This is a genomic window from Oceanirhabdus seepicola (assembly GCF_023684385.1).
Lineage (GTDB): Bacteria > Bacillota > Clostridia > Clostridiales > Clostridiaceae > Oceanirhabdus > Oceanirhabdus seepicola.
This window is the reverse complement of sequence record NZ_JAGSOJ010000001.1, coordinates 1237175-1467860: the sequence shown is the minus strand read 5'-3', so window position 1 is coordinate 1467860 and position 230686 is coordinate 1237175. Positions and strand designations below refer to the sequence as shown.

210 protein-coding genes, 5 pseudogenes and 2 other annotated features (2 of these 217 cut by a window edge) are annotated in these 230686 nt (G+C 29.3%); of the genes and pseudogenes, 160 read left to right on the top strand and 55 right to left on the bottom strand.

Translation table 11 applies throughout. The features are described 5' to 3' along the window. The 4 genes from KDK92_RS06485 to KDK92_RS06470 all read left to right on the top strand — a co-directional run. Positions 1-144, top strand: the end of a protein-coding gene (locus KDK92_RS06485; RefSeq protein WP_250858380.1) for a S41 family peptidase. It extends 1119 nt beyond the left edge of the window; the window shows 144 of its 1263 coding nt (coding positions 1120-1263); its start codon lies beyond the left edge, outside the window; its stop codon occupies positions 142-144. 242 nt (positions 145-386) lie between these two features. Next, positions 387-974, top strand: a complete 588-nt coding sequence (locus KDK92_RS06480; RefSeq protein ID WP_250858379.1) for a TetR/AcrR family transcriptional regulator — start codon at positions 387-389, stop codon at positions 972-974. A 12-nt stretch (positions 975-986) separates the two neighbouring features. Continuing rightward, positions 987-1520: a flavodoxin domain-containing protein gene (locus tag KDK92_RS06475; RefSeq protein WP_250858378.1), complete on the top strand. Its 534-nt coding sequence runs from the start codon at positions 987-989 to the stop codon at positions 1518-1520. Positions 1521-1559: 39 nt separating this feature from the next. Beyond that, on the top strand, positions 1560-2039 hold the full coding sequence (locus tag KDK92_RS06470) for a flavodoxin domain-containing protein (RefSeq protein ID WP_250858377.1): 480 nt from the start codon (positions 1560-1562) through the stop codon (positions 2037-2039). A 116-nt stretch (positions 2040-2155) separates the two neighbouring features. Here the strand turns inward: KDK92_RS06470 and KDK92_RS06465 are convergent, their stop codons facing one another. Both KDK92_RS06465 and KDK92_RS06460 read right to left on the bottom strand, forming a co-directional pair. Next, positions 2156-3025: a damage-control phosphatase ARMT1 family protein gene (locus tag KDK92_RS06465; protein WP_250858376.1), complete on the bottom strand. Its 870-nt coding sequence runs from the start codon at positions 3023-3025 to the stop codon at positions 2156-2158. Positions 3026-3133: 108 nt separating this feature from the next. Beyond that, positions 3134-3661, bottom strand: coding sequence for a GNAT family N-acetyltransferase (locus KDK92_RS06460; protein ID WP_250858375.1), 528 nt, complete (start codon positions 3659-3661; stop codon positions 3134-3136). 398 nt (positions 3662-4059) lie between these two features. Between KDK92_RS06460 and KDK92_RS06455 the strand changes: the two genes are divergently transcribed. From KDK92_RS06455 to KDK92_RS06440, 4 genes are all read left to right on the top strand, one after another. After that, a complete protein-coding gene (locus KDK92_RS06455) occupies positions 4060-5364 on the top strand; it encodes a helix-turn-helix transcriptional regulator (protein WP_250858374.1) in 1305 nt (434 codons plus the stop codon). Positions 5365-5400: 36 nt separating this feature from the next. Continuing rightward, the gene (gene uvrA, locus KDK92_RS06450) at positions 5401-8274 is read left to right on the top strand and encodes an excinuclease ABC subunit UvrA (protein ID WP_250858373.1); all 2874 of its coding nucleotides are present in this window, start codon (positions 5401-5403) and stop codon (positions 8272-8274) included. 34 nt (positions 8275-8308) lie between these two features. Next, a complete protein-coding gene (locus KDK92_RS06445; RefSeq protein WP_250858372.1) occupies positions 8309-8791 on the top strand; it encodes a GNAT family N-acetyltransferase in 483 nt (160 codons plus the stop codon). 306 nt (positions 8792-9097) lie between these two features. Next, complete coding sequence (locus tag KDK92_RS06440; protein ID WP_250858371.1) at positions 9098-9580, top strand: class I SAM-dependent methyltransferase; 483 nt, start codon at positions 9098-9100, stop codon at positions 9578-9580. A 198-nt stretch (positions 9581-9778) separates the two neighbouring features. Here KDK92_RS06440 and KDK92_RS06435 read toward each other — a convergent pair whose 3' ends face one another. After that, the gene (locus tag KDK92_RS06435) at positions 9779-11002 is read right to left on the bottom strand and encodes a methyl-accepting chemotaxis protein (protein WP_250858370.1); all 1224 of its coding nucleotides are present in this window, start codon (positions 11000-11002) and stop codon (positions 9779-9781) included. A 308-nt stretch (positions 11003-11310) separates the two neighbouring features. Here KDK92_RS06435 and KDK92_RS06430 point away from each other — a divergent pair, with 308 nt between their 5' ends. The 3 genes from KDK92_RS06430 (at position 11311) to gap (ending at position 14633) form a co-directional block, all read left to right on the top strand. Beyond that, entirely contained in the window at positions 11311-12849 is a 1539-nt protein-coding gene (locus KDK92_RS06430; RefSeq protein WP_250858369.1) for a transposase, read from the top strand. Positions 12850-13084: 235 nt separating this feature from the next. Further along, positions 13085-13300: a hypothetical protein gene (locus KDK92_RS06425; protein WP_250858368.1), complete on the top strand. Its 216-nt coding sequence runs from the start codon at positions 13085-13087 to the stop codon at positions 13298-13300. 316 nt (positions 13301-13616) lie between these two features. Then, entirely contained in the window at positions 13617-14633 is a 1017-nt protein-coding gene (gene gap / locus KDK92_RS06420; protein ID WP_250858367.1) for a type I glyceraldehyde-3-phosphate dehydrogenase, read from the top strand. 89 nt (positions 14634-14722) lie between these two features. Here gap and KDK92_RS06415 read toward each other — a convergent pair whose 3' ends face one another. Next, complete coding sequence (locus KDK92_RS06415) at positions 14723-15268, bottom strand: NADH peroxidase (RefSeq protein ID WP_250858628.1); 546 nt, start codon at positions 15266-15268, stop codon at positions 14723-14725. A 685-nt stretch (positions 15269-15953) separates the two neighbouring features. Between KDK92_RS06415 and KDK92_RS06410 the strand changes: the two genes are divergently transcribed. The 13 genes from KDK92_RS06410 to KDK92_RS06355 all read left to right on the top strand — a co-directional run bounded on the left by KDK92_RS06410 (position 15954) and on the right by KDK92_RS06355 (position 28580). Then, positions 15954-16652 carry a response regulator transcription factor gene (locus tag KDK92_RS06410; RefSeq protein ID WP_250858366.1) on the top strand — a complete coding sequence of 233 codons (699 nt, stop codon included), beginning with the start codon at positions 15954-15956 and terminating at the stop codon, positions 16650-16652. After that, positions 16624-17703 (top strand): HAMP domain-containing sensor histidine kinase, encoded by a 1080-nt coding sequence (locus KDK92_RS06405; protein WP_250858365.1) that lies wholly within the window; start codon positions 16624-16626, stop codon positions 17701-17703. Before KDK92_RS06410 ends, KDK92_RS06405 begins: the two co-directional genes overlap by 29 nt. A 235-nt stretch (positions 17704-17938) precedes the next feature. Further along, positions 17939-18073 carry a hypothetical protein gene (locus tag KDK92_RS24490; protein ID WP_276575875.1) on the top strand — a complete coding sequence of 45 codons (135 nt, stop codon included), beginning with the start codon at positions 17939-17941 and terminating at the stop codon, positions 18071-18073. Then, the gene (locus KDK92_RS06400) at positions 18066-18803 is read left to right on the top strand and encodes an ABC transporter ATP-binding protein (protein ID WP_250858364.1); all 738 of its coding nucleotides are present in this window, start codon (positions 18066-18068) and stop codon (positions 18801-18803) included. The genes KDK92_RS24490 and KDK92_RS06400 overlap by 8 nt, the downstream gene beginning before the upstream one ends. Beyond that, positions 18796-19797 carry an ABC transporter permease gene (locus KDK92_RS06395; protein ID WP_250858363.1) on the top strand — a complete coding sequence of 334 codons (1002 nt, stop codon included), beginning with the start codon at positions 18796-18798 and terminating at the stop codon, positions 19795-19797. Before KDK92_RS06400 ends, KDK92_RS06395 begins: the two co-directional genes overlap by 8 nt. Next, the gene (locus KDK92_RS06390; RefSeq protein WP_250858362.1) at positions 19797-20792 is read left to right on the top strand and encodes an ABC transporter permease; all 996 of its coding nucleotides are present in this window, start codon (positions 19797-19799) and stop codon (positions 20790-20792) included. The genes KDK92_RS06395 and KDK92_RS06390 overlap by 1 nt, the downstream gene beginning before the upstream one ends. A 179-nt stretch (positions 20793-20971) precedes the next feature. Next, positions 20972-21541 (top strand): DUF4269 domain-containing protein, encoded by a 570-nt coding sequence (locus KDK92_RS06385; protein ID WP_250858361.1) that lies wholly within the window; start codon positions 20972-20974, stop codon positions 21539-21541. A 214-nt stretch (positions 21542-21755) separates the two neighbouring features. Continuing rightward, a complete protein-coding gene (locus KDK92_RS06380; RefSeq protein WP_250858360.1) occupies positions 21756-22940 on the top strand; it encodes a GNAT family N-acetyltransferase in 1185 nt (394 codons plus the stop codon). 283 nt (positions 22941-23223) lie between these two features. Continuing rightward, positions 23224-24240, top strand: coding sequence for a phosphotransferase enzyme family protein (locus KDK92_RS06375; protein ID WP_250858359.1), 1017 nt, complete (start codon positions 23224-23226; stop codon positions 24238-24240). Between the two features lie 246 nt (positions 24241-24486). Further along, the gene (locus tag KDK92_RS06370) at positions 24487-25449 is read left to right on the top strand and encodes a GNAT family N-acetyltransferase (protein ID WP_250858358.1); all 963 of its coding nucleotides are present in this window, start codon (positions 24487-24489) and stop codon (positions 25447-25449) included. Next, positions 25439-25609 (top strand): hypothetical protein, encoded by a 171-nt coding sequence (locus KDK92_RS06365; RefSeq protein WP_250858357.1) that lies wholly within the window; start codon positions 25439-25441, stop codon positions 25607-25609. Before KDK92_RS06370 ends, KDK92_RS06365 begins: the two co-directional genes overlap by 11 nt. Then, on the top strand, positions 25594-26412 hold the full coding sequence (locus KDK92_RS06360) for an alpha/beta fold hydrolase (protein WP_250858356.1): 819 nt from the start codon (positions 25594-25596) through the stop codon (positions 26410-26412). Before KDK92_RS06365 ends, KDK92_RS06360 begins: the two co-directional genes overlap by 16 nt. A 95-nt stretch (positions 26413-26507) precedes the next feature. Next, positions 26508-28580, top strand: coding sequence for an aminopeptidase (locus KDK92_RS06355; RefSeq protein ID WP_250858355.1), 2073 nt, complete (start codon positions 26508-26510; stop codon positions 28578-28580). Positions 28581-28685: 105 nt separating this feature from the next. On the opposite strand, the gene KDK92_RS06350 is transcribed toward KDK92_RS06355, so the two are convergent. Then, positions 28686-30182 (bottom strand): methyl-accepting chemotaxis protein, encoded by a 1497-nt coding sequence (locus tag KDK92_RS06350; protein WP_250858354.1) that lies wholly within the window; start codon positions 30180-30182, stop codon positions 28686-28688. Between the two features lie 698 nt (positions 30183-30880). On the opposite strand from KDK92_RS06350, the gene KDK92_RS06345 reads away from it, so the two are divergent. The 3 genes from KDK92_RS06345 (at position 30881) to KDK92_RS06335 (ending at position 33575) form a co-directional block, all read left to right on the top strand. Further along, positions 30881-31843, top strand: coding sequence for a carbohydrate kinase family protein (locus tag KDK92_RS06345; protein WP_338115236.1), 963 nt, complete (start codon positions 30881-30883; stop codon positions 31841-31843). 300 nt (positions 31844-32143) lie between these two features. Further along, the gene (locus tag KDK92_RS06340; protein ID WP_250858353.1) at positions 32144-32836 is read left to right on the top strand and encodes a DUF4886 domain-containing protein; all 693 of its coding nucleotides are present in this window, start codon (positions 32144-32146) and stop codon (positions 32834-32836) included. A 232-nt stretch (positions 32837-33068) separates the two neighbouring features. Further along, entirely contained in the window at positions 33069-33575 is a 507-nt protein-coding gene (locus KDK92_RS06335) for a hypothetical protein (protein WP_250858352.1), read from the top strand. Positions 33576-33687: 112 nt separating this feature from the next. Here KDK92_RS06335 and KDK92_RS06330 read toward each other — a convergent pair whose 3' ends face one another. The 3 genes from KDK92_RS06330 to KDK92_RS06320 all read right to left on the bottom strand — a co-directional run bounded on the left by KDK92_RS06330 (position 33688) and on the right by KDK92_RS06320 (position 35870). Continuing rightward, on the bottom strand, positions 33688-34110 hold the full coding sequence (locus tag KDK92_RS06330) for an NUDIX hydrolase (RefSeq protein ID WP_250858351.1): 423 nt from the start codon (positions 34108-34110) through the stop codon (positions 33688-33690). A 74-nt stretch (positions 34111-34184) separates the two neighbouring features. After that, positions 34185-35018, bottom strand: a complete 834-nt coding sequence (locus KDK92_RS06325) for a CPBP family intramembrane glutamic endopeptidase (protein WP_250858350.1) — start codon at positions 35016-35018, stop codon at positions 34185-34187. Positions 35019-35036: 18 nt separating this feature from the next. Next, positions 35037-35870: a CPBP family intramembrane glutamic endopeptidase gene (locus tag KDK92_RS06320; protein ID WP_250858349.1), complete on the bottom strand. Its 834-nt coding sequence runs from the start codon at positions 35868-35870 to the stop codon at positions 35037-35039. 822 nt (positions 35871-36692) lie between these two features. On the opposite strand from KDK92_RS06320, the gene KDK92_RS06315 reads away from it, so the two are divergent. The 15 genes from KDK92_RS06315 to KDK92_RS06245 all read left to right on the top strand — a co-directional run bounded on the left by KDK92_RS06315 (position 36693) and on the right by KDK92_RS06245 (position 50715). Further along, complete coding sequence (locus KDK92_RS06315; RefSeq protein WP_250858348.1) at positions 36693-38063, top strand: nucleotide sugar dehydrogenase; 1371 nt, start codon at positions 36693-36695, stop codon at positions 38061-38063. 321 nt (positions 38064-38384) lie between these two features. Beyond that, positions 38385-38975, top strand: coding sequence for an NUDIX hydrolase N-terminal domain-containing protein (locus KDK92_RS06310; protein ID WP_250858347.1), 591 nt, complete (start codon positions 38385-38387; stop codon positions 38973-38975). A 174-nt stretch (positions 38976-39149) separates the two neighbouring features. Next, complete coding sequence (locus tag KDK92_RS06305; protein ID WP_250858346.1) at positions 39150-39404, top strand: hypothetical protein; 255 nt, start codon at positions 39150-39152, stop codon at positions 39402-39404. Positions 39405-39660: 256 nt separating this feature from the next. Next, positions 39661-40458, top strand: coding sequence for a multinuclear nonheme iron-dependent oxidase (locus tag KDK92_RS06300; protein ID WP_250858345.1), 798 nt, complete (start codon positions 39661-39663; stop codon positions 40456-40458). A 193-nt stretch (positions 40459-40651) separates the two neighbouring features. Next, entirely contained in the window at positions 40652-41350 is a 699-nt protein-coding gene (locus tag KDK92_RS06295) for a zinc dependent phospholipase C family protein (RefSeq protein ID WP_250858344.1), read from the top strand. Positions 41351-41401: 51 nt separating this feature from the next. Further along, positions 41402-41716 carry an ArsR/SmtB family transcription factor gene (locus tag KDK92_RS06290; RefSeq protein WP_250858343.1) on the top strand — a complete coding sequence of 105 codons (315 nt, stop codon included), beginning with the start codon at positions 41402-41404 and terminating at the stop codon, positions 41714-41716. Between the two features lie 170 nt (positions 41717-41886). After that, positions 41887-42198, top strand: a complete 312-nt coding sequence (locus KDK92_RS06285; RefSeq protein WP_250858342.1) for an ArsR/SmtB family transcription factor — start codon at positions 41887-41889, stop codon at positions 42196-42198. Between the two features lie 36 nt (positions 42199-42234). After that, complete coding sequence (gene arsB / locus KDK92_RS06280) at positions 42235-43287, top strand: ACR3 family arsenite efflux transporter (protein WP_250858341.1); 1053 nt, start codon at positions 42235-42237, stop codon at positions 43285-43287. Between the two features lie 88 nt (positions 43288-43375). Continuing rightward, a complete protein-coding gene (locus KDK92_RS06275) occupies positions 43376-43777 on the top strand; it encodes an arsenate reductase ArsC (protein WP_250858340.1) in 402 nt (133 codons plus the stop codon). 56 nt (positions 43778-43833) lie between these two features. Further along, positions 43834-44142 (top strand): arsenite efflux transporter metallochaperone ArsD, encoded by a 309-nt coding sequence (gene arsD, locus KDK92_RS06270; RefSeq protein WP_250858339.1) that lies wholly within the window; start codon positions 43834-43836, stop codon positions 44140-44142. Between the two features lie 2 nt (positions 44143-44144). Beyond that, positions 44145-45995: a TRC40/GET3/ArsA family transport-energizing ATPase gene (locus tag KDK92_RS06265; protein WP_250858338.1), complete on the top strand. Its 1851-nt coding sequence runs from the start codon at positions 44145-44147 to the stop codon at positions 45993-45995. After that, a complete protein-coding gene (locus KDK92_RS06260; RefSeq protein WP_250858337.1) occupies positions 45992-46687 on the top strand; it encodes a metallophosphoesterase family protein in 696 nt (231 codons plus the stop codon). Before KDK92_RS06265 ends, KDK92_RS06260 begins: the two co-directional genes overlap by 4 nt. A 338-nt stretch (positions 46688-47025) precedes the next feature. After that, positions 47026-48726, top strand: a complete 1701-nt coding sequence (locus KDK92_RS06255; protein WP_250858336.1) for a PhzF family phenazine biosynthesis isomerase — start codon at positions 47026-47028, stop codon at positions 48724-48726. Between the two features lie 561 nt (positions 48727-49287). After that, complete coding sequence (locus KDK92_RS06250; RefSeq protein WP_250858335.1) at positions 49288-49443, top strand: hypothetical protein; 156 nt, start codon at positions 49288-49290, stop codon at positions 49441-49443. A gap of 465 nt (positions 49444-49908) precedes the next feature. Next, complete coding sequence (locus KDK92_RS06245) at positions 49909-50715, top strand: amidohydrolase family protein (protein WP_250858334.1); 807 nt, start codon at positions 49909-49911, stop codon at positions 50713-50715. Positions 50716-50881: 166 nt separating this feature from the next. Here KDK92_RS06245 and KDK92_RS06240 read toward each other — a convergent pair whose 3' ends face one another. After that, positions 50882-52129: a helix-turn-helix domain-containing protein gene (locus tag KDK92_RS06240; RefSeq protein WP_250858333.1), complete on the bottom strand. Its 1248-nt coding sequence runs from the start codon at positions 52127-52129 to the stop codon at positions 50882-50884. 278 nt (positions 52130-52407) lie between these two features. Here KDK92_RS06240 and KDK92_RS06235 point away from each other — a divergent pair, with 278 nt between their 5' ends. The 5 genes from KDK92_RS06235 to KDK92_RS06215 all read left to right on the top strand — a co-directional run bounded on the left by KDK92_RS06235 (position 52408) and on the right by KDK92_RS06215 (position 57639). Next, the gene (locus KDK92_RS06235; RefSeq protein ID WP_250858332.1) at positions 52408-53196 is read left to right on the top strand and encodes an alpha/beta fold hydrolase; all 789 of its coding nucleotides are present in this window, start codon (positions 52408-52410) and stop codon (positions 53194-53196) included. A gap of 186 nt (positions 53197-53382) precedes the next feature. After that, positions 53383-53598, top strand: a binding site (T-box leader). Between the two features lie 151 nt (positions 53599-53749). After that, positions 53750-55483 carry an arginine--tRNA ligase gene (argS, locus tag KDK92_RS06230; RefSeq protein WP_250858626.1) on the top strand — a complete coding sequence of 578 codons (1734 nt, stop codon included), beginning with the start codon at positions 53750-53752 and terminating at the stop codon, positions 55481-55483. An 87-nt stretch (positions 55484-55570) separates the two neighbouring features. After that, a complete protein-coding gene (locus KDK92_RS06225; RefSeq protein ID WP_250858331.1) occupies positions 55571-56356 on the top strand; it encodes an MBL fold metallo-hydrolase in 786 nt (261 codons plus the stop codon). Positions 56357-56433: 77 nt separating this feature from the next. After that, on the top strand, positions 56434-56994 hold the full coding sequence (locus tag KDK92_RS06220; protein ID WP_250858330.1) for a GNAT family N-acetyltransferase: 561 nt from the start codon (positions 56434-56436) through the stop codon (positions 56992-56994). Between the two features lie 144 nt (positions 56995-57138). Further along, positions 57139-57639 (top strand): GNAT family N-acetyltransferase, encoded by a 501-nt coding sequence (locus KDK92_RS06215; protein ID WP_250858329.1) that lies wholly within the window; start codon positions 57139-57141, stop codon positions 57637-57639. 104 nt (positions 57640-57743) lie between these two features. Here the strand turns inward: KDK92_RS06215 and KDK92_RS06210 are convergent, their stop codons facing one another. From KDK92_RS06210 to KDK92_RS06185, 6 genes and pseudogenes are all read right to left on the bottom strand, one after another. Next, positions 57744-58658, bottom strand: coding sequence for a transposase (locus KDK92_RS06210; RefSeq protein ID WP_250858328.1), 915 nt, complete (start codon positions 58656-58658; stop codon positions 57744-57746). Between the two features lie 246 nt (positions 58659-58904). Beyond that, positions 58905-59672: a sugar phosphate isomerase/epimerase family protein gene (locus tag KDK92_RS06205; RefSeq protein WP_250858327.1), complete on the bottom strand. Its 768-nt coding sequence runs from the start codon at positions 59670-59672 to the stop codon at positions 58905-58907. A 161-nt stretch (positions 59673-59833) separates the two neighbouring features. Continuing rightward, positions 59834-60811 (bottom strand): S66 family peptidase, encoded by a 978-nt coding sequence (locus KDK92_RS06200; RefSeq protein WP_250858326.1) that lies wholly within the window; start codon positions 60809-60811, stop codon positions 59834-59836. 213 nt (positions 60812-61024) lie between these two features. Continuing rightward, positions 61025-61486, bottom strand: a pseudogene (locus KDK92_RS24790) (Csac_0668 family 2Fe-2S cluster-binding (seleno)protein); the annotation flags it as partial. A 362-nt stretch (positions 61487-61848) separates the two neighbouring features. After that, positions 61849-61953, bottom strand: coding sequence for a DUF1540 domain-containing protein (locus KDK92_RS06190; protein ID WP_338115235.1), 105 nt, complete (start codon positions 61951-61953; stop codon positions 61849-61851). A gap of 114 nt (positions 61954-62067) precedes the next feature. Next, positions 62068-63357 carry a methyl-accepting chemotaxis protein gene (locus tag KDK92_RS06185; protein ID WP_250858324.1) on the bottom strand — a complete coding sequence of 430 codons (1290 nt, stop codon included), beginning with the start codon at positions 63355-63357 and terminating at the stop codon, positions 62068-62070. Positions 63358-63634: 277 nt separating this feature from the next. Between KDK92_RS06185 and KDK92_RS06180 the strand changes: the two genes are divergently transcribed. The 4 genes from KDK92_RS06180 (at position 63635) to KDK92_RS06165 (ending at position 67767) form a co-directional block, all read left to right on the top strand. Continuing rightward, positions 63635-65425, top strand: a complete 1791-nt coding sequence (locus tag KDK92_RS06180; protein ID WP_250858323.1) for an HD domain-containing phosphohydrolase — start codon at positions 63635-63637, stop codon at positions 65423-65425. Positions 65426-65674: 249 nt separating this feature from the next. After that, on the top strand, positions 65675-66235 hold the full coding sequence (locus KDK92_RS06175) for a hypothetical protein (RefSeq protein ID WP_250858322.1): 561 nt from the start codon (positions 65675-65677) through the stop codon (positions 66233-66235). A gap of 244 nt (positions 66236-66479) precedes the next feature. Continuing rightward, positions 66480-66947: a hypothetical protein gene (locus tag KDK92_RS06170; RefSeq protein WP_250858321.1), complete on the top strand. Its 468-nt coding sequence runs from the start codon at positions 66480-66482 to the stop codon at positions 66945-66947. 178 nt (positions 66948-67125) lie between these two features. Next, entirely contained in the window at positions 67126-67767 is a 642-nt protein-coding gene (locus tag KDK92_RS06165) for a hypothetical protein (RefSeq protein ID WP_250858320.1), read from the top strand. Positions 67768-67875: 108 nt separating this feature from the next. Here KDK92_RS06165 and KDK92_RS06160 read toward each other — a convergent pair whose 3' ends face one another. The 4 genes from KDK92_RS06160 to KDK92_RS06145 form a co-directional block, all read right to left on the bottom strand. Then, on the bottom strand, positions 67876-69687 hold the full coding sequence (locus tag KDK92_RS06160) for a glycosyltransferase family 2 protein (protein ID WP_250858319.1): 1812 nt from the start codon (positions 69685-69687) through the stop codon (positions 67876-67878). A 543-nt stretch (positions 69688-70230) separates the two neighbouring features. Beyond that, positions 70231-70716, bottom strand: a complete 486-nt coding sequence (locus KDK92_RS06155) for a hypothetical protein (protein WP_250858318.1) — start codon at positions 70714-70716, stop codon at positions 70231-70233. Between the two features lie 232 nt (positions 70717-70948). Next, a complete protein-coding gene (locus tag KDK92_RS06150) occupies positions 70949-72025 on the bottom strand; it encodes a DUF3794 domain-containing protein (RefSeq protein WP_250858317.1) in 1077 nt (358 codons plus the stop codon). 305 nt (positions 72026-72330) lie between these two features. Then, positions 72331-73479, bottom strand: coding sequence for a hypothetical protein (locus tag KDK92_RS06145; RefSeq protein WP_250858316.1), 1149 nt, complete (start codon positions 73477-73479; stop codon positions 72331-72333). Positions 73480-73696: 217 nt separating this feature from the next. On the opposite strand from KDK92_RS06145, the gene KDK92_RS06140 reads away from it, so the two are divergent. The 3 genes from KDK92_RS06140 (at position 73697) to KDK92_RS06130 (ending at position 75856) form a co-directional block, all read left to right on the top strand. Beyond that, a complete protein-coding gene (locus tag KDK92_RS06140) occupies positions 73697-74263 on the top strand; it encodes a coiled-coil domain-containing protein (protein ID WP_250858315.1) in 567 nt (188 codons plus the stop codon). A gap of 82 nt (positions 74264-74345) precedes the next feature. Beyond that, positions 74346-75491 (top strand): aminotransferase class V-fold PLP-dependent enzyme, encoded by a 1146-nt coding sequence (locus KDK92_RS06135; protein WP_250858314.1) that lies wholly within the window; start codon positions 74346-74348, stop codon positions 75489-75491. A 98-nt stretch (positions 75492-75589) separates the two neighbouring features. Beyond that, complete coding sequence (locus tag KDK92_RS06130; RefSeq protein WP_250858313.1) at positions 75590-75856, top strand: putative Se/S carrier protein; 267 nt, start codon at positions 75590-75592, stop codon at positions 75854-75856. 103 nt (positions 75857-75959) lie between these two features. On the opposite strand, the gene KDK92_RS06125 is transcribed toward KDK92_RS06130, so the two are convergent. Together KDK92_RS06125 and KDK92_RS06120 are read right to left on the bottom strand one after the other, a co-directional pair. Further along, positions 75960-77054, bottom strand: a complete 1095-nt coding sequence (locus KDK92_RS06125; RefSeq protein ID WP_250858312.1) for a polysaccharide pyruvyl transferase family protein — start codon at positions 77052-77054, stop codon at positions 75960-75962. Positions 77055-77105: 51 nt separating this feature from the next. Then, a complete protein-coding gene (locus KDK92_RS06120; RefSeq protein WP_250858311.1) occupies positions 77106-78023 on the bottom strand; it encodes a glycosyltransferase family protein in 918 nt (305 codons plus the stop codon). A 254-nt stretch (positions 78024-78277) separates the two neighbouring features. Here KDK92_RS06120 and KDK92_RS06115 point away from each other — a divergent pair, with 254 nt between their 5' ends. Together KDK92_RS06115 and KDK92_RS06110 are read left to right on the top strand one after the other, a co-directional pair. After that, entirely contained in the window at positions 78278-79183 is a 906-nt protein-coding gene (locus KDK92_RS06115) for a glycosyltransferase family 2 protein (RefSeq protein ID WP_250858310.1), read from the top strand. A 58-nt stretch (positions 79184-79241) separates the two neighbouring features. Continuing rightward, positions 79242-80150 carry a glycosyltransferase family 2 protein gene (locus tag KDK92_RS06110; protein WP_250858309.1) on the top strand — a complete coding sequence of 303 codons (909 nt, stop codon included), beginning with the start codon at positions 79242-79244 and terminating at the stop codon, positions 80148-80150. A 113-nt stretch (positions 80151-80263) separates the two neighbouring features. On the opposite strand, the gene KDK92_RS06105 is transcribed toward KDK92_RS06110, so the two are convergent. Beyond that, on the bottom strand, positions 80264-80998 hold the full coding sequence (locus KDK92_RS06105) for a hypothetical protein (RefSeq protein WP_250858308.1): 735 nt from the start codon (positions 80996-80998) through the stop codon (positions 80264-80266). Between the two features lie 248 nt (positions 80999-81246). Here KDK92_RS06105 and KDK92_RS06100 point away from each other — a divergent pair, with 248 nt between their 5' ends. The 13 genes from KDK92_RS06100 to KDK92_RS06040 all read left to right on the top strand — a co-directional run bounded on the left by KDK92_RS06100 (position 81247) and on the right by KDK92_RS06040 (position 95756). Beyond that, positions 81247-82158: a coiled-coil domain-containing protein gene (locus KDK92_RS06100; protein ID WP_250858307.1), complete on the top strand. Its 912-nt coding sequence runs from the start codon at positions 81247-81249 to the stop codon at positions 82156-82158. Positions 82159-82268: 110 nt separating this feature from the next. Continuing rightward, positions 82269-83042, top strand: coding sequence for a glucose-1-phosphate cytidylyltransferase (gene rfbF / locus KDK92_RS06095; RefSeq protein ID WP_250858306.1), 774 nt, complete (start codon positions 82269-82271; stop codon positions 83040-83042). A 5-nt stretch (positions 83043-83047) separates the two neighbouring features. Then, positions 83048-84118, top strand: a complete 1071-nt coding sequence (gene rfbG, locus KDK92_RS06090) for a CDP-glucose 4,6-dehydratase (RefSeq protein ID WP_250858305.1) — start codon at positions 83048-83050, stop codon at positions 84116-84118. Next, positions 84115-84564, top strand: coding sequence for a dTDP-4-dehydrorhamnose 3,5-epimerase family protein (locus KDK92_RS06085; protein ID WP_250858304.1), 450 nt, complete (start codon positions 84115-84117; stop codon positions 84562-84564). The genes rfbG and KDK92_RS06085 overlap by 4 nt, the downstream gene beginning before the upstream one ends. 27 nt (positions 84565-84591) lie before the next feature. Continuing rightward, entirely contained in the window at positions 84592-85908 is a 1317-nt protein-coding gene (gene rfbH / locus KDK92_RS06080; protein WP_250858303.1) for a lipopolysaccharide biosynthesis protein RfbH, read from the top strand. 13 nt (positions 85909-85921) lie between these two features. Then, positions 85922-87205 carry a protoporphyrinogen/coproporphyrinogen oxidase gene (locus KDK92_RS06075; RefSeq protein WP_250858302.1) on the top strand — a complete coding sequence of 428 codons (1284 nt, stop codon included), beginning with the start codon at positions 85922-85924 and terminating at the stop codon, positions 87203-87205. 130 nt (positions 87206-87335) lie between these two features. Beyond that, positions 87336-88292 (top strand): NAD-dependent epimerase/dehydratase family protein, encoded by a 957-nt coding sequence (locus KDK92_RS06070; protein WP_250858301.1) that lies wholly within the window; start codon positions 87336-87338, stop codon positions 88290-88292. A 147-nt stretch (positions 88293-88439) separates the two neighbouring features. Continuing rightward, positions 88440-89171: a glycosyltransferase family A protein gene (locus KDK92_RS06065; RefSeq protein WP_250858300.1), complete on the top strand. Its 732-nt coding sequence runs from the start codon at positions 88440-88442 to the stop codon at positions 89169-89171. A 46-nt stretch (positions 89172-89217) separates the two neighbouring features. After that, positions 89218-89973, top strand: coding sequence for a glycosyltransferase family A protein (locus tag KDK92_RS06060; RefSeq protein ID WP_250858299.1), 756 nt, complete (start codon positions 89218-89220; stop codon positions 89971-89973). 16 nt (positions 89974-89989) lie between these two features. Continuing rightward, a complete protein-coding gene (locus KDK92_RS06055; protein WP_250858298.1) occupies positions 89990-90700 on the top strand; it encodes a glycosyltransferase family A protein in 711 nt (236 codons plus the stop codon). A gap of 60 nt (positions 90701-90760) precedes the next feature. After that, a complete protein-coding gene (locus KDK92_RS06050; protein WP_250858297.1) occupies positions 90761-92452 on the top strand; it encodes an alginate lyase family protein in 1692 nt (563 codons plus the stop codon). Between the two features lie 174 nt (positions 92453-92626). Continuing rightward, positions 92627-93646, top strand: a complete 1020-nt coding sequence (locus tag KDK92_RS06045) for a glycosyltransferase (protein WP_250858296.1) — start codon at positions 92627-92629, stop codon at positions 93644-93646. Continuing rightward, entirely contained in the window at positions 93576-95756 is a 2181-nt protein-coding gene (locus KDK92_RS06040) for a CgeB family protein (RefSeq protein WP_250858295.1), read from the top strand. Before KDK92_RS06045 ends, KDK92_RS06040 begins: the two co-directional genes overlap by 71 nt. A 69-nt stretch (positions 95757-95825) precedes the next feature. On the opposite strand, the gene KDK92_RS06035 is transcribed toward KDK92_RS06040, so the two are convergent. Beyond that, positions 95826-97538, bottom strand: a complete 1713-nt coding sequence (locus KDK92_RS06035) for a glycosyltransferase family protein (protein ID WP_250858294.1) — start codon at positions 97536-97538, stop codon at positions 95826-95828. A gap of 221 nt (positions 97539-97759) precedes the next feature. Continuing rightward, on the bottom strand, positions 97760-99031 hold the full coding sequence (locus KDK92_RS06030) for a nucleotide sugar dehydrogenase (protein ID WP_250858293.1): 1272 nt from the start codon (positions 99029-99031) through the stop codon (positions 97760-97762). A 391-nt stretch (positions 99032-99422) separates the two neighbouring features. On the opposite strand from KDK92_RS06030, the gene KDK92_RS06025 reads away from it, so the two are divergent. Both KDK92_RS06025 and KDK92_RS06020 read left to right on the top strand, forming a co-directional pair. Beyond that, on the top strand, positions 99423-100724 hold the full coding sequence (locus KDK92_RS06025) for a clostripain-related cysteine peptidase (RefSeq protein ID WP_250858292.1): 1302 nt from the start codon (positions 99423-99425) through the stop codon (positions 100722-100724). 83 nt (positions 100725-100807) lie between these two features. Continuing rightward, the gene (locus KDK92_RS06020) at positions 100808-101257 is read left to right on the top strand and encodes a hypothetical protein (protein ID WP_250858291.1); all 450 of its coding nucleotides are present in this window, start codon (positions 100808-100810) and stop codon (positions 101255-101257) included. A 115-nt stretch (positions 101258-101372) separates the two neighbouring features. On the opposite strand, the gene KDK92_RS06015 is transcribed toward KDK92_RS06020, so the two are convergent. After that, positions 101373-101774, bottom strand: a complete 402-nt coding sequence (locus tag KDK92_RS06015) for a hypothetical protein (RefSeq protein WP_250858290.1) — start codon at positions 101772-101774, stop codon at positions 101373-101375. 44 nt (positions 101775-101818) lie between these two features. Next, the gene (locus KDK92_RS06010; RefSeq protein ID WP_250858289.1) at positions 101819-102607 is read right to left on the bottom strand and encodes a hypothetical protein; all 789 of its coding nucleotides are present in this window, start codon (positions 102605-102607) and stop codon (positions 101819-101821) included. A 160-nt stretch (positions 102608-102767) separates the two neighbouring features. Here KDK92_RS06010 and KDK92_RS06005 point away from each other — a divergent pair, with 160 nt between their 5' ends. The 17 genes and pseudogenes from KDK92_RS06005 to KDK92_RS05930 all read left to right on the top strand — a co-directional run bounded on the left by KDK92_RS06005 (position 102768) and on the right by KDK92_RS05930 (position 117606). Beyond that, a complete protein-coding gene (locus tag KDK92_RS06005; protein ID WP_250858288.1) occupies positions 102768-104051 on the top strand; it encodes a glycosyltransferase in 1284 nt (427 codons plus the stop codon). Between the two features lie 207 nt (positions 104052-104258). Further along, positions 104259-104999, top strand: a complete 741-nt coding sequence (locus KDK92_RS06000; protein ID WP_250858287.1) for a sugar phosphate nucleotidyltransferase — start codon at positions 104259-104261, stop codon at positions 104997-104999. 5 nt (positions 105000-105004) lie between these two features. After that, positions 105005-105883 carry a dTDP-4-dehydrorhamnose reductase gene (gene rfbD / locus KDK92_RS05995; RefSeq protein ID WP_250858286.1) on the top strand — a complete coding sequence of 293 codons (879 nt, stop codon included), beginning with the start codon at positions 105005-105007 and terminating at the stop codon, positions 105881-105883. Positions 105884-105924: 41 nt separating this feature from the next. Next, positions 105925-106974, top strand: a complete 1050-nt coding sequence (gene rfbB, locus KDK92_RS05990) for a dTDP-glucose 4,6-dehydratase (RefSeq protein ID WP_250858285.1) — start codon at positions 105925-105927, stop codon at positions 106972-106974. Positions 106975-107025: 51 nt separating this feature from the next. Then, a complete protein-coding gene (gene rfbC / locus KDK92_RS05985; RefSeq protein WP_250858284.1) occupies positions 107026-107592 on the top strand; it encodes a dTDP-4-dehydrorhamnose 3,5-epimerase in 567 nt (188 codons plus the stop codon). Positions 107593-107858: 266 nt separating this feature from the next. Then, on the top strand, positions 107859-109877 hold the full coding sequence (locus tag KDK92_RS05980) for a glycosyltransferase family 2 protein (RefSeq protein WP_250858283.1): 2019 nt from the start codon (positions 107859-107861) through the stop codon (positions 109875-109877). 450 nt (positions 109878-110327) lie between these two features. After that, positions 110328-112154: a glycosyltransferase gene (locus tag KDK92_RS05975; protein WP_250858282.1), complete on the top strand. Its 1827-nt coding sequence runs from the start codon at positions 110328-110330 to the stop codon at positions 112152-112154. Positions 112155-112630: 476 nt separating this feature from the next. Further along, complete coding sequence (tnpA, locus tag KDK92_RS05970; RefSeq protein ID WP_250858281.1) at positions 112631-113002, top strand: IS200/IS605 family transposase; 372 nt, start codon at positions 112631-112633, stop codon at positions 113000-113002. 63 nt (positions 113003-113065) lie between these two features. Continuing rightward, complete coding sequence (locus tag KDK92_RS05965; protein WP_250858280.1) at positions 113066-113206, top strand: hypothetical protein; 141 nt, start codon at positions 113066-113068, stop codon at positions 113204-113206. A gap of 155 nt (positions 113207-113361) precedes the next feature. Continuing rightward, positions 113362-113487 (top strand): annotated as a pseudogene (locus tag KDK92_RS24910) (helix-turn-helix domain-containing protein); the annotation flags it as partial. Between the two features lie 71 nt (positions 113488-113558). After that, positions 113559-114215: pseudogene (locus KDK92_RS05960) on the top strand (IS3 family transposase); the annotation flags it as partial. A gap of 558 nt (positions 114216-114773) precedes the next feature. Next, entirely contained in the window at positions 114774-115220 is a 447-nt protein-coding gene (locus KDK92_RS05955; protein WP_250858279.1) for a reverse transcriptase N-terminal domain-containing protein, read from the top strand. Continuing rightward, the gene (locus KDK92_RS05950; RefSeq protein ID WP_250858278.1) at positions 115178-115762 is read left to right on the top strand and encodes a reverse transcriptase/maturase family protein; all 585 of its coding nucleotides are present in this window, start codon (positions 115178-115180) and stop codon (positions 115760-115762) included. Before KDK92_RS05955 ends, KDK92_RS05950 begins: the two co-directional genes overlap by 43 nt. Positions 115763-115839: 77 nt before the next feature. Beyond that, on the top strand, positions 115840-116262 hold the full coding sequence (locus tag KDK92_RS05945) for a group II intron maturase-specific domain-containing protein (protein ID WP_250858277.1): 423 nt from the start codon (positions 115840-115842) through the stop codon (positions 116260-116262). 85 nt (positions 116263-116347) lie between these two features. Then, positions 116348-116611 (top strand): annotated as a pseudogene (locus KDK92_RS05940) (transposase); the annotation flags it as partial. A gap of 185 nt (positions 116612-116796) precedes the next feature. Next, positions 116797-117420: pseudogene (tnpC, locus tag KDK92_RS05935) on the top strand (IS66 family transposase); the annotation flags it as partial. A 9-nt stretch (positions 117421-117429) separates the two neighbouring features. Beyond that, on the top strand, positions 117430-117606 hold the full coding sequence (locus KDK92_RS05930) for a transposase domain-containing protein (protein ID WP_338115246.1): 177 nt from the start codon (positions 117430-117432) through the stop codon (positions 117604-117606). Positions 117607-117651: 45 nt separating this feature from the next. On the opposite strand, the gene KDK92_RS05925 is transcribed toward KDK92_RS05930, so the two are convergent. Both KDK92_RS05925 and KDK92_RS05920 read right to left on the bottom strand, forming a co-directional pair. Next, positions 117652-117984, bottom strand: coding sequence for a hypothetical protein (locus KDK92_RS05925; protein ID WP_250858273.1), 333 nt, complete (start codon positions 117982-117984; stop codon positions 117652-117654). Positions 117985-118032: 48 nt separating this feature from the next. Beyond that, on the bottom strand, positions 118033-118647 hold the full coding sequence (locus KDK92_RS05920) for a hypothetical protein (RefSeq protein WP_250858271.1): 615 nt from the start codon (positions 118645-118647) through the stop codon (positions 118033-118035). Between the two features lie 176 nt (positions 118648-118823). Between KDK92_RS05920 and KDK92_RS05915 the strand changes: the two genes are divergently transcribed. From KDK92_RS05915 to KDK92_RS05900, 4 genes are all read left to right on the top strand, one after another. Next, positions 118824-119165, top strand: a complete 342-nt coding sequence (locus tag KDK92_RS05915; RefSeq protein WP_250858269.1) for a hypothetical protein — start codon at positions 118824-118826, stop codon at positions 119163-119165. Positions 119166-119577: 412 nt separating this feature from the next. Then, positions 119578-120465, top strand: a complete 888-nt coding sequence (locus KDK92_RS05910) for a CgeB family protein (RefSeq protein ID WP_250858267.1) — start codon at positions 119578-119580, stop codon at positions 120463-120465. A 129-nt stretch (positions 120466-120594) separates the two neighbouring features. After that, complete coding sequence (locus KDK92_RS05905; protein WP_250858266.1) at positions 120595-121914, top strand: UDP-glucose dehydrogenase family protein; 1320 nt, start codon at positions 120595-120597, stop codon at positions 121912-121914. A 334-nt stretch (positions 121915-122248) separates the two neighbouring features. Further along, on the top strand, positions 122249-122509 hold the full coding sequence (locus KDK92_RS05900) for a hypothetical protein (RefSeq protein ID WP_250858264.1): 261 nt from the start codon (positions 122249-122251) through the stop codon (positions 122507-122509). A gap of 628 nt (positions 122510-123137) precedes the next feature. Here the strand turns inward: KDK92_RS05900 and KDK92_RS05895 are convergent. Continuing rightward, positions 123138-123869, bottom strand: coding sequence for a class I SAM-dependent methyltransferase (locus tag KDK92_RS05895; protein ID WP_250858262.1), 732 nt, complete (start codon positions 123867-123869; stop codon positions 123138-123140). Between the two features lie 583 nt (positions 123870-124452). Between KDK92_RS05895 and KDK92_RS24475 the strand changes: the two genes are divergently transcribed. The 15 genes from KDK92_RS24475 to KDK92_RS05825 all read left to right on the top strand — a co-directional run bounded on the left by KDK92_RS24475 (position 124453) and on the right by KDK92_RS05825 (position 147402). Then, complete coding sequence (locus KDK92_RS24475) at positions 124453-124581, top strand: hypothetical protein (protein ID WP_276575871.1); 129 nt, start codon at positions 124453-124455, stop codon at positions 124579-124581. Then, entirely contained in the window at positions 124578-126158 is a 1581-nt protein-coding gene (locus KDK92_RS05890; RefSeq protein ID WP_250858260.1) for a hypothetical protein, read from the top strand. The genes KDK92_RS24475 and KDK92_RS05890 overlap by 4 nt, the downstream gene beginning before the upstream one ends. Before the next feature lie 401 nt (positions 126159-126559). After that, positions 126560-128101 (top strand): hypothetical protein, encoded by a 1542-nt coding sequence (locus tag KDK92_RS05885; RefSeq protein WP_250858258.1) that lies wholly within the window; start codon positions 126560-126562, stop codon positions 128099-128101. 233 nt (positions 128102-128334) lie between these two features. Next, positions 128335-129213 carry a sulfate adenylyltransferase subunit CysD gene (gene cysD, locus KDK92_RS05880; RefSeq protein WP_250858256.1) on the top strand — a complete coding sequence of 293 codons (879 nt, stop codon included), beginning with the start codon at positions 128335-128337 and terminating at the stop codon, positions 129211-129213. 13 nt (positions 129214-129226) lie between these two features. Then, positions 129227-131032: a GTP-binding protein gene (locus KDK92_RS05875; RefSeq protein WP_250858255.1), complete on the top strand. Its 1806-nt coding sequence runs from the start codon at positions 129227-129229 to the stop codon at positions 131030-131032. An 87-nt stretch (positions 131033-131119) separates the two neighbouring features. Beyond that, complete coding sequence (gene cysC / locus KDK92_RS05870; protein ID WP_250858253.1) at positions 131120-131713, top strand: adenylyl-sulfate kinase; 594 nt, start codon at positions 131120-131122, stop codon at positions 131711-131713. 34 nt (positions 131714-131747) lie between these two features. Then, the gene (cysQ, locus tag KDK92_RS05865) at positions 131748-132524 is read left to right on the top strand and encodes a 3'(2'),5'-bisphosphate nucleotidase CysQ (RefSeq protein ID WP_250858251.1); all 777 of its coding nucleotides are present in this window, start codon (positions 131748-131750) and stop codon (positions 132522-132524) included. 102 nt (positions 132525-132626) lie between these two features. Beyond that, positions 132627-133181 (top strand): chromate transporter, encoded by a 555-nt coding sequence (locus KDK92_RS05860; protein ID WP_250858249.1) that lies wholly within the window; start codon positions 132627-132629, stop codon positions 133179-133181. A gap of 40 nt (positions 133182-133221) precedes the next feature. Further along, complete coding sequence (locus tag KDK92_RS05855) at positions 133222-133803, top strand: chromate transporter (protein WP_250858247.1); 582 nt, start codon at positions 133222-133224, stop codon at positions 133801-133803. Between the two features lie 205 nt (positions 133804-134008). Next, entirely contained in the window at positions 134009-134974 is a 966-nt protein-coding gene (locus KDK92_RS05850) for a glycosyltransferase (protein WP_250858245.1), read from the top strand. Between the two features lie 97 nt (positions 134975-135071). Next, positions 135072-139364 carry a DNRLRE domain-containing protein gene (locus KDK92_RS24785; RefSeq protein WP_250858243.1) on the top strand — a complete coding sequence of 1431 codons (4293 nt, stop codon included), beginning with the start codon at positions 135072-135074 and terminating at the stop codon, positions 139362-139364. Between the two features lie 173 nt (positions 139365-139537). Beyond that, complete coding sequence (locus tag KDK92_RS05840; RefSeq protein ID WP_250858242.1) at positions 139538-140401, top strand: hypothetical protein; 864 nt, start codon at positions 139538-139540, stop codon at positions 140399-140401. Between the two features lie 324 nt (positions 140402-140725). Further along, entirely contained in the window at positions 140726-142111 is a 1386-nt protein-coding gene (locus KDK92_RS05835) for a right-handed parallel beta-helix repeat-containing protein (RefSeq protein WP_250858241.1), read from the top strand. Positions 142112-142365: 254 nt separating this feature from the next. After that, positions 142366-145524: a glycosyltransferase gene (locus KDK92_RS05830; protein WP_250858239.1), complete on the top strand. Its 3159-nt coding sequence runs from the start codon at positions 142366-142368 to the stop codon at positions 145522-145524. Positions 145525-145797: 273 nt separating this feature from the next. Beyond that, positions 145798-147402, top strand: coding sequence for a sensor domain-containing diguanylate cyclase (locus KDK92_RS05825; RefSeq protein WP_250858237.1), 1605 nt, complete (start codon positions 145798-145800; stop codon positions 147400-147402). A gap of 142 nt (positions 147403-147544) precedes the next feature. Here the strand turns inward: KDK92_RS05825 and KDK92_RS05820 are convergent, their stop codons facing one another. Beyond that, the gene (locus KDK92_RS05820; RefSeq protein WP_250858235.1) at positions 147545-148039 is read right to left on the bottom strand and encodes a flavin reductase family protein; all 495 of its coding nucleotides are present in this window, start codon (positions 148037-148039) and stop codon (positions 147545-147547) included. A gap of 522 nt (positions 148040-148561) precedes the next feature. Here KDK92_RS05820 and KDK92_RS05815 point away from each other — a divergent pair. Next, positions 148562-149716, top strand: a complete 1155-nt coding sequence (locus tag KDK92_RS05815; RefSeq protein ID WP_250858234.1) for an iron-containing alcohol dehydrogenase — start codon at positions 148562-148564, stop codon at positions 149714-149716. A 63-nt stretch (positions 149717-149779) separates the two neighbouring features. Here KDK92_RS05815 and KDK92_RS05810 read toward each other — a convergent pair whose 3' ends face one another. Next, on the bottom strand, positions 149780-150133 hold the full coding sequence (locus tag KDK92_RS05810) for a winged helix-turn-helix transcriptional regulator (protein ID WP_250858232.1): 354 nt from the start codon (positions 150131-150133) through the stop codon (positions 149780-149782). 244 nt (positions 150134-150377) lie between these two features. Between KDK92_RS05810 and KDK92_RS05805 the strand changes: the two genes are divergently transcribed. From KDK92_RS05805 to KDK92_RS05795, 3 genes are all read left to right on the top strand, one after another. Further along, positions 150378-150788: a hypothetical protein gene (locus tag KDK92_RS05805; protein ID WP_250858230.1), complete on the top strand. Its 411-nt coding sequence runs from the start codon at positions 150378-150380 to the stop codon at positions 150786-150788. Between the two features lie 129 nt (positions 150789-150917). Continuing rightward, positions 150918-151478 (top strand): hypothetical protein, encoded by a 561-nt coding sequence (locus KDK92_RS05800; RefSeq protein WP_250858228.1) that lies wholly within the window; start codon positions 150918-150920, stop codon positions 151476-151478. Between the two features lie 282 nt (positions 151479-151760). Further along, positions 151761-152732 carry a phosphotransferase enzyme family protein gene (locus KDK92_RS05795; RefSeq protein WP_250858226.1) on the top strand — a complete coding sequence of 324 codons (972 nt, stop codon included), beginning with the start codon at positions 151761-151763 and terminating at the stop codon, positions 152730-152732. A 157-nt stretch (positions 152733-152889) separates the two neighbouring features. On the opposite strand, the gene clpX is transcribed toward KDK92_RS05795, so the two are convergent. Then, positions 152890-154170: an ATP-dependent Clp protease ATP-binding subunit ClpX gene (gene clpX, locus KDK92_RS05790; protein ID WP_250858224.1), complete on the bottom strand. Its 1281-nt coding sequence runs from the start codon at positions 154168-154170 to the stop codon at positions 152890-152892. A 655-nt stretch (positions 154171-154825) separates the two neighbouring features. Here clpX and KDK92_RS05785 point away from each other — a divergent pair. From KDK92_RS05785 to KDK92_RS05770, 4 genes are all read left to right on the top strand, one after another. Then, positions 154826-155233 (top strand): GNAT family N-acetyltransferase, encoded by a 408-nt coding sequence (locus KDK92_RS05785; protein ID WP_250858222.1) that lies wholly within the window; start codon positions 154826-154828, stop codon positions 155231-155233. Positions 155234-155335: 102 nt separating this feature from the next. After that, a complete protein-coding gene (locus KDK92_RS05780; protein WP_250858221.1) occupies positions 155336-156115 on the top strand; it encodes a GNAT family N-acetyltransferase in 780 nt (259 codons plus the stop codon). Between the two features lie 88 nt (positions 156116-156203). Beyond that, on the top strand, positions 156204-156800 hold the full coding sequence (locus KDK92_RS05775) for a GNAT family N-acetyltransferase (RefSeq protein ID WP_250858219.1): 597 nt from the start codon (positions 156204-156206) through the stop codon (positions 156798-156800). Between the two features lie 71 nt (positions 156801-156871). Further along, the gene (locus KDK92_RS05770) at positions 156872-157855 is read left to right on the top strand and encodes a phosphotransferase enzyme family protein (protein ID WP_250858218.1); all 984 of its coding nucleotides are present in this window, start codon (positions 156872-156874) and stop codon (positions 157853-157855) included. A gap of 90 nt (positions 157856-157945) precedes the next feature. Here the strand turns inward: KDK92_RS05770 and KDK92_RS05765 are convergent, their stop codons facing one another. Beyond that, positions 157946-159601: a glutamate--tRNA ligase gene (locus KDK92_RS05765; protein ID WP_250858216.1), complete on the bottom strand. Its 1656-nt coding sequence runs from the start codon at positions 159599-159601 to the stop codon at positions 157946-157948. A 164-nt stretch (positions 159602-159765) separates the two neighbouring features. Continuing rightward, positions 159766-160081 (bottom strand) — a binding site (T-box leader). Positions 160082-160375: 294 nt separating this feature from the next. Here KDK92_RS05765 and KDK92_RS05760 point away from each other — a divergent pair. Further along, positions 160376-161011 carry a hypothetical protein gene (locus KDK92_RS05760; protein ID WP_250858214.1) on the top strand — a complete coding sequence of 212 codons (636 nt, stop codon included), beginning with the start codon at positions 160376-160378 and terminating at the stop codon, positions 161009-161011. A 62-nt stretch (positions 161012-161073) separates the two neighbouring features. On the opposite strand, the gene KDK92_RS05755 is transcribed toward KDK92_RS05760, so the two are convergent. Continuing rightward, on the bottom strand, positions 161074-161712 hold the full coding sequence (locus tag KDK92_RS05755) for a Type 1 glutamine amidotransferase-like domain-containing protein (protein ID WP_250858212.1): 639 nt from the start codon (positions 161710-161712) through the stop codon (positions 161074-161076). A 436-nt stretch (positions 161713-162148) separates the two neighbouring features. Beyond that, entirely contained in the window at positions 162149-162757 is a 609-nt protein-coding gene (locus KDK92_RS05750; RefSeq protein WP_250858210.1) for a cyclase family protein, read from the bottom strand. Between the two features lie 311 nt (positions 162758-163068). On the opposite strand from KDK92_RS05750, the gene KDK92_RS05745 reads away from it, so the two are divergent. The 3 genes from KDK92_RS05745 (at position 163069) to KDK92_RS05735 (ending at position 164904) form a co-directional block, all read left to right on the top strand. Further along, entirely contained in the window at positions 163069-163434 is a 366-nt protein-coding gene (locus KDK92_RS05745; protein ID WP_250858209.1) for a MazG nucleotide pyrophosphohydrolase domain-containing protein, read from the top strand. Positions 163435-163607: 173 nt separating this feature from the next. After that, entirely contained in the window at positions 163608-164150 is a 543-nt protein-coding gene (locus tag KDK92_RS05740; protein WP_250858207.1) for an RNA polymerase sigma factor, read from the top strand. 16 nt (positions 164151-164166) lie between these two features. Next, positions 164167-164904 carry a DUF4367 domain-containing protein gene (locus tag KDK92_RS05735; RefSeq protein ID WP_250858205.1) on the top strand — a complete coding sequence of 246 codons (738 nt, stop codon included), beginning with the start codon at positions 164167-164169 and terminating at the stop codon, positions 164902-164904. Between the two features lie 130 nt (positions 164905-165034). Here KDK92_RS05735 and KDK92_RS05730 read toward each other — a convergent pair whose 3' ends face one another. Next, positions 165035-166831 (bottom strand): TPR domain-containing glycosyltransferase, encoded by a 1797-nt coding sequence (locus KDK92_RS05730; protein ID WP_250858203.1) that lies wholly within the window; start codon positions 166829-166831, stop codon positions 165035-165037. Positions 166832-167213: 382 nt separating this feature from the next. Between KDK92_RS05730 and KDK92_RS05725 the strand changes: the two genes are divergently transcribed. The 11 genes from KDK92_RS05725 (at position 167214) to pdxT (ending at position 175085) form a co-directional block, all read left to right on the top strand. Continuing rightward, positions 167214-168869: a DUF11 domain-containing protein gene (locus KDK92_RS05725; protein ID WP_250858202.1), complete on the top strand. Its 1656-nt coding sequence runs from the start codon at positions 167214-167216 to the stop codon at positions 168867-168869. Positions 168870-169059: 190 nt separating this feature from the next. Beyond that, complete coding sequence (locus KDK92_RS05720) at positions 169060-169590, top strand: hypothetical protein (protein ID WP_250858200.1); 531 nt, start codon at positions 169060-169062, stop codon at positions 169588-169590. Positions 169591-169677: 87 nt separating this feature from the next. Further along, a complete protein-coding gene (locus KDK92_RS05715; protein ID WP_250858198.1) occupies positions 169678-170163 on the top strand; it encodes a hypothetical protein in 486 nt (161 codons plus the stop codon). Between the two features lie 61 nt (positions 170164-170224). Next, positions 170225-170743: a hypothetical protein gene (locus KDK92_RS05710; protein ID WP_250858196.1), complete on the top strand. Its 519-nt coding sequence runs from the start codon at positions 170225-170227 to the stop codon at positions 170741-170743. 358 nt (positions 170744-171101) lie between these two features. Then, on the top strand, positions 171102-171425 hold the full coding sequence (locus KDK92_RS05705; RefSeq protein WP_250858194.1) for a hypothetical protein: 324 nt from the start codon (positions 171102-171104) through the stop codon (positions 171423-171425). Between the two features lie 45 nt (positions 171426-171470). Beyond that, complete coding sequence (locus KDK92_RS05700; protein WP_250858193.1) at positions 171471-171782, top strand: hypothetical protein; 312 nt, start codon at positions 171471-171473, stop codon at positions 171780-171782. A gap of 352 nt (positions 171783-172134) precedes the next feature. Then, positions 172135-172458 (top strand): hypothetical protein, encoded by a 324-nt coding sequence (locus KDK92_RS05695; RefSeq protein WP_250858191.1) that lies wholly within the window; start codon positions 172135-172137, stop codon positions 172456-172458. 48 nt (positions 172459-172506) lie between these two features. Continuing rightward, positions 172507-172818, top strand: coding sequence for a hypothetical protein (locus KDK92_RS05690; RefSeq protein WP_250858189.1), 312 nt, complete (start codon positions 172507-172509; stop codon positions 172816-172818). A 119-nt stretch (positions 172819-172937) separates the two neighbouring features. Then, a complete protein-coding gene (locus KDK92_RS05685; protein ID WP_250858187.1) occupies positions 172938-173213 on the top strand; it encodes a hypothetical protein in 276 nt (91 codons plus the stop codon). A gap of 422 nt (positions 173214-173635) precedes the next feature. Continuing rightward, the gene (gene pdxS, locus KDK92_RS05680; RefSeq protein WP_250858185.1) at positions 173636-174505 is read left to right on the top strand and encodes a pyridoxal 5'-phosphate synthase lyase subunit PdxS; all 870 of its coding nucleotides are present in this window, start codon (positions 173636-173638) and stop codon (positions 174503-174505) included. A 1-nt stretch (position 174506) separates the two neighbouring features. Beyond that, positions 174507-175085 carry a pyridoxal 5'-phosphate synthase glutaminase subunit PdxT gene (pdxT, locus tag KDK92_RS05675; protein WP_250858183.1) on the top strand — a complete coding sequence of 193 codons (579 nt, stop codon included), beginning with the start codon at positions 174507-174509 and terminating at the stop codon, positions 175083-175085. A gap of 115 nt (positions 175086-175200) precedes the next feature. On the opposite strand, the gene KDK92_RS05670 is transcribed toward pdxT, so the two are convergent. Next, positions 175201-175671, bottom strand: coding sequence for a hypothetical protein (locus KDK92_RS05670; protein ID WP_250858181.1), 471 nt, complete (start codon positions 175669-175671; stop codon positions 175201-175203). Between the two features lie 128 nt (positions 175672-175799). Next, on the bottom strand, positions 175800-176537 hold the full coding sequence (locus KDK92_RS05665; RefSeq protein ID WP_250858179.1) for a DUF4184 family protein: 738 nt from the start codon (positions 176535-176537) through the stop codon (positions 175800-175802). A 284-nt stretch (positions 176538-176821) separates the two neighbouring features. Between KDK92_RS05665 and KDK92_RS05660 the strand changes: the two genes are divergently transcribed. Together KDK92_RS05660 and KDK92_RS05655 are read left to right on the top strand one after the other, a co-directional pair. Further along, a complete protein-coding gene (locus tag KDK92_RS05660) occupies positions 176822-177100 on the top strand; it encodes a late competence development ComFB family protein (protein ID WP_250858177.1) in 279 nt (92 codons plus the stop codon). Between the two features lie 343 nt (positions 177101-177443). Beyond that, complete coding sequence (locus tag KDK92_RS05655; protein ID WP_250858175.1) at positions 177444-178115, top strand: hypothetical protein; 672 nt, start codon at positions 177444-177446, stop codon at positions 178113-178115. Between the two features lie 78 nt (positions 178116-178193). Here KDK92_RS05655 and abc-f read toward each other — a convergent pair whose 3' ends face one another. The 5 genes from abc-f to KDK92_RS05630 form a co-directional block, all read right to left on the bottom strand. After that, positions 178194-179975, bottom strand: coding sequence for a ribosomal protection-like ABC-F family protein (gene abc-f, locus KDK92_RS05650; RefSeq protein ID WP_250858173.1), 1782 nt, complete (start codon positions 179973-179975; stop codon positions 178194-178196). Positions 179976-180846: 871 nt separating this feature from the next. Continuing rightward, entirely contained in the window at positions 180847-181395 is a 549-nt protein-coding gene (locus tag KDK92_RS05645) for a GNAT family N-acetyltransferase (protein ID WP_250858171.1), read from the bottom strand. A 258-nt stretch (positions 181396-181653) separates the two neighbouring features. Then, positions 181654-182124 carry a helix-turn-helix domain-containing protein gene (locus tag KDK92_RS05640; protein ID WP_250858170.1) on the bottom strand — a complete coding sequence of 157 codons (471 nt, stop codon included), beginning with the start codon at positions 182122-182124 and terminating at the stop codon, positions 181654-181656. Positions 182125-182455: 331 nt separating this feature from the next. Further along, positions 182456-183787, bottom strand: coding sequence for a TldD/PmbA family protein (locus tag KDK92_RS05635; RefSeq protein WP_250858168.1), 1332 nt, complete (start codon positions 183785-183787; stop codon positions 182456-182458). Beyond that, positions 183777-185225 carry a TldD/PmbA family protein gene (locus KDK92_RS05630; RefSeq protein ID WP_250858165.1) on the bottom strand — a complete coding sequence of 483 codons (1449 nt, stop codon included), beginning with the start codon at positions 185223-185225 and terminating at the stop codon, positions 183777-183779. The genes KDK92_RS05635 and KDK92_RS05630 overlap by 11 nt, the downstream gene beginning before the upstream one ends. Positions 185226-185450: 225 nt before the next feature. Here KDK92_RS05630 and KDK92_RS05625 point away from each other — a divergent pair, with 225 nt between their 5' ends. From KDK92_RS05625 to KDK92_RS05610, 4 genes are all read left to right on the top strand, one after another. Continuing rightward, on the top strand, positions 185451-185684 hold the full coding sequence (locus KDK92_RS05625) for a hypothetical protein (protein ID WP_250858164.1): 234 nt from the start codon (positions 185451-185453) through the stop codon (positions 185682-185684). A gap of 238 nt (positions 185685-185922) precedes the next feature. Further along, positions 185923-186222: a hypothetical protein gene (locus KDK92_RS05620; RefSeq protein WP_250858162.1), complete on the top strand. Its 300-nt coding sequence runs from the start codon at positions 185923-185925 to the stop codon at positions 186220-186222. Between the two features lie 25 nt (positions 186223-186247). Then, a complete protein-coding gene (locus tag KDK92_RS05615; protein WP_250858160.1) occupies positions 186248-187108 on the top strand; it encodes a homocysteine S-methyltransferase family protein in 861 nt (286 codons plus the stop codon). Positions 187109-187278: 170 nt separating this feature from the next. After that, a complete protein-coding gene (locus KDK92_RS05610) occupies positions 187279-188085 on the top strand; it encodes a CPBP family intramembrane glutamic endopeptidase (protein ID WP_250858159.1) in 807 nt (268 codons plus the stop codon). Positions 188086-188207: 122 nt separating this feature from the next. On the opposite strand, the gene KDK92_RS05605 is transcribed toward KDK92_RS05610, so the two are convergent. The 6 genes from KDK92_RS05605 to KDK92_RS05580 all read right to left on the bottom strand — a co-directional run bounded on the left by KDK92_RS05605 (position 188208) and on the right by KDK92_RS05580 (position 194291). Next, positions 188208-189434 (bottom strand): hypothetical protein, encoded by a 1227-nt coding sequence (locus tag KDK92_RS05605; protein ID WP_250858157.1) that lies wholly within the window; start codon positions 189432-189434, stop codon positions 188208-188210. Positions 189435-189451: 17 nt separating this feature from the next. Continuing rightward, the gene (locus tag KDK92_RS05600) at positions 189452-189973 is read right to left on the bottom strand and encodes a GNAT family N-acetyltransferase (protein WP_250858155.1); all 522 of its coding nucleotides are present in this window, start codon (positions 189971-189973) and stop codon (positions 189452-189454) included. Positions 189974-190296: 323 nt separating this feature from the next. Beyond that, positions 190297-191118, bottom strand: a complete 822-nt coding sequence (locus KDK92_RS05595) for an ABC transporter permease (RefSeq protein WP_250858153.1) — start codon at positions 191116-191118, stop codon at positions 190297-190299. Then, the gene (locus tag KDK92_RS05590; protein ID WP_250858151.1) at positions 191090-191872 is read right to left on the bottom strand and encodes an ABC transporter ATP-binding protein; all 783 of its coding nucleotides are present in this window, start codon (positions 191870-191872) and stop codon (positions 191090-191092) included. The genes KDK92_RS05595 and KDK92_RS05590 overlap by 29 nt, the downstream gene beginning before the upstream one ends. Before the next feature lie 273 nt (positions 191873-192145). After that, complete coding sequence (locus KDK92_RS05585; protein ID WP_250858150.1) at positions 192146-193066, bottom strand: hypothetical protein; 921 nt, start codon at positions 193064-193066, stop codon at positions 192146-192148. A 205-nt stretch (positions 193067-193271) separates the two neighbouring features. Next, positions 193272-194291, bottom strand: coding sequence for an ABC transporter substrate-binding protein (locus tag KDK92_RS05580; RefSeq protein ID WP_250858148.1), 1020 nt, complete (start codon positions 194289-194291; stop codon positions 193272-193274). Positions 194292-194531: 240 nt separating this feature from the next. Here KDK92_RS05580 and KDK92_RS05575 point away from each other — a divergent pair, with 240 nt between their 5' ends. The 7 genes from KDK92_RS05575 to KDK92_RS05545 all read left to right on the top strand — a co-directional run bounded on the left by KDK92_RS05575 (position 194532) and on the right by KDK92_RS05545 (position 203431). Then, entirely contained in the window at positions 194532-194669 is a 138-nt protein-coding gene (locus KDK92_RS05575) for a hypothetical protein (protein ID WP_250858146.1), read from the top strand. 27 nt (positions 194670-194696) lie between these two features. Beyond that, entirely contained in the window at positions 194697-194846 is a 150-nt protein-coding gene (locus KDK92_RS05570; RefSeq protein ID WP_250858144.1) for a hypothetical protein, read from the top strand. A 277-nt stretch (positions 194847-195123) separates the two neighbouring features. Continuing rightward, positions 195124-196923 (top strand): oligoendopeptidase F, encoded by a 1800-nt coding sequence (pepF, locus tag KDK92_RS05565; protein ID WP_250858143.1) that lies wholly within the window; start codon positions 195124-195126, stop codon positions 196921-196923. Positions 196924-196978: 55 nt separating this feature from the next. Further along, a complete protein-coding gene (locus KDK92_RS05560) occupies positions 196979-198547 on the top strand; it encodes an RNA polymerase sigma factor (protein ID WP_250858142.1) in 1569 nt (522 codons plus the stop codon). A gap of 203 nt (positions 198548-198750) precedes the next feature. Beyond that, positions 198751-199731: a conserved phage C-terminal domain-containing protein gene (locus KDK92_RS05555; protein WP_250858141.1), complete on the top strand. Its 981-nt coding sequence runs from the start codon at positions 198751-198753 to the stop codon at positions 199729-199731. 317 nt (positions 199732-200048) lie between these two features. After that, positions 200049-202145 carry a methyl-accepting chemotaxis protein gene (locus tag KDK92_RS05550; protein WP_250858139.1) on the top strand — a complete coding sequence of 699 codons (2097 nt, stop codon included), beginning with the start codon at positions 200049-200051 and terminating at the stop codon, positions 202143-202145. A 41-nt stretch (positions 202146-202186) separates the two neighbouring features. Then, positions 202187-203431 (top strand): pyridoxal phosphate-dependent decarboxylase family protein, encoded by a 1245-nt coding sequence (locus tag KDK92_RS05545; RefSeq protein ID WP_250858138.1) that lies wholly within the window; start codon positions 202187-202189, stop codon positions 203429-203431. A 94-nt stretch (positions 203432-203525) separates the two neighbouring features. Here the strand turns inward: KDK92_RS05545 and KDK92_RS05540 are convergent, their stop codons facing one another. Beyond that, the gene (locus KDK92_RS05540; protein WP_250858137.1) at positions 203526-204608 is read right to left on the bottom strand and encodes a GerAB/ArcD/ProY family transporter; all 1083 of its coding nucleotides are present in this window, start codon (positions 204606-204608) and stop codon (positions 203526-203528) included. A 197-nt stretch (positions 204609-204805) separates the two neighbouring features. Between KDK92_RS05540 and KDK92_RS05535 the strand changes: the two genes are divergently transcribed. From KDK92_RS05535 to KDK92_RS05520, 4 genes are all read left to right on the top strand, one after another. Further along, the gene (locus tag KDK92_RS05535) at positions 204806-205903 is read left to right on the top strand and encodes a hypothetical protein (protein ID WP_250858135.1); all 1098 of its coding nucleotides are present in this window, start codon (positions 204806-204808) and stop codon (positions 205901-205903) included. Positions 205904-205915: 12 nt separating this feature from the next. Continuing rightward, positions 205916-206998, top strand: coding sequence for an NADase-type glycan-binding domain-containing protein (locus KDK92_RS05530; protein WP_250858133.1), 1083 nt, complete (start codon positions 205916-205918; stop codon positions 206996-206998). Then, positions 206991-208121, top strand: a complete 1131-nt coding sequence (locus tag KDK92_RS05525) for a hypothetical protein (protein ID WP_250858131.1) — start codon at positions 206991-206993, stop codon at positions 208119-208121. Before KDK92_RS05530 ends, KDK92_RS05525 begins: the two co-directional genes overlap by 8 nt. Positions 208122-208213: 92 nt before the next feature. Beyond that, entirely contained in the window at positions 208214-208762 is a 549-nt protein-coding gene (locus tag KDK92_RS05520; protein ID WP_250858129.1) for a nucleotidyltransferase family protein, read from the top strand. Positions 208763-208864: 102 nt separating this feature from the next. Here KDK92_RS05520 and KDK92_RS05515 read toward each other — a convergent pair whose 3' ends face one another. The 3 genes from KDK92_RS05515 to KDK92_RS05505 all read right to left on the bottom strand — a co-directional run bounded on the left by KDK92_RS05515 (position 208865) and on the right by KDK92_RS05505 (position 211873). Next, positions 208865-209410 carry a hypothetical protein gene (locus tag KDK92_RS05515; RefSeq protein WP_250858127.1) on the bottom strand — a complete coding sequence of 182 codons (546 nt, stop codon included), beginning with the start codon at positions 209408-209410 and terminating at the stop codon, positions 208865-208867. Between the two features lie 383 nt (positions 209411-209793). Continuing rightward, positions 209794-211191, bottom strand: coding sequence for a HAMP domain-containing sensor histidine kinase (locus tag KDK92_RS05510; RefSeq protein WP_250858126.1), 1398 nt, complete (start codon positions 211189-211191; stop codon positions 209794-209796). After that, a complete protein-coding gene (locus tag KDK92_RS05505; RefSeq protein ID WP_250858125.1) occupies positions 211184-211873 on the bottom strand; it encodes a response regulator transcription factor in 690 nt (229 codons plus the stop codon). Before KDK92_RS05505 ends, KDK92_RS05510 begins: the two co-directional genes overlap by 8 nt. Positions 211874-212086: 213 nt before the next feature. Here KDK92_RS05505 and KDK92_RS05500 point away from each other — a divergent pair, with 213 nt between their 5' ends. Together KDK92_RS05500 and KDK92_RS05495 are read left to right on the top strand one after the other, a co-directional pair. Continuing rightward, entirely contained in the window at positions 212087-212659 is a 573-nt protein-coding gene (locus KDK92_RS05500) for a cyclase family protein (RefSeq protein ID WP_250858124.1), read from the top strand. Between the two features lie 14 nt (positions 212660-212673). After that, the gene (locus tag KDK92_RS05495; protein ID WP_250858122.1) at positions 212674-213117 is read left to right on the top strand and encodes a MarR family transcriptional regulator; all 444 of its coding nucleotides are present in this window, start codon (positions 212674-212676) and stop codon (positions 213115-213117) included. Between the two features lie 136 nt (positions 213118-213253). Here KDK92_RS05495 and KDK92_RS05490 read toward each other — a convergent pair whose 3' ends face one another. Next, positions 213254-213718 (bottom strand): GNAT family N-acetyltransferase, encoded by a 465-nt coding sequence (locus KDK92_RS05490; RefSeq protein WP_250858120.1) that lies wholly within the window; start codon positions 213716-213718, stop codon positions 213254-213256. A gap of 326 nt (positions 213719-214044) precedes the next feature. On the opposite strand from KDK92_RS05490, the gene KDK92_RS05485 reads away from it, so the two are divergent. Together KDK92_RS05485 and KDK92_RS05480 are read left to right on the top strand one after the other, a co-directional pair. After that, positions 214045-215028 (top strand): hypothetical protein, encoded by a 984-nt coding sequence (locus tag KDK92_RS05485; protein WP_250858118.1) that lies wholly within the window; start codon positions 214045-214047, stop codon positions 215026-215028. 403 nt (positions 215029-215431) lie between these two features. After that, positions 215432-216637, top strand: coding sequence for a putative manganese transporter (locus tag KDK92_RS05480; protein ID WP_250858116.1), 1206 nt, complete (start codon positions 215432-215434; stop codon positions 216635-216637). Between the two features lie 68 nt (positions 216638-216705). Here the strand turns inward: KDK92_RS05480 and KDK92_RS05475 are convergent, their stop codons facing one another. Continuing rightward, positions 216706-217080 (bottom strand): hypothetical protein, encoded by a 375-nt coding sequence (locus KDK92_RS05475; protein ID WP_250858114.1) that lies wholly within the window; start codon positions 217078-217080, stop codon positions 216706-216708. Between the two features lie 832 nt (positions 217081-217912). Between KDK92_RS05475 and KDK92_RS05470 the strand changes: the two genes are divergently transcribed. The 9 genes from KDK92_RS05470 to KDK92_RS05430 form a co-directional block, all read left to right on the top strand. Continuing rightward, positions 217913-219580 carry a sensor histidine kinase gene (locus KDK92_RS05470; protein ID WP_250858113.1) on the top strand — a complete coding sequence of 556 codons (1668 nt, stop codon included), beginning with the start codon at positions 217913-217915 and terminating at the stop codon, positions 219578-219580. Then, complete coding sequence (locus tag KDK92_RS05465; RefSeq protein WP_250858112.1) at positions 219580-220281, top strand: LytR/AlgR family response regulator transcription factor; 702 nt, start codon at positions 219580-219582, stop codon at positions 220279-220281. Before KDK92_RS05470 ends, KDK92_RS05465 begins: the two co-directional genes overlap by 1 nt. Before the next feature lie 262 nt (positions 220282-220543). Continuing rightward, on the top strand, positions 220544-221953 hold the full coding sequence (locus KDK92_RS05460; protein WP_250858110.1) for a carbon starvation CstA family protein: 1410 nt from the start codon (positions 220544-220546) through the stop codon (positions 221951-221953). Positions 221954-222365: 412 nt separating this feature from the next. After that, positions 222366-223049, top strand: a complete 684-nt coding sequence (locus KDK92_RS05455; RefSeq protein WP_250858109.1) for a hypothetical protein — start codon at positions 222366-222368, stop codon at positions 223047-223049. A 251-nt stretch (positions 223050-223300) separates the two neighbouring features. Continuing rightward, the gene (locus tag KDK92_RS05450; protein ID WP_250858108.1) at positions 223301-224362 is read left to right on the top strand and encodes a hypothetical protein; all 1062 of its coding nucleotides are present in this window, start codon (positions 223301-223303) and stop codon (positions 224360-224362) included. A gap of 319 nt (positions 224363-224681) precedes the next feature. Beyond that, complete coding sequence (locus KDK92_RS05445) at positions 224682-226739, top strand: HD domain-containing phosphohydrolase (protein WP_250858106.1); 2058 nt, start codon at positions 224682-224684, stop codon at positions 226737-226739. Between the two features lie 566 nt (positions 226740-227305). Further along, entirely contained in the window at positions 227306-229501 is a 2196-nt protein-coding gene (gene recQ / locus KDK92_RS05440; protein WP_420852327.1) for a DNA helicase RecQ, read from the top strand. A gap of 21 nt (positions 229502-229522) precedes the next feature. Continuing rightward, positions 229523-229999, top strand: coding sequence for a DUF5673 domain-containing protein (locus tag KDK92_RS05435; RefSeq protein WP_250858102.1), 477 nt, complete (start codon positions 229523-229525; stop codon positions 229997-229999). 167 nt (positions 230000-230166) lie between these two features. Then, positions 230167-230686: the start of an NAD(P)/FAD-dependent oxidoreductase gene (locus KDK92_RS05430; RefSeq protein ID WP_250858101.1), read on the top strand. 893 nt of this gene lie beyond the right edge of the window; 520 of the gene's 1413 nt are visible here — the first part of the coding sequence; the start codon lies at positions 230167-230169; the stop codon falls past the right edge of the window.

The window sequence follows — 230686 nt, the reverse complement described above, 5'->3', positions numbered from 1 at the left end:
AAGTACTCTACTAAATATTTCACAAATTATGATGAGGATATTGATTCATTTATACCAGATAAAATAATTGAATTAACTATAGATGATTATATTAATAACAATGATCCGATACTAGATTATATTAGAAAACAAGCTCAAGAATAGTATTATAAAAACAGCGATTCGGTCGCTGTTTTTTATTTTTGCACACATTATTTGGAAAATAATGTTGCCACAAAATTGTGAGTGATATATAATAAAATTAACAATGTTAATAAAATTAACATTGTTAACAGAATGGGATATAAAGTTAGTTAAAATGATTATAAAGAGATAAAGAGATAAAGAGATAAAGAGATAAAGAGATAAAGAGAGAGACTAATATCTAAATGAAATGGAGACTGCAAATGGATAAAAAAGAAATACAAAAACAAAGAATGATGAAATACTTTATAGAGGCAGCAAAAGAAATTATCAAGGAAGAAGGAGTAAAGGGGGTTTCAGCTAGAAAAGTAGGGGAAAAGGCTGGTTATTCTTACGCAACTATATACAACTATTTTAACGATTTAAACACCTTACTTGCGTATTGTGTTTTTGACTTCTTTGAGGATTGCCATAAATATATGATGAGTTGTAAAAAACAAGGAGAAAATCCTAGAGAGCAGGTTATAACTCAAGGTTGTGCTTACTTTAAGTATTTTGCTGAAAATCCTGATATGTTTCAGTTAATATTTTTAGAAGATCTAGGGAATGCTCCAGAAAAATTTATGAAAAATATTAAACGTCCATCAGTAAGGGGACTTCTTAGGGAAAACTTAATAGAGTGTGCAAAAGAGGGCTACATACCAGAAGAAAACATAGAAATATTAAAAGATTTAATTCCATCATTATTATGTGGAAAGCTCTTATTTTTCTTAAGAAGGAGAAACACAGAAAAATTAGAGGATCTGATTATTATAGTTAAAAATGAAATAGAATTTCTTTTATCTAAGTAAGGGGGGAAAATAATGAAAACAGTAATAGTATACAAATCAAAAACAGGATTTGCTAAGAAATATGCAGAGTGGATTTCTGAGGAATTGTCTGCTGATATTTTTGAGGCTTCAGATGTTAATATTAATATGCTAACAGTATATGATACGGTAATTTATGGTGGGGGGTTATATGCCATTGGTATCAACGGTGTAAAGTTAATCACACAAAACATTGAAAAACTTAAAGATAAAAAGGTAGTTGTTTTCGCAACTGGGGCATCGACATCAAGAGGAGAGGTAATACAAGAAGTTAAAAATAAGAACTTCACTACAGAACAACAAAAATATATGATGTTTTTTTATTTACGGGGAGGGTTTAACTATAGTAAATTGAAGCCTTTTGATAAAGTTCTTATGACGCTACTAAAATGGAAAATAAAGAATAAAAAGAAAAAGGGAAAAGAATTAACACCTGATGAAAAAGGTATGATTGCTGCATACGATAATCCAGTGGATTTTACAAGAAAGAAGAATATAAATAAATTAATCGATTATGTTTATTCATAATGATTATGTTTATTCATAATATTTATGGGAGGGGTTACATTGAAAACATTAATAGTTTATGCTACCAAGTATGGTTGTACAGAAAAATGTGTTAAAATTCTATCTGAAAAGATTAATGGAAAAGTGGATTTATATGATTTGAAAGGAAAAAGTGAATTAAATATCACGCAATATGAAAGGATTATTATTGGCGGTTCAATTTACATTGGTAAAATTCGAAAGGAAGTTAGCGAGTTCTGCTTAGAAAACTTGAATGTATTAAAAGATAAAAAAGTAGGATTATTTATATGCTGCATGGGTGAAGGAGATGCTGTAGAAAAGCAGTTAAAAGAATCTTTCCCACAGGACTTAATAGAAAATACTGTTGTCATAGAATCTTTTGGGGGAGAGTTTATATTTAAAAAGATGAATTTCTTAGAAAGGTTAATAGTTAAGAAAGTATCTAAGATAGACAAAGATGTGTCCAATATTTTAGAAGAGAGAATTGATAATTTTGCTCAGTTAATAAATAGAGCTTAGAGTATTGTTAGTAAGATAAAAAGGTAAAGCTCCAAAATTAGTAGTTTCCTATGGAGCTTTTTTCTATATAATGAGTTATTATCTAAGAGACTATTAATATTCCCTAGGAAATAATGCTACTTCACATGTACTCTTTTCATTACAAGATCACCCTGAATACACTCTATGTTATTTGCTACGGATTTACATTTAGCTTTTAATAAGAAGAACATTTCTTTGTTTTGCACATCACTAAGAGTTTCATAGTTAGCTTGTCCTTTTGATATTATTAAATCTGCTTCTTCAAACTCATTTTTAAATTCATCAGAACATAAATCAAAAATAGTTCCTTGAGCATCAGAACCATTGTCTATAACTCTAACTAAATCTATCATTCCTACAGAGACTGCATCATCCATTGTGGCATCATTTACAACTGGTTCGCCCTTAACTACATAAGTAATCTTTTCTTTAGGAAGTTCATTGATTAAGAATTTATCAAATACAATTTCTCCTGAATTATCAGCTAGGTATAAGATTTTATTTGCTTTATTTGCAGCATCTAAAAGTTCATCAGCGGTACTTCCATGAATATTTGCTTTAAAACATTTTTCTATTGTCTCTCTAACCTGTTCTTCTTCTACTAATATGGATACACTAAAATCAATAATGTTACCTGCCATTGCAAGTCTGCAGGCGGTATCCAGTGGAAAATCACTACTTTTAACCAATTCAGAGAGCTTTAAATCTTCACAAATTTGAAAAGCTACATCATTATATTTTGCTTTTAATTCTTTGTATGGATCTGGATTATTTGAAATTTCTTTAATATATTTATGTATTATGCTACCTAAATAAGGAGCTGTTTCAGAAAAGTCTAATTTGCCAACTTCTTGTAATGTATGTTTAATAATTTTTTGTTGTAATTCTATATCCTCTGTGACCATTCTTGCAGCTTCTGTTGATTGTCTTACTAAACAAGTTAAACATTCATAAGTTACTTTCATATTTTTTCCTCCATCAAGATATTTTTATATTATGTTAGAATAACAGTATTTTACTTGTTTTTAGTTCTTTTTTATTATAATTGAGAAAGGAGAATTTTAATAACGAATTTATTTAATTGGGATGATTTGAAATTTCGATATAGGAAACTCAAAATATGGTTCTTTTTCTTGTGTGGCTTCAAACCATTTCATGCCTTTATACTCAAAGCCTAATTTTTCTAATACTTTTCTTGATGAAATATTATTTGGATGTATAGAAGCTATGATTTTATTTGGTTTAAGATTATTACTAGCATAGTTAATACATGCTTTCCCGGCCTCTGTTGCGTAACCTCTTCCCCAATATTTTTGCGCAAAATGATATATAAGTTCAATTTCATGATCTTTTTTTGTGGGATTAAAACCACATGCACCTATGATTTCGCAATTCTCTTTTAATATTACTATATATGGTGAGAACCCTTTTTCATTTTGGAGATTTATATAAAAATCAATGGCGCGTAGCTCACGTTCTCTAGTACCTGCACCACCACAGTATTTCATAACTTCTTCATTTCCCCAAAAGTCCATTACAGAATCTAAATCATCCCTAGTTAATGTTCTTAATAGTAACCTATCTGTTTCAATTTTTACCATTACAAATCCCTCCTATGAAATTGATTTTAAAGTACTTGTAACAAAGTATAATAATGTTTATTAAAAACTTGCGAATTGTTCACTAAATATATCCTTGAATTAATCCTCCTTGTATATTGAAGTTGCTCAAAATTTTATTGTTTTCTTATTTAAGTATATAGAATATTTATAGTTGTTTCAAATATTTGGATTTAATATACATCAATTCTTATGTATAAATTGTTACAGTTAATTCTACTTGTACTTTTAAAGTGTAATTCTAGTTAGTAAACTAATGTCATATAAAAGTCAACTGCCTTCTAGAACCCACTAACAGTAAGGGTTTGTAACATATCAAAAAATATCAAGAAGAGTAAATTGTTACATGATATACTATATTTAAAGGTTGGTGATGGAATATGTCTGATTATTATAAGAAGTTACAGAAGTCATTAGATTATATTGAGGAACATATAAAAGAAGATATTTCACTGGAGGATTTATCAGCATTATGTTACTACTCAACGCATCATTATCATAGGGTATTTCAATCGGTTATAGGAATACCTGTTACAGATTATATACGAAAGAGAAAATTATCTGTAGCAGCGAAGGAAATTATTGAAACGGATAAGAAAATAATTGATATTGCAATGGATTATGGATTTAACTCACATGAAACATTCTCAAGGGCATTTAAGAGAATATTTGATATTACACCTAATGCTTATAGGAAGTTAAATGCTCATGCCATTCCTACAGATTTCTGGAAAGTTACCTTTGAGAATAGTGACTTACAGAAACGATATATGCAAGCAGTGGAGACACTATGTGAAAGATTAAAAAAGGATGCTAATGTTGTTGCAGTATTGGTAATGGGAAGTCTTTCATATGACCAGGTGTGGGAGAAATCTGATATAGATATGGAGATTATAGTTAATGATGATAGTAAGCCAAAGAAATCTGTTTGCTTGACAGAAGATGATATTTGGATAAATGCAAACATACAAACAAGAAGTCAATTTAGACAAGGTGTAGCAAAAACTAATAAGGGATCTTTTGGGCATTCATACTTTTCATTAGGGACAATGATATATTGCAAGGATGAGTCAGTAAGAGAGCTGTTTGAGAGTTTTAGTGATGAGAAGGAAATAGGTGAGAGAGATAAAGCCTATGAATTGATTGGGAAAACTTCTTTTGCATTAGGAACTTTGTATAAAGCTGAAAAGTGGTTGAAGGTTAAAAGTGATCCAAGGTACTCCTATATATGGATAGTAAATACATTAAAAATTATCGCGGGGATAGAGGTGTTGATGAACAACAATATTCCTTCGAGAGAGGTTATACAACAGGCATTAAAATATAATAATCCAATTATTGAAAAATTATATGTGGGATTAATGGATGAGAGAAAAAATAGTATTAACATATCTAAAGCGATTGATATGATTTATGAATACCTAAGAGAACACATGGATATCATTTGTAAGCCTATTTTAGAGTACTTTGAAAAGTCGAGTGAGATGAAGTCCCTCTCAAAGATTACACAAGATTTTAATAACAGGTTACGTTCATATGATATCTGTGAAGTATGTGAATGGCTTTGTGAGGAAGGTATTCTCGTAAAAGACATTTCAGAAACTTACGTAACTAATAAAAGCAGTGGTGGTGTATATGAACCAGCATATTTTAAGATTGATGCAGATATGGAGATAATTATTTAAGATATATAGCTATAACAATTAACAAGGGGGTATTAAATGTTAGGTAAAAAGAATATTGAGATAAAGGGTGCAAGACAGAATAATCTTAAGAATATTGATGTAAATATTCCAAGAGATAAGATTACAGTTATAACAGGTGTAAGTGGATCTGGGAAGTCATCACTTGCTTTTGATATTGTTTATGGAGAGGGTCAACGGAGATTTCTTGACTCATTACCTACCTTTTCAAGAAGTAGAATATCACAACTAAAGAAACCTGAGGTGGATTTTGTTTTCGGATTATCTCCAGTAATAGCTATAGAACAGAAAAGAGGGCTTGTTAATCCCAGATCAACAGTTGGAACAATGACAGATATTTATGATTATATGAGATTATTATATTCAACATCAGGAACGGCTAAGTGTCCATATTGTGGGGAGAAATTTGATGTTAAGACATCAGGACAAATAGTTGAATCAGTATTATCCTTGCCGCAGGGGACAAAGATTGAATTTTTAACACCAGCATATAAGTTGTATGGAGAAGAATATGCATATCTTTTTAATGAGATAAGGCAAAAGGGATATAACAACCTGATTATTGATGGAAATAGGGTTGATATTAGTGAAGAAATAGAGATAGATGAGTATTGTGATCATGATATTAAAATAGTAATAGATAGATTTGAGATAAAGAATAATATAGAAAAAAACTTAACCAACTCCTTAGAAACTGCACTAGAAGTGATTGGAGAACATGTTCTTATTGCTGAATTCATTTCTGAGGATGTATCACAAGAGGTAAAAGAAAAATTCTATAGTAGTTTTGGTTGCCCTGAGCATCATGTAACTATGGCAAACATTGAATCACAGTACTTTGCATTTAATAATGTGGGAAGCGCCTGCAGAACCTGTGGAGGAATAGGAACCACAAAAAAAGCAGATCCAAGGTTAATGATAGCTAAGCATGATAAGAGTATTAACCAAGGAGCTTTTGACCAAGGTGTGTATAACTGTAGAGGCGAAGTTTCAGGTAAGCATATACTCATGTATAATCTTTCAGTACATTATAATTTCAGTCTTGATACTCCGTTTAAGGAACTATCAGAGGAGGCAAAGGATATATTGTTTTATGGTACTAAAGGTGAAAAGATAACCATAGAGTCACCTCCTAATTTTAATAAAAGAAACTATCTTATTGGTAGAACAATTCAATTTAGCGGTTATGTAAATCGTACAGAGCATTGGTACAGGGAAGTAACTAGAGAAGATAAAGTAAATGAGGCTAATCTTGAATGGTTTAAGAAGAAGATGGTTGAGCATACATGTCCAGATTGTGGTGGCAAGAAATTAAAAAGGCAAAGGTTTGATATACTAATTGGAGATAAGGATATACATGAAGTATGCTGGATGCAGTTGACAGAATTATATGACTTTATTGAAGGTCTTACATTTCCAGAGGATAAAAAGTATATAGCAGAACCAATAGTGAAAGAGATAAAGAAGAGGGTATCATTACTCGTAGAAATCGGGCTTGATTATCTTTCACTTGGTAGGAGAGCAGATACAATATCAGGGGGAGAAGCTCAAAGAATAAGATTAGCATCTCAGATCAGTTCAGGGTTAATGGGAATGATCTATATACTTGACGAGCCGAGTATAGGGCTTCATGCAAGAGATAGTAAAAAGGTAATAAATATCTTGAATCATCTTAGAGAACTGGGGAATACAGTTATAGTGGTTGAACATGATATGGAAACAATAGAGAATGCGGATAATATCATTGAGATTGGTCCAGGACCTGGAATACACGGTGGAGAGATTGTAGAAACAGGAACAATCTCTCATATCAAGAAGTCGAAACGTTCATTAACTGGAAGATATCTTTGTGGAAAAGAGCTAATAGAAGTTCCTAAGGAAAGACGTAAGCATAATGGGAATAATCTCACAATCTTAGGAGCAAGAGAGAACAATCTAAAAGATCTTGATATTAATATTCCATTAGGAGTTCTTGTATGTGTTTCAGGGGTTTCAGGTTCAGGTAAAAGTACACTTGTAAACGAGATTATATATAAGAAACTTAGAAGTATAGGAGATCCTAGGATTATACCAGGAGAGCATAGGGATTTAGAAGGTCATGAACATATAAATAACATTATAAATATTAATCAATCGCCTATAGGAAAGAATAGCAGATCAAATCCAGCAACATATATAGGGTTATTTGATAGCATAAGAAGGTTGTTCATGAATACACATGAAGCTAAAGATAAGGGATATACTATTTCTAACTTTAGTTTTAATAGTAAGAATAGTGGAAGATGTGAACATTGTAAGGGCGAGGGAAAGATAGTAACAAAGCTACAATTTATGCCTGATGTTGAGATAGTATGTCCGATATGTAAAGGACAACGATATAAAAAAGAAATTCTGGATATAAAATATAAGGGGAAAAACATATATGAAATACTTGATATGAGTATTGAGGAAGCAGCTGAATTCTTTAAAGAGAAAAAGAATATACATCACAAAATAGATATTCTAAATCAATTAGGATTAGGATATGTTAAATTAGGTCAATCATCAACAACATTATCAGGAGGGGAAGCACAGAGAATCAAACTTGCAGCTGAATTAGGGAAGATAAAGAGCGGCACAAATAATCTATATATATTAGATGAGCCTACCACAGGACTGCATATTTCAGATATAAAGAAGTTATTAAAGTGCTTAAACTTGTTTGTTGAGAAGGGGCATTCACTCCTAGTTATAGAACATAATTTAGAAGTGCTTAAAACAGCAGATCACATCATAGACCTTGGACCAGAAGGTGGGAAAAATGGTGGATATGTTGTAGCACAAGGGACACCAGAAGAAGTTAAAGAAGTGAAGGAATCTGTTACTGGGGAATTTTTGAAGAAAGTTTTGTGAGACAAAAACTATTTATATAATGTGAGGTAAGTATATGGAAAAAGAATTGAAAATTCGCAAAGCATCTGTCGATGATGTTAATTTGATAGTAGACATCAAAACAAAGGCTTATCGGGATGAAAAGGAACGTTTTAAGCCCGAAGATACAAAAATTCCTAAATGGTTTTATGATGAATGGTATATCGATATGCCCGAAAATATTCGATTAATAAATGAATATTATGTATATATATTAACAGTTAATGAGGAGGTTATAGGAACCTTTTGGACTCATGATGTTGATGCAGATACCATTGAGCTTGAAGACTTTTGTATACTACCGGAATATCAAGGTTTGGGTTACGGATATAAAACATTATCTATGATGGAAGGAATGTTTACTGAAAAGAAAAGGTGGATCTTGGGAACACCTTTTTATAGCTTAAAAAATCATTATTTATATCAAAAGGCAGGATATAAAAAAGTTGGAACAGCATCTAATGAAACAGTTATCTTATACGAGAAGCTTATCGTATAGTGTGAGTGTAATATGAAGTGGAGTTAATTGGGAAATTTCTTATTTTATGAACTAAAGCTATTCCTTACGTTTAGGGAATAGCTATATTATTAGTTTTATCACGAATTTATAGTTATATCGGTGCTATTACATCTTTAAAATCAACTACCCTAATTTACAATAAGCGGATAATGATTGTGTTATTAGATTTAGCATTTATATGAAAAGATGGGGTATGAGAAAATCGCTGAAGTTGAAGAGGGGTTTTTATTTTTGTATGAGAAAATTATTGGTTAAAAATGATAAGTGAATAGGGAGTGGACAAGAGTGAAAATAACAGATAATATTTCAATGGATTTAGAGGCTTATTTAAATGATAAGAAAGTGTTAGAGATTGCTTGTGGTGATTCAGAATTTAGCTTAAGTGCTTCAAAATATGCAAAACAAATTTTAGCAACTGATATATCATTAGAGAGGTTTAAAAGAAAAAATCTCAAAGAAATCCCACAAAATATCGAATTTAAAGAAATGGATGCAACTGATTTGATTTTGGACAACGGTACTTTTGATATATCTATTTGCTATAATGCTTTGGGCCATTTAGAAAGTGTATTGAATTCTGTTTTAATGGAAATGAGTAGAGTTACAAAAGAAAATGGATATTTATTATTTATAGTATCATGGAAGATGGATAAAAGGATTCTTTTAGATCTTAAAGAAATGATTAATGAATATGCACATTTAAAGATAAATGGTTATATGGGAAAAAATAGATATAAGGTATTGATAATTAAAAATATAAAAGTTTAAAAAAGATACTACTAAATTTTAAAGTGGTTAGTTAAGTGATTAATATTGATTCAATAATAAAAGAACTATTAAAACAAGTCCCTAGATAATTGAATTCTCTAGGGATTATATTTAGAAATTAGATTATAGGAAAAATGCCCTTAAAAAAATTATTATAAGAGTGTGGCGGTAAATAACTAAAGATTTGAAAAAGTCACACTATAGTATAGATACATTCTCTTTATCATAAATCAATTTTTCAGATATATTCATCATTTCGTCTTTATGTATATTTATTTTTTCAACTTGTTCTTCTATGGTTCTACCTACTCCATTCACAGTGGAAGCAGTTTGTTCTATTACATTTGTTAAATTTTCAATTGCTGTTGATATGTGCTCTGTTGTTTCTCTTTGAGCCTTTGATTTTGTAGAAACCTTACTAACGATATGATCAACTTTAATAATAGATTCAATAATTGATAATATATTAGATGAAGTTTCCTCAGCAGTTTTTACACCCTCATCTACTACCGTATTTGATTTTTGTACTGAATGTATAACATCATTTATTTCATCAAGTACTGATTTTACAACTTCAGATATTTCTACAGTTGCACTTTTTGATTGAACTGCTAGCTTACCTACTTCATCTGCAACCACTGCAAATCCTCTTCCAGATTCACCTGCTCTAGCTGCTTCAATTGAAGCATTTAATGCAAGTAAGTTAGTTTGTTCAGATATTTGATTAATCAAATCTAACATAGTTTCAATCTTTTTAATGGAATTATTTAGAGAATTTATTTTCTCTACTACTTCTTGTGAAGACACAGAAATACTTTGGACTTTAGTCACTATATTTGTAACTAGTTCAGTTCCTTCTTCAGCTTTTACTTTTACATTGGCGCTTAAATCTTTTGCTTCTTCAGCTATTTTTTCTACATCTTCTGATGACAAAGTAACTTCTTTTATACTAGAAAAAGATTCTACTGATGAAGCTGATGCATCTTGAATTATATCGTTTATTTCAAAAACACCATCTACTGTGGATTTCATTCTTTCATTAACTGCAACGAAAGAGTCAACTATTTTTCTCAAACTACTATCTAATATATCTTCTTTCTCTAAGCTTTTACCATAACCTACAGCTCCAATACATTCGCCTTTTTTGTTTCTTATTGGATATCCAACGGCTTTGAAAGCAGTACCATGAATTTCCTTTGGAACAATCGTTTTAATTATTGTATTTTTTTCAATAGCTTGCTGTAATGGTTCTCCATGTTTAAGAGATTGACCAACTTTAATGCGTAGTAAGTCTTTATCATCTGGAACATAGGAGATAATTTTTTCTCTATCAGAAATTGCAAGCATAACATCTTCTTGTAAAATTTCTTTTAGTTTTGATAACACTTCAGTATAAGATCCTAATATTTTTTTCTTGGACATAAACCCACCTCTGTAATTAGTTTGTGTATAAATATTGGTATAAAAATATGCCATAATACAGTATGTAATAACATATTATACCATGAAGTGACAAATTATGCTATTATATGTTATTTATACTATAAAACATCAATATTTTAATAGTTGATAAAATTGCCACGTATACTCGTGAATTCATTCATGAGTTAGTGGCAAGAATATATACATATATCAAAGAAACATCATGGATGTGTATATATTTAAAGTAAAAAAAGATGTGTAAGGGGTTAAAGGTTCTTAACACTAGATATGAAAGAGAGGTGAGTATTATGTCAAAGAAATCAACAACATCTAGTTATGTATTAACATTAGAATTAAAAACAGAAATTTGGCAAGAAGATGAGTTGGATAAACGTTTTGAGATAGGTAGAAAAATGTTTAATGCAATACTAAGTGAAGCGCTTAAAAGATATAATGTGATGATAGAGAGAAAAGATTATAAACAAGTAAGAAAGCAAATAAAAGAAATTAATAAAAAACATTTCAATTGTAAAAATGAAGATAACTTAAAAAAATTAGAAAAACAAAGCAAATATCTATATAAGCAATTAAATGAATTATACAAAAAATATTCTTTGACAGAATACTCACTTATAAACTACATACAACCTATGTACTCACATTTTAAAAGTATTGATAGTAAAGTAGCTCAAGCAATAGCAAGCAGAGCTTGGACTTCTATTAATAAATTGATTAAAGGTGAAGCTAATCGTGTTCATTTTAAGAAATATGGGTCATTGAATACTTTAGAAAATAAGTGGAATAAAAGTGGATTAAAATATAAAGATGACTTAATTCAATGGAATGGGTTGAAATTACCTGTAATTATAAAATCATGCGATAAATATGCTCAAATGGCAATTCAAGATAGAGTTAAGTATTGTAGAATTAAAAGAAAACGTATCAGAGGTAAATATAAATACTATGTTCAGCTCATACTTGAAGGGGTTCCACCTGTAAAGGAGAATAAAGAAATAGGAGAAGGAAATGTAGGCTTAGACATAGGCACTCAAACTATTGCAATATCTGCAAAATATGATGTTAAATTATTAGAATTAGCACCAGAAGTTAATAATATTGAGAAGGAAAAGAGAAGGCTATTAAGAAAGTTAGATAGACAAAGACGTGCTAATAATCCTAATAATTTCAAAGAAGATGGAACTATAAAAAAAGGTATCATTATAGATGGTAAAAGGCAAAAATTAAAATGGATTAAAAGTAATAGATATATGAAAACACTCTACGAGTTAAAGGATGTTCAGAGAAAACAAGCTGATATTAGAAAGCAATCTCATGAGAGGTTATGGAATTATATAATATCTTTAGGTGATAGAATACTAGTGGAAACAATGAACTATAAAGGATTGCAAGCTAGAGCTAAAAATACTACTGTCAATGAGAAAACTGGTAAGTTTAACAAAAAGAAAAGATTTGGTAAATCCTTAGCAAACAAGGCTCCGTCAATGTTATTGGATATAATAAATAGAAAACTACAGTATGAGAAGTTGAAATTATTTAAGATAAGTACTAAAAAAGTTAAAGCCAGTCAATTCAATCACATTGAAGATAAATATATTAAAAAACAATTAAATGAAAGATGGAATGATTTTGGAGATTTTAAGATACAGAGAGATTTGTATAGTAGTTTTATAATTCAAAATGTAATAGGTAAAAAATTAGATAAAATAGATAGGGAAAATATGATAAATGATTTCGAAAACTTTAGAGAATTGCATAATAGAGAAATTGAGAGATTGAAAAACATGAAGAAAGATAATTATAAATTAATAAGCAGTTTTGGTATTTAACGCATAAAAAAATATATCAAATTAGAATTAAATATACGTCTTGAATCGGGCGTTATGCTAATGTTAATTAATCCATTAGGATTATTGTTAGTGAAAGTTTTATCGAAACAAATAAGTTTTTATAATGTCGTAAATATATGAAGTTTTAAGTAATATATTGAGGGTATAAAAGAAGTTTGTGTAGATGAGAACCACGTCACTTTAGTGATGTGAGATTCAGTATGAAACTGGTGAAGTGAAAGAGGTTGTCAAGAATACATATGAAGAACTTAAATTAAGTAATCTTAAAATTACAAAAGAAGCAGTAGAAGAAATGGATACATTATTAGCTGAATATAACTATGTATTAAAATCTGATAATGAAGATCCAAGTCAAAAGGTTAATGATTTGAAATTTAAAATAACTGAGGAAGTTTTCACAAAAGTTGAAGAGTACTATTTCAAGAATTAAGATGATAAATTTAAATAATTAGTTGGTTAAGTTGTTAAATATTGACTAAATAATAAAAGATTTACTACTAAATTAAAGCCCTAGAGAATTGACTTCTCTAGGGCTTTTTAGTTAAGAAATATAATACAGTAATATATAATTTTTTGAAATGTGTTGACATTTTGGAAGATTAGAGTTATAAATAGTATGACATAAAAAATAAATGATACATCACATATAACTATAGATGAATAATAAAAGTGAAAATATGTAGCATAAATAATTAGTATTTAAAATATATACGGGATTTAAACATAATATATGAGGAGGCATTATCATGACTATTAAAATAGGTATAAATGGTTTTGGTAGAATAGGTAGAACATTTTTAAAAATAGCTGAGGAAAGATTAGATGACAGTGTAGAAATAGTAGCACTTAATGCTAGGGCAAAAAATGAAGCTTTAGCTCATTTATTTGAATTTGATTCATGCTTTGGAAGATTTAAAGGAAATGTTGATTTTGATGATGAAAACTTAATTATAAATGGTAAAAAAATAAAAATATTCCACGGGAATAGTCCAAGTGAAATACCATGGGCGGAGGCTGGAGTAGATTTAGTTGTTGAATCTACTGGTAAATTTAAAACAAAAGAAGAGTTAAGAGGACATATTAAAGGTGGAGCTAAGAAGGTTATTTTGACAGCGCCAGGTAAAGAAGAAGATATAACTATGGTAATGGGAGTTAATGAGGAAGAATATAATCCACAAGAGCATGAAATTATTTCAAATGCATCTTGTACAACTAATTGTATAGCACCTGTTATTAAAGTTATTGATGAAGTATTTGGTATAGAAAAAGGATTAATAACTACTGTTCATTCATATACAAATGATCAACAGATTTTGGACAAGACTCATACGGATTTAAGAAGAGCAAGAGCTGCGGGTGAATCAATAATTCCTACAACAACAGGAGCAGCTAAGGCAGTTGCAAAGGTTATACCAAATATGAAGGGTAAATTAAATGGCTTTGCTTTAAGGGTACCTACTCCGACTGTTTCAATAACAGATATTGTGTGTGAATTAAAGTGTAATGTTACTGAAGAAGAGATAAATGAAGCAATTGAAAAGGCAGCAGATACAAAGTTAAATGGAGTACTTGGCATTGAGAAAAAACCACTTGTATCAGTAGATTATAAAGGTGATAATAGATCATCAATAGTTGATGCACCATCAACTATGGTAATTGGAGATAACATGATAAAAATAGCAGCATGGTATGATAACGAATGGGGATATTCTGCAAGAGTTGTTGATATGGTAAACTATGTAGCGAAGAGCATTAATGCTTAATATAAATGGAAGTTAATTAGCATACTTTCTTAAAAAAATTAATCCCTAGAGAATTGATTTCTCTAGGGATTTTCATATTCATTAAGTTCTTACTTGAAGTGTCTATCTAATAATCCTTTGAAGGCAGCACCATGTCTAGCCTCATCTTTACACATTTCATGAACTGTATCATGAATAGCATCTAGGTTAAGTTTCTTAGCTAGAGTAGCTAGTTCTTTCTTACCTTTGTTAGCACCGTACTCAGCTTCAACTCTCATTGCAAGGTTTTTCTTAGTAGAATCAGTTACAACTTCACCAAGTAATTCAGCAAATTTAGCAGCATGCTCTGCTTCTTCAAATGCTATTCTTTTATATGCGGCAGCTACCTCAGGGTAACCCTCTCTATCAGCTTGTCTGCTCATTGCTAAGTACATACCAACTTCTGTACATTCACCAATGAAATTTTCTCTTAAACCTTTAACTACTTCCTCATCAACACCTTTAGCAATACCAACTTTATGCTCATCAACCCATTTCATGTTGTTCTCATCTAATAATTGAAACTTTTCAGCTCCTGCTGAGCATACTGGGCATTTATCTGGTGCATGCTCTCCCTCGTGTACATATCCACATACTAAACAAACGTGCTTTTTCATATTTTCCATAATAAAATCCTCCTAGTTAATTGTTTTTTTGACCTTTGACCAATTTATTTTTTTGTTTCTATTAAATTCAATTTATATTATTCTTTTCTTTTGTTAATATTTTGTTTTGTTTTATCTATCTTACAGTTATTATTATATAATAATTATTATTCGTTGGCAAGTGTTTTTCTAAAAGTTTTTAAAAAAATTTTATAAAGATTTTATAAAGATTTGTTTCTCTTCGGTTTTAGGAAAATGATATGGGGGGAGAGTACAAGCTAGGGACGGTTCATAAGTATTGTTAAAGTATGATGAGTGGCGTTTGGACAATCAAGGAACGGTTCATGAAAAAGTGTGATTTCAGGATGGAGATTGGAGAATGGACAAGCCAAGGATGATTGATAAAAATTAGAATTATCAGGGGATGTGAGGATAGGACAAATGGGGGACGGTTCATTAAAAGTTTTATTGGTGAGAGGATGTATGCGGATGGGACAAGCTGGGGGGATTTTTAAAATTAGTATGGTGAATAAGGGAAAATATTGAGTGGACAGACTATGCAGGGGATGTATCTAAATAGAAAAGGAATATAAGTTTTTAATAATTAACAAATGTGATAAAATATGTATAAAAAGATTTGGAAGGTTGAGTGAAAAAGATAAATTAGAAAACTCTTAATAGATAAAGGATGTGTAAAATGCCCAATAAAATTTTAATTGTTGAAGATGAGTGTAATATGAGAGAAATAATATCAAGTTATATGAGTAAAAATGGATTTACTATTTTAGAAGCATCAGATGGACTTGAAGCAATGGTAATATTAAAGACTCAATCTATAGATCTAATAATATTGGATATTATGATACCTTATTTAGATGGATTTGCTATATGTAAATATGTAAGAGAAGATAAAATGACTCCAATCATAATGCTTACTGCTAAAAATTCAGAATCTGATAAATTAAAAGGATATGAATTGGGAGCAGATGATTATATGACAAAACCAATAAGTATAAAAGTACTGGTTGCAAAAGTAAAAGCACTTCTGAGAAGAGCTAGTAATATTTCATGTGATGATATACTTCAAGAGGGAAATATTTGCATGAACCAATCAGCTCAAACTATAAGTATATTTGGTGAAGAAATAGATTTTACTTATAAAGAATATGCACTATTACAATTGTTAATGAAAAATCAGGGAAAGGTTTTTTCTAGAGAGGAGCTTTTGTTAAACATATGGGGGTATGATTATGATGGAAACACTAGAACTGTGGATACACACATTAAGAGAATTCGAGCTAAATTAGGTGAGGAAGCGCGTCATATAATTACACTTATTAAATCAGGTTATAAGTTTGAGGTGAAAAATGAACAATATAAAAAAAATAAAGTCTAGATATTTTTATGGTATATCAGTTAAAGTATTTTTGCTTACAAAGATAGCTATATGTATTTTCTTGCTTCTTAGTTTATATCCTCAATTAACTACAATGAATATTAGTGGAAATAAGATTAATGTTATCTCTATAGTTGCAATAATTTCTATTTTATTCTTTTCGTATTATTATAACAAAATACTAGCAAAACCCTTAATAGAAATAAATGAAGCTGTATCTAAGATTGTACAATTAGATTTTTCAGTAAAATGTAATATTTCATCTAATGATGAACTTGGGGAATTATCTAATAATCTAAATTTGGTATCTAGTAAACTAAATAGAACAATAATGAGTTTAGAAACAGAAATTGAAGAAAAGAAAGAATTGTTAAAGATACACAGAGATCTTACTGACAATTTAGCGCATGAAATCAAGACGCCATTAGGAACTGTAAAAGCATATGCTGAGGCAATAGAAGATGATATAACTCCAGAAAAACAATCTGAGTACATTAATACTATTATAGAAGAAACGGATAAATTAAATAATCTTATAGTAGAACTTTTGGATTTATCCTCCATTGAAACAAGGGCAGTAGAAGTGAATTATCAAAGTTTTGATATCATAAGGCTTATTGAAGAAATTGCAGGTAGGATTTTAATAGATTCTGCAAATAAGGACTTTAATGTTGAATGTGACTTTGAAAAGGAACCTATTTTTATAACTGGAGATAGAGAAAAATTAGCAAAGGCAATTTCAAATTTAATATTAAATGCTTATAAATATGTGACTGATAATGGTTTGATAAAATTAAGTGTTAAACAAGAAAAAAATAAGGTGAAGGTTAGTATTTTTAATACAAGTGAACCTATTCCAGAAGATAAGATACAATATATTTGGCAACGATTTTATAGACTTGATTCATCTAGAAATAAAAAAACTGGTGGTAATGGAATTGGACTAGCCACGGCATCAGAGATTTTTAAATTACATGATTTTATATATGGGGTAAAAAATGAAGGAAGTGGAGTAGTTTTTTATTTTGAAATATACGGCAAGTTCAAATAAATAACAAGTCAGTACACTCGTCTATTTGGCAAACTACTTCATCCTTGGAACCCGCTGAGAGCACCACTATCAACGGAACCCAACTCTTCGTATTTTGCCAAATATACTTCGCATCTTTGACTTGTTATTTATTTTCACCTGCCTAATATTTCACATCCATGACACATGAGAGACATCTTGATGATTAATTATTTTGATAATATTAGGTTAATCAAAATAATAGGAGGTTATCAAGATGTTTTTAGGTATGGAATTGTATTGGTGGATGATAATTATTGTGGTGGTAATTGTAACATTACCATTAAAAATGAAATTTTTAAGGAAACTAAATAATAAGAAAAAAAACATAAATGGTGATGAAAATGATTAGGGTGAACAATCTATCATTTGGATATTATAAGAATAAAAAAATATTAAAAGATATTAATTTTCATGTGAAGGAAGGAGAAATATTTGGTTTCTTAGGTCCAAATGGTTCTGGAAAATCTACAACTCAAAAACTCTTGATGGGGGTTCTAAGTGGTAATCAGGGAGATATTCTAATAAATTACGAGGATATCAAGAATAAAACAAGATTGTTCTACGAGGATATAGGTGTTCTTTTTGAAATACCATATCTCTATAATACTCTTAGTGCAGTTGATAATCTTAAGTATTTCTCTAGCTTTTATAAGAAAAGCAATATTAGAGATATAGAAGAACTTCTAGATTGTGTGGAATTAAAAACTGAATACAGAAAAAAACAAGTTAAGCATTATTCAAAAGGAATGAAGCAACGAACCAGTGTAGCGCGTAGTTTAATAAACAATCCTAGAATTCTCTTTTTAGATGAACCAATTAGTGGACTTGATCCTGCGGGAGCGATATTAATAAAAAACATTATCAAAAAGGAAAAGGAAAAGGGGACTACTATATTTTTGACCACTCACAATATGTTTGTGGCTGATGAACTTTGTGATAGAGTGGCATTTATAAGTGATGGATATGTAGAAACTATTGACACTCCTAGAAATTTAAAATCTACTTATGGTGATTCAGGAGAGAGTACATTAGAAGATGTATTTGTAAAACTCACAGGGAGGAGGCTCTCAGATGGGTAAACAATTACTTGCAATCATTAAGAATGATTTAAAGATAATTTTTAAAAGTAAAATGATCTTTGTTATGATAGGTTCTTTGATTGTATACAGCTTTTATATTGGTTTTATCTATTCTAAAGTAGATATTGAACCTTATTCTATTTATGTTTATGATGAGAATTCTGTGGATGTTTTCACACAAAATAATATTTTTTCTGTAGCAAGTGAAGACGAATTATATAAAAAGCTTGATTCAGATAAAGAGGGGATTGGCATTTTAGATATAGGAAGTGAATCAAAAATTATTTTAAAGGACTCAGGTGATGCAAAGGTAAATAACATGAAAAAACTTTATGCCAATAATCTTTTAGAAGGGAATAATACAGATGTTAATGTAGAGGTACTAAAACAAGAAAATTTAGAAATAAAAAGACGGCTAGAAATGACTAGCGTTGTAGTATTCTTTGAAATTACTGCCATAAGCTTTCTTTCAATTGCTGCAATTTTTTTTAAGGAAAAAGAGATGGGAGTTTTAAATGTATATAGTATTATGCCTATACACAAGATATTGCTCATTCTTTCGAAGATATTAGTTTTTACAAGTATTGAAATAATCTTTGCGACAATCTTGTCCATTATCAATATTGACTATGGTGTTTTTTCAAAAGTATTTGGGGATGTAATTATTCAAATTCTTCTGTTAGCACCCATTATGGTGACACTAGGATATATATTTTCTCTTATTTATAAGAATTTTAAGCAATTTATATTTGCATATATAATTATAGTTATTCTATTTACTTCTCCAGTATTTTTGTTTGTAAGTTCTCCAATTAATTGGTCGGGAATTAAATTCTTTCCAACGTATTATTTATTTAATAATTTATATAATGCCTTCTTTAATAATCTAATATTTAATCCTTATTACTATATTTGTTGGGGAATTATTTTGGGAATGTTATTTGTTATTAATGTTAAGCTAATTAACAGAGAAATGATAAGGGAGGGAGTATAATGATTAGTTCTTTATATATACAATCTAAATTTGTATTAAGGGATAAAATAATTATTATTTCAATACTTCTTCCTATTTTCTTAGGAATATTCATAAGGGTATATACCCCAGATATGATGACCGTGGGGAATCAAATTGCAGTAATTAAAGATGATTTGTCAGATGAAACAATAAAAAAGTTAAGAGAGATTGCAATTGTTACTGAATTCTCTGATTTAAATGAAGTTAAAGAAAGAGTGTTAGTTACAAAAGATGAAATCATAGGAGTTGTATTAGAGCATAGTGCAGGAGATTATAAGTATGTACTTGAAGGTAATGAGACAACTAGGGCTCTGAAAGATTTAGATGTGATTGATAATTATTTAAGGGGAAATAATACTGTAAATAAATTAAGTACTGAAATTTTACCTAACTCAGATAATGAAATGAAGTATTTTCTCATGACATTAACAATGATAATTGCTTTATACATGGGGAGTACTTTGATTGCCTTTAACATAATTGAAGAGAACGAATGTGGTATAAATAATATCAATAAAATTCTGCCAGTATCGACTAAACAATATATTATTTATAAGATTATAGTTGGGCTAATAGGTACAATTTTAATAACATCAGTAACTGGAGTTATTCTTATAGGAAAAGCTTATTTTCAATATTTATTTCTTTTTTCTTTAATTTCGGCATGTTGTTCTTCATGTCTAGGATTGTATTTAGGGTTATTTTCAAAAGATTTAATTTCGGGGATAATTTATATTAAAGTTATTTTACTTGTATTTATATTTGTTCCGGTTATTGGGTTCATTATGCCTAATGAATTTACGGTGTTTAAGAAGTTATTTTACCTAATTCCTACCTATTCAATGTTTGAAGGATTTTGGAGTATAATAAAATTTGGTGATGTAACAAGTATGATTAAAAATATGGCTATAGTATTGGCGCATACTGTTATAGGATATGTTGCATATTATTATATTTCGAAATCATTAGAATAATAATTGATTTTATTTCTGGAATTGTTTATCATTAGAATGTAAGTAATAAAATATGTAATTGGTGTAAAAAAATACAAAAAGAACTATAACAAAAGTTAATAGTTCTTTTTGTAATGTAAATATTGTAGAAATACTGTATGAGCTACAACTACTACATAATATATATTCAAGGAGGTTTTATGGAATCAGATTGGAGAAATATAAAATATTTATATAGTGGCTCAAGAAAACAAAAATCTGCTTATGATGTTCTTATAAAAACTAATATTTTTGAAATACTAAAAGGGTATGACCCAATATTAATTGGAACAATTCCCATAGAAATTGATATTGAAAAAAGTGATTTAGATATAGCATGTGAAGTTTATGATTTTGATAAATTTGAGCAATTGGTACAAAACTCATTTGGGAATTATAATGATTTTTCTATTAATAGAATGATTTATTATGATAAAGAAGTTTTTGTGGCGAATTTTTTTGTTGATGAATTTGAAATCGAACTATATGCAGAAGCATTGTCTGTGGAAAAACAAAATGGGTATAGACATATGATTATTGAAAATAGAATTTTAAACTTTGGTGGAAGTAAAGTGAAGGATATAATTATAAAATATAAAAATAATGGATTGAAGACAGAACCTGCATTTGCAAAATATTTGAATTTAAGTGGAAATCCATATGATGAATTATTAAAATTTGAAAGTGTGGGTGATGAAGATATAGAGAAGTTATTGAAGGTAAAAAATTAATATACAATACATATAATGCTAATTATTAAGAAAATTACAACATGTTAAACAGTGAAAATAGTATAATAATAGCTAAGGTGAATTTATAGTGAGGGCTGGAAGTATATTGTATTGTAATTATGGTACAAGCTCTCAGTAAAGAAAATGTGAAATCAAAATATAAATCTAGTTAATATTAATAGTTAGCAAGGATATATACATAGGGAGTGGGAAAATGGAGAATAAAAATAAGGAAATCAAACTTAAGAAACTACCAATTGAGAGATATAGTGAATTTCTTAGAATATTAGACAAGGCTTATGGTATGAAGGAAGATAAATGGTTTATGAAGAATCTGCCACATATTTATCCAAGTGAGGATATGGTTAATATGGGGGAAAGTAATGATTTGGGTGATGTAAGTAGTGCGAGTGGCGTGAAGTGCGGACAAGCCCAAAAGATGGCTCAATGGAATTATATAAATGAGGAAGATGGAGAGATAACAAGTGGATTAGGAATCTTCCCACAGAAACTCAGAGCAAAATGTGCAGGGCAAGATATAGTACTTGACTTAGGTGGAATAGGATCTGTATTTGCAGTTGAGGAATATAGAGGCAAGGGTGGAATGTCATCATCTCTAAATGATGCAATAGAGATAATGAAAGAAGACAAATATCATTTATCATGGTTATCTGGAGATAGATACAGGTATAGAAATTATGGATGGGACTATGCTGGGAGCTATTTTAAGTTAACTGTTTATATGAGAGATATTGAGCGATATTTCCCTGATATAAAAGAATGTAATCCTTTGACTCCAACAGTTGAACATATTCCATCACTGAAGAAGATGTATTCAAAGTTCGAAAGTGGAATTGTCAGGGATGATGAGATGTGGAAAACTCATCTTTCAAGGAAGAACTTAAAGTGGTCATACCTAGAGGAAAATGGTAAGGAAGCGTATTTTGTTCAGTATGGAAAGAATACAGATTTTATTCCAGAGATTCAAGGAGATGTAGATTGTGCAGTTAAGTTGCTTATGAATCATATGAAGAAAGAAAATTTAGAGAAGGTGACCATATTAGCACCATATGGAGATAGTCCTATAAATAAGCTATTAAAGTATATATCAGGAGATATTATAATCAATAATTGTGGATCAATAAAGATCACGGATTATGATGGTGTATGGGAAATGATGAAAGAAAAACTTGTAGTCAACATTGAAGGAATTGAATGTGAGGAAATTAAGGATAAATTGAAGTACATGGATAAAAAAACAGATAAAAATATTAGGAATGCATTTATTAGAAAAATATTTGGATTTTGGTATGATGATATTGAATTGACTGAGGAGTTAAAACAGTTAGCAGATAGATTAAAGGTTAATTGGTGGATGTCTACTTTAGATATGGTATAAACAGTAAGATAAACCGGGGACGGTTCATAAATTTCCTGGGAAAAGTCGATAGGACAAGTATTACGGAAGGTTTATGAACCGTCCCCCGCTTGTTTTCTAAATAGGTATCATTTGATTATAATCAAATGATACCTATTTTTTGTTGTTAAAAGATTATAAAATAGAAGTAATGACTATAAACTTGAGATGGGAGTGAGCGGAATGAAGCACGTAATCATACGAACTAATAGTTTAATTTCGGTTGGAGGTTTTATAAAATAAGAAATCATGGAGTGAAGTATATATGATGAAATTGAAATATTTAATTAATAATGATAAGTTAGCAGAATTAATACTGAAGTTATGGATAGATGGGAATGAAGTAATAAATACAGAGGATGAAGGTTGGAATCGTTTTAAAAATGGTGAGAATGTTACTAGCTTCTATAGAGCTTCATCAAATTCTATATATATTGTAAAAAAAGATGGAGAAATAATGTTTTTAAGATATGCTCCTATTGAGGAAAAACAATATGGGCAAGTTGTTGATGAGATAGAATTTGTGCAATATCTAAGAAATAAAGGATATGAAGCAGTAGAATCTATACCTTCAAAATCAAACAAGAGAGTTGAAATTATCGAAACAGAGTATGGAACATTTATAGCATCTCTTTTTAAAGGAGCAAAAGGTGGAAGCCTAGAGGACGCAGAATTAAATGAAAGTATAATGTATGAACATGGAAAGAATCTAGGAAAATTGCACAACTTGAGTACAGAGTGTGAAAAGAAGAATAGGTCTAGTTTTTTGGATGTATTCGAAAAAATGAAAATATATTTAAAGACAATTGATGATAAATTAGCGCTTAAGGAGTTGGAGTTATTGAAAGAGTTTTTTGTGACTCTTCCAATAGAAGATTCAAACTTTGGATTGATACACTACGATTTTGAGTTAGATAATATTATTTATAATGTTGAAAATAATACTATGACTGTGATTGATTTTGATGATTCTATGTATCATTGGTTTGTGATGGATATTGTTCAAGCACTAGAGAGTATAGCAGAAGAAGTAGAAGCACAGGATAAAGAGTCTTTTGAACAGGCGTTCTTAGAGGGATATAAAAGTGAGAAAGAAATAGATGAAGAAATATTTAAACATAGGGATATATTTAAAAGGTTCGGGAATCTATATGGATATATGCGTACGGTAAGATCATGTGAAGAGGTTGTTGAGAATGAGCCAGAGTGGATGCCTGGGTTAAGAGTGCGGTTAGAGAAGTGTATAAGAGAAGATAGTGTTGAATTTGGAAAGGCTTTATAGAGAATAGGGGAAAGTTTATGTTATACAAGTTTGAGAGGGGTAATAATGTTGAATAGATGAAGAGTGATGATTGGACAAGCGTGCCAATTGGGGACGGTTCATTAAAACTGTGATTTAAATATAAAGAGTGGAGAATGGACAAACAAGGGACGGTTCATAGATTTTTTAGAAGAGGGAATTGGGACAAGTATTTATAAGTTTGAATGAACCGTCCCTATTAAACAAATGATATTGGGGGAAATGAGAATGATTAATAGAATAAAAATAAGTAATATGGAATTAGCAGATGTTAATGAGGCAAAGGATATATGGCATAATCAATATAACCGTTATTGTGATAAGAGTTCTTTTCCATCATTTTGGAAGAATGATACAAAATCAGTTGAAAGATTTTTAAATTGGAAAATTAAAAATAATAATGCTATTGTTGCAAAATTAGATAATAGAGTAGTAGGTTTTTTAACATATGATGTGTTTCCTTTCAATGGAGAAGATTCAGCATTTTGTCCTGCGATAGGACATGCTGCTATTGAAGAATATAAAGAAAGTGTGTATTTAGCATTGTATAAGACTATTTCACAAGAATGGGTTAATAATAATATCTTTAATCACATGTGGACTATATTTTTTAATGATGTAAAGTTGAAAAATATCTTATTTGATTTAGGTTATGGCTCATATTTAATAGATGCATTTAATGATGTAAATATTCATTCAAATGAAAAATCTGTATGCGAAGTCAGAAAAGCTACTGCTGAAAATATAGATATTTTATATGAGTTAGTAGAAGAATCAAATAAATATTATGCTTCAGCGCCATTGTTTTTGAATAGGGAAGAGTATAGCAAGGAAGAAATTTTAGAATTTATATCAAGGGATAATGTATTTATTGCATGGGATAAAGAAGTTCCAGTAGGTTTTATTAATCTAAGTATTGCCGATGATAATGATGTGATTAATATGACTGTAAAAAAATGTGGTTTGATTGATGAAATAGGTGTATACATAAAATCAGAATATAGGAATAAAAAAATTGGAATTGATTTATTAAAAACAGCAAATGATTATTGCCGTGAACATGATATTCCATACATTCATGTTGACTTTGAAAGTGCAAATTTATATGCAAATAAATTCTGGGAAAAATATTTTGATCCTATACTATTATCTATGAGAAGACCAATTAATAGAGATATAAATGATGTATAAATATACAAGAGTACAATTGAACAAGCAAGGGACGGTTCATAGATTTAGAAGAGGTCAATTGGACAAGCGTTGTATAAGTTTTAATGAACCGTCCCCAATTGAAATAAATGCGTCGAAAGTACTAGAGAAAAGGAGAGAAAAACAATGGAATGTAAGATAAAAAATGTATCTATAAACTATGAAATCATAGGTGAGGGAAAACCAATTGTTATGCTGCATGGTTATTATTTAGAACACAGAATGATGGCTGGATGTATGGAACCTGTATTTAGTGATAAAGATGGTTATAAAAGAATATATCTTGACTTGCCAGGTATGGGGAAATCAGAGGGGGCAGAATGGATTAAGAGTTCTGATGATATGCTTGATATTTTAATTAGTTTTATTGATAAAATCATACCCAATGAAAATTTTCTACTTGCAGGTCAATCATATGGTGGATATCTGGCAAGAGGAATAATTCACAAAATGGCTGATAGGATAGATGGTATGTTATTAATTTGTCCACTTATAATACCAGATCATAAAAAACGAAGGGTTGAAGAGAATGTTGTTTTATTAAAAGATGATAAGTTATTATCAAAACTACCAGAAGAGGATGCTGAAGATCTTAATTATGCCTTTGTGGTTCAAAGTAAAAGAATCTATGAAAGATGGAAAAATGAACTAATGCCTGGGTTTGATATGGCAGATGGCGATTTTTTACAAAGGATTCAACAAAATGGTTATGGGTTTTCATTTGATGTAGATAAGGCAGATAAAAAAGTTGATAAACCTGTTCTTATATTGTTAGGAAAACAAGACATTTGTGTTGGGTATAAGGATGCGTGGAATATATTGGAGAATTTTCCGAGAGCGACTTTCTCTATATTGGATAGAGCAGGACATCAGTTACATATAGAACAGGAAAAATTATTTAATTCATTAATTAATGACTGGCTTGTGAGAGTTAAAGAGGCATAGGACTAGATAAATAGGGTATTAATTTAAGATTTTATTGTATAGGGTATGTTTAGCAAAAGTATAATACATTATAAATGAAATTAGGGGGAAAATAGATGGCTATAAATAGAGAATTTTATGGAGAAAAAAATTTAAAAGCTATAGAGGGGTTGGAGAATCAGTTAATTAAATTGAGAGTGGTTGTTCAAACTAGTGAAGAATTTCTAACACAAGAAAAGAATTCAGAAGGGTTCCAATATGGAATAAATGAGTATTTTAGTACAGTAGGACAATTCTTAATCAAGTTAATAGAAAAACAAGAAACTCTAAATGATGATCATTTTACAAAGCTTTCATTTGAAGAGCTTAAAAGAGAAAATTTAGAATTATACAGTGACATTAATTCAGAGAATTATGAAAAGAGTTTTGCTAATCCTAGATATGCGGTTAATAAGTTAGGAAAAGATGCTGGGCAGCCATTATCTTATATATATATAAATATAATTGAATGTGTTCCTTATATATTTAGAGGAAGAGTCATAGATCTAGCTAGTTTAGCTGGATTATTTATAGAAATATACGAAGCCGTTGCTTGTAGAAAAGATGATATAGAAAAAAATATTAGAATTATGGTTTGTGAGTTTATAAGTAGCGAAGAGGAAATCTTCAAAGGGGATTATTTATATTGGAAAGAAGCTCTGAACCATGAATTTACACAGTATACCGATTTATTCAAAAATGATGATTTGAATGACTTGAGATACCTTTTCAAGTATGGAAAGTATATCAGTGAAGATGAAATGAAGATTGCTGAGTTTTTAAATAAATATCCTAAAGAGAAAATTAATAAGTTAGCAAAATCCATAGTGGATGCCTACTTGAGAGGATTTATTGTAGAAAATAAGGATAGAGGGGATAGAGATAGTGTACCTGTTCTTTATTCAATTGGACAAGAAGTGATTTTGAGAGCTATGATTGAGGAATTGAATAAAGTTGGATTATCTTTTACAATTCAGAGAGTATTATCTAGTGATATAAATAAACAATATTCATATGATCATAAGTTTGATAGAGGATTATTCTTCACAAAAGAGTATGGAGAATTATTTATTCAAAAATATAAAGAGGGATTTGAATTAAATAAGAAGTATTTTGATAGAGCTACTGGTCCAATAATTATTGAAGCTTTTGGTGAAAAGCCATTCAATCCTGAGAAGAAGGAGCAAAGCATAAAAATATCCTCTGAACAAGAAGGATATATCAATATTATGGAATCAAAAACTAACCAAATAATTGATGAGTTTTACCCAGATGAGAATACATCATTCTGTATAATTGCATTTCCAACTCCAGAGATTGGAGAGAGATTTGAAGAAATATTTGAGGATACTCTTGAGATGAATATGATGGAGAATGAGAAATATGAGATTATTCAGCAACATATTATAGATGTTCTTGATAAAGGTGATTATATTCATATCAAAGGGAAAGATGGCAATGAAACTGATATTAAAGTTAAGCTTCCTAAGTTAAATGATAGTGATAAGGAAACTAACTTCTTTAATTGCGTAGCAGATGTAAACATCCCTTTAGGAGAAGTGTTCACAACTCCGCAGTTAAAAGGAACAGAAGGAGTTCTTCATCTTAGGGAAACTTTCTTAGATCTTAAATATGAAAATCTTAAACTTCAATTCAAAGATGGATATGTAGATTCATATGGTTGTACAAACTTTGATGATGAAGAAAAGAATAAACAATATGTTAAAGAGAATCTTTTGGAACTACATGATAAATTGCCATTAGGTGAGTTTGCAATTGGAACTAATACAGTTGCATATATGATGGCTAAAAAATATGACATTATAGATGTACTACCTGTTCTTATAATTGAGAAAATGGGTCCTCACTTTGCAATAGGAGATACTTGTTATAGCAGGGCAGAAGATCTTAAGGTTTATAATTTGATTAATAAGAAGGAGATAGTGGCAAAGGATAACGAACATTCAATAAAGAGAAAAGAAAATGTTGATGAAGCATATACAAATGTTCATACAGATATCACATTACCATATGAGGAGATTGATTTCATATCTGTTGTCACATTTGATGGAGAGAAAATAGATATAATCAGAGATGGAAAATTTGTAGTAGAAGGAACTGAGGAATTAAACGAAGTATTTGAGGCCTAAAAGGACAAACTAGGGACGGTTCATAAGAAGTTAAGATTAGCAGATAGTACAAGCTAATTACAACTTTTAATGAACCGTCCCTTGAAAAATTATAACAATATATTATTAATTACTTTTCATTGATGCTAATTCTGTAGCTTTATTATTAATATTATTTGTACGATGAGCTATTTCACTATAACTTTCATTGACTTCTTCAATTAAGGCAGATATTTCGCTAAGTTCGTTATGATTTAGTTCATTGATATTTTTAAGGTTATCTATGATTATATTGATATCTGATCCACTTTGACTCAATTGACCCATTACCATACTGCTGTCTTCAATATTGTTAATTATCTTATTCTGTAAGTTAAACATATTATCAAACCCAGATACACTTTCTTTTATAAACTTAATATTATCATGAACTATATTAGTGTTTTTATTTATAGACGATTCAACTTCAGTTATATCATATGTAATATTTGTTAGTATATCGCCTATTCTCTGAGTAGCTTCCTCTGATTGTGTTGAAAGTTTTTTTATTTCCTCTGCAACGACGGCGAATCCTTTTCCAGCTTCTCCAGATCTGGCTGCTTCTATAGATGCATTTAATGCTAAAAGGTTAGTCTTCTTAGAAATATTTTCGATAAAATCTACAGTTTCTTTTATTTCTTTACTGCTATATATTAAGGTTTTAACAGCTTCAGATGACTTTTCAGCAAATTCTTTTGTTTTCTCAATTTCTTCAGTTATTTCTACAAGTTTATTTTTATTTTCATTTGAATATGTAGATACATCAATACTTTCCTCAATAATCTCTCCCATTTTACCTTGTACTTCTATAATATATTTTCCGATTTTATCCACAGCTTTCTCTGTATTATTAATGTGATTCACAAAGTTATTGGATTTACTAACAATATTCTGAATAGAAACACTTATATCTTCAATAGATGTATTTGCAGTATTCATATTATTATTGAGTATATCAACATCATCACTTAATAACTTTGATGAATCTAATGTTTTTTTTAGAACATTATTAATTTCCAATCTCATTTTTTCACTTTCTGTTATTGCTTTATTGTTCATTTTAGATGTAAAAATAGTTATTTCGCCTATTAGAATTAATTGAAAAATTATAAATACTGAATTTTGAAAAGCATCATTGTAATTCTGTAAGCTTAAAGAGTATGGTGTGAGAGATACCAATAAAAACATTGACAAAATTATCAATGGAACTGTAGTTAAGACTACCTTTTTTGCAAATTTGTAGTCGTTATAAAGTCCAGCTAAGGATATAGGTAAAATCCAAATTAATACTGTTGATATACCACTAGTCAGAAATATAATAAAACAACATAATTGCAAAAAAAATGAAGATATATTCTTGAATATAAATTTATTTTTTAAACGTTTATATATTAATATTGGTGCTAGGAGAATAATAAGTTGCGAATAAAAAAGTATTCTCATTAAATTCACTTGTATCCCTTTATCTCTTATAAAAAGAAACACAATATCTGCTGCTAATAAAACAAATGCTAATTTTAAAATTTTTACTATAAATTGATTAATTTCAAGCTGATTCTTCTTAAAAACGTCAATTCTTTCCATAATTAATCACTCCTCATTAGTATTAATATTATTATCGTAATTATTTTAAATATTTTTACGCATTTCATAGAATATTTTCTAATTGGTAAATAATAAGTAATTAAAGGAAGTATATGAGGTAAGAAAGAATAGGGACGGTTCATAAGTTTTAAGAAACGATAGACTGGACAAGCAAAATTAAGTAGGGGACGGTTCATAAGAAGTTAAGATTAGCAGATAGTACAAGCTAATCCACAACTTTTGATGAACCGTCCCCTTATATGTAATGGTTGTTCAATAAACTCCCGATGATTACATATGAATCACAATTTATATGATTTTCTAACAAAGCTATAGGAGTATCAATTTATTAGACAATTTCTGTAACTTTATTTTAACTTATAAAATCTATGTAGAATATATACTGTTATTGTATATATTTTACTTGTAGATTAACATTACCCAGTGGGTTATGAAAAAAAGGTTGATTCACATACATTAAGTATTTAAAATGGACAAGGATAACGAGCAGGGGACGGTTCATAAAAATACGGGTGATGGAATAAGTAGGATTTGTTCCGATTAACATAAGAAATGAAAAAAAAACTATATGTTTTGATATGACTTGTCCAAAGAACAGAGTATAAATATTTATGAACCGTCCCTTAACTTGGTATATAAATAAGCTACACACTTTAGAATAGAGAGTAAAATGGAGAGTGATTAGAATTAAAAATAAAAATATTATATGTGTTGGTGAATTGTTGATAGATTTTATTTGTTCAGATAGAAAGGTTGATTTATCAGAAGGAATTAATTTTATAAAGAAGGCTGGGGGAGCGCCTGCGAATGTTACAGCTGCAATTTCAAAGTTAGGTGGAGAAGCTGCGTTTATTGGAAAGGTTGGTGCTGATCCTTTTGGGGTATTCTTAAAGGAAACATTAGATAAAGAGGGTGTCAATACTGACATGCTTATTATGGATAAAGAGAAAAATACAACATTAGCTTTTGTATCCTTAAAAGATGATGGGGAAAGAGATTTTGTATTCAACAGAGGGGCTGATGAGTTCCTGCAATATGATGAGATTGATTTGGATAAGATAAAAGAAGCTAAAATTCTACACTTTGGATCGGCAACTGCTCTTCTAGGTGGCGATAGTAAAGAAACTTACTTAAAGGTTATGGATATAGCTTATGATAGGGATATTTTCTTTTCCTTTGATCCTAATTACAGAGTGGATTTATGGAAAGGAAGACTATCGGAGTTTATTGAAGTTTCAAGAAAGTGCATAAAGCGAGCTGACTTTATTAAAGTTAGCCATGAGGAATTGGAGATTATTAGTGAGAAAGAAAATCTTGAACAGGGTGTAGAAGAATTCCACAGGCTAGGTGCAGGGATAGTATGTGTTACTTTAGGGAAGGATGGAACATTCATTTCAAATGGTATTGAGAGTGGAATAGTTAAGAGTATAAAGATAAAATCAATAGATTCAACAGGGGCAGGAGATGCTTTTGTGGGAGCGTATCTATATCAATTAAGCAATATCAGTGATTGCAAAAAAGTTAGGGAGGATTTCGATAAACTAGTTGAAATAACAACTTTTGCAAACAAGGTGGGAGCTATAGTGTGTACTAAACTTGGGGCAATTTCAGCACTACCTACACTTGAAGAAGTATTATAGTAAGGGGAGGAGTTATACATATACATAGCGATATCCCTAAGTGAATGGTACGAGAGTTACGGATGTTATTCATATAGCTCTATAAATAGAACTAGGATTTAAAGTAGATAAACCAAGGACGGTTCATAAAAAGTTGTGATTAGAAAAAGTCTACAAGTAAATCTTAACTCATTATGAACCGTTCCCTTTTAGTAATGTTTGTCCCAAATATATAGAAATTTTATGATTTTAATTGTGTGTAAATTGCTGTAAAGAGATAAGTGAAAGTGAGATTTGATAAATAAAAAGTGAGGAATATAGATGAAGAACTTAGAAAAGACAATATTATTTATTGGTAACAGTTATACTTATATGAATGACTTGCCAAAGGTATTATCACAATTAGCTGGAGAGAGAGGCTATAATTTAACTGTTGACTCTGTTACAAAAGGTGGAGCCACATTAGAAGACTTTTTGGAAGAGCGAAATCCGCTTAGTGAGGTGGTTAATCTCAAATTTAAAGAGAATAAATGGGACTATATTGTTTTGCAAGAGCAAAGCCAAATCCCTGCAATTGAAAAAGAACGGGAAGAAAAGATGTATCCAAGTGTAAGAATGCTTAATAATAAGGCGAAACAAATAGCGGCGAAGACAGTTTTGTTTATGACTTGGGGAAGGCGATATGGGGATACTGAAAATGGATTCGAGAATTTTGAGAGTACACAAGAAGCTTTGAAAATCGGATATACAAAAATAGCACAGGAGATTGATTCTATGGTTTCACCGGTTGGACTAGCGTGGAAGAGAGCATTACAAAAGGACGATACTATAAATTTATGGGATGAAGATAATAGTCATCCGAATGAAGATGGGACGTACTTAGCTGCATGTGTATTCTATGGCATATTGCTAAATGAAAATCCAATTGGACTAGAATATACTTTTGATATACCTTATGAGAGAGCGCTATTTCTCCAAGAAGTTGCAATGGAAACAGTGAATGAGTTTTGTTAGAGGAGTATGTAACTAAAGTTAACCTAAAAGAGATTTGAATATGAATGTGATTAAATCCAAACAAAAGATATGCTATACTTAAAGGTGACTATAGTAAGCTTTCTCAGGGTAAGGTTTAATCCTCCTTGCTTAAGTGAATATAAGTGCTTGCTAGGTATATGAAAATAAATAACAAATCAAAGATTCAACGGTTATTTATTTGAATATGCCTTAAATATGGAGGGATGACTAAATGCATGTAAATCAGACATTACAAAAGGAACTAGAATTAATAGGAGAAGATAATTTTAGAAAGAAGTATACCGATAACGGACATTTCTTTCATGGAATAGAAATATTGGAATTAAGAGATGGAAAGGTTGAGATTATTAACATGAACATGATAGAGTTAATAATGCTTGACGTAATATCTCAAAAAAAAGATATAGAAGTTATAGTAAATCAGAAAGGTTATATTTTTGAAAGACTTGATGGGAAACAGGTAGGATTATATACTAAACCATCTAAAATCAATCAGATGAAGGCTGACTTAAGAGAGATTTATTGTAATCAAGGACATTCAGATATGGCAATATGCAAGCTTCTTAAACTATCTGATATAGAGTTAATGGAATCTAGGTTATTATTAGATGTGGTAGGTGTATCTTTAGAATATTACAGAAAAATAAGAAAGCCTTTAACATTTGAGAAGACTAGCTGTTTAATTAAAGAGTTATTAACCTTAGAGAAGGCAGTGTAAATGTAACATATATTGCAAATAAGAATTACAGAGTTCTTTGAACAACATCCAGAGAGTAATTTAAAAAGGGTAGATAAGGCTTGTCTTATCTACTCTTTTTTATAAGCGTTTACTACAATAGCTCTCCTATTGAAAAAATATTATTTTTCTCGAAGTCGTTGATTATCTCTGGTATTAAAAATTCTTTCAATCGGTCTTTTGTAGCCCATTTATATTCTATATGTTCATCTGATAGTATAACTGTATCTTCAGTACTCCTACATAAATATGTAATAATAACAACTTGTCTAGTTGGATTAGTTTTAAAGGTTGTGGCATATAAAAGTTTTTCCACAGTAACAGTAAGACCAACCTCCTCCTTAATTTCTCTTATAAGAGCATTTTCTAAATTTTCTCCGAACTCAATCTTACCACCAACACATTCCCAATCCCCAGGACTAACTTCGTCATCATAAGCACGTTTAATAATTAATATTTTTCCTTTGTTTAAGATGAGACCTTTAACAGCAACTACTATGTTATTTTTATCTGACATTTACTTCACCTACCCATTCAAAGAGAGAAAAACATGTAAGCTTGTCTCTCTTTATTGAATTAATTTAGATTTATTTATTGAACAAGATTATGTTTTTCTAAGAATCTAAAATTAAACTTCTTACTTTCATCTATTTTAGTCCTATTTATAAGCAGTAAAGATATAACTAATAACCCTGCTGATATAATTATTATAATAGGAGATATTTCATTAGGGTAGATAGAAAAATAAGTAATCAATACAACAAAAGAATTATGTGCCATATGAAGAAATATGCATGGAAGTAATGAATTTGTTTTTAGATATATAAATCCTAAAAATAATCCGGAAAAGAATGCTCCGACCCCTTGATGTAGATTAAAATGTGTTAAACCAAAAAATAAAGATGATATTAAAACGGCAGTAATGCAGCTAGATTTTTTCCTAAGATACTCTAAGAACACACCTCTAAACAAAAGTTCTTCAACTATTGGAGCAATTAAACATGCACTGATAATTGGAAAGATATTACCAGATGCTATGGAAGTCATTCTTTCAGTTATAGTTTTACTTGGCTCAAATGTATAAAGAAAAGCACCTATAGTACTATCATATAACAAACCATAACTAAGTCGAAATAAAAGTATATATACATAAAATTTAATTGGTAATTTTTGATTTACTTTTATCTTGAAATTTTCTTTTTTACAGTGAAGATATATCACACATAAATGGGAAAATATTAATCCTATTATTTCAATAAATCTACAAGCTTCATATGGTATATAATCTTTTAGAATATATGAAGCTAATATAAAAGGTAGGCTTACTAATAGTATTAGTAATTCTAATTTAATATATAACAGAATTACACCAATTAAAGACCTTCCATCCTTATTAGATAAATCATTGTTTGTAATTTCACTCATGTCAATCACTCCTCTGTCCTATTGCGCTAGATTATGTTTTTCCAAGAATCTAAAATTGAACTTCTTACTTTCATCTATTTTAGTCTTACTTATAAGTAGTAAAGAGATAACTAATAAAGCTAAAGATATAATTATTACTACAGGAGCCATTGCATGAATATCAACAAAAGGATAGTTAGTAAACGTATATAAGGAGTTGTTTACCATATGCAAAAATATACTAGCAAGTATAGAATTAGTTTTTACGTAGACTATTCCAAGACATAATCCAAAAAAGAATGATCCAACTCCTTGATGTAGATTACCGTGCACTATGCCAAAAAACAAAGAGGATACTAACACAGCTACAAGAGGGTTGTACCTTTTTCTCATATGCTCTAACAAAACACCTCTATACAAAAGTTCCTCAACTATTGGACCAATTATACATACACTTATAGATCCAAAGATTACAGCAGAATTCCATAATTCACCTGACTCTATTAAGTTTTTACTTACCTCAAATCTATTAAGAAAAGCACCTAGTGTAGTCTCATATAATAATGTATAGCTAATTTGAATTAAAAGCATATACACAAGAAATCTAATTGGGAATTTTTGTTTTACTCTTATTTTAAATTTTTCTTTTTTACAATGCTTAGATACTACATAAAAATAGGAAAGTATTAATCCTATTATCTCTACAAACATACATGCCTCATATAGTTTATAGTCGTCTAGAACAAATGAAATTATTATAAAAGGAGAAGCTACTAAATTTGTTAGTAATTCTAATTTAATAAATAATAGAATCACACTTATTAAAGATCTTCCTTCCTCATGAATTAATTCAGTATTTACAGCTTCACTCATGTCTATCACTCCTTAGTCTTATCTGAATTAAGATTTTGATTAAATCCACTTTGTAAAGTTGAATTTGCAAAACATAGATATTATAACATCATATTACAAAATAGTATATAAAATAGTAATTGTGATTGATTTGAAAAAAAGTACTAAGAAAAATGAAAATAAGAATTGCGGTGATCTTTGAACAAAATTCTGAGAGTAGTTTTAAAAGGGTAGATAAAGCTTGTCTTATCTACCCTTAAAACTTATTTCGAGTTACAATAATTATTTTATTGAAAATATATTGTTTTTCTCGAAGTCTTTGATTATCGTAGGTGTTAAAAATTCTTTCAATCAACAATTATCAGTTAAGTAGCAATAGATAATAACTTTGTAAAAAAATAGACAAGTTAAACAAATGTTATTTTGAATATAATGACTGAAAATAGTCAATATGTTATGGAATTTATGTGTTAACAAGCAAAAAACTAAGGTATTTTTCAAGAAGGAATGATTGAGTTATATGGGAAAAACAGTTAATATATAAGTATAGGATATTTCAAGCTTGAATAATCAAAAGTTAATTTTGGTAAACTAAGGCAAACATAAAGAATGGTTTCTAATTTGATTCTTTTTGAACCAAATGGTAAAGAAATGTGAAAGAATTGAATAAATTTAATGAAAAGATTAAAGTTTTATAACAATATCTTTGGAAAGGTTGACCATACCAATGGAATATTGGTATAAAAATATAGTACAAGGATTATGAAAAGTTATGTTTTGAAATTATAAATAGAAATATGTAAGGATTATTTAATATAATTAATGATAAGTGAGGGAATTTAAATGAATTTATACGAGAAAATTATTAACAGAGAAGAGAAGATATCTATAATTGGGCTTGGATATGTAGGTATGCCATTGGCGATAGCTTTTGCTGAAAAGGTTGATGTTATAGGGTTTGATGTGAATAGAGAGAAAGTTGAAATGTACCATAAGGGAATAGATATGACAGAGGAAGTTGGTAATGAAGCAGTAAAGAATACAACAGCAGTTTTTTGTTGGGATGAGAAGAGAATACAAGATGCTAAGTTTCACATCGTTGCAGTTCCTACTCCAACCAATGAGGATAAGACTCCAGACTTAAGACCTGTAATTGGAGCCTCTAAAACAATAGGAAGAAATTTAACAAAAGGATCAATTGTTGTTTATGAATCAACAGTATATCCAGGGTTAACTGAAGAGATTTGTATTCCAATACTTGAAGAAGAATCAGGATTAAAATGTGGAGTAGACTTTAAAATTGGATATTCACCGGAGAGAATAAATCCAGGAGATAAGGTTCATAGATTACAAAACATCGTTAAGGTAGTATCAGGAATGGATGAGGAATCATTAGATATAATAGCTAAAGTATATGAACTTGTAGTTGAAGCAGGAGTGCATAGAGCAGAGAGTATAAAAGTGGCTGAAGCTTCAAAAATAATAGAAAATTCACAAAGAGATTTAAATATAGCTTTCATGAATGAAATTGCAATGATATTTGATAGAATGGGAATAGATACTCAATCAGTTATTGCAGCAGCAAATACAAAATGGAACTTCTTGTTGTTTGAGCCAGGTTTAGTTGGAGGACACTGTATAGGGGTTGATCCATACTACCTTGTACATCAGGCTGAGAGATTTGGACATGAATCAAAGGTTATTGCAGCAGGAAGAAAAGTTAATGATGGTATGGGTAAATTTGTAGCTGAGAAAACTATTAAGAATTTAATTAAAGCTGGAAAGAATGTGAGTAAAGCTAAGATTGGTATACTAGGACTAACATTTAAGGCAAACTGTCCAGATATAAGAAATACTAAGGTAATAGATATAATCAATGAGCTTAATGAATATGGTGTTGATATTAAGATAACTGATTGCATGGCTGATAAAGAAGAAGTAAGAGAAGAATATGGAATTGAACTTGTAGATATAGAAGAGATAAAAGATGTTGATGCAATTATAGTTTCAGTTGGGCATGACCAATACAAAGAGTTGAATTTTGATAGATACAGAAAATTTTTCAAAGGACATTCAAAAGAAGAATTTAAATATAGAGAAGTTGCAGTAGAATCTGTTGATGAGCAAACATCAAACATGGTATTAGTGGATGTTAAAGGAATTCTTAACAAGAAAGAAGCTGAGGAATACGGATATCTGTATTGGAGATTATAGTATTACTGTGTACATTTTAATTTAAAGATAAGCGAGTGGTTGATAATAGAATGTATATTTTCAATTGCTCGTTTTTTCTTTCTAAGAGAAATGTGAATGTTGAGTGAGTATGGGGAAGGACAAGTTAGGGACGGTTCATAAGTTATGTTTATCATACAATAATGATGTGATTTGGACAAACTTGACCAACAATGAGGAAACTTTGGGACAGTTCATAAGAATTGAGAGAGCGTGGACTTGAGAAAAGTTTAAATGATATTACTAGAGTTTAATATAGAAAAAATAGTAATAAAATAATTATATTTACTGGGGGAAGAGTAGATGAAGAATATTGTAGAGCTTTTAGATGAAATTCGGTCAATAGCACAAAATGGTTTATGTTATGCAGATAATGAGTATGACCGTATTAGATATGAAGTATTACTTCAAATTGCAAGTGGTGAATATAGTAATATTTGCGGTATAGATGAAAAAATAATTTTAGAACGTTTTAAAAATGAACTAGGTTATATAACTCCAAAGGTTGGGGTTAATGGAGTAGTTTTTTCAGAAGATGGGAAGATTCTTTTGGAAAGACGAGCAGATGATAATCAATGGGGAATTCCTGGTGGTTGGGCTGAAGTAGGGGAAAGTCCTGAACAGTCAGTGCAAAGGGAAATTTATGAAGAAACAGGACTTAAGGTGAAGGTAAAAGGAATCATCGATATATTTACTAGATTACCTGGGCAATACGGACAACCACATACTACATATCATATTTTATTTCATTGTGAAGTTATAGAGGGCGATTTAAAATCATCTTTTGAAAGTTCAGAAGTAGGATTTTATAATTATAAGAATATTACAGAATGGCATAAAGATCATCTTAAAATGGTTACTAAAGCTTGTGAGTATTTAAGGGTTAAGGCATAGGGAAAAATAATAATTAAAAAAATATATTAAAAATACAAAAACTTATAGGTGAAAAGTTATTTTTAAGAATATTCAAAATGATTATAAGATTAGTGTAAAGTTAAGGGGGAAAAAGTATGGCAACGTGGGTAGCTCATATAAAACAAAGAATATAGAGATAGATTTCCAGTAGATATGACTTTTGTACATAAGGTTAAGAAAGATTGGTATGGGATTGACTATAAATATTTGAAAGAGAATGAGAAGTGTATCTTTAATAGGGTATATAAACATATCAAAGAGATTCCTGATTATTTAGATTATTTTCCTAAAGGTGCTTTAATAAAACAAAAAGAAAATATTGTGGATTACTATAGTGAGAAGAATGAAAGTGAATTTAGTAAAGAATTTAAGTATTTGACAGAAGATATGATGGAGCGATTTATTTAAGATGCTTCCAATATTATCTTAGATATATTAATTGAGAAGGGTTTAATTAAATATTATTAGACAAGTGATTAATGGTTCATAAATTATAAATTTAAGTAATATTTGTTTTAAGCAAAAAGCGAGAAAAAACTACGAATAAGGAAATAACTCATTGGGAGAATGAATGGTAGAGATTCTAATAAAAAGTTTGTGACAAAATAATATGAAAACGCTAAAAAGATTTTTATTTTGATAACATGGGGGAGTGAAGTTTAATATGAAAATTGGGTGTAATTGGTCAACAGCTTTGAAATTTCTTCTTGAAAAAGATGTTGTTAAAGTAGATTATATTAAGTCTGGTGCATACGGGACATTTAATGAACAGTTTTTAACCATGCGTTTAATGCGGCCAATTCTACTACATGGATTAGGATATTTTGAGCATACTGGAATGAAAAATATAGAAATAATAGATTTTAATCTTGCAAATAGACTTCTTAAAAATTGTAATTCTCCACATTATGGACTTCATCTTTCAATAAAGAATTCAGAAATGTATCCTGGTATGACCGATGAAAATATATATGAACATATGTGTAAACAGATTCAGATTTTTAAAAAGAATATAGGAGTACCATTGTTGCTTGAAAACACTCCGGATACACAGGTAGACCGTGTAGTATTCGATCATTACCCTTATATTAAGCCAGAGCAATTTAAACGATTATTTATTGAGAATGATGTATCCTTCTTGCTTGATCTAACACACGCAAAGATTACAGCACAATTTCATGGATGGAATGTATATGATTATATACGGGAGTTACCACTTAGTTTTGTTAAAGAAATTCACATTAATGGTTCAGGTTATGATAAAGATGGTTTTCCTAAAGATACACATCAAGCTATGGAAACAGAAGATTACAATTTGTTAGAATGGGTTCTTAATTACACAAGTCCGGATATAGTTACATTAGAGTACAATGGGATAGAAGAAGAGAGCGATGATGAAGTTATTTGTTCTTTAAAAAAACAATTAATTGAAATACAAAATATATGCAATCCGACTAGATGAGCAAAAATTTGACTAGTATAATATATTAAAAGCATTATACAGTATCAACATTTTTTAAAAACACATACCAAATATATATAAGAGAATGAGGATAATGGAGTGGGTTGGACAAGCTGTCGCAATAAATTGGAGGATGCATGTACAAGCTGTCATAGGTAAGGGTGAAGTGGTATAATTTAGAATATAATAATAGATGAAAAATGGGGTGAAAAACATGGCAACATGGGTGGCACATATTAAGGTAGCAGAAAGATTATTGGAAAAACTAAAACTAGATGATGAAATGTTTTTAGCAGGGAATACAGGACCAGATAGCGGTGTTCCAAATGAGGATCATTCAGCATTTACACCAGGTAAAAAAATAACTCATTGGTTAGATGAAACATTAGATGTTGAATATCAAACAAAAATAAATGCAGAAAATTTCTTTGATCAACATATAAAGAATAGAAAACTTGAAGAAAAAGAAAAATCATTTCTTATAGGGTATTATACACATTTATTGACTGATATTGAATGGTCAAAGATGCATGCAGGAATTATGAAGAGGGATAATGAATATTATGAAAAACTTAAATCAGATAAGAATTTTATTTGGACTGTAAAAAAAGATTGGTATGGTCTTGATTATAAATATATAAAAGAGAATGAGAATTGTATATTTAATAGGGTATACAAAAATATCAAAGAGATTCCAGATTATCTAGATTATTTTCCAAAAGATGCTTTTATAAATCAAAAGGAAGCAATAGTAGATTATTATACTGAGAAGAATGAGAGTAAATTCAGTAAAGAATTTAAGTATTTGACGGAAGACATGATGGAGCAGTTTATTGAAGGATGCTCGGCTAATATATTAGAGATATTGAATAAAAAAGGATTTATTAACTAAGACTTATCATATTATAAAATATATTGATACAAGTTAAAAGGAGATAAATGCATGGAAAATAGATGTGATGTATTTAAGGCTTTATCAGATGTTAACAGATTAAAAATTATAGATATGCTTTCCTGTGGAGAGTTATGTGTTTGTGATTTGATTGAGGGGTTAGAACTTAGTCAACCTACAATATCTCATCATGTGAAGATATTAAAGCAAGCAGGTTTGGTAAAATCACATAAGATAGGTAAATGGACAAGGTATTCAATTAATAAAGAGGTATTTGAAGATGTTGCAGAGTTTATTAAAGACATATCCTCCTTTAAGGAAGATTGTATTTGTAACAAGGTTAAAAAAGGTTTTTGTAAGGAATAAATGGAAATTATAATTTGAGTGAAGCACTTGATAAACAGAGTTTATTGAGTGTTTTTATTTTTAAAAATGAATATTTTTAAATTATCATTGACATTAATAAGTTTATAAACTAATCTATACACATAGACGCATTTAAATGTATCGATATGAAGTGGAAAGGAGGGATGTAATTGGAGAAGAAAGTGGAAGTATTTAAGGCCTTATCAGATATTAATAGATTAAAGATTATTGATATGCTTTCTTGTGGTGAATTATGCGTATGTGACTTGATAGAGGGGTTAGAACTTACTCAATCTACAGTATCACATCATATGAAAATACTAAAGCAAGCCGATCTGGTTAAATCAAATAAGGTTGGTAAATGGACCAAGTATTCAATTAATAAAGATACATTTGAAGTTGCAGCCAAGTTTATCAAATACATATCTACATTTAAGGAAGATTGTATATGCAATAAGGTTATAAAAGGTATTTGTGATTAGATGGAAAATAATATTTAGTAGTGGAGGAGAATTTTTATGTCTATTAAACAAAAGAAGCAAAAAGTCGATATGGGTTTTTTTGAAAGATATCTTACTATATGGGTTGCATTATGTATAGTTGTTGGAGTAGCAATTGGTCATTTTGCACCAGTAATTCCTAAAACATTGAGTAAATTTGAATATGCACAAGTGTCAATTCCAGTAGCAATTCTTATTTGGCTAATGATATATCCAATGATGCTTAAAATTGATTTTACAAGTATAGTGAAAGCTACTCAAAAACCAAAAGGATTAACAATAACATGTGTAACTAACTGGCTTATTAAACCATTTACTATGTATGTTATAGCAGCATTTTTCTTTAAAATTGTATTTAAAGCAATATTACCAACAGATATAGCATCAGAGTACTTAGCAGGTGCAATTCTTTTAGGTGCAGCTCCGTGTACGGCTATGGTATTCGTTTGGAGTCATTTAACTAAAGGTGATGGTGCATATACATTAGTGCAGGTAGCAATAAATGATTTGATTTTATTAGTAGCATTCACGCCAATAGTAGCCTTATTGCTAGGAGTATCAGATGTAGCTGTACCATATGATACATTATTTTTATCAGTAGTATTGTTTGTAGTGATTCCATTTGTAGCAGGGTTCTTATCAAGAAAAAGCATTATCAAGAATAAGGGTAATGATTATTTTGAAAATGTATTTTTAAAGAAGTTTGATAACATAACTATAATAGGACTACTTCTTACATTGGTAATAATATTCTCTTTCCAAGGGGATAAGATAATCAATAATCCAATGCATATAGGATTAATTGCTGTACCTCTTATTATTCAAACATTCTTTATATTCGCAGTAGCTTATTTATGGGCAAAATTATGGAAGCTTCCTCATAATATAGCGGCACCGGCATCAATGATAGGAGCAAGTAACTTCTTTGAATTAGCTGTAGCCGTGGCAATATCTTTATTTGGACTTCAATCAGGAGCAACATTAGCTACAGTTGTTGGTGTATTAGTAGAAGTACCTGTAATGTTAACTCTTGTTAAAATAGCAAACAACACTAAGGGATGGTTTGAATAGGGTATTACTTAAATAGATACATTGATAAATAAAACGTGAGTTTTAGCAAAAATCACAGTATTGATGATAGTTTTGGAGGGATAATAATATGAAGAAAAAAGTAGCATTTGTTTGTGTTCATAATTCATGCAGATCACAGATGGCTGAAGGATGGGCGAAAGAATTAGGAAAAGAAATTTTAGAGGCATATTCAGCTGGTACTGAAAATTATCCAGAGGTGAAACCAAATGCAGTTAAAGTTATGGAAGAGGCAGGTATTGAGATGAGTGAACATTATCCTAAACTTTTAACTGATATTCCAGAAGAACTGGATATACTAATAACTATGGGGTGCGGAGTTGCGTGTCCATTTGTACCATGTGGACATCAAGAAGATTGGGGTCTTGAAGATCCATCAGGAGGACCAATTGAAGGCTTCCAAAAAACTAGGGATATGATTAAAGAAAAGGTTCAGGAGTTAATCGAGAGAATAGAAAAAGGCGAACTTTAATATAGGAGAACTTTTAAATAAAAAATATTTAATAGATATTTTTAGGAGGAATTTTAATGAAAATTGAATTTTTTGAGCCACCAATGTGTTGCTCAACAGGAGTTTGTGGACCAACAGTTGATTTGACTTTAGTAGCGTTAATGGATGATATAAAGAAGTTAAAAGTTAAATATGATGGACTAGAAATTGAAAGATACATGATTTCACAGCAACCTTTAAAATTCAAAGAAAATGAAGCAGTTTATAAACTTGTTAAAGAACAGGGAAAAGACGTACTTCCAATTGTCACATTTAATGGTAAAGTGATAAAGACTAATGGTTATCCTACATTTGATGAGATGGAAAAGTGCATTGGAGATGAATAAGGATGAATAACATGGAAACTAAATTTATCTTTTTCTCAGGTAAAGGCGGAGTTGGAAAGACTTCAATGTCTTGTTCTACAGGGGTTCATTATGCTGATATAGGAAAAAGAACTTTAATCGTTACAACTGATCCAGCTGCAAATTTATCTGATGTATTTGAGCAGGAGATAGGGCATAAGATAACTAAGATTAATGGTATTGAAAATTTATTTGCTATGGAGATTGATTCGGAGAAAGCTACTGAAGAGTATAAGGAAAGATCACTTGCTCCCATGAGAGAGTTGTTTGATGATGAAATGATAAAAATTGCTGAGGAACAGCTTAGTGGTCCTTGTACTGAAGAAATGGCATCCTTTGATAAATTCATAGATTTTATGGAAGAGGATGATTTTGATATCATTATTTTTGATACAGCACCTACAGGTCATACTATAAGACTTTTAGAACTTCCAGTTGATTGGAGTAGTCATATAGAAGAAAGTTCAAAAGGTAGTGGTCAGACATGCATGGGGCCAGTAGCACTTATACAGGAAAGTAAAGAAAAATATGATGATGCTATAAGAAAATTAAGAGATACTACTAAAACTGAATTCACTTTTGTTATGCAGCCTGAACAGACATCACTTGATGAAACTTTAAGGTCATGTAATGAACTAAAGGAATTAGGGATTGAAACGGGTAAGATTATTATTAATGGACTTATTCCAAAGGAAGAAGCTGTAAATCCTTTCTTTAAATCAAGATATGAGATGCAACAGAAATATCTGCAAAAGATTCAAGATGAGTTCAAAGGAGTGTCAATGAGCACAATGGAGCTTTTTCATACTGAACTAAAAGGAATTGAAATTTTTAGAACATGTGGAGAAAAACTCTATGATAAATCAAATAGGGAAAATGAAAATTTTGATTTTGCAACTGATGATAAAATCTATGATGATTTGATTATAGATAATGAAAATGTTGACGAATTAATATATCCACAGAATGGGAAAAGAAAAAATATATTTTTCTCAGGGAAAGGTGGAGTAGGGAAGACTTCTATGGCATGTATTACTGCTATAAGAACTGCAAGCAAGGGATATAAAACACTCCTTATGACCACAGATCCTGCAGCTCATATTGGAAATGTATTAGAAAAACCAGTGTACCATGAAATAACAGAAATTCATGAAGTGGAAAACCTTTATGCTGTTAAAATTGATCAGAAGAAGGCAGCTGAAGAATATAAGAAAAGTGTTCTTCAAGGAGCAAGAGAACATTTTGATGAGAGTACATTACAAGCTATGGAAGAGGAGATGAATTCTCCATGTACTGAAGAAATGGCTGCATTCCAGAAGTTCATGCAATATGCAATTATGGAAGAGTTCGATGTTATAGTTTTTGATACAGCACCAACAGGACATACATTGAGATTATTGGAACTTCCTATGGATTGGAGTAAGCAAATACAGTTTAAAGCTGGGGAATCAGCTGAAATAAGTGAGGCTGATAAAACAGAAAGAGAGAAGTTTAATAAAGTAATTGAAATTCTAAAGGATAAAGAAATCACAACATTTGCCTTTGTAATGTATCCTGAAAAAACTCCTATAATGGAGTCATATAGAGCATCAAAAGAACTAGAGACTGTAGGAATAAAAACTCAGTTAGCTATAGCAAATTTGATTATTCCTAAAGAAGAAGCTGTTACACCTTTCTTTGTAAACAGAAGAAACATGCAGAGAAAATATCTTAATGAAATAAGGGAACGTTTTGTAGATTCTAAATTAATAGGTGTTGAGATGTATGATAAAGAAATCAAAGGTATCACTATGTTAAAGAAAATAGCAGACAAAGTATTTGGAGATAAAATATGATAGAAAAAGTAGCTTTTATATCAGATATACATGGAAATGTAGAAGCTTTAAAAGCTGTTCTAGAAGATATGAAGAATAATGGAATAGATTATGATAATGTATATTGTACTGGTGATATAGTTGGATATGGACCCCGACCAAATGAAGTTATTGAGGAATTGAGAAAACATAATATTACTTCCATTATGGGTAATCATGATGAGGCAGTGGGTTTCTTTGAGGTTACTAAAGAGAAGAGAAATAAGCTTTCAAATACTTTATTATGGACAGTAGAAAATATTAAAGAAGAGAATAAGGAATTTTTAAAAGGACTTAAGAAGCAGTTGACAATAAAAGTTGGAGAAAAAAATTTCCTTTTAACTCATGGTAGCTCAAATTCTATAAGTGAATACATTTTTGAAAATGATATAATATTACAGGAAGAAATAGCTTCTAAGTTAAATGAGGATATTATTGTCTTTGGTCATACTCATATTCCATATTTCAAGAAGGTTCGTGGCAAAGTATTTATCAATGCAGGAAGTGTAGGTAAACCAAAGGGTGGAGATAACAGAGCTTGTTATTGTGTTGTAGAGGTTTATAATGAAATTAGAGTTAGATTTGAACGAGTTACATATAATATAGAGAAAGTTGTTAAAGAGATTGAAGAGTCTGAGTTATTAGATGAATATGCCCAAATGTTAAGAGGGTAAGAAAATTAATATTTTGTTGTAAAGTACTTAATAAGAGGATATTTTATTAAGTGCTTTATTTTTGGTGTTTTTTTATTTTCTAGGAAATTGAAAAATTTATTAAAGAAATTATTACATTTAATCTTGCTTATACCAATGTGTTAAATATTTATGTGAAATTGTACAAGTTCAAATTCTAAAGAATAAAAAAATGAAGGGTTTGCAGGTAAGTATTTACAAATATATACATGATTGATATGATTTATTATAAGATAAACATTAATCAATCATAATAAATTGGTTAAAAGTTGAGGAAATTAGTATAAGGAGAAGCCTGTAAAGGGGGGGAGTTAAGATAAATGATGAATAATAAGTTTGAAGATATCATATACAGGGCAAGAATTGTTCTGAAAGATGAACTTAATAACTCAATTACACTAGATAAGGAAGCTGGAGATGAAGGCGTGGAAGGGGGAAAAAGGGTAGAAAAGTATTTATGGGAAGTGAATTACCCCTGGAGAAGAACCAAGAAATTCACCTATATGCATTGTATGAATGTAGAGAGAACTTCTATGGAAATCGTGAAAGAAGGAGAATTCAATCTATCTGAAAAAGAACTTACAGAACTTAGAGTTGCTGCTATTTTACATGATGTAGGTAAATTTTATATTCTAGAAAATCATGCAGATAAAAGCGCGGAGTTAGTAAAGAAATGGTTTGAGGAGAATAAGGATATTGAATATGTGATAGATTCTAAAAAGGTTATAAAAATGGTTGGGAATCATTCTAATAAGAAAGAGATAAGTGATGACATCTGCGAGAGTATATTAAAAGATGGAGATGTACTTGATGAAAGTGGGGCAACTTCAATTTTCATGACTTCAAAATGGGCGGATGAGAATAGTCCATTCTTCTTCCATGATTTAAGTAGAAAATTGACCAATAGAGAATTAAGCTTCTTGAACAAGGCACTGCATAGACTTATAACACCTGAAGCAAAAAAGCTTATGAATAAGAAAATTGACTTCATAAAGGGATTTATTGAAGAGTTAAATTACGAGATAAAGAATGATAACACTAAGGAGGCTTTTTTTATATTGAAAGGTGATAATTCGAAAATTTATAGAATTGGTTCATTTACGGATAAGGTAGGGGGAGGAAATCCCGCTGGAGTTGTGATATGTGATAGAGAGATGTCAGAAGCCGAGATGTTATCAGTGGCAAAAGAAGTTGGTTATTCAGAGACTGCATTCATATCTAAATCACAGGTGGCAGATTTTAAAGTGAGATTCTTCACACCTGCGGATGAGGTGGATTTATGTGGACATGCGACTATTGCAGCATTCCATGTACTTTATGAAAATCATATAATTGACGATGGAAAATATACTCAAGAAACAAAAGCAGGAGTTTTAGAGGTGGAAGTTGAATCTGATGGGAAAATTATTATGGATCAAGCATTGCTTGAATTCTATGAGGTGATAGATTCACAAGAGATATGTGATTCCTTAAATATACCTTCTGACTTTATACATGAAACAATGCCTATACAGGTGGTTTCTACAGGAATAAGGGATATTTTTGTTCCAGTGAAAAACATTCAGTGTATAAATAGTATAAAACCAGATTTTAATAAAGTATCAGAGATAAGCAAAAAGTATAATGTTACAGGTTATCATGTATTCACTCTTGAGACACTAGAGGGGGCAACTGCTCATTGTAGAAATTTTGCACCTCTTTATGATATACCAGAAGAGGCAGCTACAGGAACATCAAATGGAGCTTTAAGTTGTTATCTATATAAGTATGCTAGTGAGCATTTATGTGGGTTTGAAGTTAAGGTTATTGATGAAGGTAGAGTGGACAATAATGAGTTTAGTGGGGATGAGAGTTATGGTTGTTTGGACAATAATAAGGGAAGTGTGGACAGGCAGTACAATATGAAGTTTGAACAGGGATATAGCATGGATTCTCCATCTGAAATATATTCGAAGTTAATCATAAGAGACGGAAAGATTGAAAGAATACAGGTAGGGGGACATGCTGTAGGGATAGAATAGAAATTGATAAAAGTAGGGGACGGTTCATAAGTTCTTCTTAATAAGTTGTACAGGTATAGACAGATGTACAAGTTGTTAGAAAAAATTTATGAACCGTCCCCTTACGTTTTATTTTATGTTTAGTATAAAATAAAAAATCACAAATATAGTATACTTCGCATAATATAAAACATAGATACATTTACATATTTAAATGTATCAATATGCAAAGGGGTTTATGTGAAGTATGCCGCTTGACTGAATGGTTAGACTTACTCAATTTACAAATAAACATCGACATCTAAGGGAGATTGTAAATGAAATAAGGTTAAAAAGTTATTTTAGGTTAATTTAAATAACAAACAATACTAGGTGGTGATTTGAAAAGGATATTAGTTTAAATAAATCATGGTTTTAATTTTTTATATTCAGAGATATCCAGATGTATGAAAAAGATATTAAAAGCACAAAATATAGAAGTATAAAAGAAAATATCAAGTGACATATTTGATAAAGATTAAATTTAGATTTCAACTTGAATGGAATTAATAAACTAAAATATTGATTAGAAGGAGGCGTTTTATGAGTAGTAATGATCCTTATGGAATAAAAGCATTTAAACAAAAAGAAAAACAAGAAAAACAAAGAGTGGAAAGATACGACTTGTTAGTTAGCGAAATAGCTAATGAATTGAAAAATATTGGGGGAAGATTAGAAAAAATTGAAGAAAAGATATAAATTTTAAAAGAACTTCAATATCTAATATTATAAGATTGTGATGATAAGTTATTGAAATTGACGAGTTGTATTCTAAGTATTGATTTATTATCAAAATTAATTGGATAATTGTTTGGTATTAACTGAACCCCACTAAGTAGATACATTAAGAATTAACTATGAAATCTACTTAGTGGGGTAATTGTATATCTAAAAATAAAAACTATCTATAATGTAGTTGATTTTCTTTTATCATATTGAATAGATATTCCTGCGTGGATAAATTGTAGATAGTAAGTAATTATGAACTGTCGTAATGCTTGTTCATACCTTTAGCTGCTATAAAATAAGCACCTTAACATGAAGTATTTACAAATATCTACAATATTGATATGATTTTATTATAATGTGAGGAATAAAGTGCTTAGATAAAATGGAAAAAAAAGAAATGTGGATATTTAATAGGGTATTTAAGGGGGAAATAGTATGGAAATTATTGATGCTCATATACACTCACTACCATGTGGAATAATGTGTGGGGGAAGTGTTGATGTAACATATGAAAAAGTAATTGAAGGTATGGAGCAACACAGGATTAAGAGAGGAATTTTTGTTCCAATAAATGATATTTCATGGCAACCAGTTGATGAGATGAATGATTACATGATTGAAGTTATAAATAGAAATAAAAATATAGTTGGATTTGCGGATATAGATATCTCAAAGATCCACTTCTATAATGGAATAATTGATCTTGAAAATAATATTAAGAGATTAGTGAAACTGGGATTGAAGGGGATTAAGGTTCATCCTCAAAATCTAGGAGTGAATGGAGATGATTGGAGGCTTATGCCAATATATAGATTGGCAGGAGAGTTGAACATTCCTGTTATGATTCATTGTCATCCAGGTTCATGTCCGGGAACTATAGATAATTCAAATCCTAAATACATAGAAAAGATGGTTAGAGTATTTCATAAGACAAAGTTTATAATATCACATTTTGGGGGTGTGTTATATTTTGATTATATGCCATGGTTAAATCATGAAAATGTGTATTTTGAATGTTCAGGAATACTAGAATCGCTTAAAAAACATTATTCTATGGAGAAGATTAGAGCAATTTTTGAAGAGATAGGTTATGAAAAGATGTTCTTTGGATCAGATTTTCCAGTTGTAGATTTGAATGCTCAAATTGAAATATTCAAAGAGCTAGTTCCAGAAGAATTCCACGAAGATGTATTTTCTAAGAATATATTGAAGTTTGGTGAGGAGTTTGGATGGTGGAAATAGACTTATTGTTTAAGTAAAAGATATATAAGACCAATAGGGGACGGTTCATAAATTAATAGTAAACTTGATTTGGACAAGTATACACAGAAGTTTTTATGAACCGTCCCCATAGTTATCACTGCTTGTCCTTCAAGCTCGTCCTTAACTTGTCTTTAGTTTTACAATTCTATTTATTCTCAAGTAGTTTTCGATAAAGTTTGTTTGCATCTTTATATTTTCTATTTTTCTCGAAATATTCAATGAGCTTTTTATTAATAATGTCACAGATATTTGAGTAATTAATACTTTCATAATAGGGAAGAATATTTTTTATTGTTTCTTGGTAAAAAATATCCTCATCAAAATGGAATATACTTAGATAATTAAAGTAAAGCAGATTATAGTAAAGGGAATCCTTTTTTTCACTTATGAGAAATCTATCAAATATATCTTTACACTCTTCAAGTCTATTAAGTTTATTTAAACATTCAGTACAATTTACTGCAGCCAATACTGAAAAGTCACCAATAAGTGCTAGCTGAGCCCAATGCAGGCTTTCTGTATAGTCCTGTAAATACATATACATGTTTGATAGATGAACATAAGCTTGAGTTAAAACAGAATCAATCTTAAAGTGGTTTGCAGCCGTATAGGTTGCTTTAAGATGGTTAAGAGCTTCATCGTACATCTGAAGATCTGTGTAGCAAATACCAAGGTAAATATTGCAGTACATAGCACAAACATACTGACCAAGATGTTGATAAGTCTCCAAGGCTTTTTCCATTGATATTATTCCTCTTAGGGATTGTTTATCATAGCAATAACAGAATCCAAGATTGTAATTTACCCAAGGGGTGTCCTTAATTGCCTTGGCATTTTCTAGTCTGGTCAAACCTTCTATATGAGAAATATATTTATATGTTAATCTTCCAGTTAATAATAAATAGAGATACCTTAAATCATCATTTAAAGCGGAATAGATATTATCTATATATGAAATATCTTTTTTTAGATCAGTATAATTTTTTCTATCTATGTGTATATCATAAGCTAGTTTGTATATTTTAAATTCAATATTATAAGGGGAGATTTTAATCAAATCCTCATATTTGAGTATTCCGTTGAATATCCTTTTAGCACTAGTTATATTACGGAATTCTAATTCAGTTATAAAGTTTATGAGTTCTTGACGTATTGATCCTATATTTTCGATTATAGGTATTCTGTCAATATTCATTCTATGTAATAACAGTTCTATAATCTCACTATTGAGCTTTTTCTTACCATTCTCAAAATAACTAAGATGACTTGGGGAGCAAACACCATGACATAGTGAATCTTGGCTATACCCATTCTCAAGTCGATTATATTTTATCCAAGCTGATAGAAAGTCATATTCAAAATTTTCACCAAAGATTAAAACAGAACCTTGCAAAATTAACACCTCTAAACATTATATTATAGTATTTTTAGTATCTTATATATATTAAATGGTATCATCTTGACTAATATGAGTCAAATAGTGAACTAATTATTAAAGTATATTGAAAGTATATTGTGATTTAAAGTAGATGGAATGAGTAGCCACTGGACAAACTAGGGACGGTTCATAAGATTTTAAAAAATAATAAAGCTAGTATGGGTAAGAAAATTAATATATTATTAACTAATGATGGATAAACTGAATATTATATAACCTTTAAGGAGGCAATTATGAAAAACTATAGAGTGTATGGTAATAAACCTTATAATATAATACTTTTACATGGAGGTCCAGGGGCTCCAGGTTCCTTGAGTAGCTTAGGGAAGATGCTTTCCGTGAAATATGGTCTTATTGAACATCTACAAGAAAGTGATTCAATAGATGGGCAGATAAAAGAAATTAAAGAAATTTGCGATATACATGACAAAGAGCCTTTTATCATAATAGGACATTCATGGGGTGCTTGGTTAGGATATTTATTTGCTGCGAAATACCCAGAATGTGTGAAGAAGTTAATATTAGTGGGAGCTGGACCTTTTGAAAGTAAGTATATAAATGAGATGAATGATATAAGAGAGAATAGGTTTACTGATCAAGATAGGGAAATAATTTCTAAGCAATGGGAAGTATTAAAGAGTGGTAATTCTGAAGCGGAGAAGAAAAAGGCTTTCGGTATTATGGGGAAAGTTATAAGTAAGATTGAGATCTATAGAGTGCTTGATGATATAAAAGAAGAAGAAATAACAGATTACAAACCAGAAGCCTTTTTTAAGTTGATGGATGAGGTTAATGCCATGAGAAAAAGTGGGGAACTTTTGAATAAAGGTAAGGATATTAAATGTCATGTCACAGCAATTCATGGTGATTACGATCCTCATCCTTTTAAAGGGGTAGAGGAAACACTTACTAATGTTGTTGATGATTTTAAGATGATAATTATTGAAAAATGTGGACATTATCCATGGAAAGAAGTACATGGAAGAAAACAGTTTCTTGAATTATTGTGTGATTTATTATAAAGAGACATGAAATAATTATTATATTTAATTGTTGTGAGAAAATTTGAAAAATTGATTTTTATGAGAAAATTTATGTTGACATTGGAATATTATATATGATAAAATTCATTTTAATATACATTTTCCGGAAATACAACAGTGTATAGATTGTACGATTTAAGCTTAAAAGATTGTAGAAAAGATATTTCAAAATCTATGAAAAGGATAGTAACTTATACAATGGGATTTATAGAGAGCTGAGGATGGTGGAAGCTTAGCATGAACGTATAAGTGAAGTAGAACCTTGGAGATGCGCCTGAAATGAGTAGGGAGAGCCGGAGAGCTACCGTTATAGCTTGAGTGAAGTGGCAATATATGCTTTTAATTTGAGTGGTACCGCGGGATATAACTCTCGTCTCTTAGTTGAGATGGGAGTTTTTTGTTATATAATTTTTGAATATAATGTGAGAAAGTTCATGAACATAGATTAGAATTCTAGAAGTTAGTTATTTGAAATTTAGATTAGAAGATTACATATTTTAATATGAATAGGTCAAGGGAGGTAAATATCATGATTAATTATAAAACTGAAATAGCTGAAGTTATATGCAAAATAGATGATTCTTTAGATATAAACTTTATCGAGGGGATAATAGAGATTCCACCTAATAGTGAGATGGGAGATTATGCTATACCATGTTTCAAATTGGCAAAGCATATGAAGAAACCACCAGTTGTAATAGCTAAGGAAATTAAGCAGAGTTTGGAAGGAAAGGAAGTAGCAGATTTATTTTCACAGATTAAAAGCCAGGGGCCGTATCTTAATTTTTTTAAAAACTATGAAAAGAACAGTAAAATAGTTATTAGTGATATTCTAAAAAATGGGGATAAATATGGAGCAGATAAGATTGGTGAAGGGAAAACTGTATGTGTGGAATTTTCATCAGTTAATATAGCAAAGCCGTTTCATGTGGGACATGTTAAAGGAACTGTTATAGGGAATGTATTAGCAAATATACATGAATTTTTAGGATATAAGGTTGAGCGAATAAATCACATAGGGGATTATGGAACGCAGTATGGAAATCAACTTTGTGCTTATAAAAAGTGGGGAGATAAGGGAATTGTTGAGAAGAACCCTATACGTGAATTAGTGAAATTATATGTTAAGTTTCATAATGAAGCAGAAAAAGAACCATCATTATTTGATGAAGGGCGTGCATGGTTTAAGAAGATTGAAGAAGGAAATGAAGAAGCACTACAGTTATGGAATTGGACTAAAGATGTTAGTATGGTAGAATTTAAGCGGATTTATGATATGCTAGCAATTGAATATGATTCTTATGCAGGAGAAAGTTTTTATACTGATAAGATGCCAGCGATAATTGATAAATTAGAGAATGAAGGTTTATTAGTTGAATCACAAGGAGCTAAGGTTGTTCACCTTGAGGAATATGATTTGACTTCAGCAATAATTAAGAAAAGTGATGGTACAACAATATACATGACACGTGATTTAGCAGCGGCAAAATATCGTAAGGATACTTATGATTTTTATAAGAGCATTTATATAGTGGCATATCAACAAGATTTACATTTTAAGCAGTTATTTAAAATACTTGAATTGATGGGATATGAATGGTCTAAGGATTGTATTCATGTTGATCATGGAATGATCAATTTAGAAGATGGAACTTTATCAACACGTAAAGGGTGTTCAGTATGGCTGGATGATGTATTGAATAAATCTGTAGATAAAGCACTTGAAATTATTGAAGAGAAGAATCCTAAATTAAATAATAAAGAAGAAGCTGCAAAGAAAATAGGTGTTGGAGCAGTCGTATTTGAACAGATAGCTAATAAAATAATAAAAGATCATACATTTAAATGGGAAGAGGCACTGTCATTTACAGGAGAAACAGCACCATATATTCAATATGCATATGTACGTGGTAATAAGGTATTGAAGAAAATTGGTGAGTTAGAATTATTAACTACAGAAGGAGAACTTATAGATAGTAAGATAGATTATTCAGCTCTTAGCGATAATGAAAGTAAGAAATTACTTGTAATTCTAGAAGGGTTCGAACAGGTAGTTAAGGATAGTTGCAAAGATAATGAACCATCATACCTTGCGCGTTATACAGTTAAATTAGCACAAGCGTTTAATAAATTTTACAATGCTAATCGAGTTTTAAATGAAGAAGAAACAATTAAAAATGCACGAGTACTATTGATAAAAGCAACATTACAAGTGATAATTAATGCATGCTCACTGATGGGAATTGAGCTTCTTGAGGAGATGTAGAAATAAGTTGAGAAAAATTTGGGGACGGTTCATAAGAAGTTATTTGAACCAAAGGTGGGCAAGCTAGTAAGTAAGGAGGAGATTGTCGTGGAATTATATTCAGAATGGTACAAAATTGAGAAGATTGATGATATCACATATGTTATCAGTGAACCACATCATTGGGAAGATACTAATATTTATTATCTAATTGGAGAGAAAAGAAATATTGTTATAGATACGGGAATAGGAATATGGCCAATAAAGAATATTCTCAAAGAGATAGATGATAAAGATATATGTGTCATTACAACGCATGTTCATTGGGATCATATAGGAAATCATAGCGAATTTGAAAATATAATGGTTCATAAATCTGAAGAGAAGTGGATAAAAAACGGCATACCTCTTCCTATTGAAGTTATAAGAAAAAATGTTATAAGAGATGTAAATGAAGAGCTTCTTCCACGGGACTTTAATATAAATGACTATCAGTTATTCAAGAGCAATAATATAGAAGTAGTAGAGGATGGAGACATTGTTGAACTAGGAGGTAGAACACTTCAAATATTACATACACCAGGCCATTCACCGGGTCATATTGCAGTGTATGATATAAAGAAGAAATATATTTTCACAGGAGATTTGATTTATAAAGGGAGATTATATTGTAATTATGAGAGTACAGAGCCTATAGGATTTTACAACTCTATAAAGAAAATTCATGGTATGAAAAGAGAAGTAACTAAGATATTTGGAGGGCATTATAATTCAGAGTTAAGTTTTAGTTACTTGGATGATATCATGGAATTGATGAAAAGAGTTCATGATAATAATGGATTGTATCATGGTTCAGGTATTCATAAACATAATGAGGCTGAGATAATATTTTAGTAATAATAATATAATTCATTAATGTGACGTTAGGATTGTGAAAAAGCTTAAATTTGTACAAGGGGGAGAATAAAGCTATGTTGAATCATAAAGGAACGAAAAAACTAGAAACTGAAAGACTAATATTAAGAAAATTTAAAGAGGAGGATGCTTCAGATATATACAAGAACTGGGCATCCGATTCAGAAGTAACCAAATATCTTTCGTGGTCCGCTCATAATAGTGTTGAATTAAGTAAGAAACTTATTGGGATGTGGATAGATAGTTATAGTAATGAGGAACGTTACCAATGGGCTATTGAGCTTAAAGAAACTGGAGAGGTAATTGGTAATATTGATCTAATAGAGATTAATAATAACGATGAAAAATGTGAGGTCGGATATTGTATAGGTAAGGCATTTTGGAATAAAGGTATTTTGACAGAAGCATTTTCAAAAATAATTAAATTTGCTTTTGATGAAATAGGGTTTCAACGTATTGCAGCACGTCACGATGTGGACAATCAGGCATCGGGGCGTGTAATGGAAAAGTGCAATTTAATGTATGAGGGAACTTTAAGAAAAATTAGTAGAAATAACAGAGGTAATTTAGTTGACTGTAAGTATTATTCAATATTAAGAGATGAATATTTTAAATAATACTCAAAGGTAATATGAAATCCTTTTAAAATGAGTACTAACCTATAATAATTAAATTATAAACTATATGTAGTCTATGTATAAATGATATAAAATTAGTAGGTGTAGGGTGCTCTACACTAGATAACGATAGGAGAAATAAATATGGGACTTAAGGATGTTAAACAACCATTAATTATTGATGTAAATGAAAGGTTGAGATTGAAGAATTGTTCTGAAAGAGATTGGAAAATTGCAGAACAATGGTATAAGGATGAAAAGATACTATATTATTCAGAAGGAATCAAGGATGGTAAAGGGTATGATTTGGATACAATAAATAAAATGTATACTTATCTAAGTAATATTGGGGAACTTTACTTTATTGAGTATTTGGAAAATGAGAAGTGGGTTCCAATAGGAGATGCTACTTTATCAGAGGAAAATATGCCAATAATTATTGGTGACGAAGCTTATTGGGGAAAAGGAATAGGAAAACTTGTAATTGGAAAGTTACTTGAAAGAGCTAGAAAAATTGAACTTAAGAAAATAACAATACCTGCAATTTATAAGTACAATGCCCGTTCGAGAAATCTATTTACCTCATTTGGATTTAAAAAGATCAATGAGAATGAAAATGAAGATACATTTCAATTGATATTATAAAAAGCTATGGGGACGGTTCATAAGAATTGCTTAAAACTATGTTTTCTTTCAATTCTTATGAACCGTCCCTAGCTTGTCTTATATTTAATAAAATTAATGTTCCACTAATGGGAACATTTTTCTTTTATTTCATTAATTATATCTTCATATTCAGTATTATTAATATATTTCAAGCCGTGTGTAGAGAGGTAGGAAGCCGTAGGCTGCGATATATTTCCTAAAAATTCGCATATTTCTCTTAAATTATATCCACTATACTTTCTTAATAACATAACTAAAATTGCTCGTAGTTTATTGCCTTCTGAATTATTCTTTGTAAATAAGTATTTGGCATCAATATTAGTATGTTTACAAATAATTTCTACAATGATATCAGGAGTGATATTTCGATTATATACAATACGTTCACTTCTATATTCAGCTTTATTATCTTCGACTAACAAATACTCTAATTCATATTTGATTCTCTCATCCAATTGAATCTTCTTAGCATAGATTTTCCTTGCAATATTAATATTACCACCAAAAAGTCTCATTAGATAGTCAACATTGATTAAATTACGGGTATCCTCACGGAGGCCTAGGAAGATTCCTAAGCTAGAGTATGGATATTTTTCAATGCATTTTTTCCACTTTGGTAAGTCTTTTGAATTTCTATGAATATATAAGGAAGCTTCGTATAAATGACTCTGTTCATTAATCAAAATACTCTTGAATCTACCAGCAAATAAGCCTCCTTTTCTACCGTGTCTTCTATTATAATATTGAACATAAGAAATATTAATACTCTTCATAATTGCAGAGATATCAGCACCACGAGTATCAAGAAGTATATGAACATGGGTATCCATTAGAGTAAGAGAATATATTTCAAATCCGTATTGTTGCTTATAACGCTGTAGAGTTTCAAGGTAACGTTCTTTATCCTCTTGATCTCTAAAGAGATTAGTATCACTTATAGAATTACAAATTATATGATAAATACCATTAGCGACTTTTTTTCTAGCTGTACGTGGCAAATTGTTCATCTCCTCAAACTTTATATCATAGAAATTAAAACAGAATATTTTTAAATTATATCTGTAAGTATACCAACATTTGTTCGAAATATTCAGTAGGGAGGAGATTTTTTATTTTTTGTGACAAGTGTGAGGAAAGAACGAGGGACGGTTCATAAGAATTTTGAAAACTATGTTTTCACGAAATTCTTATGAACCGTCCCTATTTTAATATTTAATAACTTCTTGGAAAGTAGTTATAATCATTTAATCACAAGCTCTTATTTTCTCAATTTCACTTTCTAAATCCTCAACCGTATATTCTAAAGCTATTACAGGAGTAATATTATTTATCTTTAATATATCTGATACCTCTTTTATGAATTCTTCATGTGGAGATAAATGTGCATCAAAATCGCCTTTATTATAGTGGAAATGTATATACCTTATGTAATCCTTTAATCCATGAACCCAATGTTCAATGCCCTTTGATGAATTACACAAAACATGACCTGTATCTAAGCACACCTTAACTTTTGGTGAATTGATCTTTTCAAGAAGTAAAAGAAAGTCAGCGTAATCATTATCATAAAAATTTTCTATTAGTATTGTTAAATCTGTATCTTCAATTTCAGTTAAAAGTTCACTCCAGAAGCTTAACTGTTTATTTAATATTAGTTTTTTTACAGCTGGATCTTTTATTATAGGGTTTATTTGACTGTGAAAAACTATATATTTTGCATTGAGCATTTTAGCCATTTTTATTCCTTGATAATATCTGTCCCTAGTGACTTCTAAAATCTTATTATCAGTACTTGATGGACTTAGATCAAGAGCAGGCCCGTGCATTGAAATAATACCTTTAAAATCTTTCAGTTTTTCTCTGTATTGTTCAATTCTATATTCCCATCCATCATCATATAGAGTGGAAAAGAAAAAATCTTGAATTTCAATTCCTACAGACAATCTATCATTTAAAGCAGGATCAAATTTATCAGGGGTATTAACACATTGAAGTAATTTTAAATTTTTCATGAGTTCTCCTTACTTTTATTATTGATTTAAATTTGCAATTTATTAAAATGTTTAAATTTATAATTTCGCAATCAGATTGCAATAAGATTTATGGGGACGGTTCATAAATTTTTTAAAACCATGTTTCTAACAATTCTTATGAACCGTCCCCAGCATAAAAACTAATGGTTACTAATTAGTATCTTCACATTATTTTCAGTTACCACTATTTCAGCTTCACCACCTACTGGAAAAGTTATTTGAGGAGTTGTATGCCCAAAATTTACTTCTGTAATTACTGGTATATTGTTTAATGCTGATTTAGTTTTAATTATTTTATACAATTTTTCTTTTGTCATTTTCATATCCACTTGGAATTTCCCAAGAATTATTCCTTTTACTTTATGAAAATTAGGTTGATGAATTAAAGATTGTAAATCCCTATCAAAAGTCTCTGGAGAACTCAGACTATCATCTTCTATAAATAAAATTGTATTTTCTAAATTTGGCATATATTTTGTTCCATGTAAGAGATTAAAAGTACATAAATTTCCACCTAGTATTTTCCCTTTAGCAGTTCCTTCATTAATTATTTCATATCCCTTGCTTTCAAAAAAAACTCTGTTTTCCTGATCTAAATACCAGGGATCATCGCTCCACTGCTGACATGGTTCTATCTCAAACTCGCTTTCTTCCATTAAGCATTTTTTAAAATATTCTTTTGTATATTCTAAACCTTTTTTCATTCCAAAACTTGAAAAATGAGGTCCGGAGTATGTAATCAATTCAGTCATATTATAAATCGCATTACTTAAAGCAGTTATATCTGAGTAACCACATAGTATTTTAGGATTATTTTTTATGATTTCGTAATCGATATAGTTTAATAACTGATTACAATTGTATCCTCCGATAACTGTTAATATAGCTTTAACATTTTTATCTAAGAAAGCTTCATGTAAGTCATGAATTCTAGATTTTATTGATGAAGAAGAAAACTCATCTATTTCTTCGCAATTTTTGGAAAAAGTGATCTTAAACCCCATATCTTCTAGGGTTTTAATAGCTATCTCTTTTGATTCTTCATTCATTATACTTAAACTTGTTGAGGGGGCGATAACTCTTATTTCATCACCAAGTTTTAATTTATTAGGTATCATTTTAGTTCTCCTTTTCTAATGTATCGTATACTACATTCTCTTAATTATTGTTTTCAATTATATATTAATTCATTATAAACGACAATAAGATTATTTATTTGAGTATGCCTTTTTAAGAGTAATATGTAATTATAAAAAAAACTCCAATCTTAAAATGTGGAGTTTTTCCTGACGATAGTATTCATGGCTTAATCATTATGTTTAAAAAATTGGTTATTTTTGTTTAATATTGAGTGCTTTAGTAATAGTTTCTTGAATTACTTTGCCACAACATTTTCCCATAGGATTATTAATTTCACATTGTCCATTTTTCATTGCACCAGTTAATTCAATAATATCTTTCATGTTTTGAGCATTGTTATTTAAAACTGCATCAATAATCATTTCTTCAGTAACATTATTACAGTAGCAAATGTATTTTGGACTAGCATCTTTTTTATACCATATTGGTACTTTCAACTGTTTTTTTAAAAATTGTATAGCCGAATTGGAACCATAGTATACAACATCACATTCTTCATTCATACATAGATGGTAGTTATCATCTTTAACCAGTTCAACATATTCATTACAGATTAAATGTTTGACAGTTACATTTTTAACTGCCATACCTGCTTTGCTGCATAGTGGACATAAATTACTTCTTTCTACTTCACGAGTAGGTTCTGTTTCATTATCACATCAAGAATTTCTTGCTGATTTTAGGTGCATTATAATATCCTCCTCAAACAAAAGATATAATATATATTTAGTAGTAAAATTTTGTAAATTCCACTACTAAATATTTCTTTCCATTATACAGAGAACTTCATTCAAAATCAAATAATTAATAATTTTAAAACAAGACATTTAGGGTTAAATAGACAAAGCTTGTACAAAATAGCACATTTTTTATTATCCAGTTGACCAATCCATTAAATCTTAAATAATTTAATAACTGCAAAATACTGCATACATAATTGTAAGCAGTATATAGAAAATTACTATTTTACTTCGAAGCTTCCACAATCAGTATGTTCAATTGTATTAGCTGTAGTTCAATGTTTTTTTACTTGGATTCTGTTTAGAGAACAAAATTGACCGTCATTACTATGATTTCTGCATTCATTTACAGTACATCCGATGCTTTCATTTTTAGGCATAAATAATTCCTCGATTTTTAGTTTGAATTTAATCTTATTGTAATAGTATTAGATTTTCTTTTGATTTTATTCAATAAAAAAAATAAGTGGATCACTATGGACCCACTAAAATATTTATAATTTATATTTTTCTATAGAAACTTCTAGTTTTTTTACTGAGTTAAGGAGATTGTCAGCAGATTCTCTTACTATTTTAATGGTTTTAGATTGTTCCCCCATTGATACAGATACATCCTCACTACTTGCAGCATAGGTTTGAGATATAGATAAAAAGCCATTCATTTCGTCTACAGTTTTATTGCAGTTATTACTTAGTATTAATGAAGAATCAGCAACATTGTTTAGATTAGATGTTATCATATGTACTACTTGCGAAATTTCTTTAAATGCATTTATAGTTTCTACAAGGGAGGAGTTTTGCTCACTTATAACTTCCTCAACTTTAGTGATTTGTTGTACAGTTTCATTAACGCCTGATTGAACATGTAAAGCTAATTCGCCTATCTGTTTTGCTGATAAGTTAGATTGCTCAGCTAGATTTCTAATTTCCTCTGCAACTACTGTAAAACCTCTACCATGTTCGCCAGCTCTTGCAGCTTCAATTGATGCATTTAATGCTAGTAAATTAGTTTGTTCTGAAATACTTGCAATTACATCTACTATTTGTCCAATTTCTATAGATTTTGATTCAAGAGTATTAATAGATTCAACGGCACTAGATGAAGCATTTTTTGTTTCATGCATTTTATTTTTCTGAACTTCTATACTTTTTTCTCCATAATTAATTGTTGTGATAGCTTTTTCAGTGAGCTGTTTTGAACTAGTCATATCACTTAAAATGTTTTTTAAACCTTCTGATGTTGAATATATTAAGTTGTTGCATTCTTCAATTACATCAATTTGTTTAGTTGATGTACGTGCTAAATCTGTTACAGAAGAAGTTACTTGTGTAGTAACTTCTAAAGCGTTATCAAGAAGTGTTTTATTGTCTTCAGATATATCATGTACAGATGTACTTAATTCCTTTATTTCTTGAATAAGTAATCTTAATTTTTCCATTGTGTTATTTAAATTTATTAAAGTTTCAGTTTCGCTTAAGTTCTCTACATTATCAATTCTGTATGTTAAATCATTTTGTTCTAGGCTGTGTCCAAATTGATTTATTAAAATAGATGGTTTAATATGTTTTTTAATATTTTTAATTATAGAAGTACAGCCGATAAGAATTCCAGAAAATAAATAAAAAACTATATTTAAAATAAACTTATTACCACTAAGTGATAAGATATTAGATGTAATTATTCCAAGAACAAAAGTTGATGGAATGATAGTAATCATTGTTGTTACAATATACTTCTTAATCTTGTTTTCTTTAGATTGGGTTGTATTATTTAATTGTTTCATAAGCATGTCCCTTCTTTCTAAAATTTAATTATGTAAATCCAATGGTAATAATTGTGCGATTCTCAGTAATTATTCGCTTTATTTAATACTCGTATTACTTTCTTATATCTTTACCATTATTATTTCCTTTAAAAATCAACAGATTGAGAAAGTTGAGAGAATTATTAAATATCCACATTGTAAAGGTTACAGTTTTGTGAAATTATTGTGATTTTATATCGTTTTATGTAATAAAATGATATAATTACTATAATTATAGGGGATAGGTGGTTGTAATATGAAGAAGAAAAAAAGTTCTGTAAAAAAATCATTACTTTATCTGATTTTTATTGGAATAGTAGCAATAACTACATTTTTTAGTTTAATTCAAATTCATGCTGTAAAGGAAGATGCAAAAGCAGAAGAAGAAAATTTAAAAGCCAATATTAAAAATACAGCGAAATCGTATATTCACGGTATCGATTTAATTCTATTAATGATAGAAAATGAGACACGTAAAAAAGCAGTTGATATTCAGAATTCAGTTATAAACGAGTATAATGAAAGAACGAACTGGAATTTCCCACTAGAAGAATTTTTGGATGGTAAAGAATATTTTGATATAAACATCATCAATAATAACAATATTATTTTTAAAGGTACTAATAAAGAAAATATAGATATTGATTTTAATAGATGGGGAAGAATGACTGAGAAATTGGATAAAATTAGAATGTATGGTAAGAGCGATATAGATGGAAGAGGTTCTTCTGTAATTACTGGGGAGCCTATGAATTATATATATAAAGCCACTGAAGATAAAAAATATATTGTTGAAGTGGGAGTTAATTTAAGTAAATATGCTGATAAATCACATGAAACATTTATTATGAATAATGTTTTAAAAAAATTAGTAAATAACAATTATGTGGTTGATTTAGAGTATTATGATACTTTTGGAACAAGCTATAATTTCTTTGGAAATGATAATATTGATTCTATAAATATATCTGAACAAGATAAAACATATTTTGAAAGAGCTAAAAATAATAATGAAATTATAAGCATTAATAAAAAAATAGGAGCAAAGACAATAACTGAGGAATTTATCCCTTATGAAAGTATTAATGAAAAAGGCAAAATTTCAGGTATTATTAAAATTACATATGATTTTAGCAGTAGTAACAAAATAATTATAGATTTCATTATAATAATTATTAGTGCAGTAAGTTGTATTGTTATATTTACTTATATTACCGCGAAAAAAGTTAATGTTCTTATGGCACCTATTGATAACTTATTAGAAGGAATGAATCAAGTGTCTATGGGAAAATATGATACTAAGATAGAGATAAATACTAACAATGAATTTCAAATTTTAGGTGATAATTTCAATGATATGGTTAAAGAAATTGATACAAATAAACGAGCAGTTATAGAACAAAAAGACGAAATTCATTCACTTTATGAAGAGCAAATAGCAATTTCAAAAGAATTAGAAAAAGCATTAGCAGCAAATAAAAATACTTATTTTGAAACAATAAAGGCATTAGCTAAGGCAATAGATGCAAAAGATCATTATACTCAGGGGCATTGTCACAGAGTTATGGAATATTCAGTAGCAATTGCCAAAGAAATGGGTTTTTTAGATTGCCAATTAGATGATTTAAGATATGGAGCGATTCTTCATGATATAGGTAAAATTGGTATTCCTGAAAGTATATTAAATAAAAATGGAAGATTAAATGATGAAGAATATAATATTATTAAAAGCCATACAGCTATAGGATATGATATTGTAAAAGATATTGAGTTTTTATCCAAAGCAAAGGGTATTATTTATGAGCATCATGAAAAGATTGACGGTAAAGGGTATCCAAAGGGGTTGAATGGAAATGAAAGTAGCATTTTTTCTAGAATAGTTTGTGTGGCTGATAGCTATGATGCTATGACAAGTAATAGAGCATATAGAAAATCTATGAAAGTTGAACAAGCTATAGATGAATTAGAAAAATGGAAAGGTACTCAATTTGACTCAGAAGTAGTTGATGTATTTGTTAAACTTATAAGAAATAATAAACTTAAATAATTGGTATAATTAGGAAGAATCCACTGAAATGAAATTTGATTTCAGTGGATTCTTTTTTGTATTATAAAAAGTGAAAATTTAGAAATACGTTGAAATTGTAATCATCATATAATAGTACAACTATTACGTATATTTCATAGTATATAAATAAAGAGAAATATGCTAACCGCCGATATTATAATGTTTTTATCAATTTATAATTTACAATTAAGAAAGTGGTTTTGAATTAATAATAAAAGGTGAACTATCGTGGCAGATAATTTTAATAATATAAATAGGGATAATATGATGAATGAAGCAAATTTATCATGTACAAGAATTTGTAGAGAAGATCATTCAAGTAATCATATGCAATTAGAAAAATGTCTAATAGCAAATCCTCAGCACTGTTGTACGGTTATTCTAGAATACAAGACTTGTTTAGTTCCTCCAATAATGGAACATAGTGATGTTAAACATACTGCTTATGTTGAGGCTGTAATTGAAAAAGTATGTCCTGGAATAGTTTTAATTTGTGGGGTAATACAGAAAAAAATAAAATATACTGCTATTTCACAATGTGGACGTGAATATCCAGATTTCGAAAAATACGATGATGTATCATTCCAATGCAGTGTTGATGCAGATGAGGCAAATGAAGATGATTTATATAAAATAACAGGATGTGATGTTGTTAGTAGTTTTGGAGAAGTAGTAAATAAGGGAAGTCATCAAGGTACATGTAAAAAGGTGTTTTGGAAATATAAGCAAAAGGATATTATTAAAATTGCAATAAGAAGGTGTTCAGTTAATGGGAAATATACACCTTGAGTGTGACATATCTTATAACATGAAATTATACTTAAGGTGTAACCTATCTAAAGATATAAAAGGAAAGCTAAAGAGTCACATATGTTATTAAACATATGTACAATGCATTTCACACGTGATACATATAATACATATTATATACGGTAAGAATATTATAAAATATAGATTATTTAGTATTATTACAACATAAAAAAGAATCTGAAATGACTTAAGAATGACTTTCAGTTAAAAAAGGAGGTATTTTATGGCCTTTGAGATTAGTCAATGTACTAATGGTATTACAAGTACGTTAGAGCTTTGTGGGGATTGTATAGTAGAACCTCAAATATGTCTATTGCCACCAGCATTTGTGGATAATGTTCATGTTTCTTTATCTGCAAGTGCAGGTTTAAATTCAGCAACAATTGAGTTTCAGGGTGGAGGAGTATTATGTATTAGTGGAAAGATTGAAAAGTATTTAACGTATACAGGAGTTGATCAAAATAATTCTCATACACTTGTTAATTCCACTTTTCAAATACCATACCAGTGTTGTTTTCATGACTGTGAAATTGGTACTCAAACGGTAGAGATAGCAGCAGTTGAGCCGGTACATGGTTGTTATAGACTTTTTGGTAGATTATCACGAACAGGTGTAACTACAGATTTAGCATATTGTTTAAAGGAAAAAGATATTGTAAGAGTTAGAGTAAGATTACCAAGGCAAATTTAAAAGTAATAAATATTGAAAATAGCTTTGCATTAATATTCAATGTAGAGCTTTTTTATTAATGTAATTATTCATATTTAAATCATATTATATATTGATAGAAGACTTTAAATAATAGAAAATAAGTGTTTTTAAAAGTTATATTATACTAAAGAAAAATAGAGAAGGAGAGAAACTTACCATGAGTTTTAATCAGATAAGTGGGCAAGGATGTACAAGTTCTTCAATAAGTTATAGATACAAAGAAATACCAGGACAACCAGGTCCACCAGGACCTAAAGGACCACCAGGTCCACCAGGACAACAGGGGCCACCAGGACCTCAAGGGCCAAAAGGTTGCTGTGAGGTGGTAAATGCACGTCCTATAGTTAGATGTGAGTGTGTGTTGCAAATGAAAAATCTTTTGCAACAACTTGCAGTTATTGGAGGTGTTGGAGTAGATTTATTGGGTGTAAATATAGAGTATAAAAATTATGATGTAGTTTCGCTAAATGCTTTAGGGGGAACAGTAACAATACAGAAGGCTGGTTCTAATGAAAAAGTAAGTATATGTAAAATAATAGCTTTGACACTTGGGAGTGGGACGTTTACAGGATTAGGAGTATCGCCATTAAGTTTAGATGATCCACCATTAGTATCATGTGAGGAAGTTTGCGAAAAATCAGTAAGAAATGAATTAGAAACTATAGGGGTAGGTAATGCAGTAGATGTAAAAACAGGTGGAATTACTTTTAGTGGAGATATTACTTCAATAAATGTTGGATTATTAATATTGGATGATGAAAGTGCGTTAACAACATGTGCTATGGATAGTTTACAATAAAATATTAGTTTGTAAACTTGAAACTTTAGGAATGGTGAAAATTATCCTAAAGTTTCATTATTTTATAAATTAAAATAATAATTAAGTATTATACTAACACAGCCTTTATTATGATTCTTCTGGCCATAAATTAGATAAAACTCTTAATGTACTTTTATCTGTAACATTCTTAAGTGAGATTGAAGAGAAGAGTTCTTTTTTACATAATTCATATTTACCATATTTATAATAGAGTTTTCCTAATCTTAAAAGAGAGTCACTACTTTTTATTAAGTCTAATAATGAAAGAGCTTTTTCAAATTCATTATTTTTTTCAACATCTAACAGATTCTCTAAAATAGAATATATTATACCTTCGTATTTAAGAGATTCTTTTTCATCTTCTGCCAGTATTTCAGGTTTATGACCATTTAATATATCATTTAAAGCTTTATACACTTTACCTTTACACTTATCATTAGAAATTGCAAATTTAACTATATTTTCATTTTCAGTAAACAAACCAGAGAGAAGTAAATAGGGAGTGCTAGCATCTGTGAATTTTTGTTTATTTATATTCATTAAAGTTTGAATACTTTTTTTATAATCTTTAAGAGAAAATTCACAAATACCTTTATAATATTGTAGATTATTCATTAAATCTTTTTTTAAGTTTTCATCTAAATCTTTAGAAGCTAAATCTTCAAATCCTTTATTTATATATTCTAATGCTAAATTAAAATCCTTTACTGCTATGAGTAAATTAGAGGCGAAAATAAAGCCTTTTTCTTCACTATTATTTAAAACTATTTTTATTGCTTTTTGTATTTCTTCTTTTGGTGCATATAACTTATACAGAGAGTATACTAGCATTTTGATTGTTTCAAAATTTGATACATAAGGATATTTAAAAAGTTCTATACAGTACTTTAAACAGTTTTCATAGTCTTCATAATCAAAGTGAATTTTACAAAGTAATTCTACACTTTTATATGTGCCTGCACCTTTAAAATAAGCTAAATTAGGAAGAGGATCACCTAATTCAAGGGCCTTTTCAAGATCGCTTACAGCAGCAGTAGGTTTTCCTAAAAAATAATTTATAAAGCCTCTTACATAATAAAGGTCTGTAAATTTTGGATAGTAATTCAAGGCTTTAGCAGCAAATTTATAAATATCATCATATAATTTTAACTCTTTACAACATAATAACATACGTATAATGAGTTTTGGATAGAAGCCCATTCCGGGTTCTGTAGTTTTATGAGCTTTTAAATAATAATCGAACGCTTCTTTTGAATTATTAAGGGCATAATATTCATTACCCATATTAAAAAGTGCAAAAGTATCTTTTGGATTTTCTTCTAGCTGACTGTGTAATATTGACATATTTCTTTCACGTTTATGTTTTTTTATAACGTTGGTTTGAAGGTAGCCGTAGTGAAATATATCTATAGCAGCAATTTTCATAACAAAATTTGGATTCACTCTTTTTATAACAGAAAGCAGTTGATTGTGTACTGCTCCTTCATATTTATAGCCAAATTTGTTTTGAAAAAGTCTGGGGTTAAGATTATAAATTAGATTTTGAGTATCATTTTCATTTGTAAAATTTAGCGTATTAAAGCTATACACGTCTACACTTGTATCTTTAGTAAGCTCTCTTATATCTTCTTTATGTTTGCTAGGAACTTCGTCATCTCCATCTAAAATTAGAATCCAATCTCCGTTTGCTTTAGAAAGAGAAAAATTTCTTGCAGCTGAAAAATCATTAATCCACCTATAGAAATAAACTTTATTAGTATATTTTTTCGCTATTTCAACAGTGGAATCTGTTGAGCCTGTATCTACAATAATTATTTCATCAGCTATCCCTTCAGCACTTTTTAAACATCGCTCTAAATTATCTTTTTCATCTTTAACTATCATACATAAGCTAATCAATTATATCTCTCCTTATTTCTATTGTTAACAAAGTAGTATCTCAAGGATTTGCGTTGGTACATTATCAATATATGAATGAGTAGAGAGGGATGTTATAGAGAGTTTACTATTATCTAAAGTTTCATGATTTTACGAAAAACAGTTAACTAAGTATTTGTTTCTTGGCTTTATTTTAGATAGCAGGGAATCAGGAATAGAACTATAATAAAAATTATACTTTTAAAAAACATATTTTCTTTAGGGAGAGGAGTACCTTTTATATAGACGGTATTTTCCTTATTGGGTACTTTTACATAGAAGGTATTTTCGTTATTTGGAATTTTTATATAGAAAGTATTTTTATCATTCATATAAAATTAAACCTCACTTTTCTCATATTAATTATAGTACTCAATTGGTACACTTTATTATAGTAATAATAGATTAATAAATGAGAGATTTGTTATACATAAATAATATATTGTATTAAGCGTCATACTAGTATGAGAAGAAAAGGGACTACTGTAAAAAATCACAGTAGTCCTTTTTCTTGTAGACTAATAATTAACAGCAATCACAAGAATCGTCATCATCACATGGAGAAGTATAATTTGCTACAACACGAGCTGTTAATTCAAGTGGACGGCAAGCATCTGATTTTGGAATATTAAAGAAAACTTTTCTTGTGAGTGTACCACATGCTTTATCACAACAAGAATGGCAATCTTTGTGCTTTATTGCAGTAAAACATTTGAAATCAATTATTTTTCCACGGCAGTCACATAGGATAACTCCAACTGATATTTCTTTATCAAAGCAAACATTATTTATAGTGACTTTTAATTTCAAAAATCTATCAGTACATTTGTTTAAATCAATGGGTTTAGTATCAACTTTTTTACAGAATTCACAAGGCTTAAAGCAAATTTTTTTAGTTGTTACACAATTATATCCATCATGACAATCATGATGATCAGGGTGATCTTTTTTACAACTCTTTTCTACAGAGTATAATTCATCTCTTAAGTTATCGTTATTAAATTTATCCATAATATGCTATCTCCTTTTTTATATGCATAGTAAGTTTATTAATACAAAGTATATTAAAATACTTTATAAGGCATAAACAAATAAATAACTAATCATAGGTCTATAGTGTATACTTCTTCCTTAGAATCCACTGATAGCACAACTATCAGTAGAACCTAACTCATCGTCTGATGCAAAATATCTGTCGCATCCTTGACTTGTTATTTATTTTCATATACCTAAGTAAATAATTCTATTCCCATTCGTATTCAAAATATTCATTGTCGTTTTCAGGATTAATACTAATATCAGTATCATAATCATAATCAAACTGTAAATCATGTTCAATTCTGTATTCATTGTCTTTGTCATTAGTTAAATTTGAGTCAGTAGAAGGAGTTATATCATATTGGATATCACGTCCGATTTTGTAATCATTGTCTTTGTCATTAGTTAAATTTGTATCAGTAGAAGGAGCCATATCATATTGGATATCATGTTCAATTTTATAATCATTGTTTTTGTCAGGGGATATATTTGTATTAGTAGAAGGAGTCATATCATATTGAATGTCGTATTCATTTTGGTATTCATTCTGTAATTGAATGTCATATTCAGTGTATTTGTTATGATTTGCACATGAGTTAGTGTTAGTCTTTTTGTCATATTTAATATCAGATGAATTACTATGATTCATATTATATTCATTATTAAAATGGTTATTAAAGTCCATATTAGATTTATCATAGGGGGTTCGGTCTAAGTGTACATCCTTGAAATTAGAGCAGGATGTTGATGGTTGCAGTTTGCCATCAGAATCACAATTTTTATTATCCTTAAGATAGTTAAGTTTTTTATTATTAGAGTCATTAATAGGTTTATTTTTTTGTTTATTAAATTCAGGATATACTAGCATTAATGTAGAAACATAAAAATTTTTTGAATCAAGCTGATTCACAAATGTATCTTCAATAAATATAGTTGTATCCCCAATATGATTGCAAATATTACTAGATAGTATAAAAGTAGAGAATGGTATATCAAAATGAGCTGAATGAACACTTTGACTGGATGTATTTGCAACATAAAGAATTTTTAAATGAATATTTCCGTATATGATTAATTTATTTTCCATGGGAGTATATAAAACATGTGATTTTTTTATTGAAGTATCAATAAAAAGTTGAAGTATAGTTTCTATATCTGGTTTACTATTAGGCACACATAATTTATAGGTTTCGCATATTTCTTTATATGGATAATTATAAGGGCACTTGGGTAACTTGGATTGAGGAGTTATGCCACTTATATCAATAGAATCCATTTTCATTTTTATCCCTCCTGATTTTTTATCAATATTGTAATTTAGTCTATTATTGTTCAAACATTTTAGCTTTAGCTGAAATGTTCATTTCGTTTATATAACTATTTTATGTTTACATAGAGAATCGGTGACGTTCAATAATGCTAAAAAGATTATTATTGTATCTTGAATACCACAGTTTTTTGCTGAGAAAACCACCCGTTTTACGGGTGGTCCTGATTATCATCTTCATAGATAGGGCAAAGAAAGTTGACATACAATAGAGTTGAGTGATTTTTGATGTGGTTCTATTTAGAATTGGATTGTTTTAATTAGTAATATGAATTGAAAGGACAGAGTTTACTTAAAATGATTAAAACTAATATGAGACAATAACTAAAATTCCAATAATTATCGTAATAATAATTATTGTTATAATTACAATTACAATTCACATTTTCATTTTGATTGTTATTTTCATCACGGAGTTTCTCAAATTTTTGAGGAAGACTCTTTCTAGGGCTTGATTTTCTAAAGCTTTTTTGATTATTTATCTTATGAGTAGGTGCTGCTGGCTCATTTTTTTTATTATCTATCTTATGAATAGATGCTTCTGGCTCATTTTTTTGATTATTTATCTTATGAGTAGGTGCTGCTGGCTCATTTTTTTTATTATCTATCTTATGAATAGATGCTTCTGGCTCATTTTTTTGATTATTTATCTTATGAGTAGGTGCTGCTGGCTCATTTTTTTTATTATCTATCTTATGAATAGATGCTTCTGGCTCATTTTTTTGATTATTTATCTTATGAGTAGGTGCTGCTGGCTCATTTTTTTTATTATCTATCTTATGAATAGATGCTTCTGGCTCATTTTTTTGATTATTTATCTTATGAGTAGGTGCTGCTGGCTCATTTTTTTTATTATCTATCTTATGAATAGATGCTTCTGACTCATTTTTTTGATTATTTATCTTATGAGTAGGTGCTTCCGGTTCGTTTTTTTGATTATCTATCTTATTAATAGATGCTTTTGGCGAACTCTTATGTTTTATTATAGAAGCAACAAATACAGTAGAGTATAAGTAGAATGATCTTGGATTAAGCATTTTTATTGATAGTTTTGTTACGTAGGTTAATACCTTTTTTATATTAACTTTACTATCATTAATGGAAATAGGTATTTCAAATGGTAAGTTGAATTTTGCTGTATGCACAGTATTATTTGAAGAATAATATACTAATTCTATATCTTTAACCGCATTAAGAATAATTTGACGTGAAGATGAAGTAAATAAGTTCTTATGGGAATTAATAATTATTTTAACATCTAAACTAATTATTTTCTTTATTTCAGGTCCATTTTCAGAAATACCTAATTTAAATGATTGAAGTATTTCATTATGTGGAGAATCATATAGAGATTTTGGTATTTTATCCATAGGTGTTAACCCTATCAATTTCACACGATTATTGCGCATTATTTATTCCTCCTTTAGTTAATTTCATATGATTACCTTTGTATTATATTATGATAAAAATTAATAATTGTACTCCATAACAAAAAGAGTTTAATTCAATATGTTATGGTAAATTATTAAAATTATATTTATTTAAAAGATAAATTGAGTCGTAAAGCATTAATTTATTTCATAATCTATATTAGAAGAAATATAATTTTTTTGATGGAGGAATAGCATGCCTTGCAAAAAACAAGAGTGTATTGTGACAACTTTATATAATGGTCCATTATATGAAATAAATACAGAGATTAATGAAACTTCAAATAATAGAAAAAAAGAATTGAAAGATAAAAGGTTCAATAGGATTAATAATTTATTAGTACATTTAATATATGAATTAAAAAAAGAAAAAGAAAAGTTCATTACGAATATAAGTCAAAAAAATAGTGAAATAGAATACCTTCTTAGTAAAATAGAATCTCAGAATACAACTATTACAACTCTTAAAGATAATAACTTAAAATTACAAAATCAGATAGATAGACTCAATAATTCAATAGATGAATATAAAGAGAAAGTTCACAGTATTAAAGGGCAGAAAATACGAGAAGAAAAAAAATTCTATAAGAACATAGATTACTATGAGAATCAAATAATTGAGTTAAAAGAAAAAAATGAAGACTTAGTTATGGATTTTAATAATAAAATTTATGCATTATTAAGGGTACTTGAGGAAAGAGATGTTGTAATGGATAAGTTGCGTGAAAGAAAAAATAATAAGAGCTTAACAGAGGAAATTTAAAGTTTTTGTTTATTAAATTTTATGAAACAAATGTAATGTACTAGAATAAATGAGAATATAGCATTTCTTAGGAGGATGATTAATGATATATCTTGATAATGCGGCTACCAGCTTTCCTAAACCTAAAGAAGTATATAAAGAAGTTTTAAATTGTATGGAAAACTATGCTGCCAATTCAGGAAGAAGCTCTCATTCTATGGCAGTGGAAGCAGCTTCTAAAATTATTGATACTAGAATTGAATTAAGTAGCCTTTTTAATATTGAAAGCCCTTTTAATATTATATTTACAAGTAATGCTACAGAAGCATTAAATATAGGAATAAAAGGGGTATTAAAACCTGGTGATCATGTTATTAGTACAGTGATAGAGCATAATTCAGTATTAAGGCCTTTATATTATTTGAATAAAAAAGGTATAGAACTCACCTTAATAGATGTTGATATTAAAGGATATATAAATATTGAGAGCTTAAAAAAAGCAATTAAGAAAAATACAAAAGCAATAGTAATAAACCATGCATCTAATGTTCTTGGAACTATTCAAGATATAAAAGTTATTGGAAAAATAGCAAGAGAAGCAGGGATAATATTTATTGTAGATGCCTCTCAAAGTGCAGGGGTTATCCCTATTGATGTTGTAAGAGATAAGGTTGATATATTAGCTTTTCCAGGGCATAAAGGCTTATTTGGTCCCCAGGGGACTGGCGGGTTATATATACGGGAAGGACTTAAAATAGAAGAGTATAATCAAGGGGGAACAGGAAGTGAATCTTTATCAACTGAACAACCAGATATTTTACCAGATAGATTTGAAAGTGGAACTTTAAATACACCTGGAATTGCTGGTTGGTATGAGGGAATAAGATTTATTAAGAATGTAGGTATAGAAAAAATCAGAGAGCATGAAAATAAATTAGTTAAATATTTAGTAGAAGAATTAAAGAAACTCCATTATGTTAAAATTTATGGAGGGACTGATTATAAAAATAGATGTGCTGTGGTTTCATTTAATCTAGACAATATTGATAGTGCAGAAGTAGGGAATATATTAAATGATAAAGGTATTGCTGTAAGAACAGGATTCCACTGTGCTCCCTTAATTCATAAAATCATAGGTACTTTTGATTTGGGGACGGTTAGAGTAAGTCCAGGTTATTTTAATACTTTTGATGATATAGATATTATTGTTGGAGCTTTAAGGGATATATATGAAAAAAGATTTCAATAAAATAAAACATCCTACAGATTCATAAATATAATATATAGTAGAACCAAGTAAAAAAATAAAAATATAATATATTATATTATAAGTAGGAGATGAACTTTATGATAAATGAAGTTGAATATATTGTAATTTTAGCTTCTAATAATTATGCTTCACTTTTATATAAGAAACTATTAGGGAGAAAATGTAAAATAACTTTTATCTCAGCGCCAAGAAGTATTGCAAGGTCTTGTAAAAAAGCTATAAAATTTTATAAGAGAGATTTGAATATTGTAAAACAAGAGATAAAGAATAATAAGTTAAAAAGTAAGGGTATCTATAAAATTGAGATAAAGAACAAAAAGATTAATTATGTTTTGGTTGGATGAAAATAAAATCCTCATATTTTTAAAATGAGGATTTTTTATTATTAAGGAAATTGAAAAATTTCCTTAATAAATTATCACATGTAATCGTGCGTATATCAACGTGTTACATATTTTTTAAAAACTTATTAATTTCTTCTATATAATCTAATTGCAATTTATAATATTTATCTATACTTTTATTAAATCTATCTTGAATATTATTATAATTTTTATTTATATAATTTACCTTTTCTAAGATTTTATGTCCTGTAACTTTATCAGTAGGAATATATAAATCTTTTGAATTTATAGATTCTACAAAATCATAACATTTTAACCCATAACCTAAGCATATAAAAGGTTTTCCATAAGACATTGATAGTATGTTAGCATGTAATTTTAGATTTATGGTAAATTTGCATGATTGTATCATTCTTGCTAGGTTATATACGTTATAAAGTTTATTAATACATAGCAGATTTTTATGATTTAGTTTCTTTGCAAAATTCTTGCACACTTGTAAATCTACATTCCATATAGGATATATCACTACTTTGTATCCCTGGTCTAATAATTTATTAACTGCAATTGTTAATTTTTCTTCTACTGTCTTCTCATTATTTCCTAAGATACTATTATAAGATGTCCCCCAATTGACTAGAACGGTATTTTCTTTACTTAAATTAAGTTTTTTTACCTCATCATTTAGCGGTAATTTATTAAATACTTTACTAAATATAATCCCTGGATCCCCTATAATTTTAACATTATTAGAATTTAATAAAAATTTAGTAATATTACCTCTTACTCCAGTTAATGAAGAATTTCTAACAGTATTTATAATATTTCGCTCAATCATTCTGTTTTTAGAAAGGGAGGGGTTATTTTTAGAGATGTTATAATAGTAAATTATTTTTTCAGCATGGGTTTTATTTCTTATATCAGTTCCAGAACCCCATATAATAGTAGGTATATTCATTTTATTTGCTTTCAAACATACATTAACAAAGGTACTATTGCGTAATAATGAACCTCCTCCTAGTAAGATTAAATCATAGGGCCTTAGATTTATATTAGTTCCTCTTGTTGGATCATACTGTTTTATTATTGTTTTAGAATTTAAGTTTAATAATATTTTCTTAAAGATATCTAACAATAAATCATCACCAATATTATGACGACCAATCCATCCCAGATATAAAATTTTTTTGCTGTTCATAATTCTTTCTCCTTCGAAATGGTATATCTACAATATTTAAATTACTAAAAATTATTTTTTTAGAATTTTTTCGACCATTTGTACAAATTGAAGGGCACGTTGTGCTGCGGAATGTTTAAAATGTACCATTTCAAATCCATTTTTTGAGATTTCCTTTCTTTCTTTTTCATGTGTTAAATAATATCTTGATTTTTGTAAAAAGTCTTTTCTATTAACAGATACAAAATGCTTTCCAGATATAAATCCTAAATCAGTTAATTCTTTTGATTTAGGTGCTAATAATAATGTATTACATCCAAGAACCTCGTAATATTTCATTACTGGATAATGATATATTAAACCATCTGTAAGAAATATTTTAGACCTGTTAATCTCTTTAGCGTAGGTTTCTCCAGCAAATTCCTTAGGATTTACAATATTACGATAACCAGGATGTTTATGATATACAAAACCAGGTTCTGTTCTCATAACTGAAAGCATTTTTGTTCTTAATGGATAAGTAGAGGCGATTGCTCCCATCATTAAATAATTTATAGTTTTAGGTAGTCCATAGTCTTTAAAAGTATTTGGATCTATAAAATGAGGAATCCAATACATTCTATTTTTTAGATTAGGAAATCTTCTGTAAAACTCATCTCTATAAATAGAAAAGATATATTTAACATTATTATCACGTACAAATTTTATTCTATCACTTGGTCTATAATGAAGATCATGCATAATAATTCCAAAAGGGATATTAAGTCTAGAAAGACCAGTTATTTTTGGACATCTTGTTGGTCTCATATCATTAAGTAAAATAAAATCTGGTTTAAATTTAAGGTAATTTAATATTTCTCTGATATTTCCTGATTTATGCCATAAAACTAAATCAGTAATTTTTGAGAGTTCATTGGAAAAATAGTAAGAGTCTTTCACCAAATGATTACTGAAGTCTTTAGTTATAAATAATATCTTTAATTTTCTCATTATATTGTCACTTCCTTGTGTTTATAACAAAATAGTTATTGACTAATAAAAGTAATTTAAAACAATCATTTCTATAAAGTTTTTTTGTTAGCTTAGATTTTCTAATATATCTTATGTGATTGTACATAGAAGTGTTAGTTAAATAATAGAAACATTTTATATTAAGTATTAATATAATAAAATTAGCAGGATAAAATACATAATTCACCTTTGAATATGTCTAATTACATATAAATAAAGAAAGGAGCTGTAGGTTGAAAGAAAAACAAATTTTGGAGACAAATATAGATGTTTCAATAATAATACCTTGCAAAAATGAAGGTGCAAATCTAAAGTGGACAGTTGATTCCCTGATGAAATCTCAAAATGTACTTAATTATGAAATCATCGTGGTTGATGATGGTTCTAGTGATGGATGTTCAGTGTTTTTAAAAGGTGATGTATATAAAAAAATCACATTAATAAAAACCAATAGTATTGGCGCTGGACAGGCAAGAAATATTGGTGTGGAAGCTGCTAATGGGAAATATTTTATGTTTTGTGATGCTCACATTAAAGTTCCACATAAATGGTTGGATGGTTTAGTAAATACATTAAAAACTTTTGATGCTGATGTAGTAACCCCTTGTATCACAGATATATATAATCCTTTAGCAGCAGCTTATGGGTTAACATGGAATAATAGATTAGCTGTTAGATGGATTTCAAGAAAACCTAAAATTGGAGATGAAATTCCTTTTGCTGGAGCAGGTGCATTATGTATAACAAAAGAGGCTTTTGAAAAAATATATGGGTTTGATAATTTATTTCAAGTTTTAGGAGCAGAAGATCAGGAGTTATGTCTTAAGGCATGGCTATTTGGGTATAAGATTGTAATTAATCCAGAAGTGAAAGTAGCCCATCTATTTAATAGAAAAAGAAAATATAAAGTAACTTCAGCTAATATTATTTATAATACTTTAAGTCTTGCTTATTATCATTTCGGGGAAAATCGCCTTAATAAAACTATGAAAATGTTCATGATGGAAATAAATTTTTCAAATGTACAGAAGGATATTAAGGAGAATTATGAAAAGATTCTTAATAAGAGGAATAAATATTTTAATGAACGTACTTATGATGATGACTTTTTCTTTAAGAAATTTAGAATTCGCTTTTAATGAATAAAACCAGAATTGTATTTGAAAATCAATCAATATAAGATAAGGAGTAAATATTTTGGTAGATAATCTTAATCCAGTAGATGTTTCTATAATTATTCCATGTAAAAATGAAGTGAATAATTTAAAGTGGACAGTTGATTCTTTAATGAAGTCAGAAAACGAACTTAAATTCGAAATTATTGTTGTAGATGACGGGTCTCAGGATAATAGTACAGCTTTTTTAGAGTATAAAGGATATAAAGAAATATATAAGGATATTATTTTAATTAAGGCTGATAATGTAGGGGCTGCACAAGCAAGGAATGTTGGAGCCGAAGCGGCTAAAGGGAGATATTTATTTTTTTGTGATGCACATATCAAAGTACCTAATGCATGGCTAGATAATCTTGTAAATACAATGAAAAATTTTAATAGTGATTTAGTGGCACCTAGCATTATTGATCTATATAATCCACTATCTGTAGGTTATGGTCAAACGTGGAGTAAGCAATTTCAAATTAAATGGTTGACAAGAAAACCAAGTGAAGGGTCAGAAATACCTATTGCAGGAGGAGCTGCACTTGGTATAACTAAAGAAGCATTTGAGAAAATAAATGGATTTGATCGTCTGTTTAAAGTATGGGGAAAAGAGGATGAGGAGATATGTTTTAAAGCTTGGGTATATGGATATAAAATTGTTATAAACCCATTTGTAAAGGTTAAACATCTTTTTAGAACGGGACATCCGTATGAGGTGGTTAAATCAAATGTTATTTATAACATGTTATGTTTCGCTTATTCTCATTTTAATGAACTTCGCTTAAAAAAGACAATAAAGATTGCAAGAAGATTTGGTTGTTTTGATACTGCTAATGCTCAGATTATAGATAATAAAGAATTAATTTCTAAACAAAGAGAAAAATATTTTAATGAACGTATTAATGATGATGATTTTATATTTAGGAAATTTAAAATACCATATTAAGGCAAGTTCAAATAAAAGAAGAGCAGTCTTTCGACTGCTCTTGTTTCATATTTTCTACTATAGCTATGGTTTGTTAAATAATATTTCTAGAGATACTATTTAGTTACTAAAAGTTAAGGACAACAATTTCCTACTTTAACAAGTTTAAGTTTTCCACGAATGGTTACAACTTGATTGCATGCATAAGGTGGATTAGGAGTAGGTGTTGGAGTTGGTGTTGGCGTTGGAGTCGGCATTCCAGGGTCACATTCATCAGTGACTACTTCGAAGTCTACGAGTTCAAAATTATCACAAGTTAATTCATCATCAGTAGTCCACATTGGACATGTACTTACATCTGGTGTTTCTACAATATTAACAATCTTATCTATGCATACACTACCAACGCAGCATGCAGCAGTTTTATTGTCAATAGCAGTAAGAGCAGTTGGAAGAGGAGTCCAATTACCGAAACCATCATTTGTTAAAGTTACGCCGCAATCTCCTATTACACCATCTACAGAAACTATAAAATTGATACACCCAAATACCTTTTCTACTAAAACTTGAGTTGTAACAGGAATTGGCATGTTGCATATTTGAGCGAGTGTATCTACTTCGCAGTATCCAGTAACTTTTCTTACGCAACATTTGGTAATAGCAAACTTAGCGGTATCGTCTGTATCTTCCATATATTCAAAACCTTGAGGAAGAGTCATTGAACAGCAAAATGGTATAAAACAGATACATTCATCTTCGTTTGGACAGCAGCCTGGATCAAGTTCTGCCATTGCCAATTCGCTTTTAGTCAATTTATCCATAGCAGTAAATATGTCTTTTATTTCTTTTTTTCTTTGTATTGTGGTCATTGATTTTTTACCTCCTTTGCAGTAAAGCACAATAAAATAAGTGTATTTACAATACATGATATGAAATATACTAAGGATGTGTGATAACTAGATTAGTATATATAACTAATAAAAATTAAGATAATAGATATATATTATATTAAATAAAAAAAGGTACTTAAGAGACTTTAAAATACAGTTTTTGGTTATAATCTATAATTTATTCTGCATATTTTATATAAAGAGTAATATATGGAAGGAATGTATAAATGGAGTTCAATAGTAATAAATCTGAAAAAAAAATAAACCATGATGTATCAACTACTAAAAGTCCTATAAACTTAGTTAATGATAAATTAATAGATTTAGAAAAACAGATTAAGCAAAAAGAACAATTAATTTCAGAATTTGAAGATATGCTTAAAAATCAGAAAATAAGAGTTCAATCATATGAAGGAAAAATTGAAAGTATTAATAAGCAATATAATAAATTTCAGGAATATAAGGAATTACTAAATAAAAACATAAATCACATACATGAAAATCTAATATATAAAGAAGAGAAAATAAATGAATTAGAAAAAATTTATTTAGAAAAAGAAAATGAACTAACATGTGAGAGAGAAAAAAATTTAAAGCAGCAAGAAATTATTAAACAATATAAAGAACAAATACAGTCTATGAATGAGAAAAATCTTGAAGAAGCAAAAAAAATTAAAGTATTAAATAAGCTACAAGAAAATCTCATAACAAAAGAAGAAAAGATAAAAGAATTGGGAAACAATTGTTTAGAAAAAGAGAGTGAAGTAATAGCTTTAAGAGAAGGAAAATTGAAGCAGGAAGAGGTTATTCAACAATATAAAGAACAAATCTTAGATATGAATGAGAAAAATTCCGAACAGTCAGATGAAATTAAAAATTTAAATTATCTAAGAGAAAGTTTAGTAGCTAAGGAGGAAAAGATAAAGGAATTAGAAGGAAATTGTTTAGAAAAAGATAATGAAATTCTATCTTTAAAAGATAAAATTTCTGAGTATTTAAATAAGAGTTCATTATTAAGTGAAGAAGTAGAAAACTTAAAAAATGAAATTAAGAACTTAAATCTTAAGATAGCTCAAAATCAAAATAATTCATTATTTAAACGATTATTTAATAAGAATACTTCTGAAACTGATAGGTGATAACACTTGTCAGTTTATTTTTGTATTTAAGCACAAAAAAGGTAAAACAAACATATATTAAAGTAGAGTTTGTAAATTATTGAAGAAATTAAAAAGTGAGGAGTCGATTTATGAAGGCGGTCATTCTTTGTGGTGGTAAAGGTACAAGAATGGGAGAGGAGACACAATATAAACCAAAACCACTTGTGAATATAGGTGGAAGACCAATTATATGGCATATAATAAAAATGTTTTCTCATTATGGAATAAAAGATTTTATATTATGTCTTGGATATAAGGGAGATATGATAAAGCAATATTTTAATGAGATGCATTGGAAAAATAATGATTATACAATCCATATAGAAAATGGATTATCAAATATAGAGTATCATACTAAAGGAACTGAAAAATTAAATATTACCATGGTTGATACAGGACTTGAAACTTTAACTGCAGGAAGATTAAAGAAGATTAAAAAATATTTAAATGAAGATGAATTTTTACTAACTTATGGAGATGGGTTAAGTGATGTGAATATTGATCAGTTAATTAAATATCATAAAATGAAAGGGAAAATTGCCACCTTAACAGGGGTGCACCCAACCTCATCTTTTGGAGTAATTGAAGTGGAAAATGGAATTGCTAAGTCTTTTAAAGAAAAGCCCAAACAGGGGGGCTTTATCAATGGAGGATTTATGGTATTAAATAAAAAGATATACGATTATATCCCTGAGGAAGATTGTATGTTTGTACAACAGCCCCTTAAAAATATAGCCAAAGACGGTGAACTAGCAGTCTTTGAACACAATGGGTTTTGGACAGCAATAGACACTCTAAAAGATTTACTAATGGTTAATGAATTATGGAATTCTGGCAAAAGACCATGGGAAGTTTGGGGGTGATTTGTATGAATACTTTGTTTGAAAATTGTTTTAAGGGCAAGACTGTCTTGGTTACAGGTCATACTGGGTTTAAGGGTTCATGGCTAAGTATATGGCTTAAGGAATTAGGGGCTAAGGTAATTGGTTATGGACTAGATCCTTATTCACAAGAGGATAATTTTGTAGTTACAAAATTAAAGGAAAAAATTGTTGATATTAGAGGGGATATTAGAGATATGGATAAGTTGTATCAGGTGTTTAGAAAGTACAAGCCTCATATTGTCTTTCATCTCGCTGCACAGCCACTTGTAAGACTTTCTTATAAAATTCCAAAGGAAACCTATGAAGTAAATGTAATAGGGACTTTAAATGTTTTAGAGTGTATAAGAAAATCCCACTTTGTTAAGGTAGGGGTTATGATTACCACAGATAAATGTTATGAAAATAATGAACAGATTTGGGGATATAGAGAGACTGATGCAATGGGAGGATACGACCCATACAGTTCTAGTAAAGGATGTGCAGAACTTCTTATTGCTTCTTATAGGAATTCATTTATGAATCCTAAAGAATATTTACAACATGGTAAAGCAATATCATCTGTACGAGCTGGAAATGTAATTGGTGGTGGAGATTGGCAGAAAGATAGGATAATTCCTGATTGTATAAGGGCTTTAATAGATAATACCCCCATAAAAATAAGAAATCCTAAGGCAACTCGACCATTTCAACATGTTTTAGAACCGTTGAGTGGGTATTTACTTTTAGCATCTAAAATGTATGAGGATGGGGTAAATTATTCTGGAGCATGGAATTTTGGTCCGGACTATAATTCTATAGTTAATGTTGAAACAATAGTAAATCTCATGATCAGTAAATGGGGATGTGGACAGTGGATAGACTTATCTAATAAAAATCAACCCCATGAAGCAAAGTTATTAAGTTTAGACTGTACCAAGGCTAAAACTTATCTTAATTGGAGACCAAGATTAGATATGGAAGAGGCAATAGAATATACGGTAGATTGGTACAAAAATTATAAAACTTCTAATGTATATGATTTATGTTTAAATCAAATTAAGGAGTATTCAAAATGATAGATGGAGTTATTGTAAAAACGTTGAAAAGAATACCTGATGATAGAGGTACTATTTTTAAAATGCAGGAAAGTTGTGATTCAGAATTTAAGGGTTTTGGAGAAATATATTTTTCAACAATTTATCCAGGAGTAGTGAAGGGGTGGCATTTGCATGAGAATGCAATCTTGAATTACGCAGTTGTGAAAGGAATGATTAAGTTAGTTCTATTTGATAATCGAGAAGGGTCAAAAACCAAGGGGGAATTAATGGAGTTATATATTGGAGATAAAAATTACTGCTTAGTTCAAATACCATCTGGGGTATGGAATGGGTTCAAATGTGTTGGAAATGAAGAAGCAATAGTTGCAGATTTAATCACTGTAATTCATAAAGAGGATGTTATGAAAAGAATGAATCCAGATAATTGTTTTATTAATTATGATTGGAGTTTAAATAATAGGTAAAATTTTAATATATGTGAGGGATAAAAAATGAGCCATGAAATAACATTAAGACAAGAAATATTAGAGAGAGTTAAAGCAATATATAGTTTAAGAAAGTCAGAAGAAGAATTCATTCCTGGAAAAACAAAAGTTAATTATGCAGGGCGTGTTTTTGATGAAAAAGAAATGGTAGCAGTTGTAGATTCGGCTTTAGATTTTTGGCTAACATTAGGGGCAGAGGGACGAGAATTTTGTGAAGAGTTCAAGAAGTATTTAGGAATGAAACACTGTTTAGTTACTAACTCAGGCTCATCAGCAAATTTAGCAGCTATTTCAGCACTTTGTTCACCTATAATAAGGAACCCTATGAAAGAAGGGGATGAAGTAATAACAACTGCTATGACTTTTCCCACAACGTTAAATCCTATAATACAGAATGGTTTAATCCCTGTATTTATTGATATTGAAGAAGACACGTATAATATAGATGCTTCAAAAATTGAAGCAGGAATTACTGATAAAACAAGAGCTATAGTTTTTGCTCATACCTTAGGGAATCCAGCGGAAATGGACAAAATTATGGAGATAGCTAAAAAGTACAATCTTTATGTAGTTGAGGATACTTGTGATGCTTTAGATTCAATTTATGATGGAAAGAAATGTGGTACCTTTGGAGACTTTTCAACTTATAGTTTTTACGCAGCTCACCATATGACCATGGGAGAAGGTGGAGCTATATGTACAAACTCCTTAGAGCTATATAGAGCAGCATTATCTATAAGAGATTGGGGAAGGGCATGCTATTGTCAAACAGGCGAAAGAAAGCCAATGGGAGCCTGTGGGCATAGATTTGATTTTAAATTTGGTGACTTACCTGAGGGGTATGATCATAAATATGTTTATAACAATATAGGATACAATTTAAAGCCTCTAGATATTCAATGTGCTATGGGAATAGAACAGCTTAAAAAACTTCCAGAATTCACAGAGACAAGAAAGAAAAATTTTAAAGTCTTATATGATTGTTTTAAAAAGTATGAGAATAAATTTATTCTTCCAAGAGTATTACCAAAAGCAGAGCCTTCCTGGTTTGCTATTCCTATAACAGTTAAAGAAGATGCAGGATTTACTAAAAGAGATTTTGTAACCTATTTAGAATCAAAATTAATTGAAACAAGGATGTTATTTGCAGGTAATATACTAAAACAACCAGGGTATAAAGATATAAATTGTAGAGTAGTGGGAGATTTAAAAAATACAGATCAAGTAATGAATAGAACCTTTTTCTTAGGGGTTTACCCAGGGCTTACAGAAGAAAAACTTGAATATATGACAAAATGTATAGATGAATTTTTTAAGGAGTAGATTGGAGGAAATAATGGATAAAGGTATTGTTGTATTAGGTGGGGGCATAGCTGGAATAACTGCTGCATACTTTTTAGGAAAAGAAAAGGCAGTAGTTTATGAAAAAGAAGAACAGTGGGGGGGATTATGTAATAGCTTTTGTATTAATAATTTTATATTTGATAAAGCAATTCATCTATCATTCACTAAGTACAGTGAAGTTAGGGAAATATTTGATAGGGTAAACTATTACAAGCATGAACCTAATCCTAGTAATTATTATAAAGGACATTGGTTAAAGCACCCTATACAGAATAATTTATATCCACTTCCCGCGGAAGAAAAGGTTAAAGCAATAAAAGATTTTATTAATAGACCTATTTATAATAAAAAGTTTCTTAATTATGAAGAGTGGTTGTATGAACAGTTTGGACAGTATATAGCTGAAAACTTTTCACTTAAGTATACTGAAAAGTATTGGTGTGAAGAGGGGAAAAAGTTAGAGACATCTTGGATAAAAAATAGAGTGTATAGACCTAGTATTGAAGAAGTATTGTACGGAGCAATGAGTGAAAAAACACCAAACACTTATTATGCTAAAGAAATGAGATATCCTAAAGAAGGTGGATACAAAGCATTCCTAAAACCAATGGGTGAAGAAACCAATATTCTATTAAATAAAAAGGCTGTTTTAATAGATAGTCACAATAAATTAATAGAGTTTTCAGATGGAACCAAGATACACTATGAAACTTTAATAAGTAGTATACCATTACCAAAATTAATTAATATAATAAAGGATGCACCTAAAGTAGTGAGGGAAGCAGCAAATAATTTAGTGGCTACATCAATTTTATTAATATCTGTGGGATTTAATAAACCAGATGTAGTTAAAAATCTATGGTTTTATATTTATGATGAAGATTTGCTTCCGGCGAGAGCATATTCACCAAATTTAAAGTCAAAAAATAATGTGCCATCAGGATGCAGTTCTCTACAATTTGAAATTCACTATTCTAAATACAAACCAATAAATATTAATAGAGCTAATATTTTAGAGCATGTTTCAAATGTAATAGAAAAATTAAATATTGCTCGTAAAAGTGAAATAATATTTATGGATTACAGAAATGTTGAATATGGTAATGTGATCTTTTATAAAGACATTCATAAAAATAAGAAAATAATACAAAATTATCTGGACAAGATTGGAATTAGATATATTGGTCGCTTTGGTGAATGGGATTATTTATGGAGTGATCAAAGTTTATTAAGTGGCAAAAAAGTAGCTAAGGAATTAATTACGGAGATTCCTTAGTGAAACTTGATTTATGCACACCTTAGAAAAAGTTATACGATAACCGTATCAAAATCACCATGGTTTAAGGTGTTTTGGACATGTATAAATCAACTTTTGAACTGGAATCTCTATTCGGAGTTGAAATAATATGAATATATTAATAACTGGTGGATTTGGGTATTTGGGAAGTTATTGTGCAGAGTTATTTTATAGAGAAGGAGTTAATGTAACTTTACTGGGAAGAAGAATACCTGATTATATGAAAATATGGTCAGAGAAATTTGAAACTATTTTAGGAGATATTACAGATATTAATTTGATAGAGAAGATTAAAAAAAGAAAATTTGATTGTGTAGTTCACTTTGCAGCAGCAAATGAAAATGTGTGTTTAAATAATTCTAAACAGGCCATTACAGTAAATGCATTTGGAACAAAAAATATGTTGAATATTTGTAAAGAGAAAGGTATAAATAAGTTTATTTATATTTCTACTTTTCATGTGTATGGAAGTCAAAAAAATAATACTGTAATTAACGAAAAATGTTGTCCAAACCCAATTAATGATTATGGAATAACACATTATTTTGGAGAATTATACTGTAAACAATATTCGAAATATTCTAACATTAACTGTGTAGTTTTAAGACCTTCTAATTTTTACACAGGTCCTTTGTTTAATGAAATTAATAGATGGTCCTTAGTTCCAAACAATTTTATTAAGCAAATAGTAGATAATAAAAAAATTATCATTAATTCATCTGGAAAACAGATAAGAAATTTTATTTCTATATTGGATTTATACAACGCAATTAAGTTATCTTTTGAAGATCAAATTAGTAAATTTGAAATATTTAATGTTGGTGGAGAAAAGAATTATTCAATTAATGAAATAGCGGATTTAACAGTTGAGATTTATGAAAAAATATTTAAAAATGAAGAAATAACAATACTTCATACCAATAAGGTTGTAAAAGAAAATATTATTCAATATGTATATGATATATCCAAGGTGAAATTAATGGGATATAAATCAATAAATAATGTTAAACAAGAGATTAAGAAAACTATTGAACTTTATTTTAATATAGATATCTCAGTTCAATAATTGATTTATACATGTCCATAACTCATTGAAACGCTGAGATTTTGGAACCATTATCGTATAACTTTTTCTAAGGTGTGCATAAAGCAAATTTCACGGTATGATATCTATAAATAGATCTAAAGTATCTAATTACGGGAGATGAAGATTATGAGTAAAATAATTTATATAAGAATTAAGCTTAATGTATTTGAATATAAAGAAAATGTTAAAACCCAAGGGAAGGAGGTTAAGGGATTTACTAAAGAGTGGATTGAGAATAGAATTGATATATTTATGAACTATACTCTTAAGAGTTTGAAAAATCAAACTAATCAAAATTTCTTAGCAAGAGTTATTTATCATCATAGTACTGAAAAGATTGTTAAACAAACCCTTGCTAAATATGATGAATTACCGAATAATGTAAAGTTCTTAACTAGAAAACAATATAATCAGGATATATTAGAAGTTATTAAAGGACATGATTATTTATATTTTGTACGTTTGGATTCTGATGATATGTATCATAAATCATATATACAAAAATTACACGACTATCAACCTAAGAAAGAAACTAAAGCATTAATTAATCAAAAAGGATATGTGTATGATTCTATAAATAATCGATTAATAGAGTTTTTTCATAAAAGTCCTCCTTTCTTTACCTTTATATTTAAAGTTGAAGAGTTTCTTTCAGGAGTTAGATGGTATAAAACAGAGCATGGGCATACAGGTGTAATTAAGTTACCCCATGAAATCTTACAGGGACGCAATTATATTTTTCATGCACACAATAATAATGTAATTAGAAAAGAAGGGTATTTCAATTCTAAAAAGTATAAGCAAATTCATAAGTCAAAAGTTCGACAAATATTAAAGCAGTTTATTGGTAAAAAGTAATATATTTATATAAAATCCTGATAAATACTAAAGAAAAGGTGGTTAAATGAAAAAAATAATTTATATTGTTAGCACATTGAATATTGCAGCATTCAAACAAAACTCAGAAGAAAGATTTACTAAAGAGTGGATTGAGTATAGAATTAGTATATTTATGAAATATACATTACAGAGCTTAAAAGCACAGACAAACCAAGAGTTTATAGCTGTTATTCAATATCATGATAGAACAGAAAATATAGTACAAGAGGCATTAAGGAAGTATCCAAAACTTCCAACTAATGTTAAGTTTTTAAAGAAGTCTAATTATAAAGAACATGTAAGAAATACTATTATGAATTATGATTATTTTTATTTAACTAGATTAGATTCTGATGATATGTATAAAAGGACCCATGTACAGTTTTTACATGATTATAATCCTAAAGAAAATACTTTAGTGTTAATTAATGTAAACGGTTATTTATATGATACAAAACTAAAACAATTGTTAAAATTTCATCATGGAAGTTCTAACTACTATACTTTCATATATAATACAAAAAAATATTTAAGTGGAATATATAATCAAGCTAAGTATATACCAGTTAATGGTCATAAAGGGGTAATCAATTTGCCTAATGAAATCATCAGAGAAAAAAACTTTATTCGAACTATACACTCAAAAAACACGTTAGAGTATGATTTGAATCCTGGTTATCATAAATTATGGTTAAATCATAAAAATCATATAAAAGATAAAAGAAAAGTTAGAAGAATATTATTTGATTTTATGGGTAGAGCAGTGGATAGAATAATATAAATTTAGGAGAAGAATAATGAAGGATAAAAAAATTATTATTGAAAGTATGATCAATGTTTTAGATTATGAAGTAAATAATAAAAAGAGTTTAACTAAAGAGTGGATTAATTATAGAATTGGTTTATTTATGAATTATACACTTAAGAGTTTAAAGTTACAAACTAATCAAAACTATATTGTATATGTTAAATATACAGATAATACTGAAGACTTAATTCAAGAAGCACTTAGTAAATATGATAAACTTCCTGCTAATATTGAGTTTATAAGAAATTCTAAATATGCTTCTAAACTTAAACAAGATATAGTGGGATTCAAAAAATTATATCTAATAAGATTAGATTCAGATGATATGTACCACAAATCATATATACAACAGATGTATGATTATGTGCCTCATAAAAATACGAAGATATTGGTAAATCAATCAGGGTATATTTATGACTCAATTCAAAAGCGTTTAGCTAAATACTTTTATATAGCACCTCCGTTCTATACACAAATATATAACACTAATAAATTTTTAAAAGGTGAAAGGCATTGGTTGCGAATAGGGCATAAGTGGATAGTTAAACAACCACATGAAATTGTAGGAGTGAATAACTTTATATTGCATGCTCATTCAAACAATACTAGGACAGTATTTGATGAAAAATTCAAAAAAGGCATTATAAAGAATAAGTCAGAAGTAGAAAAAATTTTAAGAGAATTTATAGGGAAAGGGTAAGTGAAGTAATAAGTGAATTAATTGTGTAAGATACAAATTAAAAAGGTTAGGTGTATATTAATGAAATTTCAATATTTCCAATGGCCTAAAGATAAAAAAAAAATAGTCAAATATTATAAAAGTGTAGATAAGAGTAAAATTATTGATAAAATGAAATATATTTTACCATCTGCTATAAATAAGGATTACATTAATGCAGCCGAAAAAATTATTAGAGATGATATATATATGATTCCACCTTATGGTAGTACTAGTTATCCTAAGTCAATTAATTGGACAGAGGATCCTAAAAATACTAGAAGCTTTATGAGGTTATTACACGGACATTTTTTTATAAATGATCTTGTAGCTGCATATAAAAAGAGTAAAAAAGTAGAATATTTATTGAAGGGTTTTGAAATTATAAAAGATTGGATATTAAATAATCCTTATAATAATCCGGCTCATAAGATGGCATGGCATGATGAAACCACAGCAAGTAGGTTAATGACGTGGATATCTTTTTTTAATGAAGCAAGAAAATTGTTAAATGATAATGAGAGTGAATTGTTTTTGAAAAGTATATTCTTACACGTAAAGTTATTAAGCAGTTCTAATTTTTATTCTAAAAATACAAATCATGGAATGTTTCAAGATCAAGCATTAATAATCTATAGTGACTATTTTTGGGAGTTTAATAATAGTAAAAATATTAATAAACTTGCTTGTTCAAGAATGAAAGAATATTTTGATTTTATTTTTTCAAGTGAAGGGATTCATTTGGAGCATTCGCCCAAATATCATCAAATGATAGCTCAATATCTGAAAAAATATGGAGATTATTTGAATTCTGTAAATAGTCCTTTTAGTAAAGAATTAATTAACCTATATAATAAAGCTAGTAAATTTGCAACGTATATCATTAAGCCAGATGGATATTTGCCACAGATAGGAGATACAGATAGGTTAAGAGCGAGATCAGGAATATGGATAAATAATCCTTATTATAGATATGCAGTAACAAAAGGGCGAGAGGGGAGAGTTCCCCTAGAGAATGATAAAGTATTTCCAAAGTCAGGCTATGCAATATTTAGAGATGATTGGCAAAAGAAAGAAAAAGGGGTCTATATTTTGTTCATTGCAGCGTATCACGTTGCATATCATAAGCATTGTGATGATTTAAGTTTATGGATATATTCTAATGGAGATATCATTAGAGAATCTGGACCAAATGGGTTTGATTATAAAAATAAGTTTACAAGATACACTTATTCTTCTTTTTCTCATAATACCTTGATTGTTGATAATAAAAGTCTTCCTAGGACAGATGGTAAGTATAAGTCTGTTAGATTGACAGAGTATAAGGTAGATAAAAATATATCAAGAGTGACTGGCATTAATGAAAGGTTTGAAGGTGTTAAGCATATTAGGACTGTTGAATATTTTAAAGATACTAAAAATATTACAATTACTGATAATATTAAGTCTGAAAAAGAGCATGAATATAAATTGCTATGGAATTTAGCTGATGATATTAAACCTGTTATAAAAGGTACAAAAATCTTGTTATACAGAGGAAAAGTATTAGTGATGAGAGTTTCAATTGAAACAAATACTAAGTTTTCAATAAGAACAATAAGAGGACAGGTTAAACCATTCGTATTAGGATGGATATGTGAAAAATTTTGTCAGCAGAAGCCTACTAGTGCTTTAATAATTGGTTTTACAGGAAGAAATGTTAGTATAAAAACAAAGTTTACAATCATGAATTAATGAAGTGGGAATTTTAAAAGCGTAGTTGAGAGTTGAGAGTGGTGAGTGGAGAACAACTCTCAACTCTCCATTCTCCATTTGTTTTACCGCACGGTGAACCGTGCTTTTTAGATTATAAATGATAACAAAAGATAATATTCTGCATAAAATATTATAGCGGGAGGTATAACATTAATGGAAAAAAATAATAAGATAAAACTTCTATTTGCAGGTCATGACTTGAAATTTGCGAAGATGCTTATTGAATATTTCAAAAGTAAGAAAAATTATGAAGTGAAAATAGATTTATGGAAGGGGCATAATCAGCATAATGAAGAATTAAGCTATAAATGCTTAAAATGGGCAGATGTAATAGTGTGTGAGTGGGGGCTTGGTAATTCAGTTTGGTATTCAAATCATAAAAGAAAAAATCAGGTATTGATAGTTAGAATGCATTTACAAGAACTGAAAACTAAATATCCATTCAAATTTAATATGAAAAATATAAATAGAATCATCACAGTGGGGCCCAAGATAGCAAGGGATCTTAAGAGTAAATTTAAAATACCTGATAGTAAACTATCAATTATATATAATTTAATTGATAGTGAAAAATTGAATAGTAATAAAACTAAAGATTGCAAATACAATTTAGGATTATTAGGCTGTTGTCCAAGCAGAAAACGATTGGATAAAGCTTTAGATATATTTGAAAAGCTATGGTCAAAAGATAAAAAATATAAGCTTTATATTAAAGGGAAACATCCAAAAGAATATTCATGGTTATGGAAAAAGAAAGATGAAAAAGAATTTTATGAATCAGTTTTTAAAAGAATTAATGATAGTAAATGGAAAGATTCGGTGATCTTTGAACCTTGGAGTTCAGATGTTTTCAATTGGTTTAGTAAAATAGGGTTTATACTCTCAGTAAGTGATTTTGAAAGCTTTCATTTAGCAGTAGCAGAAGGAATGGCATCAGGAAGTATACCTATAATTTATAATTGGGAAGGGGCAAATGAGCTTTATCCTAGAAAATTTGTATTTAAAAATAATGAAGAGGCTGCTTTATTAATTCATAATATAGGTAAAGATAATGGATTGAATTCATTACAAAAATATGTTGTGAAATTTGCAAGAGGTAGATTTGATAAAAAAATTATTTGTAGTAAATGGGAAGAAATTATTAAAAAAGAGTGTGAGAACATTGGAAAATAGATATAGAAAAGCTGTTAATAGAATTCTTATCAATAGAGGAAATTTCTTTGTTGAAAAAAATAGTGATTTAATACTTGGAGATAATAATAGATTTTTAGAAGTTCAATCTTTTTTAGAAAATTCTCAGCAAAGATATTTATCTTATCTAGAAGCAAATACAAATTTCAATAAATTGCCTTCCAAGAAGAAGTTAAAGGTAGATACTAATTGTAAGTATAAAATCCAGTTTGTAGGTGAAAAGTTTAAAAATATTAACGTTTCACTTGCGGTTATTTTTTATTCAGAAAATAAAAAAATATCTATTGAATTTATAAATATTAATAAAGAAAAAATAATTATTCCTAATAAAAAATCAAAATATATAAGATTTGGAATCAGAATTAAAGGCAGTGGGAAATGTTTCTTAAAGGAAATAAGAATCTTTAAGATAAGTAACTGTATTATAAATAAAAGTAAGTCTCCAAAAAAAATAATAAATGATAAGCCCAAGTCTATTAAAGAGTTAAAAATTGCTGGGATTTTTGATGATTTTACAATGAGATGTTTCCAAGGTATGTGTAAAGTAATATCCTTTAACCCAGACAATTGGAATAAAATACTGAATAAAGATAAACCTCATATTTTGATTGTAGAATCTGCTTGGAAGGGAAATGGAGGTAGTTGGAAATGGAAGGTTGGGGCTTATAATAAAAATTATATAAAAGGTTTAAAAGAATTAATAAAATTAATAAAATGGTGTAAACAAAATTCAATTCCAACAGTATTTTGGAATAAGGAAGATCCAGTACACTTTAAACGGTTCATTAAAACAGCTCAATTCTTTGATTATGTATTTACAACAGATGTGAATTGTCTTAAAGATTATAAAAAGTTTTTAAATCATAATAGAGTATATTGCCTTCCTTTTGCAGCACAGCCTAAAGTTCACAATCCAATTAAACTATATGAAAATAGAGAAAATAAGATTTGTTTTGCAGGAGCATATTATGCAGCTAAATATAAAGACAGGCAAGTGGATATGCAGAGAATATTTAATGCTGCAGTAGAATACGGACTAGATATTTATGACAGACATTTTGAAGATAATAATCCAAATTATTTATTTCCCAGTAAATACAAAACTTATATTAAAGGGAAATTAGTGGGAGATGAAATTAATAAAGCATATAAAGGGTATAAGGTAATGATTAATGTAAGTAGCGTTAAGAATTCTGATACTATGTTTGCTAGAAGAGTCTTTGAAGGAGTTGCTTCATACACACCCATTGTGAGTTCATATTCAAAAGGAATAAAAAAAATCTTTGGCGACATTATTACTTCTAGTGATGACATCAATGAATTAAAAGAAGCTTTTAAGTTGTTGATGAATGATGAAGAATATTACAACCAAAAAGCTTTAACAGGTCTTAGGTTAGTTCTAAGTAAACACACTTATGAAGAAAGGTTACACTATATTTTATCAAAAGTTGGTATGGGTATCTCTAAAAAATCTCCTAAAATAAGCGTTTTTAGTATTATTAGGTCTTTAAAAGAATTTAAAATGATTTTGAAAAAATTTAAATCTCAGTCATATGATAATAAGGAATTAGTATTAATATTGAAAGAATTTGAGGGAAATAAGAATATAGTAGAAAACTATAATAATAAAAATATAAGAAGTTTTTTACTAAGCTCAGTGAATAATGATTCTAAAATAATGGATATTTTTAAAGGTGACTTTATAAGTTGTTTTTCTAATAATAATTTTTATGGAAAGCATTATTTAGAGGATCTAGCATTGGCTACGAAATATACAGAGGCGAATATCATAGGGAAAAAAGCTATTTACTCATTTGATAAGAAAAGTATTAAAAATAGTTTGGAAATAAAAAATAATGGATGTGAATTTGAGTATACGGATGATTTATTGAGTAGTGTTTGCATAATTCACAAAAATCTTTTGAAATCCAAAAAAACAAGAGAAATAATATTTGAATTTTCAAATGATTCTTCTATGAAAAATTATTCGAAATTGGGATATAGCATGTTTAGCATAGATAAATATAATTTTATTCAAAACTGTAATTATAATTTAAAAGATTATGAAATAATAAGCAAGGTTGAAATTTAGACTTTAAAAATATCCTAAAATGAGTATATACATTTTAGGATATTTTTAATAGGAATATTATAATAAATTTTATACTGTAATTTGTTTTTTATATTCGTAAGTCAATTTAACGTTTTTACGGTTAGCCAACATGCTGTTTTTACCTACATTTTTATTCAGTTTAGACACATCATCAACAATATGGACATAATTAAATTTATCTGATGAATATAGTTTAATATGATTTTTAATACATTGATTAAAAAAGTCATCCCAAATATTTTCTTTTGAAGTGGTTTTTAACTTAATTATATTGAAGAGTTCTTTTTTTATTACTAAGGTTGAACTATATAAATAATTAACATATCGATATTCAGAATTAGGAGCTACTAGCATAAGTTTTTTGTTGTTTTTTAAAAAACAGTGATGTGATAATTTACCAGCTATTTTTGCGTCAGTGTATTTGAAAGTATTCATTAAATCTGTTAGAAAATTAGGTGAATAGTAATCATTTGAGTCAAATATAGATATATAATCACATTGTGAATTTTCAATTCCTAATTTTAAATAATCGTTATATGACTGATTTTCTCCAGCTTGAATAATTCTTATTCCACGATATTTTTTCAACTTTAGCTTTATTTCCTTAATGTCAATTTTTTTGTTATTTAGGATTAAAACTAACTCTTTTTTACTATATTTTTGGATTGTATAATTATTTACTATATTGTTTAGAGTGTTAATATTATTAGTAATTGTAATTATTGAAACACCAGACATAGGGATTTGCTTATATTTAAACCCAATTTTATTTAAAATTTCTTCTAATCTGTGAGTATAGGTGTGTGTATTAAACACTTCTCTTTGTCCACGTAGTGAGAGTCTATCTCTAAAATCTTTAGTACCTAGCAAAACCTTAAGATATTTATCAGCGTCTAGTTTGTTTTTGCATAATTTAACAATGGAAGGGAAAAGGACTTCGATTCCTAGAGCATAGTTACTAATTATAGGTGTACCACAAGCTAATAACTCAAAGACTCTTCTAGAGAACATGCTTTTACTATTTGTTATTGTATTTACATTTAAAAAAAGTTTATATTTTTTATATGCCTTAACTATTTCGTTATAGGGTAAGCCACCTCTAATATATGGTTTGAACTTTGCTGGGAAATCATAATTTTTTTTTGTTGGGAAGGGTACATTATAGGTTCTGTCATATATATGAACAGAATATTTCATTGCTGATGTTAATAAAAAATCCAAACCTTTTTTTCGCTCAGGATATTTATTAGCATACCATGAACCAGCAAAAGCTACATTATTAACTTTCATTTTATCTTTATCAATAGGGTTATGAAGTTGAGGCTGTGCAGCAAAAGGAAGACAGAAAACTTTATTATGCTTTAATACTCCAGTATATTTTTTTATAGATTCCTCTGATGTGGTAAATACATAATCAAATAATTTGGCGGTATGAATAAATTTTTGGAAATGAAATGGATCTTCTTTATTCCAAAAAATTGTTGGTATATTTAAACGATTACAATATGCAATTAGAGATTTTAGGTTAGTATCTTTTGTATTATTTATATCATATATTTTTATTTTCCAACTGTTACCTACGCCTTTCCAAGCAGATTCTACTAATAAAAGATCTGGTTTCTCTTTTGATATGACTTTCTTCCAGTTTTTAATATGCAATTGAATTAGATTACATTCATATTTAAAACAATCATAACTGAATTGATCAAGAATACATGCTATCTTTAAATAAGGTTTTTTTATTTTGATGTTTTCATTCATTTAATTACCTACCTTAGGTATATTTATTTCACATACAAGCACTTCAAATGAAATGAAGTTGCATTGGATGATTTATTGCTTCACTTACATTATATTCAGAACTCCAAAAAATGTTATTATTTGACGAAATTAAATGTATTAGCAAATAAAAATTAAATAGAATTGCAAAAAATATAAGTCAAGTGATATCTCAGTATATGAAAATCACCTGACTATAATAATTAGAGTTTATATAGTTTTATGCCAGGAAAAACAGGACAAATATTTCTAGTGTCTATAACTAACAGTGGCAACTTCTTATCCTCATGGAGTTGTTTAAGTTGAGAAATAACTCCTTCCTGATTTGCAGTAATAACTAAACAATCTGCATTCTTAACACATTCTTTAAGTGAATCAAATTGAAAATTGTAGTTTAATGGAACCATTGGATCATATGCTTTAATCTTAATGCCTGCTTCAATTAAAATTGAAGCAATGTCTAAAGCTGGACTAAATCTACAATCTGCACAAAAATCCTTCATTGCTAGTCCTATGAGAGCTATTGTGGATTCTTTAATATTCTTTCCTTCAGTAGTAAGAGCATTTCTTATTATTTCTACTATTTTTTCAGGTCGTTTAATATTAAGTTTTCTTGCTGTACGAATTAAAGTTAATGGACATTTTTCTTTATCAATAATAGCTTTATCTAAATATTCAAATGCATTTGGAAGGCAGTATCCACCTACGCCAGGACCGGGGGTAAGCAGATTTACTCGTGGATGTGTATTTACTAAAGATTGTAGCTCATAAATATCGATATCTAATAAAGAGGTCGCTTCGCTGATTTCATTAACTAATGCTATATTTACATCTCTATCAATATTTTGAATTACCTTTGTCATTTCAGCAGTTCTAATATTTGAGGCTTTGTATATAGGCGCATCTGTTAAAGAAGATATAAAGTTTTTTGCTTTGTTAAAGCTAATATCATCCATTCCCGCTAGAATCATTGGATTATTCTCTAATTCTTCGAAAGCTCGAGTTTCCATAAGTGTTTCAGGACAATAAGCTAAGCTTACTGAAACAGCTAGAGATTTTAACCTAGGTAGAATTAAATTATTACATGTACCAGGTATTAGAGTGGTCCTAAAGATTAGAAGATCCCCATCTACAAGTGTAGGTGTGATTGTATCTAAAACGGAGTTAATTGGAGAAACATCCTGTGAACCATCTTCTTTATTTGCTATGCCTACTGAAATTACAAAAACGGAAGGGGCCTTATCTATTCGTTTAAATTCAGTACTAACACTTAAAAGATTTTTTGAAATTAGATTTTTAGCAATCTCAGAAATATGAATTCCATCACGATACTCTTCAATATTAACTGTTCCCTGTTTTATATTATTTATCGCTGACTGATTTATATCAACGCCTTTAACTGGTATATTAGATGATGCTATCCAACAAGCCATTGGCAAACCAATGTGGCCAAGACCGAAAACATAGACTGTCATTTGTAAATTCTCCTTTCATAATGAAAATTGTATTTCTTTTTCTTAACTATATATAACGCATTAATAAATCTGAATTTTGGTTTCTTGAATAGCCAATGTTTCAAGGAGATTCAAGGAATCAAAATGTAAAAGCTTTATTGAGTTATATATGACTGTGACTATTTTTTTATCATATGGGCTGAATAATTTGATTTTTTTGATATTCATATTTGAATTTTAATATTCAGTATATTATATGTTTATATGTAAAAAATGTTATAAAAATCTTGGATTTTAGGGGGCAGTGTCATATGAGGAAAAAAGTTATTTATTTGAATATGCCTTATTCTAGTAGTAGAAATTATTTCAATCTATCATAATATACAATATGATGTTTTCTAAGGAGATTCCAATGAATAGAAAAAATAAAAAAAATTGGACCATACTTATTTATGCAGATGGAAACAATGAATTAGAGCCTGAAATATGGAAATCTAAAATAGATGCAGAAAAAGTTGGTTCAAGTGATAATATCAATGTTGTGATGCAAATTGCTAGAGAAAGCAGAGAGTTAGCTAAGATAATAAGACCTAATGAGATAATACCTGAGAATGATGAAGAATGGGTTGGAGTTAGGCGGTATTATATAATGAATACAAAATCAAAATTAATTAAAGACTTAGGCAAACTTAATATGGCAGATCCGCATAACTTATATGATTTTATAAAATGGGGAATGGAGAATTATGAAGCAAAACATTATATGGTGGTATTAGCAAGCCATGGAGCTTCATTTATTGCAGCTTTGTCAGATTTAAGTATGGATGCTCCTTATATGATGGGGGTTCCTCAAATGTGTAAAGCTTTAAATATGATTTTAGAAGATGTTGGTCATAACATTGATATTTTAGTAATGGATATGTGTTATATGAATTCAATTGAAATAATGTACGAGTTAGGGAAGAAAACTAAAAATACTGTTAAAAATGTGCTTACTTATATTAGTGAGGGGCCAATAAGTGGACTTCCTTATGAGAGATTAATTGATTCTATAGAAGAATACAGTACTACAGATGATTCACTAGCAATAATAAGAAAGATAATAGATAGTATAGAGATGGATTTAGTAGCAATTGAGATTAACCATGGAAAGCTCAAGAAAATAAAGAATAAGGTTAATAGTTTAGCTTATTGTTATTTAAGTAATCAGGGATATAAAAAGAAAAATCCTTATGAGTTAATAAATAGTTTAGATAGCAGTGATCCATGGTATCAATATGTTATAGATGTTAAGGAGAGTTTTGAGAAAATAATTATTAATTATAAAAGAATATCTAATAATGCAAATAACATACTTAACATAACAACACATGAAATGTTTTTTTCTAATAAAAATATTGCATATATTGTATTGATTTATTACAGTTTAAGCTTCGGTAAAAACAATTACTGGTTAAATGTAATAACTTCAAAGTCATTGAAATTAAATCAGAACATTGAAAGAGTAAATACACAAGTGCGATTAAAGCCTTTTGTGCTTCATCCGACTGGATTATTAAGTGAAATACACGCTATAAATATTGATTTAACTAAAGACGAATTAGAAAAAATACTAAATAAATTATTCGTTTTTAAGGGATGGAATTACAATGAAATAGAAATGAAATCAAAAAATCAAGTTAAGAATCTAAGTAAACTGAATTCATATTCATAATGAGGATGGAGAGTGATTCAAATAAGGCATATTTATTTTCATACGCCTAATATAAAAAAAATTAATTGTAGGAAGTGCTGAGTATGATGTTTCCAAATTTAAAAACAAGATTGAACATAATAGTAGAAATTATAAGGGGTAAAACAACTATTAAGGTAAATGAAGCAGAGACGTGGGTTATTAGAATTACAGTAGCAAATTTTTCACATAATGAAATAAATAATATTATAGTAAAAAATAATATCCTAAATAATGAAACTACAGTTGAAGATTATCTTGTGAATGAGGGGAATTTAGATGACAAAAAAACGCGACAAACTATATGGAGAATTAAAACCGTAGCTCCAGATACAACTGCAGTCTTTGATATTACCCTATATGGAGCTTTTTTAATACCAGGGTATACATTTTTAGATTCCGGTGTAGCTACTGCTGATGGAATAGATTCTATACATTTTAATGATGCAGGAATATATGTTGAAGAGAGTTCAAGAATTCCAACTAGGGGGATGGACCTATTTGCTAGCTATTAATAAAAAATGAAAGAAAGCAAAGAAAAAACATAATGGAGAATTGATAATGTATAATGGAAAACCATTTTCCATTATACATTATCCATTTCTTTTAGAGCGCGCTTAGCGTGCCTTTTTATTTTACATACTTAAAAAAAGCAATATTATAGCCTAGTAAATTGATTTCAGAATCTGGACTGAAAGTTATTACATATTTAATTTTACTTGAATAATTGCTAGATAAAATATCATAAGCTAATAAATTAACGGCTGTGGGTGTAGTATTTATTGAAGCTTGTATAACATTTAATGGTGAAGAATCAGTATTATTTTTATATAAATTTAAGTTTAATGTAATAGGTTGGGAGATAGATTGAAGGACTAGTTGTCCCTGAATTAATACTCTATTTCCTAATTTTTTTGTATAAAGATATAAAGACCCAAGATCACTAATGGGTATACCATCTGATTCGTAATCTATTGCATGGACATCTAAGTCAGCAAGATTACTAGTATTATATTTATGAACAATCATCATTTTTACCTCTTTTTATTTGGAATGTGTACATCTAAAAATTTCATCTATTGGATTTGAGAAATAATAAAAGCCGCATATTTAACTATTATAGGTGCAGGGATATCAGCATTATTACATTTTGCAACTACTGAGTATTTACATGATTCTTGCTCTGAAGGAGTATCAAGAAATTGAAAATTGATGTTACCAGCCCAAGATGTAGGATTTTCAAAGCTATAAAATGTATTTTCATAAATTAAATCCCCATAGTCAGAGTTGGTTGTATTACTATTTTTAAATATTTGAACATTTATCTCCGGTCTAGGTACATCTACTAGAACAGGATATATTTCAGTTGAAGAAGAGCTTTCAGTAATAACAAATTTTGTTTCTTGCTTAATAATTAAAGGGGGAGTTATTATTTTCTCAGGAACTTCAATAACTATATCATCTAAAGTATTTTCATCAATACCTGCAACTTTTATATATATATCTGAAGAATCTTTTTTTATTTTTAAATTTATTACTTTTAAAGATATATTGCTTCCAAGTACTTCTATTTTTGTTCCCTCAGGTGTATTTTGATCTTTAAGCTTTGCTACATTTACCTGTGTAAATAATGGTCCTTTTCTAAGGGTAACTCTTTCAATTTCTAATTCTGGTTGGGTAGCATATTTACTATAACAAAAAGAAGCATGACCTTGTATTTGAAGTGTTTTACCATTCAAGTGGAGGATGCCAGAGTAAAATTCTAAAGGAGTTTGAACTTCAATTTTTATTCCATCATTCTGATTATATTCTTTATGATAAAAGTAATTTGCTAACTTACCATTAGGTGGATACACTATTCTCATAAGTTACGCTCCCTTCATATGTCTTAAGTTAACTATCAATATATTTTATGAGATTATATATAAATTAGGAACAATATTTAATGATACATTAACATTTACTTAGTAGATTCATAGTATATTATCAGAATATACTATTTACTAAATTTGAGGATGATAATATATGAAAACAAGTATGATAATATTAACCTATAATAAATTGGAATATACAAAACAATGTATAGAAAGTATAAGAAAATATACTGATAAAGATACATATGAAATAATTATTGTAGACAATAATTCTGAAGATGGAACTGTTCAGTGGCTTAATAACCAAAAGGATATAAAAATTATTTTTAATAAAGAAAACTTGGGTTTTCCTAAAGGGTGTAATCAAGGAATTAGAGTAGCACAAGGGGATAATATTTTATTATTAAATAATGATGTCATTGTAACACCTAACTGGTTAGAAAATTTAATGAAGTGTTTATATAGTTCAGATGATATAGGAGCTGTTGGTGCTGTCACCAATAGTTGTTCGAATTTTCAAAGTATACCTAAGCAATATGACACTTATGATGAATTGATTAATTTTGCTGAGAAATTTAATATTAGTAGTTTTTTAAAATGGGAAGAAAGGTTAAAATTAATTGGTTATTGCATGCTAATTAAAAAAGAAGTTATTCAGAAAGTGGGGTTATTAGATGAAGACTTTACTCCAGGTAACTATGAAGATGATGATTACTGCTTAAGAATTAGAATGGAAGGCTATAGAATAATGCTATGTAAGGATACATTTATACATCATTATGGATCTGTTACTTTTGGAAAAGAGAGAAAAGAATATTGTAAATTACTGGCGACTAATATGGAAAAGTTTAAGAGCAAGTGGGGAGTAGAAACTAGTTGTTTTGGTGACATAAGAAATGATATAACTTCAATGATTATAAAATCAAAAAGGGAATGTTTTAATGTTTTGCATATAGGATGTGGGTCTGGAGCAACTTTACTTGATATAAAGAACCAGATACCAACAGCAAATCTTTTTGGAATTGAGAAAAATCATAAAGTAGTAATAAACACAGGTCATTTTGCAGATATAAGTATTGGATCATTAGAAAAAATCAAAAATTATCCTAAAGACTTTTTTGATTATGTCATTATAACTGAGTCGAATAAGTGTATGAGTGATTATAAAGAAATATTTTTAAGAATAAAGGAATTATTAAAGAATGAAGGAAAGGTAATTGTCACAGTACCTAAAGAGCTAAATAAAGAAGGAATGTTTAATTTGATAGATTATACTAAGGCAGTATTTAAAAAAACATCTTATGAGATATTTAAAAATAATATTGATATATTATTGTATATTATTGTATATAAAAAATGTTTTAGAATAAATTCTAGTTATTGCTCTAATAAAAAAACACTTAATAATAAAACACTTAATAATAAAAAACTCTGAAGCAAATAAATAATTATTTTATTGGATTCAGGGTTTTTCATATGCCTAATTATCTTAATATTTGTGACAATTTTTTAAAAAATACATATTATATTATGTAATATTAAAGAAATAAAGTGAGAATATAGAATGAAAAATATTGATAATAATAAGAGGTCATGATTAATAAGAAATAAACTAATTTTAAAGATAAAAGGTGTGATAAATATGAAAGGTGTGATTCTAGCAGGGGGAACAGGTTCAAGGTTATTTCCTCTAACAAAGGTAACTAACAAACATTTATTGCCAGTAGGAAAATATCCAATGATATTTTATCCCATTGCTAAAATGAAACAGGCTAATATAAAAGATATTATGATTATTTCAGGAAAAGAGCATATGGGAGATATAGTGAATTTATTAGGTAGTGGATATGAATATGGAGTAAACTTAACATTTAGAATACAGGATAAACCCGGTGGGATTGCCGAGGCATTAGGATTATGTGAAGATTTTGTAGGTGAGGATAAATGCACTGTTATACTAGGAGATAATATATTTGAAGATAATATATGTGAATATATAGAGAGATTTGATTATCAGGAAAGAGGAGCAAAAGTTTTATTAAAAGAGGTAATTGATCCTAGTAGATATGGAATAGCTGAGGTTAAAGAAGGGCAAATAATTTCAATAGAAGAAAAACCAGACTATCCCAAAAGTAATCTATGCGTTACAGGAATTTATATGTATGACAATAGAGTATTTAAGGCTATTAATCGGTTGGAAAAATCCCAGAGAGGCGAACTTGAAATTACAGATGTGAATAATTGGTATATAAACGAGGGTTCTCTTACCTATGATGTTATTGAAGGATGGTGGATTGATGCTGGAACAGTTAATTCATTGATGAAGGCAAATAGGATAGTTAATGATATAGATTTCAAGGATATATTAACTAGGGAGATGTAAGACTTATGAAAATATTGATTACTGGAGATAAAGGCCAGCTAGGAAGTCAAGTTCTTGATATATTATATAAAGGCGTTTCTGAATTAGGAAAAATCCATGATATTTATATAAATTCAGAAATATTAGGTACAGATAAAAAAGAATTAGATATAACCTCATTAGAGCGTGTAAGAAAACTTTTACAACACTTTAAACCTGATGTATTAATTAATACATCAGCTTACACAAATGTAGATGGCTGTGAATCTAATAAGGATTTAGCTTTTAAAGTAAATGCACTAGGTGCGAGAAATTTAGCAATAGTGTGTGAGGAGATAGGAGCAAAATTAATTCATGTATCTACAGATTATGTTTTTGATGGTAGATATTCTATTCCACAAAGAGAGTATGATTTACCAAATCCAATTAGCATTTATGGAAAAACAAAATATTTAGGAGAAGAGTACATTAAGCAGTTTTGTACTAAATATTTTATTGTAAGAACAGCATGGCTTTATGGATATAATGGTAAGAACTTTGTTAAGACAATAATAAAAGCAGCTAAGGAAAAAAGGTATCTTGAGGTTGTAGATGATCAAAAAGGGAATCCAACTAATGCTGAGGATTTAGCATATCATATTTTAAAAATTGCATTAACAGATGAATATGGTATATACCACTGTACAGGAAAAGGGCAATGCAGCTGGTATGATTTTGCATGTAGAATAGTTGAGTATGCTGGAATGGATTGCCATGTGAAGCCAATAAAATCAAATGAAATAAAAAGAGCTGCTAAAAGGCCAGCTAATTCTTCACTAGATAATATGATGTTAAGATGTATTGTTGGAGATGAGACTAGGGAATGGGAAGAGGCTTTAGCTGAATTTATTCATAATTATAAGTAATAATACTGAGAAGAAGTTAGAGATTTTAATGGAGGTCTAAGATGAAAACCTATTTAGTTACAGGTGGAGCAGGGTTCATAGGCTCGAATTTTATAATATTCATGCTAAAAAAATATTCAAACATTAGGATAATTAATGTAGATAAGCTAACTTACGCTGGAAATCTTGAAAACCTTATAGAAGTAGAAAATAATCCTAGTTATAAATTTATAAAAGGAGATATTTGTGATAAAGAGTTGATTAGTAAAATATTTAAAGAAAACAATATTGACTATGTAGTAAATTTTGCTGCAGAATCACATGTTGATAGAAGTATTAGAGAACCTGAGGTGTTTATAAAAACTAATGTTTTAGGAACTGTTAATTTATTAAATATAGCTAAAAATTCATGGGAAATAAAGGGTGAATTTAAATCGGGTAGAAAGTTTTTACAGATATCTACGGATGAAGTATATGGTTCTTTAGGGGAGATAGAATATTTTACTGAAAATACACCGATTAATCCTCATAGTCCTTACTCAGCAAGTAAAGCTTCAGCTGATTTAATAGTTAAGGCATATTATGATACTTTTAAAATGCCAGTGAATATAACAAGATGTTCAAATAATTATGGTCCATATCAACATCCAGAAAAACTTATTCCTCTTATAATCAATAATTGTTTAAACAAAGAGGAATTACCCATTTATGGTGATGGATTAAATGTTAGAGATTGGCTATATGTTGATGATCATTGTAGAGCAATTGATATGGTTATTACTAAGGGGCGGTTAGGACAAGTTTATAATATTGGTGGTCATAATGAAAGAACTAATATTTATATAGTAAGAACAATACTAAACTATTTAAATGAAAACATTGATGATTCAATAACTGAAGAACTAATAAAATATGTTAAAGATAGAAAAGGACATGATAGAAGGTATGCAATAGACCCTACAAAGATAAGTGATGAGCTGGGGTGGAAGCCTGAAATAGAATTTGAAGAAGGTATTAAAAAAACAGTTGAGTGGTATTTAGATAATAAAGAGTGGATTAAGCATGTAACCTCTGATGAATATAGAGATTACTATAGAAATATGTACAAATAAAACAATATATTTAATGATACTAACAATTCTTATTAAGGAGCGAGTATAGCTGTGAATTTTAAATTTAATGAAACTTTCATTAAAGGGTTATATATTATTGAGCCCTTAGTGTTTAAAGACAATAGAGGGTATTTTATGGAAACTTATAATTATAAACAATTTAAAGAAGCAGGGCTTGAGATGATATTTGTTCAAGATAATCAGTCAAAGTCTCAAAAGGGAGTGCTAAGAGGACTTCATTTTCAAAAAAAATATCCACAGGGTAAATTAGTAAGAGTTCTAAAAGGTGAAGTTTTTGATGCAGCAGTAGACTTAAGAAAAGGTTCAGAAACTTATGGTAAATGGTATGGTGTTATCTTAACTGAGAAAAATAAGAAGCAGTTTTATATACCAGAAGGATTTGCACATGGATTTTTAGTACTTTCTGAAGAAGCTGAGTTTGAGTATAAATGTACAGAGTTTTATCACCCAGAGGATGAAGGGGGAATTATTTGGAGTGATAAAGATATAAATATTGATTGGCCGATAAGTAATGTTGATGAAATTATTCTATCTGATAAAGATAAGAGTTGGGGAAGTTTTAGTGAATTTAAAGAGGTTAATATAGATAAAAAGTAAAAACTTTAGTGTAAGCTATTTTTTTAAGATTTTTTATTAGTGGTGAAAGAGTGAAATTATACAAAATTTTATTCTTTCTTAATTTATATTCATATATGAATATATATAAGCATTTATATTGATGTGGAATATTATGTTGTGATAAGAGCAAAATGGGTTTAATAATAACATTTTAGAAAAAGACTTGACTAAGAAAAGAAAATTTATCATGGAATCACGTTGAACTAAATAAACACAAAAAAATTCTAAAGAAAGGAGATCTTAAGATGATGTCTATTAAGTATTGTATAGATTTCTTATATTCATCAGGGGGAAAAATAAAAGTTGTAGGTTGGGTTTTTTCAACGATACAAAAAGATGTAGAAATATCTATAAAAGAAATAGATGATTACGGGATAAAAAGAATTTTAAGGTTAGATGTGGGTAACGTTCATCAAGGGTATGAACAAGCTAATTACAGTGGATTTGAAATTAATTTCAAAGGGGAAAATTTTAAAAATGTTATATTGAGATTTAAAGATAAAAAGAATGAGGCGAGATATAATATAGATATTTCAAAAATTACAGATGAAAGGTTACGTTCAAATAAGAATAGGGAAGTAACGTATAATGAATGGTTTCTAAAAAAAACACCAAATAAAGCTGAACTGGAAAAGCAAAAGAAATGTCAGTTTAAATATAATCCACTTATTAGCATAGTAGTACCAACGTATAATACCAAAAAAAGTTTTTTAATTGATATGATAGAATCCTTAAGAAAGCAATCTTATTCAAAATGGGAATTGTGTATAGCAGATGGAAATAGTACATTAGAAATTACTAGAAAAGTATTAAAGGAGTATGAGAAAAAAGATAAAAGAATAAAAGTAAAATATTTAGATAAAAACTATATGATTTCAGGAAATACAAATGAAGCATTAACATTAGTAAAAGGAGAATATATAGGGTTTCTTGATCACGATGACTTATTAACCCCTAATTGTTTGTATGAAATAGTGAAGGTTATTAATGAGCAAAATAAACCAGATTTTATATATACAGATGAAGATAAAGTGGATGAAGAAGGTAAGTGGTTTTATGAACCATATTTTAAATCGGATTTTTCTATAGATTTACTAAGGAGTAATAATTATATATGTCATTTTAGTGTAGTTAAATATGATTTATTAAAAAAAGTTGGTAAGTTCAGAAGTAGCTTTGACGGAGCACAAGATTATGATTTTATTCTCAGAATCATAGAAAACACAAATGAAATATATCATATACCTAAAGTATTGTATCATTGGAGAGTTCATGAACAATCAACAGCAAATTCCCTTGGATCTAAAAAATATGCTATTGATGCGGGGAAAAGAGCATTAGAAGAACATTTATTAAGAGTGAATATTAATGCAAATGTAGAATTGCATAAACAAATAGTTTGTGTATATAGAGTTAAATATAAAATATTAAAGTATAGTAAAGTTTCAATAGTTATAGCAAATAAAGATCATAAAGAAGATTTAGAAAAGTGCATAAATTCTATATTTCGTAATTCTTATAGGAATTATGAAATAATAATAGTAGAGAATAATAGTGAATCGAAAGAAATATTTGAATATTATAAAAATATATCAAAAAATAATAAGATAAAGATATTATGTTGGGAAAATGAATTTAATTATTCAGCAATTAATAACTTTGGTGCAAAAAATTGTGATGGAGAATATATATTATTTCTTAATAATGATACTGAAATCATCAGTGAAGATGCAATTGAAGAAATGGTCAGCATAATTGAAAGAAAAGAAGTAGGTATAGTAGGGGCAAAATTATATTACTCTGATGATACAATACAACATGCAGGAGTAATATTAGGAATTGGAGGAGTAGCAGGACATGTTTATAAACACTTTGATAGAAATTCGGTTGGGAAATCGGCGAAGTTGAAAGTGAGTCAAAATTTTAGCGCTGTCACTGGGGCTGCTATGCTTATAAAAAGAAAGGTTTTTGAAGAAGTTAATGGATTTGATGAGAATTATGAAGTAGCTTTTAATGATGTGGATTTATGTTTGAGAGTAAGAAAGAAAGATTATAATATAGTTTGGACACCATATGCAGAATTTTACCATTATGAGTCAAAAACAAGAGGAATCGAAAATACAATAGAAAAACAGATAAGATTTAATAGAGAAGTTAATAGGTTTCGAAAAATATGGAAATCTATTTTAGATGAAGGGGATCCTTATTATAATTGTAACTTAACTTTAAATAAAAGGGATTGTAGTTTAAGAGAAATTGATTAATATAGGGGCTGATTATTAAAGTCCTGAATTAGCTATAGAGTTAAAATATCAGATAATTGCGAATTGGTTTTTAACTAAAAAAGACTAAAAAAATTCTGTAAACTTGTATTTTGTATGGGAATATATTCAAAACACACAACTAAACCAGATGATTTCTTAAAATTACTTTTTGTTATAGGTAAGCGGTTAATAACTCATACAGTTATTAACCGTTTAGGTTTCTAATCTTAGTTAAGAAACATTCATTAGAACGACTCTCCCACGGTAATAAAGTTTGAGTACATCATGGCATTTTTAAAATCAATATTAGACATTATTTCAAATATATAAGTAAGATACTGCATATGATTCTACTATTTCACAATAGCTAAATGGTCACCGTGTTTAAGTGTTCTACATATATTAACAATATATGAAAAAGCACAAACTAAGAGGGAGTGTAAAGTTATTATGTTTGATAACTATGATAAATTGTATATTACTGAAGAAAAAAGTTATAAAGAAAAAGAAAGTGAGTTGTATAGACAAAATTATTTTATAGATATAGAAACTAAAGAAAATCTTATATCTAAACCATATATTCGAAAAGAACAACAAATAGATAATATTAAACTATTAGATAATATAGCTCAAAAATTTAAATGTGAGTATATAATAGATGTTGGATGTATGAATTTAAATGGTTTATTAAAGCTTAAAAACAAATACAAAATTATTGGAATAGATTTGAATATTGTAGAAAATTTAATTGAAGATAATGACATGTTTTATATTAAATGTGAATTGGATTTTCCCAATAAAATAAATTTATCTAAAGAGTTACTCCAAAAATCTATTATTATATGTAGTAATGCTATAGAAAAAATAAAAAATAAAGGATATTTATTGAGTAATATTAGAGAATTTATGAATTATTCTCAAATTGGATTAATTACTACTTTGGATAGAGAAATATCTAGTTCAAATGAAGCTATATGGGAAATAAATGAATTTAAAAAAGTTTTAAATTTTTATAATTTCAATCTGCAGTTTATAGGATTAGGTAATAAATGTAGCAATGTGAGAGAAAATATAATGTGTATATTGGGTAATAATAATAAAATAACAATTGAGGATGATATAAAAAAATTTAGAGTAGTGGCAATTATTATAGCGTATAATGAGGAAGATATATTATACCATTCCATTGCTAAATTAAAACAAAATGGAATAGATGTATATCTTATTGATAATTGGTCTACTGACTCTACTTTTAAAATAATTAACAAATTATTTAAAGAGAAAAAAATTATTGGGTTTGAAAGATTTCCTAAGGATGAATCAAAGGAATATTATGATTTGTACAAAATGATGGAAAGAAAAGAGATTCTATCAAAACAAATTAAGGCAAATTGGTTTATACATCATGATGTAGATGAAATTAGAGAAGGTCCATGGGAAAATTTAAATTTGAAAGAGTCTATATATTTAGTAGATAAAATGGGATACAATGCAATAGATCATAGTGTTATCGAGTTTAAACCGATTGATAATAGTTTTATTAGCGGTGATTTTGAAAAAAATTTTAAATATTTTATATTTCCAGGCTCTAAAAGAATAAATGCCTGGAAAAATATTGGGGAAAATATCGATTTAAAAAATGAAGCTGGACATGAAGTGAAATTTGCTTCAAGGATAATATTTCCTATAAATTTTTTAATTAAACATTATCCCATGAGATCACAATTACATGCTGAAAAGAAAATGATTAAAGAGAGAAAGGAAAGGGCAAAACCTGAAAATGTAAAGAAAGGTTGGCATTGGCATTATTCGAAGTGGGGAGGTAACGCAATTGGTAATCCTAAAAATTTGATTTTATTTAACAAAGAAGTTTTCTCAAAATATTATTTAATGGAAAGAATAATAAGTTTAAAGGATATTAAAAAATGTATTTATAAATCTGGTATATTTGGTTGTTTAGATGCTCCAGTAAAAGGCGAGGTTATTAAATCTAAATCTATTTTTATATCTGGATGGGCTTTTAGTGAGAATTCGAAAATTGATTACATTGAGATAAAAATTGATAACCAAAAGTATAGAGCAACAACTAATATTAGGCGTAAAGATGTAGGTAAAGCATACAGTGATTATAAAGAAAAAAGTGAATTTTCAGGATTTAACACAATTATTAAAATACCTGATGAGAATTTGAAAAAAGTATTAAATTTAAGAATAACAGTGTATGCTCAAGATGGAACAGTACGAGTGCTGGGTGAGTTTGATATGAATTTAAATTGAGAATTAACTAAAAAATAAACATCACTTTAATTTATGAAACAAGTGAAGATTTAAATAGTATATATTAAAATGCGATGATTAAATGAAACTAAAAGTTTTAGTTTCTGAGAGGGATTTATGGATTACATGTATGTAAAAGATTAATTATTGAGGCTATGAAGTCACGTAATTGATAAATTTTGTGATTTTGATATTGTAGCTATAGCAGGCGTAAGAATTTGTATTGAAAATACTTCGTTAAAGAGGTTAATGTAAAAGAAACGCTCAATTTATTAGACGTCTTATCAAAGAAGCAAAATAAATAAATTTATTTTCCAATCGCGTGGTCTAAAACCATAGTTTTCTAGATGATATACGCTTTCAGCCTTGTAAAAAGTTAGATATCTCTGTCCATACTTAAACTAAGGAATGTGATTAGTATGGAAGAATACAATAAGGATGGCACCCATATTATATGATATAAAGTATCATATAATATGGGTAAGAAATATCGATATAAAATAATAGATAAAAAAATAGGAGTACGATTGAGAGAGTTAATATGGCAAGGCTATAAACCAAGAAAAATACAAGTATTACAGGGAAATGTGGGGAAAGATCGCGTACATTTGTTGGCATCTTGTCCACTGACGATGACGCCAAGCAAAATAGTTCAGTATCTTAAAGGGAGATCTTCAATGGTGATACAAGAAGAAGTTGAAGGTTTGAAGAAAAGATATTGGGTCCATTATCTGTGTGTAAGAGGGTATTTTTGTGCAACAGTGGAGAATGTAGATGAAGAAACGATAAGAAGATATATTGAAAGTCAGGAAATAGAAAGTGAAAATGATAAATTTGAAGTTGAGTAATGAGTTTCAGTCATCGGTATTTATACCGTAAATCGACCTGCTTTGCAGGGGGGGGGAGGTTAAGTGATTATTGATGATACTATTTCAGAGAGAACTATCCCTTACGAGCTACAACTCTATGATAAAAAGAAATGTAATTCTGAAGGTAAAATCAATGGTTTTAAGAGTATAAGCATACTTATATTGTACGGTTGTTGTTTGTGATAAGAATCGCTCGTAATAATGCTAAAGAATCATTTATTTATTGGATTTTTGATAAATCGCAATAAGGTTTATTTAAAGAAGAAATATGGGACATATTTTAAATTGCATAGGGAAAGTATAATTATGCACTGTAAAAATTTTGTAACTATTCAGCTATTGTAAAATTTCAATATCAAGTATCCTATCAACAAGTTTATCAATGGGTTAAGAAGTATGAGTCTGGTGGAGAAGATGCTCTGAAAGATCGAAGGGGAAGAAATAAAGTTGAAGAAGAATTAACACCAGAGGAAAGAATGAATCTTGAAATGAAGAAGCTAAAGGAAGAGAATGAGAAACTTAAAGCGGAGAATGCATTCTTAAAAAAGTTGGAGGAACTAGAAAGGAGGCAGTTTTAAGTCGCATAAGACAAGAAAACAAGTATATTGCAATTTCACAACTTTATGAAAAAGAGAAGTTTTCTATATCTCTATTATGCGAGATAGCAATGATTTCACGTTCTTCATACTATAAGTGGCTAGGGCGTAAAGAGTCTGTTCTAGAGGTTGAGAATAAGAAATTGATAGAAGAGATTATAAAAATCTACGATGAAGTAGATGGCATTTATGGTTATCGAAGAATGACGATGAACTTAAATAGGAGATTAGGTAAAATTTTTAATCATAAACGTATCTATCGACTTATGACCCTATCGGGTTTAAAATCTGTAATTCGAAGGAAAAAGAAACGCTATGTAAAATCCAATCCACAACATGTAGCAGAAAATCTTTTAAAACGTAAGTTTACAGCGGATAAATTCAATCAGAAGTGGCTTACAGATGTTACGGAATTTAAGTATGGTAACTCAAAAAAAGCATATTTAAGTGCCATATTGGATTTATATGATAACTCTATCGTTGCTTATAAACTAGGACACTCTAATAATAATGACCTAGTATTTAAAACACTAGATAGGGCTTTAGAAGTGTATCCAGATGCAAAGCCTATGTTTCATAGTGATCGTGGTTATCAGGTGCGACAAGAAGTCGCATAATACATTGCAATAATGCTACTCTACCCATTCAGAGTAATCCTATCGTGACTAGCGTAGATGGTAACGTTTGGGTTAGAAAGCTCATGAGACAATGAGGAAGTTCTAGAAGCCTAAATCTGGAATGACTACTAGGATAAGAAACTATGGAGAACGTAAAGTGAATCACTGTAGGAATCGTTACGCGGAGGAAGCGAAACAGGCTGAAACGCTTCGACCAAAAAAAGGTATGGAGTAAAGCAAAGGTGTCTTGAATAGCCAATGCGAATGGATAAATAACTCCCGGTTTAAAGGTGGCTCCTAAGGTTTACAGAATTATGTATTATGCGGAACTTGGTAAACCCTATATATAGGCTCCCAACTACATCAGATTGGGTATCAGACCGCAAGGATACGAAATAGCCTAGAGGGCAGAAGAAAGAGATAAAAAGCGAATGACTATGTTGTAATGACAAAGTATAAGGGTTCAAGCTTTGCCCTAACTCGAAAGAGTGCAGACTTATCTCATGGTATTTCATGGCAGGAAAGGAGTGTATATCTATGAATTTTAGTAATTCAAAGGCGGGTAATACCGAGAAGCTAAAAGATACTGCTACACTCTCAGAACAATGGGAATCCATAGACTGGGATAAAGCACAGAAACAAATTAATAGACTACAAACTAGGATTGCTAAGGCAGCAGTAACGGGAAATAATAACAAAATCAAGAGATTGCAATACCTTCTTACACACTCATTCTATGCAAAAGCTCTTGCTGTTAAGAAAGTAACTTCAAACAAAGGAAAAAATACCTCTGGTATAGATAAGAAAATTTGGTCAACGTCAGCTTCAAAGATGAAGGCAACACTTTCTCTCACAGATAAACACTACAGAGCCAAACCACTCAGAAGAGTATACATAGAAAAGAAAGACAAGAAAAAAAGCGTCCTCTTGGAATTCCCACAATGTATGATAGAGCGATGCAAACTCTTCAGGCATTCTCGCTAGAACCCATAGCAGAAGTCACAGGTGATAACACATCCTTCGGATTCAGAACAGGAAGAAGTGCTAAAGATGCATGTGAACAGGCCTTTTGCGTACTAGCAAGGAAATGCTCACCTAAATGGATTTTAGAGGGAGATATAAAAGGATGTTTTGATAATATCAATCACAATTGGCTAATGAAAAACATTCCAATGAATAAAAGAGTAATGAAACAATTCTTAAAATCTGGATTTATATACAAAGGAAAACTTTTTCCTACTACAACAGGTTCTCCACAGGGTGGCGCTACCTCTAGCATCTATGCGAACATGACGCTTGACGGTCTTGAAAGATTAATACAGGATAAATACCATCGAAACTCAAAAGGAAACATTGAGAACCACTTTCGTGCAAAAACAAAAGTTAACCGCATAAGATATGCTGATGACTTCATTATCACCGCCAACTCAAAAGAAACAGCACAAGAAGTAAAGATTCTTGTCACTAAATTTCTGGAAAAACGTGGCTTAGAACTATCTAATGAGAAAACGATAATAACGCAATAAACGATGGTTTTGATTTTCTAGGTTGGACATTTAAAAAATTTAAAGATAAATTAATTATCAAGCCGTAAAAGAGTTCGGTGAAAACACTTATAAGAAAACTATCCACTATTATTCTTAAAGAAGGTAAAGCACATAAACAAGAGGTTTTAATAAGAAAGCTGAACGCAGTATTAAGAGGATGGACTAACTACCATAAACATGTAGTTGCAAGCCCAATATTTTCATATGTCAACAACACAATATACCTACTCTTGCAAAGATGGGCTAAGCATAGACATCCAAAGAAAAATGGTTGGTGGAGACTAAACAAATATTGGCATAGCAAAAACGGTAAACCCTGGGTATTCATGGGTGAACGTAATAGCCTAATAAACCTAAGGACGATTGACATCAGACGTCACCCCAAACTACAAATATCAAGAAATCCATTTTTGGACAAAATATACTTTAATAAAAGAAAAATCAGACTAAAATTACTCGCTATCGCCAGAAATGGTTAAGAAATGCTTGAGCCGTATGAGCGGGAAACTCTCACGTACGGTTCTTAGATGAGGGAAAGGGAGCAATCCCTTTTTCTTAATCGATTATACTTCCCATGGATTTAAAAATAAATTAGATTCAGCAGGCATGACACAAAGTATGTCAAGAGTAGGTAAATGTATTGATAATGGGCCAATGGAAGCCTTTTGGGGAACTCTAAAGTGCGAAAAATATTACTTGAATAAATATCATACATATATGGAACTTTCTAACGCAATTAATGACTATATAATTTTTTATAATACCAAGAGATTACAAAAAAGATTAAACGGCCTTAGCCCGATGGAATTCAGGGCTTTAGCCGCTTAAGATATTTTTACTATTTTTACTGTCTACTTGACAGGGTGCACTTCAAAAGGTGATTTACTTTTATGGCTCCGTAACAATATCTAAATGTTATGTAAAGTAGTTAGGCCTAAATATGCCTATATATTAGGCTTAACTACTTTTGACTCTACATAATATATCTCTCTTCATAATATGAAACTACGCTTCAAGTTCTTAAAGAGCCTAAGAAGAAGCCACAGTCTAAATCTTATATGTGGCTTTATAGAACTAGTGGTGATACTGAACAACCAATAGTTTTATTTGAATATCAGCCAGATAGAAAAGGTATAAGACCAGATGAATTTTTAAAAGATTTCAAAGGGTTCTTACACACTGATGGGTATGAAGTATACCATAAACTATCTGGTGAAATAATAGTTTGTGGCTGCTGGGCTCATGCAAGGCGTAAGTTCGATGAGGCCCTTAAATCGCTACCTCCTTCGGAGCATATTGGTTCAAAGGCACTAGAAGGTAAAGGGTTTTGCGATAGATTATTTAAAATCGAAAAAAATTTAGATGACTGTAACCCAGAAGATAGATATGAAAGACGTCAAGAACTTGCCAATCTAATTCTAGACAAGTTTTTATCATGGCTAAATACGTGTAATGCCCTTCCCAAAAGTGCTTTAGGAAAGGCTGTTAATTATGCCTTAAATCAGTGGAAGTATTTAAAGAACTATATTCTTGATGGAAGATGTGAGATAAGTAATAATCGAGCTGAAAGAAGTATTAAGCCTTTTGTTATAGGAAGAAAAAATTTCCTCTTTTCAGATACAGTGCGAGGAGCATAGTCAAGTGCAATAATATATAGCATTATTGAAACAGCTAAAGAGAATGGACTTAAGCCATGGCAGTATCTTACTCATATATTCGAAAGAATGCCTAATATTGACTTTAAAACTGAACCTAAATTACTTAAATCCATATTACCTTGGGCGGAGCTCCCAGAGGAATGTTACTTAAATAAAAAAAATTAAAATATTAGCGGTTAATGACTGTCAATGTGATTAGTTATTAACCGCTTACTCATATTCAAATATTATAATTACTTTTCTCTGATTTTTTCTCTTAACATATTTTCTTAATACTTCTTCAGCAAAACAGCCATATACATAGCCAGGATTAATAGGTTTAGATGTAAGAAATCTATATATTCTCTTAATTTTACTTTCTTCTGTACCATTTGAGTATGAGTCATTTAGTTTCTCCGATAGTTCTGAAAGTATTACGGATTTAGAGAGTATTATACCTATAATTATATTCACTAAGTTTTTCAACCTTTTACTTGTTATGGGCAATATTTCATATAGTATTTCTTGCAACTTTGTAGTAATATATTCTTGTGAATTGAGCATAGTCATTTTCTCCTTTTGTAAGTTGTTTGTTGTGATTCAACTTATATTTTAAGGGATGTCTATGCTTTTTTTAAACCATTTTTTATTGGTAATTCGAACCTCAAGTGCACAAGTTTTACTTATCACTGTTCGTAGGTCAGACGTATACCCTGCTAATGTTTTGATATAATCATTTATCAAAGTAAGGATTATTTCTTTACAGGTCTTAACTCTTTGAGGCACTACATAATCTAAAAATCGTGCAGATTGTTTTACATAATGATCAACTGTCACAGCAGAGTAATGCTTTTCAACACAATGCAGATAAAAACGATTGTTAATTCCACTAAAGTAGGGATCCGTAAGAATCACCTTATGCTTATAGTATCTTCTTAATATAGTCCGATGAAGTTGAAAATCTCCTATTATACGAATAATACGTAGATTTTGAACCTCTGCTTGTGTAAGTTTTCCTTCAAAATCTTTTTTTAATATATTGAAATACTTTTCGATAAAATCTATTCCCAACTTTTCAGAGTAATAGATTTCATTTTCTTCTTCAGCAAATTTAAGTAGCATAGTCCAGCGATTTCTGTAGAACCTCATGCTTCCTTCCGTATATCCTAGCCTAATTATTTCCAGCTCAAGATCTTTAAGTAGTTCCTTTAAAGGTTGTATTTGCATACAATATCCCTCCCAAAATAATATTTGGAGCTATTTGCTCTTATTATCATTTTGGACATTATGCAAAGTAAAATAACTAAACTCCTCGTGTTTATTAATTCTGTAGAAATTTACTGTGCATAATAACTTTCTTTGCATAAGGCTCAATAGTAAGTCCAATATTAGCAAATATTTACTTGCACTATTCATTAGATTTATGGTTTGAAAAAGTTGTTAAGAAGTCTATAAAAGGCAAAGCATATATATGTAGAGTAGCCGATGATTTTGTCTGTGCGTTCAGATATAAAGAAGATGCAGAGAGGTTCTATAAAGTAATAGGTAAAAGACTTGGAAAATTTGGACTGAGTCTAGCTGAAGAAAAGACAAAAATCATAAAATTTTCTAAATATGATGATGTGAGAAGTAAAAGTTTCACATGGGAAGAGTTTAATAGGGCAACAAAGAGGTATGGATTAATTAGACTAAAAATAACAGAGAAAAATTACAAACAAATTAAATTAAAAGTTTGCTTTGATTGATTACGGAAGCGAGTATATTTGAAGAGCCCGGTGCGGTAATTCCGCACGCCGGGATCTGTGAGACGTGTGTTAGGTAACTAACGCGTCTATCGTGACCCAAATTTTTGGTGAATTTGCACCATTATAGTTATTTTTTATTATTAATATTGTTAGTTAAATATATAAATATTGCTTATTCTCGATGACATTATTTACATGATGTATATTTATAAAAATGCAAAAGAGTAAAAGAACTTTTTCTTGGGATTTTACATATAATGTTATGGAGGTACGAAGTAATAGTAGTAAAATAATGTATTGTTTAATGATAAAAATAAGTAGTTAGTATGATTTTGGATGCAAGATATTTTTACGTAAATATAGAAGAAAAACCATAGAGTATCAATAGAATAAAAGTAAGGGAGATTAACTAATGAAATGGATAATTAAGAATCCAGCACCATTAAATCAAAAATGGGGAGATTTTTATTTTGGAAGAAGTCTTACAAAGTATTTAAAGAGATTAGGTCATGAAGTAAAAACACATTATTATGAAGAATGGAATAATAATGAAAAAGCAGATGTTATTTTAGTTTTAAGAGGATATCATTTATATAAACCTATAAATGATGGAGCTATAAACATTATGTGGAACATTAGTCATCCTGATTTTGTTTCTCTTGAAGAATATGAATCATATGATATAGTATTTGTTGCTTCAGAGACTTATGCGAGAGAACTAAAAAAAAGGGTAACAAAACCTGTATATCCTTTATTACAATGTACAGATCCAGAACAATTTTATATAAAGGATTCATTAATGGATTCAAATAGAGAAGGTATAATTTTTGTTGGAGGTACTAGAGGTGTTAAAAGATCATGCGTTATTTGGAGTATAAAACATGGATTCCCCATAAAAGTATGGGGAGGAGGGTGGCAAAAATTTATAAATAAAGAAAAAATTGTAGCGGGTCATATTGAGAATGAAGAAATACCAAACTTGTATTCACAAGCAAAAGTGATACTAAATGACCATTGGGCTGATATGTTGAAATATGGATTTATTAATAATAGAACATTCGATGCTTTAGCATGTGGTTTGCCTATTATAAGTGACTTTAATGAGGAATTATTTAAGTTGTTTCCAACTGAAATTTTGTATTATAGAAATGAAGAAGAATTTATAAAATGTATTAAAAATTGTGATTTAAACTATCTACAAATTAAAAAAAGAGTAAATAATGTTATACCTAAAATACGTGATGAATTTTCATTTGAAAATAGGGTAAGAATGATGTTAAAAAAAATAGAGCAGCAATAATGTATTATTTAAATATATATTATGTGAGTTGAAACAAAAATATGCAATAAGGATATAAATTGGATAAATTTTAAAAACCAAATGATTAAATTGTTATTTTATTTAATAGCAAAGAGGAGGCTTTTAAAAGTGAAAATTGCTATAGTTGGAACGGGTTATGTTGGACTAGTTTCAGCAGTATGTTTTGCTGAAAAGGGTAGTAGGGTAATTTGTGTAGACAATAATGAAGAAAAAATCAAACAATTAAATAAGGGCATTATGCCTATATATGAAAATGATTTAGAAGATATGTTAAATAAAAATAAATGCAGTAAAAGATTAGAATTTACAACTGATTTAGAATATGCAGTACAAAAATCAGATATTATAATAATTGCTGTAGGAACACCAATGCTTCCTAATGGACATGCTGATTTGTCACAGGTAGAGAGTGTTACTGAAAATATTGCAAAGTTTATGAATGAATATAAAATAATTGTTAATAAAAGCACAGTTCCTGTGGGTACTCAAAAAAAGGTTATTAAATTAATTAGAGATAATCAAATTAATGAATATGATTTTGATGTAGTATCGAATCCGGAGTTTTTAAGAGAGGGAACAGCAATTTATGATACTATGCATGGAGATAGAATAGTTATTGGTACAGATAATGAGAGAGCAAGAAAAATTATGACTAAATTATATGCAAATTTTAATCAATCAATAATTCTAACAAGTCCTGAAAATGCTGAAATGATAAAATATGCAGCAAATGCATTCTTAGCTACTAAAATTTCATTTATTAATGAGATAGCTAATATATGTGAAATTGTGGGAGCAGACGTTCAAGAAATAGCTAAGATAATTGGAATGGATAAAAGGATATCTCCAGAATTTTTAAGTGCAGGTATAGGGTTCGGAGGAGCGTGTTTTCCTAAAGATACAAAGGCGCTGATTAAATTCACAGAGGGATTTGGGTATGATTTTAAAATAGTTAAAAGTGTAATAGAGGTGAATGAGAATCAAAAAACAAAGCCTATAGAAAAATTAACGAATGCTTTAAGTTGCGTAAAAGGAAGAACAATAGGAATTTTAGGATTAGCATTTAAACCTAATACAGATGATACAAGAGAATCACCAGCTATTACAATTATTAATGATATACAAAAACTAGGGGGAAAAATAAAAGCATATGATCCTATTGTAAAAGATATAGATAAAATAAAATTTGATAATATAGAATATGTAGATACTGCATATGATGCAGTAAAAGATGTTGATGCTGTAATTTTAGTTACAGAGTGGGATGAATTTAAACAATTGGATTTAAAAAAAGTCATAAAATTAATGAAAGGAAATATTTTTATTGATGGAAGAAATATTTACAAATATACCAAAATGTTTAAATTAGGATATGAATATTATTGTATTGGCAAAAAAGATTCGCAATACTATAAAAAAAGTAGGTAGAAAATGTTTTAAGACTTACCATAGAACCGAGTAATCACGAATCATTTAGAATTATTGCGAGTGAGTTCGTTATTAGAATATTATATTAACAACAAATTATTATAAAAAACCAATTTCTATAGTCAAATATTTGTAGAAATTGGTTTTGTTTTTTTAGTAAAAGACTCAACTTTCTCACTACAAAAAAGATAGTTTAGTCTTGATAAATTTAGGTAGCGTAGATATAAAATAGTCTAAAAAGTTGTTAATTTGAGCTTGTCCTAATGAAAATCAACTTGTTCTTGGTCAAGTAAAGATAGATGAAAAATTAAATGAGATAACAGCAATTCCTAAATTGTTAAAGTTTTTAGAGCTTAAAGACACCTTTGTTACAATAGATGCTATGGGATGTCAAAAATCTATAGCTAAAAATATCGAAGATAAAGAAAGTGTTGAACATAGGTATTATATTGCTAGTATTAATTGTAATGTTGAGCACTTTGCCAAAGGAGTGCGAAAGCACTGGGGAATAGAGAATAAAGTTCACTGGGTATTAGATGTATCATTCAGCTGCAAACTTGGCAGTCATACGTCATATAGCAATGAATTTATTTAGGAACGAGAAAACATTTAAAGGGGGTATAAAAACAAAAAAGCTCAAATGTGGATGGGAAGTTGAATATCTAGAAAAGGTTATATTCGCACTACTCTGCGGTTAAAAAATAATGAGAAAATACTTATAGGATAAATATAGGGTGTAATTTGTGAATATTCAGTTTTGAATTTTTGAGTTAATATTTTTTATAACAATAAAAGAATCTCAAATTACCCTATTTATGTATGCGTTTTCCCTGATTGTTGAACACACATTTGGGACAGTTAAGGGATGCAAGGGCGTTTACCACGTACTATTAAGAGGATTTAAGAAGATACGGGGTGAAATTAGCCTTGCCTTTTTTGCATACAATTTTAAAAGAGTAATAAATATTCTGGGAGTAAAAAAGTTCTCAGAGTACTTGTTACTGTTAAAAAATTCACTTATATATTTTTAAATGCAAATTTAGTGTTTGAAGTTTTTAAACATGAGCATACTTCAATATTCTCTCAGTGTAAAACCTAATTTACGGATAGCCTGCCAGGGGTTTTGCAGAAGGAGTGAAGCGATTGAAGTTGCTCATAGCTGTAAATGGTAACAGTTATTAACTAATTATAAATATTAATCTTCTTCTTAGCAATGAAACATATTATTTAGTTTTTTGTTCATCTTTAGTGCAATAATAAATATATTCTTTATTGGGAAGACCATATTTATTTTTTGTTTCTTCATCAAATTTATCTGAATACTTATCTACCCTTACATTAAAACCAGCACTTTCTAATCTATCTTTATAATCTAATCCATAATATCTTAAATGATCGGATTGACCATAATATTTTAAACGCAATTCTGGAGTATTTATTTTTGGATCCTCGAAAGTTTCATATTTACTATACCTTATTGGTACAGGTAAAATAGCCCATCCACCATTTTTTAATACTCTATATAATTCTCTCATTGCTTTTTTATCATCAGGAATATGCTCTAATACATGACTGCCATAAATAACATCAAAGGAATTATCTGGATATTGGATGGCTTGTATATCCATTTTAACCATAGCTTTTTTAGGGTTTAAATCTGCAGAAAGATACTCTATATTTGATAATTGTGAAAATTTTTTCCTTAATATTGCTTCAGGGGCTATATGCAGCATTTGTATTTTTCTAGATTGTTCAGTTAACAAATTTGTTCTTTCTTTAATATATAACCATATTAGTCTATGCCTTTCTAAAGAAAAACATCTAGGGCATTGGGCATTTAACCGTTTTTTTAACCCAAATGGTAAAAAAGAACTAACGTCATTTTCGCATAGTGGACAATACTTTTCAGTTAAAACTTCATCATTATATTTATTTATGATCTTCGAATTTTTCATCTAACTAATAATCCTTTCTTATTTTTGTCTTTACATAACATATTATAAATGTATCTATTTATATAATTAATCTGAATATTGATGGATGAATGAGCTATAAAAGCAAATATATTACATTTTATGTCAAGATATAACTTTTGTTACTTTTACTACGATTATTAATCGGGAAAATAGTCAACAGATGAATACCAAATATTTACTAGGAACTGAAAATGGCATAAAACTACAAAAGGTAAAAGAACTTTTCCTTTGGAGTTTACAAATAATGTTATGAGGTACGAAGTAATAGAAGTAAAATAATGTGTATTTAATGCTAAAAATGATAGTTGAGATGATTTTAAGTGTAAGATATTTTTATGGTTTTGTTTTACAATTAATCACAAAAATGTGACAAATAATCTTAAAATACATATTATATTAAGAGGTATTAGAAAGAGATTAAATATATTAGTATTGAAAAAAGGTGAATAAAACGACATTAAAGATATACAAAACCTTATTAATTAAATAAAATAATAAACTTTTGAAAGGTAAAGAGTTTATTCATGGAAGGATATGGACAGATTAAAGCACTAAATTTCTAATGAGTAGAACTTTAATGTTTAGATTGGATGGATCATTTATTTTCGAAAATGCAAAGAATATGATGAAATCAAGTATTAAACTTTATGTGAAAAAGTTAAATAATAAACGGAAGGAGAAGAAAAAATGACCAAGATAAGAACGATTATTTTACATGTTGGATTGCATAAAACTGCTACTAGTAGTATTCAACGTACGTTGTTTTTGGATGCAAATAATAGAATTTTAGCAGAGAGTGGTTTTATTTATCTAAAGGTATGGTCAGATAATCATTCTGTTCCAGTGTATAGCATGTTTTGTGATAATCCTGAAAATTATCATATGAATATTAAAATGGGATATAGTAAAGAAAAAATAAAAAATGTAAATGAAAATTATTCAAAAAAACTGATGAAAGAAATTGCGAATAAAAAGTGGTCAAACTTGATTATATCAGGAGAAGATATATCAAAATTAAACAAAAATAATTTAATAAATTTAAGGGAGTATTTAAATTCTATTTGTAATGATAGAGTGAATATAAGAGTAGTGGTTTATGTGAGAAACCCTGTGTTATGGGCTATTAGTGATGCTCAGCAAAGTGTAAGGAGCGAACTAGCGACGCTACAAGAAGCGATAGAATCACATAAAAAATTATTAAAAAATCTTTTTCGAGTTCGTATAGGTAATTTAATTCAAGTTTTTGGTAAGGAAACATTGGAAGTATATTCTTTTGAAAAGGCTACTGCTCATAAATTTGGTCCAGTAGGGCACTTTTTATCAGTAATTGGTTTTAATAATAAGGAAATTAGAAAAATTAAGATTATTAGAGCAAATCAGAGTATGTCACAAACAATAACCAATTTAATATCTTATATAAATGAGAAAGCTCCTTTGATTAAGGATGGTAAAATTAATAAAGAAAGATTTTATTGTGATGCACGGCCATTGGTAAAGGTCAGAGGTTCTAAGTTTGATATATCTTATAAGGATAAAAAAGAGTTACTAGAAAGTGCAATGGAAGATATTAAGTGGCTTAAAGACAACGTAGGAATAGATTACTCAGATATTAAGGTACAGAACTCAGAGATTTTTAAGGAGGCATTAACTGAAGAAACAATAAGAGATATAAAAAATGTTTTTCATGAACGTTCTAGTTTTATTAAACGTTGCATAGTGGAGTATTTCGAAAATCAGTTAAAAGAAAATAAAGATAATGTAGATAGAGAACTAATAGAAGGTATGCTAGAAGGAATGCTTTACGAAACCTTGTATGAAAAGGAATATAATGTGGTTGATATAGAGAGGTTTCCTATAATTTATAAGTTGAAAAACAAGCCAATCAATATTTCAAAGGATATAATAGAAATAGAAAAAAAAACAGATGGTTGGTTTATAGAATCAAGTGGAATTGATCCATATTTTACTTTACCACAATTTGATGGTTCTAAAAATAAAGGAACAATATTGGTGAAAATGGAAATTACCTCAACTGTTAAGACTAAATTACAGTTGTATTATAAGTCTGATAAAATTTATTTTACTGAAAGAGATTCAATACGTAGAGAAATAGATAAAGGCTATAATGAATTAATCATTGTAATAAATGAGAGTAAACCAGTTAAGGCTCTGAGACTTGATCCTGGTAAAGATAAAGGTATCTATTTATTACATGAGTTTGATGTAAGAGTTCCTAAAAAATTAAATGTAAGAGATGAAGAAATATAAAATATAGATTAATTTACTGGTATGTAGTAAGGAAAAATCAGAGAAGTTATGCTATAGATAGTGTAACTTCTTATTACGTATGTTGAAGAATTTAAATATAACTGAACACTACTAATATAATAAGTGGGAAAATACAAGTTAATGATGTTTACAACATCTGACTTGTATTTATTTTGAATAATAATAGTTCGCTTTAAACTACAAAATGTAACAAATTAGCTGAAAATACATATTATAAACTGAGGGGTATTAGTAGAATAAACACATTGGGATTCGAAGTGATTATGAAGTGGCACAATTTATATGTATACAATAAGTATTTATGTTTTTAGGGTTAGGATATAGTTTAATATTCATATTGGATATTAGAGAAAATAATTACTAAAGAAGAAGGGAAAAAAATGGCTAAGATAAAAACAGTTATAGTGCATGTTGGATTGCATAAAACAGCTACTACTAGCATTCAGAAGACTTTATTCTTTCAAAAAAACAACACAATATTAGATGAGAAAGGGTTTATTTATCCAAAGTCATGGTATCCGAATCATTCTATTCCAGTATATAGCTTGTTTTGTGATAATCCTGAAAATTATCATATTAATATTAAATTGGGATATAGTAAGGAAGAAATAAAAAATATAAATCAAATTTATTCTAAAAAATTAGTAGAAGAAATAGAAAATAGAAAATCAACCACCTTGATAATTTCAGGAGAAGATATATCGATTTTAAATAAAAATAATTTAATAGATTTAAAAGAATTTTTAAAGTCAGTTTGTTATATGAAAATAAATATAAGAGTTATAGTTTATGTAAGGAATCCAGCATCGTGGATTGTTAGTCTAATTCAGGAAAAAATAAAGAATGAAATATTTACCCTTGAAAGAGCGTTAATAGTATATAAAACTGTTTTAAAGGATTATTTTAGGATTCATATATCTAATTTGATACAAGTATTTGGAAAGGATGCGGTAGAAATATATTGTTTTGAAGATGCTATTACGCATAAATTTGGGCCAGTTGGGCACTTTTTGTCAGTAGTTGGTTTTAATAATAAGGAAATTAGTAAATTTAATATAATTAAATCAAATGAAAGTGTATCACAAGTAATAGCAAATTTAATATCATATATAAATGAAAAAGTTCCTCTTTTTAAGAATGGTAAAATAAATAAGGAACGATTTTGGGGGGATATTTTTCCATTATTGAAGGTGAGAGGGAGAAAGTTCGATATATCGTATACTCAGAAAAAAGAACTATTACAAACTGCAATGGAAGATATTAAGTGGCTTAAAGATAATGTAGGAATAGATTATTCAGATATTCAAATAAAACCTTCTAAGAATTTAAATAAGCAATTAAATGAAGAAACTATAGGGGATATAAAAAAGGTTTTTCCAAAACTCTCTTGCTATATTAAACTTCTGACAGTAGAATATTTTGAAAATCAGTTAAAAGAAGCTAAGGATAATTTAGATAAAGAACTAATAGTGGGTATGTTAGAAGGAATGTATAATAAGGAATATAAAAATGTAAATATTCAGGAGTTTCCTATAGCATATAGATTAACAGATAAGCCAATCAACATTTCAAAGGATGTAATAGAAATAGAAAATACATTAGCTGGTTGGGTTATAGAATCAGTTGGTAGTGATCCTTTTTTTAGTTTACCCAAATTTGATTCTTGTGAAAATAAAGGTATATTATTCATTAAAATAAGAATTACTTCGCCAATTAATACTATAGTACAAGTGTTTTATAAATCTGATAGTATTAACTTTGATGAAGATCATTCTATAATGAGGGAGATAAACAAAGGTTATAATGAATTAATAATTGAAATAAATGAGAGCAAGCCTATTAAGGCGATTAGACTTGATCCTGGTAATGTTAAAGGTATATATTTAATACATGCCTTGGAGGTAAGGAGCCCCAAAAGCTAATAATAACAAATAACTATTCAGCTATGGTGAAATACCAGTAGCTGTTTTATTATTATAGTTAAAAAAATTACAAAATGTAAATGTAGATATACTCTTTTGAATTAAGCTCTATATGAACATTAAAAAAATTATAGAATATTATATTAATGAAAAGATAAAAAGCTTCCATAGCAAAAGCTATGTTCTTATTGCAAGAGTTAACGAAGTAAAGTTTTTTTAAAAGGAGAATAAACATGAACCATTTAGATAAATTAGAAGCAAGGAGTATACACTTAATAAGAGAAGCATATTCGGAATTTAAGAATCTATGTATGCTTTGGTCAATTGGAAAAGATAGTACTGTTTTATTATGGCTTGCAAGGAAGGCTTTCTATGGACATGTTCCTTTTCCATTAGTGCATATAGATACAGGATTCAAAATTCCTGAAATGATTGAGTATAGAGATAAATTAGCTAAAGAATATAAGCTTGATATGATATATGGACAGAACAGAGAGGCGTTGAAGAAAAAGCATACTTTTCCTGATGGAAAGGTTACAAGAATTCAATGCTGTAAAAATCTCAAAACAGAAGCACTGAAGAATACCTTAAGTGGAGTATGGCCTCGATATAGACTAAATCATAACACTGGTGAATATGAAGTTGATAAAAATAAAGAACCTTATATAGGCGTAATTGTTGGAGCTCGTTCAGATGAAGAAGGAAGTCGTTCTAAAGAAAGATATTTTTCTCCAAGAGATAGAAATAATGATTGGGATGTAGGTGATCAACCACCTGAATTTTGGAATCAATATAAAACAGACTTTGCACCAGGAACACATGTAAGAGTTCATCCCCTTTTAGATTGGACTGAGCTTAATATTTGGGAATATATTAAGAGAGAGAATATCCCTACTGTTTCCCTTTACTATAATCAAGGTGATGGAAAAAGATATCGATCCCTTGGTTGTTATCCATGTACAAAGCCAATAGATTCTGATGCTAGAACAGTTGATGAAATAGTGGAAGAACTAAAGACTGGTAAACTTGCCAATATAGCTGAGCGTTCAGGAAGAGCTCAAGATAAGGAAGATGGTGGTCTTGAAACATTAAGAAGAGATGGATATATGTAAGGAGGATATAGTGATGAGTGATTTTAAAAGTAGAGAAGATATGGCAATTACAATAGTTGGTCACGTTGACCATGGAAAGAGTACAATTATTGGAAGACTCATGGCAGATACCAATTCATTACCAGAAGGAAAACTCGAACAAGTCAAAGAAAATTGTAAAAGAAATTCTAAGCCTTTTGAATATGCATTTTTATTGGATGCTTTAAAAGATGAACAGGCACAAGGAATTACAATTGATGCTGCTAGATGTTTCTTTAAGACTGATATAAGAGATTATATTATATTGGATTCTCCAGGTCATATAGAGTTTTTAAAGAATATGGTAACAGGAGCGTCAAGAGCAGAAGCTGCACTTCTTGTTATAGATGCAAAAGAAGGCGTTCAAGAGAACTCAACAAGACATGGATATCTTCTTTCTATGCTTGGTATTAATCAAATATCTGTTATTGTTAATAAAATGGATTTAGTTAATTATGATGAAAAGATTTTTAATAATATAATCGAAGAATATTCGGGATTTTTAGAAAAAATAGATGTAAAACCAACCTCATTTATACCAGTCAGTGGATTAAAAGGAGACAATGTAGCAAATAAATCAGAAAATATGCCTTGGTACAAAGGTAAAACGGTATTACAGCAGCTTGATGAATTTGAAAATGCAAAACCTTTAACTGAAGCCCCCTTTAGAATGCCAGTTCAAGGGGTATATAAATTTACAAACAAGGGTGACTCAAGAAGAATCATAGCTGGAACTATTGAGTCAGGAAAAGTATCTGTCGGAGATGAAATTGTTTTCTATCCAAGTGGTAAGCAAACTAAAGTTAAATCAATAGAAGCTTTTAATGCAGATAAACCTAAAAGTCAAAGTGCGGGATATGCTTGTGGATTTACAATGACTGATCAGATTTATATAACAAGGGGTGAAATTGCTGTAAGATTTGATGAACTTAAGCCACAAGTAAGTTCAAGAATGAGAACGAATATTTTCTGGCTTGGGAAAGAGCCACTAACTTTAGGAAAGAGATATTTATTAAAGATTGGTACAGCAAAAATTGGTATGCAGGTAGAAAAAATAGAGAGAGTTATGAATGCTTCTAATCTTAATAATGAAGAAAAAACAGAAGTTGAAAGAAATGAAGTAGCTGAATGTATATTAACTCTTGATAAAGTAATTGCTTTTGACCTTGCTAAGAATTTAGCTTCCACTAGTAGATTTGTAATTGTTGATAATTATGAAATTGCAGGTGGTGGTATTATTGGTGAAACTCTTGAGGATCGACAGGAATGGGTAAGAGAGAAAGTTATTACAAGAAATACTAAATGGGAAAAGAGCGTAATTTCACGGGAGAGAAGAGCCGAGAAATATAATCAAAAATCTTCATTAATTATTGTGGCAGGTACAAAGGGGTCGGGTAAAAAAGAAGTTGCAAAAGAATTAGAGAGGAAATTATTGGAAGATGGTAAATTTGTTTATTATATGGGTATGAGTAATATACTTTATGGTGTGGACGCAGATATAAAAGTACCCAATAATCAAATAAATAGACAGGAACAAATAAGAAGAATGGCTGAAGTTGCAAATTTAATGATGGATGCAGGAATGATATTGATTATAAATCTTTGTGATTTGGATAAACATGAAGTTGATTTAATTAATACCGTAATTGATATGGATAATATAAAGATAGTTTGCATAGGTGAAGAACAAGTTATAGATAAATGTGATCTTTGTATTCCTAAATTAGAAAATAAAAATGAAGTAGTTGATAAGATTAAATCAATGCTTCAAGAAGACGGTGTAATATTTAAACCATATTAAAGTTATGAGAAGTTATGCTATAGAGTGTAACTTCTATTACCATATAATCATATGTGTATAGAGAGAGTATTTTTAGGGGGAAGGTTAGTGGATAACCTAAATATATTTTGGCATAATGGCAAAGTTGAATATAAGGACAGATGTAAACATCTTAAGCAAAAAGGCATGGTTCTTTGGTTTACAGGGTTATCAGGGTCAGGTAAATCTACAATTGCTGTTCAAGTAGAAAAAGAATTGTACAAAAAAGGTTTTGTAACTTATTTATTAGATGGAGATAATGTGAGATATGGCTTAAATTCTAATTTAGGTTTTAGTAATGAGGATAGGGAAGAGAATATTAGGAGAATAGCAGAAGTATCAGCATTATTTAAGGATGCAGGATTGATAACCTTAGTTTCTTTTATCTCACCTTTCAGAAAGTCCCGGGAATTTGCTAAACAAAAGATTGGTTCAATAACTTTTGTAGAGATATATGTGAAAGCAGATGTTGAAACTTGTGCTAAAAGGGATCCTAAAGGTCTATATAAAAAGGTAAAAAAGGGAGTAATAAAGAATTTTACAGGAATATCATCACCTTATGAAGAACCAGAAAATCCTGATATTTTACTTGATACAAGAGAACTATCAGTTGAAGAAGCTGCCAATAAGGTTATTAAATTTGTATTAAATAAACAAAGATAAATAATTTTTAATTTATAAGTAGGAGTAGACATTTATGAACTTAGGGAAGGAATTAATGATTAGTATAGAATTATCAAAAAAAGCAGGAGCAGAAATATTAGAAGTTTATAATAATGAAATAGAAGTGCACTACAAAGCGGATAGTTCACCATTAACACTAGCAGATAAAAGGTCTAATGATGTTATAGTTGCAGGGTTAAGAAAAGAATTTCCTAATCATGCAATTCTTTCAGAAGAAGATAAAGCTGATGAATCAAGATTGAATGAGGATTGGTGTTGGGTTGTTGACCCATTAGATGGAACAAAAGAATTTATAAAGAGAAATGGTGAATTCACAGTAAATATAGCTCTTATTCACAAAAATAGAACAGTTTTAGGGGTTATATATGTGCCGGTAACAGGTGAGCTATATTATGCTTCTAGAGGAAATGGAGCTGTTTATGAGAACAATAGTGATGTACAGGCTATTAGAGTGTCTGAAGCAACTAGTGATATCAAATTAGTTTGTAGTAGATCACATTATTCTGACAAATTAAAGAAATTAATAAAAGATAATAAAGATAAAATTGCAAATATTAAAAAAGCAGGAAGTTCATTAAAAGGATGTCTTGTTGCTAAAGGGGAAGCAGAAGTATATTATCGTTTTGGTCCAACAATGGAATGGGATACAGCAGCTATGCAGTGTATAGTCGAAGAAGCAGGGGGGATATTTAGACAAATTGATGGAAGTGAAATGTTATATAACAGAGTAAATAATTTAAATGATAAAGGGTTTTATATAATAAACAAAAAAGAAAATTTATTTTTATAAAATGATCTATTCACATTGGATTTTAAATTTCACTGTATGATATCTATATAGATATCATACTAAATATATTGTTTTTTAAATTTACTATAAGGATGATAAACTATGAAAAATAAAAGACCATTATTACTGGATATCTATATTACATTTTTAAAAATAGGTGCTTTTAGTTTTGGTGGTGGATATGCAATGATTCCTCTTATAGAGCGTGAAGTTGTTGTTAATAAAAAATGGATTGATAAAGAAAAGATAGTGGATATCTTTGCAGTTGTGGAATCATTACCAGGAGCAGTAGCACTAAATTCTTCAGCATTTGTCGGTTATACTATTGCAGGAATTCAAGGGGCAATAGCTGCAATGCTAGGGAATTTAACTCCTTCAGTAATAATAGTACTACTACTTTCTATTTTAATTTCATCAGTGGGTTCAAATCCTAGTATTAGTGCTGTTTTTAATGGTATTAGACCAGCTATTGTGGGGTTAATTGCATATGCTGCTTATAGAATTGGTAGGGCAGCAATCAAAGATTATATAACAGTTATTATAATGATAATAGCATTTATTGGAGCAGTATTTTTAAAAATAGCCCCTATACCCCTTATTGTTTTTGGAGCAATCAGTGGTATTATCGTGAAGAAGATTCAATCAAAAAAACTTTAAAGTAAACTTAAGATAAACTCAAGTTCAGGGAGTAGTTATTATGTTATTTAATATATTTTTAATATTTGCTAAATTAAGCATGTTTTGTTTTGGTGGCGGCTATGTTATGATTCCAATAATTTTAGAAGAGTTAGAGAAAAATGGATGGGCAACTGCTGCAGAAGTAATAGATGTGGTTGCAATTGCAGGAATGTCACCAGGGCCTATTGTTGCAAATGCTGCTGTAGGTTTTGGTTATAAAATAGCAGGTGTACCAGGAGTACTTGCAGCTTTATTAGGAATAACAATTCCATGTGGGATTATTGTTATAGTAGTTGCAAAATTTTTCTTGAAGTTTTATGAAAATGATAAAATACAGTCCGCTTTATATGGAATTAGGGCAGTTATTACAGGAATTATATTTTTCGCTGCTGTGAAATTAGCTTTAGAAAATGGAATAATTGGTGCCAGTGAAAACTTGTTCATAAAAAATGGATATAATATTTTTGTTAGTTCAAACCAACTATTTGAATTAAAAAGTATAATCATTATAGTGCTTTCTTTTCTTGCTTTATTAAAAACAAAAATTCATCCTATTTTTATTATCTGTATAGCAGGGGGAGTGGGTTTGTTTTTATTTTAATTGTTGTAATTATATAAAGAACCTGTTTCTACATTTAAATATTTGTAGAAATGGGTTTTATTTATATATAAATAGATGTTTGCTTTCCTTTAATGATAATAAAAAACATAACTATATTCACTATACCTTATAATACTCTATATAATAATCATATAGTAAATTAAACTAGAAAGTATGTTAGATATAGTAATTGAGGTGAGATATATTGGATAATAATAAGACTAAATACTTTAATTCAATTAATCCATTAGTAAGCATCCTAATACCAGCCTATAATAGACCTCATTATCTTAAAATAGCTTTAAAAAGTGCATTAAATCAAACATATAAAAATATTGAAGTAATTATATGTGATGATAGCACAAATAATGAAGTTGAGATAATGATTAAAAAAAAGTACCTAAATAAATATAAAAACTTAAAATACTATAAAAATGAAAAAAATCTTGGGCAATTTGAAAATGATTTAAAGCTTTTAGAGTTAGCTAGTGGAGAATATATTAATTTTTTAATGGATGATGATGTCTTTGCAATAAATAAAATTGAAAAAATGATGAAATATTTTATGAATGATAAGGGAAAACAAATAAAATTAGTAACATCCCATAGAGAAATTATAAATAAGGAAGGCAAGAAATTATTTAATAAAGGGGAATTAACAAAAATATATAGTAAGGATGTAATATTAGATGGAATAAATTTTGGAAATTATGTTTTAGCTAATAACTTCAATTGCATTGGTGAACCAACCACAGCTATATTTAGGAAAAAAGATTTGATAGAACCCTTCGGAATCTTTTATGGTAGAAAATATATATGCAATGTGGATTTAGCTACATGGTTAAATTTATTGTCACAAGGTAAAATAGTATATATTTCAGAAACTTTAAGTTATTTTAGAATTCACGAGGAACAACAATTAAATAGTAATAAAATGAAGCTATCCGGAGCGTTAGATTATGTTCATCAAGTATTAACTGCACGTGAAAAAGGTTTTTTGAAAGATAAAATTCAATATCAGAAAGCTGCATCTAATTGTTTGAAAAATTTTCATAAAATACTGAGAACTTTTAAAAATAAAGGGTTAATAGATCAAAGTATCATTAATGAATTCAATAATTATTATGAGCAATTCAAAGAGAATAAAGTAAACAATAGGAACAAAGCTTAATGATATACAACATTTACCCGGTAAATTCATAATATATTGAGAGAATAGTTTATTCGTGTAAAGAAGTTTAAAAAAATATTTTATAAGGTGAGAAGCCGTGATAAAAATAGTTAATATATATGATGGTGTTTCTATATCGGAACGATACTCTAATCAAAATTTAAAGTCATATAATAAACTTTGTGTTGGAAAGTACAAGCCAGAAAATGAAGTTCAGGATGAATATGAAATATTAATAAAGCTGAATTTTAGTTATATGCTGGATGGATTATATTCCATAGATAGAGTAGTTTTAAGATTGTACAATCCATATAAACCTGAAATGAACACTCAAAAACTCTATTTTTGTAAAAATGATGGCAATTTTGATGTGAATACCGTTACTTGGGATACAAAACCATTAGATAAATGTTCAGGTGAAGAGAAATCAGTAGAAGTAATTATAAATCAAGATGTAATTGACGAAAAATATCTTGATATTGATATAACTAAACTGGTTGAAAAGGGAATTGCAGCAGTAGATGAAAACTGTGGAATAACCATTAAAGGTGATGAAAATATTGAAAATACCATAGTTTATTTTGAAAACTGCGATTCAGAGTTTAAACCTCAGGTTTTAATAGAGTATACTCCAATCTCAGAGGTGTATGCATATGTTGTAAATAGTAATGATACTAGTATTAGTACGGACGAAATAATAGATCCTGGAACCATAAAAATTGGAAGTCATGTTGAAGTAGTAAATTCAAAAACAAACGCATCTGGCACTTCTGAAAGAGTTATTCAATTTAATTTACCTGGAGTTTATGAATTGGATTTTCAGTTTACCAATAGTGATTACAATGGAGAATTTAGTTTAGTAAAAGGAGATATTAATAAAGATATTTCACAGTTTACAGAGATATATAAAACTCAATGGGGATATTTAGATGCAAGTGAGCCAATTAAAATAAAAGAAATCTCAAGAAAATTATTATTTTCTGCAGACAAAATAAAAACTCAAATAGCTATTAAGGCACTAAGTGAATTTACTAGTGGATTTGAAACAAGCATAATTGTTAAAAGAATAAGCGTTATGGAGACAATTATAATTGATGTGAAATCAAATTCGGATAATCCTTTTACTGGAGGAAATATAGAAAATGTAAGCTATATTTTAAATATTGATAAAGATATCGATTCAGTAATACTAGGTATAGATGAGGAAACAAGTATAAGAGGAAATATAAAAATAAAAGGTAATTTATCAAATGATAAGGAAGTTATCTTGAAAAATTTAAATGTTCATGGAACTGTAGAAGTAGATATAGAAAATGGAGATTTAGATTTGGATAGTACTCATATAGATATTTTAAGAATTTTCTCAGCTGGAATAGATAGTATAGAATTTAAAGATAATTCTAGTGCAGATGAAATTCAGGTAATGAATACAAAACCAATACAAATAGAGATTGCAAAAGAAGCAGAGAATGTAAATATAAATACTATTAATTTAATACCAGAATCAGATGATATAGATGAAGCTAAAGTAATATTAGGTGGAAACTTTGGTAATACAAAGATAGTTGCTGAAAAACCTATGACTTTAGCGGCAAGTGATTCAGAGGATAATAAATTAGATACAATAATGCCAATAGAAGTGGCTTTCAATGAAGCTTCAGATAAGGAAATTAAATTTACAGGTGATTTCACAAGTACAGCAGTGGAAGTAACTACAGCAGCTAAAATTATAGGTGATAGTGAGTGGCCTCCAGAGGGATTAACACTAAAAATAGCGCATGAGAATAGTGATGAAGATACTGTAGTATTAGAAGGGAATCTAACAGAGGCCACACTAAATATAGAGACTGAAAGTACTATTACTGTACTAGAGGATACGACAATCAATGATATTGTTGTAAAAGAATTGGAAGGAGATAAAAAAGTTACACTAGATTTAAGAGGAGGAGCAGTAGTTAATGAAATTGAATTAGCAGGAACCATTGTATTAAATGGAAGTAAAGATGCGGTTATAGGGGCAATACAAAACACTACTGTGACTAATGAAACTGCTAAAATTGAACTTGGCTCAGAATTAGAATATTTACAAGATTTAGTAACTGCCATTACTAATGTGGAAAAATATTTTGTTGGTGAAATAAATAATAATATTACTCTTGAAGAAATAATAAATATTGCAAATGAAAATGTTTCAGGAATAAATGTATTAATAGATGCATTGCAACCAGAAGAGGGTGAAGTATTTTATTTGAGTGGTAATACAATCCAATTCACATCTCCTACTGTAGACAAAAGTAAGTTAGATAAACACATGGCAGAACTTACTTTAACCTTATCAGAGGGAAGTGAGAGTGAGAGAGAAAGTGAAAGTGAAAGTATAGAGAAAGTCTTTATTTTAAAAGGTAAATATCAAAACATTTCAATTGACTATGAAACAAATACAGTTGTTATTGAGCTTGATAAAGAAAACAATGAAATAGAATATAGTATAGCCAATCCAATTATAAATACAATTAAATTAAATACAGATATTCAAAATTATCATGAAGAATTAAGTATCAATGTATCAGATAGAAATCTAACTTTAAATTTAAACAATCATCAACTTGCTGTTAATAATATAGTATTTAAAGATGTTATCAGTGAAATAAAGAATGGTACTTTAAAACCAAATAAGGATATCAGTAAATGGTATGATGAGGGAAATGAAATAGCTGATGTAGTTAACAAATATTTTATAAAAATAAATAAAAGCAATAAGTATGCTGAGTTAATAGTTGATAATATTACTATAGAAAATCCAATTATTGATTTTTTAAATATAGAAGAAGATAGTACTAATACAATATTAATAGGAACAAGCACTGATGTTGAACTTTATCCAGTGGATAAATTAGTAGTTAAAAATTCAAATCTTGAATTAACAAAACAAACTGATAGTAACAAGGACAATGGAGATGCCCATGTTATATGTACTTTTGCAAATGTAAATATAATTGAATCAAATAACTTCCATGAAAGCTATAGATGTATATGTGTAAATGGAGCCTTTAAAGATATAGATATAACTGCAAAGATTTCAGATAATGACTTTAGTGAAATTACCTCTGAAGATAATTATGCACTGACTATTATACCTTATTCAGACAAAGGCAATGCTGTTGTTTTTCTTAACAGTGTAGTAATTGCTGCAGATGTGAGTAACAATGAGCTTATAGGAAAATTAACTAACATGGCTGCTGCTTTGACAACAGATATTCCAGAGGTTATAAAAAAGAACACATTTGGAAAAGGAACCTGGATATATTTATGGCAGAATGAAAATGGAGACATAATTAGAAGACTACAATTTAATGGAGATTCATGGGATGTATTAGTTAGAGAAATAAAAGTTGTAGGAGAAGATGGAATATCAGAAATAACCACTTATTTGGGAACACTCCAGATGATAGCGCATGTATTACCACAAGATTCCACAGATAAATCTATAACTTGGTCAGTTGAACCCAAAGGCATTGGTACAATAAGTAACAATGGGTTATTGACAGCTTTGGCTGAAGGAATTGCGAATGTTATTGCAGAAAATGAATTTTCAGGAGTAAGTGGTATTAGTAAAATAGGAATGAAATTTTCATCACTGCCAGACCCACCAGAGCTTATTCCAGATACTACTGATAATGATATGATGCATCCAATAGAAATTAGTTTTGAACCTATGAAAATTTGGACTGACAATATAGAACAGATTAAAGTGGAAAATACTCAAGATAGAGTATTAGATGAAAGTCAGTATGAGATAAATGATGATAGTGGAAAGATAACCATTAAAAACGTAGAATATGCTGATAATGGAATGCCTGTTTATACAGGTATACTTGATGTTGCAGATAATACTATTATTGTTAAAGCAAGAGAATTTGAAGATGCAGAAGTAAATCAGGTAATAAAACCAAATCAGATAATAGATGTTGTCCATGGAAGTGGAGATGGAATTTTTAGAGTATGTAGAATTGGAGATTATATTATAAGAGCTAAAGTAATTTCCCCAGGTGAAAATTCAGAAATTGAAATTAATAATAGTATAAATATAACAATGGTGAAAGTGATTCCTTCATATGGTGAAAAAAATGTTCAATTAGATGTCTTATTACAGGTTATATTCAATAAAGAATTACGATTAATTAATATTGAAGATATAAGTATAAAAGATAGTAATGATATTGAGGTTGGAAATATAGAGGTTTATCTTAGTGACGATAATAAGGTAATAGAGATAAGACATGATGATTTTGAACCAAGAAAAGAGTATACAGTTAATATTCCAAGAGGCGCTGTAGAATATGTTAATGGAATTTTAGACAAGGGAATTACCTGGCCTTTTGAGACTTAAAATCAATAAAAGTAATATTAATCGATAAAAGGTAACAATAACTGAAAAATCTCATACTATAATAGTGTAAAAATATTAAAATTAAGTCATGAAAAGACAAAAATACTGGTTGCGCATATGAACTTTACTAATTATAAAAATTAATAAACTATTAAATAAGGAGATAACAATATATGGCAATAGGAATTAGCGTTAAGAAGATAGCCGGTCAAATAGTGACATTAGAGGTATTAGATGGTGGTGTAGGTGTAGATATAACTGGTTATACAGTAGATCTTGCTGATGGTTTAGTAAAAACAGGTTTAGCTGTTTCTGTAGTGGCAGATTCTGAGAATAAATTATGGACATTTGATGCAGATGGGGATATTCCAAGAGATACAAACGTAGATGTAAGTTTAAAAGATGATGTAGGTACCCCTGTGGCGGGAGCTACTACTTCTTTCACTGATACGAAAACTAGAATAAATGTTAATAAAATAGAAACTAGGCAATTGACATTAGAAGTATATGATGAGAGTACTAATTTAGGTGTAGATATAGCTGGTTATAAAGTACAATTTTCTGGAGGCCTAGAAATTACAACAGGTATAACTGTTGCGTTAGTGGCAGGTTCCGCTAATAGAAAATGGACAGTTTCAACAGCTGTAGATATCCCAGAAGGTGTAAGTATATCTGTACAGTTATATGAAAATGATGACACTACAACAGTTACTGGTGCGACAGATACTTTTAATTATGAAAGTCTAACTAATGGTTATGTATCAAGAGATGATAAAGCATTAGGAGACACTACCGGAAGTTATAAAGTTCAGATAGTTGTAACTAATCCTGATGGAACAGATTATACTATAAATAGCGAAGCATTTACAATAAGTAGTCCACCAGCAGATGCTCAAAGTTTTATAACAATTCTTAAACCTTATTTAGTTCAATTTAAAGGTGAAAATACAGATATAAGAGCATCTTTAATAGATTCTTCTGGTGCGCCTGTATCTGATGGTAACTATGAGCTAACTGTAAGTATAGTATCAGCATAATAAATTTTAATAAAAAGTCAATTTAAAATCGTATAAGAGTATTCAAACTCACCATGCATTGCATGGTGAGTTTGTTTAAAAAAATCACGAAATATTGTTTTCCATCTTAAGAGTTTCAGGCATGCATGGTTTTTGGTGTTTAACAAAAAATTCATGAATATTTTTGATTGTAAAAATATAGAAAACAATAAAAAGAGTATGATATAATAAATACATGGAAAAAAATAACAATAATTCTTTATAAATGATCAGTTATAAGGAGTATTTGAACGGGAAGGAATAGTGAGGAACATGTATAAGTGTAGGAGAAGGAATTTTATAGTAATGGTATTGTTAATATGTATTCTATTTGGGATGAGTGTTTTTGCAGATATTCCACAATTTACTGTGGTAATAGGGGATAAAGGATATTCACTTGAGGATATTGATAATAATGTTATGGGAAAAATCATTGAAGAGGCTGATACCATATTTATCAAAGACAATAAAGATCAATGGATAGATATTAAAAATAATAAAGTAATTACAAGAGAAGAGATACCTAAGATAGCTTTAATAGATTCAAAAGGAAATATAATAGTATATGGTGAGCATGATGGGAAAATTATTAAAGAAGAAAGTGACAAGATTTTACTAGAGATATATGTTAGAGATAATATAAGTGGGATAGGACAAGCTATAGAAGGATTATTGACGTATGAGGGATATAAGGAATTGTATACTTCAGCAAAATATCAAATATATGATGAGAATAATGAACCTATTACACCAAAACTGGATATAAATAAGACGCAGTATGTTTATCCCAAAATAGAAAAAGATAATTTTAAAGTGAATATTTATGACTTCAAAAACAATTTGATTACCTCAACAGAAAATGTGAAATTAATTGATGGAAAGATATCAATATTTCAAAGTAAATTAAAGAAAATAGACGATGTAATTGTTAGTACATCTGAAGAACTTGTTAATGCTATAGCACCTTATAGAACGATTAAAGTGAAAAATGGTATATATGATTTAAGAGATTTTAAAAAGGATAATTCATACATTGAGTATAAGGAAACTAAAGATGGATATGAATTTGAATTGGTGGGACTTAATAATATAACTATAGAAGGTATTGAGGATGATGTAACAATTATTTGTGATTCAAATTACTCAGATATAATGAAATTAACAGGGTGTAATGATGTAACTTTTAAGAACATTAAATTTATGAGAAAGAATACAGATGAAAATATAATAGGAAGAGGAATGATACTTGAGAATTGTGAAAGTATCAATATTATAGAATGTGAAATTCTCGGTGCCAATTCAGAAGGATTAAAGATAGAGAATTCAAATAATATTAAGGTTATGAACTCTAAAATAAAAGAAACAATTAACGGAATAATGAGCATACAAAATTCTAAAAGTATTGAAATTATTGAATCAAGATTCTTAGATAATGGAAGAGAATTTGGAATAGAAGTGAACGGAGATTGCGATAATATTTTGTTCAATAATAGTGAATTTATAAACAATGATATAGAAAATGCTTTTTTTGATATTCATATGGTACATGATTATGATTTTATAATATCAGACTGTTTATTCAAGGATAATAAGGTTATTAAATTATTTGAATGTAATTTGGAAGATGGAATTGAAACTTTAAATGTTACCATTGAAGAAAATGATAAAATTAAAGAATATAAGAGTGAGTAGAGAAATGGATGTTTAAGGCAGTATGAGATGAGACAAACTAGGGACGGTTCACAAGAATTATAGTAAACAAGACAAGCACGGGGACGGTTCATAATTATTTATAATTTTTCAGTACAAGCCTGAAGAGTATAAGTATTTATGAACAGTCCCCAGCTTGTGCACAGCTTGTGTCTTAATAATATTATTGGAATTGTAATGAAAAAAATTGTTATTAATATAATGGTATAGAAAGTAATTTTATAAAGGTGTAATGAATGGAAGAGAAAAAAAAGATTATATTCTTCGTTATTCCTAAAGGGGATAGCTTTATTGATTATATAATTAAAGGATTATCTGAAGAATACGAGACAAAAAAAGTTATAGTTACTGATTTGAAGCAAATTGATGAAGGTATGGATTGGGCAGATATATGTTGGTTTGAGTGGTGTGATCAACTTGTTATTTATGGAAGTAAGTTAGAGCTGGCGCAAGAGAAAAAGATTATTTGTAGATTACACAGTTATGAAGCTCTTACAAATAATGTTACTCGGGTTAATTGGGATAATGTTGATAAGCTTATATTTGTGGCAGAGCATATAAGAAATATTGTATTAAGTAAAGTTAGTATTAATAAAGAAAAGACAATTGTAATTCCCAATGGTATTGATTTAGATAAATATAATTTTAAGGAAAGAGAAAAAGGATTCAATATAGCTTATGTAGGGTACATTAACCATAAAAAAGGCCCTATGTTATTACTGCATACATTTAAAGCTATTTATGATAAAGATAATAGGTATAAATTATATATCGCTGGAGCGTTTCAAGATGAAAGATATCTATTATATTTTCAACATATGATAAGAGAAATGGGTTTGCAAAATAGTGTGATTTATGAAGGATGGCAGAAGGATATAGATAAATGGTTAGAAAATAAGAATTATATACTATGTACAAGTGTACTTGAATCACAAAATATGAGTGTTATGCAAGGGATGAGTAAAGGTATTAAACCATTAATTCATAATTTTGTTGGAGCAAAAGGTATTTATCCTGAAGAATATATTTGGAATACCATAGAGGAAGCAGTAAAGATGATAAGTAATAATAATTATAGCTCAAAAGAATATATGGAATTTGTTCAAAAAGAGTATACTTGTGATGCGCAGATTAATAAATTATTAGATATGGTTAAGGATTTAAATAATTCAATTTTAAAAGAGAAAATAGAGGAACCATTAGTAAGTGTTATAATGACAGTTTATAATAGGGAAATCTTTTTAAAAGAAGCTATTGAAAGCGTTTTAAATCAAACCTATAAAAATATAGAATTTATTATAGTAAATGACGGTTCTACTGATGAATCTGAAAATATAATAAAATCATTTAAGGATAAAAGAATAAGATATTTTTATAAACAAAACTCTGGACAGTTAGATACTTTAAGATATGGCTTGGAAAGAAGTAATGGTGAGTATATTACAAGAGTTGATAGTGATGATAAAATTAATGAAAATACTATTAGTATATATGTTAATGAGATGAATAAAAATGATAATATTAAGTTTGCTTATTGTGATTTTTATGCTATTGATAAAAATAGTGAAATTATAAATGAAATTAAATTTAAAAATTATAACAATGGAGTTGAGGTTTTAAGTGATATTTTTCAAAACTTTTCATCTCCAATTCCTGATACAGCTTTTTGGAGAAAAGATTATATTAAAAATGTTATTTTAAATTATACAAAAGAAAACGTACCGTATTATATTGATAATATATTGACTACAAAATATGTTCATATAAATCAACCATTGTATTATTATAGGCAGCATGATTCTAATTTTATAAAGAATTTAAGTGGTTTAAAATTAGTTGTTGAAGGTAAAATTAAATTTATTGATTTATTGATAAGAAAGTATTTTATTCAACTGAATATAAACAAAGATTTCGAGAATAAAAAAGAAAATTATTATACTATGTTTGCTAAGAGTTATTTAATTGAGTCAAAGAAATATCCTAATAATGATGAGTATAAAGAGATAATAAACATGTTTATAAAAGAAACAAATTATTGGTTAGGAAAAGCATGTAAGGGAAATAGTGATATAGATGTTGAGAATGTTAAAAATGAAATCAAAGAAAATGTAAGGCTAGTAGAAGGCGTTAATAATGAAGATATTAATAGTGAATATATTTTTAAAAACAAAAGAGCATTAATAGTTTCTGCTGATGATCCCAAAGGGGGAAAAGCTGTTGGTGGTAAGCATATACATTTATATCTTTTACAAAAAGGATTAAATATTAATCAAATATCAAATTATTTAATTACCTATAATCCGATAAAAGGAATACAGGTGAATTTTAAAGAGGTGGAAAAGGAGTTTAATATAAATTTTAACAATATTACCGATGCTATAGATAAAAATTTTGTATGTCTTGTTTATTATATTCAAAAGCAACTTGAAAGCAAAATAGAAAAACAGATTTTGGTATCATATGTAAGTTATATAAATTGCCATGATGTTATTTCTACTATTGCAGCATATAATGTTTTAAAGAAGTTTAAGATTGATATACCTATAATCTCGACTCTTCATGGTTATTTTACTTTTGAAAATTCAGATTATGGTGCGATGTTAAATGGAGGAGATATATATAATTACTTCTTGAAATATGAAAAAAGAGCTTATGAAATATCAAATAAAATTATAGCAGTTGATAATAGAATAAAAAAATATGTATTAAAAACATTAAATAAAGATAATGACGAAAACATTGTTGTTATTAAAAATGCAATTAATGATAGAGAATTTAAGTGTATTAGTGAAAATGAAAAATTAGAATTAATAAAGTCTATAAATGAAAAATCAAATCTTATCTTTGTTCCTAGAAGACTTGTACCTAAAAATGGAGTAATATATGTTGTGCAAGCTGCAAAAGAGTTAATTGAAAGAGGAGTTAATGATTTTAAGTTATTGATTGCAGGAGATGGAATTGAGAGAAATAATATAATTAATTATATAAATGATAATAATTTAAATCAATATGTTAAGTTATTAGGAAGTGTTCCACATGATGAAATAATTAAATATTTTAATATGGCTAAGATCATTGTAGTTCCATCTATACCGTCTAATAATGTAGAAGAAGCTACATCATTATCAGCATTAGAAGGAATGGCTTGTGGTAAAGTTGTTATTGCAAGTAATATTGGGGGACTAAAAGAGATTATTAAAGATGGGGAGACTGGATTTTTAGTAAATCATCGATCTTATAAAGATTTAGCAGATTCAATAATTAATACATTAAAGATGAATCAAGAAAAGTATGAAACTATTGGGAAAAATGCACGAGTTGAGATTGAAAAAAATCATGGATTTGTTCAACATTCCAGAAAATTTTTGAGTATTTATGATGAGTGTTTAGATTAGAGGATGATATAACTTTTAAGAACATTAAATTCATCAAGGAGAATACAGGACGATTCTCAAAATTTAAAATAATAAATTTTAAAATTTAGTGAGAAATAATTATAACCCTATTTTCAGACAGGTAAAAATATGTAATCTGAAAATAGGTTTTTTTTGATGATTTAATTATATGTTTTTGTTAAAATAAAAACATATAAAGTTATTATTTAATATATCGAAATAAAAATGAAGCTATCTTTTTCTGTTAGACAAAAATAAGTAAGGAGGGATAGTATGGAATATGGAAATATTGAGATTTTCAAAAAGTATAAAAATGTATTAATAAAGAATGCAGTGATGATTTTTACTATTTTAAGTTTAATATTCATAAGTATTTACTCTTTTATTGAGTACAACAGGATTAAAACAGATGAATATATATTAAAAAATAGTGAATTAAATATTATAAATACAGAGAAGTCTATTCTGAACAGATATTTTAATGATGTTATTGGGGATGTTAAATATATAGCAGAAAATTATACAATTAATAAAGAGTTTTCATCTAAAAATAGTAGCTTTATTATTGAACAAGAATGGCTTATGTTTTCTAAAACAAAAGGTGTATATGATCAAATTAGATTTTTAGATAAGGTTGGAAATGAAATAATAAGGGTTAATAGTAATAATGGAAATCCAATGATAGTACCTAAAAATGAGTTGCAGAATAAACGGGAAAGATATTATTTTAAAGATTCAATAGAGTTAAAAAACGGAGAAATATTTGTATCTAAATTTGATTTAAATATTGAGAAAGGTATTATTGAAGTACCTATAAAGCCTATGATTAGGTTTTCAACACCTATTTATGACGGTGAGAGTACAGTTAGTGGTGTAATAGTGCTAAATTACTTAGCTAGTAACTTGATTGAAGATTTTAAAAGAATTTCAAAAAATGGGAATGAAAAAATATACTTACTAAATGCAGAAGGCTATTATTTAATTAATAATAATCACGAAAAAGAATGGGCTTTTATGTTTGAAAATAAAAAAGATATTAGTTTTAAAAATGATTTTCCAGATGAGTGGGATAAAATAAATAAATTAAAAGAAGGTCAATTTATAACAGAAAACGGGTTGTTTACATTCACTAATACAATACCTAGTGATAAGGATTGTATTAAAATGAATTCACATACGGAAGGTTATAAAGTTGTTTCACGTGTATCTCTAGATAGTAATGAGGGCTATTGTTTAAGAAATGAAGTAAAAATTATAATAAATAGTTTATATAAAAATATATATATTTTTATAGCAATTGCATGTATAAGTAGTATTATTGCTGCATTAACAGCCATAAATAAAGCTTCGAAGGATAAAATAAAATATTTTGCAGATTTTGATATTATGACAGGAGTATTAAATAGAAGGGCTGGTATTAATAAGCTTGAAGAATTATTTAGTAAGTCAAAGGAATATAAGAATCAAATAAGTATTTGTTTTATTGATATTAATGGATTAAAGGATGTTAATGACAACTTAGGACATGATGCAGGGGATGAGTTAATAAAAACTTCTGTGGATATTTTAAAGAAGAATATCAGAGATGAAGACTTTATCATTAGATTAGGTGGAGATGAATTTTTAATTGTATTCCCTGAAACAAAATATGAAGGAGCCGAGGGAATATGGTGTAGAGTAGTTGAAGAGTTTAAGAAAGTAAATAATGAAGAAAATAGAAAGTATATAATAAGTATAAGTCATGGTATTGCTGAATATAAACCTCAGGGTGAAAAATATATTGATGATCTAATAAACGAGGCAGATAAGAAAATGTATGATGAAAAACGAAAAATAAAAAAAGATATTAAAATAATCAAAGATAAATTTAATAAATAAAGCAAGGGTTTTATCGAGTTGAGAGTTTTGTTAACAACTGCCATAATGGGACAAACCGGGGACGGTTCATAAAAAATTACAACTATTTAGTACAAGCCTGAATAGTATAAATACTTATGAACCGTCCCTAGTATGTCTCTTTTTATTTTTCGTAACAAGCTACTATCTCACCATAATATAACGTATGGTAATTGTCGCCTTTGTAACATTCCTCAACTGAATCATCTAATATTAGTGCTGGATCCATTGCTTGTTTATAAAGAATTTTACACTCATAATACATATTACAATTATCAACTACTGGTGAGGATACTTCTTTGCTAGAGATAAATTCTATATTTGCTTCGGCACATTTATCTATATCACGACCAGACTTTGTTCCACAGATAGTTAATGCTTTTTTCATATTATCATCATATGGAATACTTACAGTAAAACTATCACTGTTTTCTATAAGATCGTAAGTGTATCTTGATGGACGAACCAATGCCATAAAAACAGGTTTCTTCCACATGAAGCCAACACTTCCCCATGAGATAGTCATTGTGTTTGATTTATCTCCTGATTTTACAGTTAAAAAAGCTCCTCTTTTATGAAGGTGTTCCATAGCTGTTTCAAGATTTTCATTGAATTTCATTATTTTCACTCCCTAAAGAATTTTTAATATATAGAGAATCCATAGTATAACTTAATTTATACATCTCAAAATCGCAGTTCTTCTATGCGTTTTGAGTATGTATAAGTTTAGTTAATACTGGAATCTCTATAATTATATAGTATTAATTATTTATTATCAATCAGTATTGATGTATAAACATGTTGAACGGACAAGCGTGGGACGGTTCATAGAAACTTATAATCGTTTAGTACAAGCCTCAATAGTATAAATACTTATGAACCGTCCCCAGAAGGATAGGTTACTTTTTGGAAACTAGGGTTCCAAATATAAACTACCATACGGAAAAGTGCCTACTTCACAGTATATTAAATATGATTTAGAATAGTAACTGTCCTCGGGAAAACAATTGTGGGTGCAATGAAACGAGAGGGATAAAGCTATATAATATTCAGATTAATTATATGCTTGTAACTAAATTAATAATAGATACATCAGTTGAAAACAGAAAATTTTAAATATTAAAACTTAGGAGGAATTAAAATGGCAAGATTTACAATACCAAGAGATGTATACTTTGGACAAGGTACAATTGAAGAATTAAAAAACTTAAAAGGTAAAAAAGCTGCTATTGTTATAGGTGGTAGTGCTGTAAAGAAAAATGGTGCTTTAGAAAAGGTTGAAAAGTTCTTAAAAGAAGCAGGAATGGAAACTACTTTAATAGAGGGAGTAGAAGCTGACCCATCTGTAAAAACTGTAATGAGCGGTGTAGAAGTTATGAATAGCTTCCAACCAGATTGGATAGTTGGTTTAGGTGGAGGTTCTCCAATGGACGCTGCTAAAGCAATGTGGATTTTCTACGAGTATCCTGAATTTACATTTGAAGAAGCTGCTAAACCATTTAACTTACCAGAGTTAAGACAAAAATCAAGATATGCAGCAATCCCAACAACAAGTGGAACAGGAAGTGAGGTAACATCATTTGCAGTAATCACTGATACTGAAACAGGAGTTAAATATCCAATAGCTGACTTCAATATCACACCTGATATTGCAATTGTTGATACTGATTTAGCACAATCAATGCCAGCTAAATTAGTTGCACATACTGGTATGGATGCATTGACTCACTCTTTAGAGGCATACGTATCAACAATGAGTAACGAATTAACTGATGCTTTAGCTATGAAATCAATCGAAATGATTCAAGATTATATAGTAGAATCTTTCAAAGGTGATGAAAATTCTAGAGCTAAAATGCATATTTCTCAATGCTTAGCTGGTATGTCATTCTCTAATGCTATATTAGGAATTGTACACAGTATGGCACATAAAACTGGTAAAATCTTTGCAGTACCTCACGGATGTGCAAATGCGATTTATTTACCAATTGCTATTGAGTTCAATGCAGAAGTTGCAGGAGCTAAATATGCAGATGTAGCAAGAAGATTAGGATTAAAAGGCGCTAACGAAGCAGAACTAGTTAAATCTTTAGTTCAATTTGTAAGAGATTTAAATAAAGCTATGAACATACCAACTTCATTAAAAGAGTTTGGTGTTGAAGAAGCTAAGTTCTTAGCTAACCTTGAGGATATTTCTAAGAACGCTGTAGCTGATCCATGTACTGGTACAAACCCAAGAGAAATATCTGTAGAACAAATGAAAGAGTTATTCAATAGAGCTTATTATGGAGTTTAATATATAACCCGATTAATAATACTTTACCCTATAAGAAAAGGTTGGACTAATCGTCCAACCTTTTTATAGAGTCTTTCTATATTCTATAAATTCTTTTCCCCATATATCTAAATCCTTAAATATTGGAATTAACCTTTTTCCCATTTCAGTTAATGAATATTCTACTACTGGAGGAACTTCAGGATAAATAGTTCTTGTAACTATACCATGTTTTTCAAGAGTCCTTAGCTGCTGTGTAAGCATTTTTTGAGTAACTCCCGATAGAGATCTTTTCAATTCACTAAATCTTTTAGTACCTTCAGTACCAAGAGTCCATAATATTAAAGCATTCCATTTTCCTGATATGATTTCAAGAGCAACTTCTATTTCACATCTATAATTGCTACAACTTACTTTATTAGTTCTATCTTCTGGCAAAAAATCACTCCTTGAACTTTATAGTTTCGTTTTATTACTGTGGTTCTATAAGTATATCATAACTTTAAAGTTCGTACTTAACAGCTTAGGAAATATATATTTAAATTATTATTGTCTAAACTAAAATTAACTATTTATTTTATTAATTTTATTATTATATAATAATTGATTGATATAGTTTTATAGTATAGAATTATAGTGTTACTTGAACGAAGGATTGTTAATATAATATTGGAGGGTAAACATGGAAAAAGGCAGATTTAATATATCAAAAAAGTTTCTTATAATAGTGAGTGTAATATTAATAATTGCACTTATAATATCTTATTCATTGAAGGGTATTACATACAGTAGTACAACAATTAATGATAATATAAACAACAGAGTGATGGATATTGAGTATTTCTATGGTATAGAAGAGCGTACATATGAATTTAATGAAGCCTCTGAATATGAGATAAGTGCTTCAATTAAAAGTGGTAACATTCAAATGGAGATAGTAGATCCTAATGGAAATACTGTAGATAATATTTCATTTAGCAAAGGAGAAAATCAAAAAATAACTGGAAATAAAGAATTGCCTAAAGGTAAATATAAGTTTGTTTTGAAAGGGCTATTTTTGAAAAATGCTCATATAGAGATAAAATTTGAATAAGGTATTTTTATAATGGTTTGAGAGATAACGCTAGAATTTGTTGGGAATTCTAGCGTTTTTTAAGTTCTATTGATAAAGTATACCAATAGTTATATAATTTAGTAAACTATGTTTTTAGGAGATGATATTTTGAAGACGCCAAGAAAGATTTATTCCTTAATTTTGGTGATTTTTATTACTTTTATTTTTGTAGGTTGTAATACTAAAAATACTGATGAACAAGAGGCACAAAAAAATGCAAAAGATTGGTTGAATTTATATTATACAGTGGAAGAGTCAGACTTTGAATTTTATGAAAAAATGAATTCTGGTTTCAAAAAAGAAGAAGCACAAGAATTTATTAGTTCTCTTAATGAGTATGAAGAAAAATTTAAATCTTTTCTATCTGACTCATTATTTCAGAATCTTGAAGCAAACAGAGACTTTACTCTAAGAATTAAAGAACCTTATGAACAAAAATACTATATCAAAGTAAAGAACATAGAATTTGAAAAGTATCAAGAAAAAAATATAGATAATACTGAAAAAGATAAGGAACAACCAATGCTTGTATATTACTATAATATTGAATTAGTTCAAACATCTATTTCGGGTGATGAAATTAAAATTGATGAGATTAGAAAACAGATATCCTTACAAAAGAATGATGACATTTGGAAGGTTCATCTTTTCAGACCTGTATATAATTAGAATTTTCATATTAACAGAACTCTTATTTACAAACAACGGGCTTACTTAAGTAAGCCCGTTATTTGTATACGTAAGGGACGGTTCATAAGAATCTATGAGCAGAGGGTGGACGAGCTAAATAAGAAATATCTATGAACCGTCCCCAACTTGTTTTTCTGAAGGAATGAAGAACCATCCTAATTTGATATGAATATATATATGGCTTATAATTATTTAATACAAACGGAATACGTGAAATTTTATTCTTATAACAAATGAAATCAAAAGAGGAGGGATTTTAAAATGGGGAATGAACTTTATAGAAAAGTAGTAGATATGATGAACTTAAAATTTAACATTGAGGGGAAATTGGAGGAACTTAATGGTGAATCTATATATAGATACTCTCCAGTCTTCATGTGCATGTATGATGGTAAAAAGGCTATAATTAAGAAAACAAAAGAAAATGAAGAGAAGGCAATGGAGCTTTTTAAATGGGAAGAAGAATTAAGAAATAAAGGGGTTGAATGTGTCTCACCTATTAAAGCTATAAATGGAGAATTTATCACTTGCGTTGCTGAAGAGGAACGATGGGTTTTATATCCGTATATAGAGGGGAAAAGATTCGATGGAAGTATAAAGCATATTCGTAATGCAGGAAGACTACTTGGAAAAATACATAAAGCAGGTGAAAATAAGAGATTCTTCAAAAGTGGATTTAAATTCGAGACATTTGATGATGAGTTTATAGAGGAAGTAAATGATGATATAAAAATAATAAAGGAAAGATATAAAGATATAATCTCAAGTGAAGTTTTAGAGGAATTTGAGAAATGGATTAAAGCTGCAATAGCTTCAAATTATAATAATGTTGGAGATAGAGACTTTCCAATGGTAGATTGTTCATGGGATTATAAAGGGAATAATCTTGTATACTCAGAAGAGGGAATTCCTACGCTTATAGATCCTGATAATGGAGGAGTTGTGCCAAGGATAATTGATCTGGCATTAGCATTGATACTCTTTAATAATGAGATGGAAACAGCACCATCAAGAATGTTCTCTAAAGAAGAGTGGACGGTATTTAAAGATGGCTATTATGAATATACACAGTTAAATAAGGTAGAGAAGGATGCTTGGAATGATCTTTTAAAATTTGTATTTATAGATGAAGGTTTATGGGCAATTGTTGATTTGGAAACTGATGAAAGTGAGAGACAGAAAGAATTTATTAAGAATTTGATTGAATTTAATGTAGGAGATTTTGAGTTATAATAATTATCTTAGTTAAAGTATAGATATCAGAAAAAATCTAATAAAAAACTTAATCCTTAATAAAGCACAAATTAAAGATATGCCGAGGTTTTAAATTTTTAAAAGCAATATACAGATAGTTTGTTCAAGCTATTTGTATATTGCTTTAATATTTTAATTATGCTGGTTCTATTTGATGCAATTTTTTTCGTTTAGAAATGAAAGATATATCATCAGAGAAGATATATTCTGGAATATATGTTTTAATCGTATCCTTTGTTATTATTACTTTTTGAATCTCTTTTTTCGATGGAACTTCAAACATAATATCTGTCATAACATCTTCAATTATTGAACGTAGTCCTCTGGCACCTGTGTTTCTGCCAGTTGCTTTCTTTGCAATTTCTTTTAATGCATCATCTGTGAACTGGAGTTCAACCCCTTCAAGTTTAAATAATTTTTTATATTGTCTCACTAATGAGTTTTTAGGTTCACACAAAATTTTCACTAGAGAGTCTTCATCTAATGAAGTTAATGTGATTATAATTGGGAGTCTTCCTACGAATTCAGGTATCAAACCGAATTTAAGGATATCTGATGGTATAAGATTTTTCATGGTTTTATCTGAATTATTCTGAGATTTTGAATGAATTTCAACTCCAAATCCCATGGTATTACTAGTGGTCCGTTGCTCTATGATTTTATGTATTCCATCAAAGGCTCCACCACAGATAAATAATATGTTAGACGTATCAATATGTATAAAGTCCTGATGGGGATGCTTTCTACCACCTTTTGGAGGAACAGAAGCTGTAGTACCTTCCAATATTTTTAGGAGGGCTTGTTGAACGCCTTCTCCAGAAACATCACGAGTAAGTGATGGATTTTCAGATTTTCTAGCAATCTTATCAATTTCATCTATATAAATAATACCCTTTTGAGCCCGGGCAACATCAAAATCAGCGTTCATAAGCAATTTAGTTAAAATATTTTCAACATCATCACCTACATAGCCTGCTTCAGTCAAAGTTGTAGCATCTGCAATTGCAAATGGAACATTTAACATTTTTGCTAGTGTTTGAGCTAAATATGTTTTACCAGATCCAGTAGGACCAATAAGTAGAATATTGCTCTTTTGAAGTTCAGTATCATCGCCTTTTACATTGAATGTAATCCGTTTGTAATGGTTGTATACCCCAACTGAGAGAACTTTTTTTGCTCTATCTTGTCCAATAACATATTCATCTAAGTATTTCTTAATTTCAACAGGTGTTGGAAGTGATGATAAGTTTTCTTGAATATTTCCAATAGGTTCATTTTTTATTACTTCATAGCTTAATTCAATGCATTCATCACAAATGAATACATGTTTAGGACCTGTGATTAACTTGGATACCTGGGATTCAGGTTTCCCACAAAAATTACAACGGATTGTTTTCTTATCATTAAATTTCTTCATAATTTTTATTCAGTGAGAGTGAGCCAATTAATAATCTCCCACAAATCCCCCTTTCAATCAGTAATGTTTTATATATAAAATTAATGTATTAAGATTAATTCAGATTGTTGAAAAAGCCCAATCTCGGCGTCACTAAGGCTCTCTGTGCTGCTCGAGTACATAATGCGTACACTCAGCTGCGCGTTCGCCTAGTTCCTTGATCTCGAACTCTTTAAACAGCCTGATCTTCTAAAGATAGAAAATAGAGTGAAAACAATATACAGATAAAATAATTTTTTGAAAAAGTAACCTATAATTTAATAATATGTTAACTTTATTATAATATAAATTACTTGTATAATAAATGAAATAATTGGAAGATAAAAGAAAATTATTTATATGATTAAATTAAATAATAGTTAAGCCTAATTATAATAGTATTTATAAGAGATACTTCATATGTGAAAAATTTTATATGCTTTAGGTAGTAAATGATTATAACTAATCTGCACCTATAAAAAAGAGCCATAAAAATATAAAATAATATTAAAGAAAGAAAAGCTAAGACAAGTCAGGGACGGTTCATAAGAAAAGTCATAGGTGGAATAAATCTTGAGTGGACAAGTTATTAAGGTTTCGCGAAAATTTTAAATAAGGCAATTTAGAGGAGATAAGAATGATAAATTATAAAGAAATTAAAAATTTAGACAGTAATAAGATTAAAGAACTTTATGATGATGCAGGTTGGATATCATATACTGAGGATATACCAAAATTAATGAGGGCAATAGAGAATTCAAAAGATGTTATAACAGCATGGGAAGAAGATGAACTTATTGGATTAATAAGAATAGTTGGGGATGGAGAAACAATTCTTTATATTCAAGATATAATTGTGAAAAAGAATCAAAAGAGAAAAGGAATAGGGACGCAACTGTTAAACCTAATACTTGATAAGTATAAACATATACGACATAAGGTTCTTTTAACTGATAACGGCGAGGAGACAAAAGGTTTTTATGAAGCTTATGGATTCAAGCAAAGTGATAGTTTTGATTTGGTTAGTTTTATAAAGTTTGATTAAATAGTATGTAGACATGATTTTAAAAGAAGAAAAAATTACTTGTTAGCACAATTTCTAGATAATCTAGACGAATAAAAAAAATATACAAGGAGGGTAACAGTTATGATCAAATTGGAAAATAAGGATTATTCAAAAGTAATACCATTATTTAAGGGGATACAACATAGTACACCATTAGTTTTTGCCATCATCGAAGAGAATAGTAAGGGAAGTGTTTTTGTAGATGATAGTAACTATCCCAAAAGTGCATTTATCTACCAAGAAGGTGGTTTTATGTACCTTATGTCAGATGATGATATTTTTATGGAACAAGTAAGAGATTATATATTAAATAAATTATTACCTGAAATGGATGAGCAAGAAATGGTTCTCTTTGCTTTTAAGGATACCACAAGGGATAAATTGGATGTATTATTAAAAGACAAAGGAGCTATAAGGATAGAAAGAAAAGTTTTTTATTTTAACCTAGAGAGATTCAAAGAAATAGCAAGTTCGGCACAACCCCTATCCTCAGAATATCATATACAACCTATGAAAAAAGAAGAATTAGAAGACTACAGCAAAGAAAAAAAACTAGGTGATTGTGTAGATAAGAAGTTGGGTTATCGTGTTATGAAAGGAAAAGAAGTTGTAAGTGAGTGTGTGTCTATTTTTGTTGGTGGAGAAGAAGCCGAAATAGATATTTACACACATGAAGACCATAGAGGGAAAGGTCTTGGGAAAGCTTGTGCACTAGCTTTTATAAAAGGGTGTCTAGCAGAAAACCTAACACCTAGTTGGTCTTGTTGGCCTTTCAGAAAAGAGTCTCTTGCTTTAGCAAAGAAAATAGGGTTTGATGAAAGACCAGATGTGCCAGCACACTTCTGGGCTGAAAACATGTAGATGAGGTTAATAAAATTTTATAGAAGGGTTTGAACTATCATATATAACCAAAAAAGGCAGTACATTTTAAAGAATAAGGGGAATGGATATGATAATTGGAAATAAAGTTGTAATCAGACAATATGAATTAGGGGATGAGAAATATCTATATAAGTGGTGGAATAATGGGGCAATGATGGAGCATGCTACTTTCCCATATGGGTTAATGAATAGCCAAGAGGCTATAAGACAACAGGTACAGAAAGAAATGGAAAAGAATGAGCTGTTTCCAGAAGGGAAGAAGTTCATTGTTTGTACAAAAGGGGATATGAAACCAATTGGTGAAATGAATTATGGTGGTTGGAATAAGAGAAATAGAATTTGTGAGTTTGGAATAAAAATATGTGAAGTGGATGAACAGGGGAAAGGATATGGAGAGGATGCACTTGCTCACTTCATTGACTATATGTTCAGAAATCTAAATTTAATTAAGATTGAATTAACAACTATGAACGATAATAAAAGAGCTCAAACCTTTTATAAAAAATTAGGTTTCAAGGAGATTGGCATAATTAGAAAGGGCTGTTATGACAGTAGAAGTGGAGATAACAGTGATGTAATGTATATGGACTTGCTTAGAGAAGAGTGGGATGAATCAAAGAAAAACTTCAAATTGAACTATCCTGAGAATAATCTTTGGATCTAAGAAAATGGTTTAAAAACATGGTAAATACATGTTGATAAAAGTTTGTTGATTAGATTAAGGAGGTTAATTCAATGAAAGAAGCTATTATAAATGATATTAGAAATAACATAAAAAAGGTAATAAAACAGAAATATAATATAACTGAATTAAATGAATTAGGTGGATATCAAAATTTCATTTATGAAGGGCAACTTAATAGTCGTAAGTACATCTTTCGTATAACTGATAATTCTCATAGGAATAAAAGTGAGTTAAGAGAAGAAATTGAACTCATTAATATACTAGTTAAAAATGGTGCTCCAGTTACTAAACCAGTGAAATTTCCGTCACTTGATTATGTTGAAGAAATCAAGAGTGATAAAGAAACATATTTCGTTTGTGTTTTTGAAAAAGTAAAGGGGGTAAACTGGAACGAAAAACCTCAAAGTGATGAAAATATTTTTAATGCAGGTAAAGCATTAGGAAAGATGCATAGAATTGTACAAAATACAGAAAGGAATTTCAAAAGAGAGGCGTGGGATAAAAATCAATACTTACAAATAGCTAAAGAGGTAATACCAGACAAAAGCATTCATAATAAATTGGATGAGCTTATAAGTAGGTTAAATCAATTGCCTAAAACTAAAGAATCCTATGGAGTGATTCATGGTGACTATCTTTTTTGTAATATGCTTTATGATGGCGACAATATAACTGTTATTGACTTTGATGAATGTGAATACAATTGGTTTATTTATGATATCGCAGTATATTTATTTTATTATATTCTTGGTGGCGATCCAAAGAATATTGATATTGAGCCCAATGAGAAATTATTCAAGACTTTTATGGAAGGATATAAGCAAGAGAATAAAATTGATATGTTCTGGATTGAAAAGTTGAATGAGTTTTTCAGACTACGAGAATTCATATTGTTAAGTTCTATATATAGAAGTTCATATCCTGATTCTTTAGGTAAATGGCAAAAGGATTATATTGAAGTAACAGAAGAAAGAATTAGAAACAACATACCATTTGTAGATATAGACTTTAAAAAACTTTATGAAGAGATTTAAAAGTGAATAGTGGGGACGGTTCATAAAAATCTTACTCCAGAGTTTGTACAAGCTCTGGAGTAAGATTTAATGAACCGTCCCCGACTTGTCTTATTTGAAATAATTTAATCTTTTTAATACTCTATCTTCTCCAAGTACTTTCATAATTGAAAAAAGATCTGGTGATGATGTTCTACCAGTAAGGAGGATACGTATAATACATGCAGCATCTGCCACTACCCCTTTGTATTGATCTGGGGCTTTTTTGTATTGGGATTTATTTTTCGCAAACCCAAAGTCTATTGCACAAGATTTAAGTTTATTAAACCACACTTCTTTGGAGTCACCTAAAGAAAAGTTATCAAGATAACCTGAGATAAATGACTTTGCATCAGATAAAGATAAAGTAGAAGGAAGCATATCTTTGATTTGAGAATCATTAATAGAAAACAATGAATCATAGAAGTAAGAAATATAATCAAATACTTCGCTCCATACTGCAATATCTTTACGTGGTTTATCACATAGTCTGTCAATATTTAATATATTTATAAAATACTCTTTATCATATTTAAGTAGAGTATTTAGCTTAGAATCATACTTTTCGCTCCACTCTAAACATTTAGTGTAGATTTCCTCAGCAGACATTAAAGAAATTCTATCCTTACTTATATGATTAAGTTTATCAATATCAAATAACGCTCCAGCGCTATTCATCTTGGAAAATGATATTTTAAACTCATCAGGTGATAAATGTGGATTATCTCTCTTCCAATCTTCGTAATCAGAATTTATAAGCGTTAGTAGATACTCTTTAACAATAGAGAAATCATATCCTTTAGTTCTATAATAATCTAGTGATAGCTCAGGATCTTTTCTTTTACTCAGTTTTCTTTTAGATGTTCCATCCATTTTCATTAATGTAGGAATATGTGCATACTTAGGTGCTGGATAGCCTAATACATCAAAAAGCTGAAGGTGTATTGGAACAGAGGGAAGCCACTCTTCTCCTCGTATAACATCTGTAGTTCTCATTAGCATATCATCTACAGCATGAGCAAAATGATATGTTGGAAGTCCGTCATTCTTCATTAATACTACATGAAGAATGTTTTCAGGCATTGATATTTTCCCACGTATAGAATCTATAAAATCAATTCTATTTTCAGGTGAACCAGGGGATTTTAATCTTATTACATAGGTCACATCTGACTGTATAAGTTTTTCATATTCTTCTAAGGAACAATCAGAATACTTAGCCCACTCACCCCAGCAACCAGGAAGTAGTTTTTCATTCATCTGTTTTTCTCTTATATTTGAAATCTCATCTTCCGTTAAGAAACAAGGGTAAGCTAATCCTTTCTCAACTAAATTTTTAACAAATGTTTGGTAAATCTCTTTTCTATCACTTTGAATATATGGTCCATAGTCACCTATATAATTATGAGCATCTATCATTCCTTCATCAAATGGAATATTGAACTCCTTTAAGGCTGAAATAACATCATCTATACCACCAGCAACCAATCTTTTTTGATCTGTATCCTCAATTCTAATAAAGAAAACTCCATCACTCTGATGAGCTGATTTCTCATAGATAAGAGAAGCAAACATTCCGCCAAGGTGTTGGAAACCAGTAGGGCTAGGTGCGTAGCGTGAAACAATTTTCTCAGGAGCAAGATTTCTCCTAGGATATTTATTAAAATAAAAATCTATTTTTTTATCTACATGTGGAAAAAGTAAATCTGCTAATTTTTTGTTATTCATAAATATTTCCTCCTAATAATTTATAGTTTAGTTACTGAGCATATTCAAGTAAATAACTAGTCATAGGTTTATGGTGTGTATCTTTGACTTGCTATTTATGTTCATACGCATAAAAGCTGATATGAGTGACCTAAAAGTGAAAATAAAAAAGCTCTCATCCTAAAACATAGGACGAGAGCATAGCTTTCGCGGTACCACCTAATTTGATTCTCCAACTTATTTGTGTATACTAAATCATAAAATATTAAAGAAATATATTGAATAAGTATACTTCATAGAATCCACTCTATCAGTACTAACATACTGTGCTTATGTAAGGTTAAGCAGACCTTGTTCGTAATCACCATAAGAATAAACCTAATGGATTTCTGAACACCACTCCAGAGCTTCTTTCTTCAGGTCTAGTTGTTGAATTTCCACCATCATCAACTCTCTTTAAACCAGATAAAACTGAATACTATTCTCCTTCAAAGTGTTTATTAATTGATTTTTTAAAAGTATAACAGAGTTAAAAAAAAATGTAAAGGGGTTTTTGGAAAAATAAACAAGTTAGGACAAGGCAGGGACGGTTCATAATAAGTTATCAACAAGCTCGTCCAACTGACAATTTTCATTTACATAATACTTATGAACCGTCCCTAGCTTGTCAGCGGGTTATCTATTATTTGCATATTTTTCCTATATGAGTAACCCATGAAACGGAAAATTATTTAAAAATACAGTAAAATTAATATTATCAATTAAATTATTTAATGAAATAAGAGGTGTTTACGTATGTTTAGTGAAGAATGTTTAGAAAAATATGATATTAAAAAAGATGATAATAGGATTCTGAAAGAAGCATATATTTATGCTTTGAAGGGGTTATCTATAGTAGGAGCCCATAGTGCAGATACTGGATTAGTAGATTTAGGTGTGAATAGTATATTTATTAAATCAATAAATGACTTTTTTAATGATGAGGATGAAGAGATTCTTAAGAAAAATATATATGACATTATAGATATAAGGGAAGACCTTATTGTCAAAGTAGGATATGTATCTGGAAAGATATATAATCAAGGAGATTCCCTTTTAAAGAAGGTGGTTAAAGTGTTTTATCCATCTAAAAAAGAAGAATCACCATACCTACATGATGCTCCTTCTTGGTGTCCAACAAATGATGAGGATATTTATGAAACAGGTGTTAAAGTTATAAGGGAAATGGAAGAGAATCCTCTTAAAAATAAACTTCAGGTAATAACATTTGGTGCTTTGGGTACGTATGAGAAGCTAAAAAGACCGGATTATAATAAGAAATATAGAAGAAATTTAGTTGAATTCATGATGAAGGTCTTAGCTTCAACATTGAATGAAGAATTAAAAGAAGAACAATTAGATGATATTATAAGAAAAATTGATAGGAAATAAGTATATTATAATAGGCGCCGTGAAAAGCGCCTTTTTATTTTATTTATATTAAAATTAAGTATTTAGCCTATCCTAGAAATATCACCAATTAATTTGATTTCATCATCATTAATAACAATTCCATCTCCATCTTTACAAGCATAAACTGCACAGTCTTTCTTTTTAGCATAAGTATTCAAAGAATCTAAAATGTTTTCACTTCCATCCCAGTGAGGATAAAATTCAAAATCAACAAAGCCTAAAGAATCGGTGATTTCAAGTCCTATTATATTTTCATCACTATCCTCCCCATAGCCAGCTAGGTCTATTGTTTTAGTCATAATAATGCTCCCTGCACTAATGCCTATTAGTATACCACCATTATTTACGTATGATTTTAGTAATTCTATGAAACCTCTTTTTTTCAGTAGATGAAGAAAATAAAATGTATTACCACCTGAAAGATGTATTGCGTCACATTTGAAAATATCCATAATTCTTGTTTCTTCGTATTCTTTATCAATATCGAAATATTGAAGGTCATGAATGCCTAAAGCTTTATAGTATTCAATTCTTTGATTGAAATATTTTCTAGTAAAATCTGAACAAGATGGTATGTATCCAATAGAAGGATTATTTTTTTCAAGTAGGTTTAAAAGTTCATTGTCTACTTTCTTAGTTTTTCCAATTATTTGATCACTGTATAATATGAGTTTTGGCATTTAGTATCATCCCCTTATGTCCATTAATTTAAAAGTATTATAATGGATTATACCAAATTATAGTATATCATTAAAGGCAATCATTCAACGATAAAGAAATATAATATTAAATAGATTGAACGCAGCTATCAATAGTAATCGTGGGGGTACAGGAAAAGATGAGGTAGAAGAGGTATATTGGATATCAAAAGAATAGATATTTAAGAATTCTAATCTTATTTTATGGTTCAATAAAAATATATAGATGTGTGATGCTTTAAGAAGAAAGATAGAAGAGTAAATTTAGTTATGTGTGATGGCATGTTATGTTGGGGACGGTTCATTAAAAGTTCAATATGGCTTGTACAACACAAACTACGAAGTATCTAATCACAAGATTGTCCAAGCTATGAATATAAATTTATGAACCGTCCCCAACTTGTCATTACTTGTCTATCTAAAATTCAACTAGTATTCTTGTAGGGTAAACATCAAGTCCCTCAATTTTAGTTGGAAGGTTGTAAACTTTGAAACCACTTGTAGGAATCTTATCAAGATTACACAGATTTTCAATAGCATAACATTTTTCTTTTGCAAGATAAACATCTATTATTCCGTGGTTTTTACCACATCCAACTCCAAGGGTATCTATTCCTATCATGTTGACGCCGCGAGATACAAGATATTCAACTACCTCTATATGGATTTCTGGATGAGTAAGGTATTTTTCTTCATCTTCGAAATATTTATCCCAGTTTGTTTGGAAGAATACATATACTCCTTTTTTAACTAAATCTAAATCAAGATCAGTTAACATAACAGGCCTATCTATGATATGAGAAACATCAAATTTTATTCCTTCACCGATTAATCTCTCTGTTTCAAGTGGAATATCAATACCACACATATCTATATGTGTACCCATGTTGTGAGTAGCACATGAAAATTCTATAGTTTTATATGTGTGATTGTCACTAGTGCATTCTATATGGTTCACTTTTAATGCAGGAGAACCAGTTCTATATTCACGGCCTATTCTTGTTGTTTGAGTTATATCGATTAGCATAAAATCACCTCTTCAGTATATTTTTAAACTATCTTATAGTATAAAATCTAAAATCTATTTCTATAATAGTACACTAAAATTATAGCTTGTACAATGTAAACAATATCAATTTTTATGAACCGTCCCCAGCCCGTCTAAGTTAGCCTCATAAAGTTTTTATGAACCGTCCCTAGCTTGTCCAACATAAACCTATTTTAGTTTTCATGAACCGTCCCCTAAAAATAGACATGTCAAACAATATCGAATATTAAAATTTAAAATGTTATAATATAGGATATGGATTAAAGTTATTTGGGAGGGAGCAGGGTAATATGAGCGATTTAAAAATTTCAGATATGATGAATATGTCCCATGAATTATGGGATAAAAATAAAGAAAAGTGGTCTCCTATGGAGCCGGAGCATGGGAAGACATTTATATTATATATGATTGAGGAAATTGGAGAAGTAATCTCCGTTATAAAGAAAAAATCAGTAGATGATATCATGAATGATAAAGAGGTTAGGGAGCATTTCGTCACGGAACTTGGTGATGTTATGATGTATTATATGGATGTACTTAATAGATTTAAGATCACTCCTGAGGAATTCAGTGAATTATATCTCAAGAAATTTAATAAGAATATGGGAAGAGATTACGAGAAGCAATATAAAGAATTAAAGTTTAGTGAAGAGTAGAAATATATATTGGGTTAAAAAAATGAGAATGATATCTAATAAAGGTGAGAGGTTCTTTAACTTCTCATCTTATTTATTTGTTTTAAAATTTTTTAAGAAAAAATGAAACGTTTTTCAAATTAAAGCAGTCTTATATATGAAAAATCAATAAATGTTTATTAGGAGTAGAGATTATGAGTGGGAACTTAAATTGTGAAAGTGAGAGTTTTTTAGAATTTGAAAGTCTAGCACAAACTGTGCATAAGGATCTATATGTTTTCTTATATAGTATGTGCAAGGATAATGAGATAGCCAATGATGCACTGCAGAATGCATTTATCAAGGGATTTAAAAGTTTCAATACATTGAAGGATACTGAAGATTTCAAGAGTTGGATGTTCACAATAGGTAAGAGAGAGATGTTTACTATATTGCAAAAAAATAAAAAGCATCAAGCAGAGAATCTTGAGATGGTTACAAATGACAAGGTTATTATGGAAACAAAGGAAAACCCAGAAGAAGAATATTTAGTTAAAGAGAAAAAGAAGATGGTAATGAATGCAATAGAAAGCCTTAAGGAAGATATGAGAGAGATTATTCTCATGAAATATTATCATAACCTATCTTTTGAGAAGATAGCAAAGATTCAAGGAATAAATGTTAATACAATACGTTCAAAGCATATGAGGGCAAAAGGGTATATAAAAGAGTATCTTTGTAAGACTGATAGCATTTAATGGAGGTGTAGATTTTATGAAAAAAGATAATATAGAGCATTTAATTGAAGAAAGCTTGGAAGAATATGAAGAAACGATGGAGTTAGAGGGAATGATAATTCCAGAGTTTAATGAGACTATGAATAAAGTGAAAAATAAAATAAACAAAGAAGATAATGAGAATGAAAAAATTTTATTATTTAAAAATAAGGGAAAAAGGAGAGAAGGGTTTATGAAAAAGCAGGTTAAAAAATATGTAGCTGTAGCGGCAATGTTATCAATTTTAGTAGTTGGAGGAGGAGTTTACTCATTTATGGGAAATAATGTTGACGGAACCAAGCCATCAATAACTGATAATGGAGGGGTTCAGATTCCAAGCCCATGGGTAAATGGTGACTCTGTTGAAGAAGTGGAGAGAGAATGTGGTTTTGAGATTGAGGAATTTACTTATTTACCAGATGGATTTAATAAAAGTGAAATAGTATATCTAAAAACTGATGAAGGGGTTATAGTGAGACAATTTGCTCGTAATTCAACTGACGAAAGAATAAGTTTTGAAAAGCGTAATAATACCATTGAAAATGATGGTGATTATACTGTATATGATAAAGAAAATACAATCAATGTTGTAGATGTATCAGTTACAGTTAAGTATGAAGGTGAGAATTTAAAGAAAGCTCAATGGGAAAAAGATGATTTTAAGTATTCTATAATGAGTGATAATACAATTAAGATTGAAGATATGGTTAAGATCATTGAAGGGGTAAAATATTAAGAAATTAAATAATATTATAGTGAATGATTTACAGATAGATATAATATAAAACCTAGTCCACCTAAATGAATACTTGGGTGGACTAGGTTTTATTCATTAGGAGCGCGAAGGCAATCCAAGTTGTTATATATTAAGGTTCTTTAATGTTTAAATTGTATAAAATCCTTGAGCCTTCTTCATCTATTAGATTATTAATAGATATTGATTGCATTAATTCTTTTTTACTTAGATTATATTTATTATATTTATAATAAAGTTTTCCTAAGTTTAGATGAGCATCTTTAGAATTTATTAAATCTAGAAGAGAAAGAGCTTTATCAAACATTCCGTTTTCTTCAATATCTAATAAAATCTCAAAAATATTAAATATTACATATTGGTATTTGATAGATTGTTTTTCATCTATAGTTAGGAGTGCGGGTTTACCACCTGTTATGAGTGAATATAACGAATTGCAAACTTTCCCAATTAATCCATCGCTGCATATGGAAGTTTTAATTGCATCTTCATGTTTACAATAGATACCTAATAAAAGTAAATAAGGTTTGCTTAATTCTAATAATTGTTTATTGTTTAAATTCATTAGAGTTGACAAACTTTTTTCATAATTGTTAATATGGAATTCACATATGCCTTTAAAATAGGTGAATTTGGCTGTTAAATCTGCTTTCATGTATTCAGTTATATCTTCTGAATTTAAATTTTCTAATCCTTTATCTGCATATGACAACGCTAAATTATAATCTTTTTCTTCTATAAGTAAATTACAAATATAGATGAAATCATTTTCTTTTTTACTATCTAGCATGAGGTTAAGCATTTCTTCTATTTCTTCTCTTGAAGCATTTAATTTATATAAACAATGAACTATAGTTTTTAATGAATCAAACTCAGAGACTTCGGGATAACTAATAAGTTCAGAGCAGTAATATGCACATTTTTTATAATCTTTAAATTCATAATAAATTTTACATAGCAGTTCAGTTGGTCTAAAATTACCAGCGCCTTTAATACATGTTAAAGCAGTATCTGATTCGCCTAATGATAAAGCTTTTTCAAGATCATCTATGGCAAGGGTGGTTTTTCCTAAATAGTAATTTATACAGCCGCGAAGGTAGTAAAGTGCTGTAAAGGATGGATAGTGTTTTAAAGCTGTTTCAGCATAATAATAAAATTGGTCGAATGATTTTAATGTTTTACAACATAATAACATTCTTAAAATGAGCATTGGATAAAAACTATTTTTAGGATCAATCAATTCGTAGGATTTTAAATAGTAATTAAATGCTTCTTTAAAATTTCCAAGAGCGTAATGCTCGCTACCCATATTGAAAAGATTGAATGTGTCATTAGGATCTTTTTCTAATAAATCTTTTAATATTTTCATATTTCTTTCCCGCTTATGTTTTTTTTCAACTATAGAGTGCAAATATCCATAATGATATATGTCAACGGGAGCATTTTTAACTTTAAGGTTAGGGTTTACTCTTTTCATAACAGAAATAAGCTGGTTGTGTACAGCTCCTTCATATTTATATCCAGGTTTATTTTGAAATAGTCTAGGATTTAGATTAACAGCAATATTTTTTTTATCATTTTCATTAATTATGTTTAGGGTATTGAAGCAATAAACATCTATACTATAATCTTTTGTAAGTTCTTTTATATAATTTTTCTGATTACTTTTCAATTCATCATCAGCATCTAGTATAAGAATCCAATCTCCTTTAGCTTTAGAAAGAGAGAAATTCCTAGCAGCAGAAAAATCATTTATCCACGGAAAAAAATGAACATTAGGAGTGTATTTTTTCGCAATTTCAACAGTAGAATCAGATGACCCAGTATCTACAATTATGATTTCATCTGCGATTCCAGCAGCACTTATTAAACATCTTTCCAAATTATCTTCTTCATTTTTAACTATCATACATAGACTGATCAAGAACATCACTTCCTAAATTAAGTTTTAATAAAGCTACATAAGCTCAAAAAGAGCGACTGAAACACAAAATGAAGCTTTATTACTATATCAATGTATGACTTAACAAAAGTTTTTGATACAAGAAAAATCCAAGTAGTCATCCCTTAATCAAAACATATTTAATTTAATACACTAACTTATTATTTCTTCATATTATACTAATAAGAAGGTTTAAATGACATTTTAAAACTCAAAAAGTTAAAAATATTTATATTAATTTATACTTAGGGATAAGAAAAAATAATTATGTCATTTTATTTGGTATTTTCACTTTTTTTCTAATCTCTTAAATGATAATTCTTAAATCACAAAAGAAAGGGTGGATAAAATGCCTTTAGTAAATAGATTTACAACTACAACTCAGGGCGCAATGACATTTACAGGAAATACTTTAGGGTTGAGTAAGGAAACAAATACTAATAATGCTGGAATTAGAGATTCAATTGGAGCTTTTATTTCTCTTAATCTAGCTCTTCAAGTTCCGACTTATCCATTTCCACCAGGAACAACATTGAATTGGCAGGATAATAGTTCGCAGGCTATTTTAAATATTCCAGCAGGAAGTACAATACTTTATGCTGAGTTAATATGGTCAGGACAATACAAAACTGGGGGTGTAGACCTAAGTGCATTTATAGATAATACAATTGATTTTACCACTCCAGTAGGTACTTCTAGTATTACATTTGATCCAGCAACAAGATTTAATCTTGTGGTGTCTAGTAACAATTCTTGGTATGTACGGTCTGCAGATGTTACTTCTTTAGTGCAAGCTGGTGGAGCAGGAGCTTATAGTGCAGGGAGAATAGTTGGAACAGTATTAAATACTGATAATACTCTTAATTATGCAGGATGGACTCTTGGGGTAATTTATCAAAATAATACATTACCAGTAAGGAACATGACTTTATTTGTAGGGGTTGAATTAATAACTACTGGAACAGGTGATGTTGATGCAACTATTAGTGGGTTTATGACTCCTCCTACAGGACCCGTAAATGCAAGGATTTTAGTTAGTTCAGCAGAAGGGGATGCAAATCGTACTGGAGATCAGCTCCTTTTTGGAGAAACTGTAGGTACCCTTTCAAATTTATTTGGACCAAGAAATCCTACTAATAATTTTTTTGGATCACAGATTAATGATGACTTAGGAAATACTGATACAAGTGGTTCCTTTGGTAATCAGAATCAAAATCCAATAATAGCTCAAAATATTGTTGCAGGTCGTCAGGGGTGGGACATTACAAATGTAGATGGTTCAACTCAAATAAATAATGGACAAACTTCAGCGGTAGTTAGATTTACCACAGCAGGTGATTTTTATTCACCAAATGCATTGGGAGTGCAAATAGATTCAATTCCAACGGACGAACCAGATATAGAAGTTATTAAGTGTACTGATAAATTGACAGTTACAAATGGAGAGATGATTACATTTACAATTATAATAAAAAATACTGGGACTGCAGATGCTGTAAATTGTGAATTAACAGATATAATTCCCACAGGAATGGAGTTTATACCTACAACTGTTTCAATAAATGGTGTTTCTAATGTGAGTGCAAATCCTAATAATGGAATAGATCTAGGAACTATTGAAGTAGATGATGTTATTACTGTAACTTTCATGGTTATGGTTAATGCAGCAACAACACCAGTTGAGATTACTAATAATGCAACTTTAGATTTTGAATCTCAAGGTACACCAGACACAGCAGTAAGCAATGATATAACAATTTTAGTTAAAGATGATTTAACTAATCAGGATACTCTATATTATTATGCTGATACTCTTCAAGATTTTGCAAATGACTTTTGTAATAATGTTATACCCACAATATTAAATTTAATATCAACAGATATTAATAAAGTTGTTGATATATTAGAATCAGAACTATGCAGCTGTAAAAATAATGAGGATTTAATTGCTAGAGGAGTATGTGATATTGCAAAAGATTCTATAGAAGAAGATAACTGTTGTTAATTTCGAGAGTTAAATAATGAAATAAATTTGTTAAATTATCAAATAACTTTAAGGAGATGGTTGAAATCATCTTCTTTTTTATGCATTAATACTAATTATTTGATGCTTTTTACCAATGTCAATCATAATATAATAGTGAAACACGCATATAGAAGTCATACTAAAAGATAAGTGAGGTGTATGATGAAAAATGAGTAATGGTTGTAATTGGTGTAAAAATAGTACATCAAACGGTAAATCAAATTTTAAAGATAAATGTTTTGAATTTCTTTGTGAAGCAGATGAAGATGATGATAATGTATATGGATATGTTTATAGATTTGAAGAAACTGCTTTATTTGATATAGATGAGGGGGACCCAATCCCTTTTACTTCAACAGGGATTACAAAGGGTATATTTCATGATGCAGTCAATATGCCTGATCAAATCTTTATACTTGAAACAGGGATATATAAGGTAACATTCTTTGTGAATAGTGGGACTGCTGATTATTTTGGATTAGAATTAAATGGTTCAGTACTTCCTCAAACAATTTATAGAACTAGATCAGCTCAAGGAATTGAAATAGGACAGGCGCTTATTACTGTAGGTCAAACTAACTATGTTCTAAGACTTTTAAATCTCTTTAGTAATATTCAACTCTTGCAAATAGGTGGAGGAGCTGCACCAGTAGCAGTAAATGCTTCATTAATTATAAGGAAAATTGCAGAGTTAGTTTAATAATAATCATTAAATATTAAAAATAATATTTAACTTATTTTAGATTAGAACCTTTAAGATGATTAGAAAAGAGGTGTAATAAATATAATGAGTAACAATAAAAGTAAATGTGCTACTTCTCTTTGTGATGAACTTAAGGAGGGATTTGGATATTTCTATAGATTTGAAGAAGATGCCACTTTCCCTTTAAGTGTGGATAATACTCCAATACCCTTTAATCAAGATGGTCCTGTAAGAAGCTTAGAACATGATAAAATTAACACCCCTGAAGAAATTAAATTTCTTGGAACAGGTGTTTTTGAAGTAACTCTTTTTGTAGATAGCGGAGGACCAGATTATTTTGGCATTGAACTAAATGGAACAGTTATACCTGAAACGATTTATAGAACTAGATCAGCTTCAGGAATAGTAGCACTACAGGCTCTTATAAGAGTTAGTATTCCTAATTCTATTCTTAGAGTTTTATTTCTCTTTAAAGCACCATCTACACTTGCTGATAAAAATAATGCAGCAGGTGCTCCAGTCGCTGTTAATACAAGTTTAATAATAGTGAGAGTAGGAGATTTGGTTTAAGGATAGTTTTTTAGGTGCATATTTCAAACCTAAAGGATTAATGGAAAAGAGGTGAAATATAATGAGCAGTGGATGTGTATGCAGTGGAAATAATGGAAATGGTTTTAAAGATAAATGCTTTGAATTTCTTTGTGAAGATGACGGGGTATTTGGGTATTTTTTTAGATTTGAAGAAGATTCTACCTTTCCTTTGGGAGCAAATAATACTCCAGTTCCTTTTAATCAAGAGGGAATTGTTAGAGGAATATTTCATGATAAGATTAACACACCAGAAGAAATAAGATTACTGAAAACAGGAATCTATGAAGTAACTTTTTCTATGGATAGTCGTGGAGGAGATTATTTTGGTGTTGAACTTGGGGGAACACTTCTTCCAGAATCAATTTATAGATCAAGATCAGCAGCAGGAGTAAAGTGTGGACAAGTGGTTATCAGAGTGGATACACCCAATACCCTTCTCAGATTTTTATTCGTTTTTCAATCACCATCTACACTTGCAGCTAAAAATAATACTGTAGGAGCTCCCGTAGCTGTTAATGCCAGTTTGATAATTATTAAATTAGGCGAATTACCTCAATGATTAAATAAAAAAGTAATTTAGTCCAACTTCATATACAATGTGTAGAGTCAGAATGTACCAATCTACTGTACATATTGTATATGATTCTAGTTATGGCTACTTTCTGTTTAAACAAGGGTTTGGGGTGTTTTGATGTATGGGTGAATATAAACACAGAAAGACAAGAGATAAAGATTATATAAAAATATAAAAACATTAGATTATTTAGTAACAGATTTAATTATTTAAGAATATCATTAAAACTAGGAGAGGTATTTAGAACCAAATTATTAAATTTCTCCTATAGAATATATTAATAAGTATTATTGAGATATTCTATAAAAATAATAGAAATTAAAAAGTATTGGAGGTATGATTAATGGCATTTCCAGTTACACCAGCTACCTTATCAGATTTTCAAAGTATTGATGCTTTAACAGAAGCAGAAGCAGGGATAATTCAATGTATGGCAACATTATTCTGTAATACATTATTACCTAGTATTGAAGCAATATCTAATACTGCAACAGGTGGTACTCTAGAAAATAATATTGAAGTAAGAGCAGAATTGGTAAAAGATATTTTATGCACTTATGCATGTAAAGAGCTTTCAATTGCTGATTTAATAAGTGCTATTTCATGTAAACTTGCTATAGACAGGGGACTAATTAAGTCTGACTGTGATTGCGATTGCGAATTTTAATTAATGGTAAATAAGTAAAAACAAACAGAATTGGAGGTATGATTAATGGCATTCCCAGCTCAAGCACCAGTATTAACTGATGAACAATCAATTGATGTTATAATAGAATCAGAAGTAAGTATAATTCAATGTATGGCAGATTTATTTTGTAATACTTTAATAGAGGATATAGCGTTACTACCTACTATTGAAAAACAAGCAGCTGTATTGAAGAAGGTAATGTGTGGATTTAATGCTAAAGAAAGTGCAATTGCTGCAGTAGTAGGAGCAAGTGCTAAAAAGAGTGCTGTAGATTTAGGTATAGATCCTAGTTTGGTAAACTGCTGTCTATGTAATAAATGTAATTGTGAAAAATAGAAAAAATTTTGCATATTATAAGCAGAGCTCAATTTTACTTAATAAGTAAATATATAAAATTAATATTAAATTTAGACTGTCAATCTTTTAAGTTACAGTCTAAATTGCATTAAAAGTGTTTCATTAAAAATGAGGCACTTTTATTTGACTAATTACTATTAAAATGGTTCCAAAATTAAGGAGAAGAATTAAATCAATAAAGTAACAAATATATAATATCAAACATAATATTAACTAGGAGATTGATTTAGAACTAAATTACAATTATCTTCTATAGAATATATAAATAAAAATTATTGATGTATTCGATAAAAAAACTAATAGAAATTAAAAAGTATTGGAGGTATGATTAATGGCATTTCCAGTTACACCAGCTACCTTATCAGATTTTCAAAGTATTGATGCGTTAACAGAAGCAGAAGCAGGGATAATTCAATGTATGGCAACATTATTCTGTAATACATTATTAACGAATATTCAAGCAATATCTAATACTACAACAGGCGGAACTCTAGAAAATAATATTGAAGTAAGAGCAGAATTGGTGAAAGATATTTTATGCACTTATGCATGTAAAGAAATTTCAATTGCTGATTTAATAAATTCTATTGCATGTAAACTTGCTGTAGACAAGGGATTAATTAAATCAGAATGTGATTGCGGTTGCGACTTTTAATTAATGGGAAACTAAGTAAGAAAAGAAATAGAATTGGAGGTATGATTAATGGCATTTCCAGCACAAGTACCAGTTTTAACTGATGAGGAATCAATTGATGTTATAATAGAATCAGAAGTAAGTATAATTCAATGTATGGCAGATTTATTTTGTAATACTTTAATCGAGGATATATCTTTACTAACTACTATCGATAAAAAAGCCGCTGTATTGAAGAAGATAATGTGTGGTTTTACTGCTAAAGAAAGTTCTATTGCGGCAGTAGTAGGGGCAAGTGCTAAAAAGAGCGCTGCAGATATGGGTGTAGATCCTGCAAAGGTAAATTGCTGCCTATGTAATAAATGTAATTGTGAAGATTAATAGAAATATTAGTATATAAATCAATTAGATTTAAAATGAAAATAATAAAATGGCGGTAAGTTATTGCTAAAAACTTAAGTGGACTATTATTAAGTTTTGTTAATGAAGGGAGGGAGTTAATGGAGGAGTTTTATTGTGATTCTAATTGTAGTACAAAGAAAATAGCTACTGAAATGTTGAAGTCAGAATCCAAGATGCTACAATGTTTAGTACGTTTATTTTGTGAAAATTTAGCTCCAGATATAGCTGCTGTACAAGATCCGGTTAAAAAAGCAGAAATAACTAAAAAAATAGTATGTGCTTATGCTTTTAAGGAGAGTGCTATGTCAAAGCTAGTTGATGTCCTGAGAAAATTTGATGAATTAGATGAAAGTAACTGTTATAACTTAGAATAAATTTTATTTACAGTATACTATAGTTCTACAGCCTTTCCTTCTAAAAAATTGTTAGTATATTACTATTTCATAACACATAGTTGTATGTAACTAATATAAATATTAACAATCGTTATTTAAATAATAGTTTCATGAAGAAACACGACAATATTACGATTATGTTTTAAAAGTGCTTCGTTTAAACGAAGCACTTTTATTTTTCTTGTATTTAAATTTAGTCCCTTGAAGTGTACCCATACATTTTTCAAAATATTAAAAATGTCATATAATGTGTTTGCGGGCCTGTAATTTCAATAATTTTTAATTTTTAACTTTTATGTTTATATATTCAATAAAGTATATTTTATTAATTACTTTGATTTAAACAAAATCGTAACTTTTACATATAAAGAATTAAAAAATAAAAAATCGGGGGTATTACTATGGCAAATTCAAATTTAAATAAAAACTTAGCTCAAATGCTTAAAGGCGGAGTTATTATGGATGTTACAAATGCTGAACAAGCAATAATAGCTGAAAAAGCAGGGGCTTGTGCTGTTATGGCTCTTGAGAGAGTTCCGGCGGATATAAGAAAAGAGGGTGGCGTAGCTAGGATGTCTGACCCTAAGATGATTAAAGAGATTCAAGCGGCAGTTTCTATCCCTGTTATGGCTAAGGTTAGAATAGGTCACTTTGTTGAGGCTCAGATTCTTGAAGCAATAGGAATTGATTTCATAGATGAGAGTGAAGTTCTTACACCTGCTGATGAGGCTTACCATTTAGATAAAAAAGTATACAAAGTTCCTTTTGTATGTGGTGCAAGGAATCTTGGAGAGGCATTGAGAAGAATTGGAGAAGGTGCTTCAATGATAAGAACTAAAGGTGAAGCAGGAACTGGAAATGTTGTTGAGGCTGTTCGCCATATTAGATGTATGATGGACCAAATGAGAATGGTTAAGAATGCACCAAGAGAAGAGCTTATGACAATTGCAAAAGATTTAAATGCTCCTTTTGATTTAATTGATTATGTTTGGGAAAATGGAACGCTTCCAGTTGTAAATTTTGCTGCTGGTGGAGTTGCTACACCTGCTGATGCAGCTCTAATGATGCAGTTAGGGGCTGAAGGTGTATTTGTTGGATCAGGAATATTTAAATCAGGTGATCCTGAGAAAAGAGCTCAGGCTATAGTTAAAGCTGTAACTTATTATAATGATCCAAAAATGCTGGCTGAAATATCTGAGGATCTAGGAGAACCAATGTCAGGTCTTGAAATAGATACATTAGAAAATAAGTATGCCGAAAGAGGATGGTAGTATGAAGATAGGTGTACTAGCGCTTCAGGGGGCTTTTATAGAGCATATTCACCATCTTAAGAAGCTTCAATGTGAAACAGTTGAAATAAGGAAAGTAGAAGACTTGAATGACTTAGATGGAATTATTATTCCTGGTGGAGAGAGTACAACTATGGGTAAACTCTTGAAGGAGACAGGAATAATAGAGCCTCTTAGAGATAAAATTATCCATGGGCTTCCTGTATGGGGAACTTGTGCAGGTATGATTATTCTCGCTAAAGAAAATGAAAACCATCCTATAGAAGGACTGAAAGTTATGGATATAAAGGTAAGAAGAAATGCTTATGGGAGTCAGATAGATAGCTTTGAAGAAATGGTTCAAATTAAAGAAATCTCACCAAATCCACTGCATTTAGTATTTATCCGTGCCCCATATATATGTGCACATGACTCAAAGGTTGAAATACTATATAAAAGAGATGGAAAAGCTGTAGTTGCAAAACAGGAGAACATCCTTGCAACATCTTTTCATCCAGAGTTAACTGATAGTCTTGAATTTCATAGATATTTTTTAGCTATGTGTTGTGGGAAAACTAATTAATATTTAGTCTATGATTAATCATAGTTTAATAATAAGATAATTTTTAAGGAAAGCCAAAAATGGCTTTCCTTAATTCGTATTTTAAGAATATTTTGATACAAGTAACGTTACGTTGTTAGTCTATATTAACAGAGAAAGCATAGTAAGCAGAGCCTTCCTTCCAATGTGCATAAACTTCAAAAACTACTAATCCCTTTTGCTGTGGTGCAATTATTTCACCATTAATGACTTCATGTGTACTTTGAGTATTACCTTCCCATATATTAACTATGTAGTCAGTTGGCTTATTTTCAAAATTTAAAACTATAGAGGATTTTTGTTTAACAATTAGAGCTTCATTTTGGTCTTTTGCCAATTCAGGTGGTGCTTCTGAATCTGATTCAATTGATGTTACAGTACCATCTCCATTATCTATATTCCAACTATATGTTCCAAGGACAGCTGTAATACTTTTAGTATCAACTGTTACAGTTAATTCTGGAGGATTTGTTAGAGATGTTACATTATCTGATACTGGTTGTTTTTTCTGTATGCAGCCAACTAAGAGGAATGTTAATAATAGAACCATGCTTAATATTTTTTTCATTTCTACATCTCCTATTCTGTATATAAATCCTTATAAACAGTATACGAATTGTGCACTGGAATAGTTCACAGTAATTTCAATTATATCCTTATTCAATTATAGAGAATATTAAAATGAATTTGTTATATTCACTCAGTTAAGGAAGATACAATTAATCCAATAAAGAGACCATCAATACTACAAACTATTAATCCACCTATAGAATTAAGACAACCAATAAGATAGATTACTAATATAAATAGAATGCTTATTAATATTGTTTTAAGAAAATATAATACTTTATTTGATTTTCCAAGTTCAGGGATTACTGCACGATTTCTAACTATAGGATTATAAAAAAAGCCTTTTAGAATATAAATAAGAATTATAAGTGCACCAATGAAAGTACTTCCATGTTGAAGTATTTTATAAACTGGGATATTATGATTCATTAAATTCAATGACTCTTTAAAAAAAGAATACTTGTCTACAAAATATCCACTCTTATGAGTAAAGGAATCCCAAAATACATGAGTTACCATACCTAATAGAGCACTATAACAAAATATAATCATAGATTTCATTGAGTAATTAGATTTTTGTTTATAACAGTTAGAAAAATAAGATTGTATTTTTTTAGGGAAGTGTGTAATTAAGCTATCTTTTATATGCTCAGTAAATAAGTAATTAAGAAGTAAGCATAATGGTAGGTTAAGAATAAGAAAGCCCAACAATGTATGTCCAAAATAACCACTTGGTTTTAGATTAATAAAATATAAAAAATCAGGAGCCATACTACCTAATATTAATCCTAAAAGACTAAAGTGTTTAGAGTATTTCTTTTTCAAAGGGAATCCAACTACAGCATGTGAAAATGTGAATGGCATAATTTAATCAACTCTCCTTAATAATTAACGATATGTATATTATACAGAAAATTTTATTCATTACAAATTCATTGCAATGGTTTTGGTTAAAATTGACAGTTTTATTAAAATTGTTTTTAAAGGAAATAAGAATTCGCTGTCGAATAATTAACACTAGGCTTTTTAAGATTTTTAATAAATGTAAATAATTGCAACTATGAAAAAGTAGAAATTTAAGTCAGATTTTCTACAGTTATATACTAAATTTATAAATCCTTTATTAACAATAATACGGAGGTTAACCCATGAATGGATTAAGAAACTATAACGAAGAAATTATAAATCATTTAATTTCTAAAATATTAAGTCAATATAATGATATTTGTAAATGTGAAAAATGTATATTAGATATTAAAGCAGTAGCATTAAATTCAATGACTCCTAAATATGTTGTTACTAAAAAAGGTGAATTATTTACTAAGCTTAATGCTGAATTTAATAATCAAGAAATTATAGATACAACTAGAGCTATTACACAAGCGATTGAATTAGTTAGGTGTAATCCACAACATAATAAAAAATAATCTTTAGATATATAATACAGATATAGTTGTAAATAATGTTATTGATGAAGCTGACTTGCTAGAAATAGGTAGATTATTGAGAGCTAATCCAAATTATACTCCTAATAATTAATAAGGCTTATAAATTCAGAGAAGGGACAACCTTCTCTTTTTTAGTTTATATTAATATATACTTTTGACTCAATATCTCTTTTGTGCTGCAATAAAATAATAAAACAGCTATTGAAATTTAACAATAGTTGAATAGTTACCTAAAAAGTTCTGTTGTAATATTATTGAATAAATGTAAAATAAGTGGTAAGATAAAAGCGTATTATCTAAAAATATTTGGGGGAGTATTAAAATGAAATCAAAGAACGCTAGTTTTACTGATTTAGCCTTAATCACGTTTGGAGTAATAGGGTTAGAAGTGATTCTTGTTTTAATAGAATCGCTAGTTTATAATAATCTTCACATAGAAAATCAGGGAGTAGTACATAATTTAGTTCATTGGACGATTACATGTATAGTTTGGGGTGTGGGTGTTTGGCTTTTGCATAACTACGCCAAGAAAAGTAAAAATTTTGACTTGTTTGAAGCAAAAGAAAGACCAACAAGAAAAACTATTCTTGCTGTATTTTTGCTTTTATTATTGAGTTTAGTTATATCTATCAGTACATGGAATTTCAGATTCAAGCCTATGGTGGAATTTAACAATATGATGATTTGTTATGGAGAAAGTGGAGTTTTAGCATTTATATTTCAATATATATATTATATATTTGAAACTGCGCTCATTGTTTTAATAATTGCATTTTCTCAAAAAGCAGGGGAAGATAAGTTTCAAAATAAAAAATTCCCATGGGGTGGAGTATTCCTTGGTATCACCTGGGGATTAATGCATGTTTTAACAAAAGATTTACAAGTTGGGATAATGTGTTTCGTAATATCTATACTTTTTGGAATTGTATTTTTGTTACTGAGAAAAAATATAAGGTACGTCTATATTGCTATTTTTCTAATGTTTGTACTTTAAAAAAGTTTGCATATAAACACAATACCACATTGAACTATCATCATATGTAGTTCAATGTGGTTTTTTTATTAATAATTATTAACTATTTAACATCTCTCTATATTGCTCAAGTTCATGGGTAAGAGCGAAGAAGTTATTTAAATTCTCTTCTTTTTCATCAGAGCATGCAAATTTTTTACCTAGTTCAGATGAGGCTACAGCAAGTGCGCATTCAAGTCGTATTATATTTGCATGAATGAAATTATAGCTATCTCCAACACGTGCCTTTTCTTTGTTTGCACACATCTTTTCAAGATAGTAATCGTAGTCACCTTCATAGCTTATTAGTTTATGGTCCTCAATGGTAACAACTTTGTTAGCTAAAGCTTTAGCGAAATATCTATCATGAGAAACGAATAACATAGTGCCTTTATAGTTCTTCAGGGCATTCTCTATAGTTTCTCTAGAAATTAGATCCATGTGATTAGTTGGCTCATCCAGCACTAAAAAATTACACTTACTAGCAAGTAGTTTACAGAAGGAAAGGCGACTACGCTCACCCATACTGAGATTACCTACTTTTTTATAGAGTGCATCAAGTTTGAATAAGAAACATGCAAGTAAATTATTTGTTTCTTTTTTATTTAAACCACAATCCATAATCTCTTGTTGTACTGTGTTTTCATGGTTAAGGTTCTCTATTTCTTGAGAGAAATATCCTATCTTAAGAGATGGATTAACCATAATTGTTCCCGAATCTCTAGGTTCTAAGTTCATAAGCATCTTTATGAAGGTTGTTTTACCAGTTCCATTTGCACCTAAGAGAGCAATTTTATCACCTGTTGAAATATTAAGTGCAGCGTTATCAAAGATAACTTTGGTTCCAAATGCCTTCTTTAGTCGATTAACTTTAACTAAATATTTAGGGTGCTTTGGAATATCAATTAGTTTGTTGAATAAATCATAAACTGCACTCATATCTTCTTTAGGAATCTCAACACGATTCTCATGAATTCTCTTTATTTTTATCTGAACATCTCTATAGGCTCTGTGCTGCTTATTTGATGTATGTTTCATAACACCTTGAGAAAATTCACTTCTATTTCGATCAAGAGCATTTGCTTTAAAGAACCAACTAAGTTTCTCTTCAGAATTTTTTTCTAGTAGTTTTAATTCTCTATTTTGAATCTTTCGTTGTCTTTGAAGATCTTTAATTTTTATAGACTTCTGAAGCTTATAGTTAGAATAATTTCCTTTATACTCTTTTAAAAGATCACGTTTCATTTCAATAATTCTAGTAACAGTTTTATCTAAGAAATATCTATCATGTGAAATTATTATTACTGTGGTTTCAATACTATTTATAAACTTCTCAAGCCAAGATATTGCTTTCATATCAAGGTTATTTGTAGGTTCATCAAGTACAAGAACATCAGGGTTCTTGATAAGAGCTATACATAGTGAGAGTCTGGTCTTCTCACCACCACTAAGGTGTTTATATTTCTTCTTTAGATCTCTATCTCTAAATCCAAGTTCCATTAAGGAAGATTTTATTTTCTTAAGATAACTATTTGTGTTACATTCGGAATTCAGCTTTGTGGAGAATTCCTGAATAATCTTGCTTACTGACTCATTATCAGGGAAGTTATCATTCTGTTTTAAATAAGAAAAAATTTGGTTGTGAGGCTGGTATTCAATATAAGAATACTGAGCATTGTCATGTTCTTCAATACCCATAAGAATTTTAACAAGGGTGGTCTTACCAACCCCATTAGCCCCAATAATTCCAACCTTCTCACCAGTATGAATTTTTCCTTCTAGATTGTTAAAAATATCTATTCCATTAAAAGATTTGTGTATATTTTCAAATTTAATACTCATATATATGTCACTCCTTTTGTCATCAATTATTTATGGTATAGATATCTACCGCGAAGTTTAATTTATACATGTCTATAATCTGGATGGTTTAACCAGTTATGGACTTGTATAAATTCAATTACGAGCTGCGATATCTATAGCTTGATAATATCAAGCATTCAAAGAATAATAAGACAAGCATAGTGATGTCATATAATCAAGTTGAAACTGAAAGTTTATTGTATATATAATTTTTATAAAAACAAAAGCTGTGTTACTTAGAGTAAGTACCAAACAAAAATAATTTGGTCTATCCAAATAAACACAGCATACAATTCGTATAAATAATTAGAATTTAATTGTAAAGTTATTAATGATTTGAGAATAGGAAAACTAACAAATCATATCTGCTCAAAGAATAAAATTGATATAGTCTAAGTTAACTAAACTATAAACAGAATCTTATATAGAATCACAATTAAAAACTAAGATAAGTCAATAATAGTATTCTGATTTGAGAACAGAAAAAATTACAATTCAATTATTCAAAAAGTATGGATTCAGCGCTAAACTTGGATTAAGGCATCACAAACAAAACCTTGTAAATTTATCTTTTAAATTTAAGGTTACAATTTGCCTCATTATTAAGTTAGTAATTAAATAGTTTTCATTTAATTAACTAAAATCTTAAATTAGTAAATCCAAATATTAGTACTCATTGCTAAACCGTACCTCCTGATAGTTTAATAGATGCGTAAATCAATGATACATAATACATATTAATAGTATCAAAAATAAAACATCTATGATTATATTTCCACTTTATATTATATATATATTAGTATTTTTTGTCAAATGTGAATAGTTATGGAGTAAGAAAGGGGGCGGTTGATTAAATCCTATTTATTGAATACAGCAACTCACCATCATAAGAACTATCCTTTGCTTCTTCATCTTCTATTTCACATTCAAAACACATTCCCATCTTATCTAGTACTCTTTTTGATACTTCGTTATCTTTATTAACAGTTGCAACTATTTTATTAATATTCATATTTTTAAAACCATATTCAATAATTGCTTTCCCAATCTCAGTTGCGAATCCCTTGCTATAGTGTTCTTCAAATAATCCATAGAACAATTCAGTCTCAGTAATATCATATGAAAGTGGAAATAATCCAACAAAACCTACACATTCATTGTTATCTTTTGAAACTACTAATAAGAGAAATCCTTTAAAATTGGAAATTGTACTTTCTCTATATCTATTTAATATTCTTTTCATTAATTCTTCACATTCTTCAAGGGTTCTCTCTTCAGCAAATGGAACATATTTCATTATTGTTTCATTATTTACTATCCTATACAATTGACCAATATCAGCATTAGTAAAATTTCTAATCACTAAACGATCTGTTTCTATTCTTAAATTTTCATACATTTTTTTCTCCTTTACTGGACCTTAATTACTAGTATTGCTTAAAGATTATTCTCTTTTTGTTGAACAATACTACTCATAGTTTGTGTAACGATTATTTTCATATATTACAAATAATACTATAAAATATATTTGTTATCAATATTTATAGGCTATGTTTAAGAATGATATTGAAATTGTGTATTCATTATAAATATTAAATAATTGCTTTATATTAGTTTATTAAAATACCTCCCTAATTTTCGGGAGGTTGATATTATTTTATTTCTTAAACAGTTTCAATGTTTCAATAATAAACGAAGGGTTTCCAAACAAAATAAATCTTGCTTTAGATTCTTTGTCAACATAATCATATGAATAATTTGCACCACCTTTAGTTACATCAGAATTATTATTTATTATTGTCATTAACTTATCTGACATTTCTTTGGCTGCCTTTTTCGTATCGCAATAATAATCTGCAATAGTACAAATTTGCATTTGACCATTCATATCTGTGTTAACACCATCAATAAAATCAAGTACTTGCTCTCTTTGATGCTGTTGCAAATCTTTTGCTACATTTCCTTTATTAAATAATTTTTCAATGTTTTTCATAGTAAACCTCCATTGACCTCCAATTTTTGTACCTTCAAGACTTCCATCTTTCAGATAATTTCTAATTGTACGTGTTGTAAAACCAGTCATTTTTGCAATATCTTCAACTGTATAAAGTTTTTCTATTCCTTCCATTTCTGAACTCTCCTTACATATATTGTTATTATAATTATAATTCATATATTTTCATATGTAAATACATTTTTTCATATATTTTCATATATTTTCATATTAATCGTTATTTACATTAACTGAATGATATTATCAACACTATTTTTAAACACAGCCTATTTATAAAAAACAACCGATATTAAAAAGCTAGTACACACAGAATAAATCATAAAGTGTACTAGCTCTCTAAAAGAATCAATGAACCGTCCCTGGCTTGGACAATCTCGATTTATTTAAGAATTCATGAACCGTCCCCAGCTTGGCAAATTGGCAAAGCGGCAAAGCGGCAAGTTATTTAGCTTGTTTTACCAGTAATGTGGAAATTCTTCACCTTCATTGCAGGAATAACAAAGTTTCCAAAGTAACCTTTCACAGGAAGTGTTTCTGAAGATATTGATTCTGCGTTATTGAAAACATTAAGTATGCTCTCAGTGAATCTCATATTCTTAACTGGGCATTTGATTTTACCATTTTCTATAAGGAATAAACCATCTCTAGTTAATCCAGTCATTAATCCTTCAATAGGGTTAACAATATTTGTGTAGTGGAATCTTGTTACAAGAAGACCACGATCAGTTGATTTTATCATCTCTTCTATTGAAGAATCTCCACCAGCCATAACAAGATGAAGTGGGAAAGAACCTTGTCCTTCATATCCCATTGAGTGACCTGTACTTTCTTTATTCATTAGGGAAGCGCATTTGGAATCGAAAGGCATCTCTTTGAATACACCATTCTCAATAAGATTTAGTTTAGTACGTTCATAACCTTCAAAGTCGAAAGGAATTGAAGAAACATATTTGTTTGTCCAATCGTCTATTATTGAAATATTATCACCAAATATTTTCTCTCCAACTTTATCTTTCAAGAAGCTTATTCCATCTAAATGAGCTTTTGAACCAAGTCCTAAATAACCCAAGTAGAACAAAAATTCTGAGACTGCATTAGGAGGCATTATTATATCGTAATGACCAGGCTCGATGGTAATAGCATCAACACTATCTTGAGCTGTTTTGTATGCTTTTTCAGTGAGAGATTTTATATCGATTTCACTGGTGTCATTAACTGATAATTCAGCAAAACCTGAAGCATTGTCCTTATGAGTAACTACAATATTATAAGTAATGGAATTTGTATTAGCGTAGCGCTTAATACCATTAGTATTCATGAGTAAGATACATGTCTTCTCTAATGTAAGCGATCCAGCAGCTGTGAAATCCTCATGAATCATTGATAGAGCATCTTTTATAAGGTCAGCTCTGTTTTCGATTGAGAAATCTTCATCAAGCTGAGGGTTATAAGTATCATTTTCTATATTATCAGGAGTATCAACCTTTGGATATTCAAAGTCACCTTCAGGAAGAAATTGAAGTTTTTCTTTAGCAGCATGAAGTGCTTCTATTAAAGATTCTTCATCAATAGCATTTGTAGTAATGGTTGATACTTTTTTTCCATTAAGAACAGTTAAAGTAACTTCATCATCACTTTTAACTACATTCTGATGTATCTCAGAATTTGCAAATCGAGTAAGTCCTTCTTCGCTACTCATAAGCGTAAGAACTGTATGATATTTAGCATTAGAAAGAACTTTTTCGAATAGTTTATAAGAAAAATCTTTATTTAACATCCTTAACACCTACCTTTATATTTCTAAATCTTGATGGTGCAGTACCATGTGCAACGTGAGCAACTTGTGATGGTTCACCTTTTCCACAATTAGGAGTTCCATAAACCTTCCAGTATTTTTCGTTACATACTCCATCACAACTGCCCCAGAACTCAGGAGTTATACCAGTGTATAGAGGGTTTTTAAATATCTTACCAGTAAGCTCGCCATCTTTGATTTCATAAGCTATTTCAGTTGCAAATTGGAAGTTTAATCTTTTATCATCAATACTCCAACTTTTGTTAGTATCTAAATAGAAACCATATTCAATCCCTTTAATTAGGTCATCTAATTCATAATCACCTGGCATAAGATTGATGTTTGTCATTCTAACTATTGGGATGTTGCTCCAACCATCAGCTCTATTTGTACCATTAGATTTCATATCTAATTTAGCAGCAGTATCTCTTGATGATATTAGGTTCTTAAGGATTCCTTTATCAATTATTACAGTTTTTTGAGCTTCCACACCATCATCATCATATCCAAAAGTGCCTAAAGCACTTGGAAGAGTAGCATCAGCTACAACGGTTACATGTTCTGAACCATATTTAAATCCTTCACGCATCATATCAACTGTAACAAAACTCATACCTGCATATGCAGCTTCAGATCCAAATACTCTATCAAGTTCAATAGGATGTCCAATACTCTCATGAACTTGAAGTCCTAATTGATTACCTCCGATGATAATATCATATATACCGCTTGGACATTCTTCAGCCTCAACAAGTTTAACCGCTTCCATTCCAATCTTTTCACTATGACCTAGAAGGTCAAGAGCAAGTACATATTCATAACCAGCAGTACCATGGTTGCCTCTGAAGGAATTAGGATAACTTCGTATCTGCATATCACCATCTTTAGCAGCGGTTGCAACAATTCCTCCTCCAGCTTCATATAATGTTTGAGTGATATAGCTTCCTTCTGTGTCAGCAAAAATCTTCTCCTGCTTCTGAAAATCCATTGAAGCTTCAGTCTTAACAAGTTCAGAGGACATTCGCATCTCTCTCTCAGAGGATAATAAAAGTTTTATTTTCTCAGTTAGAGGAACTGTGAATGGATCAATCTCAATTGGCGTAGAATAATGATCCTGAACAACATTTTTAGGTGCCATTTTGATTTTTTCACGCTGTAATTTGTTACTTGCTTTAGCTATTCTAAGTGCATTTTCACAAGCAGAATGAAGATCATCCACATTACGTGTACTAGCGAAGCCTAAAGAGCCATTATAAATTACTTTTACCCCAAAGCCTTTGTTTCTAGAATTACTGATAGAACTTACATTAAGATTTTCTGTAGAGATTCTCTCAGTAGTAGTATCCACAAAACGGATATCGCCATAGTCAACACTACAATTCTTAAGATATTCGATCTCTTTTAAAATTAAATTCTTCAAAAATCATACCCCCTTGATAATTATCTTTCATTATTACAAATTTAATATTGATACTTAGAAACTCTAAATATATATAATTATACCAGTTATTGGATGGAAATGGTGTGAATTTTCTGAAAATATATATGCGATATATAAAGATATATACATAGTTCAAATAATAAAAATATGAATTTAGGAGAAAAATACAAAAGAATAAGACTAAAATGAAAGGTAGGAATAGAGATGACTTTTTTCTTTTATTTAGGATTAGCAATGGTAGTTTATTTTGAATATTATAAGGCTGAGAGATTTACATCAAATATGGTAGCTGCAATTATATTTGCACTTGTAGTTGCAATAGGAGAATTTGGTTTTTTATCTACGGAAATTGTATTAAAAAATGTTATAAGAACATCAGTGGTAGTATATATTCTTATTAATATATTTGTTATATCTGTTGAGAAAAGAAGGGCATAAATCATAAATAAATAACAGAGAAGAAAGAAAAAAGAATAAATATTGATGATATTATTCATGCTTCAGGATATCTTAAATCTAATTTTTATAAAGTATATCTGTAAATATAAAAATTAATAAATTCTAAAAGTGACAGTTAAATGTGGAACTCTATGTATATAACCTAATTTTGAGACTTCATAAATACCCTATGCTATAATATTTATAAAAAGAACATTGTGGTATAGGAGGAAAGTTTATGAGCATGGAAAAGGTTGATAAAATAAATAAAGTAATTACAGCAATCATCTTATTATCAAATATTGTGGCTGTATTCTTTTTACCAGATAGGGTAGGGATACATATGAGTAGAGGTCATTTTGATAGTTATATCTCCAAATATATATTCCTTTTTATAACTCCAGCAGTAACACTAATAATTACGCTATATACAAAGATGTCAGAGAAGGGAATATATATTAAGGGATTGATTGTTAATTTAATATTGTTTGTAGCAAATTGCTGGATGCTATTTGCGAACTTAAAGGGAATGGCGTAATTGAATTAATGAGGGAGATACTATTATGAGCAATATACTGGATTTTATGAAAAATAAAGTAGTGTTTTTTGATGGAGCAATGGGAACTGAAATAGATAGGCGAGGGTTGGATATAAGCAAAGGTGTTATGAAATATAATATGACTCATAGTGAATTTATAAAAAATATTCATGATGATTATTTAGATGCCGGTGTAGATATAATAACAACTAATACACTAACAGCTAATGAATTATTCTTAAAAGATAGTGGGTACACTTCTAGAGAGATAATAGAGAAAGCTATACAGATTGCAAATGAATCTGTGAAAGGCTTACAGAATAAATTTATAGCTCAAGTTGTTGGACCAGCAGCATATCTTATAAAAGACAATGAAGATAATAAAGATAAAATTTTATATAGCCTATTTAAGAATCAGGTTGAAATTGGAGAAAAAGCTGGTGTGGATTTAATTTTAATAGAAACAATGTACACCTTGAAAGAAACTGAAATTGCTCTTAAAGCTGTGAGAGAAAATTCATCTTTACCAATATTTTGTACTGTGGTTCTCAATGATAAAGGTGAAACCTTTGATGGTAAAGGGATAAAGGATATAGTAGAGGTGCTTCAACAAAGTGGAGTAAGTGCCTTAGGAATCAATTGTACTGCTGTGAGTGATGAGCTTATTAAGAATGTAGAGGATTTAATGAAATATACAAATGTCCCTGTTATTGTACAGCCTAATATGGGAATGCCAAAAGAAATAGATGGTAAAAAGATATATAGTATAGATACAGATGAGTATGTGGATTTCATGCTCAAACTCCAGCTTAAAGGTGTAAAAATAATAGGCGGATGTTGTGGAACAACTCCTGAGTGCTTATGTCAGCTGAAGAAAAATATTTGATATTAACTATAGATATTTTAGTGTTGAATGATAAATGGACAGGCAGAACGAAAAACAATTACTAGTAGAACTTATCATAAAACATGTAATAGTGCATTAATTATTATAGGGGGAAGGGGTTAATGAGAGAAAAGAAGTCTGTTATTACGTTTTTGATTATTACTTTTGTTTTGAGCAGTGTCTGTTATGTTATCTGGATTAGGGGAGGAGAAGAGGCTACAGCTGCCGGAATATCTGTCATATTGATGTGGTGCCCAGCAATTGCTGCCTTCATAGTCCGTGGTAAATATTATAAAAAAGAAAAATTACTTGGTTGGAATAAGTGTAAGTTATCTTTTATCTTGGCTGGAATTTTTGTTCCTATCATATATTTAGGAGTGTCGTATGGTATCTACTGGTTGGTGAATAAAGGCTCATTTACTGGCGATTTAGGCATATTTACTACGGTTGCTTCAACATATTCAGATAAAGTAGATTCAGGTTCTGTGGCTACTATGGTTACACTGATTATACTGATTTTTTCATCAATTATATCCGCAGCAGGAGAAGAAATCGGTTGGAGAGGATTCCTTCTTCCACAAATGACAAAAATCTGGAATGTTAAGATTGCGGTTGTTGTCAGTGGACTGATCTGGGCGGTATGGCATATGCCTATTATAATTGCTGGGTTATATATGCCAGGAACACCCATATGGTATCAATTACCCATGTTTGTGATTGAAGTAATCGCCATAACAGTAGTAATGTCTGTTTTGAGATTAAAGTCCAAGAGTGTATGGCCTGCAGTGTTACTTCATGCAAGTCATAACTATGTGGATCAGGTTATCTGTAGGACAGTGACTGACAATGTTAACAGCGTCTATTATGTGGGAGAAACGGGTGTCATTACTGTTGTAGCAACGATACTTGTTGCAATAGGTACAGTAATGCTTTTTAGAAATAAAGTTAGTGAGAAAAAAATAGTTAGAAAAGTGTAGACTTGAATAGATTTAAAAAAATGGAGGTTTCAAAATAATTTAGATAATTATTTTGAAACCTCCATTTTTATATTGAATATAGTCAATTTAATTTCATTAATTTTAACACGGTATGCAAAATCCTACTTAAACTCAAACAAGACAATGTTCTCACCAGTTTTTATATTATATTTTACAATCATTAGTCCATCTAAATTGCCCGTATCTTCTTTTTGTGCAATATAAATTAAATTTTCATTATCAAGCCAAAGGGAATTTGAGTTTAGGTAATAGTTATGTTTTAAATGAGCTTTTGAATAATCTTTTATATTAACATCGTATTCTTTACCTTTATAATCAAACATTTGTATTTTAGACCAAGGGTTTGTAATATATTTATCCATATCTGGGGAAACTGAATTTGGAAAAGCATAGAATTCAGAAACGCTTAATACTTGATTGAATGAAGCTATCTTATTTGTTTTTAGGTCATAAACCAAAGGCATACTATCACTTGCAAATATAGCTCTACCATTTTTACATGTTATGAATTCCCATTCTGTTCCTATATCTTTTATTTTTGAGTGCTTTAAGATATTGCCTTTATAGATATTTCCTTTATTAAACCAAATTAAATCATCTCCAATTGTATCAAATAAAGTACCTACTAATTCAGTTTTTATCTCTTTGTAGTTTTCTTTTTTAGATAAAAGATATATGCTACTATGAGTATCTTGTATGAAAATATCTCCATTATCTTGAATTAATATGTTTTCAATTGTATCTCCGGTGTAATTTACATCTTTAATTTCATTGGTTTCTATATTTACAATCATAATGGTATCACAATATAAAACATAATATCGGGAATTTAGTGCTATTGGAATGAGCTTTTCTTTTTTTCCTACATTTAATTCACTGATATCTTCAGTAATAAGATTTATAATATGTAGAGGCCCGATATTAATAATTTTTTCTTCACACTGAATGTTAATTCCAGTGAGTGTTTTACCTTTTGGAGAAATATCAAGCATACTTACTATTGAGCCTTGGACATGATGTAAGCCTAAATTTTGGAGATCTATTATACTATAGATACCTTCCATATCCTTTTTTGTAGAGTATCCTATAGTATATTTATAGTTATTGAATATGAGCTTATCATCCTTGCAATATATTATTTCCCAAGGACCAACCCCTAATGAATGTTTTTCGAAATCTTTTTTTATGTTTTGATTTTTATAAAGAGATATTTTTTCTTCAAATCTCTCATTAGAAGAAGTTTCTTGATTTTTATTACACCCAATAATAGCGAAACTAATTGCAGCAATTATGAAAAATATAAATAATTTTCTAGTATTAATTTTCAAAGAATCACTCCCTTATTTTAATTAAGTACTTTTTCAAAATTTATGCTATCATGCCACTTCTCATTTTGATAAATATATTTATTATTACGCCCAGTAAATTGAAATCCATTCTTAATCAATACTATTTGAGAGCCTATGTTATCAGGGGATGTTCCTGCTTCTATTCTATGAAGTTTATGATTATTGACTGCTTCATCTAAAACAAGTTTTACAGCATTTGTTGCATAACCTTTCCCTTGATGTTCCTCACCAATTCTATATCCTAGTTCAGCCTTATTAAAACTTCCTCTTACTATTGATACTAGATTTACTCTACCTATAACATTACCAGTATGATCTTTGATTAAATACATGTATAATAATCCTTTTTCTTGTTCCTCAACTAGTTCTTTTATTATTTTATTGAAATTATTTAATTCATAATAGGAATCTCCTCTTGATAAACCTATTCTCTTAAAAAAATCTCTATTTTCAACTTCGAAGTTAAAAAGTTCCTGTGAATCTGACTCTTCAAGTAATTTAATTATAATATCTGGCATAAAAACCCTCCTATTAAATCATATTGTTTTTCAATCAATACTTTACTTAATTATGGAATTAAAATTTTCAAAAGCATATTATTTCTGATAATTTAAAAGTTTATGACGTACTCAATGAAATTTTTTTATATAGGACACAATACAAAGAAAGGCTACATAAAATACTATTCGATTATACCATAAATTACTAATATGTAATACATTGTAAGTGTTATTTGGGAATTAAAGGAGTATTATAAACTAATGAGGGATGTATCAAAATGATTCAACAAATCATTTTGATACATCCCTTTTTATTTGAAATTACTTATCATAATAAGGTGCTAATTGTTTTCATATATCTTAAATTTCTTAGATATTATCTTTTTATCAATAAAGTCAATAATTTTATACATAATAAAGGCTATTAGAGCTAGAATTATTATGCTGAGCATTACCATATCAAGCTGAGCTATTTGACCGCCGTAAACGATTAAGAAGCCTAAACCATTTTTAGCAACTAAAAATTCACCTATGATAACACCAACCCAAGATAACCCAACATTTATTTTTAGAGCTGATATTAATGTGCCTATATTTGCTGGAATTACTAAATTTATTAGAATTTGAAGCTTTGATGCACCAAATGTTTTCATAAGCTTTATTTTATCTTTATCAACAGTATTAAAGCCATTAAGTACAGTTATTATAGTTATTATTATTGAAATAAGAAGAGCCACAACTAATATTGCCTTAATACCATTACCAACCCAAAATATTATTATAGGTGCTAAAGCCACCTTGGGAAGGGCATTTAAAACTATAAGATAGGGTTCTAAAATATTATTCAAGCGTTTAAACCACCATAAAACTGATGCAATAACTGTACCAAGGATGGTTCCTAATACAAATCCTAAAATGGTTTCTCCAGTAGTGATTAGAATATGATATATTAAATTACCATCTTTATATAAGGTGATAAAACTCTTAAACATTCTTGATGGAGAGCTTGTTAAAAATGGGTCTATTATTCTAAGTTGACTAAAAATCTCCCACAGAACAAAGATAATTATTAGAATTCCTATTCTCCAAAATGTAACATTCCTTTGATCTTTTTTTAGTTTATCTAAGAATTCCTTATGACTTTTTACAGGTTGATTTTTCATCTTCTAACTCCTCCCATATTTTTTCATAGTATAATCCAAACATAGGTGATTTCCGTCTCTGTAATGGACTCTGAAATTCTTCTGGAAACTCAATATCTATTGCTGCCTTTATGCATGCAGGATTTTTTGAAAGAATTAGAACCTTATTACTTAAAGAAATTGCTTCAGGAATATCATGTGTAACTATTATTGCTGTTTTCTTTTCTTCTTTAATTATTTTATAAACTTCATCACCAATTTTAAGTCTTGTTTGATAATCAAGAGCAGAAAAAGGTTCATCTAGTAAAAGTAATTCAGGGTTTAAAGCTAATGTTCTAATTAAAGCTACTTTTTGTTTCATTCCTCCAGAGATTTCATTTGGATAATAAGATTTATAATCGATTAAGTCGTACTTTTTGAGCAAATTCTCAATAAATTCAATGTTAGATTTGTTGTACTTTTTCTGAATTTTTAATCCTAAGGTTACGTTGTTCCATACACTTAACCAAGGAAAGAGATGATCGCTCTGAAACATATAAGCAATCTTATTATTACAATCTTTAATTTCTTCATTATCCAGATTTGCACTTCCAAAAGTTGGTGTAATTAACCCGGCTATAATATTTAAAATTGTGGACTTACCACATCCAGAAGGACCAACTATAGCAATAAAATCTTCATTTTTAGCTTGGAAGTTAATGTCTTTTAATACCAGGTTTTCTGATTTTTTATTAAAAAATATCATATTTATATTATCTAATTTCAATGATTTCAAGTATTTCACTCCTAGACTATTGATAAAGCGTACTCATATGATTAAACTTAAAAATCTTCATATTTATACAATATGCTGGATAACTGATTTTGAGACAGCTTAAGTTTAATCTATTAAGGAGTATGAAAATAAATAACAAGTAAGAGATAGAACGGAGATTTTGTGACATAAAAGAGTTGAAACCCACTGATAGTTGATTTATCAGGGGGGTTCAAGGATGAAGTATACACACCATAGTTTTATGCTTAGTTATATATTTGAATATATCTAGGGTTACATTTCATGACTTTTTCTGATATATGTTGATCCAGAATAATCTTCAACGATAATTTCTATATTTTTACCAATATAATCTTCAATAATATCATTTGGTATATCATACTCAATAGTTTTATCGAATTCAAAGCTTTCAAGTTTTAATTCTCTATGATTATGAAAAGTTCCGAATTGTGTGTCCTCATCTACAATCTTTCCATCTTTTAAGATTTGAAATTCTATCTTTATATGATCACCACTAGATACTTTTACTATAATGTTTTTAAGTTTTAATAAATCATAATTTGATTTATCATATTTAAAAGGTAAAGTATATGAATTCCTAATTCTACCTGAAAAACTGAATTTAACATGGTTATCTGATTGTGACTGTGACCTTGGTTCTAAATCTATTTGTACTCTGTCTTTCATCATTGAATAGAAATCAATATTGAATAATTTTTCACTAGTAGAAGTTTTATCATCCTTAACTAACACTTTAAATTCATAGTCGTTTTTAAGTGAAAGGGTTAGCTCTTTTGTATAATTAAGGTTGTCCGCGTTTTCTATAGGGAGCTCAGTCCATTTATCGTTTTCATTCTTATCTGTAGGTTTCTTTCTATATATAAGATATACTTTGGAGTTATTATTTAAGGTACGTAAACTCCAAGTTAAAGCTACTGTAGCATTTTTAAGATCGTTACTTATATTTGTTACAGAATAGCTCCCATTATATAGCCATTTGCTGTTTTCATGTATTTCATTCAATGTATTGTTAACACTATTTCGAACACTATTTACACTTCTATCTATGTTGAACAGTTCATTTCTTGTATAGGTCATATTTGTTTGAAGATCTTTAACATGTGAATAAATTGATATATTCAGTATTAATATACCTATCCCAATGACTATAAATACTTTATCTTTTACTTTCATACTCAATCCTCCCTTTGTAGAATATATTATAGCATAATTGTAATTATATGTATCGAATATAAGTTGAAGTACATAAAGTTCCCTCTGAAAGTTGTTTTCTTCATAAACAGTATAAGGCATATTCAAATAAATAAAAGGTATGGAATTACCTCATTAAATCCCATACCCTATTTCTAAATATTAAATTTTAAATTGATTTTGAAAATTATTTTGATTCTTCTACAACTTTTTCACCATAGGTAGTATCAACTATAATATTGAATTCAGGTCTCTGTGGCATTAATTTTTCGTCGTAGGATTGAATAATATCCATAAGTCTATCTAATGATTCTTCAGTCATTACTGGAGTATCAGCGTAAGCATTGATATCTTTGTAGCTTCTTATTGATTTAATCAAGATTTCCTTATCAATACCTGGGAAGAAGGAAGCTATCTTATCAGCAATTTCTTCTTCGGAATGTTCTTGAACCCAAAGCTGTCCTTTATAAATAGCTTTTGTAAATTCTTCAATGATTTCAGGATTCTTTTCCATATATGATTTAGTAGCAAAATAGCAGGTATATGGTATTGGTCCTGCGCTTTCTCCGATGGAGGCAACAATATGTCCAGAACCATCTTCAACTAGAGTAGTAGCTGTAGGTTCAAATAATGTTACATATTCTCCAGTTCCGCTTTTAAAAGCACCAGCTGTAGCTGTAAAAGCTATGTTTGTTATGATTTCTAAATCCTCTTTAGGATTTAAACCATTTTTCTTTAGAACGTATTCAAATGCCATTTCAGGAACTCCACCTGGACGACCACCTATAACAGTTTTACCTTTTAATGATTTCCAGTCAAAATTTGGTTCATCATTATTTCCAACTAGGAATGAACCGTCCCTTTGAGTTAATTGAGCAAATACAATCGGATAATCATCTCTTCCTTGATTGTAAATATAGATTATTTGCTCAGGTCCACTGAAGCCAATATCAGCATTTCCGCTTAGTACTTGTTGCATGGTTTTATCTGCACCCTGTCCAGTAGATAAGTCAATTTCAATTCCTTCCTCTGCAAAATAACCTTCATTGATTGCCACATACATAGGTGCGTAGAAAAGAGAACGAACAACCTCATTTAATCTAACAGTGACAAGTTCTTTATCAGTTTTCTTTCCACAGCCACTAAAAGATAAAGTGAATAGCATTATAACTGAAAATACAACTAATACTTTTTTAAATTTTTTCATAATGTCCAGTTAACTGGATACACCTCCGAATTCGATTTTATATATTATCATATGAAAAGAGGGAGGATTTTGATAATGATTAGTAAACTCAAATATAATCAGAGTATCAAAATGTAATTCATTCATAGATTCATTTGAAGGTTTAAGAAAATATTGATAAATTAATTGTATTATATGCTATAATTGTTATTAATTTATAAGAGGTTATATAAAATACTATTGTTTAAAGGAGAAAGCATAATGAAATTAGCTACTGTATGGGTTGTAATAACTATAGTAATTTTAGAGATATTAAGATATTTTAGAAAGTTAGGTAGAGCAGTAGAAGAAATAGAAGAGCTGAAAGAAAGAGTGGCGAAACTTGAGAAATTGGTTTAGAAGTTTAAAAAAGGTAACTACGATATAGTGAGTTATCTTAATGAGAAGGAAAAAAACAACATCATAAAAATAGATGACAAACTATTATCATTCCCTAAAATAGAAGAAATTGATTTTGTATTTGAAAAAGAAGATATGACTGAATGGTTAAATAATATGACTAACGGAATATCATGACTATATAACTCATTTTAAAGCTGTATATTTGAAATTTGACACGCGCTGCGTGTTTTTCTTTTTTATCTAGGTTTAAAGTGATTAAAAAATAAATATTTAAATATACAAAGTAAAGTCATAATAATTTGAATAGAGACGAAGAGGAATTTTGATAATGATATGATGCAAGTGAAAAAAAATATTTTAAAATGCAGTTAACCATTTTAGAATTTCTGACACTATTTATATGAGAACAATAATTTGACCAACAAAATTTGATAGAAGGGGATTGTTTAATATGGGAGAAATAATGAAGGTTAGGAAAAGAAATGAAATAGATAATAAGTATAAATGGAATATAGAGAAATTGTATGAGGACACAAAGACGTGGGAAATAGATTTTGAAGTATTAAAATCTAAAGTGCCTGAATTACAAAAGTTTTCAGGAAAATTAGGAAGTAGTGAGGAGCTTTTAAACTTTTTAGAAAAGGATGTTGAAATTTCAAGACTTCTAGATAAGCTCGGGCGATATGCGTTTTTAAGAGGTGATGAAGATACTGCTAATGCTGAATTCCAAGCGCTTAAAAACAAAATTAGTGCTTATTCAGCTGAAGTTTCAAGTGCTTCATCTTTCTTTATTCCAGAATTATTAGCTTTACCTGATGGAACAGTAGAAAAACTGATTGAGGATTCAGAAAAACTTAAAATTTATGAAGTTTATTTAAAAAAGATATTAAGCCAAAAAGCACATACACTTAGTGCGGAACAAGAAAAGATTTTAGCTTCAGTTGAAGACTGTCTATACGCAGGAGAAGAAATATATGATATGTTTACCAGTGCTGATATAGTTTTTCCTAAAATAAAAGATGAAAGTGGAAATGAAATTGAATTGACAGAAGGGAATTATAGTACTTTTATAAAATCTAAAGATAGACAAATAAGAAAAGATGCTTATGAAGCTTACTATGGAACATATAATAAATTTAAAAATACACTAGCAACTTCATTAACTGCATCTATGAGAACATGTATTGTTAATGGGAAAATTAGAAGGTATGATTCTGCTCTTGAAAGTTCATTGAAGCCAAACAATATTCCAGTGGAAGTTTATGAGAATGTTGTGGATACTATAAATAACAATTTATCATCACTTCATAGGTATGTTAAACTTAAAAAAAGAGTATTAGATCTAGATGAAATTCATATGTATGACTTAAATGTGCCAATGGTTGAAAGTGAAGAGGAGTATATGAATTATGAAGATGGGGTAGAAATAGCTCTTGAAGGATTAAAGCCTTTAGGAGAAGAATATTTAAAAATCTTTCAAGAGGGAATTAGAGAGCGTTGGATAGATGTATATGAGAATAAAGGTAAATGTGGAGGGGCATATTCCAGAGGGTGTTATGATAGCATGCCATATATTCTTATGAATTATAATAATCAATTAAATGATGTGTCTACAGTTGCACATGAAATGGGTCATGCTATCCATGCATATTATTCAAAAAACGCTCAGCCATACATGTACTGGAAGTATGATTGGTTTTGTGCGGAAGTAGCATCTACTACTAATGAATGTTTATTTATGGATAATTTAATTAAAAATGAAAAGGATAAAAAGAAAAAATTATACCTTATAAATCAGCAATTAGATAGTATGATGGGTACTTTATTTTCACGGACTATGTTAGCAGAGTTCGAAAAAATAACTCATGAAAGTATAGAAACTGGTAATCATTTATCAGCAGATGATTTATGTAAAATATTCAGTGATTTAAATATTAAATATTATGGAACTGATATGGTTTTGGATCAATGTGTAGAAATTAAATGGTCTACAATACCACATTTTTATTTCGACTTTTATATGTATCAATATGTTACTGGATTTGCAGCGGCTAGATCTTTTAGCAAGATGATAATTGAAGAAGGAGAAAGTGCCGTAGAGAGATATAAAGTTTTTTTAAAGAGTGGTTGTAGTGATTATCCTATTAATATGCTTAAAAAGGCAGGGGTGGATATGACCACATCTAAACCTTTAGAAGATGCTATTAGAAAATTTGATGAGCTTTTAGATTTGATGGAAAAAGAATTGTAATAAATATGAGAACAATAATTTGACCGATAAATTTGATAGAAGGGGATTGCTTAATATGGAAATACAACAAATAGTTTATGGCAAAATTACAGAATGCATGAAGACAATATATGCATTTTGTGTTTCGAGAACATCGAATACACATGAGGCTGAGGACTTGTCGCAAGAAATTATAAAAGAGCTTTTTAGAAGTGCAAATTCACTTAAAGATATTAAGGCTTTTTATGGATGGATGTGGGGAGTAGCGAATAATGTGTATAAGGCGTATATTAGAAATAATAAAAAAGTATTTCATTATAGGCTTGATGAAACTATAGAAGGAACTTCAAGTAGTAATCCAGAATTAGAACTGATTCAAAATGAGAATTTAAATGTTCTAAGGAGAGAGCTGTCATTATTATCTAAATTTCATAGAAAGGCTACAATAATGTATTATATTGAAAATAAAAGTTGCAAACATATTTCACAGGAATTTGAAATCTCTTTAGAAATGGTTAAATATTTTCTTTTTAAATCTAGAAAATTACTGAAAGAAGGTATGAGTATGTCAAGAAATTATGGTGAGAAAAGTTATAATCCGGCTGCTTTCAGTGTGGATGTATGGATGGAAGAAAATGAATACAAGCTTTACTATGAATTATTCAAAAGGAAATTACCAGGGAACATTCTAATGGTAGCATATTATAACTCTATGAGCTTAGGTGAAATCAGTATGGAGTTAGGGGTATCTGTTCCCTATTTAGAGGATGAGATAAATATTCTTAAAGAACATAATCTGATAAAACAGCTTAAAAATGCTAGATACCAAAGTAATATAGTAATATTCACACAAAGTTGTGAGGAAGATATTTTCAAAAAAACAAAAGGAATCTTTGAATCAGTAGCAGATGAAATTTTTGAATTTATTCAGAAGAAAGAAGCGGAAATCAGGAAGATCAATTTTAAAATATCAGGCAATAAAAACACATTATATTGGTTAGTAAGTCATATTGCTTTATTACAAGGAAGGATTATGGCACGAAAAGAGCTAAGGGGTAATGAGCGGTTTCCCATGCTTTCAAATGGTACTCATGGATTTGTTTGGGGAAATAATAGTGAACAGTCAAATGTTTTATTTAATGGGATATATGGAGATTGTGAAGTAGAGCCGGATGGAGATTGGGTGAATGTATGTAATTACAAAATTATTCACAAGTGTCAAGAATTCCACCCAGAGGAAGAAGATATAGCAGTGCTTGTAGAAGCAGCGAGAGCTGATATTAAAGAGAGTAACAGTGAAAAATTAATTGATCTTATAAAAGAAGGGTACATTCTTAATAATGATGGAAGTTATGATGTTAATTTCCCAGTTTTAACAGAAAGACAGTATGATGAGTTAGTTAAGTTATTGGAGCCGGTTATAGAAATGATAACTGAAAATATAAAAAAAATAATTGAAGAAGTCACAAATGTTGTGCAAAATCATGCTCCAGTGCAGCTGGCTGATATTTGCACTACAATATCTTTGATAAAGTACCACACTTATGCGGTAGGCTATATTGTTGAAGAAATGTGTGGTAAAGGTTTCTTAACTGCACCTAACTCCTTAGAGAAGTTAGGTATGTATGCAGTAATAAAGAAATAAATTAATCAATAAATCAAAGGGTTAGAGATTGTAACGTTTTTACAATCTTTAATTCTTTTTTTATTTTCTATACAAAAAATACCCACCTCAGAAAAAAAATTAAAAATAATTTCTAAAATCCACCAACAACTGCATATATCCCTTTAGAAGCAATTACACAAAAAAGTGTTTTTTAAAATATCAAATATAGGTGGGGATGAATCATGGAAAAGGTTACACAATTCAAGGGAACTATTTATGAAAAGGGTTATGGACTTATAGGGAAATCAGTTATGACAGATAAGAAACTCTCCATTGGAGCAAAGGGGCTTTATTCATATTTATGTTCATATGCAGGAAATAATGGGGAAGCATTTCCAACAAGAGAAAGAATAATGAGTGAGCTTAGAATTGGCAAGGATGCGTTTTCAAAGTATAAAAGGGAACTTGTTGAAAGTGGTTATTTAACAGTTGAACAAATGAGAGTTGGTGGAAGATTTAAAAGTAATATATATAATATTGTACTGTGTTTAGAAAAAATACTTGGGGGAGAACCTAAGTCACCGAGTACGAATTTAAAGGATATGGATATACCGTGTATGGATTCTGCGATACCGGTTACTGGGGTCAGTACTAATAACATTCTTTTTACAAATAACAAGAATTATAAAAATAACAGTATAAAGAAAAATATATTGTCTTCTTCGGAAAAAATAGAAAATAAGGTTAAAGCTGAGGAAGATTCAATTCACGATATTTTGCATAATCAAAAAAATAAGCATGAGAAACTAGAAAATCAAAAAAAGAGTGATGATTCACCATACTCAAAAATAGTAGACTACTTAAATTCCATGTCAGGTAAGAAATATAAATCTAGTACAAATAAAACGAGAAATCTGATTAAGGCTAGATTCAATGAAGGGTTCACTGAAGAGGATTTTATAAAAGTTATAAACATAAAAGTAAAATCATGGAAGGATAATGAGATGGATATGTATTTAAGACCATCAACCCTTTTTGGAATAAAATTTGAGGAATACCTAAATGAAAATCCTAATGTTAAAACAAAAAAGAGAGAACATAAGATTTGGGTGAAAGAGAAGAAAAGTTCCTTTAATGATTTTGAACAGAGGGCATATGATGGAAAAAATGGACAACCTACTATGAAGGAATTAGAGAGGATGCTCTTGGATTGGAGTAATTAGAGTTTACATGATATAGGATAAATTCGACAAGTGACTGTCACCAGTCGAAATTAGAACAGGATGATTTGACAATTATTTTGTTTTTTGGTGTAAATTTAACACTTTAATAAGTAATCATAAATATAATTCAGAATTTTTTATAAATAACTTGAAAGAAAACCATTTAAGTCATATAATGTAAAAGGGATTTGTTAAAAATTTGTCCGATGAAGGAGAAATATAGAAGAAAATCAAGTTATAACCAATTGAATTGTGGATTTAGGGATTTAGGGATGAAGGATGATAAATAACTTACACATAAGTGGAGGGATTTACAAATGGGAAAATTGAGAAGTATCAAAACAAAACAGATGATTATGATTGGAGGTTCAGTATTTATTAGTTTTGCAGTAGTAATTGCAATTATCACAAATATAATGGGCAGTACTTTAGAAAAAAATGCTTTTAAGGTTGCAAGAGAAACATCTAAAAATTATGGTAATGAAGTTCGTGCAGATTTAGAGGTTGCATTAGATACTGCAAGAGCATTATCCAAGACTTTTGAAGGTATGAAAGATTCACATAATGAGGACAGAGAAACAGTGAAGAGCATATTAAGAACTATTCTTGAAGACAATGAAGATTTTCTTGCGGTTTGGAGCATATGGGATGAGAATGCATTTGATAATAGAGATATAGATTTCATTAATAAAGCTGGTCATGATAAAACTGGTAGATTCAATCCATATTTCTATAGAAAAGATGTGGTTATTAGTTTATTGCCTGTTGATGTAGAGTCTTATTATAGTACAATGCCTAAGATTCTTACAGAAGAAGTTATTGCAGATCCTTATGAGTATGTTATTAATGACCGAACTGAGCTTGTCACTAGTGTAGTAATACCAATTAATTATAATGGAGAATATGTAGGGGTAGTTGGAATAGACATAGTTCTTGAAACGATTCAGAGCAAACTTGAAGTTATAAAACCTTTTGAAGAGGGGTATGTTTCTCTTTTAAGTAATAATGCTACTTTAGTTTCTGTTAAAGATAACAAAGATTTAAGTGAAGTTGCAGAGAGTTTTAAACAGGATGAAAGCTATACAGAATTGAAAAAAAAGATTTTGGAAGGCAAACCACATGAAAAGACACGCGTAGATGAAGGAAATAAGGAATTTTACGAGAATTTCACACCTATTACTATAGGTAAAACAAAAACTCCTTGGTCTTTAGGGGTACATATTCCTATGAAAAGAGTATTAGAAGACTCAATAAGAATTAGAAATGTTATAATAGGAATAGCTCTATTATCAATGTTGGTAATATTAACTATATTATACATAATTCTCACTAAATTAATTAAACCAATCAAAAATACTACAGCTATGTTAAAGGATATCGCTGAGGGTGAAGGTGATTTAACTAAGAGACTTGAAGTCCATACGAATGATGAAATTGGCGAACTTTCTAAATACTTTAATTTATTTGTAGATAAGATTGAAAATTTAGTATCACAGGTTAAATATACTATTGATTCTTTAGTAGAATCATCTAGTGAGATTGCATTATCTGTTGAAAGTGCTAATAAAGGTATAGATGAGATTGCAGCTGGGTTAGGAACGGTATCTGTTAGTACTCAAAGTAATGCTGGAGTAGTAGAAGAAACAACCGCTAGTATACATGAACTTTCTAATAGCATAGATATAATTTCAGAAAGAACAGAAGGAACATTTGATGTTAGTAAGAGTGTTCTCAATTTATCTAATGTGGGAATTCAAAATGTAGTGGAAATAGTAGAAGCAAATAACAGTGTTAACGAATCATCAAATGAAATTTGTGATTCTGTATCGGAGTTAAAGGAGTCTTTAGATAAAGTTGAACAGATAGTATTAATGATAACAAGCATATCAGAACAAACCAACCTTCTAGCTTTAAATGCAGCAATAGAAGCTGCAAGAGCAGGTGAGCATGGAAGAGGATTCTCAGTAGTTGCAGAAGAAGTTAGACAATTAGCAGAACAAAGCAAGGAATCTGCTTCTCAAATAGGTATTTTATTAAGTGAGATAAAGAATAAAGCTGATATAGTTAACAAGGAAGTAATAGAGGGCGGAAAATTATCTGAAATAAGTGTTGAAAAGTCAAATGGTATACGTGAACATTTTAGGTCAATTTTTGACTCAATAAAGGAAATGACTGAGAGTGTTAAAATGATAACAAATTCCACGAATGAACAATCAAAAATAACTGCTGAAATGACAAAAGCAATGAATGAAGTATCATCAGCTCAACAGGAAAACGCTGGTTCAGTACAGCAGATTAATGCTGTCTTAGAAGAACAAGTAAGTTCTTTTGAAGGTATAGGGTCTAGTATGGATGAACTGAAAAAAGTAACTTATAAATTAAAAAACATGATAGATGGGTTCAAGGTTAAATAAAAAAATTCATAAACTAATGAATATTAAAAAGGGTGATGAATGTGAAATATTGGAAAAAGTTTACGCAAAGAGAAATTGATGAAAAGGTTACCAAAGCTCTAGAAACGACTTTGAATTATGATGATACTTTAACAATTGGAGTTCCAGGAACAAAATTAGATAATCTGGTATTCAATAGTGAACGTACTTTTGTTCAACATTCTCCATATTTAAGAGCATTTACTCAAAATCCTAATCATATTGGATGCCATACCTATGATAAAGCAGATATATTATTTGGAGGAACATTTGATATTGAAAGAGAGTTAATTCAATTATTATCAATAGACATATTAAATGGACAAGACCCTGAATATGATGGATATATTTCTCAAGGTGGAACAGAGGCCAATATACAAGCTATGTGGGTCTATAGAAATTTCTTTAAAAAAGAAAAAAATGCTAAACATGATGAAATAGCTATAATAACATCTGAGGATACGCACTATTCAGCTTATAAAGGAGCAGATTTACTGAACGTTGATATTATCAAAGTTCCAGTAGATTTTAAGAGTAGAAAAATTTTACCTGAGACATTAGATGAAATTGTTAAAGAGGCTAAGAATAATGGTAAAAATTATTTTATAGTAATTTCTAATATGGGTACTACAATGTTTGGTTCTGTTGATAATATAGACGTATATGTAGATAGTTTTAATAAATATGATTTAGAATTCAAAATTCATGTAGATGGAGCTTTTGGAGGGTTTATATATCCAATAGATAACAAAGAGTGTAATACAGACTTTTCTAATCCTAATGTAAGTTCTATCACACTAGATGCTCATAAAATGCTTCAGGCTCCTTATGGAACAGGAATATTTGTATGTAGAAAAGATTTAGTACAGTACACTTTAACTGAAGAAGCTACATATATAGAAAATTTAGATGTAACTATAAGTGGAAGCCGCTCTGGTGCAAATGCTGTGGCTTTATGGATGATACTTGCAAGTTATGGACCTTATGAATGGATGGAAAAAATAAATAAATTAAGAAATAGAACATCATGGTTATGTGATAATCTAGATGAAATAGGTGTGCAATATTATAGAGATGATAATATGAACATTGTAACTATGGAAGCAGAATATATTCCAGATGAATTGGTTCATAAATATTTCTTAGTACCACAAGTTCATAATTCAAATAATAAATGGTATAAAATAGTAATAATGGAACATGTGAAAATAGAACATTTGGAAGCATTTATACATGATTTAAAAGGGCACAAAAGAAAAATAGCTTAGAAATAGAAACTGTCAAAGAATTTACAATGATACGATTTAAAGGGATAGCTTTTCTTTATGTCTATCCCTTTTTGTCGTGTAATTTTATATTGAATTAGTTTGATAATTGTTTCTTCTTTCTTTCAGCAAAAATCCATATAATAATAGGTAATAGCACTTGAAATGGAAAAGCGTATGGAGGATATATGTATAAAGCAAAGTCTACTTTATCCATTATATTATGATGAACATAATGAGAAAAAGAGATTATTAACAATCCAATAGGTACGACTAAAAACTTGTAGTCATCAAAACCGAATATTTTAGCAACTCCATTGCAAGCACCTAGTAAACACATAGATACTTTAATAAAACCGCCTACTAAAAATGCACTGGTAATTAGAATTTCAAAATTAGCAGCTATTGTTCCTATTTCTACTAATATTACAGTTGCGTGGGATGGAAAATACATACGCTCAGAAGCATTAGAACCTAATACCAAAATATCAGTAATTGAAGATATAAATAATACTGCTCCTCCTATTAATAAACCCAATATAAAAACTTTATTGATTGATTTGTTTTTTAAAGAAGAAAAGAAGGTTGTGAATATAATTGTTTGAGTAAAAGGAAATATTAATGCATGAAAAGTACCTTTAATTATAGGGCTTGCTCCGTCATATAACACTGGACGAAGATTATTTATATTCATTTTGGTAAATAACAACAAGGTAATTAGCAGTATGGAAGCAACAGCTCCTATAACAAAAATTTCTGCCCATTTTCCCAGTGTTTCAATTCCTGTCTTTACTCCCCATATGCACATCATACAAAGAAAAAACATTATAATAACTTTTGGTGTATTTAGCAAAGAAGTTACAGAGATAAAATCACCAAAAACTCTTAATACCAATATACCTAAAAAGAATGAAAACCATGTAAACAGTAGGGAAATTCCTTTGCCAATGTATTTCCCAAAAACAAGTTCAAGAATATCATACAAGTCTTTTTCAGGAAAAAGTACTAGAAGTCTAGCTTGCACTAATACGATTGGTATTGCAATTAAAATTGATAAAATAATAGCTATCCATAAATCTTTTCCTGCAGCGCCTGCTGTAGTCAATATTAAAGAACTTCCCATAATAAATAAAACAATAAGAGATATACCTTGTTTATCAGTAAGAGTTTCTTTTTGCATTATTAATTACTCCAATCTTATAGTAAATTAGCAATTAATTAAATATATTAATAGTTTAACCTTATAGGTAAAGTTAATGAGTTTTTTTTTCTAAAAGAAATTGAAAAAAAATCATGTAATAATATTGTAACAATGTATAATAATACTTATCATATAATTGTAAGTGGAAAAGTATGGTGAGAGAGGTGAAAATATAAATGAAAAAATTAGAGATATCAAAAGGTAAGATTCTTTTAATAATATGTATTGCACTTTTAGCTTTTTTTATAGGAAATAAAATACACACAAACAAGGTAATCAAGAATATGGAAAAGCAGATAGGAAGTATTATAGAACCTGTTATTGAGAGAATTAAATTAACGACAATTGAAGAATTGGATAATGGACAAGAAGAAAAGCATAAGTATAAAGTAAAGTTTAAAAGTGTGGATTTATCAAGTTATAGAGAAGAAAATATTAAGAAGATTATAAGTGGAGATATATTTGTAAATTATACAATCAGTGATGAAAAAGAGAGAGAATGGACCAGCGGAAGAACACTTATACCTGTTATAAGAGAAGATCTGAAGAGTGAATTTGAAATCGATTGGCGTAAGATTACTTCAACTGGAGCTCATGACTTTTTTATTATAGATATTATTAATGATTATGAAAATCATGAGTATGAAAACTATGAAGAACTGATGAAGGGAATCATATCCTTTAATTCGCAAGATGAAGAAAAATTTTCTGAACACTCCGGTTCAGGAAGGGATAATAGGGACGATATTAAGTTTGATGAAAAGGGTAACTTAATAAAAGAAGATAAACTTAATTATATGATGGTCTGGACAGGTGTAGTAGCTTCAATGAAGTTAGAATGTGAATATAATCTTAAAGAGTTTACTGGAGAAGAAAATGGAGATGGAATTATAATTAACATTAAGAAGAAAGCAGTGAGCAGAGATCCATTATGGTTCGCTCAAGCTGAGGATATTGAAAAGATTGATTTTTGGGTAGATAAAGAAGATGGAGATGGACAAGAATCAATTGAGATATCAGATAAGGAAAAAATTATAAAGATATATAATCTTTTAACCTCTTTTGAATATGAGTATTTATTAAATGAACAATATTATGGACTCACTGATAGTACTAGGGCAGATATGCACATTTCATTTGAACTTAAGGGACATCCATATTTCCATGTGATTATTAATAAAAATGGTGTGTTTATAAGTAACCAACAAGGAATCATATCTTCTGAAAAGAGTAGAGAAATACTAGAAAAACTTATGGAAATTGCAAAGGAGTAAGGGGGACATATTATGAAGCTGAAAAGAAATATGGTGTTTATAATAGTGATTGCTATAATGATGACAGCATGTACACCTCAGAAAAATCATGGTACGAGCAGATTAGTTAAAAAATCACAGGATGTTTATATTCAAGAGATTAGAGAATTTCTTATAAAAGCTGATAATCTAGTTTTTAATGAATTGAGTGATGAGTCAGCTATGGATTTGCTAGAAGAAAGGGTTACTGATGGGAATACTGAGATAATTGGGATTGAGGAGCATAGTATTATATATTCATTTGTGGATTCATGGAAGGTAAGTGAAAGAAGCAAAAGTATATTGAATGCTCTAGGTAAATATTATGAAAATGAATGGGATCGTATAGCACAGCTAAGAAGAGTAGGAATTATGTATCTTGATGGGAAAGCGGGACATGCTCCAATTGTTTATGGCGGAGGTAGAGATTTTATTGAAGAAGAATCAGATATAAAAATATTAAAGGTAATAACAGATGAATATGAAAATAACATAATCACTTGCTCTGTTGAGAAAAAAGGAGAGTTCTATAGAGAAGATATGTTATGTTCTAATTTCTATACTTATAAATTGAGAAGGTTTAAAAATGGAGATTACCTAATAATGTACGATGGATCTTTAAACAATTGGGGTAGAGTTACTCGGGCAATACCAGGTCATTTTGCAAAAGTAGAAGGGAAAACATATTTTCAAGGGCATTCACCAAAGAGTTTAACTGATGGGAATATAAAAACAAATTGGATAGGGAATAATGAAACTCGTGGTTTGGGGGAAACGGTGACTTTTAATTTCCATAAGCCTGTAATGCTTCAGAGCATAGTAATTGTAAATGGACCTATAGGAAGTATTAAAACTGATAGATTAACAAAGGTTGAGATTGAATTATCTAATGGAGAAAAAATTATTAAAAATGTTAAATATTCAGATGTAGGGAAAACTGATTTATTTGATTTAAGTGATTTTGAAACAACTGAGTATGTAAAGTTAACAATTTTAGGTGTTGAAGAAAGTGACGAAAATAATCCAGTGGGTATTTCAGATGTGTATTTCTTTAGTAATGGGGTGTTGTATGATTAAGCATAAAAAAATAAGAGTTGCAGTAATTCTTGTAGTACTATTTATAGGAATATATTTTCTGGGAAATAAAATTATTTATCATATTGAAATAAAGAAAATTGAAGAGAAATTGAGTGAAACTTTAGTACCCACATTTGAAAAGATGAAGATAACTGTTATGGACGAGACTGTAGATGATGAAATACCATCAAAAGAATATAATTTGAAATTCAGTACACTTGAATTTAATCCATGGCATGTAAAAGAAAAAGGTAATATTCTTGAGGGGTTAGGTGATGTTGAGTATATTGCTATTGATGAGAATGGACAAGAGATGTATAGAGATAATATAAGAATGCCATTTGAGAGAAAAAGTAGTAAAGATGATTTCAACATTAAATGGGATTGGGAGAATCCCAATGTGTATATTCATGATTTTAGTTTTAAGTTAATGAATAAAGCAGCAGAAAATCAATTCTATAAATATGAGAATTCTATAGCACAGACAAAAATTAAAGACAATCCAAGTGATAAAGAGGATGAAGAAAAGAAAAAAAAATCTTATGGGACACTTAGCCTTTCTGGTACAATCTATAAAGACGGTGGAGATGTATCATTCCATGGAAATAGTAATGTCTTAAAGGGTGATATATTTAAGTTAAGAATGGAGCTTACGGGAACAAAAGCAGTAATGAATGTTGTATGTGAGCATGATTTGAATGAATTTTCGGGAGTGGATAAACCAAAGGGAATGATTATTTATATTAAGAAAAAGGCACCAATAGGAAATCCTCTTTGGAATGTATCTCTTGAGGATATTGAATCAATAGATGTTTCATACAGTGAAAATGGGCCAAAAGATTACTATCAAGAGTTTGAAGTTGAAGATAAGGTGAAAATAGAACAGATATATGAGGTCATCAATAACATATCAGTTGATACAATAACGACTCAGGAGATGAATGAGTTAAATTATGATGAAAAAAAATTCGTAAGGGTAAGTTTATATTTAAAGGATAAGAGGCTTGTAGGCTTCCAGATAAACAAAAACGGAATCTTCTTTGATGATTTTATTGGGTTAAAGTCAAAAGAAGAGGGAGAACAAGTACTGAAACTTATTGAAAAAATTGTGGAGAAAGAATAGCTTAATATCTTTTGCGAGAGAATAAATAAAAAGTGAATTTATGATATAATGATGGAGAAAAGTAAAAGGATATAAGAATAGAGGTATAAGTAATGGAGAGAGAAGCATTAATAAAAATTGCAAGTCAGTTAAATGAGAATAAAGTAAGATGGGGTATTGGAGCATCAGTACTTTTGCATCTATATGGGATTGTTAAAGAACCTGATGATATTGATATAATTGTTGAGGAAGAGGATGCTCATAAAGCTCATGAGATATTCTTAAAGCTTGGAGAATACAATCAACTTCCATATAAAGCGCCTTTTAGAACAAAGCACTTCTTAAACTATAAGGTTGGGAATACTATGGTGGATTTAATGGGAGACTTCAAAATCGAAACAGAGGATGGAATATATAGTATGATATTTGATTCAGCGGCAATAGTCGGAGAAGAGGATTATCATGGAGTGATTATACCTAAGACTGCACTTGAGGATTGGTTTGTACTATATCAGCTTATCCCTGGGAGAGAGCCTAAGGTTAAGATGATTGAAGACTACCTTGTTAAAGAGGGGATTAAACACAGAAACTTACTTGAAAGAGCTATGGAACAACCATTGTCCGAAAAGGTTGTTAACAGAATAAAGAGTATCCTTAAATAGAGATAAAATTTAAAAGAAAGTTCAAGTTTTATTACAAAACTTGAACTTTCTTTATTTGAATATGTCTAAGAAAGATATATAGGAAAAGAGGGACACAAAAGGCTAGTTACAGCATCCACCACGACCTTGGCCTCTACCACGACCTTGACCACGTCCATTACCTCTACCATTACCTCTGCCATTAAATCCATTACCCATATGATTCTCGAAGTTCATGTTATCTTCATTAGATAGGAAATTTTCTTTAATTGTTTCACCTTCTTCTTTAGTTATAGAACCATTCTTAACCGCTTCATCAATTTCAGCTAAACGAATAGCCATAAATTCTTTTTTAAATTCTTCCATATCAATATTATTCTCATCAAGAATCTCACCTAAAGTTTTTCCATCATTAAATGCTCCCTCAATATATTCTTGAGATAAATCAAATTTTTCAATAAGAATATTATTAATTATTTCATATCCTTTAGTTCTTGATACAATACCATAACCAGGACATGAATTATCAGAGTTACTTCTGAAGTTTGAGTTATATCTACCTCTACCATTTCTTAAGTTGTTGTCAGCAGTGTCAGCTGAAACTGATACAATAGTACCTAGTGATAAAATTGCAACTAAACCAATACCGATTAAAGATTTCTTTTTCATAATTAAGACCTCCAAAGTTATTTGATAAATATATAATATCAATGTGACTTGATGGAACTATGGCTAAAATGTGATGAAATTGTGAAATTTGGAGTTGATGAAGCTCAATCTCTGCGTCATTACAACTCTCTGTGCTGCTCATGTACATAATTCGTACACTGCGCTGCTCGTTCCTTGTATTCCTTGATCTTGAACTCCCTCAACTCCAAATTTAAATTTGACTTTGATGAAGCTCAATCTCTGCGTCATTACAACTCTCTGTGCTGCTCATGTACATAATTCGTACACTGCGCTGCTCGTTCCTTGTATTCCTTAATCTTGAACTCCCTCAACTCCAAATTTAAATCTGACTTCGGGGGGAGCAATCTTGGCGTCACCATAGCTTATTTAAAGTGTTTATTTGGAATGTAGAAGGAAAAAATCGCTCCTCCATCTACTGCATTCTTAACGTCATAAAGGAAGTTATGTTTTGTTAGAATTTCCTTATTAATAGCTAGACCTAGTCCCATGCCACCGCTTTGAGAGTTCTTAGTGTATCTATCCCAGATGAGATTTATTAAATCATCATCTATTCCAGGACCATTATCTTCTATAGATATCTTAATATAATTATTTGATGAACTTTCTCCATGAGCTGTTCCAAGAATAACATCAGAGTTAACATGATAAATTCTGAGTGTTATATAACTATCATTGGGTGTAACTATAGCACTATTACTTAAGAAATTTACCATACATCTATGAAGTTGGTGTTCATCAATAAATATTTTTTTGTCAGAAATTTCATCAGAATACAGTACATTTAGAGAAATATTCTTTTCATTTAAAAATATAGTAAAATCTTTTTCTATTGAGCTAATAAACTCAGATATATTCACCCATTTACGATTCAGTGGATATTCTAAACTTTGTAATTTAGATAGATGCATAATATTAGATACCATTTTATTTAATCTATCTACTTGAACTATTGAACTATTAGAATATGCCTTAACCCCATCTTTATCTAATAGATCGTCATATATTGCCTCATTACAATTTCTTATTATACTGAGCGGAGTTTTAAAATCATGAGAGACATTAGCTATAAATTCTCGTTGTAATTTATCTTTAAGGCTAAGTTGATTTTTCATATGTTCCATTGCATAAGATAGATCTTCAAGTTCATCATTTGTATTTTCTAGAGTTAATGAAAATGAACTATAAGCTCCAGAAGCTATGGCTTCCGCATTCTTTTTTAAATTAAGAACAGGAGTAGTAAATTTTTTTCCAAGAAGTATTGCCATTGGTATTGATATGATAATTCCAATTAGAAATATTATTCCCAGAATTAAATATATTATTTTTAAATAATTATCAACATAAATCTTACTTCTAAATACATATAGGTCTCCATAGGTGGTTGGTTTCTTATAATATAGATAAACTGTTCCGTTTGGGTGTTGGGTAGTACCTTTATCCTCTAATGTTGAATAATCAAAATGTGAGAAAAAATTATTTGAACGACCATTCATTCCATGCATCATACCCTTATTCTGAGTTGACCATATTTCTTCATGAGTTAAACTATCCACTAAAACTCCTTTGAAATCGTTGTTTTTATATTGATAACCTGTGAGATAGCTGCCTAGAATGGTATTACTTTCAGCTGAAAGGGTAGAATACTGTTGACTAATATACAATTTTGATAAGAAGAGTGAACTTAATATAAAGCATATCAAGACTATACATGATATTGTTATAAGAAAATATTTTAAGAACTTCTTAGTAATCCTACTCATTTGTTTCACTCCATTCAAATTTATATCCAATCTTCCATATTGTTTTAAGGTTACTTTTGCATAAAGAAACTTTTTCTCGTAGTTTCTTTATATGGGTATCAACTGTACGAGTATCTCCATAGAAATCATATCCCCATACCTCATTTAAAAGTTTGTCTCTAGAGAAGACAATATTAATATTTCTGCAAAGAAATACTAATAGGTTATATTCCTTAGGGGTGAACGGTATAGTTTCATTATTAACTGTCACCACATGTGTCTGTTCATTAATTTTAAGTGTTCCAAGTGATATTAAATTATTTTTCTCAGTTTCTTTTAAAGAATTGATAGAAGATATTCTTAATTTTACCCTTAAAACAAGCTCTCTCATACTTAAGGGTTTAGTCATGTAATCGTCTGCGCCTAATTCCAATCCAAAAACTCTATCGTCTTCTTCCACTCTAGCTGTTGTTATAATTACAGGAGTATCTCCTTGGGATTTGATTTTTCTAAGTAGACTCCAACCATCTTTACCAGGCATCATAATATCTAAAATTACAAGATCAAATGTATCTTCATTTAAAAGTTTCTCACCATCAGTACCATTGTAAGCAGTAATGCACTCATATCCTTCTTTAGATAAATAAAGACACATGACTTGGGATAATTGCTTCTCATCTTCAACTATCAGTATTTTTTTCATAGGGAATCCACCTTACAGATATATTTTTCTTCATTCTAAAAAAATTCTTAGTAATTTCTTTATATATCAATTATAACGTTTAAATGTGATGAAAATGTGAAAAATCTAATTCTGATAAGATAGAATAATTTTTAAACGAAATATAGTTGACAAGGAAACAAAAATAGTACAAAATAGTTTACAAGGAAACAAAAAAGTATAAGGAGTGATAATATGATAGATATAACCCTAAAAATAGATAAAGATCATGAGGTTTGGAAGTGGTTAAAATCGCAAGAAAATAAACTTGTAAACGCAGGACATGTAGGTACTCACATAGATGTGTATAAAAAGAGTAATGTCCCTATAGATTATTTTAAAACTACAGGCGTTTTAATTGATTGCACAAATTATGATTTGGATCAAGAAATAGGAATGGAAGTCTTAAAAGATATACAAATAGAAGAGAATTACTTTGTAATATTCAAAACTAATATCCAAATTAGTTATCCATATGGAAGTAAGGTATATGTAAATCAACACCATGTGCTTAGCTGGGAACTAATAACTTATTTACTTGAAAAAAAAGTATGTTTTATTGGCATTGATTGTGCAGGAATTCGTAAAGGTAAGGAACATTTTCAAGCAGATGTAATGTCAGAAGAAAATACTACTTATGTTATAGAAAACTTAGATTTAAGTAAATTAAATATTGAAATGGGTGAAAAATTTAATGTGTACACTATGTGGATAGAAAATCCATTTGCAACTGGATTAGCTACCAGAGTTTTAGTTGATGTAGGGTAATGGGGGAAAAGAATATGAAGAATAAGTTAATGATAAACAAATTAATGGAAATCTTTCAACTCTTCACAGAATACAATGAGAAAGCCTTTTTAGATAATTATTGGGGTTTGAACATAAATGAAGTGCATGCTATTGATTATGTTGGTAGAACTGAGCGGGCTAACGTTACAAAGATTACAGCCTATTTAAAAGTAACTAAAGGTGCAGTTACTAAAATAACAAAAAAGTTGATAGCAAAAGAATATGTAACTTCTTATCAAACTGAAGAAAATAAGAAGGAAAAGTATTTCAGCCTTACAAAAAAAGGTGAAGAGATTTTTTTAAAACACGAAAAGCTACACTTGGAAGCAATGAAAAGTGATGAGATGCTATTTGAAAACTTTGATGAAAGTGAAAAAAAAGTTATATCTAGATTTCTAGACATCTTAAAAAAAGACTTTGATGAAAAAATGGAGTAGTAAATCACTTACATATAGTGATGCAAGTGATTTAGTGCCTAGAAAATAATCAAAATAACTTTGCAATCGGACATGTTTATTTTTTCAACAGCCTGAGGAGATAGTTTTTTCTATCTCCTGGAGTTTGTTATCAAACTTAAAAATATTTTTCCATAACTACAAATTCTGTTTCTTCAGTATCTGAGATGCTAAGTTTAGCAGAATATTCTTTAACTTTTTCAAAGCCTACATTTTCATATGCTTTGATAGCTCTCTCATTAAATTTAACAACAAATAATTCTATACTTTCAAGGTTATATTTTATCTTAGCAAAATCTAAAAAAGATTGTATAAGTTCTCTTCCCATACCTTTTCCAGTTAAGCTTGGTCTCATTTGAACTGCAAAATTAATTTTTTCTTTAATGTAGATCTCGAAGTGTGCTACTAATTCATTTTTATCATTACAAACTGAAAATGCGTTTTCATCTTCTGGCAAACTTTTTATCCAGTTTATTTTCCCCTGAGTTCTATCATTGTCATAAAGAGAATAAATCCCTTCATATTTCCAGGTTAAGATATCTTCAACATCTTTAATGTTTACTTTTCTAAAATCGTAGTTCATGTTTATGCCCTCTTTTCAAGTTAGTTTTAAAAGCGTTTAGATAGATATAAATTATATACTATCTAATAATATATCTTAACATAAATAAGATTATATTCAAAATTATACCATAGAATTGTTGCTAAAATCGTGTTTAGTTAACTATGTATTTGACTTGTCTAATTATCGTTTTAAATGAAATTTATGAACCATCCCTACCTTGTTTAACATGAATTCATGAACTGTCCCCATAATTAATAACAAGGGCGCATCACTATGAATATAATATTATAACAAGCGCGTGGAATGCGCCGTATAAACTGAAGATGATAAAGGAGAGAAAAAAAGTGAATAAGTGTTGTAAGGAGAACAGATATACAAGGAATCGTCATAATGATTTGTACGATGATTGTGAGGAATTAGAATATACAAGGTCAACTGATAATTTTGATCGTGAAAGAGGTTATTCAAATAATAGATGTAGCAAAGCTAAAAAGTGGGGTTGTGGAAAGGAAAACGTTTATAAAAAAGAGGTTCAGTTTTGGACTGGATGCTCCATACAGCATATAGAACTATTGATTGGATCAAATGGAGTATTCGGAGTGGTTTTAAGTAGGAAAGTTGAGAAGGTTCTAGAGGAAGTTAACAATGAGTTTTGTCATATAATTGAACTATTAGGATGCTATAAAAGTGATGCAGCAAAAATAGTGAAACAGTTCTTAAAAGTCAATGCCTGTTTCATAAAGGTTCTAAATAGAATAATGTTCGAGGAGTATTTAGGAGCTTCAGAATTATTTGAAGTGGTAAATCATTTTATGATAGAACAAATTTATGCAGCAAGAGTATTTGTTGATAAAAAAAGATCGCCACAATACAAAGCAAAACGTAATGTATTAGGACCTGATTTTTATGTTAAGGAAGGGTTTGGAGAAAGTAAATTGGAAAGGGCATATAATATATTTTATTTTTGGAATATAATAAGCGCACAACATGCTTCAATATTAGAAAATATCATAACCTATAACAACTGTGATGTTCCTAGAAAATTCTATTGCGGTTTCGATAATTTTAAAAAAGCTTATATCTCTCTTAATAGAAAATTTGGAGAGTATTTTGAAACAATGAGTATAATAAAGCTCAAGAGCATAGGGACAGATATGCTGAATGCAAATATGGAATTTTTGAGTTTTTTATACAGTTTGACCCCTTTAGAAATAGGTACATTCCTTCCAAGGGATACTCCCGAGGCATTCTTCGATTTCAAGGAGCATGTAATAGAAGAACAGGAGTATATCTGCGAGGGTTTAAAACGTTGGATCTATACTTTATAAAGATATTGGGAAAGGGTAAAGGGAAGTTGGGAGATGACAGTGGAGAGTGGAGAACGTTGGACAATAATGTGTTTACTCGTTTCATTTTAATGAAACATTCTACGTTCTTAACTCTCAACTCATCATTTGTAACTTGATTTTACAGCTTTTTCATTAGTGCACGTATCACGTGCTTTTTTTGCGACTATTTCGGCGTCTCTAAGACTCTTTGTGCCGTTCATGTACATAATTCGTACACTACGTTGCTCGCTTGATCTTGGGCTTTTTCAATGCCTGAAATTCTTAAGATGGAAAACAAAGTTAAATTTTATATTTAAAAAGGTTCCATATTTACATGAAAGATGATATTATATAAGTATAAGAAAATGATAATCAATATCAATTGAAAAAACGAGGTGATCAAATGAGTGAAATTATTAATATAATTCTAGGTAGTGCAGAAGATGCTTTTATACAAGTAAGTGTTTTTGTTGGAGCGGTACTACTTCTTTTCGGATATATAAATTATAAACAATCAGGAAAATTTATTGAAAGCATAGAGAATTCAAAGAAATTCCAACCTATTATTGGTGCTGTTTTAGGTTTGACACCAGGATGTGGGGGAGCAATTTTTATTATGCCATTGTACGTTAAGGGGAAGATAACTTATGGAACTTTAATTGCGACACTTATTGCTACAATGGGAGATTCAGCATTTGTTCTGATTTCAACATCTCCGTTGACATACCTATTAATTTCAATCATTTCCTTTATTGTTGCAGTTCCAACAGGCTACTTGATTGATCGTATGGGAATAGCGCCTAAAGTAGCAATTACTAAGTCTAAAAAGGCTAAAGAGTTAAGAGAAAAGGGCAAAAAAGTGATAAATCAAAGTAATTATTTTCATTATGGCCATAATGAAGGCGATGAGATTCACAATATTCTTCATAAAGAGATAAAAGGGCATCAAAAGGAAAGTTCACTTGGTTATTATATAACCCATAAAGGTTTCTTAGTCTATTGGATAGTCTTATTTTTAGGATTAATCTTAGGAATAATGGCTCTTTTCCAAGTAGATATAAATGGATTACAAATAAAGAGTTTAGGTGCTATTATTGGTGTTTCGGGAACTGCTGTTTCAATATTCATGATGATTATGAGTAGAAAGTTTATTGGAGATGATACTCATGAGGAGAGTGAAATTAAGGTTAGTTCATTGAAAGAAACATTTATTCATTGTGCTACAGAAACTGCGTTTGTTGCTACTTGGGTATTCTTTGCTTATTTAATATATGAGTTTTCAATATTAATATTAGGTGGAGGAGTCTACAGTGTAGGTGTGGGGATGCTTGCAAAGGTAATGACTACTGCAGGATTATTGGCTGTTTTAGTAGGAGCCCTTATTGGAATAATTCCTGGTTGTGGACCACAAGTTATTTTTGTAACATTGTATTCAAAAGGAATGATTCCATTTGCAGCATTAATAGCTAATGCAATTTCACAAGATGGAGATGCATTGTTTCCACTGTTGGCAATGGACAAGAAGGCCTCACTATGGGCTACAATAATAACAACAATACCAGCTTTGTTAGTTGGATTATTAATATTTTTTATAGAGATGTTTATATAGATAAGTCCAAGCTGCAGATGTTGAAAGTGATGAATATATGTAGCTTGGACTTTTATTGCGCGAATATGTTAAAAGTCATAGGTGTAGGTAAGTATTTTATGTTCAACAACATTAGAATTTTTAAAGTATATCACAAGATAATCTGTCTCAGAATGCATAACACCATCTATGGATTTGCCCAAGTAATATACTAAATACTTTTTATTAGAATCTTTAGGTATACTTACAGAAACGTCTTCATAAGGTGTTTGTTTGCCGAGAAGTTCTAATATTTCCTTTTTATCTTTTCCAATTAGCTTGTTTTTTTCAAGCATATCATCTACCATTAAGAATCTTGCTGTAACTCTTTTCTGCCACTTATTTGAGGTAAAGGTTGAATAGATAGCTTTTTCACCTGCAAAAACAATTGTAGGAGTTGCACATACTAATATAAATAATAGCATTAAGGCTATACTTCTTTTAATTTTGTTTTTACATATACAAAAGATGGCGTAAATAAATATGGGGAATTGAGTAAAAAAACAAATAAAACATATAACGTTAGTAATTACGCACCACTGAAGTGGGAATAAAATAGTTAAAGCAAAATATAGTGGTACAAATAAAATGTATCCAAATACTATCAGGATAACAATAATAGTTTTTAATAATTCTTTATAATTAATTTTCAGTTTTCCCATTATATACTCCAATTGTATTTTTTATAACATGATATCATCATAGCGTTTTGATTTCAAGATATTTCAAAAGATTGAATAAAATATAGGATTGTAGTTTTGAAATATTTATTTGAATTAATTGTCCTGTTTTAATATGGATATAAATATATTAGAAAAGGTTTAGGGTTATTGATAATTTTTAGAAAATTATTGAGAGTGGTATTAATAATTTGTATATAGAAGTAATTGAAAAATATAAAAAAAGTAATTGAAAATATGAGTAATATGAATTTTCTGAAAACTATCCACAATCAATGGACTAAAATTGATAGTTATACACAAAAGTAGATAGTAATTATTTGTAAATGTGGATTAATTCTGGAAATGAAGGGGATTATCCACATTTTATTTTCGAAAATTTAGTCTTATGTGGATAGACTTAGTATTTATACACAAATACTATAAATATGTGATTCTCAAAAAAGGCATAGAATTAAGATACTATAGAATTCATCTTTGTGCAAGTAAATAAAAGGAAATTACATAATAGTTAAATAAGTCGAAATAATGCGAAATAATGAGATATAATATTTATATGGGAGGTGATTTTATTAATTTGATTAAGAATCTTGTTAACAATCTAGGATATATATTTCTTATAGCCTTTATAATTACAAGATTGGGGATATTCAAAAGGACAATTGTTAAAGAAAAATTTAAGAAAAGTGATATGTTACTTTTATCTATGGTATTTGGATGTTTTGGAATACTTGGAACGTATATTGGAACAGAAATTAATGGTGCAATTGCCAACACAAGAATGATTGGAGTTGTAACGGGAGGTATTCTTTGTGGACCCTTTGTTGGGATTATAAGTGGAATTATTGCAGGAACACATCGGTTATTTATGAATGTTGGAAGTGCAACAGCGCTCCCTTGTGCGATTGCAACAATAATAGCGGGGTTCTTTTCAGGATTTATATATAAGATATTTAATAACAAAAATAAGGTGTTATACGGCTTTGTATGTGGAATAATAATGGAGAGCATTGAGATGCTTATGATATTCATTATGGTAAATCCAAAGGGGGTAGCATTAGCCATAATAAAGCATATATATATTCCCATGGCATTTACAAATGCTTTTGGTATAGCACTACTCATAGCATTGGTAAATAGCATAATAAGAGAGAAGGAAGAGATTGCAGCTAAACAATCACAGATTGCATTGGAGATAGCAAATAAAACACTTCCATATTTCAGAGATATAAACGAGCATACATATGAAAATATTTGCTCAATAATAAAGGAATACACTGATACAGATGCTGTAGCAATTACTGATAAGGAGAAAATATTGGCTCATGTTGGAGCTGCATCCGATCATCATATAAAAGGGGAACATTTTAAAACCAAAGCCACAAAAAATGTATTGGCTACTGGAGAAATTTTGGAATTAAAAAATAAGAAAGAGATAAATTGTTCATTTGATAAATGTCCACTTAAATCAGCAATTATTGCTCCATTGAAGGATGGAGAGGAGATTATAGGGACATTAAAGATATATTATGTTAAGGAGAATAGGATATCCCATACAAATAGAAGTCTAGTGTTGGGACTTTCACAGCTTATTTCAACTCAACTTGAGATAAGTAAACTAAGCAAGCTTCAAGAAATGGCAAACAAAGCAGAAATTAAAGCTTTGCAGTCACAGATAAATCCACACTTTCTATTTAACGCTTTAAACACAATTGTATCATTTGTGAGAATGAGTCCAGATAGGGCTAGAGAACTTATTATAAACCTATCCACATACATGAGATATAACATTGAGAATGTTATGAACTTGTCTGATATATATAAGGAACTTGAGCAGGTGAATGCATATGTTGAGATTGAGAAAGCTCGATTTGGAGATAAACTTAATGTTGAATATCACATAGATGATGATGTGAATGTTAAGATACCTAGTTTGATTATTCAACCTATAGTTGAGAATTCCATTAAACATGGCATTATGAAAAATGGAAATAGTGGAACAGTGAGCATAAAGGTGAATAATGTTTCAGATGATAAAGTAGAAGTAATAGTACAGGATGATGGAATTGGAATACCCGAAGAAGTAATCCGTAGAGTGTATTCTGGCAATGTTCAGCAGAATAAGATAGGAATTTCTAATGTTCATAATAGATTAAAGTATATTTATGGAGAAGGACTTAACATTGAAAGGCTTGAGAAAGGCACAAGAATAAGTTTTATTCTAAAGCGGGAGGAGGAGCTATAATGAATAGCATTATAATAGATGATGAGTTTCCATCAAGGGAGGAACTAAAATTTTTTATTGAAAAATTCTCCTCAATAAAGATACTTGGGGAATTTGAGAGTCCTATTGAAGCTCTTGCATTTCTTGATAAGGTGAAGGTTGATGTTGTATTTCTAGATATAAATATGCCTAATATTGATGGTATGACTCTTGGAAAAATAATTTCAAATAAGAGTAAAGAAATCAAAATTGTATTCATAACAGCACATAAGCAATATGCTGTAGAAGCTTTTGAACTTGAAGCCTTTGATTATATTTTAAAACCTTATTCAAAAGAGAGGATAGTAAATCTTCTAAAAAAACTTGAAAGCTTTGATGGTAAAGGAGTAATTGGTGATATTCTTTCAGTTTGGAAGGGGGAAAAGATTGTCATACTGAAGTGTGAGAATATATGCTATTGTGAAGCTGTAGAAGGACATACAATTGTGCATACCTCTGAAGATGAATATGTTGTTAATAGTAGTTTATCTCAGTTATATAAGAAACTTGAGGAAGGACAATTCTACAGAACACATAGAGCTTTTATTGTGAATATGAGAAAAATTGAGGAAATAACACCTTGGTTCAACAATACATTTATGTTAAGGCTAACTGGGATAGATAAGGAAATTCCCGTTAGTAGAAATAATATAAGTGAATTTAAGCATCTCATGGGCATATAGTAACACTTTATTCACAAATTTAATCATTTCATAGAAAAATTAAAAGATTCCTACTCTTTTTCCCTATAATTAAGATATCAAAGAGGTTCCAATACGAAAATTAATTTATACTTGTATCAAAATCACCATGGTTCAAGGTGTTTTGTACATGTATAAATTATCATTTGAGTTGGAAACTCTATATGTTGGGGATCGGACTTAAGAAATCTGATCATAACATTGGAGGGTTCCTATACATAATAAAACTAGGGGGGTAAAGCATATGGTATCATTTATCTTATCTATTATTGCACTTATTCTAGGTTATTTGATTTATGGTAAGATTGTTGAAAAAGCTTTCGGTGCTGATGAGAATAGAAAGACACCGGCAGTGAGACTTGAGGATGGAGTAGATTTCGTTCCAATGTCAAATTGGAAGATATTCCTCATACAATTTCTAAATATTGCAGGGTTAGGGCCAATCTTTGGTGCTATAGCAGGGGCACTTTGGGGGCCAGTATCATTTATATGGATTGTTTTAGGGTGTATTTTCGCAGGAGCAGTACATGATTACTTCTCAGGAATGTTATCAGTAAGACATGATGGAGCAAGTATACCAGAGGTAGTTGGTATTCAATTAGGTAATGGATTTAAACAGTTTATGAGAGTATTCTCAGTTATTCTGCTTATATTAGTTGGAGTTGTCTTTGTTAAAGGACCAGCAAGTATACTAAATGGGTTAACTGGAGTTAATGTTACAGTATTACTTTTAATTATATTTGCATATTACCTTATTGCAACTATAGTTCCAGTGGACAAGTTAATCGGTAAAATTTATCCTATATTCGGAATATGTTTATTAATAATGGCAGTAGGAATTGGATTCAGTTTATTTTTTAATGGATATGAAATACCAGAGGTTTATAATAACTTTGGAAACATGCATTCAAATGCATTACAAAATCCAATTTTCCCATTCCTTTTCATAACAATAGCATGTGGAGCAATATCAGGATTCCATGCTACACAATCACCTTTAATGGCTAGATGTATTACTAATGAGAAACAAGGAAGACAGATATTCTATGGTTCAATGATTGCTGAAGGAATTGTAGCACTAATATGGGCAGCAGCAGCTATGAGTTTCTTTGGAGGAGTTAATGGACTAGCATCAACAATGGCAGAAGGGCATAATGCAGCTTGGGTTGTAAATGAAGTAAGTAATGGAATGTTAGGTAAAGTAGGTGGATTCCTTGCGATACTAGGAGTTGTAGCTTGTCCTATAACTTCAGGAGATACTGCATTTAGAAGTGCAAGATTAACAATTGCAGATTCATTCAAATTTAAGCAAAAAACATTAGTAAATAGATTTATGATAGCAATACCAATGTTTGTTATCGGATATATCTTAACTTTAGTTGATTTCGGTATAATCTGGAGATACTTTGGATGGAGTAACCAGACATTAGCAACTATAGTATTATGGACAGCTGCAATGTACCTGGCAAGAGAAGGAAAGAACTTCTGGATGGCTGCAGTTCCAGCTACCTTCATGACAGCAGTTTGTACAACATTCATATTGGTATCAAAAATTGGATTCGGAGTATCAATCAGTATAGCTACCCCAGTAGGTGTAGTAGCAGCAGTACTAGCTTTGATTATATTCATCAATGCTACAAAGAAGATAAAATAAAAAAGCTTCAAAAATATTGAAAAATAGAATGGATAATGTAGGTTCTGACTTTTGTCAGAACCTACATTTTTTTGTAAGGCAAACAACAGGGGGGAGGATCTCCATTCTACATTTATTTTAGCGCACATAGCGTGCTTTTTTTATATTGTCCTCTGGTATGAACTATAGTATTTATTGAGATAATATCTTATGATACATCTTTGTATCCCAAGCCAGATTTAACCTCTTGTATATTACAATACAATACATAATATGAAGATATATTCCTAAATGTTACAATAATATCCCGATGAAAATTAATTTATAAAAAAATTAGAATTCGGGTACAAGATTTTACAAAAAAAGACAAAGGAAAGTGATATACTTATTTAGGTGTATAAAAATAAATATTTAATTATAATAGAGGGATGTCATGGAGTTAAAAAAAAGTAAAAAAAGATGTGCTATATGCATATTAATATTTGGAATATTGTGTTATTTAATGGGGAATGTAATTAGGATAAAAATAGTAGATAAAACTTCCCACAAAATGGATGAAATGTTTTCTCTAATAAGTGACAATATTATCAAAGATATTGAAGTAATATATGATAATGAACGCTATGGTTTAAATACATATAAGGTGGAATTTGATTATCATGGGAAAGGACAAGACAAGCTTAATGAACAAGAATATATGATTACCTGGATATACTTAGAAAATAAAAACAGAAAAAGGAACTCAGAAGAAGCAGGTGAAAGGTTTTGTATTGAGGTTCCTATAGAAAAATCAGATGAAGAAGAATATACATTGGATTATAGTTGGATGAAAGAGAAGAGAGAAAAAATAACTGGAGAAGTAGAACTTTTTTCGGAGATAATTAACAATATTGAAAATATATTTTATAAAAATATTATTGGACAAGATTATGATTTCAATAATGATTTAAAATTGAAAAATAAATTGAAAATTTCAATGGATGAGAAGATGATTGAAGGGGTAACGATGGAGTCAGAAGTTATAGATGGGGCAGATAAGGTTAAATTTATAGCAGAAATGTATGAAAAAAAAGACATTGGATTCAGTAAAGTTGATATTAAAATTAATATTCAATAAGGCGTATGAAAATAAATAACAAGTCAAAGATGCGACGTATATTTTGTGGCAGACGAAGAGTTGGGTTCCGCTGATAGTTTCGCTATCAGTGGGTTCCAAGGATGAAGTATGCCACAAAATAGACTAGTATACAGAAAGAAATTTACCTTATGATTCTTGATATAGAAAATAGTGAAGGTTCAACACTTTTTCTATATCAAGATATAAATGATAATTTCTTTCTGTATAACTGACTAGTTATTTATTTGAATATGCCTAAGGCGTATGAAAATAACAATAGAGAGGAATTAAAAATGCTGAAGCGATTTAAAAAAATCAAAGTATTCGTTATAATGATTGTAATTTTTATACTATGCTGTGTTTCAATACAACCAATAGATGATTTTATTCAAAGAAAAAGTAAAATGAAATATAATAATATTATATTAGATGTAATCAATAAAAAACTTGGTAATATTAATTTTAAGGTAAAAGGTGAAGAGGGGAGTTATTCTGTAGAGTTTAAAGATATTGAATTTATATCAGATTATAATCAAATAATAAAGTTCATGAAAGGTGAGGTCAAAGTAAGTTATGTGTTCAAGTATTCAGAATTACTAACTGAAAGTGACCCCTTTGAGTTAGTAATTCCAATTATAAGAGATAATCGGAATGATGAGTTTTCTATAGAAGACTATAATAAATCTGAACAAGTGGAAATAACAACAAAAATATTAGAAGGATTCTTAGGATATAAATTTGAGCAATTTCATAACAAGTCTAAAAAAGATGATTCCATAGGGAAAAAAGAAATTGTAAGTGAAATGGTATATGATTATACTGATATGAAGTATGATAGATTTGGAATGATAATTGATGGAAGTAAGATTGGATTTCATGCAAAGCAGAGGAACTCTTTATGTGGTATGACATTCAGTGGGGAATATAATAAATATTTGAATGGGGAAGAAGATAGCATAGATATTGAAATTAAAGAATATACAGGTCAATTAAGGCCATTATGGTCAGTTGATTATGAAAATGTAGAAGATGTTAAAGTTTTTGAAAATGGAAAGTATGAGCGTGCTATAGTGGATAAAGGAATGATACAGCGAATATTTACTCTTATAAATGAATTTAAGTATGAACAGATAAATTCATCAAAAATGCAAAAACTAATTGAAGATAATCATTATTCACTAATTTTCAATGATGGAATGTTTGATTATTATGTTGTAGTAGGGAGAAAAGGAATAGTAATTATTAATGACCAGAGTGCAGCATCGGAAGAAGCATCGCATGATTTGGAATTCTTTCTAAAGATGGAAATTTAGTTTCATGGGGAAAAATATAAATCACTTTTTAAAATAATTAAAAACAGCGCATCCTATTAGATGGGCTGTTTTTATTATTTGACTTAGAATAGGAAAAATTAAAAATATAGGAATATTTTACGCAAAAATACGCTGATTTTTTGTAGAAAACACAAAAAAAGATTAGGAATTTGTAGAAAAATACTAATTGTTAAGTTGATTAATAAAAAGATGTAAAATTTCATTGAGAAATGAATAACTATACATTAATATATAAATATAGACATAAAATTTAGAACTGAAATTAATTAGATTTAATTACACAACTCGGGGGGACAAGATGATTTATATTGGAGTGATATATTCTATAATAGCTATTATGCTTATTTTTATAATGGTATCTTTAACAAATAAAGAGTGCACTTCATTAAAAAAAGTATACTTAATGATGATTGCATGTTTATTCATTTGGATAAGCGCTGATGCAGTTAATTTTTTTATTTCTAGAACATCTATGAAATTATTTATATATAAATTTAAATATATAGGTGTTTTACCCTTGCCAAATTTACTTATGATTTTGGCTATGAAATACTGTACTAAAAAGAAGAGAATAAAACCAAAATTGCTTAAACTAACGTGGATTGTACCAATAATTTCATTTGTTGTAATTATTACAAATTCATATCATAATTTATTTTGGAAATCTTTATATGTAGCTGAATTACATAATGGGATTAGTGTAATGACAGAGTATGGGGTTGCATTTTGGATATTTGTTGCAATAGCGTATGTATTTTTGTTTATTAGTATTTTAATATTAATTTCATGTTATTTTAATCTTCCAAAGTATTATAGAGGACAAACAATATTAATTATAACTGCAATGATTCCAGTAATAGTGGCAAATGTTATTTCTATTTTTGAAATAATAAATTTGGAATATGATATTACAGCTTTAGGGCTTATACCGTGTACTATAATATATCGATACATATTGTTTGACACTATTATTCCACAAGTAATACCTAAGTCAAGAGAGATAATTATAGATAGTCTAAAAAATATAATATTTGTTATTGAAAAAGATGGTAAAATTATTGATTCAAATGATATGGCCAGAAAAGTTTTTGGAAAATATGAAATAAATATTAAATTTGGGAAGTTTGAAAAAGTGTTTGAAGAGCTTTTAGTAAAAGCAAACGCAACAATGCATAAGAAAAATGATCATGTTGAGATAAGAGTTATGATAGATGATAGAGAATATTACTTTGTTAAGAATGAATCTCTTATATATGATAAGGGAGAAGTTATAGGAAAGGTAATATTTTTCAATGATATTTCCTATATGAAGATTACTATGAACAAATTAGAGATAATGGCAAAACAAGATATGCTTACAGGTCTTTTTAATAGATTGTACTTTGATGAACAAGTTAGTAAGATAGGAAACCTAGATATTGAAGATAAGCTACCTATTGCAATAATAAAAGGGGATATTAATAGCATTAAGATGATAAATGATGTTCTTGGGAAGAAAATGGGAGACAAGCTAATCGTAAAGATGGCAGGTATAATTAAAGATATAGTTCCTGAAAATTCATTTGTAGCAAGAGTTGGTGGAGATGAATTTGGTATAATATTATTTAATACAAAAGAAGAATTGGTAATTAAGATGATTAAAGGAATAAAAAAGAGATGTGAAGATGAAGGTGAGGGAATTAATAACCTTAGCATATGTTTGGGATATAGTATTATGGAGAATGAAGATAAATCTATAGACAAGCATCTTGAGTACGCGGATAATTGTATGTATAGAAAAAAGATGATGGAGAGTAAAAGTGCTAGAAGCTCTATTATCGATTCCTTAAAAATTGCATTAGAACAGAGTAATTACGAAACAAAAGAACATGCAGAGAGAACGAGGGAACTTGCTAGTAAACTTGCTAAAAAAATTGGAATCAAGGAAAATAGATTAAGTGATATAGAGATGTTAGCGCTTCTTCACGATATAGGTAAGCTTGCTGTACCTGATAGTATATTGATGAAACCAGAGAAGTTAACTGATGAGGAGTTTGAAGTAATAAAAACCCATTCACAGAAGGGTTATGAAATTGCAGTATCATCTCCTAATTTAATAAATATTGCAGAGGGAATACTTCACCATCATGAGCGATGGGATGGAAGAGGTTATCCAGAGGGATTAAAAGGGGAAGAAATACCTATTGAATCTAGAATAATAACAATAGTAGATTCTTATGATGTTATGACAAATGATAGACCATATCATAACGCCATGCCAAAGGAGAAGGCAATAGAGGAGCTTCTTAGATGTAAAGGGAGTCAGTTTGATCCGGAATTAGTGGATTTAATGATAGAGATGTTAGAAAAACAATAATGTAGTATGTAATTTTGATATTAGATACTAAATAAGGTAGTCCATGTGGGGACTACCTTATTTAATGTATTTTTGTAAAAAGAAAACTACAAAGTGATATTATTAATATAAAAATCCTAACAATATTACCTGATTGCGGATTTACGGCTGTTAGTATTATACCAACGAAAATCATAATTATCATTAGTTATTAATTATATTACAATTATCGAAATAAATTAAGATAAATATAGGAGCTCTATCTCTGTAACCTTTGAATTTAGTATTTACAAAAGGAATTACACTGTCTAGTAGCATGTTTATAGTTCAAAAAAAGACAAACGTGCATTTGTATAAAATGATTTAGTTAGGCAATAATTAATTAAAGAGTTTCAAAAAATATATATTTTGAATGCATCATCCTAAGATAGGATAAAGCTTCTAGGGATATGTATAAGGTAACAATTAAATATATACCCAATATACACTGTTGGAAAGAGAGTAGCTTGGACTGTATAATAAATATTAGAGATAAATAAGAAAATGAGATTACAATAAAGAATTTTCATGAAAGGGAAAATATAATGATTAGAGAAGAATTAAGGAGTAACCTTAAAAAATATTTTGGTTATGATGAATTTCGAAAAGGTCAGTTAGATATTATTGAAAATATATTAAATGGAAAAGACATATTAGGAATTATGCCAACAGGTGCAGGTAAATCAATATGCTTTCAGCTTCCTGCATTGATGCTAGAAGGAGTAACAATAGTAATATCTCCTCTTATATCACTTATGAAGGATCAAGTAGATGGTCTTAATCATATGGGAATTAGGACTACATTTATAAATAGTACATTAAATGAGAGAGAAGTTGAAGCCAGATTTCAGGAAATAATATATGGACATTACAAACTGGTTTATATAGCTCCAGAAAGATTGAAGTCACAGAAATTCATTGAGTTGATGTACACAGTGAATGTTTCTATGGTAGCCATAGATGAGGCACATTGTGTATCTCAATGGGGACATGATTTTAGATCAAGTTATAGATATATTAAAGACTTCATAAGTTCTTTTGAGGAGAGGCCAACTGTATGTGCATTCACTGCTACTGCAACAGATAGGGTTAAAGAGGATATAATAAACCTTTTAAGATTGAGAGAGCCATACACATTGACAACAGGATTTGATAGAGAAAATCTAAAATTTCAAGTTGAGAAATGTGATGATAAAAAAGAATATATTCTTAACTATATAAGAGCAAATAAAGACCATACAGGAATAGTGTACGCATCTACTAGAAAGGATTGTGAATATCTTTATACGTTTCTTTCTAAGAATGATATTAAGGTGGCCTTGTATCATGGGGGATTAAGTGAAGAAAGTAGAAGTAGTGCACAGGATGATTTTTCTTTTGATAATGTAGATATAATGGTAGCAACTAATGCATTTGGTATGGGTATAGATAAATCAAATGTTAGATTCGTAATACATTACAATATTCCTAAAAATATTGAAGCATATTATCAAGAGGCTGGAAGAGCAGGAAGAGATGGAGAAGATAGTGAATGTATCTTAATCTTTGACCCAAAGGACATAAATGTCCAGAGTTTCTTCATAGATAATAGTAATCTTCCAGAGAACTTAAAAACAATGGAATATGAAAAACTTAGAAATATGATTGATTATTCTAATACGACTAGGTGTCTGAGAAAATATATACTAGAGTATTTTGGTGAATCTGTTGAGTATGAAGAGTGTGGTAACTGTAGCAGTTGTCACGGAGATTACGAGGTTCATGATATAACAATAGAGGCTCAAAAAATATTTTCTTGTGTATACAGATCTAAGGAATTATATGGTGCAGGGGTAATAGCTGAAACTCTTAAAGGATCTAGAAATAAGAAGATTATAAGCAATGGATTAAACCAGATAAGTACTTATGGACTTATGAGAGATCAAACTATTAAGAAGATATCAATGCTTATTAATAAATTAACAGCAGATGGATATTTAGACGTTACAAAAAGCAGATATCCTGTACTCAGGTTAAACAATAAATCTATAGATATCTTAAAATCAAAAGAAAAGTTGCTGATTAAGCTACCTATTGTTAAAGATACTATTATTGAAAATGATATATTCTTTAATGAACTTAAGGACTTAAGAAAGAATATAGCTGATAATGAGAAGGTTCCACCATATTTAATCTTCTCAGATGCAGCATTGAGAGATATGTCTATAATATATCCTCGAAATGAGATGGAGTTCCTTATGGTAAAGGGAGTTGGAGAGCAGAAACTGAAAAGTTATGGAGAACAATTTATTGAAGCAACCTTAAAATATATTGAAGAAAAAAATGTTAGTGATGAAGAGATAAATAACAATAGAATTATAAATAATAGAGTGATGAATAGTAACAAGAATGAGGCTAAAATAGAGAATAAAAAAAGTGTTAAAACAGTCACTAATAGTAAATCCGATAAAATAAAGAGCTTTGAGATCACATATGAGATGTATAAAGAAGGTAAGAGTATAGAAGAGATTTGTAAAGAGCGAGAGATAAAACAAATTTCGGTTGAAGGTCATATAGTTAAAGCATTTAGTGAAGGATATGATCTTACAATTGATGAATTTGTACCTGAAAAATATGTATCTTTGATTGAGGAAAAAATAAATGAGATGGATTCTGAACTATTAAGACCAATAAAAGAAGAGCTACCAGAAGAGGTAGAATATTTTTGGATTAAACTTATAAAAGAGGCTTTAAAGATAAAATAATGTTTTAGGGGGAGTTACGTGATGTTTACTATTAAAATTATTTTTTCAATAGGTATGGTGGTTATAGCGGGAATCTTATTGTACAATAATAAAAAAACAAAAGCTAGACTTGGAACTAATATGTATCAAGGTAAGGTTAAAACAAAAAGCACTGTTAAACTTTTGTTTGGGGTAGTGCTTGCATTAGTAGCACTAACTGCTATTATAGGTGCGGTTAAATCAGGATTAAATGATGGAACTGTCTTTAGTATGTCACTATGCTTTTATATATGTTGTCTTTTATACATGGAACATAACAATTTCATTATTTCGAGAAGTGGGATAATGTATAATAATTTGGCGGTAAGTTGGGAGCATGTTGAGAGTTATGAGTGGAATGATAATAAATTAAATATTGTTCTAAGAATACCATCTAGATTAACACATGGAGTTGTAACAGTAGAGAATAAACAGAAAAAAGAGATTGATAGGCTTTTAAAAAAATACATGAAAAAGTAGAGAATAATAATTAATTATATAAAATCAGTTCATTATGATAATGAGCTGATTTTTTTATTTTGGTTTGATTAAAGAGGAAAGGTAAGGTATAATAAAAAAGTAGAACACGAAAGATTTTTTTAAATCATAACCGAATGTTCGCAAACTCGTTTTAAGGAGGAGAATTTATGGTTTATGATGTTATTATTGTAGGTGCTGGACCAGCAGGGATTTTTACAGCTCTTGAATTGGTGAGAAATAATTCTGAGAAAAAGATCCTTTTAGTTGAAAAGGGAAGAAGTATTGATAAGAGGTATTGTCCTAAAGAGAAAACAAAAAAATGTGTTTCTTGTAAACCTTATTGTCATATAACAACAGGATTTTCAGGAGCAGGAGCTTTTTCAGACGGAAAGCTATCGCTGAGCTATGAGGTTGGAGGAGATCTTCCAGAATTGATCGGTAATGAATTTGTTCAGGAATACATTGATTATACAGATAAAATTTATATAGAATATGGCGCAGATACGAAGATTGAGGGAATTGGAAATAATGAAGAGATTAAAGAAATTAGAAGGAAATCCATTGAAGCAGGATTGAAATTAGTGGATTGTCCAATAAGACATTTAGGTACTGAGAAGGCTCAAGAGATTTATTATAGTATACAGAAAACTCTTATAGAAAAAGGAGTTGATGTAATATTTGAGCATG

What these genes read in the sequence shown, in the direction of transcription:
- KDK92_RS05550 (WP_250858139.1), top strand. Translation starts at nt 200,049, where the DNA reads ATGGGAAAATTGAGAAGTATCAAAACAAAACAGATGATTATGATTGGA.
- KDK92_RS06355 (WP_250858355.1), top strand. Translation starts at nt 26,508, where the DNA reads ATGGCTATAAATAGAGAATTTTATGGAGAAAAAAATTTAAAAGCTATA.
- KDK92_RS06205 (WP_250858327.1), bottom strand. Translation starts at nt 59,672, where the DNA reads ATGAAAAATTTAAAATTACTTCAATGTGTTAATACCCCTGATAAATTT.
- KDK92_RS06070 (WP_250858301.1), top strand. Translation starts at nt 87,336, where the DNA reads ATGAATATATTAATAACTGGTGGATTTGGGTATTTGGGAAGTTATTGT.
- KDK92_RS05560 (WP_250858142.1), top strand. Translation starts at nt 196,979, where the DNA reads ATGGAAATACAACAAATAGTTTATGGCAAAATTACAGAATGCATGAAG.
- KDK92_RS06320 (WP_250858349.1), bottom strand. Translation starts at nt 35,870, where the DNA reads ATGAGTGAAGCTGTAAATACTGAATTAATTCATGAGGAAGGAAGATCT.
- KDK92_RS05645 (WP_250858171.1), bottom strand. Translation starts at nt 181,395, where the DNA reads ATGTATGAAAATTTAAGAATAGAAACAGATCGTTTAGTGATTAGAAAT.
- KDK92_RS05585 (WP_250858150.1), bottom strand. Translation starts at nt 193,066, where the DNA reads ATGAAAGTAAAAGATAAAGTATTTATAGTCATTGGGATAGGTATATTA.
- KDK92_RS05460 (WP_250858110.1), top strand. Translation starts at nt 220,544, where the DNA reads ATGGTATCATTTATCTTATCTATTATTGCACTTATTCTAGGTTATTTG.
- KDK92_RS06275 (WP_250858340.1), top strand. Translation starts at nt 43,376, where the DNA reads ATGAAGAAAAAAGTAGCATTTGTTTGTGTTCATAATTCATGCAGATCA.
- KDK92_RS06125 (WP_250858312.1), bottom strand. Translation starts at nt 77,054, where the DNA reads ATGAACAGCAAAAAAATTTTATATCTGGGATGGATTGGTCGTCATAAT.
- KDK92_RS06000 (WP_250858287.1), top strand. Translation starts at nt 104,259, where the DNA reads ATGAAAGGTGTGATTCTAGCAGGGGGAACAGGTTCAAGGTTATTTCCT.
- KDK92_RS05660 (WP_250858177.1), top strand. Translation starts at nt 176,822, where the DNA reads ATGAATGGATTAAGAAACTATAACGAAGAAATTATAAATCATTTAATT.
- KDK92_RS06170 (WP_250858321.1), top strand. Translation starts at nt 66,480, where the DNA reads ATGGCCTTTGAGATTAGTCAATGTACTAATGGTATTACAAGTACGTTA.
- KDK92_RS06365 (WP_250858357.1), top strand. Translation starts at nt 25,439, where the DNA reads ATGATGTATAAATATACAAGAGTACAATTGAACAAGCAAGGGACGGTT.
- KDK92_RS05465 (WP_250858112.1), top strand. Translation starts at nt 219,580, where the DNA reads ATGAATAGCATTATAATAGATGATGAGTTTCCATCAAGGGAGGAACTA.
- KDK92_RS06190 (WP_338115235.1), bottom strand. Translation starts at nt 61,953, where the DNA reads ATGCCTAAAAATGAAAGCATCGGATGTACTGTAAATGAATGCAGAAAT.
- KDK92_RS06370 (WP_250858358.1), top strand. Translation starts at nt 24,487, where the DNA reads ATGATTAATAGAATAAAAATAAGTAATATGGAATTAGCAGATGTTAAT.
- KDK92_RS06045 (WP_250858296.1), top strand. Translation starts at nt 92,627, where the DNA reads ATGGAAAAAAATAATAAGATAAAACTTCTATTTGCAGGTCATGACTTG.
- KDK92_RS05780 (WP_250858221.1), top strand. Translation starts at nt 155,336, where the DNA reads ATGATCAAATTGGAAAATAAGGATTATTCAAAAGTAATACCATTATTT.
- KDK92_RS06435 (WP_250858370.1), bottom strand. Translation starts at nt 11,002, where the DNA reads ATGTCCAAGAAAAAAATATTAGGATCTTATACTGAAGTGTTATCAAAA.
- KDK92_RS05820 (WP_250858235.1), bottom strand. Translation starts at nt 148,039, where the DNA reads ATGAAATTCAATGAAAATCTTGAAACAGCTATGGAACACCTTCATAAA.
- KDK92_RS05750 (WP_250858210.1), bottom strand. Translation starts at nt 162,757, where the DNA reads ATGCTAATCGATATAACTCAAACAACAAGAATAGGCCGTGAATATAGA.
- KDK92_RS06260 (WP_250858337.1), top strand. Translation starts at nt 45,992, where the DNA reads ATGATAGAAAAAGTAGCTTTTATATCAGATATACATGGAAATGTAGAA.
- rfbF (WP_250858306.1), top strand. Translation starts at nt 82,269, where the DNA reads ATGAAGGCGGTCATTCTTTGTGGTGGTAAAGGTACAAGAATGGGAGAG.
- KDK92_RS06430 (WP_250858369.1), top strand. Translation starts at nt 11,311, where the DNA reads ATGTCAAAGAAATCAACAACATCTAGTTATGTATTAACATTAGAATTA.
- KDK92_RS24490 (WP_276575875.1), top strand. Translation starts at nt 17,939, where the DNA reads ATGTTTTTAGGTATGGAATTGTATTGGTGGATGATAATTATTGTGGTG.
- KDK92_RS05760 (WP_250858214.1), top strand. Translation starts at nt 160,376, where the DNA reads ATGTTTAGTGAAGAATGTTTAGAAAAATATGATATTAAAAAAGATGAT.
- KDK92_RS06060 (WP_250858299.1), top strand. Translation starts at nt 89,218, where the DNA reads ATGAAAAAAATAATTTATATTGTTAGCACATTGAATATTGCAGCATTC.
- KDK92_RS06330 (WP_250858351.1), bottom strand. Translation starts at nt 34,110, where the DNA reads ATGTCAGATAAAAATAACATAGTAGTTGCTGTTAAAGGTCTCATCTTA.
- KDK92_RS06325 (WP_250858350.1), bottom strand. Translation starts at nt 35,018, where the DNA reads ATGAGTGAAATTACAAACAATGATTTATCTAATAAGGATGGAAGGTCT.
- KDK92_RS05495 (WP_250858122.1), top strand. Translation starts at nt 212,674, where the DNA reads ATGAAGAATAAGTTAATGATAAACAAATTAATGGAAATCTTTCAACTC.
- KDK92_RS06165 (WP_250858320.1), top strand. Translation starts at nt 67,126, where the DNA reads ATGAGTTTTAATCAGATAAGTGGGCAAGGATGTACAAGTTCTTCAATA.
- clpX (WP_250858224.1), bottom strand. Translation starts at nt 154,170, where the DNA reads ATGAAGAAATTTAATGATAAGAAAACAATCCGTTGTAATTTTTGTGGG.
- KDK92_RS06310 (WP_250858347.1), top strand. Translation starts at nt 38,385, where the DNA reads ATGAAGAATATTGTAGAGCTTTTAGATGAAATTCGGTCAATAGCACAA.
- KDK92_RS05735 (WP_250858205.1), top strand. Translation starts at nt 164,167, where the DNA reads ATGAAAAAAGATAATATAGAGCATTTAATTGAAGAAAGCTTGGAAGAA.
- KDK92_RS05615 (WP_250858160.1), top strand. Translation starts at nt 186,248, where the DNA reads ATGAGCAATATACTGGATTTTATGAAAAATAAAGTAGTGTTTTTTGAT.
- KDK92_RS06415 (WP_250858628.1), bottom strand. Translation starts at nt 15,268, where the DNA reads ATGAAAAAGCACGTTTGTTTAGTATGTGGATATGTACACGAGGGAGAG.
- KDK92_RS05815 (WP_250858234.1), top strand. Translation starts at nt 148,562, where the DNA reads ATGGCAAGATTTACAATACCAAGAGATGTATACTTTGGACAAGGTACA.
- KDK92_RS05530 (WP_250858133.1), top strand. Translation starts at nt 205,916, where the DNA reads ATGAAGCTGAAAAGAAATATGGTGTTTATAATAGTGATTGCTATAATG.
- KDK92_RS05525 (WP_250858131.1), top strand. Translation starts at nt 206,991, where the DNA reads ATGATTAAGCATAAAAAAATAAGAGTTGCAGTAATTCTTGTAGTACTA.
- KDK92_RS05665 (WP_250858179.1), bottom strand. Translation starts at nt 176,537, where the DNA reads ATGCCATTCACATTTTCACATGCTGTAGTTGGATTCCCTTTGAAAAAG.
- KDK92_RS06120 (WP_250858311.1), bottom strand. Translation starts at nt 78,023, where the DNA reads ATGAGAAAATTAAAGATATTATTTATAACTAAAGACTTCAGTAATCAT.
- KDK92_RS06245 (WP_250858334.1), top strand. Translation starts at nt 49,909, where the DNA reads ATGGAAATTATTGATGCTCATATACACTCACTACCATGTGGAATAATG.
- KDK92_RS06380 (WP_250858360.1), top strand. Translation starts at nt 21,756, where the DNA reads ATGGAGAATAAAAATAAGGAAATCAAACTTAAGAAACTACCAATTGAG.
- KDK92_RS06480 (WP_250858379.1), top strand. Translation starts at nt 387, where the DNA reads ATGGATAAAAAAGAAATACAAAAACAAAGAATGATGAAATACTTTATA.
- KDK92_RS05510 (WP_250858126.1), bottom strand. Translation starts at nt 211,191, where the DNA reads ATGAGTAGGATTACTAAGAAGTTCTTAAAATATTTTCTTATAACAATA.
- KDK92_RS06220 (WP_250858330.1), top strand. Translation starts at nt 56,434, where the DNA reads ATGTTGAATCATAAAGGAACGAAAAAACTAGAAACTGAAAGACTAATA.
- KDK92_RS05720 (WP_250858200.1), top strand. Translation starts at nt 169,060, where the DNA reads ATGAGTAATGGTTGTAATTGGTGTAAAAATAGTACATCAAACGGTAAA.
- KDK92_RS05860 (WP_250858249.1), top strand. Translation starts at nt 132,627, where the DNA reads ATGAAAAATAAAAGACCATTATTACTGGATATCTATATTACATTTTTA.
- KDK92_RS05785 (WP_250858222.1), top strand. Translation starts at nt 154,826, where the DNA reads ATGATAAATTATAAAGAAATTAAAAATTTAGACAGTAATAAGATTAAA.
- KDK92_RS06335 (WP_250858352.1), top strand. Translation starts at nt 33,069, where the DNA reads ATGCATGTAAATCAGACATTACAAAAGGAACTAGAATTAATAGGAGAA.
- KDK92_RS06385 (WP_250858361.1), top strand. Translation starts at nt 20,972, where the DNA reads ATGGAATCAGATTGGAGAAATATAAAATATTTATATAGTGGCTCAAGA.
- KDK92_RS05535 (WP_250858135.1), top strand. Translation starts at nt 204,806, where the DNA reads ATGAAAAAATTAGAGATATCAAAAGGTAAGATTCTTTTAATAATATGT.
- arsB (WP_250858341.1), top strand. Translation starts at nt 42,235, where the DNA reads ATGTCTATTAAACAAAAGAAGCAAAAAGTCGATATGGGTTTTTTTGAA.
- KDK92_RS06035 (WP_250858294.1), bottom strand. Translation starts at nt 97,538, where the DNA reads ATGAATGAAAACATCAAAATAAAAAAACCTTATTTAAAGATAGCATGT.
- KDK92_RS06405 (WP_250858365.1), top strand. Translation starts at nt 16,624, where the DNA reads ATGAACAATATAAAAAAAATAAAGTCTAGATATTTTTATGGTATATCA.
- KDK92_RS06155 (WP_250858318.1), bottom strand. Translation starts at nt 70,716, where the DNA reads ATGGATAAATTTAATAACGATAACTTAAGAGATGAATTATACTCTGTA.
- KDK92_RS05555 (WP_250858141.1), top strand. Translation starts at nt 198,751, where the DNA reads ATGGAAAAGGTTACACAATTCAAGGGAACTATTTATGAAAAGGGTTAT.
- KDK92_RS06215 (WP_250858329.1), top strand. Translation starts at nt 57,139, where the DNA reads ATGGGACTTAAGGATGTTAAACAACCATTAATTATTGATGTAAATGAA.
- KDK92_RS05875 (WP_250858255.1), top strand. Translation starts at nt 129,227, where the DNA reads ATGAGTGATTTTAAAAGTAGAGAAGATATGGCAATTACAATAGTTGGT.
- KDK92_RS06030 (WP_250858293.1), bottom strand. Translation starts at nt 99,031, where the DNA reads ATGACAGTCTATGTTTTCGGTCTTGGCCACATTGGTTTGCCAATGGCT.
- KDK92_RS06130 (WP_250858313.1), top strand. Translation starts at nt 75,590, where the DNA reads ATGATAAATGAAGTTGAATATATTGTAATTTTAGCTTCTAATAATTAT.
- KDK92_RS06250 (WP_250858335.1), top strand. Translation starts at nt 49,288, where the DNA reads ATGAGTAGTAATGATCCTTATGGAATAAAAGCATTTAAACAAAAAGAA.
- KDK92_RS06185 (WP_250858324.1), bottom strand. Translation starts at nt 63,357, where the DNA reads ATGAAACAATTAAATAATACAACCCAATCTAAAGAAAACAAGATTAAG.
- uvrA (WP_250858373.1), top strand. Translation starts at nt 5,401, where the DNA reads ATGTTAGGTAAAAAGAATATTGAGATAAAGGGTGCAAGACAGAATAAT.
- KDK92_RS05725 (WP_250858202.1), top strand. Translation starts at nt 167,214, where the DNA reads ATGCCTTTAGTAAATAGATTTACAACTACAACTCAGGGCGCAATGACA.
- KDK92_RS05500 (WP_250858124.1), top strand. Translation starts at nt 212,087, where the DNA reads ATGATAGATATAACCCTAAAAATAGATAAAGATCATGAGGTTTGGAAG.
- KDK92_RS05755 (WP_250858212.1), bottom strand. Translation starts at nt 161,712, where the DNA reads ATGCCAAAACTCATATTATACAGTGATCAAATAATTGGAAAAACTAAG.
- KDK92_RS06255 (WP_250858336.1), top strand. Translation starts at nt 47,026, where the DNA reads ATGATGAATAATAAGTTTGAAGATATCATATACAGGGCAAGAATTGTT.
- KDK92_RS06410 (WP_250858366.1), top strand. Translation starts at nt 15,954, where the DNA reads ATGCCCAATAAAATTTTAATTGTTGAAGATGAGTGTAATATGAGAGAA.
- KDK92_RS05600 (WP_250858155.1), bottom strand. Translation starts at nt 189,973, where the DNA reads ATGCCAGATATTATAATTAAATTACTTGAAGAGTCAGATTCACAGGAA.
- KDK92_RS06465 (WP_250858376.1), bottom strand. Translation starts at nt 3,025, where the DNA reads ATGAAAGTAACTTATGAATGTTTAACTTGTTTAGTAAGACAATCAACA.
- KDK92_RS05700 (WP_250858193.1), top strand. Translation starts at nt 171,471, where the DNA reads ATGGCATTCCCAGCTCAAGCACCAGTATTAACTGATGAACAATCAATT.
- KDK92_RS06350 (WP_250858354.1), bottom strand. Translation starts at nt 30,182, where the DNA reads ATGGAAAGAATTGACGTTTTTAAGAAGAATCAGCTTGAAATTAATCAA.
- KDK92_RS06140 (WP_250858315.1), top strand. Translation starts at nt 73,697, where the DNA reads ATGCCTTGCAAAAAACAAGAGTGTATTGTGACAACTTTATATAATGGT.
- KDK92_RS05925 (WP_250858273.1), bottom strand. Translation starts at nt 117,984, where the DNA reads ATGCTCAATTCACAAGAATATATTACTACAAAGTTGCAAGAAATACTA.
- KDK92_RS05920 (WP_250858271.1), bottom strand. Translation starts at nt 118,647, where the DNA reads ATGCAAATACAACCTTTAAAGGAACTACTTAAAGATCTTGAGCTGGAA.
- KDK92_RS05885 (WP_250858258.1), top strand. Translation starts at nt 126,560, where the DNA reads ATGGCTAAGATAAAAACAGTTATAGTGCATGTTGGATTGCATAAAACA.
- rfbG (WP_250858305.1), top strand. Translation starts at nt 83,048, where the DNA reads ATGAATACTTTGTTTGAAAATTGTTTTAAGGGCAAGACTGTCTTGGTT.
- KDK92_RS05730 (WP_250858203.1), bottom strand. Translation starts at nt 166,831, where the DNA reads ATGATAGTTAAAAATGAAGAAGATAATTTGGAAAGATGTTTAATAAGT.
- KDK92_RS05745 (WP_250858209.1), top strand. Translation starts at nt 163,069, where the DNA reads ATGAGCGATTTAAAAATTTCAGATATGATGAATATGTCCCATGAATTA.
- KDK92_RS06360 (WP_250858356.1), top strand. Translation starts at nt 25,594, where the DNA reads ATGGAATGTAAGATAAAAAATGTATCTATAAACTATGAAATCATAGGT.
- KDK92_RS05450 (WP_250858108.1), top strand. Translation starts at nt 223,301, where the DNA reads ATGCCTAAGGCGTATGAAAATAACAATAGAGAGGAATTAAAAATGCTG.
- KDK92_RS05955 (WP_250858279.1), top strand. Translation starts at nt 114,774, where the DNA reads ATGAATTTTAGTAATTCAAAGGCGGGTAATACCGAGAAGCTAAAAGAT.
- KDK92_RS06290 (WP_250858343.1), top strand. Translation starts at nt 41,402, where the DNA reads ATGGAAAATAGATGTGATGTATTTAAGGCTTTATCAGATGTTAACAGA.
- KDK92_RS05805 (WP_250858230.1), top strand. Translation starts at nt 150,378, where the DNA reads ATGGAAAAAGGCAGATTTAATATATCAAAAAAGTTTCTTATAATAGTG.
- KDK92_RS06460 (WP_250858375.1), bottom strand. Translation starts at nt 3,661, where the DNA reads ATGGTAAAAATTGAAACAGATAGGTTACTATTAAGAACATTAACTAGG.
- KDK92_RS05705 (WP_250858194.1), top strand. Translation starts at nt 171,102, where the DNA reads ATGGCATTTCCAGTTACACCAGCTACCTTATCAGATTTTCAAAGTATT.
- KDK92_RS06445 (WP_250858372.1), top strand. Translation starts at nt 8,309, where the DNA reads ATGGAAAAAGAATTGAAAATTCGCAAAGCATCTGTCGATGATGTTAAT.
- KDK92_RS05685 (WP_250858187.1), top strand. Translation starts at nt 172,938, where the DNA reads ATGGAGGAGTTTTATTGTGATTCTAATTGTAGTACAAAGAAAATAGCT.
- KDK92_RS05715 (WP_250858198.1), top strand. Translation starts at nt 169,678, where the DNA reads ATGAGTAACAATAAAAGTAAATGTGCTACTTCTCTTTGTGATGAACTT.
- KDK92_RS06075 (WP_250858302.1), top strand. Translation starts at nt 85,922, where the DNA reads ATGGATAAAGGTATTGTTGTATTAGGTGGGGGCATAGCTGGAATAACT.
- pepF (WP_250858143.1), top strand. Translation starts at nt 195,124, where the DNA reads ATGGGAGAAATAATGAAGGTTAGGAAAAGAAATGAAATAGATAATAAG.
- KDK92_RS06015 (WP_250858290.1), bottom strand. Translation starts at nt 101,774, where the DNA reads ATGATGATTGTTCATAAATATAATACTAGTAATCTTGCTGACTTAGAT.
- KDK92_RS05830 (WP_250858239.1), top strand. Translation starts at nt 142,366, where the DNA reads ATGGAAGAGAAAAAAAAGATTATATTCTTCGTTATTCCTAAAGGGGAT.
- KDK92_RS06010 (WP_250858289.1), bottom strand. Translation starts at nt 102,607, where the DNA reads ATGAGAATAGTGTATCCACCTAATGGTAAGTTAGCAAATTACTTTTAT.
- KDK92_RS05515 (WP_250858127.1), bottom strand. Translation starts at nt 209,410, where the DNA reads ATGAAAAAGAAATCTTTAATCGGTATTGGTTTAGTTGCAATTTTATCA.
- KDK92_RS06475 (WP_250858378.1), top strand. Translation starts at nt 987, where the DNA reads ATGAAAACAGTAATAGTATACAAATCAAAAACAGGATTTGCTAAGAAA.
- arsD (WP_250858339.1), top strand. Translation starts at nt 43,834, where the DNA reads ATGAAAATTGAATTTTTTGAGCCACCAATGTGTTGCTCAACAGGAGTT.
- rfbB (WP_250858285.1), top strand. Translation starts at nt 105,925, where the DNA reads ATGAAAACCTATTTAGTTACAGGTGGAGCAGGGTTCATAGGCTCGAAT.
- KDK92_RS05625 (WP_250858164.1), top strand. Translation starts at nt 185,451, where the DNA reads ATGACTTTTTTCTTTTATTTAGGATTAGCAATGGTAGTTTATTTTGAA.
- KDK92_RS05520 (WP_250858129.1), top strand. Translation starts at nt 208,214, where the DNA reads ATGGAGAGAGAAGCATTAATAAAAATTGCAAGTCAGTTAAATGAGAAT.
- gap (WP_250858367.1), top strand. Translation starts at nt 13,617, where the DNA reads ATGACTATTAAAATAGGTATAAATGGTTTTGGTAGAATAGGTAGAACA.
- KDK92_RS05480 (WP_250858116.1), top strand. Translation starts at nt 215,432, where the DNA reads ATGAGTGAAATTATTAATATAATTCTAGGTAGTGCAGAAGATGCTTTT.
- KDK92_RS06305 (WP_250858346.1), top strand. Translation starts at nt 39,150, where the DNA reads ATGACTTTTGTACATAAGGTTAAGAAAGATTGGTATGGGATTGACTAT.
- KDK92_RS06150 (WP_250858317.1), bottom strand. Translation starts at nt 72,025, where the DNA reads ATGAAAATGGATTCTATTGATATAAGTGGCATAACTCCTCAATCCAAG.
- KDK92_RS06200 (WP_250858326.1), bottom strand. Translation starts at nt 60,811, where the DNA reads ATGATACCTAATAAATTAAAACTTGGTGATGAAATAAGAGTTATCGCC.
- cysQ (WP_250858251.1), top strand. Translation starts at nt 131,748, where the DNA reads ATGAACTTAGGGAAGGAATTAATGATTAGTATAGAATTATCAAAAAAA.
- KDK92_RS06135 (WP_250858314.1), top strand. Translation starts at nt 74,346, where the DNA reads ATGATATATCTTGATAATGCGGCTACCAGCTTTCCTAAACCTAAAGAA.
- KDK92_RS06265 (WP_250858338.1), top strand. Translation starts at nt 44,145, where the DNA reads ATGAATAACATGGAAACTAAATTTATCTTTTTCTCAGGTAAAGGCGGA.
- KDK92_RS06300 (WP_250858345.1), top strand. Translation starts at nt 39,661, where the DNA reads ATGAAAATTGGGTGTAATTGGTCAACAGCTTTGAAATTTCTTCTTGAA.
- KDK92_RS06025 (WP_250858292.1), top strand. Translation starts at nt 99,423, where the DNA reads ATGAATAGAAAAAATAAAAAAAATTGGACCATACTTATTTATGCAGAT.
- KDK92_RS06315 (WP_250858348.1), top strand. Translation starts at nt 36,693, where the DNA reads ATGAATTTATACGAGAAAATTATTAACAGAGAAGAGAAGATATCTATA.
- KDK92_RS05435 (WP_250858102.1), top strand. Translation starts at nt 229,523, where the DNA reads ATGTTTACTATTAAAATTATTTTTTCAATAGGTATGGTGGTTATAGCG.
- KDK92_RS05655 (WP_250858175.1), top strand. Translation starts at nt 177,444, where the DNA reads ATGAAATCAAAGAACGCTAGTTTTACTGATTTAGCCTTAATCACGTTT.
- pdxS (WP_250858185.1), top strand. Translation starts at nt 173,636, where the DNA reads ATGGCAAATTCAAATTTAAATAAAAACTTAGCTCAAATGCTTAAAGGC.
- KDK92_RS05445 (WP_250858106.1), top strand. Translation starts at nt 224,682, where the DNA reads ATGATTTATATTGGAGTGATATATTCTATAATAGCTATTATGCTTATT.
- KDK92_RS05455 (WP_250858109.1), top strand. Translation starts at nt 222,366, where the DNA reads ATGGAGTTAAAAAAAAGTAAAAAAAGATGTGCTATATGCATATTAATA.
- KDK92_RS06005 (WP_250858288.1), top strand. Translation starts at nt 102,768, where the DNA reads ATGAAAACAAGTATGATAATATTAACCTATAATAAATTGGAATATACA.
- tnpA (WP_250858281.1), top strand. Translation starts at nt 112,631, where the DNA reads ATGGGTAAGAAATATCGATATAAAATAATAGATAAAAAAATAGGAGTA.
- KDK92_RS05910 (WP_250858267.1), top strand. Translation starts at nt 119,578, where the DNA reads ATGAAATGGATAATTAAGAATCCAGCACCATTAAATCAAAAATGGGGA.
- KDK92_RS06055 (WP_250858298.1), top strand. Translation starts at nt 89,990, where the DNA reads ATGAAGGATAAAAAAATTATTATTGAAAGTATGATCAATGTTTTAGAT.
- KDK92_RS05770 (WP_250858218.1), top strand. Translation starts at nt 156,872, where the DNA reads ATGAAAGAAGCTATTATAAATGATATTAGAAATAACATAAAAAAGGTA.
- KDK92_RS05690 (WP_250858189.1), top strand. Translation starts at nt 172,507, where the DNA reads ATGGCATTTCCAGCACAAGTACCAGTTTTAACTGATGAGGAATCAATT.
- KDK92_RS06050 (WP_250858297.1), top strand. Translation starts at nt 90,761, where the DNA reads ATGAAATTTCAATATTTCCAATGGCCTAAAGATAAAAAAAAAATAGTC.
- KDK92_RS05890 (WP_250858260.1), top strand. Translation starts at nt 124,578, where the DNA reads ATGACCAAGATAAGAACGATTATTTTACATGTTGGATTGCATAAAACT.
- KDK92_RS05980 (WP_250858283.1), top strand. Translation starts at nt 107,859, where the DNA reads ATGATGTCTATTAAGTATTGTATAGATTTCTTATATTCATCAGGGGGA.
- KDK92_RS05740 (WP_250858207.1), top strand. Translation starts at nt 163,608, where the DNA reads ATGAGTGGGAACTTAAATTGTGAAAGTGAGAGTTTTTTAGAATTTGAA.
- KDK92_RS05635 (WP_250858168.1), bottom strand. Translation starts at nt 183,787, where the DNA reads ATGTTAAATAAAGATTTTTCTTATAAACTATTCGAAAAAGTTCTTTCT.
- KDK92_RS06340 (WP_250858353.1), top strand. Translation starts at nt 32,144, where the DNA reads ATGAAGAACTTAGAAAAGACAATATTATTTATTGGTAACAGTTATACT.
- KDK92_RS06145 (WP_250858316.1), bottom strand. Translation starts at nt 73,479, where the DNA reads ATGCGCAATAATCGTGTGAAATTGATAGGGTTAACACCTATGGATAAA.
- KDK92_RS06455 (WP_250858374.1), top strand. Translation starts at nt 4,060, where the DNA reads ATGTCTGATTATTATAAGAAGTTACAGAAGTCATTAGATTATATTGAG.
- KDK92_RS06390 (WP_250858362.1), top strand. Translation starts at nt 19,797, where the DNA reads ATGATTAGTTCTTTATATATACAATCTAAATTTGTATTAAGGGATAAA.
- KDK92_RS05670 (WP_250858181.1), bottom strand. Translation starts at nt 175,671, where the DNA reads ATGAAAAAAATATTAAGCATGGTTCTATTATTAACATTCCTCTTAGTT.
- KDK92_RS06100 (WP_250858307.1), top strand. Translation starts at nt 81,247, where the DNA reads ATGGAGTTCAATAGTAATAAATCTGAAAAAAAAATAAACCATGATGTA.
- abc-f (WP_250858173.1), bottom strand. Translation starts at nt 179,975, where the DNA reads ATGAGTATTAAATTTGAAAATATACACAAATCTTTTAATGGAATAGAT.
- KDK92_RS05765 (WP_250858216.1), bottom strand. Translation starts at nt 159,601, where the DNA reads ATGAATAACAAAAAATTAGCAGATTTACTTTTTCCACATGTAGATAAA.
- KDK92_RS06395 (WP_250858363.1), top strand. Translation starts at nt 18,796, where the DNA reads ATGGGTAAACAATTACTTGCAATCATTAAGAATGATTTAAAGATAATT.
- KDK92_RS06375 (WP_250858359.1), top strand. Translation starts at nt 23,224, where the DNA reads ATGATGAAATTGAAATATTTAATTAATAATGATAAGTTAGCAGAATTA.
- KDK92_RS05475 (WP_250858114.1), bottom strand. Translation starts at nt 217,080, where the DNA reads ATGCTATTATTTATATTAGTATGTGCAACTCCTACAATTGTTTTTGCA.
- KDK92_RS05695 (WP_250858191.1), top strand. Translation starts at nt 172,135, where the DNA reads ATGGCATTTCCAGTTACACCAGCTACCTTATCAGATTTTCAAAGTATT.
- KDK92_RS05950 (WP_250858278.1), top strand. Translation starts at nt 115,178, where the DNA reads ATGTATGATAGAGCGATGCAAACTCTTCAGGCATTCTCGCTAGAACCC.
- rfbH (WP_250858303.1), top strand. Translation starts at nt 84,592, where the DNA reads ATGAGCCATGAAATAACATTAAGACAAGAAATATTAGAGAGAGTTAAA.
- KDK92_RS05595 (WP_250858153.1), bottom strand. Translation starts at nt 191,118, where the DNA reads ATGAAAAATCAACCTGTAAAAAGTCATAAGGAATTCTTAGATAAACTA.
- KDK92_RS05575 (WP_250858146.1), top strand. Translation starts at nt 194,532, where the DNA reads ATGAAATTAGCTACTGTATGGGTTGTAATAACTATAGTAATTTTAGAG.
- KDK92_RS06400 (WP_250858364.1), top strand. Translation starts at nt 18,066, where the DNA reads ATGATTAGGGTGAACAATCTATCATTTGGATATTATAAGAATAAAAAA.
- KDK92_RS05710 (WP_250858196.1), top strand. Translation starts at nt 170,225, where the DNA reads ATGAGCAGTGGATGTGTATGCAGTGGAAATAATGGAAATGGTTTTAAA.
- KDK92_RS24475 (WP_276575871.1), top strand. Translation starts at nt 124,453, where the DNA reads ATGAGTAGAACTTTAATGTTTAGATTGGATGGATCATTTATTTTCGAA.
- KDK92_RS05855 (WP_250858247.1), top strand. Translation starts at nt 133,222, where the DNA reads ATGTTATTTAATATATTTTTAATATTTGCTAAATTAAGCATGTTTTGT.
- KDK92_RS05895 (WP_250858262.1), bottom strand. Translation starts at nt 123,869, where the DNA reads ATGAAAAATTCGAAGATCATAAATAAATATAATGATGAAGTTTTAACT.
- rfbD (WP_250858286.1), top strand. Translation starts at nt 105,005, where the DNA reads ATGAAAATATTGATTACTGGAGATAAAGGCCAGCTAGGAAGTCAAGTT.
- KDK92_RS05840 (WP_250858242.1), top strand. Translation starts at nt 139,538, where the DNA reads ATGGCAATAGGAATTAGCGTTAAGAAGATAGCCGGTCAAATAGTGACA.
- KDK92_RS05795 (WP_250858226.1), top strand. Translation starts at nt 151,761, where the DNA reads ATGGGGAATGAACTTTATAGAAAAGTAGTAGATATGATGAACTTAAAA.
- KDK92_RS06020 (WP_250858291.1), top strand. Translation starts at nt 100,808, where the DNA reads ATGATGTTTCCAAATTTAAAAACAAGATTGAACATAATAGTAGAAATT.
- KDK92_RS06085 (WP_250858304.1), top strand. Translation starts at nt 84,115, where the DNA reads ATGATAGATGGAGTTATTGTAAAAACGTTGAAAAGAATACCTGATGAT.
- KDK92_RS05540 (WP_250858137.1), bottom strand. Translation starts at nt 204,608, where the DNA reads ATGCAAAAAGAAACTCTTACTGATAAACAAGGTATATCTCTTATTGTT.
- KDK92_RS06295 (WP_250858344.1), top strand. Translation starts at nt 40,652, where the DNA reads ATGAAAAATGGGGTGAAAAACATGGCAACATGGGTGGCACATATTAAG.
- KDK92_RS05620 (WP_250858162.1), top strand. Translation starts at nt 185,923, where the DNA reads ATGAGCATGGAAAAGGTTGATAAAATAAATAAAGTAATTACAGCAATC.
- KDK92_RS05505 (WP_250858125.1), bottom strand. Translation starts at nt 211,873, where the DNA reads ATGAAAAAAATACTGATAGTTGAAGATGAGAAGCAATTATCCCAAGTC.
- pdxT (WP_250858183.1), top strand. Translation starts at nt 174,507, where the DNA reads ATGAAGATAGGTGTACTAGCGCTTCAGGGGGCTTTTATAGAGCATATT.
- KDK92_RS05825 (WP_250858237.1), top strand. Translation starts at nt 145,798, where the DNA reads ATGGAATATGGAAATATTGAGATTTTCAAAAAGTATAAAAATGTATTA.
- KDK92_RS06235 (WP_250858332.1), top strand. Translation starts at nt 52,408, where the DNA reads ATGAAAAACTATAGAGTGTATGGTAATAAACCTTATAATATAATACTT.
- KDK92_RS06065 (WP_250858300.1), top strand. Translation starts at nt 88,440, where the DNA reads ATGAGTAAAATAATTTATATAAGAATTAAGCTTAATGTATTTGAATAT.
- KDK92_RS05490 (WP_250858120.1), bottom strand. Translation starts at nt 213,718, where the DNA reads ATGAACTACGATTTTAGAAAAGTAAACATTAAAGATGTTGAAGATATC.
- KDK92_RS05580 (WP_250858148.1), bottom strand. Translation starts at nt 194,291, where the DNA reads ATGAAAAAATTTAAAAAAGTATTAGTTGTATTTTCAGTTATAATGCTA.
- KDK92_RS06180 (WP_250858323.1), top strand. Translation starts at nt 63,635, where the DNA reads ATGAAGAAGAAAAAAAGTTCTGTAAAAAAATCATTACTTTATCTGATT.
- cysD (WP_250858256.1), top strand. Translation starts at nt 128,335, where the DNA reads ATGAACCATTTAGATAAATTAGAAGCAAGGAGTATACACTTAATAAGA.
- KDK92_RS05640 (WP_250858170.1), bottom strand. Translation starts at nt 182,124, where the DNA reads ATGGAAGGAATAGAAAAACTTTATACAGTTGAAGATATTGCAAAAATG.
- KDK92_RS05775 (WP_250858219.1), top strand. Translation starts at nt 156,204, where the DNA reads ATGATAATTGGAAATAAAGTTGTAATCAGACAATATGAATTAGGGGAT.
- KDK92_RS06105 (WP_250858308.1), bottom strand. Translation starts at nt 80,998, where the DNA reads ATGACCACAATACAAAGAAAAAAAGAAATAAAAGACATATTTACTGCT.
- KDK92_RS05975 (WP_250858282.1), top strand. Translation starts at nt 110,328, where the DNA reads ATGTTTGATAACTATGATAAATTGTATATTACTGAAGAAAAAAGTTAT.
- KDK92_RS05835 (WP_250858241.1), top strand. Translation starts at nt 140,726, where the DNA reads ATGGTATTGTTAATATGTATTCTATTTGGGATGAGTGTTTTTGCAGAT.